The organism is Mangrovivirga halotolerans, from assembly GCF_026241165.1.
GTDB classification, from domain to species: domain Bacteria; phylum Bacteroidota; class Bacteroidia; order Cytophagales; family Cyclobacteriaceae; genus Mangrovivirga; species Mangrovivirga halotolerans.
The window spans coordinates 1-218489 of record NZ_JAPFQN010000011.1; the positions used below are offsets into that span (position 1 = coordinate 1).

At 36.9% G+C, this 218489-nt stretch carries 193 protein-coding genes, 2 other RNA genes and 1 riboswitch; of the genes, 105 read left to right on the forward strand and 90 right to left on the reverse strand.

What is annotated here, in order from left to right:
* Positions 1–201 precede the first annotated feature (201 nt).
* Positions 202–378: a BF3379 family histone-like protein gene (locus OO013_RS17305; RefSeq protein ID WP_137091533.1), complete on the reverse strand. Its 177-nt coding sequence runs from the start codon at positions 376–378 to the stop codon at positions 202–204.
* A gap of 105 nt (positions 379–483) precedes the next feature.
* A complete protein-coding gene (locus tag OO013_RS17310) occupies positions 484–1734 on the reverse strand; it encodes an aminotransferase class I/II-fold pyridoxal phosphate-dependent enzyme (RefSeq protein ID WP_266058241.1) in 1251 nt (416 codons plus the stop codon).
* Between the two features lie 226 nt (positions 1735–1960).
* On the opposite strand from OO013_RS17310, the gene accC reads away from it, so the two are divergent.
* From accC to OO013_RS17325, 3 genes are read left to right on the forward strand one after another with little or no spacing between them, the layout of a single operon-like run.
* Positions 1961–3466, forward strand: a complete 1506-nt coding sequence (accC, locus tag OO013_RS17315) for an acetyl-CoA carboxylase biotin carboxylase subunit (RefSeq protein WP_266058242.1) — start codon at positions 1961–1963, stop codon at positions 3464–3466.
* Complete coding sequence (locus tag OO013_RS17320) at positions 3466–4788, forward strand: DUF1015 domain-containing protein (protein ID WP_266058243.1); 1323 nt, start codon at positions 3466–3468, stop codon at positions 4786–4788. The genes accC and OO013_RS17320 overlap by 1 nt, the downstream gene beginning before the upstream one ends.
* Complete coding sequence (locus OO013_RS17325) at positions 4754–5323, forward strand: Maf family protein (protein WP_266058244.1); 570 nt, start codon at positions 4754–4756, stop codon at positions 5321–5323. The genes OO013_RS17320 and OO013_RS17325 overlap by 35 nt, the downstream gene beginning before the upstream one ends.
* Before the next feature lie 92 nt (positions 5324–5415).
* Here the strand turns inward: OO013_RS17325 and OO013_RS17330 are convergent, their stop codons facing one another.
* The 5 genes from OO013_RS17330 to OO013_RS17350 all read right to left on the reverse strand — a co-directional run bounded on the left by OO013_RS17330 (position 5416) and on the right by OO013_RS17350 (position 11214).
* Positions 5416–6798, reverse strand: a complete 1383-nt coding sequence (locus OO013_RS17330) for an efflux RND transporter periplasmic adaptor subunit (protein ID WP_266058245.1) — start codon at positions 6796–6798, stop codon at positions 5416–5418.
* Positions 6799–6803: 5 nt separating this feature from the next.
* Positions 6804–8144: a TolC family protein gene (locus tag OO013_RS17335; protein WP_266058246.1), complete on the reverse strand. Its 1341-nt coding sequence runs from the start codon at positions 8142–8144 to the stop codon at positions 6804–6806.
* A 21-nt stretch (positions 8145–8165) separates the two neighbouring features.
* Complete coding sequence (sdaAB, locus tag OO013_RS17340; protein WP_266058247.1) at positions 8166–8843, reverse strand: L-serine ammonia-lyase, iron-sulfur-dependent subunit beta; 678 nt, start codon at positions 8841–8843, stop codon at positions 8166–8168.
* A 202-nt stretch (positions 8844–9045) separates the two neighbouring features.
* Positions 9046–10332 (reverse strand): OmpA family protein, encoded by a 1287-nt coding sequence (locus OO013_RS17345; protein WP_266058248.1) that lies wholly within the window; start codon positions 10330–10332, stop codon positions 9046–9048.
* 87 nt (positions 10333–10419) lie between these two features.
* Positions 10420–11214 (reverse strand): thymidylate synthase, encoded by a 795-nt coding sequence (locus OO013_RS17350; RefSeq protein ID WP_266058249.1) that lies wholly within the window; start codon positions 11212–11214, stop codon positions 10420–10422.
* Between the two features lie 119 nt (positions 11215–11333).
* Between OO013_RS17350 and OO013_RS17355 the strand changes: the two genes are divergently transcribed.
* On the forward strand, positions 11334–13613 hold the full coding sequence (locus OO013_RS17355) for an efflux RND transporter permease subunit (RefSeq protein ID WP_266058250.1): 2280 nt from the start codon (positions 11334–11336) through the stop codon (positions 13611–13613).
* Between the two features lie 19 nt (positions 13614–13632).
* Here OO013_RS17355 and OO013_RS17360 read toward each other — a convergent pair whose 3' ends face one another.
* Positions 13633–13854, reverse strand: coding sequence for a PspC domain-containing protein (locus tag OO013_RS17360; protein ID WP_137091543.1), 222 nt, complete (start codon positions 13852–13854; stop codon positions 13633–13635).
* Between the two features lie 627 nt (positions 13855–14481).
* Entirely contained in the window at positions 14482–15423 is a 942-nt protein-coding gene (locus OO013_RS17365; RefSeq protein WP_266058251.1) for a 3-oxoacyl-ACP synthase III family protein, read from the reverse strand.
* Positions 15424–15483: 60 nt separating this feature from the next.
* Between OO013_RS17365 and OO013_RS17370 the strand changes: the two genes are divergently transcribed.
* Positions 15484–16356: an alpha/beta hydrolase gene (locus OO013_RS17370; protein WP_266058252.1), complete on the forward strand. Its 873-nt coding sequence runs from the start codon at positions 15484–15486 to the stop codon at positions 16354–16356.
* A 61-nt stretch (positions 16357–16417) separates the two neighbouring features.
* Here OO013_RS17370 and OO013_RS17375 read toward each other — a convergent pair whose 3' ends face one another.
* Positions 16418–16696 (reverse strand): hypothetical protein, encoded by a 279-nt coding sequence (locus OO013_RS17375; RefSeq protein ID WP_266058253.1) that lies wholly within the window; start codon positions 16694–16696, stop codon positions 16418–16420.
* A gap of 229 nt (positions 16697–16925) precedes the next feature.
* Between OO013_RS17375 and leuS the strand changes: the two genes are divergently transcribed.
* Positions 16926–19697 (forward strand): leucine--tRNA ligase, encoded by a 2772-nt coding sequence (gene leuS / locus OO013_RS17380; protein WP_266058254.1) that lies wholly within the window; start codon positions 16926–16928, stop codon positions 19695–19697.
* An 81-nt stretch (positions 19698–19778) separates the two neighbouring features.
* Here leuS and OO013_RS17385 read toward each other — a convergent pair whose 3' ends face one another.
* On the reverse strand, positions 19779–21329 hold the full coding sequence (locus OO013_RS17385; RefSeq protein ID WP_266058255.1) for a peptide MFS transporter: 1551 nt from the start codon (positions 21327–21329) through the stop codon (positions 19779–19781).
* A 195-nt stretch (positions 21330–21524) separates the two neighbouring features.
* Here OO013_RS17385 and pckA point away from each other — a divergent pair, with 195 nt between their 5' ends.
* Positions 21525–23144 (forward strand): phosphoenolpyruvate carboxykinase (ATP), encoded by a 1620-nt coding sequence (gene pckA / locus OO013_RS17390; protein WP_266058256.1) that lies wholly within the window; start codon positions 21525–21527, stop codon positions 23142–23144.
* 118 nt (positions 23145–23262) lie between these two features.
* Here the strand turns inward: pckA and OO013_RS17395 are convergent, their stop codons facing one another.
* From OO013_RS17395 to OO013_RS17405, 3 genes are read right to left on the reverse strand one after another with little or no spacing between them, the layout of a single operon-like run.
* A complete protein-coding gene (locus OO013_RS17395) occupies positions 23263–24321 on the reverse strand; it encodes a SusE domain-containing protein (protein WP_266058257.1) in 1059 nt (352 codons plus the stop codon).
* Positions 24322–24341: 20 nt separating this feature from the next.
* A complete protein-coding gene (locus OO013_RS17400; RefSeq protein WP_266058258.1) occupies positions 24342–25919 on the reverse strand; it encodes a RagB/SusD family nutrient uptake outer membrane protein in 1578 nt (525 codons plus the stop codon).
* Between the two features lie 26 nt (positions 25920–25945).
* On the reverse strand, positions 25946–28927 hold the full coding sequence (locus OO013_RS17405; RefSeq protein WP_266058259.1) for a SusC/RagA family TonB-linked outer membrane protein: 2982 nt from the start codon (positions 28925–28927) through the stop codon (positions 25946–25948).
* A gap of 362 nt (positions 28928–29289) precedes the next feature.
* Here OO013_RS17405 and OO013_RS17410 point away from each other — a divergent pair, with 362 nt between their 5' ends.
* Positions 29290–30297, forward strand: a complete 1008-nt coding sequence (locus OO013_RS17410) for a zinc-dependent alcohol dehydrogenase family protein (protein WP_266058261.1) — start codon at positions 29290–29292, stop codon at positions 30295–30297.
* On the opposite strand, the gene OO013_RS17415 is transcribed toward OO013_RS17410, so the two are convergent.
* Positions 30294–30614: a tetratricopeptide repeat protein gene (locus OO013_RS17415; RefSeq protein ID WP_266058262.1), complete on the reverse strand. Its 321-nt coding sequence runs from the start codon at positions 30612–30614 to the stop codon at positions 30294–30296. The genes OO013_RS17410 and OO013_RS17415 overlap by 4 nt on opposite strands.
* Positions 30615–30699: 85 nt before the next feature.
* Between OO013_RS17415 and OO013_RS17420 the strand changes: the two genes are divergently transcribed.
* The 6 genes from OO013_RS17420 (at position 30700) to OO013_RS17445 (ending at position 36918) form a co-directional block, all read left to right on the forward strand.
* Positions 30700–31437 carry an electron transfer flavoprotein subunit beta/FixA family protein gene (locus OO013_RS17420; protein WP_266058263.1) on the forward strand — a complete coding sequence of 246 codons (738 nt, stop codon included), beginning with the start codon at positions 30700–30702 and terminating at the stop codon, positions 31435–31437.
* Positions 31438–31458: 21 nt separating this feature from the next.
* Positions 31459–32418: an electron transfer flavoprotein subunit alpha/FixB family protein gene (locus OO013_RS17425; protein WP_266058265.1), complete on the forward strand. Its 960-nt coding sequence runs from the start codon at positions 31459–31461 to the stop codon at positions 32416–32418.
* Positions 32419–32435: 17 nt separating this feature from the next.
* Positions 32436–33041, forward strand: a complete 606-nt coding sequence (locus OO013_RS17430; RefSeq protein WP_266058266.1) for a bifunctional nuclease family protein — start codon at positions 32436–32438, stop codon at positions 33039–33041.
* Positions 33042–33130: 89 nt separating this feature from the next.
* Complete coding sequence (locus OO013_RS17435; RefSeq protein ID WP_266058267.1) at positions 33131–34450, forward strand: NupC/NupG family nucleoside CNT transporter; 1320 nt, start codon at positions 33131–33133, stop codon at positions 34448–34450.
* Between the two features lie 59 nt (positions 34451–34509).
* Positions 34510–36114, forward strand: coding sequence for an alpha,alpha-trehalase TreF (treF, locus tag OO013_RS17440; RefSeq protein WP_266058268.1), 1605 nt, complete (start codon positions 34510–34512; stop codon positions 36112–36114).
* Positions 36115–36396: 282 nt separating this feature from the next.
* The gene (locus OO013_RS17445; RefSeq protein WP_266058269.1) at positions 36397–36918 is read left to right on the forward strand and encodes a hypothetical protein; all 522 of its coding nucleotides are present in this window, start codon (positions 36397–36399) and stop codon (positions 36916–36918) included.
* Positions 36919–37329: 411 nt separating this feature from the next.
* On the opposite strand, the gene pulA is transcribed toward OO013_RS17445, so the two are convergent.
* Positions 37330–39324, reverse strand: coding sequence for a type I pullulanase (pulA, locus tag OO013_RS17450; protein ID WP_266058270.1), 1995 nt, complete (start codon positions 39322–39324; stop codon positions 37330–37332).
* An 83-nt stretch (positions 39325–39407) separates the two neighbouring features.
* Complete coding sequence (gene dnaB, locus OO013_RS17455) at positions 39408–41033, reverse strand: replicative DNA helicase (protein ID WP_266058271.1); 1626 nt, start codon at positions 41031–41033, stop codon at positions 39408–39410.
* Positions 41034–41292: 259 nt separating this feature from the next.
* On the opposite strand from dnaB, the gene OO013_RS17460 reads away from it, so the two are divergent.
* The 3 genes from OO013_RS17460 to OO013_RS17470 all read left to right on the forward strand — a co-directional run bounded on the left by OO013_RS17460 (position 41293) and on the right by OO013_RS17470 (position 45781).
* Positions 41293–42657, forward strand: coding sequence for a UDP-N-acetylmuramate--L-alanine ligase (locus OO013_RS17460; protein WP_266058272.1), 1365 nt, complete (start codon positions 41293–41295; stop codon positions 42655–42657).
* A 2-nt stretch (positions 42658–42659) separates the two neighbouring features.
* Positions 42660–43466 (forward strand): 3'-5' exonuclease, encoded by an 807-nt coding sequence (locus OO013_RS17465; protein WP_266058273.1) that lies wholly within the window; start codon positions 42660–42662, stop codon positions 43464–43466.
* Between the two features lie 119 nt (positions 43467–43585).
* Positions 43586–45781, forward strand: coding sequence for a bifunctional alpha,alpha-trehalose-phosphate synthase (UDP-forming)/trehalose-phosphatase (locus OO013_RS17470; protein WP_266058274.1), 2196 nt, complete (start codon positions 43586–43588; stop codon positions 45779–45781).
* A gap of 49 nt (positions 45782–45830) precedes the next feature.
* Here OO013_RS17470 and OO013_RS17475 read toward each other — a convergent pair whose 3' ends face one another.
* From OO013_RS17475 to OO013_RS17490, 4 genes are all read right to left on the reverse strand, one after another.
* Positions 45831–46547, reverse strand: coding sequence for an SDR family oxidoreductase (locus tag OO013_RS17475; protein WP_266058275.1), 717 nt, complete (start codon positions 46545–46547; stop codon positions 45831–45833).
* 51 nt (positions 46548–46598) lie between these two features.
* The gene (locus OO013_RS17480; protein ID WP_266058276.1) at positions 46599–47540 is read right to left on the reverse strand and encodes an alpha/beta hydrolase; all 942 of its coding nucleotides are present in this window, start codon (positions 47538–47540) and stop codon (positions 46599–46601) included.
* Positions 47537–49327, reverse strand: a complete 1791-nt coding sequence (locus tag OO013_RS17485) for a glycoside hydrolase family 15 protein (RefSeq protein WP_266058277.1) — start codon at positions 49325–49327, stop codon at positions 47537–47539. Before OO013_RS17485 ends, OO013_RS17480 begins: the two co-directional genes overlap by 4 nt.
* 215 nt (positions 49328–49542) lie before the next feature.
* A complete protein-coding gene (locus OO013_RS17490) occupies positions 49543–50340 on the reverse strand; it encodes a M48 family metallopeptidase (RefSeq protein ID WP_266058278.1) in 798 nt (265 codons plus the stop codon).
* A gap of 95 nt (positions 50341–50435) precedes the next feature.
* Between OO013_RS17490 and OO013_RS17495 the strand changes: the two genes are divergently transcribed.
* The 9 genes from OO013_RS17495 (at position 50436) to OO013_RS17535 (ending at position 60005) form a co-directional block, all read left to right on the forward strand.
* Complete coding sequence (locus tag OO013_RS17495) at positions 50436–51047, forward strand: fumarylacetoacetate hydrolase family protein (protein ID WP_266058279.1); 612 nt, start codon at positions 50436–50438, stop codon at positions 51045–51047.
* Between the two features lie 5 nt (positions 51048–51052).
* Positions 51053–52957, forward strand: coding sequence for a M23 family metallopeptidase (locus OO013_RS17500; RefSeq protein ID WP_266058280.1), 1905 nt, complete (start codon positions 51053–51055; stop codon positions 52955–52957).
* Positions 52958–52976: 19 nt separating this feature from the next.
* The gene (gene bcp, locus OO013_RS17505; protein ID WP_266058281.1) at positions 52977–53426 is read left to right on the forward strand and encodes a thioredoxin-dependent thiol peroxidase; all 450 of its coding nucleotides are present in this window, start codon (positions 52977–52979) and stop codon (positions 53424–53426) included.
* Between the two features lie 134 nt (positions 53427–53560).
* A complete protein-coding gene (locus OO013_RS17510; RefSeq protein WP_266058282.1) occupies positions 53561–54412 on the forward strand; it encodes a transketolase in 852 nt (283 codons plus the stop codon).
* 66 nt (positions 54413–54478) lie between these two features.
* The gene (locus tag OO013_RS17515; protein WP_266058283.1) at positions 54479–55429 is read left to right on the forward strand and encodes a transketolase family protein; all 951 of its coding nucleotides are present in this window, start codon (positions 54479–54481) and stop codon (positions 55427–55429) included.
* 189 nt (positions 55430–55618) lie between these two features.
* Entirely contained in the window at positions 55619–57307 is a 1689-nt protein-coding gene (menD, locus tag OO013_RS17520) for a 2-succinyl-5-enolpyruvyl-6-hydroxy-3-cyclohexene-1-carboxylic-acid synthase (RefSeq protein ID WP_266058284.1), read from the forward strand.
* Position 57308: 1 nt separating this feature from the next.
* Positions 57309–58403 carry an AMP-binding protein gene (locus tag OO013_RS17525; protein ID WP_266058285.1) on the forward strand — a complete coding sequence of 365 codons (1095 nt, stop codon included), beginning with the start codon at positions 57309–57311 and terminating at the stop codon, positions 58401–58403.
* A 159-nt stretch (positions 58404–58562) separates the two neighbouring features.
* Positions 58563–59183 (forward strand): porin family protein, encoded by a 621-nt coding sequence (locus OO013_RS17530; protein WP_266058286.1) that lies wholly within the window; start codon positions 58563–58565, stop codon positions 59181–59183.
* A 195-nt stretch (positions 59184–59378) separates the two neighbouring features.
* Entirely contained in the window at positions 59379–60005 is a 627-nt protein-coding gene (locus OO013_RS17535) for a porin family protein (protein WP_266058287.1), read from the forward strand.
* A gap of 45 nt (positions 60006–60050) precedes the next feature.
* Here the strand turns inward: OO013_RS17535 and OO013_RS17540 are convergent, their stop codons facing one another.
* The 3 genes from OO013_RS17540 to OO013_RS17550 form a co-directional block, all read right to left on the reverse strand.
* The gene (locus tag OO013_RS17540) at positions 60051–60842 is read right to left on the reverse strand and encodes a hypothetical protein (RefSeq protein WP_266058288.1); all 792 of its coding nucleotides are present in this window, start codon (positions 60840–60842) and stop codon (positions 60051–60053) included.
* Positions 60843–60936: 94 nt separating this feature from the next.
* Positions 60937–61725 carry an XRE family transcriptional regulator gene (locus tag OO013_RS17545; protein WP_266058289.1) on the reverse strand — a complete coding sequence of 263 codons (789 nt, stop codon included), beginning with the start codon at positions 61723–61725 and terminating at the stop codon, positions 60937–60939.
* Positions 61726–61770: 45 nt separating this feature from the next.
* Complete coding sequence (locus OO013_RS17550; protein ID WP_266058290.1) at positions 61771–62016, reverse strand: hypothetical protein; 246 nt, start codon at positions 62014–62016, stop codon at positions 61771–61773.
* Positions 62017–62149: 133 nt separating this feature from the next.
* Between OO013_RS17550 and dinB the strand changes: the two genes are divergently transcribed.
* Entirely contained in the window at positions 62150–63358 is a 1209-nt protein-coding gene (gene dinB, locus OO013_RS17555) for a DNA polymerase IV (RefSeq protein WP_266058291.1), read from the forward strand.
* A gap of 56 nt (positions 63359–63414) precedes the next feature.
* Here dinB and OO013_RS17560 read toward each other — a convergent pair whose 3' ends face one another.
* A complete protein-coding gene (locus OO013_RS17560; protein ID WP_266058292.1) occupies positions 63415–63942 on the reverse strand; it encodes a hypothetical protein in 528 nt (175 codons plus the stop codon).
* A gap of 395 nt (positions 63943–64337) precedes the next feature.
* On the opposite strand from OO013_RS17560, the gene OO013_RS17565 reads away from it, so the two are divergent.
* From OO013_RS17565 to OO013_RS17580, 4 genes are all read left to right on the forward strand, one after another.
* Positions 64338–67319, forward strand: coding sequence for a DNA polymerase III subunit alpha (locus tag OO013_RS17565; protein WP_266058293.1), 2982 nt, complete (start codon positions 64338–64340; stop codon positions 67317–67319).
* A 104-nt stretch (positions 67320–67423) separates the two neighbouring features.
* A complete protein-coding gene (locus tag OO013_RS17570) occupies positions 67424–69163 on the forward strand; it encodes a hypothetical protein (RefSeq protein WP_266058294.1) in 1740 nt (579 codons plus the stop codon).
* Between the two features lie 6 nt (positions 69164–69169).
* On the forward strand, positions 69170–69559 hold the full coding sequence (locus OO013_RS17575) for a hypothetical protein (RefSeq protein ID WP_266058295.1): 390 nt from the start codon (positions 69170–69172) through the stop codon (positions 69557–69559).
* 1248 nt (positions 69560–70807) lie between these two features.
* Complete coding sequence (locus OO013_RS17580) at positions 70808–71260, forward strand: hypothetical protein (RefSeq protein WP_266058296.1); 453 nt, start codon at positions 70808–70810, stop codon at positions 71258–71260.
* 387 nt (positions 71261–71647) lie between these two features.
* On the opposite strand, the gene OO013_RS17585 is transcribed toward OO013_RS17580, so the two are convergent.
* The 3 genes from OO013_RS17585 to OO013_RS17595 all read right to left on the reverse strand — a co-directional run bounded on the left by OO013_RS17585 (position 71648) and on the right by OO013_RS17595 (position 72789).
* Complete coding sequence (locus OO013_RS17585) at positions 71648–71896, reverse strand: hypothetical protein (RefSeq protein ID WP_266058297.1); 249 nt, start codon at positions 71894–71896, stop codon at positions 71648–71650.
* Positions 71897–71980: 84 nt separating this feature from the next.
* Complete coding sequence (locus OO013_RS17590) at positions 71981–72238, reverse strand: SemiSWEET transporter (RefSeq protein WP_266058298.1); 258 nt, start codon at positions 72236–72238, stop codon at positions 71981–71983.
* On the reverse strand, positions 72235–72789 hold the full coding sequence (locus tag OO013_RS17595) for a 5' nucleotidase, NT5C type (RefSeq protein ID WP_266058299.1): 555 nt from the start codon (positions 72787–72789) through the stop codon (positions 72235–72237). Before OO013_RS17595 ends, OO013_RS17590 begins: the two co-directional genes overlap by 4 nt.
* 676 nt (positions 72790–73465) lie before the next feature.
* Positions 73466–73570, forward strand: a riboswitch (SAM riboswitch).
* 232 nt (positions 73571–73802) lie between these two features.
* Between OO013_RS17595 and OO013_RS17600 the strand changes: the two genes are divergently transcribed.
* The 5 genes from OO013_RS17600 to OO013_RS17620 all read left to right on the forward strand — a co-directional run bounded on the left by OO013_RS17600 (position 73803) and on the right by OO013_RS17620 (position 79132).
* Complete coding sequence (locus tag OO013_RS17600; protein ID WP_266058300.1) at positions 73803–74153, forward strand: 4Fe-4S binding protein; 351 nt, start codon at positions 73803–73805, stop codon at positions 74151–74153.
* Between the two features lie 12 nt (positions 74154–74165).
* On the forward strand, positions 74166–75365 hold the full coding sequence (locus tag OO013_RS17605; RefSeq protein WP_266058301.1) for an O-succinylhomoserine sulfhydrylase: 1200 nt from the start codon (positions 74166–74168) through the stop codon (positions 75363–75365).
* Positions 75366–75540: 175 nt separating this feature from the next.
* Positions 75541–77691, forward strand: a complete 2151-nt coding sequence (locus tag OO013_RS17610; RefSeq protein ID WP_266058302.1) for a ferredoxin-like domain-containing protein — start codon at positions 75541–75543, stop codon at positions 77689–77691.
* Positions 77688–78440: a uroporphyrinogen-III C-methyltransferase gene (cobA, locus tag OO013_RS17615; RefSeq protein ID WP_266058303.1), complete on the forward strand. Its 753-nt coding sequence runs from the start codon at positions 77688–77690 to the stop codon at positions 78438–78440. Before OO013_RS17610 ends, cobA begins: the two co-directional genes overlap by 4 nt.
* On the forward strand, positions 78422–79132 hold the full coding sequence (locus OO013_RS17620; RefSeq protein ID WP_266058304.1) for a phosphoadenylyl-sulfate reductase: 711 nt from the start codon (positions 78422–78424) through the stop codon (positions 79130–79132). Before cobA ends, OO013_RS17620 begins: the two co-directional genes overlap by 19 nt.
* A gap of 235 nt (positions 79133–79367) precedes the next feature.
* On the opposite strand, the gene thrC is transcribed toward OO013_RS17620, so the two are convergent.
* The 3 genes from thrC to thrA are packed head-to-tail and all read right to left on the reverse strand — an operon-like array spanning position 79368 to position 84102.
* Positions 79368–80684, reverse strand: coding sequence for a threonine synthase (gene thrC / locus OO013_RS17625; RefSeq protein ID WP_266058305.1), 1317 nt, complete (start codon positions 80682–80684; stop codon positions 79368–79370).
* 5 nt (positions 80685–80689) lie between these two features.
* Positions 80690–81643: a homoserine kinase gene (locus tag OO013_RS17630; protein ID WP_266058306.1), complete on the reverse strand. Its 954-nt coding sequence runs from the start codon at positions 81641–81643 to the stop codon at positions 80690–80692.
* A 2-nt stretch (positions 81644–81645) separates the two neighbouring features.
* A complete protein-coding gene (gene thrA, locus OO013_RS17635; protein ID WP_266058307.1) occupies positions 81646–84102 on the reverse strand; it encodes a bifunctional aspartate kinase/homoserine dehydrogenase I in 2457 nt (818 codons plus the stop codon).
* Positions 84103–84329: 227 nt separating this feature from the next.
* On the opposite strand from thrA, the gene OO013_RS17640 reads away from it, so the two are divergent.
* Positions 84330–86342 carry an OmpA family protein gene (locus tag OO013_RS17640; protein ID WP_266058308.1) on the forward strand — a complete coding sequence of 671 codons (2013 nt, stop codon included), beginning with the start codon at positions 84330–84332 and terminating at the stop codon, positions 86340–86342.
* 78 nt (positions 86343–86420) lie between these two features.
* Positions 86421–87209: a DUF3050 domain-containing protein gene (locus OO013_RS17645; protein WP_266058309.1), complete on the forward strand. Its 789-nt coding sequence runs from the start codon at positions 86421–86423 to the stop codon at positions 87207–87209.
* Here the strand turns inward: OO013_RS17645 and feoB are convergent.
* Positions 87204–89333 (reverse strand): ferrous iron transport protein B, encoded by a 2130-nt coding sequence (gene feoB, locus OO013_RS17650; protein WP_266058310.1) that lies wholly within the window; start codon positions 89331–89333, stop codon positions 87204–87206. The genes OO013_RS17645 and feoB overlap by 6 nt on opposite strands.
* 3 nt (positions 89334–89336) lie before the next feature.
* Positions 89337–89564, reverse strand: coding sequence for a FeoA family protein (locus OO013_RS17655; RefSeq protein ID WP_137091595.1), 228 nt, complete (start codon positions 89562–89564; stop codon positions 89337–89339).
* 220 nt (positions 89565–89784) lie between these two features.
* On the opposite strand from OO013_RS17655, the gene OO013_RS17660 reads away from it, so the two are divergent.
* Both OO013_RS17660 and OO013_RS17665 read left to right on the forward strand, forming a co-directional pair.
* Positions 89785–90978, forward strand: a complete 1194-nt coding sequence (locus OO013_RS17660; RefSeq protein ID WP_266058311.1) for an aspartate aminotransferase family protein — start codon at positions 89785–89787, stop codon at positions 90976–90978.
* The gene (locus OO013_RS17665) at positions 90965–91546 is read left to right on the forward strand and encodes a hypothetical protein (RefSeq protein WP_266058312.1); all 582 of its coding nucleotides are present in this window, start codon (positions 90965–90967) and stop codon (positions 91544–91546) included. Before OO013_RS17660 ends, OO013_RS17665 begins: the two co-directional genes overlap by 14 nt.
* Positions 91547–91551: 5 nt before the next feature.
* On the opposite strand, the gene OO013_RS17670 is transcribed toward OO013_RS17665, so the two are convergent.
* The 18 genes from OO013_RS17670 to OO013_RS17755 all read right to left on the reverse strand — a co-directional run bounded on the left by OO013_RS17670 (position 91552) and on the right by OO013_RS17755 (position 108389).
* Positions 91552–92058, reverse strand: coding sequence for a rhodanese-like domain-containing protein (locus OO013_RS17670; protein WP_266058313.1), 507 nt, complete (start codon positions 92056–92058; stop codon positions 91552–91554).
* On the reverse strand, positions 92058–93557 hold the full coding sequence (locus OO013_RS17675) for a dihydrolipoyl dehydrogenase family protein (RefSeq protein ID WP_266058314.1): 1500 nt from the start codon (positions 93555–93557) through the stop codon (positions 92058–92060). Before OO013_RS17675 ends, OO013_RS17670 begins: the two co-directional genes overlap by 1 nt.
* A 64-nt stretch (positions 93558–93621) precedes the next feature.
* Positions 93622–94563: a citrulline utilization hydrolase CtlX gene (ctlX, locus tag OO013_RS17680; RefSeq protein ID WP_266058315.1), complete on the reverse strand. Its 942-nt coding sequence runs from the start codon at positions 94561–94563 to the stop codon at positions 93622–93624.
* Between the two features lie 6 nt (positions 94564–94569).
* The gene (gene hisIE / locus OO013_RS17685; protein ID WP_266058316.1) at positions 94570–95184 is read right to left on the reverse strand and encodes a bifunctional phosphoribosyl-AMP cyclohydrolase/phosphoribosyl-ATP diphosphatase HisIE; all 615 of its coding nucleotides are present in this window, start codon (positions 95182–95184) and stop codon (positions 94570–94572) included.
* Positions 95184–95939: an imidazole glycerol phosphate synthase subunit HisF gene (gene hisF, locus OO013_RS17690; protein WP_266058317.1), complete on the reverse strand. Its 756-nt coding sequence runs from the start codon at positions 95937–95939 to the stop codon at positions 95184–95186. The genes hisIE and hisF overlap by 1 nt, the downstream gene beginning before the upstream one ends.
* Positions 95932–96669, reverse strand: a complete 738-nt coding sequence (gene hisA / locus OO013_RS17695) for a 1-(5-phosphoribosyl)-5-[(5-phosphoribosylamino)methylideneamino]imidazole-4-carboxamide isomerase (protein WP_266058318.1) — start codon at positions 96667–96669, stop codon at positions 95932–95934. Before hisA ends, hisF begins: the two co-directional genes overlap by 8 nt.
* A complete protein-coding gene (gene hisH / locus OO013_RS17700; protein ID WP_266058319.1) occupies positions 96670–97275 on the reverse strand; it encodes an imidazole glycerol phosphate synthase subunit HisH in 606 nt (201 codons plus the stop codon).
* A 243-nt stretch (positions 97276–97518) separates the two neighbouring features.
* Positions 97519–98301, reverse strand: coding sequence for a phenylalanine 4-monooxygenase (locus OO013_RS17705; RefSeq protein ID WP_266058320.1), 783 nt, complete (start codon positions 98299–98301; stop codon positions 97519–97521).
* A gap of 167 nt (positions 98302–98468) precedes the next feature.
* Entirely contained in the window at positions 98469–99482 is a 1014-nt protein-coding gene (gene aroF, locus OO013_RS17710; protein ID WP_266058321.1) for a 3-deoxy-7-phosphoheptulonate synthase, read from the reverse strand.
* Positions 99479–100279: a tryptophan synthase subunit alpha gene (gene trpA, locus OO013_RS17715; protein WP_266058322.1), complete on the reverse strand. Its 801-nt coding sequence runs from the start codon at positions 100277–100279 to the stop codon at positions 99479–99481. Before trpA ends, aroF begins: the two co-directional genes overlap by 4 nt.
* Positions 100280–100284: 5 nt before the next feature.
* The gene (trpB, locus tag OO013_RS17720) at positions 100285–101469 is read right to left on the reverse strand and encodes a tryptophan synthase subunit beta (RefSeq protein WP_266058323.1); all 1185 of its coding nucleotides are present in this window, start codon (positions 101467–101469) and stop codon (positions 100285–100287) included.
* Positions 101451–102092, reverse strand: a complete 642-nt coding sequence (locus tag OO013_RS17725) for a phosphoribosylanthranilate isomerase (RefSeq protein ID WP_266058324.1) — start codon at positions 102090–102092, stop codon at positions 101451–101453. Before OO013_RS17725 ends, trpB begins: the two co-directional genes overlap by 19 nt.
* Position 102093: 1 nt before the next feature.
* A complete protein-coding gene (gene trpC, locus OO013_RS17730) occupies positions 102094–102909 on the reverse strand; it encodes an indole-3-glycerol phosphate synthase TrpC (protein ID WP_266058325.1) in 816 nt (271 codons plus the stop codon).
* Positions 102909–103895 carry an anthranilate phosphoribosyltransferase gene (trpD, locus tag OO013_RS17735; RefSeq protein ID WP_266058327.1) on the reverse strand — a complete coding sequence of 329 codons (987 nt, stop codon included), beginning with the start codon at positions 103893–103895 and terminating at the stop codon, positions 102909–102911. The genes trpC and trpD overlap by 1 nt, the downstream gene beginning before the upstream one ends.
* Positions 103896–103906: 11 nt before the next feature.
* On the reverse strand, positions 103907–104482 hold the full coding sequence (locus tag OO013_RS17740) for an anthranilate synthase component II (RefSeq protein ID WP_266058328.1): 576 nt from the start codon (positions 104480–104482) through the stop codon (positions 103907–103909).
* A gap of 11 nt (positions 104483–104493) precedes the next feature.
* On the reverse strand, positions 104494–105906 hold the full coding sequence (locus tag OO013_RS17745; protein WP_266058329.1) for an anthranilate synthase component I family protein: 1413 nt from the start codon (positions 105904–105906) through the stop codon (positions 104494–104496).
* A gap of 199 nt (positions 105907–106105) precedes the next feature.
* Complete coding sequence (locus OO013_RS17750; RefSeq protein ID WP_266058330.1) at positions 106106–106234, reverse strand: 30S ribosomal protein THX; 129 nt, start codon at positions 106232–106234, stop codon at positions 106106–106108.
* A 124-nt stretch (positions 106235–106358) separates the two neighbouring features.
* Complete coding sequence (locus OO013_RS17755; RefSeq protein ID WP_266058331.1) at positions 106359–108389, reverse strand: M13 family metallopeptidase; 2031 nt, start codon at positions 108387–108389, stop codon at positions 106359–106361.
* Between the two features lie 103 nt (positions 108390–108492).
* On the opposite strand from OO013_RS17755, the gene OO013_RS17760 reads away from it, so the two are divergent.
* Positions 108493–108969, forward strand: coding sequence for a hypothetical protein (locus OO013_RS17760; protein ID WP_266058332.1), 477 nt, complete (start codon positions 108493–108495; stop codon positions 108967–108969).
* 50 nt (positions 108970–109019) lie between these two features.
* Positions 109020–109268, forward strand: coding sequence for a hypothetical protein (locus tag OO013_RS17765; protein ID WP_266058333.1), 249 nt, complete (start codon positions 109020–109022; stop codon positions 109266–109268).
* A 20-nt stretch (positions 109269–109288) separates the two neighbouring features.
* Here OO013_RS17765 and OO013_RS17770 read toward each other — a convergent pair whose 3' ends face one another.
* Positions 109289–110380, reverse strand: coding sequence for an MFS transporter (locus tag OO013_RS17770; protein WP_266058334.1), 1092 nt, complete (start codon positions 110378–110380; stop codon positions 109289–109291).
* A 136-nt stretch (positions 110381–110516) separates the two neighbouring features.
* Here OO013_RS17770 and ffs point away from each other — a divergent pair.
* The 3 genes from ffs (at position 110517) to OO013_RS17785 (ending at position 112090) form a co-directional block, all read left to right on the forward strand.
* Positions 110517–110614, forward strand: an RNA gene (gene ffs, locus OO013_RS17775) — signal recognition particle sRNA small type.
* A 93-nt stretch (positions 110615–110707) separates the two neighbouring features.
* A complete protein-coding gene (fsa, locus tag OO013_RS17780) occupies positions 110708–111364 on the forward strand; it encodes a fructose-6-phosphate aldolase (protein ID WP_266058335.1) in 657 nt (218 codons plus the stop codon).
* A gap of 15 nt (positions 111365–111379) precedes the next feature.
* Positions 111380–112090, forward strand: coding sequence for a cell division ATP-binding protein FtsE (locus OO013_RS17785; protein WP_266058336.1), 711 nt, complete (start codon positions 111380–111382; stop codon positions 112088–112090).
* Position 112091: 1 nt separating this feature from the next.
* Here OO013_RS17785 and OO013_RS17790 read toward each other — a convergent pair whose 3' ends face one another.
* The 3 genes from OO013_RS17790 to OO013_RS17800 are packed head-to-tail and all read right to left on the reverse strand — an operon-like array spanning position 112092 to position 114253.
* Positions 112092–113150 carry a hypothetical protein gene (locus OO013_RS17790; RefSeq protein ID WP_266058337.1) on the reverse strand — a complete coding sequence of 353 codons (1059 nt, stop codon included), beginning with the start codon at positions 113148–113150 and terminating at the stop codon, positions 112092–112094.
* Positions 113128–113706 carry a hypothetical protein gene (locus tag OO013_RS17795; RefSeq protein ID WP_266058338.1) on the reverse strand — a complete coding sequence of 193 codons (579 nt, stop codon included), beginning with the start codon at positions 113704–113706 and terminating at the stop codon, positions 113128–113130. Before OO013_RS17795 ends, OO013_RS17790 begins: the two co-directional genes overlap by 23 nt.
* Positions 113696–114253, reverse strand: a complete 558-nt coding sequence (locus tag OO013_RS17800) for an RNA polymerase sigma factor (protein ID WP_266058339.1) — start codon at positions 114251–114253, stop codon at positions 113696–113698. Before OO013_RS17800 ends, OO013_RS17795 begins: the two co-directional genes overlap by 11 nt.
* Before the next feature lie 175 nt (positions 114254–114428).
* On the opposite strand from OO013_RS17800, the gene OO013_RS17805 reads away from it, so the two are divergent.
* Together OO013_RS17805 and OO013_RS17810 are read left to right on the forward strand one after the other, a co-directional pair.
* The gene (locus OO013_RS17805; RefSeq protein WP_266058340.1) at positions 114429–114980 is read left to right on the forward strand and encodes an inorganic diphosphatase; all 552 of its coding nucleotides are present in this window, start codon (positions 114429–114431) and stop codon (positions 114978–114980) included.
* A 103-nt stretch (positions 114981–115083) separates the two neighbouring features.
* Positions 115084–115602 carry a hypothetical protein gene (locus tag OO013_RS17810; RefSeq protein ID WP_266058341.1) on the forward strand — a complete coding sequence of 173 codons (519 nt, stop codon included), beginning with the start codon at positions 115084–115086 and terminating at the stop codon, positions 115600–115602.
* A 74-nt stretch (positions 115603–115676) separates the two neighbouring features.
* Here the strand turns inward: OO013_RS17810 and OO013_RS17815 are convergent, their stop codons facing one another.
* The 3 genes from OO013_RS17815 to OO013_RS17825 form a co-directional block, all read right to left on the reverse strand.
* Positions 115677–116408, reverse strand: a complete 732-nt coding sequence (locus OO013_RS17815; protein ID WP_266058342.1) for a tetratricopeptide repeat protein — start codon at positions 116406–116408, stop codon at positions 115677–115679.
* Positions 116405–117832: a CCA tRNA nucleotidyltransferase gene (locus OO013_RS17820; protein ID WP_266058343.1), complete on the reverse strand. Its 1428-nt coding sequence runs from the start codon at positions 117830–117832 to the stop codon at positions 116405–116407. Before OO013_RS17820 ends, OO013_RS17815 begins: the two co-directional genes overlap by 4 nt.
* A gap of 69 nt (positions 117833–117901) precedes the next feature.
* Positions 117902–118915, reverse strand: coding sequence for a PorP/SprF family type IX secretion system membrane protein (locus OO013_RS17825; RefSeq protein WP_266058344.1), 1014 nt, complete (start codon positions 118913–118915; stop codon positions 117902–117904).
* Between the two features lie 472 nt (positions 118916–119387).
* Between OO013_RS17825 and pyrG the strand changes: the two genes are divergently transcribed.
* Positions 119388–121013 carry a CTP synthase gene (pyrG, locus tag OO013_RS17830; RefSeq protein ID WP_266058345.1) on the forward strand — a complete coding sequence of 542 codons (1626 nt, stop codon included), beginning with the start codon at positions 119388–119390 and terminating at the stop codon, positions 121011–121013.
* A gap of 5 nt (positions 121014–121018) precedes the next feature.
* Complete coding sequence (gene yidC, locus OO013_RS17835; RefSeq protein WP_266058346.1) at positions 121019–122920, forward strand: membrane protein insertase YidC; 1902 nt, start codon at positions 121019–121021, stop codon at positions 122918–122920.
* A gap of 431 nt (positions 122921–123351) precedes the next feature.
* On the opposite strand, the gene OO013_RS17840 is transcribed toward yidC, so the two are convergent.
* Positions 123352–125094, reverse strand: a complete 1743-nt coding sequence (locus OO013_RS17840; RefSeq protein WP_266058347.1) for an ABC transporter substrate-binding protein — start codon at positions 125092–125094, stop codon at positions 123352–123354.
* A 252-nt stretch (positions 125095–125346) separates the two neighbouring features.
* On the opposite strand from OO013_RS17840, the gene OO013_RS17845 reads away from it, so the two are divergent.
* From OO013_RS17845 to lepB, 5 genes are read left to right on the forward strand one after another with little or no spacing between them, the layout of a single operon-like run.
* Entirely contained in the window at positions 125347–126117 is a 771-nt protein-coding gene (locus OO013_RS17845; protein WP_266058348.1) for a ParA family protein, read from the forward strand.
* Positions 126118–126135: 18 nt separating this feature from the next.
* Complete coding sequence (locus tag OO013_RS17850) at positions 126136–127032, forward strand: ParB/RepB/Spo0J family partition protein (RefSeq protein ID WP_266058349.1); 897 nt, start codon at positions 126136–126138, stop codon at positions 127030–127032.
* The gene (locus OO013_RS17855) at positions 127032–127652 is read left to right on the forward strand and encodes a DUF5683 domain-containing protein (RefSeq protein ID WP_266058350.1); all 621 of its coding nucleotides are present in this window, start codon (positions 127032–127034) and stop codon (positions 127650–127652) included. The genes OO013_RS17850 and OO013_RS17855 overlap by 1 nt, the downstream gene beginning before the upstream one ends.
* 23 nt (positions 127653–127675) lie before the next feature.
* The gene (gene dapB, locus OO013_RS17860; protein WP_266058351.1) at positions 127676–128410 is read left to right on the forward strand and encodes a 4-hydroxy-tetrahydrodipicolinate reductase; all 735 of its coding nucleotides are present in this window, start codon (positions 127676–127678) and stop codon (positions 128408–128410) included.
* 23 nt (positions 128411–128433) lie between these two features.
* Complete coding sequence (lepB, locus tag OO013_RS17865) at positions 128434–129867, forward strand: signal peptidase I (protein WP_266058352.1); 1434 nt, start codon at positions 128434–128436, stop codon at positions 129865–129867.
* A gap of 53 nt (positions 129868–129920) precedes the next feature.
* Here the strand turns inward: lepB and OO013_RS17870 are convergent, their stop codons facing one another.
* Positions 129921–130583, reverse strand: a complete 663-nt coding sequence (locus OO013_RS17870; protein ID WP_266058353.1) for a uracil-DNA glycosylase — start codon at positions 130581–130583, stop codon at positions 129921–129923.
* A 104-nt stretch (positions 130584–130687) separates the two neighbouring features.
* Here OO013_RS17870 and apaG point away from each other — a divergent pair, with 104 nt between their 5' ends.
* Together apaG and OO013_RS17880 are read left to right on the forward strand one after the other, a co-directional pair.
* Positions 130688–131074: a Co2+/Mg2+ efflux facilitator ApaG/CorD gene (apaG, locus tag OO013_RS17875; RefSeq protein ID WP_137091638.1), complete on the forward strand. Its 387-nt coding sequence runs from the start codon at positions 130688–130690 to the stop codon at positions 131072–131074.
* 6 nt (positions 131075–131080) lie between these two features.
* Positions 131081–131872, forward strand: coding sequence for a class I SAM-dependent methyltransferase (locus OO013_RS17880; protein ID WP_266058355.1), 792 nt, complete (start codon positions 131081–131083; stop codon positions 131870–131872).
* On the opposite strand, the gene OO013_RS17885 is transcribed toward OO013_RS17880, so the two are convergent.
* A complete protein-coding gene (locus OO013_RS17885) occupies positions 131852–132448 on the reverse strand; it encodes a methyltransferase domain-containing protein (protein ID WP_266058356.1) in 597 nt (198 codons plus the stop codon). The genes OO013_RS17880 and OO013_RS17885 overlap by 21 nt on opposite strands.
* Before the next feature lie 89 nt (positions 132449–132537).
* Between OO013_RS17885 and OO013_RS17890 the strand changes: the two genes are divergently transcribed.
* Positions 132538–133497: a DUF8428 domain-containing protein gene (locus tag OO013_RS17890; protein WP_266058357.1), complete on the forward strand. Its 960-nt coding sequence runs from the start codon at positions 132538–132540 to the stop codon at positions 133495–133497.
* A gap of 70 nt (positions 133498–133567) precedes the next feature.
* On the opposite strand, the gene OO013_RS17895 is transcribed toward OO013_RS17890, so the two are convergent.
* Together OO013_RS17895 and OO013_RS17900 are read right to left on the reverse strand one after the other, a co-directional pair.
* Positions 133568–134461, reverse strand: coding sequence for an endonuclease/exonuclease/phosphatase family protein (locus OO013_RS17895; protein ID WP_266058358.1), 894 nt, complete (start codon positions 134459–134461; stop codon positions 133568–133570).
* Between the two features lie 21 nt (positions 134462–134482).
* The gene (locus OO013_RS17900) at positions 134483–135511 is read right to left on the reverse strand and encodes an endonuclease/exonuclease/phosphatase family protein (RefSeq protein ID WP_266058359.1); all 1029 of its coding nucleotides are present in this window, start codon (positions 135509–135511) and stop codon (positions 134483–134485) included.
* Between the two features lie 253 nt (positions 135512–135764).
* On the opposite strand from OO013_RS17900, the gene OO013_RS17905 reads away from it, so the two are divergent.
* The 10 genes from OO013_RS17905 (at position 135765) to priA (ending at position 149198) form a co-directional block, all read left to right on the forward strand.
* Positions 135765–138350, forward strand: coding sequence for a TonB-dependent receptor (locus OO013_RS17905; RefSeq protein ID WP_266058360.1), 2586 nt, complete (start codon positions 135765–135767; stop codon positions 138348–138350).
* 14 nt (positions 138351–138364) lie between these two features.
* The gene (locus tag OO013_RS17910; protein WP_266058361.1) at positions 138365–139408 is read left to right on the forward strand and encodes a hypothetical protein; all 1044 of its coding nucleotides are present in this window, start codon (positions 138365–138367) and stop codon (positions 139406–139408) included.
* Between the two features lies 1 nt (position 139409).
* On the forward strand, positions 139410–140384 hold the full coding sequence (locus OO013_RS17915; RefSeq protein ID WP_266058362.1) for a choice-of-anchor J domain-containing protein: 975 nt from the start codon (positions 139410–139412) through the stop codon (positions 140382–140384).
* Between the two features lie 19 nt (positions 140385–140403).
* Positions 140404–142395, forward strand: coding sequence for a DUF5689 domain-containing protein (locus OO013_RS17920; protein WP_266058363.1), 1992 nt, complete (start codon positions 140404–140406; stop codon positions 142393–142395).
* A 132-nt stretch (positions 142396–142527) separates the two neighbouring features.
* On the forward strand, positions 142528–142890 hold the full coding sequence (gene rpsF / locus OO013_RS17925; protein WP_137091647.1) for a 30S ribosomal protein S6: 363 nt from the start codon (positions 142528–142530) through the stop codon (positions 142888–142890).
* The gene (gene rpsR, locus OO013_RS17930; RefSeq protein WP_137091648.1) at positions 142887–143138 is read left to right on the forward strand and encodes a 30S ribosomal protein S18; all 252 of its coding nucleotides are present in this window, start codon (positions 142887–142889) and stop codon (positions 143136–143138) included. Before rpsF ends, rpsR begins: the two co-directional genes overlap by 4 nt.
* An 18-nt stretch (positions 143139–143156) precedes the next feature.
* Positions 143157–143600, forward strand: a complete 444-nt coding sequence (gene rplI / locus OO013_RS17935; protein ID WP_266058364.1) for a 50S ribosomal protein L9 — start codon at positions 143157–143159, stop codon at positions 143598–143600.
* 100 nt (positions 143601–143700) lie between these two features.
* Positions 143701–144696 carry a GSCFA domain-containing protein gene (locus OO013_RS17940; protein ID WP_266058365.1) on the forward strand — a complete coding sequence of 332 codons (996 nt, stop codon included), beginning with the start codon at positions 143701–143703 and terminating at the stop codon, positions 144694–144696.
* Positions 144677–146692: a thioredoxin domain-containing protein gene (locus OO013_RS17945; protein WP_266058366.1), complete on the forward strand. Its 2016-nt coding sequence runs from the start codon at positions 144677–144679 to the stop codon at positions 146690–146692. The genes OO013_RS17940 and OO013_RS17945 overlap by 20 nt, the downstream gene beginning before the upstream one ends.
* A 1-nt stretch (position 146693) precedes the next feature.
* A complete protein-coding gene (gene priA, locus OO013_RS17950) occupies positions 146694–149198 on the forward strand; it encodes a replication restart helicase PriA (protein WP_266058367.1) in 2505 nt (834 codons plus the stop codon).
* Here the strand turns inward: priA and OO013_RS17955 are convergent.
* The 13 genes from OO013_RS17955 to OO013_RS18015 all read right to left on the reverse strand — a co-directional run bounded on the left by OO013_RS17955 (position 149195) and on the right by OO013_RS18015 (position 163144).
* A complete protein-coding gene (locus tag OO013_RS17955) occupies positions 149195–149650 on the reverse strand; it encodes an RDD family protein (RefSeq protein WP_266058368.1) in 456 nt (151 codons plus the stop codon). The two genes, priA and OO013_RS17955, sit on opposite strands and share 4 nt — an antisense overlap.
* Positions 149651–149744: 94 nt before the next feature.
* Positions 149745–150404 (reverse strand): hypothetical protein, encoded by a 660-nt coding sequence (locus OO013_RS17960; protein WP_266058369.1) that lies wholly within the window; start codon positions 150402–150404, stop codon positions 149745–149747.
* 67 nt (positions 150405–150471) lie between these two features.
* Positions 150472–151173, reverse strand: a complete 702-nt coding sequence (locus tag OO013_RS17965; RefSeq protein ID WP_266058370.1) for an SGNH/GDSL hydrolase family protein — start codon at positions 151171–151173, stop codon at positions 150472–150474.
* Positions 151174–151176: 3 nt separating this feature from the next.
* The gene (locus OO013_RS17970) at positions 151177–151512 is read right to left on the reverse strand and encodes an MmcQ/YjbR family DNA-binding protein (RefSeq protein WP_266058372.1); all 336 of its coding nucleotides are present in this window, start codon (positions 151510–151512) and stop codon (positions 151177–151179) included.
* Positions 151509–151703, reverse strand: coding sequence for a DUF6728 family protein (locus tag OO013_RS17975; protein ID WP_266058374.1), 195 nt, complete (start codon positions 151701–151703; stop codon positions 151509–151511). The genes OO013_RS17970 and OO013_RS17975 overlap by 4 nt, the downstream gene beginning before the upstream one ends.
* A gap of 5 nt (positions 151704–151708) precedes the next feature.
* Positions 151709–153715 (reverse strand): (E)-4-hydroxy-3-methylbut-2-enyl-diphosphate synthase, encoded by a 2007-nt coding sequence (gene ispG / locus OO013_RS17980; protein ID WP_266058375.1) that lies wholly within the window; start codon positions 153713–153715, stop codon positions 151709–151711.
* A 60-nt stretch (positions 153716–153775) separates the two neighbouring features.
* Positions 153776–154480 (reverse strand): SDR family oxidoreductase, encoded by a 705-nt coding sequence (locus OO013_RS17985; RefSeq protein ID WP_266058376.1) that lies wholly within the window; start codon positions 154478–154480, stop codon positions 153776–153778.
* Between the two features lie 6 nt (positions 154481–154486).
* Positions 154487–155071, reverse strand: a complete 585-nt coding sequence (locus tag OO013_RS17990) for a phosphatase PAP2 family protein (RefSeq protein ID WP_266058377.1) — start codon at positions 155069–155071, stop codon at positions 154487–154489.
* Positions 155072–155106: 35 nt separating this feature from the next.
* On the reverse strand, positions 155107–156366 hold the full coding sequence (locus OO013_RS17995; protein ID WP_266058378.1) for a metallophosphoesterase: 1260 nt from the start codon (positions 156364–156366) through the stop codon (positions 155107–155109).
* 93 nt (positions 156367–156459) lie between these two features.
* Positions 156460–159906: an efflux RND transporter permease subunit gene (locus OO013_RS18000; protein WP_266058379.1), complete on the reverse strand. Its 3447-nt coding sequence runs from the start codon at positions 159904–159906 to the stop codon at positions 156460–156462.
* An 8-nt stretch (positions 159907–159914) separates the two neighbouring features.
* Positions 159915–161054, reverse strand: coding sequence for an efflux RND transporter periplasmic adaptor subunit (locus OO013_RS18005; RefSeq protein ID WP_266058380.1), 1140 nt, complete (start codon positions 161052–161054; stop codon positions 159915–159917).
* A 33-nt stretch (positions 161055–161087) separates the two neighbouring features.
* Entirely contained in the window at positions 161088–162458 is a 1371-nt protein-coding gene (locus OO013_RS18010) for a TolC family protein (protein ID WP_266058381.1), read from the reverse strand.
* A 5-nt stretch (positions 162459–162463) separates the two neighbouring features.
* Positions 162464–163144, reverse strand: a complete 681-nt coding sequence (locus tag OO013_RS18015; protein WP_266058382.1) for a TetR/AcrR family transcriptional regulator — start codon at positions 163142–163144, stop codon at positions 162464–162466.
* A 211-nt stretch (positions 163145–163355) separates the two neighbouring features.
* Here OO013_RS18015 and purL point away from each other — a divergent pair, with 211 nt between their 5' ends.
* The 6 genes from purL to OO013_RS18045 all read left to right on the forward strand — a co-directional run bounded on the left by purL (position 163356) and on the right by OO013_RS18045 (position 171073).
* Entirely contained in the window at positions 163356–167036 is a 3681-nt protein-coding gene (gene purL, locus OO013_RS18020) for a phosphoribosylformylglycinamidine synthase (protein WP_266058383.1), read from the forward strand.
* Positions 167036–168094, forward strand: coding sequence for an aminotransferase class V-fold PLP-dependent enzyme (locus OO013_RS18025; RefSeq protein ID WP_266058384.1), 1059 nt, complete (start codon positions 167036–167038; stop codon positions 168092–168094). The genes purL and OO013_RS18025 overlap by 1 nt, the downstream gene beginning before the upstream one ends.
* A gap of 17 nt (positions 168095–168111) precedes the next feature.
* Complete coding sequence (locus tag OO013_RS18030) at positions 168112–168684, forward strand: MarC family protein (protein WP_266058385.1); 573 nt, start codon at positions 168112–168114, stop codon at positions 168682–168684.
* Complete coding sequence (gene rnhA / locus OO013_RS18035) at positions 168681–169151, forward strand: ribonuclease HI (RefSeq protein WP_266058386.1); 471 nt, start codon at positions 168681–168683, stop codon at positions 169149–169151. The genes OO013_RS18030 and rnhA overlap by 4 nt, the downstream gene beginning before the upstream one ends.
* 9 nt (positions 169152–169160) lie before the next feature.
* Positions 169161–169865: a lysoplasmalogenase gene (locus OO013_RS18040; protein WP_266058387.1), complete on the forward strand. Its 705-nt coding sequence runs from the start codon at positions 169161–169163 to the stop codon at positions 169863–169865.
* Between the two features lie 80 nt (positions 169866–169945).
* The gene (locus OO013_RS18045; RefSeq protein WP_266058388.1) at positions 169946–171073 is read left to right on the forward strand and encodes a glycosyltransferase family 4 protein; all 1128 of its coding nucleotides are present in this window, start codon (positions 169946–169948) and stop codon (positions 171071–171073) included.
* 7 nt (positions 171074–171080) lie between these two features.
* On the opposite strand, the gene OO013_RS18050 is transcribed toward OO013_RS18045, so the two are convergent.
* On the reverse strand, positions 171081–172178 hold the full coding sequence (locus OO013_RS18050; RefSeq protein ID WP_266058389.1) for a glycosyltransferase: 1098 nt from the start codon (positions 172176–172178) through the stop codon (positions 171081–171083).
* A gap of 199 nt (positions 172179–172377) precedes the next feature.
* On the opposite strand from OO013_RS18050, the gene OO013_RS18055 reads away from it, so the two are divergent.
* The 3 genes from OO013_RS18055 (at position 172378) to OO013_RS18065 (ending at position 174375) form a co-directional block, all read left to right on the forward strand.
* Positions 172378–172863: a DUF2911 domain-containing protein gene (locus OO013_RS18055; protein ID WP_266058390.1), complete on the forward strand. Its 486-nt coding sequence runs from the start codon at positions 172378–172380 to the stop codon at positions 172861–172863.
* Between the two features lie 262 nt (positions 172864–173125).
* A complete protein-coding gene (locus tag OO013_RS18060) occupies positions 173126–173524 on the forward strand; it encodes a hypothetical protein (protein ID WP_266058391.1) in 399 nt (132 codons plus the stop codon).
* Between the two features lie 137 nt (positions 173525–173661).
* On the forward strand, positions 173662–174375 hold the full coding sequence (locus tag OO013_RS18065; protein WP_266058392.1) for a tRNA1(Val) (adenine(37)-N6)-methyltransferase: 714 nt from the start codon (positions 173662–173664) through the stop codon (positions 174373–174375).
* A 1-nt stretch (position 174376) separates the two neighbouring features.
* Here the strand turns inward: OO013_RS18065 and OO013_RS18070 are convergent, their stop codons facing one another.
* Positions 174377–175726 (reverse strand): saccharopine dehydrogenase family protein, encoded by a 1350-nt coding sequence (locus OO013_RS18070; protein ID WP_266058393.1) that lies wholly within the window; start codon positions 175724–175726, stop codon positions 174377–174379.
* Between the two features lie 89 nt (positions 175727–175815).
* Here OO013_RS18070 and cdd point away from each other — a divergent pair, with 89 nt between their 5' ends.
* Positions 175816–176301: a cytidine deaminase gene (gene cdd, locus OO013_RS18075; protein WP_266058394.1), complete on the forward strand. Its 486-nt coding sequence runs from the start codon at positions 175816–175818 to the stop codon at positions 176299–176301.
* A gap of 28 nt (positions 176302–176329) precedes the next feature.
* Here the strand turns inward: cdd and OO013_RS18080 are convergent, their stop codons facing one another.
* A complete protein-coding gene (locus OO013_RS18080) occupies positions 176330–176725 on the reverse strand; it encodes a DUF1573 domain-containing protein (RefSeq protein ID WP_137091676.1) in 396 nt (131 codons plus the stop codon).
* A gap of 55 nt (positions 176726–176780) precedes the next feature.
* Complete coding sequence (locus OO013_RS18085) at positions 176781–178181, reverse strand: ATP-dependent DNA helicase (RefSeq protein ID WP_266058395.1); 1401 nt, start codon at positions 178179–178181, stop codon at positions 176781–176783.
* 43 nt (positions 178182–178224) lie between these two features.
* Between OO013_RS18085 and OO013_RS18090 the strand changes: the two genes are divergently transcribed.
* The 4 genes from OO013_RS18090 to coaD all read left to right on the forward strand — a co-directional run bounded on the left by OO013_RS18090 (position 178225) and on the right by coaD (position 180755).
* A complete protein-coding gene (locus tag OO013_RS18090; protein ID WP_266058396.1) occupies positions 178225–178731 on the forward strand; it encodes an NUDIX domain-containing protein in 507 nt (168 codons plus the stop codon).
* A gap of 63 nt (positions 178732–178794) precedes the next feature.
* On the forward strand, positions 178795–179385 hold the full coding sequence (locus OO013_RS18095; protein ID WP_266058397.1) for a hypothetical protein: 591 nt from the start codon (positions 178795–178797) through the stop codon (positions 179383–179385).
* A 24-nt stretch (positions 179386–179409) separates the two neighbouring features.
* Positions 179410–180279, forward strand: a complete 870-nt coding sequence (locus OO013_RS18100) for a DUF3822 family protein (protein ID WP_266058398.1) — start codon at positions 179410–179412, stop codon at positions 180277–180279.
* A gap of 8 nt (positions 180280–180287) precedes the next feature.
* The gene (gene coaD, locus OO013_RS18105; protein WP_266058399.1) at positions 180288–180755 is read left to right on the forward strand and encodes a pantetheine-phosphate adenylyltransferase; all 468 of its coding nucleotides are present in this window, start codon (positions 180288–180290) and stop codon (positions 180753–180755) included.
* Positions 180756–180760: 5 nt separating this feature from the next.
* Here coaD and OO013_RS18110 read toward each other — a convergent pair whose 3' ends face one another.
* A complete protein-coding gene (locus OO013_RS18110) occupies positions 180761–181450 on the reverse strand; it encodes an NUDIX hydrolase (RefSeq protein ID WP_266058401.1) in 690 nt (229 codons plus the stop codon).
* A gap of 144 nt (positions 181451–181594) precedes the next feature.
* Here OO013_RS18110 and pyrE point away from each other — a divergent pair, with 144 nt between their 5' ends.
* Positions 181595–182245 carry an orotate phosphoribosyltransferase gene (pyrE, locus tag OO013_RS18115; protein WP_266058403.1) on the forward strand — a complete coding sequence of 217 codons (651 nt, stop codon included), beginning with the start codon at positions 181595–181597 and terminating at the stop codon, positions 182243–182245.
* Here pyrE and OO013_RS18120 read toward each other — a convergent pair.
* From OO013_RS18120 to OO013_RS18130, 3 genes are read right to left on the reverse strand one after another with little or no spacing between them, the layout of a single operon-like run.
* Positions 182242–183021, reverse strand: a complete 780-nt coding sequence (locus OO013_RS18120; RefSeq protein WP_266058404.1) for a TIGR02757 family protein — start codon at positions 183019–183021, stop codon at positions 182242–182244. The genes pyrE and OO013_RS18120 overlap by 4 nt on opposite strands.
* A 1-nt stretch (position 183022) precedes the next feature.
* Entirely contained in the window at positions 183023–184063 is a 1041-nt protein-coding gene (locus OO013_RS18125; protein WP_266058405.1) for a LysM peptidoglycan-binding domain-containing protein, read from the reverse strand.
* The gene (locus OO013_RS18130; protein ID WP_266058407.1) at positions 184053–184841 is read right to left on the reverse strand and encodes a hypothetical protein; all 789 of its coding nucleotides are present in this window, start codon (positions 184839–184841) and stop codon (positions 184053–184055) included. Before OO013_RS18130 ends, OO013_RS18125 begins: the two co-directional genes overlap by 11 nt.
* A gap of 37 nt (positions 184842–184878) precedes the next feature.
* Here OO013_RS18130 and OO013_RS18135 point away from each other — a divergent pair, with 37 nt between their 5' ends.
* Genes OO013_RS18135 through OO013_RS18145 form a run of 3 tightly spaced genes read left to right on the forward strand, consistent with a single transcriptional unit; the run spans position 184879 to position 188303 of the window.
* The gene (locus OO013_RS18135) at positions 184879–186219 is read left to right on the forward strand and encodes an NfeD family protein (RefSeq protein WP_266058408.1); all 1341 of its coding nucleotides are present in this window, start codon (positions 184879–184881) and stop codon (positions 186217–186219) included.
* Between the two features lies 1 nt (position 186220).
* On the forward strand, positions 186221–186961 hold the full coding sequence (gene kdsB, locus OO013_RS18140) for a 3-deoxy-manno-octulosonate cytidylyltransferase (protein ID WP_266058409.1): 741 nt from the start codon (positions 186221–186223) through the stop codon (positions 186959–186961).
* Positions 186962–186983: 22 nt separating this feature from the next.
* Positions 186984–188303 (forward strand): D-alanyl-D-alanine carboxypeptidase, encoded by a 1320-nt coding sequence (locus OO013_RS18145; protein WP_266058410.1) that lies wholly within the window; start codon positions 186984–186986, stop codon positions 188301–188303.
* On the opposite strand, the gene OO013_RS18150 is transcribed toward OO013_RS18145, so the two are convergent.
* Genes OO013_RS18150 through tsaD form a run of 4 tightly spaced genes read right to left on the reverse strand, consistent with a single transcriptional unit; the run spans position 188300 to position 191165 of the window.
* Positions 188300–188806, reverse strand: a complete 507-nt coding sequence (locus tag OO013_RS18150; RefSeq protein ID WP_266058412.1) for an HNH endonuclease — start codon at positions 188804–188806, stop codon at positions 188300–188302. The two genes, OO013_RS18145 and OO013_RS18150, sit on opposite strands and share 4 nt — an antisense overlap.
* 3 nt (positions 188807–188809) lie before the next feature.
* Positions 188810–189622 (reverse strand): C40 family peptidase, encoded by an 813-nt coding sequence (locus OO013_RS18155; RefSeq protein ID WP_266058413.1) that lies wholly within the window; start codon positions 189620–189622, stop codon positions 188810–188812.
* Positions 189623–189682: 60 nt separating this feature from the next.
* The gene (smpB, locus tag OO013_RS18160) at positions 189683–190153 is read right to left on the reverse strand and encodes an SsrA-binding protein SmpB (RefSeq protein WP_266058414.1); all 471 of its coding nucleotides are present in this window, start codon (positions 190151–190153) and stop codon (positions 189683–189685) included.
* Positions 190154–190160: 7 nt separating this feature from the next.
* The gene (gene tsaD, locus OO013_RS18165) at positions 190161–191165 is read right to left on the reverse strand and encodes a tRNA (adenosine(37)-N6)-threonylcarbamoyltransferase complex transferase subunit TsaD (RefSeq protein WP_266058415.1); all 1005 of its coding nucleotides are present in this window, start codon (positions 191163–191165) and stop codon (positions 190161–190163) included.
* A 3-nt stretch (positions 191166–191168) separates the two neighbouring features.
* On the opposite strand from tsaD, the gene OO013_RS18170 reads away from it, so the two are divergent.
* From OO013_RS18170 to OO013_RS18185, 4 genes are read left to right on the forward strand one after another with little or no spacing between them, the layout of a single operon-like run.
* Positions 191169–195737, forward strand: coding sequence for a translocation/assembly module TamB domain-containing protein (locus OO013_RS18170; protein WP_266058416.1), 4569 nt, complete (start codon positions 191169–191171; stop codon positions 195735–195737).
* Positions 195738–197045, forward strand: a complete 1308-nt coding sequence (locus OO013_RS18175; RefSeq protein ID WP_266058417.1) for a cryptochrome/photolyase family protein — start codon at positions 195738–195740, stop codon at positions 197043–197045.
* Between the two features lie 23 nt (positions 197046–197068).
* Positions 197069–197968 (forward strand): DUF2279 domain-containing protein, encoded by a 900-nt coding sequence (locus tag OO013_RS18180; protein WP_266058418.1) that lies wholly within the window; start codon positions 197069–197071, stop codon positions 197966–197968.
* Positions 197969–197972: 4 nt separating this feature from the next.
* Positions 197973–198953, forward strand: coding sequence for a Smr/MutS family protein (locus OO013_RS18185; RefSeq protein WP_266058419.1), 981 nt, complete (start codon positions 197973–197975; stop codon positions 198951–198953).
* A gap of 19 nt (positions 198954–198972) precedes the next feature.
* On the opposite strand, the gene OO013_RS18190 is transcribed toward OO013_RS18185, so the two are convergent.
* Positions 198973–199866, reverse strand: coding sequence for a hypothetical protein (locus tag OO013_RS18190; protein ID WP_266058420.1), 894 nt, complete (start codon positions 199864–199866; stop codon positions 198973–198975).
* Positions 199867–200305: 439 nt separating this feature from the next.
* Between OO013_RS18190 and OO013_RS18195 the strand changes: the two genes are divergently transcribed.
* From OO013_RS18195 to OO013_RS18205, 3 genes are all read left to right on the forward strand, one after another.
* Positions 200306–200578 carry a type III secretion system chaperone family protein gene (locus OO013_RS18195; RefSeq protein WP_266058421.1) on the forward strand — a complete coding sequence of 91 codons (273 nt, stop codon included), beginning with the start codon at positions 200306–200308 and terminating at the stop codon, positions 200576–200578.
* 40 nt (positions 200579–200618) lie between these two features.
* Positions 200619–201012: RNase P RNA component class A (gene rnpB / locus OO013_RS18200), an RNA gene on the forward strand.
* A gap of 114 nt (positions 201013–201126) precedes the next feature.
* Positions 201127–202278: a sigma-54-dependent transcriptional regulator gene (locus OO013_RS18205; protein ID WP_266058422.1), complete on the forward strand. Its 1152-nt coding sequence runs from the start codon at positions 201127–201129 to the stop codon at positions 202276–202278.
* A gap of 748 nt (positions 202279–203026) precedes the next feature.
* Here the strand turns inward: OO013_RS18205 and OO013_RS18210 are convergent.
* Positions 203027–204019, reverse strand: a complete 993-nt coding sequence (locus tag OO013_RS18210; protein ID WP_266058423.1) for a LuxE/PaaK family acyltransferase — start codon at positions 204017–204019, stop codon at positions 203027–203029.
* A 62-nt stretch (positions 204020–204081) separates the two neighbouring features.
* Between OO013_RS18210 and OO013_RS18215 the strand changes: the two genes are divergently transcribed.
* The 13 genes from OO013_RS18215 (at position 204082) to OO013_RS18275 (ending at position 218252) form a co-directional block, all read left to right on the forward strand.
* Complete coding sequence (locus OO013_RS18215) at positions 204082–204771, forward strand: hypothetical protein (RefSeq protein ID WP_266058424.1); 690 nt, start codon at positions 204082–204084, stop codon at positions 204769–204771.
* Positions 204772–205061: 290 nt separating this feature from the next.
* Positions 205062–206210, forward strand: coding sequence for a site-specific tyrosine recombinase/integron integrase (xerA, locus tag OO013_RS18220; RefSeq protein ID WP_266058425.1), 1149 nt, complete (start codon positions 205062–205064; stop codon positions 206208–206210).
* A 667-nt stretch (positions 206211–206877) separates the two neighbouring features.
* Complete coding sequence (locus OO013_RS18225) at positions 206878–207648, forward strand: S1 family peptidase (protein ID WP_266058426.1); 771 nt, start codon at positions 206878–206880, stop codon at positions 207646–207648.
* Between the two features lie 645 nt (positions 207649–208293).
* A complete protein-coding gene (locus OO013_RS18230; RefSeq protein ID WP_266058427.1) occupies positions 208294–209076 on the forward strand; it encodes a hypothetical protein in 783 nt (260 codons plus the stop codon).
* A gap of 1047 nt (positions 209077–210123) precedes the next feature.
* Entirely contained in the window at positions 210124–210606 is a 483-nt protein-coding gene (locus OO013_RS18235) for a hypothetical protein (protein ID WP_266058428.1), read from the forward strand.
* Positions 210607–210731: 125 nt separating this feature from the next.
* On the forward strand, positions 210732–211205 hold the full coding sequence (locus tag OO013_RS18240) for a hypothetical protein (RefSeq protein WP_266058429.1): 474 nt from the start codon (positions 210732–210734) through the stop codon (positions 211203–211205).
* 158 nt (positions 211206–211363) lie between these two features.
* Positions 211364–211948, forward strand: a complete 585-nt coding sequence (locus tag OO013_RS18245; protein ID WP_266058430.1) for a hypothetical protein — start codon at positions 211364–211366, stop codon at positions 211946–211948.
* A gap of 113 nt (positions 211949–212061) precedes the next feature.
* Entirely contained in the window at positions 212062–212487 is a 426-nt protein-coding gene (locus OO013_RS18250) for a hypothetical protein (protein ID WP_266058431.1), read from the forward strand.
* A 164-nt stretch (positions 212488–212651) separates the two neighbouring features.
* Positions 212652–213545, forward strand: coding sequence for a carboxypeptidase-like regulatory domain-containing protein (locus OO013_RS18255; RefSeq protein WP_266058432.1), 894 nt, complete (start codon positions 212652–212654; stop codon positions 213543–213545).
* Positions 213546–213682: 137 nt separating this feature from the next.
* Entirely contained in the window at positions 213683–214447 is a 765-nt protein-coding gene (locus OO013_RS18260; protein WP_266058433.1) for a DUF2310 family Zn-ribbon-containing protein, read from the forward strand.
* Positions 214448–214513: 66 nt separating this feature from the next.
* Entirely contained in the window at positions 214514–215173 is a 660-nt protein-coding gene (locus OO013_RS18265) for a hypothetical protein (protein WP_266058434.1), read from the forward strand.
* Between the two features lie 212 nt (positions 215174–215385).
* Positions 215386–216399, forward strand: a complete 1014-nt coding sequence (locus tag OO013_RS18270; RefSeq protein WP_266058435.1) for a hypothetical protein — start codon at positions 215386–215388, stop codon at positions 216397–216399.
* A 59-nt stretch (positions 216400–216458) separates the two neighbouring features.
* Positions 216459–218252: a DUF262 domain-containing protein gene (locus tag OO013_RS18275; RefSeq protein WP_266058436.1), complete on the forward strand. Its 1794-nt coding sequence runs from the start codon at positions 216459–216461 to the stop codon at positions 218250–218252.
* Positions 218253–218489 lie beyond the last annotated feature (237 nt).

Consider the following 218489-nt stretch of genomic DNA (forward strand, 5'->3'; position numbering starts at 1 on the left):
GGTGTAAGCTATTAAGTAGAGTATTTGCCGTTATTAATAGACAAACACCCTACATAAATACCTTTAAATTCGCGGCATAAATAATTAAGAAATTACTTTACTTTTATCATAGAATGCGCTAAACAAGGACGATTATAATTTGTCATAAAACAAAAAAGGCGACCATTTGGCCGCCTTATATCTTTGAATGCATCAAAACGATTACGCTTTGTTTTTGATGTCCTGAACTTCTACTCTAATTTCCTGAGCTAAATTCTTTAATTCCTGCATTCCTTTTCTAACTCTAGTTCCAGCAGCCTGATTGCTTTTGTCATAGAATTTTTCAAAGTCTCCTTCTAACGATTGAACCAAGTCTAAAAGTTGCTCGTATCTTTTCATTTTCTTTTGTTTAAGGTTGTTGATAAAACAATTAATTAATGATTTACAGTGGGCAATATAGCTGAATTCTGCCTGAAATCAAGGAAAAAGCCGTTTTTTTTAAAATTAAGAATTAAACTCGGCAAATTCTTTGATTTGATGGTACTCTCCGGAGTCTATTTTGGATTTTACCGCTTCGAAAGCAGCAATAGTTTTCTCCACATCTTCCAGCGTATGTGCTGCTGTAGGGATGATCCTAAGCATTATCACATCTTTTGGAACTACCGGATATACTACCACAGAGCAGAAAATTCTAAAATTCTCTCTCATGTCATGAGTTAATCCTGTAGCGTCAGGCAATCCACCTTTAAGTATTACAGGAGTAACTGGTGACTGAGTAGTACCTATATTGAACCCTCTCTCTTTAAGACCACCTTGCAATGCATCAACGATCTTCCAGAGATTTTCTTTTAATTCTGGTCTTGTTCTTAACAATTCAAGTCTTTTCTTTGCTCCGATTACCAATGGCATTGGTAATGATTTAGCAAAAATCTGAGATCTTGTGTTATATCTTAAAAAGTTAATTATGTCTTTATTACCAGCTACGAAAGCACCGATACTCGCCATTGATTTAGCGAAAGTTGAGAAATAAAGGTCGATTTCATCCTGAACACCCATCATCTCTCCTACTCCGGCACCTGTCTCACCCATTGTACCAAAACCATGGGCATCATCAACAAATAGTCTGAATTCGTATTTCTTTTTAAGATCTGCAATTTCCTTTAACGCACCACAGTTTCCTGACATTCCGAAAACACCCTCAGTAATAACAAGGATACCTCCTCCGGTTTCATTCACTAATTTAGTAGCACGGGTAAGTTGAGTCTCAAGACTCTCCATATCATTGTGCTTGTAAACAAATCGTTTACCCATATGAAGACGAACACCATCTAAAATACAAGCATGGCTTTCCGCATCATATACGATAACATCTTTTCTATCTACAACAGCATCAATAATTGATAATACACCCTGGTATCCGAAGTTTAACAACATTACAGATTCTTTCTTGATGAAATCAGCAAGTTGTTCTTCTAGTTCTTCGTGGTGTTTAGTATTTCCTGACATCATTCGGGCTCCCATTGGATAAGCAAGGCCCCACTCCTGAGCTGCTTCAGCATCAGCTTTTCGTACTTCAGGATGGTTAGCAAGACCGAGGTAGTTATTCAAACTCCAGGTCAAAACTTCTTTACCCTGAAAGCGCATACGTGGCGCAATCTCTCCTTCCAATTTTGGGAACATATAGTATCCCTCACTTCTCTGCGAGTGCCTTCCTAGAGGCCCCATATCAGCCAGTAATTTTTCAAATAGATCCACAGCTATTTATATTTAGATTGTCAAATCAAGCTTCAAAATTAGTAAAACACATCCGTAAACCAAAAATTGACCCCATATTTTAGTGCTTTTGGGGATAGATTAACAAAATTTCGTTAATTAGCATATGCTTTACTAAAAGCCATTTTAATTTACTTTATAACCCTAAACCTTAACGGTATTCTTGAATTAGGGTTGTTATTAAACATATTGACCCAGTTACATCTGTATGAAAAAGATAAATAAAGTACTAATTGCAAATCGCGGGGAAATCGCCCTGAGAATTATCCGTTCTCTTAAGGAAATTGATGTTAAAACAGTAGCTATTTATTCTGAAGCCGACAGAAAGGCGCTTCACGTAAGAGAAGCTGATGAAGCAGTTTTACTTGGGCCTCCGCCATCCAATCAGTCTTATTTATTAGGAGATAAGATCATCGAAGTTTGTAAAGACCTTAATGTTGACGCAATACATCCGGGTTATGGTTTCCTTTCTGAAAATGCCAATTTCGCAAGAAAAGTCAATAGCGCGGGAATTATATTTATCGGCCCGTCACCGGAATCTATAGAGGTAATGGGTGATAAGATCTCTGCAAAAAATGCAGTAACAAAATTTGACATCCCGTTGGTTCCCGGTACAAAAGATGCAATTACGGATGTGGATGAAGCCAAGAAAAAGGCTGAAGACATAGGCTACCCTATCCTTATTAAAGCCAGTGCCGGTGGTGGTGGTAAAGGAATGAGGATCGTTGAGTCTGCTGATGATTTTGAATCTCAAATGAAACTTGCAGTTAGCGAAGCTACTTCTGCTTTTGGGGATGGCTCGGTATTTATTGAAAAATTCATCACCTCTCCAAGACATATAGAAATTCAGATTCTTGGTGACACACATGGAAATATTGTCCACCTGTTCGAGCGTGAATGTTCGATACAGCGAAGACATCAAAAAGTTATTGAAGAAGCACCTTCTGCAGTACTCACCCCTGAAATAAGAGAAAAAATGGGCCAGGCAGCCATAGGAGTTGCCAAAGCATGTAATTATTTCGGAGCCGGAACTGTAGAATTCATTGTTGACGATAAATTAAATTTCTATTTCCTTGAAATGAACACTCGGCTGCAAGTAGAGCACCCGGTTACAGAAATGATCACTGGAATTGACCTGGTAAAAGAACAGGTGAGAATAGCTGAAGGTAACGAACTTCCATTTAAACAGGAAGACCTTTCTATCAACGGACATTCTCTTGAAGTAAGGGTGTATGCTGAGGATCCAAAAAATAACTTCCTCCCTGATATTGGTAAACTAAAATCATACAGAAGACCTCAGGGCCCGGGAGTTCGTGTAGATGACGGGTTTGAAGAAGGTATGGATATTCCGATCTATTATGACCCGATGATAGCAAAACTGGTCACCCACGCTGCCGACAGAGAGAAAGCCATTGAACGTATGATCAGGGCTATAGATGAATACAATATAACAGGTATTGAAACCACTCTTGGATTCTGTAAATACGTACTCAAACACGAAGCTTTCACATCGGGAAATTTTGACACCAAATTTATTGACAATCATTATACCCCTGATGTTCTTGAAAGTAAATTGACTGAAGAAGAGATCGAACTTGCGTCTGCTTTTGCTGCGCAGATAATGAATGAAAATAAAAAGAAATCGACTGAACAAACAGCCAGCCAAAACGGAAATGCGGTCAGTCCCTGGAGAAAAAGAAACAGACAATTTTAATGGCAGACATACTTCCTATCCGTGCCTGGAGATACAATGAAGCAAAGACTGCTGATCTTGAGGAATTAAGTGCTCCTTTGTTCGATGTTGTATCCAAAGCACAGAGAGAACAGCTATATAAAAATCCTTACAATAGTATTCACCTTTCCGTTCCTTTAGGTCCGGACCCTGCTGGTAATGCTTTTAAAAAGCTGAATGAGTGGAAAGCAGAAGAAGTGATCAAACTGGACACTGTTCCTGGAATTTATGTTTATTATCAGTATTTCAAACTCCACGGAGAAAATAAGGAATATGTCAGAAAAGGCTTTATCTGTAACATCAGGATCTATGACTGGGATGATAAAGAAAATATCAATAGCCCCGATGCCATTTTGAGGCATGAAAATACTATTCCTGATGCTGTGAATGACAGGATCGAATTACTGGAAGCCACAGAAATCCAGGCCAGCCCTACACATGGATTATACTCAGATAAAGAATATCAATTGGAAGAATATATGGATGAAGCTATCCAGCATCCAATTGCTGAAACTGAAGATTACCAGGGAGTAAGAGATGTGCTTGGGGTGATCCACGATTATGAGATCATTAAAAAATTTGTGGAAGTTTTAAAAACCAGGGCAGTTATCCTGGCTGATGGTCATCATAGGTATGAGGGTGCTTTATCTTACTATAAAAAGAAAAAAGCTGAAAACCCAAACCATGATGGTAGTGAACCATATAATTTCCATATGATGTATCTGACTAATATAGAGTCGGACGACTTAAGGATACTCCCAACACATCGTTTAATCAGTGGTTTACAGAACTTCAATAAAGAAGAGATCCTGGAAAAAGCGGCCGAATGGTTTATCATCAAACCGATAGATAATGCTTTTGATGTCGGAGAGGTGATACTTGGTAAACCCTGGGCATTTGGTCTGGTATTTAAGGATCAGACCGTTAAAATCAGGCTAAAACCTGAAATGATCGATAAAATTGCATGGAAATTCCCGGATGTGGTAAAAAAACTTGATCTAACTGTTCTGCATTACTTCTTTATTGAAAAAGTTCTCGGTATTCCGGGAAAGGATCAAAGAAAAAGTCCAAATATCACTTTTGAAAGAAATTTCACTTCCTGTATTAATTCTGTCATTACAGGAGAAGCTCAATGTGCATTAATCACCCAGGAACTTTCCGTTGATGATGTTAAAAAAGTATGCTACAGTGGTTACACGCTCCCTCAAAAATCAACATATTTTTATCCTAAAACAGTAAGTGGTTTTTTATTCGGATCATTAAAAGAAGATGAATTTTACACGACCCCTCGTATTAGCTTCTAGATCACCCAGGAGAAAACAACTCATTGAAGATCTCGGCCTTAATGTGACTATCAGGCCAACAGATATCGATGAGTCATATCCTTCTGACCTGGATCCGTTTCTGGTACCTGAGTTTCTGGCCAATAAAAAGGCTGATGCTATCTCAAAGATCAATGATGAAGAAATTGTTCTTACAGGAGATACGGTAGTGATACTGGAAGGACAAATACTGGAGAAACCAGTTGACAAAAAGCAGGCATTTGAAATGCTTGAGATGCTCTCAGGAAAAAAACATTATGTGGTAAGCGGCATTTGTTTAAAGGATAAATCAAAAAGAACTTCTGCATCTTCGGTCACTACAGTCTGGTTCAAAGATTTATCAGATGATGAAATCCACTATTATATCGATCATTATAAACCGTTTGATAAGGCAGGTGCTTATGGTATTCAGGAATGGATTGGGATGGTTGGTGTAGAAAAAATAGAAGGTAGTTATTTCAATGTTGTAGGATTTCCTGTTCATCTTATTTACGAAATGCTTAGCGAATTCGAATAAAATAAGATTAGTAAGAACTAGACAAAGTAAAAAAAGCCTTACGAAAATGTTCGCAAGGCTCTCAAAAGATGATCAATCTTTAAGTCTATCAATTATTCATTCACCTTTGCTAAATTTTGGTCATTTTCTCCATTTTCATCACTTGCTGCTACTAAATCCCCATCTTCAAGGTTTTTAGATACAGCGATAAATGGACCACTCACTACTTTTTCGCCTTTTTTCAAGCCTTCAGTCACCTGAATAAATTCAAAGTCACTAATTCCTGTTTCAACCTTACGCTTTGAAACCTCATTGGTTGTTTCATCATATACAAATACGATCTCTTCAATCTTTTTAGGCTTATCTTCAGCTTTTTCTTCTTTCTCCTTATCTCCTTTTTCCTTTTCCTTGCCATACTTTGGCTTATCACTTCGAGTAGTAACTGCGGCAATAGGAATGCTTAACGCATCTTCCACAGTTTCTGTGATGATTTCGACAGAAGCGGTCATCCCTGGTCTGAAAGGAGATAATCCTTCAGCTTCTACCGGAAGGTCATCATAAGATTCATTTAGAATTAAAATCCTTACCTCAAATTCAGTAACAGCATCTGCACTCACTTTTTCCTTGGCAGTATTAGCAATTTGAGTTACTAAACCTTCAAAGGTTCTTTCAAGGTGAGAATATGCATCAACTTCTATCTCAACAGTATCATTTTTAGAAATCCTTATAATATCATTTTCATTAACATCTACCCTGACTTCCATATTATTCAGGTTGGCAAGGATCATCATCTCAGTACCCGCCATTTGATTAGTACCAACAACTGTTTCGCCTTCTTCTACACTGAGTTTAGAAATCGTACCATCTTGTGGTGCATAGATCTGTGTCAGGCTAAGGTTTTCTTTAGCATCACTAACTGAAGCCTGGAAACTTGCAACATTATAACGGGCAGCCTCTACATTTTTCTTTGCAGCCTCATAATCTTGCACAGCAGCCTGGTAGCTATTCTCTGCATTTTGCCATTCTGCTTCTGAAATCACCTGCTGGTCATACAGTTTTTTATTTCTTTCATAATCCTGCTTTGCACGGTCAAGATTAGCCTTAGCTTTGATCATATTTGATTCCGAAGCTTTAAGAGCTGCTCTTTGCTGATTAAGATTCGCTACTGTACGGTTTAAAGCTAATTCAAAATTATCTCGTCGTAATTCGGCGAGGAGATCTCCTTTTTTTACCTTTTGACCTTCTACTACATGAAGATTAATAATCTCTCCGGAAACTTCCGGGCTGATTTTTATTTCAGTAACAGGTTGAACCACCCCAGTAGCTCCTACTCGTTGAGTGATAGTTCTTTGTTCAGCTTCTGAAACCTCTACCTTTTCCGCATCTGGTCCGCCGATGACATTTAACTTCTTCAGGAGAAAAACTACTCCTACGACGACAACCAGTAGTATCAGTAACCGGATGATCAGGGTTTTGTTGTTAGTGCGCTTTGCCATATCTATTAAAGTTCAATCCTTTTACCCTGGTAATAATCCAGGACTTTCAATTTAAAAATGTAGTCGTATTTATTTCTTGTCAGGTCATTTTGAGCCTGAACGTAATTACTTTGTGCGATTGCAAGATCTACAGCATTGATAGCTCCTGCAGCTGCCTGGTTTTGTGCCATTCTATATGCTTCTTCAGCAGCTGCTCTGGCTTTCTCCGCTGCATCATAAGCTAATCTGGCTGCAGTAACATCATTTGATGCCTGCTCGATTTCCTGCCTGATTCTCAATTGTTCTTTCTGATAATTCAGCTCAGCCCGATCTTTGTTAATCTTTGATCGCTGAATATTAAATCTTGTATCCCAATTACTAAAAATTGGAATATTAATACTTGCTCTTACAGAATAATTTCTAAACTCTTCAAACTGTCTGCCGAAATCGTACTCAGGAAATTGATCCTGGAAGCTACTAGAGAAATTTGTCCCATAATTCGCACTTAAGCTTAAGGTTGGATGTAAACCTCCACGGGCAATTTTCAAACCATAATCAGCAGATTCTAAAGATAACTCTGCAGATCTAAGGTCTGGCAAGCTATCCACAGCAGCCTGATAGATTTCATTTTTATTTACCACTGTTGTTTGATATTCTTCAGCATCCAACTCAGGTACAGCAATATCAAATGGCACATCACTTTCTATTCTTAAGGCCTGTTTAAGTAATAGTTTACTGTATTGCAGATCATTTCTGGCCTGAATCAATTGAAGTTCATTCGAAGCAACCTGGGAAGCCAGTTGAAGCTCTTCAGATTTAGCCACAGAACCTACCTCAACCATCCTCTTGGTTCTTTCATACTGTTGTTGAGAACTTTCCAGAACAATTTCTGCAGATTCTACTAACTCTTTATTGAAAATTACATTTAAGAATAGGTTTGCCACATTTAAGCTTAATTCATTCTTAGCTCTGGTATAATCATACTCACTGATATTTCGTTCAACCTTACTTTGCTGCAATCCCCTCATAGTACGCAACCCGGAATAAACTATCCATCTTGCATTTGCACTTACTCCTGCAGTATTAAGTTGGTTTGTTGTGAATTCGTTTGTTGTCGGGTCAATAGAACGCCCCCATTGAGAACCATAACTACCACCAACACTTAATGAAGGTAAGTTATCATACCATACATTTTTAACCGATGCTTCTGACTCATCAATACTTAGTCTGGATATCTGAACATCTATATTATTTTGAATGGCGAATTCAATGCATTCTTCTAATGTCCATACTGTATCAGATTGGGTTTGAGCCTTAACCATCACAGTTAAAGAAAATAAAAATAACAGGGTAAGTATCCTTTTCATATTATTTAAAAGTTAACCTTACTAAAGGTCGATATTTGGTATATAAACTACTTCGTGCACCCATTTCAGGTGTCTTATATATTCAATTGATATCGGATTGAGCGGTGAGTCCATTTCGATCACCATACAGGCAAGATCACTTTTACCTTTCCTTGACACCGACATCGTTGCTATATTACATTCATCGTTAGCAAGTACATTTGAAATAAATGCTATACTACCTTTTTGATCATCATTAGTCAGGATCAGGGTATGGAGGTTTACACTGAAATTAGCACTAAAACCATTGACCTTTGAAATATTGATCAATCCTCCTCCCAGACTTTCTCCGATCACTTCTACAGTTCTGTTCTTTCTAGTCAATATAAGCTTGACAGTATTTGGGTGATAGATAGAAGCATTACCAACAGATTTGAATTTGTATTTCAGATCCTTTTCTTTAGCTATATCCAATGACTTTTTGATTCTTTCGTCATCAGTTTTAAAATCCATTATTCCCGCCAAAATAGCTCTGTCACTTCCATGCCCTTCATATGTTCTGGCAAATGAATTATAAAATGTTATCTCTGCTTCCTCGGGCATACCTCCAAGTACTCTGTTTGCAGCACGACCAATCCGCACTACTCCTGCAGTATGTGAACTACTTGGACCGATCATCACTGGCCCGATCATATCAAATATGCTACTACGTTCTCCCATTTTCTTATATCAAATTTTAAAAGTAAACCTTACAATACCTTACGAATATTTATAAGTGGTTGATTTTTTATTTAAAGACCAATTAATTCAATATAGTATTGTTCGCGTGAATTTACATTAGCACTTTATTTCAAGCACATAAAATAAAAAAAGAGCAGTCGTTGACTGCTCTTTTAATAACTGAATACATTAAGTATCAGACTTAATTCTTTAGCACTTCTATCTCAACCCGCATATTATTTATAGCATTTTTTGAGTCTTCAGGATATAGAGGCTTTTCACCTCCCCACCCTTTTGTTGTAATTCGGGATGGATCAATTCCATTGTGCACGAGATATCGTTTTAATATTTCAGCACGCTCTTCGCTTAATCGTTTTGCTGTACCTAAGAAAGACTTATTATTAGAGCTCAAACCAAAAAATTTATTATCGTCATCCTTAAGAGTTTGAATTTTTCCAAATGAATCTCCATTTGTATGACCATTAATCTGGATTTCCAGATTTTCTTCTTCATTTAACAATTTTATTAATTCATTTAATTGTTTTTTGGACGGGGCTTTCATTATAGCGGCATCAGAATAAAAATAAACTGCATACATAATTGCTACATCTCCCTTTGTATACCTTTCCAGATCATATTTGAGATATAAGGTATCACCATTAACCTCAGCTTCGGTTTCGGCAAGAGTTTTATTCAAATCACCAGGATAAATTTTCTTCTCAACAGATTTATAACCAAAAGTACTTACCCTGGTGAGAATTTTATCTTGTGAAAAATTATAAAGTTCGAAAGGAACTGTCTGATTGGAATTGACCCTCATCAGCTCATCTTCACCCAATATATCTCCATAGACATATATTGTACTTTCAATCGGCTCACTACCCTCTTTAGTTTCAGTAATAAACCGAACAAATAACTCACCCTCCTCAGCTTTATCCTCCAGGGTCGATTCATCTTCAGGTTCAACTGAAATTTCGGTTCCTCCTTCGGGTATATCAAATTCTTCTGTATTAGCTTCGTTATTATTGGCTGTGGAAGAATAATATTCATTCGTATAATCTTCTACCTTCTGATATTCTATCCCACTAGTCGGTATCTTGTCAGCTTCATGAGAATATACCCAGGCATCGTAATAGGAACGTTCTCTAACATCTTTAACAAGATGCTTAGCATGTTTTTCTTTTTCCAGCTGGTATGCATAAACGTAAAAAAGATCTCGCTCAGGAACATAGCCGTAATTATAATTGATCAGACGTCTTCTTAACCAGCTCATCATGGTCTCGGCATTCTCTGATTGCCTGAAAGCTCCCACAACAACATAATAACCCGGACCCAAAGTTTGATTCTTGCTTGGTTCAGGAATAGGCCTGTCGTAAGGTAAAGGTTGTGCCTGGCCATCTAAGTTGGCAAATAAGGTAAGCAGTATAAATATCGCTCCAAAAATGATACTTCTCTTCCGCTCCCTTTTCAAAAAACTGTAAAAAATCATACCTTCTATCGTTGATATATGATAAAAATACGCACTTTTATTAAAAAAGTGCAAATAAAGTGTGATTTTTTACATTTTTTACCCCGGCTATACAGCCACAGCGGCCTTTATATGAGGATGCGGGTCATATCCTACCAATTCAAAGTCCTCATATTTGAAATCAAAAATATCTTTCACTTCAGGATTAATCTTCATTTTTGGTAAAGGACGATGTTCTCTTGAAAGCTGGAGTTCTGCCTGCTCAAAATGGTTTGAATATAAGTGGGCATCACCAAATGTATGAATAAACTCATGAGGCACAAGATCACATACCTGAGCCATCATCATGGTAAGTAATGCATAAGATGCTATATTAAAAGGCACTCCCAGAAAAACATCTGCACTTCTCTGGTACAACTGACAAGATAATTTTCCATCAGCCACATAAAACTGGAACATGGTATGACATGGTGGTAGGGCCATATTTTGAATATCACTTACATTCCAGGCACTGACTATTAAACGTCTGGAATCAGGATTATTTTTAATCATATCCACCAACTGGCTAATCTGATCTACTGTACCTCCATCCGGAGTTGGCCAGCTTCTCCACTGATGACCATAAACAGGACCAAGATCGCCATTTTCATCTGCCCATTCGTCCCAGATCCTTACTCCATTTTCTTTGAGATATTTAATATTGGTATCACCACTTAAAAACCATAGCAGCTCATGAATAATCGATCTTAAATGAAGCTTTTTTGTAGTCACCACAGGAAAACCTTCCTGCAGGTCAAATCTCATTTGATGACCAAAAACTGACCTGGTCCCGGTTCCTGTTCTATCACTTTTATCAACACCCTCGTTGAGAATTCGCTCCATTAAAGCATGATACTGCTCCATAAGTTTCTTATTTATTTACTATGATAATTTTCAAAACAATATACAAATTTATAAGATTATATCGGAATAACATTAACTTGATACCTGAATACAAAATCGAAAATTGATCTTTTAGCTTTATGTATAAAAAGCTCGCTCGTTATTTTCTGTTTACAGCCTTATTATTTACCATCTTTTTTGCCTATAGCCTTAAAGACGTTGGGTTTGATTACGATTTTGAAAGATTTTTCCCAGAAAAAGATCCAGATCTAACCTATTACAATCAATATCGTGAAGTTTTCGGAGAAGATAACGACTATTTTCTTCTTGGATTAATATCAGTTTCAGGAGATTTTCAGGATAGTTCTTTTTTAAATAAGGTAAATGTTCTAGCAGATTCACTAAGAAATATACCTGAGATCAACGAAGTGCTTTCTCCTCTTGAGTACAGGAAACCCGTAAAAACACCATTAGGCCTGGTCCAGGTACCCTATTTTCATTTAAATAATCCTGAAAAGTACGAAAATGACATCAAAAGATGGCAAAAAGAAAAGCCGCAACCTTACTACGATTTAACTAATGTAGAGAATGGCTCCGTAGCTCTCTTAATCACACATAAATCTATCAATGACAACATACAAGGGTCAAGAGAACTATATCAAAGAATTGAAGAACTCACCCAACGATATTTTCCAGAATATAAACTTGCCGGAAAGCTAAAGGCTCAACCCGTATTCGTGGATAAAATGCAAAAGGAGTTACTCTTGTTTTTATCAATTTCCATTGTATTAACAACATTGATCCTTTTCCTGGTCTTCAGAAGTTTTAAAGGAATCATTTTCCCTCTAATGATCGTGGTGGTCTCGGTATTATGGACCATTGGCTTCATGACTGTTACCGGTAAAAAACTGGACCTTTTAATGGTTATGCTACCAACCATCTTATTCGTAGTGGGAATGTCTGATGTTATTCATTTTTCAAATAAATACATTGAAGAGTTAAGACATGGCAAATTAAAACTTAAAGCTCTTATAAAAACTGTAAGAGAAATCGGACTGGCTACTTTTCTCACTTCTCTTACAACTGCCATCGGATTTTTTACACTCTATACTTTAAATATTGCCCCCATAAGGGAATTCGGAGTTTATACGGGCATTGGAGTTTTCATGGCTTATATGGTAACTTTATTGGTTCTCCCCTCTCTCTATATATTCACAGACAAGCCAAAACAATCTCATAACATAAAGAATAAAAGATTCTGGCTAAACCTGATGAGCAGAAGTTTTCGATATGTTTTTAAAAACAGGAGAATGATCCTTCTTTCATCAATTCTTTTAACGTCAATATGTATTATCGGCACATACAATATCAAGGTCAATGCCTTTCTCATCGATGATCTTCCTGAAAAAGACCCTCTCAAACAGTCATTTGTTTATTTTGATAAAAATTTTGGTGGTGTGCGCCCACTTGAAATAGCGATAAAAAGTAAGAATGATGAACCTCTTTTAGAACGCGAGGCTCTTATAGAAATTGAAAAGCTCACTAACTACCTGGATACTGCATACCAGGCTGGAAATATTTTATCCGTTAACACAATAATTAAAAATGCTAACCAGGCATATCATTCAGGCAATTTTGAATATTACAGAATCCCTGTATCAGAATCTGAAATGAAACAGATTCAACCTATTGTTAAAGCAATTGAAAAACGCGGTGGATTTGATATGCTTCTCGATAGTGCCGGGACCTATGGCAGAATAACTGCAAAAATAAAAGATATTGGAAGTGAGCTGACCACTCAAAAAAATCAGGAGATGAGAAAATTCATCAAAGAGGAGATTGATACCGATTTAATTGATATTCGACTTACCGGCACCTCAATTCTTATTGATAAATCAAATAACCTTCTTATCGGAAATGTTCTGAAGGGAATGGCTATTGCTTTGGTAGTAGTAGCTTTCTTGATGGCATTGCTGTTTAGAAGCTGGAAAATGGTGATCATTACCTGGATACCCAATCTTATTCCTCTTCTTTTTATGGCAGCCATAATGGGGTTCTTTGAAATTAACCTCAGATTAAGCACCGGGATTATTTTTACAATTGCATTTGGAATCGCTGTAGATGACAGCATCCACTTTTTGTCTAAATTCAAACTGGAGCTCGATGAAGGCAAAAGTGTACTTTACTCTTTAAAAAGAGCATATCTAAGTACCGGAAAAGCCATTATTTTAACATCGTTGATTTTGATCACAGGCTTTCTGAGCCTGTTACTCTCTGACTTTGGCGGAACTTTTTATACAGGACTACTAATCGGGATCACCTTATTGATTGCCATGGTTATAGACCTGACTTTATTACCTGTTTTAATATTACTTATTTTCAATGATGAAGATTCAAGAAAAAAACTGAAAAAGAAGTAAATCTCAAAACAGCTGTATATCACCTGTTATTCCCATAGTATTGTCTTTCTGGCATAATAATCCACAGAATGATATATACTATCAAACCTGGAAATGCTGCGCTAAATAATGATACCAGGACATAGATTATTCTCAGTAGACTCACATCCATATTAAAATACTCAGCTAACCCGCCTATAACTCCTGCTATCATTTTATCTTTAGATGATCTTTTTAGTTCTCTGTCGTTATATGAATCCATAGTATATTATTAGTTTAAATTTAACAATTAACAAATCTATCATGTAGGTTAGGGAAATTTATCAATCTAATATAAAATATCCCTCTATTCATATGAAAGTATCTGCAGATATCATTCCTTTTATGTTAATTTACTGAAAATCAATTAGATAATAGAAAAACTGAACTCAACAATTGTCCATAATCGTACACAGCTATTAAATCTTCGTACACAATAACATTAAGATTTTCACTTAACCATCCAAATTTTCACCTATCACATTACAAGTAGAGCTTTAAACAAATTTTAAGTTCAAATTCTTAAAACAGCCCGCTATCAAATAAATTCTTCACGATAATTCTGAACAAACCAATTCAACGAAATATTATTCTAAAAAACAGTCGTTAGCTAAAATATTTAACACATATCAATTGACAAAACCTTACATTTATCAGGTTTAATCAAAAAGTAGATGTTTTATTAAAAGCTTCCTGCATACCTTTGAAACACTAGCTAATGTAAGAAGAAAAGATATGGATTTGTTGAGTATTTTAATTTTTGTGGTAGTAGCAGGTGGGCTGATGTTTAGCAAGTCAATTAAGCATGACATAAAACACAGTAAGTAACTTTTTGGTATTTCTTACGGGACTACTTTTTTATAAGCATGCTCCCGTAAGAATAACCACCTCCAAATACGCTAAGGGCGACAAGGTCATCTTTCACCAGTTTATCAAATCTCTCGGATAAGCCGATAGTACATCCGGCACATCCGGTGTTTCCAAGATACTGAACATTCGATACCGTTTGTTCAGTTCTTAGACCTAATTGTTCACCTACATTCAAGGTAATTCTTAAATTTGCCTGGTGAGGAATGAAATAGGTAAGGTCACTTGCCTTAATCTTATTTTTATCTAAAATTTCTTTGGTGATTTCTGCCATATACTGGCAGGCATTGATGAAAACATCTCTGCCATTGGGCATATATAATCCATCAATAAGATTGAGATTCACGCTTTCATTAGCCTTACCAAGTGTTCCTCCTCCCCTTGTAATAACATTAAGGACTTCCACACTTTCATCCGAAAGTTTTTCTTTGGTTATATATAGAGCTGCAGCCCCATCTCCCCATAAATGACCTGCCTTTTTATCTGTTACATCAGCAAACCTGGAATTATGGTCAGAGACAATAGCAAGGGCTTTTTCTGCCTTACCCATCGCAAAATAACCCTCTATTACTTCCATTACATTTATAAATGAAGAACATGCAGAACTTAGGGATAAAGCTACCGCTTTTTCTGCCTTTACATGTCTTTGAACTGCATGAGCCAGGGTAAAAATTGTATCAAAAGGAGTGTAAGTACCTGCGATAATAACATCTACATCAGAAAAGTCAGTATCCAGTTTTAATTCTAGGTGTTTTACCGCTTCAACACCCATAGTATTAGTATTTTCATTATCTTCAGCCTTTCGACGTTCTCGCATTCCAGTTCTTTCGGTGATCCACTCATCTGAAAGCCCTGATTTATCGAGAAAATAATCGTTATTCACTACTGCATGAGGCAGATAATGAGCAATTTGATTGATGTACATTTGTTGGTTGGGTTTATTAAGGGTTCAAATATTTAAATTTATAAGCAAAATTCCTTTTAAATGAGACTATTTTTTAAAAGTTTAAGCATTCTTCTTATAACACTCTTTTTTACTTTAAAAAGTTACGGTCAACACCAAAGTAATTCTGAAAATTTTCTTAAAGACTGGACCTTAGCTAATTCACTGAGTGAAAAATCAACAGCGAATGACCTTGTTTTCATTTACAATGATTCTCTTTCAAGCGAATACATAAACGGAAAAAGAAGGATAATCATTGCTCTTCCTCCTTCCTATTTTAATTCTAGTAAAAAGAAATATCCGGTGCTATACCTGATGGATGGACAAAACCTTTTTGATGCAAATACATCTTTTGCCGGTGAATGGAATGCAGACTACTCTTTAGAAAATGCTCAGTCAGATATAATAATTGTAGGAATTGATAATGGTGGCGAAGAGCGAATAAATGATTATACGCCAAGATCACATGAAAAATACGGTGGAGGAAATGGTGGTAATTATCTAAAATTCATTAATCAGGAAGTTAAACCTTTAATTGATAATAAACTGAGAACTAAACCTGAAAGAGATTACACCTATATTGGCGGAAGCTCTCTTGGCGGTCTTATTAGTTTGTATGCAATCATAAATCACGAGGAACAATATAGTAAAGGGATTATTTTTTCTCCTTCAATTTGGTTTGATGAGGAAATCATGGAAGAATTAAAAAATTGGAGGCCAGAAAAACAAGTTGATATATTTATGCTTGTAGGTGGAAAAGAAGGTGAAACAATGGTTCCTGATACTGAAAAAGCATATGAAATTTTGAAGCAAAAAGAAAATGTGACTGCAAGTCATATTACCGACCCGGAAGGAGAACATAAAGAAATTTTCTGGAATAAATATTTCGAACAAGCACTGGAATTTTTAAAATAAAAAAACCCTCAGCCGAAAGTATCAACTGAGGGTACCACACATAAAAGAAACCAAAAATAAACTAATTGTTATTTTCACTACGGCTGGTTTTAGCCTCATCAGCTACGACCTCACCATTTTTGATTTTTTCTTTGATCGCCTGCTTTTTCTCATATTGAGCTCTGGCAGCCTCAAAATAATTTATATTTTTCACTTCTTCAGCTTTCGATTTTTTAGTCTCAGCAGTCGAAGTCACATTACTACCATCAGGTGATACCTGACCATCAGCGCTATGCTGGGCTTGTAATCCAACAAAGGAAACAAATCCCACTAAAACGATACTAAAAATTTTCTTTTTCATAATAAACTTCCTTTCTGACAAAAATTTAACATGTTAGCTGGTCAGGGAATGATTCAAATTTAAGCATTCCCATAGATTTAAAAACGCACCTATCACCTGATATATTACATGTGTTATCATTTAAAAAAGAAACCAAAAGATTTCACCATTAGGGAAAATGATAGATATCATGGGAAATGTTTTATTAAAAAAGGTATTTTTGCTGCAAATCGGAAATAATTAAAAAATTATGCCTCAATATGATCATAAGGCCATAGAGGCCAGATGGAAAAAATACTGGAAAGACAATAAAACTTATCAGGTCACTGAAGACACATCCAAGCCGAAGTTTTATGCATTAGATATGTTCCCCTATCCTTCAGGAGCAGGATTACATGTGGGGCATCCACTTGGGTACATTGCATCGGATATTGTGGCCAGGTATAAGAGAAATAAGGGATACAATGTATTGCATCCTATGGGATTTGATTCTTTTGGCTTGCCTGCTGAGCAATACGCTATCCAGACCGGTCAGCATCCTGCAATTACGACTGCTAATAATATCAAACGATATAAGGAGCAGCTTGAAAATATCGGCTTCAGTTATGATATGTCCAGGGAAGTTCAAACCAGCTCTCCTGACTATTATAAATGGACACAATGGATCTTCATGCAGTTGTTCAATCATTATTATGACAATGATGAAGATAAAGCTGTTCCGGTAAGTGTGCTCGAAGAAAAGCTGTCTCAATCAGGTTCAAAAGGTGTCAACGCTACTTGCGATGAAGATACTCCTCAAATCACTGCTGAAGAATGGCAGAAAATGAGTGAATCAGAGCAGCAGAAATATCTTTTACATTATCGTCTGACTTTTCTTTCTGACGCTGTGGTAAACTGGTGCCCTGGCTTGGGCACAGTCCTTGCCAATGATGAAGTAAAAGATGGCGTTTCTGAAAGAGGCGGCTTTCCTGTTGAAAGAAAGAAAATGCAGCAATGGAGTATGCGCATAACTGCCTACGCTGACAGGCTGCTTAATGGTCTTGATACCATAGACTGGCCTGAAGCTGTAAAGGAAATGCAGAAAAACTGGATCGGCAAAAGTATCGGCGCACAGGTTTCTTTTGACCTGGAAAAATCTGACCATGAAATAAAAGTATTTACTACCCGTGTTGATACCATCTACGGTGTTACATTTTTAGTTCTTGCTCCCGAAAGTGAGATCATCGATGATATAGTTACAGATGACCAAAAAGAAGAAGTCACGAACTATGTAGAGGAAGCTAAGAACAGGTCTGAGAGAGAACGAATGTCTGATGTGAAAAATATCTCCGGGGTATTTACCGGTGCTTATGCTTTACATCCTTTCACAGGAGAAAAAGTCCCAGTCTGGGTAGCTGATTATGTTTTGGGTGGTTATGGAACGGGCGCTGTGATGGCTGTACCTTCCGGTGACCAGCGAGATTATGAATTTGCTAATTATTTTGATCTTCCTATAGTTAAGATCATCGACTCTCAGGATATTACTGAAACAGCCGATCCCACTAAAGAAGGTAAAATGGTTAATTCCGGATTCCTTGATGGGCTCACTGTATCCGAAGCCACTAAAAAAGCAGTTGAAGTACTGGAAGATAAAGGAAAAGGCTTTGCCAAAGTGAATTACCGTATGCGCGATGCCGTTTTCAGCAGACAGCGTTATTGGGGAGAACCAATCCCTGTTTATTTTAAGGATGATGTTCCTTACCTGATCAATGAAAGTGAGCTTCCTTTAGAACTTCCAGAAGTTGATAAATATTTACCGACCGAAGATGGAGAACCACCATTAGCAAGAGCTGATAATTGGAAAACTCCTGAAGGCTATGAGTACGAAAAAAGCACAATGCCAGGCTGGGCAGGTTCAAGCTGGTACCTTTTCAGATACATGGATCCAAAGAATCAAGATGCTTTAGCAGATAAAGAAAAACTAAAGTATTGGGAAAATGTGGATTTGTACATTGGTGGATCTGAACATGCAACAGGCCATTTATTATATAGCAGATTCTGGACAAAATTCCTTAAGGACATCGGTTATTTAACCGTTGATGAGCCATTTAAAAAGCTAATCAACCAGGGTATGATCCAGGGTAGATCTAACTTCGTTTACAGGATAAAAGACTCAAATAAATTTGTTTCCCTCAATCTGAAAGACGAATATGATGTAGCTGCAATGCATGTTGATGTTTCTTTAGTTCACGGAAATGATGAATTAGATATTGAAGCTTTTAAAAAGTGGAGACCAGATCTTGCAGAGGCCGAATTTATCCTTGAGGATGGAAAGTACATCTGTGGATGGGAAGTAGAGAAGATGTCTAAGAGTAAATACAATGTTGTAAACCCTGATGACATCATCGAACAATATGGTGCTGACACGCTTAGAATGTACGAGATGTTTCTCGGTCCGCTAGAACAATTTAAACCATGGAATACTCATGGTATTGATGGTGTCGCTAAATTCTTAAGAAAATTCTGGAGGTTATTCTTTAATGATGAAGGCGAGCTGATAGTCACCAATGATCCAGCAGACAAAAAAGCGCTTAAAGTAACTCACGGCACTATTAAAAAGACGATCGAGGATATCGAAAGGCTTTCGTTTAATACTGTGGTAAGCGCATTTATGATCTGTGCAAATGAGCTAACAAGTATGAAGTGCCATAGCAGGGAAGCTCTTGAACCTTTAGTTGTAGCATTATCCCCGTTCGCTCCGCATATTTGCGAAGAAATATGGGCAGGACTAGGACATACCGAAAGTGTAACAAAAGCTGAATTCCCTACCTACATTGAGAGCTATCTGGTAGAAGACAGCCATGAATACCCGATTATGATCAATGGTAAGATGAGGACAAAGATCTCATTCTCGCTTGATGCGCCGAAACCAGAAATGGAGGCGACAGTAAAAGCAAATGATATTGTTCAGAAATGGCTTGATGGAAAAGAGCCTAAAAAGATCATCGTTGTACCTAAGAAGATCATTAACGTGGTAGTTTAAGTTGAATTAATCCAACCGCAAATAAAAACCCCGGCCTCAAATGAGACCGGGGTTTATTTTTATCTTTAATTCTCTATTTAATTAATGAACGTTGGCCATCCATCTCTTCATAAGAGGAGCAATAATCAATGCAATTACAGCTGCACCAAACGAGTAATACGCTATAAGTTCAAATCCGTCTGAATAAATAGGGAGCGATACGACAGGGTCAATTTCCTTACCCGGGTTTTCTTCAATTGCTAATTGCTTAGCTACAAATCCTACAACCTGAAAAGCAAATGCAGAAGAAAGGAACCACACACCCATCATGAAAGCAACGAACTTAGCAGGCGATAAATCTGTAATCTTAGATAGTCCTACAGGAGACATAAATAATTCACCCGCAGAAATTAAGAAATACATGATCAATAAATAAATCATTGGAACCATACCTGCAGACGCACTTCCTCTGGCAAGAGAAAGAATATAAAATCCCACTCCCAATAAGGCTAATCCCATTGCAAATTTAAATGGAGTTCGTGGGTTTGCATTTCGCTTACTTAAAATACCCCAAAGAGCAGACATTGGAATAGATAATAAAATTATAAATGCCGGGTTAATAAAGTTAGTTTGCGCAGCATTGAGCCATACTAGATCAACATTTCGATCTGCAAACAAAGTCAGTACCGAACCACTCAATTCATGGAATCCCCAGAATACCGTCATGAAAATAGTTAGCAACACCGCTGAAATTAACTTCAACTTAGCAGCAAGATCAACCTGGTAAATAATCCATATTATATAGGCAAGAACAATTATACCCAACAGTCTGAATAAAACATTGACAATGGTAACTTCACCAAAGAATGGCTCTAAGAAACCTAAGTAATTAAAGCTTGATAAAAGGTATGCTATCAAAGGTACCGCTAAAAATGACAGAATCACGACCCAGTGTCCTGCTTTAATACCGAATGTCTTTTTATCAATTAATCTATCTTCCGGAGGCATTCCTTTATCACCGAAAACTCCTTTCTTCATACCTGCGTAGAAGAACAGAAGTCCAGTTAACATTCCAAAACCAGCCAGACCGAAACCATAATGGTATCCGAATTCTGCAGCCAGGTATCCACATAGTAATGGAGAAGCCAGGGCACCTATATTGATTCCCATGTAAAATATGGTAAAACCCTTATCCTTACGGACATCACCGGTTTCATAAAGAGTACCTACAAAAGTTGAAATATTCGGTTTAAAGAAACCATTTCCAACAATTATAAAGGAGAGAGCGAGATAGAATAAAATATTATCTTCAAAGGCAAGAACAAAGTGACCAATGGCCATCAAAACTCCTCCAAGCATTATAGAATTCCGATAGCCCATTATTTTATCTGCTAACCGTCCTCCAATAACAGGCGTAGCATAGACAAGAGAACCATAAGAAGAATATACAATAGCTGCAACGGCATCTTTAGCCTGAATGGCGTCGAATACCTTTTCAACCATGTAGAGCGTAAGTAACGCCCGCATTCCATAAAAACTAAATCTTTCCCACAGTTCGGCGAAGAAGAGATAAAAAAGCCCTTTTGGGTGGCCAAACAATTCATTTTCCTTTGCAGAAGACGTATTGTCAAGGGGTTCTGCTGATTGACTCATAGGTTTATGTTAAGTTTTTCAATTTTCAAAAAATCGAATAAATCTACAACCGGATCGTTGAAATAACAACTTTAGTAGCTACAAGGTGGTTAATTGGCATAAAATAACAGTTTTATTTTCCATGTTAGTTAATTAATTTTTAGCTTTGCGAAAACGATTGAAATCAACAATAACCCTTATTTAATCAAAATAGCAATGGTAGAATACGGCTTGAAATCAACGGTCTCTGGCATAGACAAATATGACATTGACCGGGCAGGACAGGTTTTTTGGAATTTAACCCCCGCAGAATTAGTCGAACACGCCTTAAATAATGACGAAGGCAAACTGACTGACACCGGAGCATTAATGTGCGACACCGGAAAATTCACCGGACGCTCTCCAAAGGATCGTTTTGTTGTTGAAGATGAAAAAACTAAAGATTCTGTATGGTGGGGAGATATCAATATCCCTATTTCTCCAGACCACTTTGACAAGATCTACAAAAAGATGATTGCCAACCTTGAAGGCAAAAACCTGTACGTAAGAGATGCTTTTGCAGGAGCTGACCCTCGATACAGACTAAACCTGAGAGTAATCAATACAAAAGCATGGCAAAACCTGTTTTGCAACAACATGTTCATGAGGCCTGAAAGAAGTGAACTTGAAGGTTTCGATCCGAATTTCACTATCATTTGTGATCCTGATTTTAAAGCTGATCCTTCTACAGATGGTACGCGCCAGGAAAACTTCGCTATTATCAACTTTACAAAAAGAATGATCCTTATCGGGGGAACTGCTTATGCCGGAGAAATGAAGAAAGGAATTTTCTCTGTCCTGAACTATATTCTTCCTCATGATGAAAATGTTCTTTCAATGCATTGCTCGGCTAACATGAGCATGGATGAAACTGATACGGCGATATTCTTCGGACTTTCAGGAACAGGCAAAACAACCCTTTCTGCTGACCCTGAGAGACATCTAATTGGAGATGATGAGCATGGCTGGACTGACAACGGGGTATTTAACTTCGAAGGTGGTTGTTATGCAAAAGTTATTGATCTTTCCAGGGAAAAAGAACCAGAAATCTGGGATGCAATTAAATTTGGTGCTATTGTAGAAAACACCCGATTTAAAGAAGGTACCAGAACCGTTGATTACGAAAATACTTCAGTCACTGAAAACACGAGGACTGCCTATCCTATTCACCATATAGCTAACGCTAAAATTCCTTCGATGGGCGGCATTCCTAAAAATATATTCTTCCTGACTTGCGATGCTTTCGGTGTTTTACCTCCGATCTCACGACTTTCAAAAGGTCAGGCTATGTTCCATTTCATTTCAGGATACACAGCAAAAGTTGCTGGAACTGAAGCGGGAATTACAGAGCCTGTGTCTGCATTCTCAGCTTGCTTCGGCGCTCCATTCTTACCATTGCATCCGACTAAGTATGCCGAAATGCTAGGCGAAAAAATGGAAAAATACGATGTGAACGTTTGGCTTGTGAACACAGGCTGGAGCGGAGGTCCATATGGAGTAGGTTCAAGAATGAAACTACCTTATACAAGAGCAATGATCACAGCAGCTCTTAATGGCACCTTAGCAAAAAGCGATTTTGTGAAACATCCTGTTTTTGGTTGTGAGATGCCGACTTCTTGCCCTAATGTTCCTGATGAGGTTCTTGATCCAGGAAAAACCTGGAAAGACAAAGAAGCTTACGATGAAAAAGCCAACAATCTTGCTTCTATGTTCATTAAAAACTTCGATAAGTACTCTGATTTCGCCAACGACGAAATCATGGCAGGAGCTCCAATTACCGGAGAAAAAGTGAAATAATCTGTAAAATTTATACTCAATAAAAAAAGGGACCGATTCGGTCCCTTTTTTTATTTTATAATCTGATAAAATAGAAGGAACACAACTAAATAGTTATGTTCCTTTATAATTTAACTTATTAATTCAATTGTAGAGAGTAGGTATTATTAACCAAATCTAAAGTAACGGTATAATTACCTGCTTCAGTCACCTGGATGTTATCTCCACCTGCGTCCAGACTTCCATCTGCACCACTATCACCATAATTTAAATCCCAACTATCATTGGCACGGAATTTCATTTCACCAACTTCTAAATCACCAGTCCAGGTCCAGATTCGTCTCTGTCCATCATATGTCATATCCTGATCTTGAGCCCATCCAGCATCTCCGTAAGGTGGTATTGCTGATCCAATTACTCCCCACACTACTGGGTTAGAAAGCTCAATTGTCAAGTTAGCTGCATCAACAACCACTTTATACAATCCTGCCGGAACAGAATAGTTTCCTCCAGATGGATCAAGAGTTCCTGAGTAACCATTAGCTGTTGCTGTTAATGTACCACCCCAGGAATTATCCCAATTTGGAGCAGGAGTAATTTTAAATTCTACAGGATCACTACCGTCAAAAAGAATTATATTCTCATAAATATCATTAAATTCATAAGAATAAAGCCTTCCTTCTTCAGCACCTGGTGACCATCCCTGATAAGCACCAGGAACGTAATACATTGGATAATCTATCAATGTTTCATACGGAGTAACAGTATACGATTTAACGTCTGAATATAAGGTATCAACATCAGGAACAACAGCTGAGTAAACTCTGGCGTAAACAGTAGATTGAACATCTACTGGTAAATCCATAGAAAGTAGGGTTCCATTGATATCGCTTACTTTCAGATCTGCTGAAAGATCATTCGTTGTTACTATTGTAGCCGGATCAGTAAAAGCTTCATCAGTAGATAACTGAACGAAATATGAAGAGGCTGAACTAAAACCTAGATCGGCAGCAGTCCACTCAAATGTCAAGGTATCATCTGCATTATCTTTAATGAACTCCAAGCCGCCCTGGGCTGGAGAAATTAATGAAGGAGCAGTTGGCTGATCACTAATCACCACTTCATCAAAGTTTTCTTCGCAGGCTACAAACCCAATTGCAGCCATTAAAAATGCTAGTATTTTATATTTACTTTTCATGTTATTTGCATTTAAGTTCATTAATAACCTGGATTTTGTTCCAAATTAGGATTGGCAGCTATATCAGAAGCTGGAATTGGGAAAAGTTGATATTTATTATCAGTCGCTCTTCCTTCCTGGATTCCACCTTTCCATGGCCATACATAATCCGCTGAAGTAAACACTCCATACCTGATTAAATCAGTTCTTCTATGGCACTCCCATGCTAATTCTCTGGCTCTTTCGTCAAGAATAAAGTCCAAAGTAAGACCATCCTGAGTAATATTTCCTGAAGTATCACCGTAAGCTCTTTCTCTCAATGCATTAACATATCCAAGAGCTTCTGTGGCTGTTCCACCTGATCCACCTCGCAAAACTGCCTCTGCATACATCAGGTAGATATCTGCTAACCTGAAAATAGGGAAGTCTGTGTCTGTGAAAGTCAAATCAGATCCAGGTTGTCCAGAAGAAGTAATATTCTTCCATTTAGTTACTGCATATCCATCAGTAAAAGTACTCAAATCTTCAATTTCAAGACTTTGTCCATCTGTGAAAAATAGAGCTCTTGAGTCAGTATTACCTGAGATATCATCAAATTTATTTACAAATGCAGATGTAGTTCTTAATCCGGCCCATCCACCATCGATACCGAAAGCAGAAGCACTCATATCTCCACCTACAGCAGCATGAATGATAAAAGTCGTACCACCATATGATTGAGTATTCTGACCATCAAATGCTACTCTGAAAATAAACTCATTAATATCGTTATTATCAGCAAGGAACATCTCCTGGAAATCAGGGTGCAAAGTATAACCTGCATTGATAACCTTATTACAATAAGTAATACAATCAGTATACCTGCTAGTACCATTATAAACTTCTGCATTTAGGTAAAGCTTAGCAAGTAATGACCATACCGCTGCTCTGTCTGCTCTTGCAAACTCATTTGACATTGGTGCAATCATTTCCTCTTCTATTGCAAGAAGTTCTGACTCAACATATTCAAAAACTTCTTCTCTAGACGCTTGTCTCGGAAGGAATGCACCAACGTTATCTTCTTCTGTTACAAAAGGAATATCCCCAAAAAGGTCAAGTGCATGCCAATAACTTAAAGCTCTTAAAAACCGAGCTTCAGCTCTGAAATTAGCTATTGTTTCTACATCAGTAATACCTCTTTCAGCAAGTTTATCAGTATTAGATTGTCTCAAAAATTCATTAATCAAAACTATTTGATAATAAATACGAGAGTACATTCCTCTAATAAACACATCATTTGCACCCCAATCATGATTATGAAAATCTTTGATTGTCTGGTCATTCCATGCAATTACTGCTTCGTCAGTAGTTAATTCCTGATGATAATAGTACTGTCTCAGATAAGATGAAAAACCTTCATCTATACCAGCAATATCTCCTTGTCCTGCAGGACCTTGCTGACCAGTAAGTGCTAAACCTCCATAGATCTTTGCTAAAACTTGCTTATAGGATTCTACATCTGTAAAAACCGTTTCTGCAGTTTCTTCGTCCGGATCTATCGGCACAACATTAAGGTCATCTATACAAGATGTCATATAGACAACCAATCCGATAAATAATATATATATATTTCTTTTCATTGTCTTAGTATTTAATGTCTCTATAATTATAAGTTCACACCTATTCCAATTAAGAATGTCCTTGGTCTAGGATAGAAATTATTATCTATACCACCATCAACTTCCGGATCCAATCCAGAGTATTTCGTTATGACAAATGCATTTTGCACTGTGAAATTGGCATATAAGCCTAACTTATCAGATAATAAATTTCCGAAATCATAACTTAAGGTCATGTTATCCATTCTGAAGAAAGAAGCATCTTCCAGATAGAATGATGATAAATATTGAGGCTGTAAGAATCCTGTATCATAAAAATAAGGAGATACATTGTTCAGATATCCAGTAGAATTATAAACATTAGCTAACTGACCATATTGTGATGCTACGTTATTATAAACGTGGTTTCCAATATTCATTCTTGCATTAAATGAGAATGTCAATTGTTTATAGTTAAACATTGAACTAAATCCAAAATATGCATCCGCTGCAGGATCTTCAAGTCTGATTCGATCCAGGTCATTAATTATTCCATCACCATTTTGATCAACATAAAGCCCTTCTATAGGTGTACCGCTATTATTGTAGACTTGTTCGTAGACAAAGAATGAATTTCTAGGATAGCCTGTGCTATGAATTTGGACAGTGTTTCCTACACCTCCTCCAATACCGCCAACAAAAACCCCTAAATAATCAGGATTATCTACTGCAGTCAGATTAGTGATTTCATTTTCATTGTAAGTGAAGTTTACACCAGCATCCCATCTGAAATCTCCGGTATTAACAACCACTGCATTAACAGCTAATTCCAAACCTCTGTTTTCTAAACTACCAATGTTAGTCAGTAGCTCGTTTGTGAAGTTTGTTCCTTGTGGAATAGGAATGCTATTTAACAGATCAGTACTTTCTTTATAATAGAAATCAAGACTACCGGTAATTCTGTCTTCAAGGAATCCAAAATCTATACCTGCATTCCAGGTTGCTGTTTCTTCCCATTTCAGATTTGCATCATAACCTTCAAATCTGGTTGTGCGATAAAATTGATTACCTAACTGATACCTTGCTCTTGGCCCACTAGTTGTCACCCTTGCAAGGGCTGGGTATCGTGATAAAACATTCTGCTGTCCGATTTCACCATAACCTAATCTCAACTTTAACTGTGAGATTGTTTCATTATCAACAAGAAAATCTTCCTGATCGATCTTCCAGGCAAATGCTCCTGAAAGGAAATTACCCCATCGGTTATCTTCACTAAAACGAGAAGATCCATCTCTACGATAGGTAGCTGTAAATACATACCTGTCTTTCAATGTATAGTTCAATCGACCATAGAAAGATATTAGAAAAGCTTCACTTTTATCAATTCTTAAAGAATCTTTGATATTTGATTCACTAGCATCATATACCGTATTTGAGTTTTCATTATAGAAGGACTGGTAAGAATACCCTCCTAGTAGCTCAAGCTTACTATCAATTGATTCAATATCCTTTGTATAATTAAGGTAGAATTCTAAAATTTCATCCTTAGTTTCTCCTTCATAGTGATTAGTTGTTCCATTACCAAATTCATCATCAATAGCATAACTGGCATCTGCAGAAACAAACTCAGTACCATCAGTAGATGACTGGTCTAAACCAAGATTTAAGTTTGCTTTTAACTCTGGTAAGAAATGGAATTTATAGGTAATATTCGCGTTAGTAGTAATACGATTTACTGTTGCTGAATTATTTGTCTGCTCAAGTAATGCAACCGGGTTAGTCGGTGCAATTGTAATTGGGCGAGAAGGGTTTGAAGGCTGTTCCCAGTAAAAATAACCACCCCACTGTCCGTCAGAAACTCTAACAGGTTGAGTTGGATCAAATGTTACCGCTGCTCCTATCGCTCCTTGATTAGCAAATCTGTTTTCTACCTGCGAACCTTTGAAGTTAACATCTAACTTAAGATGATCATCAAAGAATGAAGGATCAAGATTAACACCAACAGTTCCTCTTTCAAAATTAGACGTTCTTAAAATACCATCCTGGTTTGAGTAATTTACTGAAACTCTGAATGGTGTATTAAATTTAGAACCTGAGAACGAAAGGTTATGTTCTGTTCCTATAGCAGTATCGTAAATTTCATCCTGCCAGTCAGTATTTTCATTTCCTAATAAATCCAGTGCATCTGTTGGTACATTACCAAAAGCTACCTGATTATTAATCAACTCTCTGTATTCATCAGAAGATAGAACATCAGCTGTATTTGGAACTGTGTAAATTGACACATTACCATTATAAGATAGACTTAACGGTGCATTTTTACCTCCGCTTTTTGTTGTGATCATAATCACACCATTAGCAGCTCTTGAACCGTAAATCGCAGCTGCGGAAGCATCTTTAAGAACTGTAAATGATTCAATATCATTTGGGTTAATCGTACTTAAAGGGTTTCTCATTCCTGCAATACCTGTTTCTCCTAAAGGCACACCATCAACTACTATCAATGGATCATTACTTGCAGATAGAGATGAACCTCCACGTATTCTGATAGTTGATCCTGAACCCGGAGCACCACCATTTGTAGTTACCTGAACACCAGGAAGTCTACCAACTATCAAATCCTGAGGAGACACCATCGCTCCTTTATTAAAATCTTCTTCCTCAATAGCTCCCACAGAACCTGTCACATCGTCCTTCTCCTGGGTACCATATCCAATTACAACAACTTCAGATAAAGCTTGAATATCTTCTGCTAAAGTCATTTCAATTGTTGTTCTGCCGTTTACAGGCACTTCTTCTTTCACAAATCCAATTGAAGAAAACACAAGGATGGCATCACTCGGTACAGTTACCGAATAATTACCATTTACGTCTGTTACTGCTCCATTATTTGTCCCCTTTTCGATGACATTTACTGCAGGCAAAGGCTGACCATTAAAATCAGTTACTGTACCTGAAACAGTAATGGATTGTGCTTGAATGGAAGTAAAAGACATTAAGCCAATTACAACAATTGCGAAGCACATTAACTTTTGATAAAGCTGCTTCATAAATTATGTTTATTTAGGTTATCAGTTAAAAACACGATTAAAAATTAATTTTTCTTATTAAAACAGATATTTGTCTGCATATAATTCCAGTTTTTCTAAAATGATTATCAAAAATTAAAAATTCTTCAATAAATAAGCTTTCCGAGACATACTTTTCGAAAACGTTTGCAATTAATAAATTTGTAAAAAAATGGCTCTGAAGCTTCTAAAAACGGTTTTTTTATGTAATTCTTGATAAGCATCTATACCAATTATAAATAAATCTATATCCTAAAAACAAAGATTATTTTACTTTTTTTAACAATTCCGAAACACAAATCGCATATTGAATACAATTAGTAAAATCAAATTAGTGGAAATCGATGAAAGCTATTGAAATACAAACACTTAACTCAAAAGAAATAAAACTTGTTTCGAAAACGATTCCGGAAACTTCTGTAGATGAAGTATTAATAAAAGGCCTTGCTGCTGCATTAAATCATCGCGATGAATATATTCGGGAAGGTTTATATCCCGGTATCAAAAATGGCGTAACACTGGGTTCTGATCTTTGCGGTATAGTCGTAGAAGCGAAAAAAGATAATAGCCTCATTAATAAAAGGGTTATCGTTAATCCAAACAGACAATGGGGAAAATCAGAGAAGGTCCAATCCAAGGATTTTCACATCATGGGTTTGCCTCAAGATGGAGCTCTGGCTGAATATTGTAAAGTACCTGCTGATAAGATTTTTCCTGCTCCCGAATTTCTAACAGATGAAGAATGTGCCGCTCTTCCTTTAGCCGGACTTACCGCTTACCGAGCACTTTTTTACCATGGAAAAGCAGAAAAGGGACAAAAAGTATTGATAACAGGCATTGGTGGCGGAGTAGCCCAGTTTGTATGTCAGTTTGCTATAGCCCAGGGTTGTGAAGTATATATCACTTCCAGCAGCAAGGAAAAAGCTGAAAAAATGCTAAAGCTTGGAGCCACTGAGTATTTTAATTATAAAGAAGAAGACTGGCATAAGGAACTTTTAAAAAAAACAGATGGAGGTGTAGACCTGATTATCGATTCTGCTGGAGGTGAACAAATGAATAAGTATATAAAAGCAGCTAAACCTGGAGGTAAAATTGTATTTTATGGTGCTAGCGCAGGTAAAACAGATAAATTTGATCTCCATTCAGCCTTTTGGAAGCAACTTACCATACAGGGTTCGACCATGGGTAGCGACAAAGAATTTGAGAAAATGCTCGATTTTGTAAACAAACATGAGATCCATCCGATTATAGATAGTGAAAGCTACAACCTGGAAAATGCTATAAAAGCCTTCGATAAAATGAAGTCTGGAAAGCAATTCGGAAAATTAGTGATTAACTTAAAAGAAAATTAATCCTGCTCGAACTGCCAGTTAGTATATGCATTGCGCAATTCGGCAAGCGTTTTGAGATCTCCTTGTATTTGAGCTAGTTTTATACCTTCCTCAAAGATTTCAGAAGTTTTGTCCGGATCAGAATCCATAAAAAAATGTGCTGCATGATAATAAGTTGGCAGATACTCAGGAAAAGTTTCAAGAAGCTTAACAAAATATTCTTCGGCTTCAGTACGATTTTCATCCAAATACTCGAGCGCCAATGCATAGTAGTTAAATGGATCGGAAGAATCTTCTTTAATATAGGTTTTCAGCAACTCTATGCGTTGTTTATTCATGGTTTTAAGTTTTATTATAACGTTTGAATGAGTATATTCGTGCGAAAATAGTATGTATTCATAACAAATTTTATTCTGTATAAATATGAAAATACTGGTTTGTATAACACACGTACCCGATACAACTTCAAAAATCAGTTTTACTGATAACAATACCAAATTTGATTCATCGGGGGTGCAATATATCATCGGCCCATATGATGATTATGCACTGGCTAGAGCAGTTGAACTAAAAGAATCTAATGGTGCAACTGTTACTGTATTAAATGTTGGAACTTCTGAAACAGAACCAACAATAAGAAAAGCATTGGCAATTGGTGCTGATGATGCAATCAGAGTTGATGCATTCCCTGAGAATGGTCATTTTGTTGCTGAGCAAATCGCACACATTGCAAAAGAAAACAATTACGATCTAATTCTTATGGGTCGTGAGTCGATTGATTACAACGGTGGAGCAGTTCACGGAATGGTGGGCGAAATGCTTGGCCTTCCTTCTTTATCTCCGGTAATGACTCTTGACATTGAGGGTAACACTGCAAAAATGGCAAGAGAAATTGAAGGTGGTAAGGAATATGTCGAAGTAGACCTTCCTTTCGTTGCTGGTTGTCAGGAACCTATCGCTGAATGGAAAATCCCTAATATGCGAGGTATTATGACAGCAAGAACTAAACCACTTAACGTAGTTGAAGCTGTTGACACAACAGAAAAAACAGAACTTAAAAACTACGAGCTTCCACCAGAAAAAGGTGATTGTAAAATGATAGATCCTGACAATGTAGAAGAGTTAGTTGATCTGTTAAAAAATGAAGCTAAAGTCCTATAATCAATCAAACGAGAATTAATTATGTCATCTATATTAGTATTTGCAGAAAGTACAGACGGAAAATTCAAAAAGACATCAAGAGAAGCGGTAAGTTACGCTGCTGAATTGGGTGGAGATGTTACTGCCGTTGCTTTTGGAGATATTGAGCAGTCTGAACTTGAATCTTTAGGAAACAATGGAGCCGGAAAAGTTTTACACGCCGGTGACGATAAATTAAACCAGGGTGTGATCCAGGCTTACGCTTCAGCATTAGCTCAGGCTGTTGAACAAACCGGAGCCGAGATCGTAGTATTTTCAAAATCTTCTTTAGGAGATGCTGTTGCTGCGAGATTAGCTGCAAAGATCGGGGCTGCACTTGCAAGTAACGTAGTCAGCTTGCCTGATACATCAAATGGTTTTGTAGTTAAAAGAAGTATCTACACTAACAAAGCTTTTGTTAATGTAGATATGAAAGAAGGCAAAAAGATTATTGCAGTTAAGAAAAATGCAGTAGGAATCAAGGAAGATGGTGGAAGCGCAACAGTAGAAAGCTTCTCTCCGGACCTCGGTGATACTGATTTTGCTGTTAAAATTACAAAGACTGAAAAAGCTGAAGGAGATGTACTTCTTCCGGAAGCTGATATCGTTGTTTCTGGTGGTAGAGGTCTTAAAGGACCTGAGAACTGGGACATGGTAGAAGAGTTGGCCAGTGAGCTTGGTGCAGCTACAGGATGTAGTAAACCAGTATCAGACATGGGATGGAGACCACATCACGAACATGTCGGTCAAACAGGTGTAAAAGTCGCACCTTCCTTGTATATTGCGATAGGAATCAGTGGAGCTATTCAGCACCTTGCCGGTGTGAATGCTTCTAAAGTACTGGTTGCCATAAACAAAGACCCGGAAGCACCTTTCTTCAAGGCCGCTGATTATGGTATTGTCGGAGATGCTTTTGAGGTAGTACCAAAATTGATTGATGCTGTCAAAGCTTCTAATGACTAAAAAATTTTTATATATCTGTGGATAATAGAATACGACTGGAAATACTTGGACTATCATCGAGTCAATCGCAAAGCGGCTCATTCGCACTTGTATTAGGTGAAGTTGGAGGCAACAGACGTCTTCCGATCATTATCGGAATGCCTGAAGCACAAGCTATTGCTATTGAAATTGAGAAGATAACTCCTAACAGGCCCATGACGCATGACCTGTTCAAGTCGTTTGCCCATAGTTTTGATTTCTCTGTTGAATCAATTACCATCAGCGAATTAAAAGAGGGCGTGTTCTATGCTAAAATTGTTTGTCGCAATGAATCCAAAGCAGTAGAGATCGATGCCAGACCTTCTGACGCAATTGCTATCGGTTTACGATTCGATGTTCCTATCTTCACTTATGAGCAGATCATGGAAGAAGCAGGAATTGAACTAACCGAGGAAGCTGATGAAGAAATGTCTGAAGCTAAAAAGGATAAGACCAAGTCTACTGCAGAAAAAAGCAAACCATTCACAGATCGTCTTAAGGATTTTTCAATGGACAAATTAAAAGAAATGCTCGACAAGGCATTGTCCGAAGAAAGCTACGAAGAAGCAGCTAAGATCCGGGACGAAATTAACAGAAGAAATTGATTGAAAATCAATAAATTTAAAAGCTTTTATCAAAAGCCTTTCCATCTTTGGAGAGGCTTTTTTATTTTTGGCCAAATTTTTAATTTTTTATGGATATTCTTAGAGCCCTTTTCGGCATTTTAGTACTCATTGGTCTTGGATTTTTATTCTCTCGTAATAAAAAAGCAATTGACTGGAAAATCGTTGGTATCGGAATAGCTCTTCAGATAACTTTCGGATTACTTATTGCAGAGGTTGAAGTCGTTACCAAAATCTTTAGAGGAATATCCTACGCCTTCGTTAAATTTTTAGATTACGCCGGAGAAGGAGCATTTTTCTTATTCGGGGGACTAGCTAAGAATAGTTTTGAAGATGCCTCTGCAGGCCATCAATTAGGCTTTATTTTCGCTTTTCAGGTATTACCTACAATTATATTTTTCTCCGCTGTTTCCAGTGGCCTTTATTATCTTGGCATTCTGCAAAAGATCGTGTATGGTATTGCCTGGGTAATGTCAAAGACGATGAGACTATCAGGAGCAGAATCATTATCTGCTGCTGGTAATATATTCCTGGGGCAAACAGAAGCCCCTCTTTTAGTACGTCCTTTTATAAAAAACATGACCCGGTCAGAACTAATGTGCTTAATGACCGGTGGTATGGCTACGATGGCAGGAGCTGTGCTTGCAGCCTATGTAAAATTACTCGGTGGTGATAGTATTGAATTACAAACTCAGTATGCCTCTTACCTCCTTTCGGCATCATTTATGAATGCCCCTGCTGCAATCGTTATGTCGAAGATTCTCGTTCCGGAAACTAACCCGGATAGCATCGATACTGAATTAAGAGTTAATAAAGAAAACATTGGTGTTAACCTGGTAGACGCACTATCACAGGGAACAAGTGTTGGACTTAAACTGGCTGCTAATGTCGGTGCTATGCTATTGGCATTCATTGCTATTATCTATGCTCTAAACGGACTTCTTGTTGGAGTCGTAGGTGATTATACCGGATTAAACCAGTATGTTATTGAGTCTACCAATGGAAGTTTTGATGGCTTCTCTCTTCAATATATTCTTGGACAGATATTCAGAGTTTTTGCCTGGGTAATTGGAGTACCATGGCAAGACACTCTTCAGGTCGGAAGTTTACTCGGTCAGAAGACAGTGATCAATGAATTCATCGCTTATGATAACCTGGCCAAAGGTCTGAAAGGGGATAATCCTTTAACTGGTAAATCACTAATCATTGCTACCTATGTACTTTGTGGTTTTTCAAACTTCAGTTCGATAGCAATCCAGGTAGGTGGCATTGGCTCATTAGCGCCTAATCAACAAGGAAACTTATCTAAACTGGGTTTCCAGGCTCTTTTTGCTGCTACCATTGCATGTATGCTTACCGCAACGATTGCCGGTGCATTGATCAGTGAGTAAATCTTTTTGGCTTTGTTAGTTCATTGGTTTAATTTGAAAAAAATTAAACCTGACTTTATATGTCCATTAAAGATTTTCGATTTCTTTACATTTTACTCTTTCTCGTATTTGTATCCTGTTATCAGGAATCTACCTCGGTCGAAGAGCAGATTGTCGTTGATGAAAACTTCAGGGTAAATAGTGATTTTTATTCGACACAGCTTTTCGAGGATGTACAAATGGCAGCAGTATTTCCGGATTCAAAAACATTTGCAGATGCTATTCCATTAAAGCCCATACCCGCAATTCTTGATCTTTATAAAGAAAAAAAGAACGCCGAAAATTTTAACTTAAAATCGTTCGTAAGTGATAATTTCAAATCTCCCGATAAACCTGCATCGGGCTTTGTTTCTGATACTTCCCTTCGTGTAAATGAGCATATAACAAGGCTATGGCCAATATTAACAAGGGAAGAAGAAAATCAACCAGAAGCAGGATCACTTATTCCCCTACCCTATGATTACGTTGTCCCGGGTGGCCGGTTTGGAGAAATCTATTACTGGGATTCGTATTTCACGATGCTGGGTCTTGTGGCTGATCATAAAGAAGGTTCTGTTCGAAATATGGTGAACAACTTTAGCCACCTTATCGATTCGATAGGATTTATTCCAAATGGCAATCGAACCTATTTCCTCGGTAGAAGTCAGCCCCCTTTTTATTCATTAATGGTTAGAATGGTTCACGAAAATTATGGCGACAGCATTTCAAAATATTTGCCACAACTATTAAGGGAGTATAATTACTGGCAAAAGGGTTCGGAGAGTCTGATAAATGTCGGTGAGGCAAATCGGTCTCCTGTAAAAGTATCGGATGGACTTATTCTAAACAGATATTTCGATACTAGAACCGGACCCCGACCGGAATCTTATAAAGAAGATGTTTTCCTTATGAAACAAGCTAACCGGGATCCGGAAGAGCTTTATGCTGATATCCGTGCAGCTTGTGCTTCAGGATGGGATTTTAGCAGCCGATGGTTTGCTGATGGAAAAACAATGGCAACTATCGAAACAAGCAAGATTGTCCCTGTAGACTTGAATGCCTTAATATTCCACCTGGAAGTGATGATCAGCAAAGGATTTGATGAATTGCAAAATGGAGTCAAAGCAGAAGAATATGCCGAGAAAGCAGAAATCAGAAAAGAAGCAATAAGAAAATACTGTTGGGATGAAGAGCAACAAGTATTTTCGGATTATCACATTGATAGCGGCACAGTTACTGGCAAAAAAACACTGGCAATGGCTTTCCCTTTATTCTTTGAGATCGCTACTCCGGATCAGGCAGAAAAGGTAAAAGAAACTTTAATGAATGAATTTCTTAAAGAAGGAGGCTTCACTACGACCCTTGTAAATTCAGGTGAACAATGGGATGCCCCAAATGGCTGGGCCCCGTTACAATGGATCACGATCCAGGGATTGAAAAATTATGGTTTTCATGCTGAAGCTAATGAAGCAAAGCGACGCTGGATAAATCGAAATAAGGAAGTCTTTAAGAAGACTGGTAAGATGGTTGAGAAATATGTTGTGACCGGTGAAGTTGAGGAAGCCGGAGGTGGCGAATATCCATTACAAGATGGCTTTGGATGGTCGAATGGGGTATATAAAGCATTGACTCAGTTAAAAGACTGATGATTTAATATCTTAACAACTGGAAGCAGTCATTTCAGCGTTACAAACGCTGGTCTCAATAACAACCTCGTTACGCTTCGCTAAACAAGGTCGATGGGGCTGCTTTTTATTTTTTATAGATGTTAGCAACGAAGAAAGCAATCGTCCTCGTTTGCAACGAGGATGAGCGAGAATGGCGTTTTTAACGCCTAAACTTTCTTTAATCCGGATAAAAGATCCAACGATAATGGTTCGACATTGCAAAAGTCGGACAGCAGGTTTCTCTAAAATTAAAAATTCAGAATGAAAATTCTTACCAAGGAAGAACTTGAAATAAAGCTAAATGAAGTGTTTTCAGAAATAAAATCTAAAAACATTACCACAAAAAATCTCCTCTCAATCACATCTGAAATAATAGAATCTTGTGTGGAGATAAAGCTTGACGAAGGTAGTATTTATTTTATTTATCATCAGAAACAAAAAGCCCATCCAGTGGGTGGAATTAGTATAAATCAACACACTTCTGTATTAATTCCAAATCCTTACAATATCAAATTCATATATGATGAGAATAGTAAATTGATTGAAATCAAAAGCGATAATATCAATTTGACTAAAAAACTGATCGAAAAAATTAATTTAATCCCCTCCTATCCAATCCATTTCAAAAAAGGAAAAGAATTGAATGCAATTTTTAAATTATATTTCGAAAATTTACTCCTGATTAAACAAGATAGTTTCATTACTTCCAATGAGATAATTAATAAAGTAATTTACTTCTACGCCTACCTTTTAGAAATTTTTAATGAGTTTGAAGAATCCTGATAATCCTCCATATTTTGTGTTCTTACAATTTAATTCAGGTGATGATATCTTAACGCTAAATCTGGACTCACTTTGCATAAACAAAGTCTCTGATTTCAAGTGTCTCCACTTGAAATGCAAAAGCAGATAACACCTTGCTTGTGGAGACACAAAGCAAGCAGGAGCAGTTTGTTGCAATGTTTAATTATAATCCCCTGCTCTTCGGGATTTGTAATTCCGAAGCCTTATTTATGGATTTGTAATCCATATTTCTATTTCAACGTTACAAACGCTGGTCTCAATAACAACCTCGTTACGTTTCGCTAAACAAGGTCGATGGAGCAGCTATAATTTATGAAACCCACGGAGATGTTAATCGTCCTCGTTTGCAACGAGGATGTGCGAGGTTGGCGATTGTATCGCCGTATTTTATCATTCCCTCACCAAAATCATCAAACTGATATCCTCAACTTCCACTGAACCTGAAATTGTCTCTATTCCCGCTTCTTCTACCTTTTCTTTATTTGCAATCACTTTCCAGTCTCCCTCAGGCAGATCAAACTGAAGCGGCTCTCTTCTGGCATTATAGATCACAATTACTTTATCCCACTCTTCATTTTCAAGTTCACTTCCATCGATCTCAAAAACTATGGCATTATCCTCATCCAGGTGAAATTTTATTGATTCATTAATCACTTTCTGGCTTTGCAATCTGAAGACCGGATGGGAATTATGCACTTTCAATAACTTAACTATATAATCTTTCAGCCCTTCATATTTCATTTGTCGATCCCAGTCGATCTGATTGATCGAATCCGGTGATTCAAATGAATTCTCAACCCCATCCTTGGTTCTGGCCATTTCAGAACCTGCATGTAAGAACGTAATTCCCTGTGAAGTGATCACCATTGATAATGCCAGCTTATGCATTGCCAGGATTTCTTCCTCATTATCTTCTTCCCCATTAGATAAATTCAGTCTGTCAAAGAGAGTGTTATTATCATGGCAGGAAACATAATTCACAGTCTTCAAAGGTGAGTCTGACCATGGACTATTACTATAATTTACTTTTTTATAATCTATATTTTCATGCTTGGTAGCTGCAGTTACACCAAATTTTATACTTTCCTCAAGATCTTCGGCACCGGAAACAAATCCTTTTTCTTCCACCTCAAAAACTGATCCCTTGATCCCATCGCGCATATCATCTGAAAATGCTGCTATCCCAACCAGTTCTTTTGTATTTGCTTTCAAAGCAAGAACGCTATCCGGCAACGGTGATGAACCAGCCTTCCATCCCTCCCCATACAACAGCACATCAGGTTTGATTTTTCGCAATTCTGAACTGATTTGGTTCATTGTCTCAATATCATGAATACCCATCAAATCAAACCTGAATCCATCAATATGATATTCGGTCATCCAGTATTTCAAAGACTCGATCATGAACTTACGCATCATCGGTTTTTCCGAAGCGGTTTCATTCCCACAAGCTGCTGCATCTGAAAGACTTCCATCTTTATTATAGCGATAATAATATTCCGGCACTGTTTCATTAAATGACATCCCATCTACACTATGAGTATGGTTATAAACTACATCCATGATCACCCCCATTCCCTTATCATGAATTGCTTTGATCATTTGTTTTGCTTCTTTCACTCTTATTGCTCCATCTGATGGATCAGTGCTATAGCTACCCTCAGGAACGTTATAATTTATCGGGTCATATCCCCAATTGTAATTTGGTTTATCGAGTGTCTCATCGATAGAGGCAAAATCGAAAAAGGGCAAAATATGAAGATGAGTAACTCCCAAATCCTTGATATAATTAAGACCTGAAGGAGCTCCTGAAGGAGTAGAGGTATTTTCTTCAGCAAAAGCAATAAACTTCCCCTTGTTTTCCATACCACTTTCGGGATGTTTGGAAAAATCCCGGACATGGATTTCATAGATCACAGCATCAACGGGCCTTTCTAATACAGGGCCTTTATCATTTTCCCAACCTTCCGGATTTGTTTCTTTCAAATCAATTACCTGAGCTCTTTCACCATTTCGTCCCACAGCTTTAGCGTAGGGACCAGGAACCTCTTGCATTTCAACATCATCAACTGTCACCTGGTAGGTGTAGTATTTCCCCTTTGCATCACCTTCATAAATAAATTCCCAGGCACCGGACTGTATTGGCTTCATCGGATACCTGTCAATTTCCTCAGACCCAATATCCTTATCATAAAAGATCAGATCAACCTTTTCTGCAGTCGGTGCCCATAATTTGAATATACTTTTGTCCTCAGAATAGGTAAGCCCCAGGTCATCACCAGAATAGACAGGATATTGATCTTCCATTGTAGTTGAATCTTTATTTTCGGAACAAGAAGCAACAATCAGCAAAAGTGCTATAATAAGGTAATAGTTTATTTTCATGTTTGGGTATCATTAATAAAAAAACCAGGGTAAAATAACCCTGGCCTTTATAACAAACAATATTTCTTGAATTATAATCCTTTTTAGAATGGAGAATCATCTTCTGTTGGCTCAAGGCCTCCGCCTTTTTCTCCTGGTCCGTAACCAAATCCTCCTCCTGATGGTGGCGGAAGTTCATCATCAAAATCATCGTTGATCTTAGAACCAAAGATTGCTCCTCCGTCATTTCCTCCGGATCCTCCGCCGGAATTTTCGAATGAAGAGAATCCACCAGAACCGGCAGTATTTTGGAATCCGCTATCATCAAGATCTGTAAATCGAGTGTATTTACCGATAAATTTAAGCTTAACAGTATCCAGTGAACCATTTCTGTGCTTGGCAATAATCACCTCACCCATGTTAGTAGTCGGCATACCATCTTCGTCTTCAGTAATACCATAGTATTCCGGACGATAAAGGAACATTACCATATCCGCATCCTGCTCAATCGAACCTGATTCCCTTAAGTCTGATAGCTGCGGTCGCTTATCTCCTCCACGAGTTTCCACAGCACGAGATAACTGAGACAGGGCAATTACCGGCACATTAAGCTCCTTAGCAAGATTTTTCAATGAACGCGAAATAGTTGCAATTTCCTGCTCACGATTACCTTTACTTGATGAATCTCCCTGCATCAACTGAAGGTAGTCAATGATGACCAATTGAATATCATGCTGAGATTTCAATCGACGACATTTAGCCCGAAGCTCAAGAACTGATAAGGCGGGAGTATCATCAATGAAAATCGGAGCTTCAGTAAGCTGGGTAGTTTTATGAACAAGCTGTTCCCATTCGTAATCTTCGAGGTTACCCTTCTTAAGTTTTTCAGATTCCAATTCTGCCTCAGCAGAGATCATCCTGTTTACCAGCTGTACGGCAGACATCTCAAGAGAGAATATTGCTACACCCTTGGCAAAATCTACTGCAGCATTCCGCATGGCTGAAACTACAAAAGCTGTTTTACCCATACCCGGACGAGCTGCAATAATTACAAGGTCTGATTTCTGCCATCCTGATGTCACTCTATCGAGAGCTGAAAAGCCTGTAGGCACTCCGGTAAGTCCTTCTTTTTGATCACGCTTAGCCTCAAGCTCAGTTAAGGCATCTTTCATGATCGACTTCATATCGGCATAAGACTTACGGATACTTTTCTCACTGATCTCAAACAAGTGTCCCTGGGTCTTGTCTAATAGTTCAAATACATCAGTGGTATCTTCGAATGCCATTTCCTGAATTTCGGAAGAGACAGAGATCAATTCTCTCTTGATAGCCTGCTCAACAATAATTCTTGCGTGAGCTTCAATATTTGCTGCAGAGTTGACTCTCGAGGTCAGTTCTGCGATATAATAAGCGCCGCCAACAAATTCTAACGTTCCACTTTTACGGAGCTGATTAACAACAGTCTCCATATCGATCGGTTCCGACTCATTAAAGAGGGTAACGATCGCTTTATATATTTCTTTATGATGGTCTTTATAAAAAGATTCAGGATGCAGCACATCGATAACTGCTGTTAATGCATCCTTTTCGAGCATTAATGCTCCTAATACAATCTGCTCCAGATCCACTGCCTTGGGAGGCACTTTCCCTAATCCCTTCAAACTTTCTGGCACAGCAGGCCTTCGTTGTTTCCTATTGCCTTTACCTGCCAGTACATTTTCATTATCCATAAAACAAAACTACACTTTAATTTGAGCCATCAATCATTTAGTGGATTGTTTTTATCCACCGTAATATCCACAGACTTATCCACATTCCTGATTATCAGTCTGAAACCTGTTAAAATTTAAGTATATTAAATAAACTAAACTGCAAAGATTCGTAATCAATTCCATTTTGAAAACGAACTTTTACAAATTATGATATCTTTGTATCTATAAAACAGGGAATTTTACCCTACATAACGATTAACTGAGATAAATACTGCCAATGGAAAACATAAAAAAAGTTCACTTTATCGCCATAGGCGGCAGCATAATGCACAACCTTGCTGTAAACCTGAAAAATGATGGCTATCAGGTCACAGGTTCCGACGATACTTTTTTCGAACCTTCAAAGTCTACTTTAAAAGAACATGGATTACTTCCTGAAAAAGAAGGCTGGTACCCTGAAAAAATAACATCAGATATAGATGCAGTGATTTTGGGTATGCATGCCAAACAGGATAATCCGGAATTGTTAAAAGCAAAGGAATTGAATGTACCTATATATTCTTTCCCTGAGTTCGTTTATGAACGAAGCAAAAACAAGCAGCGCATTGTCATTGCAGGGAGCCATGGAAAGACTACCATTACTTCGATGATAATGCATGTGTTGAATAAACTGGGAAAGCCTTTCGACTATCTTGTCGGTGCGAAAGTTGAAGGATTTGAAACAATGGTCAAGCTTTCTGATGCTCCAATGATCATAATTGAGGGCGATGAATACTCTACTTCAGCACTTGATCACACTCCAAAGTTCCTTCATTATCATCATCACATAGCCCTGATTTCAGGCATTGACTGGGATCATGTCAATATTTATCCTGACAGGGATAATTATGTTGCCCAGTTTGATAAACTAGCTGATCAAACACCTAAGGCAGGCTCATTAGTTTTTAATGAAGATGATAATCTTGTCAGTGTTATTGGCAATAAAGAAAGAGAAGACGTTGTAAGAGAGCCATACACTACTCCGGATCATTATGTAAAAGATGGCAAAACATATTTGAAAACTGAGTTTGGTGATATCAAATTAGAAATTTTTGGCATTCATAACCTTCAGAATATAGCCGGAGCAAAAGCTGTACTGTCTCGAATTTCAGTTCAGGATAAGGAATTTTATGATGCAATCGGATCATTCAAAGGTGCTTCAAAAAGAATGGAGCTCGTAGGTTACAGTACCAGTGGTGCTGTTTACAAAGACTATGCTCATGCTCCATCTAAGATCGAAGCTACTACCAAAGCACTTAAAAATCAATATCCGAATCGCAAGCTAATCGCCTGTATGGAGTTGCATACCTATAGTAGCTTAAGCAAAGATTTCCTAAGTGAATACAAAGGAAAACTAGATTCTGCAGATGAGAAGCTGGTTTATTTCAATCCTAAAGCCATAGAAATAAAAGGACTCGATGATCTTAAACCTGAAGAGGTCAAAGAAGCTTTCAATGATGGTGAAATCAAGGTATTCAAGGATAGTGGAGAACTTAGATCTTACCTTGAAAGCCTGGAACTAAACAATGCTAACTTACTGATGATGAGCTCCGGAAATTTTGACGGGATAAACATCGACAACCTATCTGAAAAACTTTTATAACTATGTATTTAAATCTTAAAAGCCCCCTGGCATTTTTTGATCTTGAAACGACAGGAACTAATATCAGCCATGACAGAATCGTTGAAATTTCAATTGTCAAGGCTATGCCGGATGGCACTAAAGATATAAAAACCATGAAAATAAACCCGGAGATGCCAATTCCTGAAGAGGTATCTTTAATTCATGGTATCAGGGATGAGGATATCAAAGATGCTCCTACTTTTAAACAGGTAGCAAAGGAACTAGCCAAATTTCTTGAAGGCGCAGACCTTGCCGGATACAATATCGTCAAATTTGATGTTCCGGTACTTGTCGAAGAATTTTTAAGAGCTGATATTGATTTTGATCTCAGCAACAGAAAGCTTGTTGACGCTCAGAAGATCTTTTTCATGATGGAAAAGAGAACTTTATCTGCTGCTTATAAATTCTATTGCGACAAAACCCTTGATGGTGCCCACAGTGCCGAAGCTGATACGTTAGCAACTCTGGAGGTTTTGAATGCCCAGCTTAAAATGTACGAAGGCATGGAAGTAGAAGATCTGTTAGGCAAGAAAATCGGTGTGATTGAAAATGATATGGACAAGATCCATGCACTGACTAACAAAAAGATGGTAGATCTGGCCGGAAGAATCGTCTTCAACAATAAAGGAGAAGAGGTATTTAACTTTGGCAAACACCGTGGAAAACTTGTGTGCGATGTGTTAAAGAAAGAACCTGGATATTATGACTGGATGATGCGAGGTGATTTCCCTTTAGATACTAAAAGGAAATTAACGCAAATTAAGCTCCGCGATTTTAACATGAAATAATTAGCAATTACAATATTTTCAACAGCCCTTTTAACTATTATCGATTTTAAAAAATCGGGTTTAATTAGTTAAAAGGGCTGTTTTTTTATAGGAGAACTGGATAATTATTAGTAGTATAAATGTCAGAAATCAAATCTGCTATGTCAAAAATAATTATTGTCTCCAACAGGTTGCCTTTGAGGGTTGAAAAGAAAGCAGAAGGCATGAAATTTAAAGCCAGCGAAGGTGGACTTGCTACAGGGTTAGGTTCAATTTATAAAGAAGGTGATAATGTTTGGGTCGGATGGCCGGGTGCATTTTTTTCAGATTCCACTGAAGAATCGAATGTTACACTGAGACTTAAACAAGAAAACATGCTTCCTGTCTTTCTAACGCAGGAAGAAATTCACAACTACTACGAGGGGTTCAGCAATGAAACACTCTGGCCAACATACCACTACTTTTCTCAATACGCTGTATATGAACCTGAATTCTGGGAAAGCTACAAAAGGGTAAATCAAAAGTTTGCCGATGCTGTTGTCAGCATTGCAGAAAAAGGTGATATTGTCTGGGTCCACGACTACCAGCTGCTACTTGTACCCCAGATGATAAGGGAAAAATTCCCGGATATAACAATTGGCTTTTTCCAGCACATACCATTCCCTTCATTTGAGGTTTTCAGACTCCTGCCATGGAGAAGAGAACTGATCCAGGGAATGTTTGGAGCAGATCTCATCGGGTTCCATACCTATGATGATATGCGTCACTTTTTAAGTGCCGTAAGCCGTGTTGTAGCTAAAAGTAATTCAAGTGGAATCATTGAGGTAGGAAACCGGTCCGTCCTGGTTGACAGTTTTCCTATGGGAATCGATTATGAAAAATACTCAGGTCTCGCCATATCAGACGAAACTGCAGAAAGAGAAAAACGCTATCGGGAATCACTGGGAGACGTACGGTTGATCCTTTCAATGGACAGGCTGGATTACAGTAAAGGAATACCTCAAAGACTGGCTGCATTTGAAGCCTTTTTAACTAATTACCCGGAATACAGGGAAAAGATATCCTTACTTCTTCAAGTTGTTCCTTCAAGGGATAAAGTGGAGAAATACAAAAAATTAAAAGAGGAAATAGAATTACTAGTTGGCCGGATAAACGGGAAATTCAGCCGTATTAAATGGACTCCCATTCATTACTTCTACCGGTCACTCCCTATCAATGCTATTTCTGCTTTTTATGGCATGAGTGACGTGGCACTGGTAACACCTATGCGTGATGGAATGAACCTGGTCTGCAAGGAATATATAGCAAGCAAGGCGCACGAAGGTCGTGGTGTACTGATTCTTAGTGAAATGGCCGGAGCTGCCAAGGAGTTAAGCGATGCTATATTGGTTAATCCAAATAACCAGAAGCAATTGGTCGAAGCGTTATACCGTGCCCTGACAATGCCAGCACCAGAGCAAAAAAAGCATCTGGACATTATGAATGACTCGATAAAAAAATACAACATTCATCACTGGGTAAAACTATTTATGGATAGATTAACTTTTATCAAGGAAGAACAAAAACAACAAGCAACTAAAATGATTGACCTGAATGCCATCGGAGTAATTAAGGATGAATACAGAAAGGCTGATTCCAGAGTTTTATTTTTAGATTATGACGGGACTCTTGTAGGATTTAATAATGATCCGAAAAAAGTTGCTCCGGATGAAGAACTGGTCTCTCTTCTTGATGACTTAAGCAAGGATGACAAAAACAGGGTGGTTGTTATTTCAGGTAGAGATAAAAACACACTTAACGAATGGCTTGGCGGTCTTGACATAGACTTAATTTGCGAACATGGCGTCTGGCTGAGGGAAAAAGGCTCAAACTGGAAAAACATAACCAAATTAGACCCTTCCTGGAAAGATCAGATAAAACCTGTTCTAGATAGATATGTTGATCGTACTCCGGGATCATTTATCGAGGAAAAAGACTTTTCTCTAGCCTGGCATTATAGAAAAGTGGAAACCGGACTAGGCGAAATGAGGGCCAGAGAATTAACTTCGCACCTTAAATACCTGGCTGCTCCCCTGGACCTGATGGTTCTTGAAGGAGACATGGTAGTTGAGATAAAAAATAGTCAGGTTAATAAAGGCCGGGCTGCACAGAAGTGGATAGAAAAATTTCCAGCAGAATTTAATCTTGCGATCGGAGATGATAAGACAGATGAGGATACTTTCAGCGTGATGCCTGATGAAGCTTTTACTATAAAGGTAGGTATCGGTAATTCTAACGCTGACTACTCGGTAGAAGATCACGCCCAGGTACGTGTCCTGCTTAAAAGTTTGCTATAATAAAAATCAATGATAATATTATAAAAAGCCGGTATAATCCGGCTTTTTTTTATCTATCAGGTCTGATAATCATTTCATTGATCACTGCATGGTCAGGTTGTGAAAGTATGTAATAAATATTTTTGGCTATATCCGCACTTTCCAAAACAATACCTGAAAAATAGTCTTTAAATTTTTCGGCTGTTTCTTCATGGTGAGTATGATCCTTAAACTCCGTATCTACCGCACCAGGGGATATATTGCTGATTCTGACCTTATCTCTTAACTCGAGTCTGATTCCTCTTGTGATTACATCAACAGCATGTTTACTAGCTGCATATACCACACTTCCCGGGAAAACATCATGGGCTGCGACACTTGCAAGATTGATTATATGCCCGGAAGATTTAAGCAGATATGGTAAAGAATAATGAATACATGAAAGCAGGCCTTTCACATTCACATCAAACATATTATGAAAATCCTCCAATTCACCTTCTGCTACAGGTCCAAGATAACCTACACCTGCATTATTAATCAGGACATCAATACTACCAAATTTTTCAACTGCCTGATTAATGAAGTTTTTAACCTGGGATTTATCTGTTACGTCTACCTGTATCGCCAGTGCCTTCTCTCCTATCTCTGAAGCTGTTTTTTCAATTTCATCTTGTCGTCTTGCACCTAATACAACAGTTGCTCCTTTTTCTGCCAGAAGCCTTGCTGTAGCTTCTCCGATACCACTACTTGCTCCTGTGATTAATACAGTTTTGCCTTTAATTTCCATGTCCAAATTTTTGTTATACTTTAAGTTCTAACAACAGTAGTCGGGACTTGTTTATTTAACCTCCTTCTTTATAAAAGTAGTCAATACCGGGATTAGCATATCATGCAAAGGCCCTTCATTAAAGTAACTATCCAGATTCTGCTGATAACCGCCTTCAATTTCCTTCAGGACATGATTCATATCTTCAATTTCCTTATATTCAGCATTCTTACTTTTCTTTGACAGATCTTTTAATTGTTCTGGTTTAACCTGTAAATCCTTAGTACCAGCAATCAGAAGCACCGGGACATCGATCTGTTTAATTACTTCCGAAGGATCATATTTTAACCACGTTTTTATAAAGTACTGTGCCTGTGGATTAAAAATAGACTTCAACAATAAATGCGGTTGTCTGATTGAATCCCCTGCAATCAAAGTATCCAGATAGCTGCGGCTTAATTTTAAAATTCCCGGCCCCTGGGGTTCAAGCTGTTCCATTAATACTTTATCGATTCTATAACCCTGACCACAAAGACTGATAACGCCCTTAACCTTGGCTTTTTCCCTTGCTGCTACCACCATAGAAACCAGACCTCCCTGACTATGTCCAAGTAAAACTTGCTCATGATCAGGCATTAAGCTATCTAATTGCAAGCTCCAGGCCTCCAGATCATTTATAAAATCATCAAATGTGATGAGCTCGCTGATCTTACCACTTTCCAACAAAGCAATTGAACGCTTATTATATCTAAATGAGGCAAAACCTTCCTTTGCGAGTTCTTCAGCAAGCACCTTGAGATAAGAAGTTTGCATCATCTGCATATTACCATCCTGATTTACAGGACCTGACCCGGGAGTAATAATAACCAAAACATCTTTCTCAGAAGTTTCCGGTAAAAGAAGAGTTCCTGTCAAATCAAGGCTATCCCTGGTAATAGAAATAACTTTTTCGGTCTGACCACTAATAAAAGTAAAAGGAAATAAGATCAGAATAAATAATAAAACTCTTATCATAAAAATGAGGGTTTATCTAACTTTCTGGAAATTCTTGTTGCTGCATTTATTAACCCTACATGACTATAAGCTTGCGGGAAATTACCCCACTGAGAACCCGATTCTGCATCAACGTCCTCACTTAATAAACCCACGTGATTTTCAAAACTGATCAATTCTTCAAAGATCTTTATAGCTTCTTCAATTCTGCCGACACAAGTCAGGGCTTCAACATACCAGAAAGCGGTAATCAAAAATGTAGTTTCAGGTGTACCGAAATCATCAGCATGTTTATATCTGTAAAATAATCCACTATCGGCAGCCAGTTCCATTTCCAGGTTTTTCAAATGGCTTTTAGCCTTATCACTATTATGCGGGATATAATTCATCATGATCATTTGAAGAGTAGATGCATCAAGATGCTTACTTCCTATGGCCTGTGTATAAACACCTCTTTCCTCATCCCAGCATTTTTCGATCTTTTTAGTAGATCTTGAAACAAGGTCTTGCGCCTGAGAAATGATCTCTTCATCCTTGAGGTGCCGTCCGATCTTTAAGGCAGCACTTGCACCTGCCCATTGAAAAAGATTGGTATAGCAATGCTCTTGTGCGAGAGTCCTGAATTCCCATAATCCAGCATCCGGCTCGTCGAGCGTTTTATTAATAAGGCCAAGCATTTTATTGATCAACTTATGGCTTCCTGCACGTTCGTCTATTATAAACCTGTTATCGATATAAAGAGGTAACAATGACACTAAAACCTGACCATATACATCATTTTGAATATGTTCATAAGCCTGATTACCAATCCTAACTGGCTGGTTACCCATATACCCCTCGAGATCGAGAATGTGTTCAATAAGAGATTTTTCACCACTTATACTATATAGTGGCTGAAATCTTTCACTTTCCTGAACTGAAATGTTAGCGATATATTGAAAATATTGTTCTACTTCTTCGAAGTGACCAATACTATTAAATGCATTTAAAGTATAAAAAGTATCTCTCATCCAGCAATACCGGTAATCCCAATTACGAGTACTTCCTGGAGCTTCAGGTAATGAAGTAGTACCAGCTGCTATAATAGCACCGGTATCTTCGTATTGATGAATTTTTAATGCCAGAGCTGACCGAATAATAACCTTCTGATAGAAATTACCAATACTGGTACTTTTAACCCATCCCCTCCAATATAAGATGGTTTCATTCATAAATCTTTCTGATGTACGCTCAATTGATGCTTCCAAAGGTGCCCCATAGGTTAAAACAAGGTACTTTGGCTCATTCAGCACAAACCCTCTTTCATCCTCAATATAAGTCAGGGAAATATTGGTAGTAAGCCTTAAGTTCTGTTCAAGTCCAAGGTACTCAATGTGGTTACTACCTCTGTGCGCTTCTGGCTCTATCTCACCATAATTACCAACCGGATTGCATTTGACTTTTATCCGTGGAGTTCCGGATAGCGGTTCGATCTTTCTGATCATCATCAGCGGTTTGTAATACCGGTCATTCTGATAAAACCTGGGTGCGAAGTCTGTTACCCTGTAACTACCATCAGAAGTTTCAATTTCTGTTCTGACAACATTTGTGTTTTCTATATAGTATTGATTGGTACTAAACCCACCGTCATCATCAGGAAGAATTGAAAACTCACCACCTTTACGCTGGTCAAGCATCCTTCCGAAGATAAACGAGCTGTCAAAGCGGGGCCAGCACATCCAATCGATGTTAGTATTCTTATTTACATATGCCAGAAAAGCACAGTTTCCGACTATAGCGTGAGGATAAATATGTTTCTTCTTTTTCATTAAGCTTTATCTTTCCTGTAAAAGGTCAAGGTTAACCGGTTTAAACCGAATCTTGAAATCATTATCTAAGAAATAGAACTTACAGGTCTAACATCCAACAATCATTTAAGTTTTTGATGATTAAATGTAAAATTTATAAAAGTTAGACCATTCAAAGGGGTAAAAAAATAAAAAGCCCAAAAACTTATGCTTCCGGGCTTTTTCTAGAATGATCCTTATTTATTTTTATTGTAATATTCCATTGCCTTCGGCATCAATTCCTTCAAATCTGATATTCGGGTATCGTGACTTGGGTGAGTACTTATGAATTCAGGCGGTTGCTGACCTCCGGATTTTTCAGCCATCCTGCCCCAGAAATCAACTGCTTCTCTGGGATCATAACCGGCAATTGCCATAAATATTAATCCGATTTCATCGGCTTCAGATTCGTGCTTTCTGGAAAATTTAAGCATTCCTAATTGGCCACCCACTCCGAAAGCCTGAAGAATTAATTGCTCTCCTGCAGAAGGATTTTGGCCCATAAGTGCTCCAAAAGTCCCGAATGCTCCTTGTAATACCATAGCATTACTGATCCGTTCTCTACCGTGATTAGCTATAGCGTGAGCAATTTCATGCCCCATGACCACTGCTACACCCGCTTCATCCTCACAAATTGGCATTATTCCTTCATAAAAGGCAACCTTACCACCTGGCAGACACCAGGCATTGGCTATATCTTCATTGACCAGTTTAAATTCCCATTCAAACCCATCGATAACCTCTAAGGAATTATTATTTCTTAAATATTGTTCGACAGCAGCTTGAATTTCATGCCCGACATTTTTAACCATCTGGGCATTTCTGGTTCCTGTAACTACCCTGGCAGTATCGAGAAACTGATCATATTGCTGAAAAGCAACTGGTATAAGTTCTTCATTACTTACCAGACTTAATTGTCTTCTTCCTGTAACTGGGACCGTGGCACATCCATAAGCGATAATTGCCACGAAAAATATTGCAAGTACTTTCTTCATGGTTTTTGACTTCAAATTTTTGATAATATAATATTAACTTTGAATTTGGCGTATTGAAACTTAATAAATCATAGCTTAAACTTATTATATAAAATATGAAAATTCTGGCAATTGGCAGAAATTATGTTGATCATATTAAAGAATTGAACAACGAGATCCCGGATAATCCGGTAATCTTTACTAAACCGGATACAGCATTATTGAAAAATAACGATCCTTTTTATTATCCGGACTACAGTAATGATATCCACCATGAGATCGAAGTGATCATAAGAATTTGCAAGCAGGGAAAAAGTATCCAGCCTAAATTCGCTCATAAATATTATGATTCGGTGGGTTTGGGAATAGACTTTACAGCCAGAGATCTACAGTCAGAAGCCAAATCGAAGGGGCTTCCCTGGGCGATAGCAAAAGGATTCAACGGTTCTGCCCCGATTTCAGAATTTATTCCTAAAACTGAATTCGAGGATATTCAAGACCTGAACTTCGAACTTCAGGTAAATGGAGAAACCAAACAAAAGGGAAATACGTCATTAATGATGTATAAGATCGATGAGTTGATTGCTCACATTTCAAAATACATTACACTTAGTACAGGAGATATAATTTTTACCGGTACTCCAAAAGGAGTCGGGCCGGTTAAAAAAGGTGATAGATTAACCGGATTTTTAGAAGGAAAAAAAATGCTTGATTTCGAAATAAAATAATTAATATGGGTGACTTTTTCAGGGCAACTTTGATCATTTTTATGATCTTTCAGACAATTGGAGTATTTGGGCAGTCTTATGAACCATCTGAAGGTTCGTATCTATTCCCGATGAATCCGCATAACCGTAACTATCTTGCAGGAACAATGGGTGAATTAAGATCTACCCATTTCCATGGTGGTCTGGACATTAAGACAGGTGGAGTTGAAGGATGGGATGTATATGCTGCTACAGGAGGATATGTCTCCCGAATAAAAGTATCGACTTCAGGATATGGTAACGTCATTTACCTTTCTCACCCGAATGGTTATACCACAGTATATGCTCATTTAAGTGAATTTGAACCAGAATTGGCTAAATGGGTTAGACAGCAGCAGTACGACAAAAAAACCTTTGAGATCGAACTTTTTCCGCAGGAAGGTCAGTTCAGTTATAATAAAGGAGAGCTAATTGCTTTAAGTGGAAATTCAGGCTCAAGCTCCGGACCTCATTTACATTTTGAAATTCGCGATGAAAAACAACGACCTATAAATCCTCTTTTTAATAATTACAAAAAAGAAATTGTAGATCAGATTCCTCCTACTCTATATGAAATTGCATTTGAACCGCTAAGTAAAGATACCAGGATCAATGGTAAGTACGAGCGATTAGAGGTAAGACCATCAAGAAGAGGGAATGATTATTATATCAATAAAAACATCAACATCGAAGGCCCGGTGGGTATTGAAGTAAAAGCCTACGATAAATTTAATGGGGTACCCAACCAAAACGGCGTCCCTGTAGTTCAGTTATTTGAAAATGACCAAATCCTTTTTGATCAGTCTCTGAACTATTTTTCTTTTAGTGATCAGAGAGATATCCTTATTCACACAAATTATGCTGCCAAAGTAAATGGCAGTGGAATGTTTAACAAGCTATATATTGAAGATGATAACCCCTTACCGTTTTATGACAGATCTTTAGGTAAGGGAATTGTTGAACTTTCTGAAGGTGATCAAAAAGATTATAAAATAAATCTGAAAGATGCTTATGGAAATACTTCTGTTGCCTCTTTCAAATTATTTGGAGAAAAATCAGACCCTTCTGCCCTATATACTGCAGTTGATGTGCCTTATGAAATTGACAGAAAAAGAAATAACCTAATCATATCAACTCCAAAAACGGAAAGTCCTGACAGCATTGTGATCTATTCAGGATTTCAAAAACACTATGAGACTCCTGCATATATTACATCCAATGCAAAATTTTATATCTGGGATTTAAATTGGGGTACACCTGATTCCGCAATGATCAATGAAGTTTCACATACATTTGATTTCGTTGCGACAATCCCTAACAAAACCAGCTATAATTTTTACAGCAAAACTGCGAATATTAATTTTCCATACAGATCAGGATTTGACACTCTTTACCTGGAATACAGTTACGAATACGATTCGGTTAAAGAAATTGAAAAATTTTCTATTGGAGACCATACAGTTCCTTTGAGAAAAAGCATGGCCGTAACACTAAAACCAAAAAAAGAATATAGCGACAAGGCCGGAGTTTACCGAATAGGAAACAATGGAAGATGGTTTAGCTATGAAGGAGGGGAAAGATCGGGAGATGCTTTCACTTTTTACACAAGATATTTTGGTGATTTCACAATCAGAGAAGATAATGAGAAACCTGACATCAGGGCGATAACATTGAATCAAAACTCTCTAAGATTCGTCATTGATGATGATATGTCAGGAATTAATACTTACGATCTTTATGTGGATGGGGAATGGGTGTTAATGAAGTATGATTATAAAAGAAAACTGATCGAGTCAGAAAAACTAGACCCAAACATTCCTTTTAAAGGCAAGTTATTACTGAGAGTTACTGATAATGCAGGAAACATAAAAGAATACAACACACAATTATAAACCAAAAAAGCAAACGATTATGGCATTAGAAATTGGCGATAAGGCGCCGGATTTTGAAGTAAATGATCAGGACGGTAATAAAGTAAAACTCTCTGATTTCAGAGGTAAAAAAGTGGTATTGTATTTTTACCCGAAAGATGCTACACCTGGTTGTACTGCCCAGGCTTGTAATCTTAGAGATAACTATGAGGCTTTGCAAAATGAAGGCTATGAAGTTCTTGGCATCAGTTCTGATGATGAAGCAAAACACAGGAAATTTATTGAAAAGCAAGACCTTCCATTTACCCTACTTGCCGATACTGACAAAGAAGTTCATGAAAAATATGGCACCTGGGTAGAGAAAAATATGTACGGAAGAAAATACATGGGAACACAAAGAACTACCTTTATTATCGATGAGGAAGGCAAAATTGAAGACATAATTAAGAAGGTTAAAACGAAAGAACATACGTCACAGATACTCAAATAATTACACAAAATAATACTGTGTAATTATATACTGATATAATCAGGTATTAGGCCGCAAGATTTCATGGAAATGATTGATTTTTCATGTATCTTGCGGCCTGTTTGATATAAATAACATTATCCTCAGCAAAAAGCATGGAGCAGCAAGTAGATATTGAAAAGTTACAAAACCTGGCTTCACAAGTCAGAAGAGACGTTTTACGCATGGTTCACGCTGTACAATCAGGACACCCTGGCGGGTCTTTGGGTTGTACGGATTATTTCGTAGCCATGTATTTTGAAATTATGGACTACAAAGTCCCTTTCAAACCGGACGGTATTAATGAAGACCTGTTTTTCTTATCAAACGGTCATATTTCCCCGGTTTGGTACAGTACTTTGGCCCACGCAGGATTCTTCGATGTAAGCGAACTGTCAACGTTCAGAAAAATCGATAGCCGTTTACAAGGTCACCCTGCTACAGAAGAAGGACTTCCGGGCATCAGAGTGGCATCCGGATCTTTAGGCCAGGGACTTTCAGTAGCCGCAGGAGCTGCTCAGGCTAAAAAGCTTAATGATGATAATCACACTGTCTACGTTTTGATGGGTGATGGCGAACTTCAGGAAGGTCAGGTTTGGGAAGCAGCAATGTATGCATCACACCACAAAATAGACAACCTGGTTGCAACCATAGATTACAATGGTCAGCAAATCGACGGACCAACAAAAGATGTTATGGATCTTGCCGATTTAAAAGCAAAGTGGGAATCTTTTGGATGGACTGTAGTTGAGTCTAATGGTAATGACATGGACAGTATTGTTAAAGCCATGAAACACGCACACAGTCTGACAAGAAAAGGAAGACCTGTAGTTAATTTAATGAGTACTGAAATGGGATTCCCTATTGATTTCATGGTAGGAACTCACAAATGGCACGGTGTTGCTCCTAATGACGAACAATTAGAGCAGGCTCTTGGTCAACTGGAAGAAACTTTAGGAGACTATTAATCTTCCCCCAATAACTTTTAAATCAAATTAAGAATTAAAGGGTTCGCCCTTCAAAAATATAAATCGATGAAATTCTCTTTTACTGAAAAGAAAGATACACGCTCGGGATTCGGTGATGGTTTATTAGAAGCCGGAAAGCAAGACGAAAGAATTGTCGCTCTTTGTGCAGACCTTACCGGATCGCTAAAAATGGGAGCATTCCAAAACGAATTTCCTGAAAGATTTTATCAAACAGGTATTGCAGAAGCTAATATGATGGGCCTTGCTGCCGGTATGACAATCGGAGGTAAAATTCCATTCACAGGAACATTTGCAAACTTCAGTACTGGCCGGGTTTATGACCAGATCAGACAGTCAATAGCCTATTCAGGAAAAAATGTAAAAATTTGTGCTTCTCACGCAGGTCTTACTCTTGGAGAAGATGGTGCTACACACCAGATCCTTGAGGATGTTGGAATGATGAAAATGCTTCCGCATATGACCGTGATTAACCCATGTGATTACAATCAGACCAAGGCTGCTACACTTGCTATAGCGAAGCATGAAGGCCCGGTTTATTTAAGATTTGGTCGTCCAAAATGGCCTGTCTTCACTCCTGAAGACCAGACATTTGAAATCGGTAAAGCGATCAAAATGATCGAGGGAAGCGATGTGACAATTTTCGCTACCGGCCACATGGTATGGTATGCTATTGAAGCTGAAGCTAAACTTGAAGAAATGGGCATCAATGCTGAAGTCATCAACATTCACACGATCAAGCCGATCGATCGTGAAGCGATCATCGAATCAGTTAAAAAAACAGGTTGTGCAGTAACTGCTGAAGAGCACCAGATCAATGGTGGTCTTGGAGAAAGTGTTGCTTCTGTACTTTCCAGAGAATTACCTGCTCCGCTTGAAATCATTGGAGTAAATGATTCATTTGGTGAAAGTGGTAAGCCTGAAGAGTTGTTAGCAAAATACGGACTTAGCCCTGAGGCTATCGTAGAAGCGGCTCAAAAAGTAATCAAAAGAAAATAAGTACAATCAACTTATAATCCGAAGCCCTGACCTCAACGTCAGGGCTTTTTTATTGATCAAAATAGTTAAGTAATCTGGCTTTTGCTCAAAACCTCAGCTTTCAAAGCAGTAGAATATTTTGATTCATAAGAGAATTTATTCGATTGTTTAATTCGGGTTTAGGGTATGTTTTATATTTTTACCGTGCCTATGATTTTAAAACACATTAACCAAATACCAGTAATTGCCGAAGCCCATGGGGCCAAATATGCAGTATTATCTCCAGGATCCAGGGTTGCACCTTTAACACTGGCTTTTACCAGGTATAGAAAAATAGAATGTTTTACGCTGTCAGACGAAAGAAGTGCAGCCTTTGCTGCATTGGGTATGGCTGAAGCATCAAACTCACCTGTGGTAATAGCCTGTACTTCAGGAACTGCAGCTTCTAACTACATCCCTGCTGTAACGGAGGCATATTACAGACAGATTCCCATGGTGATTTTAACGGCTGACCGGCCTCCGGAGTGGATCGATCAATGGGATGGCCAGACGATCAGGCAGAGTAATCTTTATTCAAATCATATAAAAAGATCATTTGAACTTCCGGTTGACACCAGTCATGAAGATGCTCAATGGCGATCAAACAGGATAATAAACGAGGCATTCATAGAAGCAAAAAAACATCCGTGTGGGCCGGTGCATGTAAACATACCTCTGAGAGAACCTTTTTATCCTGAACCTGGAGAAAAATTCGTATATGAGAAAAATGTCCGTATAATAGAAAACAGTGAAACCATCAGAGCGATTCCTGAAAACACCTTAATTGAGCTTCATCAAAAATATAAGCAAGGTAAAAAAATATTAATTCTCGCAGGTCAGTCAAATATTAATGATGAAACCAGGAAAAAACTATCTGATTGGGCAAAAGAGAAGAACATCCCTGTAATCACAGACATAATAAGCAATTGCTATAATGTTGAAACAGGAATTACTAAAGCAGACATTTTTCTTAAAACACTTAAGCAAAGTGAGTATGCAAAACTAAACCCTGACCTTATTATCAGTTTTGGTAAATCAATAATTAGCAAAAATACTAAGCTATACTTAAGAAAAACGGTAAACAAGAAGCAAGAACACTGGTATGTGGGCATTAATGAATTTTTATCCGATCCACTGCAAAATCTAACCCGAACAATAGATCTGGAAATCGATCAATTTCTAGCTCAAACCAGGGACTGGGAAAGTAAAGATTCAAAATATTTAGAATTATGGAGAGCTAAAGAAGAAAAAACTGAAAGAAAACTTGGGAAGGTATTAAGTGAATATAAAACATATCTAAACGAATTATTAGTAAGTAAGGCAGTCTTTGAAAGCCTTCCGGAAAACTCAAAGCTTCATTTGGCAAATAGTATGCCTGTCAGATGGGCAAACTTTATTTCAGGAAAAGGGAAAAATATAAATGTCATTGCCAACAGAGGTACTAGTGGCATAGATGGAACAATCTCCACAGCATCAGGTCATGCAATAATTGAACCTGCAAGATATAATGTGATATTAACAGGTGACCTTTCGTTTTTCTATGACCGCAATAGCTTATGGCATAACTATGGTTATAAAAATCTGTGTATAGTAATAATGAACAATCATTCCGGAGGCATTTTTGGTTTAATCGATGGCCCTTCTAAGCAACCGGAGAACAAAGAATGGTTTGAAACCAGGCAGATGCTGACTGCAAAAAATATTGCCAGGGATCATAAACTTCAATATTTCAGGTGCACAAGGGTTGAACAACTGCAAGAAGCTAAAGGACTAATCAATACGTCAGTTGGCCGCCTTATTATAGAAATATTTACTGAACCTGAAGAGAATAAAAAGGTATTTAAAGCATTATTTCAATAAAATGGAACGCAGGAATACCAGTTTGAAAATTAATGGAAGAGTTATCGGATTTGATGAAATAATCAATCCTCAAAATGACCTTGCTAAAACTGAATTTGAGAAAAGTGTTTTTGATACTATTAGTTCCTTTTTAAAAGGGGATAATGAGATAATACAGCAAACCTCAGGATCAACAGGTAAACCAAAACAAATTAAAATCAGCCGTGGGAGGCTAATTGCCTCAGCAAAAATGACTGGTGAATTCCTGGAATATGATAAAAAAGAGCGGGAATCACTTCTATGTATCCCGGCCTCATTCATCGGGGGAAAAATGGTTTTGATACGTGCTTTAGTATTTGACCTTCCAATTAAAGCAGAAGAACCTTCTGGAAACCCCTTTAAGGGAATAGAGAAAGTGGGAATTACATCGGTGACCCCATACCAGATAAAAAATATTATAGAGGAAGAAGATACTGGCTGCATAAATGCAGATTCAATAATTTTAATTGGAGGGGGCGTAGTAAATGAAGAGTTGGAGAAAAAACTTGCCAACCTACCAGGTGAAATTTATCATACTTATGCGATGACAGAAACAGTATCTAACATTGCACTTAGAAAACTTAACCAACCTCACCGGGAGGAATTATTTGAAACATTACCGGGAATCAATATAAGAAGCGAACAGGGAAGACTATTAGTTAGAGGAAACGTAACTTCAGATAAGTGGCTTGATACAAACGACATTGTAGAGATTATAGAAAAAAATAAATTCAAATGGTTAGGCCGAGCGGACAATGTAATCAACTCCGGAGGGATAAAAATTAATCTTGATGATCTCAAAATCAAAATAGAAAAGGCACTAAATGAAAATGGAGCTTATGATGAAATAGCGCTCTTAAAAGTAAAAGATGACAAATTTGGCGAAGGTTATGTGGTTTTCATTGAAGAAAACAGCAAACTGGAGTCAAAATTGATCCTGGATAAAAACATTAAAATAGATAACAAGGTAAAGCCGAAAAAGATTATCACAATTAATAAAATACCCAAAACAAAAACTGATAAGATTGATTACAAATCATTACGAAAAATATTTAATGATTTGGATTTTTCAGGATAATTTTTCCGATCCCAAAACATTAAATGCTCTCAACATAGAAAACAAACAATATATCAATGAAGATATATTTTAATTGACGTTTTTAATATCTTTATGCATATATAATTTTCTTTCAACCAGTTTTTTTATCACATACAACTCTAATCAATTTTTATTATTATGAAAATCAAAACACTTTTAGGATTAGCTTTTATATTAACAATCACATTTGGTGCTAAAGCTCAGGAATTTGGTGTAAGAGTCGGAGGGAATGTTTCTTCCACAATAAGCGAAACAAATGGAGTTAATATTATTTCAGATAATGTTTTTGGATTTCACCTCGGCGCAACTGGCATTATGCCAATAGGTGAAAATTTAAAAATAAATGGCTCACTATTATACTATCAAAAAGGAGCAAAAACAGAATTTGAGATATTTAATATCACCACAATTAGAACATTTACATATAACTACCTTCACATGCCATTAGCATTAGAATATAGTTTTAATGGTGATCAATTAGCCCCATACATTCAAGCTGGACCTTATTTTTCTTATACTTTAGGAGCAAAAAATAATGAAAATGGTGAAACACTTGATATTGGAAATGATCAGGAAGATGATTTAGCACCTTTTGATATGGGTTTAAACTTTGGAGCAGGAATTGATTATCAACAATTCAGACTTGGCATAAGCTATGAATTAGGATTAGCGAATACATTTCCTTCAGGTGAAGATGGAAATGACACAAGAAATAACAGGTCTTTCAATTTAAATGTCTCTTACTTCTTTAATAGATAAAACAAAATACACGATCTTGAATAAAAGGGCCTATTATATTGTATAATAAGGCCCTTAATTATTAAATATCCGGGAAAATCAGACCCCTTCAATAAAAATTCTCCTTTTCAAACCAAGTAAGGTATTGATAATAATTACAGAAGTTTAAGACGTTAACTCTGGTTATCATTGTGATAAATAAAACCATTCAAAATTATGAAATTAAAATTCTTACTAGGATCGGCATTTGTGCTATTTATGACAATCAATGCTCAGGCTCAAGAATTCGGAGCCCGTATTGGAGGAAACTTTTCGAGATTTAACTATTCTGTCGATGAATATAATCAGGATGCATTAAGCTTATTCAGTTTGCATATTGGAGCAACAGCTATTCTTCCTATTAATGATAACATAAGAATTAATGGCTCATTATTATATTCTCAAAAGGGAGAGCGTTTTAAAGATAATGGTAGCACTTTAAAAGAAGTAGTAAATTATATTCACCTTCCTTTTGCGGTAGAGTATTCATTTGGAGGTGACCAAATAAAACCTTTTATTCAAGCAGGACCATATTTTTCAATAGCTTATTCTTATAAGGACAAGCTTGATTCACCTGACCTGACTGGCGAGGTAAGTTATGATATAGGAAATAGTGAATCTGATGATATAGCACCCACTGATTTTGGATTAAATATTGGTGGAGGATTAGATATTGAAAAATTCAGAATAGGATTGAATTATGAAGCTGGGATTTCCAATTTATTTCCAAATGGATGGAATGCAAATGAAACCTGGAAAAACAGTTCGTTTAATATAAATGTTTCTTATTTCATTAATCGATAAAAAAAAGAACAAAAAAAGCCTGAAATGTTTCAGGCTTTTTTTTTGTTATAGATATTCTTTCACAGCACTGTTAGTATCCGTTATATATTCAGTAATACCTTCAACAATCAGATCCATCATCATATCAGGGCCACCAATCAACTTGGGAGGCACATTATGAACAAGGTTCAATGTATGGTTAATTATCAGGGTCTTATTTCCTCCAATAGGATAATAAGCGCAAAAGACAATTGATGTTTTATTAGTCTTTTGCCATAAAACGGTACTGAAGTTATAATTGCGTTGTAATGTAACCATCATTGGTTTCTTACCAGGATAGTCGTAAGTAGTAACATTATTTAAAAAATGCTTTAATCTCGGATCTGTATAATCAGGATAGAAAGTTTTCAAACTATATTCAAAATCCGGTGCCATTCCAGAAGAAGCAATCTGAAAGTTTCCTTCTTCACTTAAATTCACTTCATATTCCGGCAATGTTTTTCTTACAAAAGAAAGGTCTTTCAAACGATGTTCAGAGAAAAAATGTGAAGGGGCATCAACGACATATGCAGTCTTAGACATGATGATATGGTAATCTTCATCCTTGTTTTTATTCAACACATCGTAAATATCATATTTCAAATACCTGGAAAATCCGCCCTTTGTAGTCTCAGAAGGTAGTTCTCCTTTTGGTTTAAAGTTGATATAATACTGATATGATCCATTAAGGAGTTTATCTTTATTGATGCGGAAGTCAAATGAATTCTCTCTAATTGGATTCAGAGTTCTCTCCCCTACAGTGGTTGAAAATGAGCAGAGACTCAACACAAAAAATGCAATAATAATATTTTTAAACATATAAGCCTGTTACGAATAATATCACAAAGATAAACGTAACAATCCTGAAATCAAGTATCAAGCCTTTAGACAAATATTATAAAGGTGTAAGAATTTATCTATCTTTCAATTTAATAACTTCTTGCTGCAGCTCCAGCACCATATTTGCCAGTTTATCTAACGTCATATCTCCGCCTGATTCAGGTTCCGGAAAGCTCACGCTAATAAATGCTTTTGCTTCCCATATTTCAAAAACCTCATCAACTGGTACGCTGTATGGTGCATAATTTGTATTATCAGAAACAAGATAAAGACTATCTTTTTCTTCCAGATAATTAAAAACCCGCTTATAAACAATTCCCTCCTTACCGGTGACCAGAACATAGGTCTTGCCATTTTTAATATCCTCGGGGCGTTCCAAATACTGACCAATAACGATCGTGCCGGACTGAAGGGGTAACATCGAATCTCCACTGATTTCAAATGCCCTGTAGGTAGCATTACCGGGCAAATTTGGCAATTGAAATTTAGGAAGTTCCTCAATATACTCCGGGTCTGAATAACCATTGAGATAACCTGCTGAAGCCTTATCGGGTACAAGCTCAATATTCTCACGATCATGCTCATCAACGGTGATAGCCAGAACTTTCATTTCAGGATTCTTACTACCAGAAGGTTTTCTACCTGAATTATCTATTTTCTCAAGCAATTCACCAACCAGCTCATCCAAACTGTAATCAAACACTTCGGAGATTCTCATAAGTGTCGGAATGCGGGGATCTGCCCTCCCCTCTTCATAGGCCCCGACTTGTGATCGTTTGATGCCTAGCTTATCCGCAAATTGTTCCTGAGTTAGGTCATTCTTTTTTCTCAGGTATTTAAGGTTTTGACTGATCAGACTCATAATTGAAAAAGTATAATGGTAAAATTAGAATACACCATCCATATATTATACTCCCAAATGAATAAAATACCTTCCCCGTGCCTGGCTACCCGAAAAAACTTCAGAGGCAAGGCCCCGTTTTCTTAAAACCTCCTGCCTGATATGCGCTGTCACTTCTTTTAATGTTAAACCGGAATCAACCAGGCAATACCCCTGCACTGTTTCCCGACTTAACCCGGCTTTAAAATGAACGCCACATTTGTTGGCCTCAAGTTTCTTACTCTTTAACTCCTTAATAACTATATCTCGCATGTCTGTTTATTATTTTCACTACAAATATTAGTAATTATACCAATTAATCAAATTAAATACTAATTTATTTAGTTAAAAGATTATTAAAACAGTATAAATTACTAATTTTGTTAGTAATCAAATAGAGGGAATTATGGAAAAATACTCTACAGTCAGCAGAAGCATCGTCCACATGGATCTCGACTCCTTTTTTGTGTCGGTGGAATGCCTGCGCAACCCTGCGCTGAAGGGTAAGCCATTGATAATTGGCGGAAGCAGCCGACGGGGTGTGGTAGCTTCATGCAGCTATGAAGCCAGGCGATTCGGAGTAAGATCAGCCATGCCGATCGCTTTGGCCAGGCAATTATGCCCGCACCTGATCAACATCTCGGGTGACATGGAGGCTTATAGTAAGTATTCCAGACTAATCACCGACATAATAAAAGATGATGTGCCTCTCTTTGAAAAATCATCCATTGATGAATTTTATATTGATGCAACAGGAATGGACCGCTTTTTCGGAACAGTTAAATGGGCAGGGGAACTGAGGCAAAAGATCATGAAAGAAAGTGGACTTCCTATTTCCATGGGATTATCCATTAACAAACTAGTATCAAAAGTGGCCACAGGAGAAGCCAAACCCAACGGACAACGTCATATCCCCTATGGTATGGAGAAAGCTTTCCTGGCACCTCTACCCATTCAAAAAATACCGATGATCGGTGATAAAACAGCCCGTTTCCTCACCGATATGGGGATATTTAATGTCCGCACGCTACGGGAAATGCCCGTCGAAATACTAGCTGCCGCACTCGGGAGCAACGGAGTAGCCCTGTGGAAAAAAGCCAACGGAGAAGATAATTCTCCTGTAATCCCGTTTCGGGAACAAAAATCAATCTCTACAGAAACAACTTTCCAGAAAGATACTATTGACGTGCAGTTCCTCAAAAATGTACTGACAGCAATGGTCGAAAAACTCGGTTTTAAAATAAGGGAGAAACAAAAGCTCACTGCCTGCATTACAGTGAAACTTCGTTATTCAAACTTTGACACAGTGAGCAAGCAATGCAGAATAGCCTATACCTCTTCGGATCATACCCTGATAAAAAAAGCGCAGGAATTATTCGACCAGCTCTACAATCGCCGAATGCTCATCAGACTCATCGGGGTGCGATTTAGCGAACTGGTTCACGGGAACTACCAGATTAGTCTTTTTGACGATACCGAGGAAACAATAAGGCTTTATGAAGCCATGGACAAAATAAAACATAAACATGGCAGTCTTAAACTCATGCGGGCTTCTTCACTGGATCTCAACATGAGATTAAAAGACAGCATTCCTTCTTTTAATGGTAATGAATAAAAAAAGAGCGGTCATACAACCGCTCTTCATATGATTTAACTAAAAACTCTGTTTTCTCATAACCAGCTGATTTGGTATTCGTCAAATTCATCTCCCAATTCTACTTCCTTTGTGAAGTCAACGCGAACACCTGTAGCCTTCGACTTACGTACAAGTCCGTCAAGTAGACCCAACTGTAGTTTACCATTGAAAGTCTGGGTACGACGAACTACGATCTTTTTTGGTTCATCAGATACGATCTCCCAGCCTCTACCCTGGGGATCTTGTATCATCTGGCTCGCTACAAGCTTTAGAGCTTTGATGATATCTATGGGTTTTGAATCTGCATTGATCAAATCATTCTTCAGAAACTGAGTATAAACAGTCTCACCAATCGTCCGGCCCACTTTGATCAAATTAAATTTACCCAGATTTTGTTCTATCCACATACAAAGATCATTGTAGAGATCCATGGGGACATTGCCTTTTAACTCCACACCATCTACGATCTGATACAACTCAGGATATTTAGACTTGTCATAATTACTTAACACGTCATTAATAAATACAGCATCCAGGGTTACACCTTCTGTCGAGTTATTCATGGTATTTTAATTTAATTTCATACAAAGTAAGTGCATATCAGCCATCAAAATCACCTTATTAATAACACAGGAAGACATTCATTCCTATTTGAATAGTATGTGTTTCATAAAACATGACTCTAAATAAAAAACAGCCCTTTTAACTGTTTAAACAACTACTTGAAGATCAGACAGGAATATCATCGAAGCAACAAAAACACTTTCAACGGCATAACGAACTGATCTCCTCCGTCTTTTTATTAAAAATATTGCACACAGCCCACACCTCATAATACATTTTCAAAAAAACATCTGCAAAACACCATAAAAAACTAACCTGAAAAATATTTTACTAAAATTATTAGTAATAAATACTAAATAAATTAGTATTTTTGAGGTCCGACTAAAATCTATTTATGTATCTTAATTGTCACACATGGTTTAGTTTAAAATACGGTGTATTGTCACCGCAGCAACTAATTGATGAAGCTAAAAAAAACGGGATACAGAAATTAGCCCTTACAGATATCCATAATACATCTGCCTATATCGAGGTAGCCAGACTAATCAGTGAGCAATCTGTTCCGCTTGAAATAATAACAGGCATTGAGTTCAGGAGAGACAACAAAACGGCATACATCATGATAGCCCGGTCGATGAAAGGATTTGAACTGATTAACCGGCACTTATCCAGACTAAATTCATTAAAAGAGGAACCTGAACTCAGAGCTCCTCAGCTTGAGGACTCTTTTGTTATTTATCCATGGTCTCAGAACACACCAAGTTCTCTGTCGGAGAATGAATATATTGGCATCAAACCTCAACAAGCCCACTTGCTTTATCGGGTCAAAAACAAGCAACTGATCGATAAAGGTGTCATCTTGCAACCGGTCACATTCAGCTCTAAGATCGGATACAACACCCACCGTCTGCTTCGAGCCATACATCACAACACTTTGCTCAGCAAGCTTACTCCGGAACTACAGGCTTCCCCAGATGAGCAAATGATACCTGAGAGTGAACTCTTAAAATATTATTGGCAATATCCAAAGATCATCGCGAACACCGAGCAGATCCTCGAAAACTGTTCAATGGATATAGAACTCGGGACAAATAAGAATAAAAAGCAACTAAATAATAAAGCATCTGACCACAATGAGCTACGGACTAAATCCCTGGAAGGATTCCGGAGGCGATACGAGCACTACAACAGCTATGCGATGGAAAGGCTGCTCAAAGAACTCGATGTAATCGAAAAGCATGGATTTGAATCTTATTTCCTGATCACTCTTGATATAATTGAATTTGCCAGACACAAAAACTTTGCTCATGTAGGTCGCGGCAGTGGTGCAAACAGCATGGTTGCCTATTGCCTGGGAATAACAGAAGTAGACCCAATTGAACTCGACTTGTATTTTGAACGGTTTTTAAATCCTTACAGAAGTTCACCGCCAGATTTTGATATCGATTTTTCATGGCAGGACAGAGATGAGGTCACCAAATACATTTTCGAGCGGCATGGTAGTGAACATACTGCCCTTCTGGCAACATATGTCACATTTCAGGGAAGATCGATTATTCGTGAACTAGGCAAAGTCTTCGGACTCCCGAAAGAGGAAATTGATAAAATAGTCAGGGAACCGGACCGCTATGCAAACAGTGATGAAATCAGTGGATTGATCTTTCGTTATGGCAAAAGGCTTCAGGATATGCCCCGGAATTTATCGATCCATGCCGGAGGGGTATTGATCACCGAAAAACCGATCTATACTTATACTGCAACAGACCTTCCTCCCAAAGGTTTTCCGATTACTCATTTTGACATGTTTTCTGCTGAGGACATAGGAATCCATAAGTACGATATCCTTAGTCAACGCGGACTCGGGCACATAAAAGACAGCGTAGGGCTGGTTAGAAAAAATAAAGGCGTAAGTGTAGACATCACACGAACTGATAAGTTCAAAAAAGACGAAAAAATACGTGCGTTGCTTCGGGAAGGCCGAACAATGGGTGCTTTTTATGTTGAATCACCCGCTATGCGAATGTTACTCGGTAAGCTTAAATGTGAAGATTACATTACCCTTGTAGCTGCAAGCTCGATCATCCGTCCCGGTGTAGCCCGTTCAGGAATGATGCGCGAATACATCTATCGCCACCACAACCCTGACGATTACCAGTATCTGCACCCTAAAATGGAAGAGCTCATGAAAGAAACCTATGGAGTGATGGTCTACCAGGAAGATGTAATTAAAGTGGCCCATCATTTTGCCGGTCTTGATCTTGCCGAAGCAGATATTTTAAGAAGGGGAATGTCGGGGAAATACCGGTCCCGAAAAGAATTTGAACGTGTTGAAGAAAAATTTTTTATCAACTGTAAACAAAAGGGATATCCGGAAGCCATCTACAAAGAAGTTTGGCGTCAGATCGAAAGCTTTTCAGGTTATTCCTTTTCTAAAGCTCACTCTGCCAGCTATGCGGTAGAAAGTTATCAAAGCTTATATTTGAAAGCCCACTATCCTATCGAATTCATGGTTGGCGTGATCAACAATTTTGGAGGTTTTTACAAAACAGAATTCTATTTTCATGAAGCAAAACGATACGGTGCAATTATCCAGGCACCCTGTGTAAATACCAGTGAATACCTGACCAGCATTAACGGAAAAGAAATCCATGTTGGCTTTATTCATCTGAAAAGCCTTGAAACGAAACTTGCTCACCGGATCGTTAGCGAAAGAGAGAAAAATGGAAAATACACCGGACTCCAGGACTTTATTGAGCGCACTATTCCCGGACCAGAGCAGGTTTATCTCCTGATCAGGATCGGTGCCTTCAGATTTACAGGCGAAGAAAAAAGAGCATTGTTATGGCAGGCAAGGCTTTATTATGGCAAAAAAGAAAAAAGCAAAACGAAACTTCCCGGAGGAGATATGTTTCACTCGAAAATGAAAACCTATTCTCTTCCCGACCTGGATCACATACCATTTGAAGATGCATTTGATGAATTCGAACTTCTAGGCTTCCCTCTGTGTGACCCTTTCCTTCTGCTTCCTGAAAACAGTTTGCTTCCACTAGCCGCAAAAGATATGCCCAGGTATTTAAAAAAGAGTTTTTCAATTACAGGATACCTGGTTACTATTAAAAACACCAGAACAAAAGACAGAAAATCGATGTTTTTTGGCACGTTTATCGATAAAAACGGTGACTTTTTTGACACTACTCACTTTCCAAATACAGCAAATAAATACCCATTCCGGGGTGCCGGATTTTACAACATCGAAGGTAAAGTCGTTGAAGATTTTGAATATCCGATGATCGAGATCACTAAAATGGAAAAGGTGCCGATGGTAGACCGGGATAAATTGAGACAACAAACTTTATCTATAAACGGGGTTAATTAAATTTTATAAATTTGACTATACGTATATTTTTTTGTGTTTTTTTTATTTCTGTATTTAATCTTATATCATTGCACATCTTTTAACCAAGTTATCAAATCAAAACTATGAAAAGCATTTTTCGAGCAGCACTTTCTGCTTGCCTTATTTTTATTATTTCATGCGAATACAACGAGATTAAATTAAATGGATCACAAACTTTACAAAATTCTGTAAATTACCTCAAGGAGGATATCGATCCATTTGCAGACCCGGAATTCACTTCCATTTATAATATAAACGGAATGGAAAATTCAGCCAGAAGAACGATTAACATTGATTTTGATCAAGTTCATTTGGATAAAGCAGTGAAAGTCTATAATAAAATTGATTCCACCACTCGATATTCTTTTCTTTATAAAAACAATTCTGTTCATTATTTTGATAACCTGATTATAAAAGAAAAAAATGGTGAAGTAAATGCCTACAAAATGAGATATTATCCACATCCGGAATGGGTTAAAAAAACCAATGGAGAGGTCAACATGGAAAGTTTTACTGGTTATATTTTATATAAATCGCTAAATAACATAACCGTAAAGCAATTAATCTTTAATAACGGAATTGGAATAGATATTTCAACAGTTTCAGCAACCAATGGCCGGATAATTGAATGTACTGAAGGCCCAGCAGGTGGAGGAACTGGTGATGGTGGTGGACATTATCAAGAGCCTGCTGATGATGGGATTGATTGGGGAAGTGATCCAAGCGACCCGTTTGAAGAAGTGGGCACTACTGACTGGGGATCAGGAAGTACTAGTTGTGATAATGTATATAAAAGTACTGTTACTGGTCTCATTTATTCGGAAGATTGTGATGAGTATGTAGACTTTTCATACAACCGAATGCTGGAATGCGATGAAAATGGCGGTGAAGAAGGGGCATCCACTGATCTTGATGGTTCAGTATCTACAGGTGTGATTCTTACCGAGGAAGAGCAAAGGTTATTGAGGGCTAACATGCTTCAACAAGCGTTGGAAGAAAATCCTTATTTGCTATTAGATATTGATTGTAATGAATTACGGGAGAAATGGGTTGGACTCGCTGAGCATAAACCAAATGCCACAGTTAAAGAAAGAGTACAAGACTTAAATCAGCAAGGGTATGATATCGAAATGCAATATATAGAGAATGCCGATGGAGCCGTAGTTAATATGGATTACTTTCCGGTACGCATAGATAAGCTTCCAAAGAATCCTCAAACAGGAAATACATTTACACCTCAGGGATTTTTCGAGTATATCCGTAAAAACTTTGCAGATATATGTTATAGTGAAAACTCGAGTTTTGGACCCTATAATGAAACTGAAATGACCAAATGGGAAAGTTCAGACTATTTGGGAGCTGTAATGAGATTTGATATAATTATTCGTGAACCATTCTTTAATAGCATTCAAATTGGACAACAAGACGGTTCAGTTCTTTGTACTGATCAACAAAACCAATCATGGATATTTTCAACTGTTTATACAAATCAAGATCATAGTCATCCGGTGAGTGGGAATCGAGAATTTGGTTTAATAACTAATTCTGATGGTAGTTATACTTTTTACACCAGTGGTGTAGATAGAATTGCTGAATGGACGGACGATTGGATAGAAGAAATACCTAATACTATTTCTGCATTTGAAGGAGGAGAAGAACTATGGGGTACATTGCAAACTAATTTAGATAATTGGATAAATAGTCCAGAAAATGGAGGGGTTTCTACCAAATTGTCGACTACTGTGGAAAGAATCGATATTTCAGACTTGGAGGCAGTACTTAATGGAGATAAATCAGTAGATGAATTAAAATGTAATAACTAATAACTTATGATAAAAAGGATTTTATTTACCAGTTTAGCCTGGTGTTTATTTTTAACAATTACAGGCTTCATCCTATTGGTGCTAGGAATTAATGAACCAACAGGTTACATTAAATGGGTCAACCCCATTGCTATTTTTGTTATAACATATTGGTTTTTTCTTGGTGCTACTTTTATTCATAATTTTCTTTTAAAGAAATTAAAGTGGAATAAATGGATTACAGCATCAATTGGGGTAATTGTCATATATTTATTGATAATAACCCCTCTAATTTTGGATAATGAATATTTCCAGGAATTGGATTGGCGGGTTCCTGCCTTTCTTATAACTCAAATTGTATTGTTAGTCTTTTTCGATTATCTGGTAGTGAAAATGTTGATTAAAAAAACTAAATAACTATTAATATTGAATAAACCTGGGTTAAGAAAACGCATCTTTAATCCAGGTTTATTTTTTTGACTTTATAGAACACTTAATTAATAACTAATTCTGATGGCAGCTATACTTTTTATACCAGTGGAGTAGATAGAGTTGCGGAATGGACGGACGATCTAGCTGGAGAATTACCTAATACAAGCTCTGCTTTCGAAGGAGGTGAAGAATTATGGAGTACGCTGCAAACTAATTTAGATAATTGGATAAATAGTCCAGAAAATGGAGGGGTTTCTACCAAATTGCCATCAACTGTGGAAAGAATTGATATTGCAGATTTAGAAGCGGTGCTTAATGGAGAAAAATCAGTAGATCAATTAAAATGTAATAACTAAAAGATTTGATAATATGTGGAAACACGCAATACTAATTAGTTTATTATGGTGTGTATTTATTATTTGTATAGGAACAATTCTTATTTTAACAAATGTGATACAACCTCAGGGATATATTCCATTGGTTAACCCTCTTGCCTTATTTGTTCTTACTTATTGGTTTTATTTAGGAGCAGTTTATATTCATTTAATACTGAATAAGAAATTAAAGTGGAATAAATGGATTACAGCATCAATTGGGGTAATTGTCATATATTTATTGATAATAACCCCTCTAATTTTGGATAATGAATATTTTCAGGAATTGGATTGGCGGGTTCCTGCCTTTCTTATAACTCAAATTGTATTGTTAGTCTTTTTCAATTATCTGGTGGCGAAAATGTTGATTAAAAAAACTAAATAACTATTAATATTGAATAAACCTGGGTTAAGAAAACGCATCTTTAATCCAGGTTTTTTTATATAGTCAGCTCGCTGGATTTATGTCTAATCCCGATGCTATCTGCAGTTTAGAGACAGCGAAACATCAGATTTGAAGATTGCATCCCGGTGAATTAAATGTGTTGCGTTAAAATCCAAACCTTGATTGATTAATGATATTTAGTTTTAGTATGTCCGAGTCACAGACTCTGCATTTCATAAAAGGTTTGGAGTTGTCCTGCGGAACACTCCAAACAGCGGGGATTTAGAGAAGGGGTATCATTTCGTGCAGCAGATGAATTGTGGGCATCATTTCAGGAAAAAGTAAAATCTTATATTGAGGATAGAGGAGGGGTAGCCTCCATCAATCCCCCAAACACTGAAAGGGTTAACTGGGATTATATAGAACAATATTTAAATGGCGATAGGCCACTTAGTGAATTAGATTGTAAATAATATGAAGTACCTGGTTTATATATTAATTTTTCCGTTTATTATTTTAATTGAAAGAATAATAAAAGAAGTAATTGGAATTATTGGCGTTGAAGAACTTTCTCATGCGTATCAACTTTCGAATCAGACAGGATCAAATTTTTGGTTTTTACTAATAGGTGATTTCTTTACAATTTTATTCGTAGATGGAATTGCCTACCTTATTGCCATATCAGTTTGTTGGCTCTATGCGAAATTTTTAAAGAAACCAAGCGTATTTTCAATCTTCATAATCATTTTTATAGTAGTTGCTTATTTAATTCAATTCAAAACCTATATTTATGAAGAATCAATCGATTGGTTAAAAATTGCTCCATTCACCCTGATTTATTCTGTTCCTATTGGATATTTATTATCACGATGGTACATGGTTTTAAATAAAAACGAAGCACAGCGATTTAAATCAAATAATAATTAAATTATTAAAAATCAGGAGAAAGGCATTACCGATTCTCCTGAATAAGTTTTAACAACTTGACCAGAGCAGTTTAACCTTATATCATAAACGGTTATAAATAGGTTATTTGTAAAATTGGCGCAAGGTTTTTCTTTGAAATATGGAGTTTTGCTTAAGCCTAACTTTTGATAAAAAGCAGGATTGTATTTCTGTTATTATCTGAATTTATATCGCTGACATGCGAAATCTCGTCAGTAAAAATTTTATAGATTAATGGATTAACAGGATGATTATTAAATATTTTTTTATTGTAGAATATCCAAGTCACAGACTCTGTATTTCATACAAAAGTTTGAAGTTGTCCTGCCGAACACTCCAAACAGCTTGGTTAGTCATGAAATTAAATTATTAATTTAATTCATTTTTAAAACTGGTGATTCTTTTCAAATATGCTGCTCTTCTATCTATAGAGTTTACAGTGAAATCGATCAATTCTATGTCAGCTTCTAAATTTTCAATTCTTTCCCTAAGTATGCTTTCATGATTTTCTGTAATTAAGGGAATAAGAGAATTTATGTAATCATGAAACTCATCGGGAGATAAAACTCCGCTCTCAAACTCTATAATACGAGTATGTAATTCAGGTTTATAATTCACTTTACTTTACTTCAGAAAAAATCATCCCCCTCTTAGTGCAAATATTTGGTATACTAAGAAATAAAGTAATGATTAATCGCTAATCTATTTGTAAATCACCTTAAAGAACAATAGAATTCCTGCCAAAACCAGCGTTGCACCATTTGCCAGAATAACAGGAAGATCAGCAATCAATATTCCGTAGATCAGCCAAAGTAAAACACCGGTAAAAAACACCAGAAACATCGTTAGTGACAGATCGCGTGCGCTTTTGGATCTCCAGGTCTTGATTACCTGAGGTAAAAAAGCAATGGTCGTACAACAACCTGCCACTATCCCGATAATTTCCTGCCAGTCTATCATGCCTGCATTGAATGTGATAACGAAGAATTCAGCAATTCTTCAAATTCAGTCCAGGCATGTATTCTTTTATACCTGGTTTCTTTCGCATTGTGAAGCGAATGAAATAAGATTCCTTCTCCCCTGAATCCATCAAAATTATGTGCGTGATCATCGATCAGATAATCAGCAATCACAATTGACTTATCACCACACATCACCATGTTTCTCCAGCCAATATATGGAAAATGCTTATTCAGCCATTTAACTTTTTCTTCCATACTATGTGGCAACTGAGTTGCGGCAGTCACAATAAAAACCTCATGATCTCTGTGGAGTTTTTCTATGGTTTCCTGCGCTCCTTCAATAAGAGGAAGATTCTCAAAGAAACCCTTTTGCTTCATATAATTAAGAATCTCCTGTTTATGTTCAGGATCTACATAATCTTCCAGGTGCCAGCCCTCCATATCAGTCCGGTCGATCTCAATATTAAAATCATTTTGATATCTATCGATCAGAGCTTCAAGCGTGTCAGCCATCACCTCATCCATATCTATTGCAATACGTTTTTTCATAACATTTCCTTTCTTAACAACTGCACCGCCCATCTAAATTTGAAGCATCTGCAAAAAATGAACAGCAAATAAAGTTAAAACACAACAATGCTGCAATGTGTTTTATCAATTCAGCGAACTAAAGTATGATTTATTCAATTTTTGATAATAAATATATAAGTAAATTAGATTTCAGATGATATTTTGACTCAAACAGTGAAACAATAACCCCATTAGTCCGTTTTGCTCATAAAAAAAGGCTCTCAGAATTTCTCTAAGAGCCTACTGCCAAAACCGTAATGAATTTGAATATTGTCAGTCTAAAAAATAATATCAAAAAATCAACTGCATGTAAAAAAATAACGTCTAAAAAATTTTCAAATTCATTAGTATATACCGGCAAAGAAAAAAAGGAAACCCCCCGAAAGCAATTTTTTTTTAATTTTTTTATAAGTTCTATTAATAATCGATGAATAATGAGCTTTTTAACTTGTTTTTTGCTGTAAAAAAATTTTTATTTTTTTCTGTATTATATCAATAACTGCCTTTGCCCTCAGGTTTTACTAGTCATAATGGTTACCGCAAAAGATTATCAGAGTTCATAGTTTTTGAAAGTATTTTTAAAATAATTTCAACCAAACCCTTGTACAGTTAAAATCTACTCCATACATTTGTAGCAAATCAATTCTAAATAATTGATTTATAAAGAAGAGTGGAGGGAACAGGCCCGGTGAAACTCTAGCAACCTATTAAACAAATAAATAAGGTGCTAATTCCTGCCCGATGTTGGGAAATATAAATGCAATTAAAATGAAAGCACTTACAAACATCTTCAGAGTTTCACAATCAAAGTCTACTAAAGACTTTAATCCTATTCTTTTTGCTTATCCTGCTATTTGTTGTTACAGGGTAATGTGTTGTTGTTGCTGATCTGACAACTTTTAACAACACTTACTGATTAAAAAAATTGCGGCAGATCAATAATTCTACCGTAACATTCAAATTATTTTTTTCATTTACTAACAACACAATCAATGGCAATTTATATAACCGAAGAATGTATTAACTGCGGAGCTTGCGAACCGGAATGTCCGAACACTGCTATTTATGAAGGTGGGGTACCCTGGACATGGGGTGGCGGCACAAGTCTTGATGAAGTAGAATTAGAAGACGGCACCTCTGTTTCAGCAACTGAAGAACAAGAACCTGTTTCGGATGAATTTTACTATATCGTACCGGCGAAATGTACAGAATGCACCGGTTTTCATGAAGAACCTCAATGTGCAGCCGTCTGTCCGGTAGATTGCTGCGTACCAGATCCTGATTACGAAGAAACACAGGAAGAATTAGAACAAAAAAAGGAATGGCTTCATCAGGAAGCATAATTAATAATTGATATGGCAGATTTTAAACATTTTGAAACGAAAGCAGTCAGGACCAGGTATCCTCAGACGGAATTTAACGAGCATTCCAGTCCGTTGTTTCTGACTTCTTCATTTACATTTGATGATGCTGAGCATGCCCGGGCTTTATTTCAAAACGAGGTAGAAGGAAATATCTACAGTCGCTTCAGCAATCCGAATGTATCTGAATTTGTAGATAAGCTATGTGCTCTTGAAGGCACTGAAGATGGTTTTGCTACTGCAACAGGTATGTCTGCCATGTTTACGAGTATGGCTGCTTTATTACGCACAGGCGATCATGTAATAGCCAGCAGAGCAGTTTTTGGTTCTACCCATCAGTTATTTACACAAATCTTTCCTAGATGGGGTGTTGAAATAACTTATGTGGATATCAACGCCCCGGCTGAAGAATGGGAAAAAGCTGTTAAACCAAACACTAAACTGGTTTTTGCAGAAACCCCGTCAAATCCCGGGCTTGACATTATAGATCTTGAATGGTTAGGTGGCTTTGCTAAAGACCATGATTTGATCCTTAACATTGACAATTGCTTTGCCACTCCTTACTTGCAAAATCCGGCAAAATTCGGCGCTCATATAGTTACTCATTCAGCCACAAAATTCATTGACGGTCAGGGAAGAGTGCTCGGAGGGGCCATACTTGGATCCAAAGAATTGATCGAGGAAGTCCGTTTCTTTTCAAGACAGACCGGTCCCGTGATATCACCATTTAATGCATGGATTTTATCAAAAAGCCTCGAAACACTTCCTGTCAGAATGGACAGACATTGCAACAATGCCTTAGAACTTGCGAATTATTTTCTCGATCACGAAGATGTAAACAAAGTAAAATATCCGTTTCTACCTTCTCACCCTCAATTTGAAGTAGCAAAAAAACAGATGAGACTCGGGGGCGGGTTAATAACATTTGAAGTGAAAGGAGGCGTTGAAAGGGGTGCTGAATTTTTAAATAATCTAAAAATGTGCTCGCTCTCTGCAAATCTAGGCGATACACGAACTATCGTAACACATCCGGCAAGCACTACTCACAGCAAGCTTTCTGAGGAAGAAAGAAATGCTGTAGGAATTACTCCCGGACTGGTAAGAGTATCAGTAGGACTTGAAAATATTAATGATATAGTTGAAGACCTGGAGCAGGCGCTTCGTGCTAGCAGAAAAACCTCTGAAACAGTATGAAAAACTTTTTATCCATACCGATGAATATTTGTTGTTGTCACAGGTACATGTATACATGTATTAAGATACCCTATTGTCCGTAGGTATAGCCAATCTATATTCATTTGGAAAGCCCCCGCGGATAATATATCAAATCCCGGGGGCTTTTTTTATTGACCTTTAATAATGCAAAATCATGTCAAGTTTATCTAAAAAAGACTTAATTAGCCCTGAAGCTCAGGAAGATATAAAAGAATTAAAAACAAAGATCGAACTTTTTAAAGAGGGAAAGATAGATGAAGAACGCTTCAAAGCTTTTCGTCTTGCCAGAGGAGTTTATGGCCAGCGACAGCAAGGCGTGCAAATGTTCAGAACTAAAATTCCTTACGGAAAACTGACTGCTGATCAACTTTCTGTTCTGGCTGACCTGTCAGATCAATTCAGCACAGGCAACCTGCATCTGACAACAAGGCAAAACATTCAATTGCACTATGTAAACCTTGATGATTCTCCTCAACTCTGGGAAGAACTGGAAGCAGCAGGAATTACTGGAAGAGAAGCCTGTGGCAACACATTGAGAAATATTACAGCTTCACCTTCTGCAGGTATAGATCCTCAAGAACCCTTTGATGTAAGTCCTTATGTGCAGGCGGTATTTGAGTATTTCCTCAGATATCCGGTAAACCAGGAAATGGGCAGAAAGATCAAGATCGCTTTTTCTTCAAGTGATAAAGATAATGCATATGGTTTTATCCATGATTTCGGATTTATACCTAAAATTAAATTGATCGATGGTAAAGAAGTCAGAGGTTTTCGCGTGCTTATCGGTGGTGGTCTGGGGGCTCAGCCATTTACCGCACAGGAAGCTTTTGATTTTCTTCCATCAGATCAACTCATCCCATTTATCGAATCCGGGTTGCGTGTCTTTGACCGCTATGGTGAAAGAGAAAAGCGATTTAAAGCCCGTATGAAATACCTCATTGAACCTAAACGCGGACTGGGGCTGGATACTTTCCTTGAACTGGCAGAGAAGGAACGCACTGCTCTCCCCTTCCCAGTTTATACCATCAATCCGGATCAGAAAGAAATTCCTGCACTCCCAAAATTTAACCGGGAAAAATTATCCAGAGAATTTGACAGGATAAAATTTGAAAAATGGAGAGAAATAAATGTTTTTGAGCAAAAACAAAAAGGCTTTTATGCTGCACAAGTAAGAGTTCCTAAGGGAGACATCCACTCTGATACTGCACGAAAGCTGTCAGGAATTGTAAAAAAATATGCGGCTGATGATATCCGGATCACTATCAACCAGGGACTTCTCCTTAAGTTTATCCCGTCCTTACATCTTCCTCATTTATTTGCGGAACTAGATGAACTTGGACTAGCAGAACCTGGGTTTGACAGCTTTGCTGATATTACCTCATGCCCGGGTACTGATACCTGTAATCTTGCTGTGACCAACAGTACCGGATTAACTGTTGAGCTGGAAAAACTTATATCAAACGATTATCCAGAGCTTGTAGGCAATAAAGATCTTCATATTAAGATCAGTGGCTGCATGAATAGTTGCGGGCAACATATGATTGCTGATATTGGATTCCATGGCAGCTCGATCAGAAATGGTGACAAAGTTTTACCAGCTATGCAAATCGTGCTCGGTGGTGGACTTGATGAAAATGGTAATGGTCTGATCGCTGAAAAAGTGATCAAACTGCCCACTAAACGAATACCCAGGGCTTTAAAAACAATAATTGATGATTTCCAGGCCTTCAAAAGTGGTGGAGAAGAAAAGTTTCACAGTTATTTTAAGCGTCAAGGTAAACGGTACTTTTACGATATCTTAAAGCCTTTGGCTGATACAAGTGCCATCTTGCCGGAAGAATACCTGGACTGGGGTGCCGATAGTGAATTTATTCCTGAGATCGGTACTGGTGAATGTGCCGGTGTAAGTCTTGATGTTATCGGAACCATAATAAAGGATGCCGGTGAAAAGCTCGAGAAATCTAACAAAGAGCTTTACCAGGATCGTTACGCACACTCAATTTACTTTGCTTACAGCAGCATGATCATTGCAGCTAAGGCTGTTCTGCTATCCCTGGACATATCCTGCAATACACATGCTGGCATTATCAGTGACTTCCAAAAGCATTTGGTAGATGAGAATAAAATAGCCTGGTCTGATTTTAAAACCAGCGTGTTGGAAATTAACAAAAATAATCCATCGGCTGATTTTGCCTCAAAATATAATTCTGAAGCCTCAGAGTTCTTTAAAAAGATCAATGATTTCAGAGCTAATCAAATATCAAACTTTGACAAAGTAGTTGTCAGCGAACATTATAAAGCATGAGAACAAAATTAACATTAGTTGGTGCAGGTCCTGGAGATCCAGACCTGATCACTTTAAAAGGAATAAAAGCGATTCGATCTGCAGATGTGATTCTGTATGACGCTCTGGTTTCACCTGAGCTACTGGAGTACAATGATTGTGCAATAAAAGTATTTGTGGGAAAAAGAGCAGGTAAACATAGTAAAAAGCAGTCTGAAATAAACGACATGATCATATATTATGCATTCAAATATGGTCATGTAGTACGACTAAAGGGTGGAGATCCTTTTGTCTTTGCTCACGGAAAAGAAGAATTAGACTATGCTGAATCCTTTGGTATCGATACATCTGTTGTTCCGGGGATTTCGAGCTTTCAATTACCTGGTCTTTATTCTTATCCTCTCACCCATCGTGGTATTAGTCAAAGCTTTACAGTAGTTACAGCTACCGGTTCTGACGGGAAAATTTCAGAAGACCTGCAAAATTCGATTTCATCAAAATCGACCCTGGTAATACTCATGGGGATGAGAAAGCTTTCAGGAATTATGCAGTTGTTTAAAAATGCAGATAGAAAAGATCTACCGGTTGCCATAATTATAAACGGAAGTCTTCCTGACGCACAGGTAATTAGTGGCAGAGTTCGTGATATTGAAGAAAAGCTAAATGCAGAACCAACTTTAAATGGCCCTGGAATTATTGTGGCAGGAGAAAGTCTTTCTACTCATTCGGATTATCAAAGAGTACTTAAATCATGGTTAAAAACAGCATAGGAAATAATTTTAATCCGGATGCTTATCCTGACCGTCTGGATTATCTCGATTATTTACACAAGAATTACAGCGATCTTCAACCGGAAGACCGGCTGAAAGAATTTTTTAATCTTTTTGATGAGAAAGATATTCTTCTTACAACGTCTTTTGGTAGTAATTCGATAGTTCTTCTCTCGATGGTAAGTAAAATAAAACCAGATCTTCCGGTATATTTTATCGATACCGGATATCATTTCGAAGAAACTTATGAATATAAAGAACTTATTAAAGATCAGTTGGGGCTTAACTTGATAGAAATTCATCCGGAAGAGACGAAACATCAATTTACAAGGAAAAACGAAACCTGGATTGCTAATCATGACCTGTGCTGCATGGTAAACAAGGTAGATCCTCTTGAAAAAATAAAACGGAATCATAAAATATGGATCAGTGGCCTGATGGCTCATCAAAATGCCAACAGGGCCGGGCTCAGAATATTCGAAAAAAGAAAAGATATTCTGAAATTTCATCCTTTACTGGATATGACCCGGGAAGAGGTGTCGTTGTACAAATTTATCTATCAATTTCCTGAAAACAGATTAATTCACAAAGGCTACTCTTCAATAGGATGTATTCATTGTACAAAAAAAGGTAATGGGCGGGAAGGTCGCTGGGCAGGTACGGATAAAACAGAATGCGGGATCCATATATAATATCGAATAAAAGCAATGATTGAGGTAAAAGGTTGATTCCTTTTAAGCCGGCTACAAAGCCGGTTTTTTATTTTAAAAAAGCTAAATTATTGATATTCAGACATTATTAATTAATTTTTCACTGGATTCGCTTGACTTTATTCATCGTAATAACGATATTAATAAAAGACGATTAGTGCATAATTAATGTTTTTGGTTGAAAGACCGCCGCTCTCCCCGGGCGGCGTTTTTCAACCTATTTTATTTTAACTCCTGACTTATTTAATAAATAGTCTTTGAATTCATTATAAGACTTACTCATCGGAATTTTAGCAATATCTTTTTCATACAATTCACTAATTCCATCAGGAACCTCAAGTTTTTTTCCAATCGATTCTTCTACATGTTCAGCAAATTTTATCGGATGGGCAGTTTCAAGTAATACTCCAATTGTGCTTGATTTTCCATTTATATACGATGATAATGCCTTATACCCAACTGCACCATGAGGGTCTAATATATAGCCATACTTATTAAATACATGCCTGATTGCCTCAAGAGTTTCTTCGTCAGTGTAGTAATATCCTTTTATCACGTTTCTGGTAAGCTGCCAGTTTTTATTAAAAATTGACATCAAACGCTCAAAATTAGAAGGATTGCCCACATCCATAGCATTCGAAACAGTTTGAATTGATGGTTTTGGAATAAATTGTCCCTCTTGCAGATAATCGGGAACTACTTTATTAACATTGGTAGCAGCAACAAAATTTTCAATTGGGAGCCCCATCATTTTAGCAAACAGTCCCCCCGTAATATTCCCAAAATTTCCGCTTGGAACTGCAAAAACAACTTTTTTACCAGCCGACTTCAATCTTGACCAGGCATAAAAATAATACACTGATTGGGGTAATAATCTAGCGACATTAATTGAATTAGCTGATGAAAGATTAATTTTTTCATTTAATTCCCCATCAAGAAAAGCCTTTTTAACCAACTTCTGACAATCGTCAAATGTGCCATCAACCTCAAGCGCTGTGATATTTTCTCCTAATGTAGTCAGCTGTCTTTCCTGTAGCTCACTAACTTTTCCTTTAGGATATAAGATGGTTACTTTAACACCTTTGGTTTTATAAAAGCCTGCAGCAACGGCACCACCAGTATCTCCGGAAGTTGCAGCTAATATATTCACTTCTCTTTCATTTTGAGAGGCAAAATACCCCAGGCAACCGGCCATAAACCTGGCTCCAAAATCCTTAAATGCTAACGTAGGACCATGATATAGCTCCATTGAATAAAAATTTGGTTTCACTTCTATCAATGGAACTTCAAAATTAAATGCCTTTTTACAAATATCTTTAAGTACCTCCTCAGGAATATCCTCTTTAACAAAAGGATAAATCACTTCAGTTGCAATCTTATCAAGGGGCATATTCTCTAACCCTTCAAAAAAATCATCTTCGAAATTTGGAAAGGTTTCTGGCATAAAAAGACCATTATCATCAGGAAGACCCTTTATTACCACTTCTTTAAATGAAAATGGCTGATTCTTATTTTTGGTACTATAATACTTCATTGCTCTTACTCTTTAACTACAGGCCCATCCTGGTTGACCTGAGAAACATATATTTTTCCTGAAATACCCACATTATCCAGTACTTCATTCAGTGGTTTTACAATTTTTTCAGCACTTTCCCTACCTTCACATAAAGCGAACATTGATGGTCCGCTCCCCGAAATTCCATACCCCAGAGCTCCGTTTTCTAATGCAGTATATTTCATTTTATCATATACCGGAATTAAAATTTTTCTTATTGGCTCAACTAAAACATCCTGCAGTGAACGACTTAATAATTCATAATCTTCAGAATAAAGAGCACTGATTAACCCTGCCACATTACCTGTTTGAATAACTGCATCCTGTAGAGATACCTTTTGTTTTAATATTTCCCTTGCGCTTTGGGTCCTAACTTCAACATCCGGATTGATTAAAACACAGTACAATTTTTCAGGAACCGGAAGCCTTACAACATCCAATGGTTGATAACTTCTGATCAATGTAAACCCTCCATACAGAGCGGGAGCTACATTATCAGCATGCGCCGTACCACAAGCCTTCCTCTCCCCTTCCATTGCAATTTTTAATTGATCAATCAATGGCATTCCGGCATCAAATAAAGCCTCACAAGCAGCTACAGCAGCTACCGCACTGGCAGCACTTGACCCCATTCCGCTTCCCAGAGGCATTTGCTTTGCAATGCTGATCTCTACACTATCAGAGATGCCTGTATTTTTAAGATAAAGTTTTACAGCCACTCCAGCTGTATTTTCATCAACCTCTTTTGGAAGTCTTCCCCCATCTCCGGATATACCAGAAATATTGACATTGCCTTTTCCGTCAGGGATCCTTTGGAGTGTTACTTCATCTCCCGGATTGGATAATGCAAATCCCAAAATATCGAATCCACAGCTAACATTTGCTACTGTAGCCGGCGCAAAAACCTTTATTTTATTTTTAATTTCTTTATCAGACATGATTATTCAAGATAGCTGCTGATCAGTAATAAATCACCAAATACTCCTCCGGCAGTTACTTCTGCCCCCGCTCCAGGCCCTTTGATCACCATTGGTCTTTCCTTGTAGCGAGTTGAGGTATAAGATACAACATTATCACTACCCGACATATCAAATAAAGGATGTCCCGGTCCGACAGTAATTAATTTTATTTCGGCCTCTCCATTATTCAACCTGGCAATATACCTGAGTTTTTTTCCTTCCTCATCAGCCTTTTCTTTCCTCTTTAACATTTCATCGTCAAACTTTTCCAGCTCAACAAAAAAATCATCCACTGAATTAACATTAAAGCATGATTCAGGCAACATACTTTCTAGTTTGATATCCTCCGGTTCAAGTTCATGTCCTGATTCCCTTGCAAGGATCAATAATTTTCTGGCTACATCCATTCCATTTAAATCCTCTCTTGGATCTGGCTCGGTATACCCTTTGTTCATCGCTTCTTTCACAAGCTGACTAAACGGTTTACTTCCATCAAATTCATTAAACAAATAAGAAATTGTCCCGGAAAGTACACCTTCCACTTTAATTACCCGGTCTCCGGATAATTTTAAGCTTTCTATGGTTTTTATCACTGGTAACCCCGCACTTACATTGGTTTCATAAAGATATTTAACGCCATTCTTTAATTCGGCATTTTTAAGCTCTCTATAATATCTGTATGGGCCGGAATTAGCCAGTTTATTAGGAGTTACAACAGAAATCCTGCTATTCAATATCTTTTTATATTGAGCTGCAACAATTTTATTAGCAGTGTTATCTATAAAAACAGACTGTGGCAGGTTCATATCTTTCATTTTCTGTACAAACACGTGAACATCACTCTGTTCACCATGCTCCATCAAATCATCAAACCATGAATCGATATTTATACCATCTTTATTGAAAAGCATTTTTCTACTATTTGCTACTCCAACAAGTTTTATATTTAACCTGCGCTCATTAATGAAATATTCGTGCTGGTCTTTTATCTGTTCCCAAAGAGTTTTTCCAATGAGTCCGGCCCCGATCATAAACACGTTTAAACTATGAACTTCGCCTTTAAAGAATGCTCCATGTAATGCGTTAAGGCCTTTGCTTAGATCTGGCTTTTCAATTACTACGCTAATATTTAACTCAGAAGATCCCTGGGCAGTAGCTTTAATATTAATCCCGTTTTTACCCAGGGTACTAAATAAACGACCACTAATGCCCGGTGTCTCGCGCATTTTTTCTCCGATACAGGCAAGAATAGAAAGATTGTATTCGATATCCAGTTCATCGATCTTTCCTGTTTCTATTTCTCTTTCAAATTCATTTTCTACTATTTCCCTGCAGAGTTCAGCATCTTTAGGATGAACGGCAAAAGTGATCGAATGCTCAGAAGAAGCCTGAGTGATCAAAATAACATTGATCTCTGCACGCGCTAAAGATCCAAATAACCTTGAAGCAATACCGGGCACCCCTACCATTCCGGAGCCTTGAAAATTCACAAGAACCACATCCTCAACAGAAGTTATTCCCTTAACAGTATAATCACTTTTTGAGGAAAGATCGCTAATCATGGTGCCGGCAAATTCCTGGTTAAAAGTATTTTTGATTCTCAATGGAATACTCTTATTTACAGCAGGTTGTAGAGTCCTCGGATAAATAACTTTCGCTCCAAAATGAGTCATTTCCATGGCTTCCATATAAGTTATGGTTTCTAATGAAAAAGCTCTTTTAACTTTTTTCGGATCTGCAGTCATTACTCCATCCACATCAGTCCAGATCTGTATTTCTTCAACATCCAGGGCGGCACCTAGAATGGCAGCTGTATAATCAGACCCTCCTCTCCCAAGAGTAGTTGTCTGTCCCTTTTCATTAGAAGAAATAAAACCGGTAACAATGTTTAGCTTTTGATGATTGTCAAAATATTTTGTTATTCGTTTTTCAGTCTCTTCAAATCGCACTCTGGCCTCACCAAAGCTTGAATCAGTTAAAATAAGTTCGCGCGCATCAGTATAATTGGCGTCAATACCGTTTACTGCTAAATAAGCAGAAACAATTCTTCCGGAAAACCTCTCTCCAAATGAAAGGATGAAATCAGATGATCTCGGAGTAAGTTCCCGTAGCAAAAAAACCCCATGAACCACATCTTCAAGATCATTCAAAAGCTTTTTAACCTCAGCAATAATCTGACTTTGTCGGTTAATGGGCATCAGATCTGTGATCAACCCCATTAATTGTGCTTCGATCTCATTGAAAATTTGAGAATACGTCTCATCTTGTTCTGCTGCAAGCTCCCCGATCTTTACCAGTTTGTTGGTAATACCAGATTGAGCAGATACCACAACTGCTACCTTTTCTCCTTCTGATTCAAGGTTTTCTATAATATTACGTACTTCTTTTACTGCATGGGCACTTCCAACAGAAGTACCTCCGAACTTGATGATTTTCATAAGATTTTCTTTACCTGCCTGCTTATATAAGCAATGAAAAAATATCCCTTTAAAGAAAGGAATAAATAATTAAGGGGATCTCAACAAAAATGACATATTATTAACAAAAAGACAAATTTAGATAGGATATTTTAAAAATACGATCAGTCGTTAGGCCATAACTTTATTAATTCTTGGAAACAGTAAATCAATTTATTTTATTTATCTTTAATTGAAATTTACATCTAATGAATAAGCTGATATACATAATATTTTTAATTTTTCTTGTAGCACCAGCAATTAGCTCTCAACATATCACCTGGGCGGATGAAATAGTTTCTATTTCCGATATTTCTCCTGAAAAAGGCAATAATAGTGATCATATTTTAGGCAAACCTGATGCAATTCAAGGAGCCTCTTCTGAGGGCGGTGTCGAAGTAAATGGACTTGATAAAATTGGTAAAATAGAAGTTGAATTCGAAAAGCCTCATCAGGTTCAGACGGTAGTAATTATAGAAAATTATGCTCCCGGAAAGGTAACTAAAGTAATCTTGACAGATATTAAAGGTAATGAGATTGAAGTTTATAAAAGCGCCCCTGAAAATATGGTGCAAAACGTAAACTGGCACTTTATTAAAGTTCCTCTTACTGAGGAAAAAATCAAATCATTATCACTATCTGTAAGCACCATAGGAGCTGAAGAGATGCCACAGATCGACGCAGTGGGTATAAGCAGGACTGCTGACATTCCTTTATTAAGGAGGGAATTGCTGGCTATGAATCTTCCTTCAGCAGGTAATAATCCTGATTTAAAAATTAAGACTGGCAGAGAGCACCTGGGGCCTGCAGTTAATTATCCTGAACCTGAATTATATCCATTAATTACAGCTGACGGAGAAACACTATATTTCAACAGAAAAAATTATTCCGAAAACAAAAGAGGTAAGAAAGACAAAGGAGATATCTATGTGAGTACTGCTCTTGGTAGCAGTTTTGTAAAGGGAAAGAATTTATCTTATCAGAATACCAGAAAATTTAATCGCCTGCTAAGCATTGGTGCCGATGGTTCTACTTATTTAATATCAGGAAAAACACCGAATGCTGACAGAGGGATGTTGATCACTTATCGTTCAGGCAATAACTGGACTGACCCCGTACCGATCTCGGTTTCAGGACTTGAATTTGATGGAATGCATATGGACGCTGTTTTATCTCCTTCCGGAAAACAAATGATATTGAGTTTTGCTGCTAATGAAGAAAGTGACAAAGACCTCTATGTATCATTTAAACAAAATAATTTAGCCTGGAGCGCACCAATACCATTAAAAGGTGTAAAAAGTAACGAGGATGATTATGCTCCATTCCTGGCAGCCGATGGGAAAACCCTTTATTTCTCATCAAAAGGATTTGGTGGTATGGGAGGATCTGATATTTATGTTTCGCGACGCCTGGATGACACATATAGAAATTGGTCAAATCCAGAAAATATCGGTGGTTCGGTAAATACAATTGGTGACGAAGAATACTTCACAGTGACTGCAAAAGGAGACTATGGATATTTCACTTCAAATCAGAATTCATATAAGAAGAAAGAAGATATTTTCAGAATCCTTCTGAACATCAATTACAAACCAGACCCTGTAGTTCTTATGTCTGGACAGGTATTTGAAAGAGAAACCAAGCAGCCTGTAGATGCTTCAATCATACTTACTAATCTGGAAACAGGTAAGACTATTGATCAGTTTAACAATTCACTGTCTGAAGGTTTTTACCAGTTTATCATTCCTGCCGGAAATTATGTTGACTTTACCGCTGTTGCAGATGGCTACCTCTCATTTAGCGAAAATGTGGATTTAAGAGATCTGAATTTTTTCCAGGAAATCCGGAGAGACCTTAAATTATATCCGAAGGAAGTTGGTGAAATAATCCCACTTGATAACATTTTATTTGAAGAAGCAAAAGCAATTATTTTACCTGTCAGTAAAAGTGAATTAAATCAATTGATCAAAATGATGGTTGATAACCCAACATTAAAGATCGAACTGGGAGGCCATACCGATAACAGGGGTAGCTTTGAAAATAAACTGGAACTTTCTCAAAAAAGGGTTGAAGCAGTGAAAAACGTGTTAGTTCAGGCAGGTATTTCTCCTGACAGAATATCAACCAAAGGATACGGCGATAAAAAACCAATTGCTCCTAATGACACGGAAGAAAACATGGCTAAAAACCGTAGGGTTGAAGTGAAAATCATCGAAATATAATTTTATAATAATTTTCTGCTTTACTGCCTGAACTATTATCGGATACTACCGTATTCATAATAATTCAGGCAATTTTTTATGGATAATATTATAGAATTAAAAACAGAACTCGAACCTCTTCGCAACAGCTTATTAAACCATTCGCTATACCAGGAGGTTAAAAATATAGATGAACTTCATCTTTTTATGGAAAGTCATGTCTATGCTGTTTGGGACTTTATGTCCTTATTAAAATCTCTTCAAAATCAATTAACCTCAGTTTCTGTACCCTGGAAAACACCTCAAAACCCTGAAATTTGCCGACTTATAAATGAAATTGTACTTGGAGAGGAAAGCGACCTAGATGAAAATGGGAAAGCCGCATCTCATCTTGACATGTACTTAAAGGCAATGGAAGTAGCCGGAGCTGATACATCAATTTTTTATCACTTCATGAATAATCTTCCCGAAGACATAGAGGAAATGCAAGACTACATTGCAGGTTCTGATATACCCCCTGAAGCTAAAAAATTCGTTTCAAAGACTTTTGATTATATTTCTAAGGGACAACCTCACATCCTTGCCTCCCTTTTTACTTTTGGGCGTGAAGACCTCATTCCGGATATGTTTAATGTAATGCTTCAGAAGATGGAGAGAAGCACTAAGGTGAACTTACATCCGTATATCTATTATTTTGAACGACACATTGAAGTTGACGGTGACCACCATGGCCCCATGGCATTAAAAATGATCAGATCACTCTGTGGTAATGACACTGTGAAATGGGCAGATGCTTACCGCTTCAGTGCCTCAGCTCTTAAAGACAGAATTCTTTTCTGGAATGAAATCGAAACAAAGATTAAATCTTCCAGGATCAATACATTATGAAAGTAGCTGATAGGCTATCAATGATGATAAATACGCCATCGCACCCATAAAGAAAAATTGTATAGTAGGCCACTTCCACGATTTAGTTTCTCTTTTTACCACAGCCAGAGTACTCATGCATTGCATGGCAAAGACATAAAAAAGTAATAGAGAAACTGAGGTTGCCACGGTATAAACTTTCTCACCCGTCTCCGGGTCAGTTGCTTTTACAAGTTTATTTCTAATGGTGACTTCATCATCTTCCTTACTGGCAATACTGTAAATAGTTGCCATTGTGCCTACAAAGACTTCCCTTGCAGCAAATGATGTGATTATTGCAATTCCGATCTGCCAGTTAAATCCAAGAGGCTCAATTGTTGGCTCAATTGCTTTTCCGAAGAATCCGGCATAGCTGTTTTCAATTTGCTTTGATGCGATCAGGTCTTCAGTTTCATCTTCATTGAGATCTCTTTTCTGAGCCAATTCAATAGCCTCTTCTCTTGCCTGTTCCATTTGCTGACCAGGACCATAGCTTGCTAAAAACCAAAGGATGATCGAAATGATCATTATAACTTTACCAGCCTGAAAAATAAACGCCTCAACTTTTTCCCTGACAGTTAATAATACATTTTTGATATTTGGCTTCCTGTAAGGAGGAAGCTCAATCATAAGAAAACTATGCTCTTCTGTTTTCAGGATCAATTTAAAAATCACAGCAGATAATAACGCTCCAATAATCCCTAACAAATAGAGTCCCATAAACATTAACGCCTGCGCATTGATAAACCCCCCGATCATTATAGGCGGTACGGCAAAGGCAATCAACAGGGTATATACAGGTATCCTCGCCGAACAGCTTATCAACGGGGTAACCATAATAGTAATTAATCTTTCTTTCCAGTTACTGATAGTCCTTGTCGCCATTACGGCCGGTACTGCACATGCACCTCCGGAAATCAGGGCAACAATCGATCTGCCATTAAGCCCGAACTTTTGCATAATGTTATCAAACATAAATACGGCTCTGGACATGTAACCTATTTCTTCCAGCAAACTGATCAATAAAAACAGAATTGCAATCTGAGGTATAAACACAAGAACTCCTCCAAGACCAGAGATCACCCCATCTGCCAGTAATGAAGTATACCATGCATCAGGCAAATTCGACTTTAGAAAAGTACCTGCTTCGGCAAACATCCATTCTATCCCGTCCATCGGATAAGAAGACCATGAAAATATGGCATGAAAAACCAGAAACATCAATCCAAAGAATATAATCGGTCCGGCGATCTTATGAGTTAAGATGCGGTCAACCTTATCAGTAAATGACCTGGCTTCTTCGTTTGATTTTCTGACAGCGGATTTTACGATCGGAGTAAACCGGTTGTACCTGGCCATGGTTTCATCGATCTGTCCCCTGAGTTCGTTGTAATCAAATTTATTTACAATTTCTTCAATCTGAGACTTTTGTGAACCATCAAGGTAATTAAGATCTGAATAGTGATGGGCAACGATCAGCGATCGATAATCATTCTCACTACCAATTACCGAATTAATCTCCTTTGCGATATGTTTTTCATTTTCAGAAAGCTTATAAAACGCATTGTGAGATTGATCCAGATGATTTATTCCCTGATAGACCTGAAAAACTGCCTCTTTTAATTTATCAAAATTCTCTTCCCTGCGACCACTCACTGCTACAACCGGAATACCTAGTTCCTGTCGCAATTTTTCTTCATCAAAAGTCAGGTTTGTTTCTTCTGCGAGGTCTGTCATGTTTAGTGCGAGGACCACGGGTAAATTCAGATCGAGTATCTGAGTTAAAAGTAACATCTGTGGTTCAAGCTTTGTCACATCAGCGACATACACAACGACATCAGGATAGTTTTGATCGGAAGGGTTGCTGAAAGTATTGATGATAATTGACTCATCCTTACTAGTGGGATATAAGCTATAAGTCCCAGGAAAGTCTATTACCTTTACTGACTGATCTGCCAGTTTAGTAATACCAACTTTTTTATCAACAGTTACTCCAGGAAAGTTTCCTACCTTTTGTCGTAAACCAGTTAGAATATTAAAAATTGATGATTTCCCACAGTTAGGATTACCCAGCAATGCCAGGGTGGGTAGGTTATTATCACTCATATATCAACTCTGCTCTTCAAGTAAAACACTTGCGGCCTCATGGTTTCGAAGTGCGATCCCATATCCGTTAGCTTTCAAATATATAGCCCCTCTGCCAGGCAATTTACGCACCACTTGTATCATCGATCCGGGCAAAATCCCCATACTCAAAAGTTTCGATGCAATTCTGTCATCCTGAAAAGATAAGATTCTTGCAGACCGTTTTTCTTTAAGTGAAGCTAATGTTGCCATTTATAACGTAATGTTAAGAGACTTATTTAGACTAATTCTAATCAAAGCTCAAAAATAAGTAAAATTATACATGAATCCACCTCTTTCTATATGATTTATTAAGCATTTATCGCTTTCATATATCATATCTCTATACAATATGGAGACTGCAATTAAGAATCATCAGTTTAACAACTCAACCATAATTGGCTAACCAACAAATACTGCTTATTTTTGCGCCATGCTCACAAACAGACAATTATTTCAGTCGCACTTAGCAAAGACCTCAGGTTTTCCTTTAATGGTAGAAATAGAAAAAGCCAAGGGGGTTTGGATGTTCGGTCCGGATGGTAAAAAATATCTGGATCTTATTTCCGGAATTGCCGTTAGCAACCTGGGGCATTGCCACCCCGCAGTAGTTGAGGCTGTTCAAAAGCAGGCAGAAGAATATATGCATTTACTTGTGTATGGTGAATTTATTCAGAGTCCGCAAGTGAAACTGGCCAAAGCATTAGCAGATACTCTTCCTGAAGAACTTAGTGTAGTTTATCTTGTTAATTCGGGCACAGAAGCGACTGAGGGAGCCATGAAACTTGCAAAAAGATATACCGGAAGATCAAAACTCGTTTCTTGTATTGATGCCTATCATGGAAGCACCAATGGTTCACTTTCTTTATTGGGAAATGAAACATTTAAAAAGAATTACAGGCCTCTTTTACCAGGTGTTGATCATATAGAATTTGGTAATTTTGACCATCTGAATGAATTCATTACAGAAGAAACGGCTGCTTTTTTTGTTGAAACTGTAAGAGGCGAATCTGGTGTAGTAAAGGGAACTAAAGAATACTGGCAGGCAGTAAGAAAAAGATGTACTGAAACTGGCACACTACTGGTGATGGATGAAATTCAGGCGGGAATGGGCCGTACCGGAAAATTCTGGGCTTTTGAACATTATGAAATCCAACCTGACATATTACTTACTGCGAAGGGGTTAGGCGGGGGTATGCCTATTGGTGCCTTTATTTCTTCTAAGGAGATAATGGAATGCCTCACTGACAACCCGATCCTCGGTCATATTACAACCTTTGGAGGTCACCCGGTTTCAGCTGCTGCAGCTCTTGCAACTGTAAATACTCTTACCGAAACTAAAATATACGAACAGGCACAAAATAAAGCAGACAGGTTTGCCGAAAATCTGAAATCAAATCCTAAGGTAAAAGATGTCAGGTCAGCCGGACTGATGATGGCGGTGGAATTTGATTCTTTTGAGCAATTAAAAGCTATTATTGACAAGGCTATCGAATACGGCGTGATGACGGACTGGTTTTTATTTAATGATAAATCAATGCGGGTAGCCCCTCCTCTGGTTATCACTGAGGAAGAAATTGACTGGGCATGCGAACAATTACACAAAGCGATCAATGAAGCAGGTTAAGTTAATTTTCCTAAGTATTTTTCTTATCCTTGGTTGTCAGCAAGAAGAAAAAGTTTTAACCACGTCGGTGGTGTTATCAGATATTTCAGATTTCGAGCTTGATGGTATGCTTAAGGAAAGTGGTTGGCGAAATCAACAATGGTACGAAGTTCCGGGAAGGAAAAAAGACTTATTGAAATTTAAGATTGGAAAAATAGAAGACGGACTTGCACTATATTTCAGAATTGACGACAATAAGCTCATATCTACACATAAGGTAAATAAGAAAAAATGTGATGACCTGCTTCAGCTTATAATTTCAGGTAAAAACAAAGAAAAGCAGGTTATCGATATCTTTCCGGGAGGATACATTATTGATAATAACCTTGAATCTGATCACCCCGCTTACCTCAAAAGTTCTCAGTGGAATGAATCGTTCGACAACGAAATATTTGTGAAAACGAAATTAGATTCTCTAACCAATTTCGAGTTTATCTGGACAGACTCAGATACAGAAAATTGTAAGAAAAAGAGATTAATAACTGCTAAATCTGTTCAAATTGATCTGATCAACCGAACCAAACAGTAAAATAATTACTGGTAGATCTTTTCTCCCTTGGATAGCCACACCCCCCATTTTCTGCTGTATGCATGAATCTGATCTGTAGGATTACCATAGCTATCAACAATGGGATATGACCTGTTAACCCATTCGAAAATACCCCCGTATAAATTATAAATATTAGTAAAACCTGCTTCAACCAGTTTTTCAGTTATTTTTTCAGAACGGTAGCCTATACTACAATAAACAATTATTGGTGTACTTTTTTCCAAATCAGATACCTTTTCAATATCAAATTCTTCAAATCCAATCCATTTGCTAGCAGGAATATGACTTACAGCGTATTCATCAAATGATCTAGTATCTAAAAAAACTGCATCAGGTCTTCTTAACGCTTCATCTACATTGATCTCTTCAACCGAATGATCCAACATAGTTTTAAGAAGTAAATTGTAAGAACCACTTGAAACATTTGACTGAGCATTTGAAGAAAATATTCCCATAAAAAAAATCAACCCAATAAGTATTTTACTTTTCATTATTCAATTAAATTCAACTTTAATAAATCTACGTATTCACCTGACCTCCAGGCTTTACAAGTTACATGTTCTTTTAATAAATGAGGCTTTAAAATTGATTTCCCACATAAAATTCTCGCACATTCCTGTATTCCCTCCGTAATACTTGGGTGTGGATGCACCAATTCAGCCATTTGTTCTATCCCCTGGTTCATATGAATCAAAAGCGCTATTGCCTCGATCGATGCAGAAGCAGAAAATCCTACTACCCGCATACCTAGAATTTTCATGTCCGGGTCATCAGTTACAATAATCTTCATGAAGCCATCTGTAAGCTGGCGTGCTATTGCTCGTGGGATGCATTCATAATCTAATGTAACTACCCTGTAATCGGTACCCTTATCTTTCAATTGCTGCTCATTAAAACCAACTCCGGCAACCTCAGGATTGAGGAACATTATAGTACTAACGTTTTTATAGTTAAGTTCCTTATTTGTACTCCCAAAAATCTGATCTACGGCATGGCGGCCTTCTAATTCACCAATATTGACCAGAGCCATATCAGAGGTAATATCTCCCACAGCATGAATATTAGGCACTGATGTTTGGGTATCATTATTGATTATTCCCCGATCATCAAATTCTATCGGAACACTTTCAGACCATAAATTTTCGATATTTGGCACTCTGCCAACTGAAACAAGAGCCTTTTCTACAGTGAAAAGTTGCTTTCTTCCGTTATGATACTCCAGTTCATATTCCACGCGATCATCAACTACTTCCATTCTTATCAACCGGGACTTCCTGTGAATAAGGACGTTATTTTTCTCAAAATTGTTTTCTATTCTGTTTACAACATCAGGATCCTCAAAGGGAAGTATTCTGTCGCCTTTATCAATCAGGTGAACTTTAGTGTAGCCAAAATTGGAGAATACTGTTGCATATTCACATCCAATAACTCCTGCACCAAGAATTACCATGCTCTTGGGGAAATCACGAAGATGTTCAATCCCGTCACTACTGAGTATATATTCCTCATCTATTTCAATATCAGGTAATTGCCTGGGTCGACTACCAGTAGCAATAATAATATGTTCTGTTTCAATGACTTCCTCAGAATTGTCTTCACAAGTAATTTTGACAGTGTGAGGAGTGTCAATATATGCCTTACCTTCTTTAAAAGTGATATTTTCATCAATATCTTTATTTCCGGCATATTGTATCTGGCTAAGTAACTGAGCCTGCCTCATATTAGTGGCATTAAGCACCTCATTGTACACCTCTTTAAACCTGATTCTAGGCATATCTTTTCCCTGGAGATTCAAATGATGCCTGACTGTCGATATCTGCCTGCTCAATTCCCACCACGTTTTACTACTCAAGGCACCATTCCACAAGCCGGCGCCTCCGAGCTTTTTACCTTCTACCAATAAAACCTTTTTATTATAATCAAGTGCTCGCATAGCTGCAGCATAACCCGAGGGCCCTGCACCTATCACACATAAGTCGTATTTTTCCATAAAAAAACCCTGACATATTATTGTTGTCAGGGTTAAAATAATAATTTCTAATCGATATAAGTTGTTAATTGGCATTCTTTTCGAGCCAGACACCTGCAAGCATACATCTTACACTACCGCCTCCATATTTCTCAATAGTTGGAATCGATGGTGTTAAGATTGTTGAATGCTTTTCTATTTCCTTGATCTGACCTTCCAATAATGAATCATAGGCCGTTTTAGACATGATGGTAAAAGACTTTCCTTCATTATTTTTTACTTCCAGCATATTACCGGCAAAATTATTCATTTGCGCATAGCTGATAGCGATCACCTTTTTATTGGTCTGTTCAAATTTATCGAGTAACATACCATGTTCTTCTTCAGGAATAGCATCAAGACAAATCACTACAAACTTTTCTGCAAGGCACATTACTACATTTGTGTGATAAACATCCTTACCGTATTTCTGATCATATGCGTGAAAAATAACTGGCTCAAAACCCATTTCCTCACATAAATTCTTTAAAAGATCTTCATCAGTTCTTGTGGATAAATTAGCGTAGGCAAGCTTATTGTCATAATCAAAAACAATGGAACCGGTTCCTTCAAGGAATTTACCAGACTTTTCAGGCTCAGAGATATCTTTAACATCAGAAACAAGGTATCCTGCCTCTTTTAATATATCAACGATATCTTCCCTTCTTTCAAACCGTCTGTTTTCAGCTTCCATAGGGTACTTAACAACAATATTACCCTCATGAAATGATATCCAGTTATTAGGAAAAATACTATCCGGAGTGTGAGGATCATCTGTATCCTGAATAACAACAACCTCAATACCATTCTCTTTTAAGAGATCATAAAATGCATCAAACTCTTTAACGGCATTTTGCTGTGTTAATTCACTCGCACTATTCTCATCAGATTGCTGAAACGCATTTGACACTGCAGTTTCAGGATTAGCTCCAAATCGAACAGGTCTGACCATCATCACTGCCGGAGCTGCCTGTATTGAATTACTCATATTATGTTATTTATGTCTCTTTTGTAAAACTTCAATTACTTCTTCCAGGTCAATTTCTTTTGCCTGCAGTAATACCAGGTAATGATATAAAAGATCAGCCGCCTCTCCGAGGAAAAGCTCTTTGTTATCATCTTTAGCCTCGATAACTATCTCAACTGCTTCTTCACCTACCTTCTGGGCTACCTTATTAATTCCCTTTTTAAAAAGAGATGAAGTATAAGATTTTTCAGAAGGTGATTCGTACCTGTCCTTTATAGTTTTTTTCAAATGGTCTATAAACTGAATACTACCTTCATTTGACTCATCAAAACAAGTGTCTGAACCTGTATGACAAGCCGGACCTGCAGGCTTTACGTAGACAAGTAATGTATCTGCATCACAATCCTGCCTGATTGATTCAAGATTGAGAACATTACCACTGGTTTCCCCTTTAGTCCATAATCGTTTTTTAGAACGGCTATAAAAGGTAACAAGTTTGGATTCTAAGGTCTTTTCAAGAGATTCCCTGTTCATGTATCCCATCATGAGTACATTTTTAGTGGTCACATCTTGTACAATTGCTGGAATCAATCCATCACCTTTTTCAAAATCAAGCTGATCAATATTTAATTTATCAGTCATTATAATCTGATTGTTAGTCCTTTTTCTAATAAATATCTTTTTAATTCCGGGATCCCTATTTCATGAAAGTGAAATATACTGGCAGCAAGTCCTGCATCAGCATTCCCGTGAGTAAAAACATCATAAAAATGCTCCATACTACCTGCTCCGCCACTAGCTATAACCGGAATATCAACCTGTTCGTTTAATTCTCTCATTAACTCACACGCAAACCCCTGTTTAGTTCCATCGTGATCCATCGACGTCAACAAGATCTCACCGGCTCCCCGATCATAAACTTCTTTAATCCATTCAAATGTTCTTTTATCTGTTGGGGTTCTTCCTCCTCTTACGTGAACAATATGCTCACCATCTACAAAGCGTGTATCGACAGCGACGACTACACACTGGCTGCCAAATTCAAGAGCCAGTTTATCTACCAATGACGGATCTTTAACTACCGAAGAATTAACAGAAATTTTATCAGCTCCTGCATCGAGTAAAGCAGAAACATCTTCTATTGAGGAAATCCCTCCTCCTACTGTAAACGGTATATCAACCTGGCTGCCTACTTTCCTGACAAGGTCAACCAGTGTTTTTCTCTTTTCAACTGTGGCAGTTATGTCAAGAAAAACAAGTTCATCAGCACCCTGTGAAGCATAAACAGCTGCCTGTTCCACCGGATCCCCGGCATCCACAAGATCGACAAAATTTATTCCCTTTACGGTTCTGCCATCTTTAATATCCAAACAAGGAATAATTCTTTTACTAAGCATTCTGTCCTAAAATTATTTGAGATAATTGTTTCAAGGAAACTTTGTTCTCATAGATAGCTTTCCCAATTATAATACCCTCAACTTCCATTGCCATCAGATCTTTAATATCCTCAATTCCTGATACACCTCCACTGGCAATTAATTTTACTTTCGGGGTTTTGTCCATGATCTCTTTATACAGATCAAATGATGGACCCTGAAGAAGGCCATCTTTGGCTACATCTGTGCAGATCACATACTCTACTCCTTTATTTACGTAGTCGTTGATAAAATCAGTGACTTCCAACTCAGATTTTTCTTCCCATCCACTGGTCGCGATCATTTTATCCCTGGCATCAGCCCCAAGAATAATTTTTTGAGCCCCATATTTTTCAAGCCATCTTAAAAATGTTTCCGGTTCTTTCGCGGCGATACTACCACCGGTGATCTGATCTGCTCCGGCATTGAATGCATCGGTAGCATCCTGATCACGTTTGATCCCTCCACCAAAATCAACATGAAGACCATCAAGAGAGGCAATTTTTTCTAAAACATTAAGATTTACTATCTGCTTGTTTCTAGCACCATCAAGATCAACAAGGTGAAGATTCTTTAAACCATTATCTAAAAATTCCCTGGCTACTTCCACAGGATCCTCATTATAGATAGTTTTCTTACCATAATCTCCCTGTGTAAGTCGGACACACTTACCTTCGATAATATCAATTGCGGGTATTAATCTGGTCTCCATTTATTTCGTGTTTTCAATGAAATTCTTCAAAAATAAACTTCCAGCATCAGCACTTTTTTCTGGATGGGGCTGAATAGCATAGAAATTATTTCGCTGTATTACAACACTAAAATCGTGCATATAGTTTGCAGATGCCAGTGTATATTTTGACAAAGGAGCATAATAGCTATGTACAAAATAAAAATACGGCTGGGCTCCCACTCCTTCAAAGAGCGGACCTTCCTTATAAGCTACTTTATTCCATCCCATATGAGGAATTTTATAAGAAATGACAGCATTTGGATCCGGCTTAAATCGCTTGACATCAATATCAAAAACCCCAAGGCATTCAGTGTCGTTTTCTTCAGTATGGCGACACATCAATTGAAGTCCCAGACAAACTCCTAGAGTAGGTTGAGTAAGACTTCTTAAAACTGTATCAAGACCATTTTCTTGTAAATAATTCATTGCTGTACTGGCCTCTCCCACCCCTGGGAAAATCACTTTATCCGCAGACATGATATCTGAGGCATTATCAGTAAGTCTGTATTTGACACCTAACCTGTCTAAAGCATATTTGACAGACTGCACATTGCCGGCGTTATATTTAATTATTGCTATATCCATTCAGGTAAAATTGATCGTAAAAATAATAAGGAAATTCATCATGGAGACACTCTCCATAGGAATAGATCAATGACAATGATGATGATGGTGACAGTTTCCTATAATGTAACTGTACAACAGGGATTTAATAAACTGATTGGTATTCGTGGAAACCATTTTCACCTCTTTGGTCGATTTGTTTTAAAAATTAAAAGCACCTCTATTAAAGGTGCTTTCAAAATTATTGGTTTTAATAGATAAAAACTACTTTGTAACAGCAGAATCTTCATGTTCTGCGACTTTTTTAGCTAAAAGCCTGTCAATTTCAGGAATAGAGTTATAAAGTTGTTCGTAACTATCTATAATAAAATACTTAGTCTGGAAAACATCTTTTCTGTAAGAAGTATCCAGCATTGTATCTACATCGTATTCAATATGCTCTGGTTTATCAGTAGTAGCATATTCAGTTTCACCTTTTGAAGAAAGAATACCTGCTCCATAGATCTTCAACTCGCCATTTTCTCTGATCAATCCAAACTCCACTGTAAACCAGTAAACTCTTGATAATAAATGAATAGCGTGAGGATTATCTATATACTTTAAGCCAAGTTTTGATAAATCCTGAAGAAAATCAACAAATGCCTGATTAGTAAGTAATGGCACGTGTCCGTAAATATCGTGGAACATATCCGGCTCCTCAAGGTAATCAAGCTGATCTAAGCTTCTTAACCATGTCGAACTTGGAAACTTTTTATTAGACATCAGCTGGAAAAATTTATCATCATCGATCAATCCAGGAACGATGAAAATCTCCCAACCGGTTATGTCTCTTAATATATCATTGGTCTTTTTGATATTAGGGATCTCATCAGCTTTAAACTTAATCAGCTCTAACCCCCTGATATATTCCTCAGAAGCATAGACAGGAATATTGTCTTTCTGTCTATCAAAAAGCATTTTCCAAACCTTAAAATCTTCCTCTGTATATGCCTCGTAATCCTGATTCATAATGGGAAGACCGCTGTGTTTTTCATATTCAGTACTCATATTCCTTAGGGTTAATGTTGTCTAATGTCGTCTAGTTTTATGAACGAATTTTATTTTACTATGATACAATTCACAGCATTAAAATTCTTATATGGTGAAATTAGTAAAAAAAAAGTTACTGATGCAACCAAAATGACAACAACCTTACAACTGTTAGGTTTTTGTCATCAGTAAAAAGCTTTCCTTAATTTATGAGTTTCTCTCATCGCTTTTACCAATTTCTCAGATTCTTTAAAATCCAGCGTTTGCTGACCATCACTATACGCTTTTTCAGGACAGGAATGAGATTCAAATATTACACCATCAGCCCCGGCTATAACAGATGCCATCGCAACTTCACCAACGTGCTTTCTAATACCAATACCATGTGAAGGATCTGCGATCACCGGAAGATGCGTTTTCTCTTTTAAGATCGGGATCGCATTGATATCAAAAGTATTTCTTGAAGCCTTTTCGTAAGTTCTGATACCTCGCTCACATAATAATAATTTTTCATTGCCTCCGGAAAATACATATTCAGCTGAATACAATAATTCATCAATAGTTCCCGAGATACCCCGTTTTATCATTACTGCCTTATCAACTTTCCCCAGTTCATCGAGAAGATTGAAATTTTGTGTATTTCTCGCCCCTACCTGGTAAATATCCACGTAATCATACATTTCTTCTATCTGAGAAACCTGCATCACTTCAGTAATGATCTTCAGGCCAGCCTCTTTTGCCATTTTATACCAAAGCTTAAGTCCGTCGATACCCAGGCCTCTAAAAGAATAAGGTGAACTGCGAGGCTTATAAACCCCTCCACGCATAATTTTCACACCCTGACTTTTAAGGAAATCGATCGTATCAGCAATTTGTTCCTCTCCCTCAATGCTACATGGGCCAGACATGATGGCGAGCTCGTCACCTCCAATAATCACTCCATCACCAAGGTCAATAACTGTAGGATTAACTTTCCATTTGTTAGATACAAGCTTATAATCGTCAGACACTATATGTATATCCCTGATCCCCGGCAATTGCCCAATGGCACGAATATCGAAATCTGATTTTCCAATACCAATTAGATATTTGCCCTTCTGGGTATTTACTTCGTTCGCTTTGTACCCGATATCATCCAGCCTTTCTTTAACTTTCAAGATCTGGTCTTCGGAAGCATTATTTTCTAATTGTATGATCATTGACTTATTTTTTCTCCTTTCACCATATTAATAAATGAATGAACCTTATCAGCGATAGAATCCTTATCAGATTCCTTTAATGCTTTTATGAAGGCACTGCCTATAATAGCCCCGGATGAATATTCGGAAGCAGTTTTAAAGGTTTTGTTATCACTAATACCAAAACCGATTAGCCTTGGATTATTCAGATTCATACTTTTGATTCTATTAAAGTATTTCAATTGTTCTTCCGAAATTTCCTTTTTAGCTCCTGTGATCGAACTATTACTTACCATATAAATAAAGCCTGAAGTATTTTCATCGATCATTCTGATCCTTTCTTCAGAAGTTTGTGGAGTGATCAGATACATATTATGGAGATCATAGCTATCAAAAAGATCCTTATATTGTTCCACATATTCCAGAATTGGAAGGTCCGGAATGATCACACCATCCACCCCACATTCTTTACACTTTTTACAAAACTCTTCAAGACCAAATTGTAAAACCGGATTAAAATACCCCATCAGTACAACAGGTATATCAACCTTTTTACGCATGGTTTTCAACTGGCTGAAGATCTTTTGCATGCTGATGCCATTTTTAAGAGCGACACCATTACTTTCCTGAATTGTCGGGCCGTCTGCTACCGGATCAGAATATGGGATACCGATCTCGACCATGTCAGCACCAGCCTTTTCAAGTTCGGCAAGGATCTCCAAAGTATCATCTAATTCAGGATAACCTGCCGTAAAATAGACTGTCAGGACATTCTCTGATTTATTTTCAAATAATTTATTTATCCTGTTCTTAACCATAATCATCAGTATTTTCCCCAGTTTATATATGTTTGCAGGTCTTTATCTCCCCGGCCGGAAAGATTTATAACCACGACATCATTTTCATTAAGATCGAGCTGATTCAGTGCTGAAAATGCATGAGCAGATTCAACAGCTGGAATAATCCCCTCCAACCTGCTTAATTCTATACCAGCCTTCATTGAATTCTCATCATCAACGGCAATAAATTTTGCTCGTCCTGTCTCAAATAAATGGGCGTGTAATGGCCCTATACCAGGATAGTCAAGGCCAGCTGATATACTATAAGGCTCTACAACTTGTCCATCAGTAGTTTGCATTAAAAGCGTCATACTTCCGTGCAAAACCCCTGGAGTACCTTTAAAAGTTGTAGCTGCAGTTTCACCTGATTCCACTCCTTTACCAGCAGCTTCTGCTGCAATGATTTTCACATCCGGATTATCAAGATAGTGGTAGTAAATTCCAGCTGCATTACTGCCTCCTCCTACACAAGCCACCACATAATCGGGATTTTCTCTACCTTCTGCTTCCTTAAGTTGTTTTTTCACTTCCTCGCTTATCACAGCCTGAAATCGGGTAACCATATCCGGATATGGATGTGGACCAACAACTGAACCGATTATATAATGAGTATCCTGAGGATTGTTGATCCAGTGCCTCATCGCCTCGTTGGTTGCATCTTTTAGCGTCCGACTACCTGATTCTGCCGGGATCACTTCGGCACCAAGAATTCTCATTCTTTCAACATTAGGCTTTTGCCTTTCCATATCGACAGCTCCCATATATACTTTACATTCTAATCCTGCAAGGGCACATACAGTAGCTGTAGCAACACCATGCTGACCAGCTCCGGTTTCAGCAATAATCTTTTTCTTGCCTAATCTTTTAGCCAGCAATATTTGACCTATTGTGTTATTTACCTTGTGGGCTCCTGTATGACAAAGGTCTTCTCGTTTGAGATATATTTTAGCACCATATTTTTCTGAAAGTCTTTTGGCAAAATATAAAGGCGTAGGTCTTCCCACATAATCTTTTAACAATGCCCTGAATTCCTCTTGAAAATCCGGATCACCAATTATTTCAAGGTAATTATTCTTTAATTCCTCCACATTTGGATATAACATCTCAGGGATGAAAGCTCCTCCGAACTTTCCGTAATAGCCTCTTTCATCTACTGCGTACTTTGACATATTTGAGCTATTTTATTTTTTATTGTTTTTATTTCTTTCAGGTCTTTTAGAGCTGGTTTAATTTCAACTCCGCTGTTAAGATCCACAGCATAAAAAGCCGGATTTTTAATTTTTGATATCCCTTGAATATTTGACTGATTCAAGCCACCGGCAAGAAAAAAGGGTTTCGAAAAAGTTTTATCATTCAGAATTTCCCAATCGAAAACAATTCCGTTACCACCGGGTTTTTCTCCTTTCGTGTCGAACAAATAAAAATCAACCGATTTACGATAGTCTTCAGCTTTTTCAAGATCACCTTCGTCCCAAACAGGAAATGCCTTAATAACTTTGACTCCTTGTTTTCTGACTTGGGAAGCAAATTCCGGAGTTTCATCGCCATGCAACTGAACCGCCTCAAGACCATACTTTTTAATCGCCTGAACAATATCCTCCAGATCTGAATTAACGAATACACCGGTTTTAATTATCCTTTGAAATTGAGAAAAATCTGTTTCGGAATCACCTGCAAACCGGGATGAGCCGGGATAAAATATCAAGCCCATAAAATCAACTCGTAACTTTATCAGCTGATCAATATTCTCAGGATCGCGCATCCCGCATACTTTAATTTTAATATCTTTCATTTCAGGCATTCGTCGGATAAACATTTTCAAGTTCTTTTACCTTCGCCAAAAACTTAGCTGCTTCATAATGAGGTCTGGAATAACGCATAAAACGTTCTCCTATTAAAAACCCATCAAAACCATTATTTTTTAAATACACAAGATCTTCCGGACGATCTATTCCACTCTCTGCAATCTTTACTTTACCATCTGGTATAAATGATAAAAGCTCAACAGAATTTTCAAGGTTCACATCAAATGTCTTTAAGTTTCTATTGTTAACACCAAAAAGATCAGCATCGCTCTCTAAATTAGATGTCAACTCCTCTTTATCGTGCACCTCTAACAATACTTCTAAACCCAGATCATGTGCGAAAGCTGTAAACTTCTTAATAGTCTTCGGATCAAGTACAGAAGCGATCAGTAAAATACAATCTGCACCAATTGATTTTGCTTCAATAATCTGATACTCATCAACTATAAACTCTTTCCTTAAGATCGGACAGTAATTAAATTTCCTGGCCGTTATCAAATCATCGTTAGTTCCACCAAAATATTTCTGATCCGTCAATACTGACAAAGCTGAAGCTCCGGCCTGCATATAACCTATAGAGATTTCTTCAACTGATATATATTTATTAATATCTCCCTTACTCGGGGAGCGACGTTTAATTTCAGCTATCACGCCACTTTTATCTTCTCTTTTAATATAGTGGCTCATAGAAACTGGCATAGTTTCAAACCAGATACTCTTTTCAAGTTTTTTTACCGGGATGAGCTCCTTTTTCTCTTTTACTTCTTCTTTCTTATCTACTATAATTCTATCAAGTATATTCATCAGGCAACCAGTTTTTTTAGTACAGAATAAGCATTTCCAGACTCCAACGATTCTTTCGCCTTACCAATCGCATCAGCATCAGATAGTTTATCATCAGCACATTTTAAAGCCATCGCAGAATTAGCTAAAACTACCTCCTTTTGAGCTTCAGTTCCTTTTCCTTCAAGGATATCAATGAAGATCTTAGCAGAAGACTCTACTGTTTCTCCACCATATATCTGTTTTGCATCAACCTTGCTCAATCCTAATTGTTTCGGACTAATGATACTTTCACCAGTATTAGTAATGGCCTTAAAATCTCCGGTCAGTGATATTTCATCATATCCATCCAACGCGTGAAGAACAACGAAATCTTTATCAGTCTGCTGGAATAAATATGCATATAATCTTGCCAGCTCCAGGCTAAACACCCCCGTGAGCTGCTTTTTAGGACTTGCCGGATTCACCATCGGGCCAAGCATATTAAAAAATGTTTTTACACCAAGATCCTTTCTTACGGGAGCAACATTTTTCATTGCCGGATGAAATAAAGGAGCATGGAGAAAACATATACCAGCTTCATCGATCTGCTTTTTTAATGTAGATTCATCATTGGTAAACTCATATCCAAGGTGAGCTAACAGATTTGATGATCCACAAGCCGAAGAAACACCATTATTTCCATGCTTGGCAACTTTTACTCCTGCCCCGGCCACAACAAAGGAACTCAAGGTTGATATGTTGAAAGTATTCTTTCCGTCACCTCCGGTACCGCAAAGGTCTATCGGATCAAATTCAGCTAGATCAATCGGAACACATAATTCCATCATCGCTTTTCTAAACCCACTCAACTCTTCTACAGTGATACTTCGCATCATATAAACTGTTAGAAAGGAAGCCATCTGAGAAGCATTGTATTTACCTTTAGCCAGATTGATCAATACTTCTTTAGCCTGGGCTTCAGAAAGTGTTCTATATTCAAATAATGTATTTAATATCTCTTTCATTGTTTTTGATTTCAGATTTTCAACCAGTTTTGGAGCATTTTACTTCCCTCAGGAGTCATTACCGATTCAGGATGAAATTGCACCCCCCTTACATCGTGTGATTCATGACTCAAGGCCATTATCACTCCTGAAATATCAGTAGCAGTGATTTTGATAGGTGTGTTTTCCAGTGAGTCAGGCTTCACAGCCCAGGAGTGATATCTAGTAGTTACAAATCGGTCTGGAAGATCTTTAAAAATGGGTTCATTTCTATCTTTAAGGTAGGTATCCATTGCAACACCGTGTATAACAGTATCGAGATTATAAAGTTTTCCGCCATATGCTTCAGCAATAGCCTGGCATCCGAGACATACACCAAATATGCTTTTAGAAGACCCGTATTCCTTAAGTAGTTCCGGAAGAATTCCGGCCTCATAAGGCAAGCCTGGGCCCGGAGAAATCAGAATCTTATCGTAATTTCTAACTTCTTCCAGCGCAATTTTATCATTCCGGAATACATCAGTATTATTATCATATCCGAGATCCCTGAGAATATGCACCAGGTTATAAGTAAATGAATCGTAATTATCTAGAACTAATATTTTCACTTGATCAATTATTAATATCTTTTATTAATTTCTTCTGCATCGGTAATAGCCTGACGCAATGCTGCCACCTTATTATTTACTTCCTGCAATTCACTTTCTATATCAGATTTTGCTACTACTCCTGCTCCTGCCTGGAAGTAGAGTTTATTTTGTTTACTTAGAAAGGATCTTATCATAATTGCATGATTGAAATCACCATTAAAACCGAGATAGCCAATTGCCCCTCCATAATAACTTCTTGCGGTAGGCTCAAGAGAATCGATCAAAGTCATCGCTTTATATTTCGGTGCCCCTGATAATGTCCCTGCAGGAAAAGTATCTGCTACTAATCTGATGGGACTTGCAGAGCCATTAAGTTTTCCTGTAACCTTGGAAACGAGGTGTATGACATGCGAATAAAACTGAACTTCTTTATAAGTTTCAACCTCTACTGATTTTGCTGAACGGCTCAGATCATTTCTTGCCAGATCAACCAGCATTAAATGTTCTGAGTTCTCTTTTGGATCTTCTAAAAGTTTTTCCGCTAGCTGAGCATCGGTTTTATCATTCCCTGTTCTTTTAAAAGTACCGGCTATTGGAAAAATACCGGCCTGTCCATCACTAATAACCAACTGAGCCTCAGGCGAAGACCCAAATATTTTATAACTCCCATAATCAAAGTAAAAAAGGTACGGAGAAGGATTTATAGACCTTAGTGCCCGATAGACATTGAATTCATCACCGGTAAAGCCAACTTTGAACCTACGGCTTAAGACTATCTGAAAAACATCACCGTTAAAACAAGCCTGCTGTCCTTTGTCTAATATCTCAAGAAAATCTTTTTCATTAATATTAGCCTGCTCTTTTTCAGATACTGAGAAGGTATAGCCAGGATAGTTTTTATTATCTATTAAAGACATCAGCTCCTGTTCACTCATCCCTTCATCTTCATTAAGATGGTGTGAAATTAAAAAGCAGGCATTTTTAAAATGGTCAATAACCAGGATTTGACGATACACTGAGTACCTGATCTCCGGAATATGGTTTTCATCATCTTTTTGACTAAGATTGAGGTCTTCAAAATGCTGGACCGCGTCATATCCCATATAACCAAACAACCCATTTACGGCAAAAGGCAGATCCAGATCACTACCTTCAAAGGAACGCGCGAAATCAGTAAGCTTGTCAACCACATTTGATCTATCCACCTTTTCATTCACCGGGGCTTCACCAGGCATTTCCAGGGTCAATTCGCCTTTATCAACGATAAAAGAAGCTATCGGATCAAAACAGATATAAGAATAGCTATTTTCATGACCATGGTAGTCAGAGCTTTCAAGAAGCAAGGTCCCCGGAAATTTATCTCTAAGTTTTAAGTAAAGATTCACCGGGGTGATCGTATCAGCCAGGAAGCGCTTTACCGTTGATTTAAACTTGTATTTCATACTTTTTAATTGAGTTTAGACCAAAAAAAAAGCTTGCCGGAACCGACAAGCTTTTTAAGATTATAAATTATATCTTTTTATACATAACGGTCCCGTGTTCATCTGTCGATGTACCACCAGTACCATGCGTTATGTATATTAATTTTCATCATTTGTAACAAATCTAATTCTTCAGATCAATTTGTCAAACAAATTCACATCATTTTTTTTGAGCTGAAGCTCTCACTTCTTTTTTAGTTTCAGCATTTTTCTGTTTCCTGGGTCGGTTTACACCATATGAACCACTCCAGATTTTACCTTTTTTTGTTTTTTTATCTCCTTTTCCCATAATTATAAATTTTGAGTTTACAGATAATACAATTAAGATAAAATTATAAAATATCGATTTAAATTAAAAAAGCAGTTACTCAGACTATAAGTAACTGCTTTTTTGATTTGTTATTTATTATTTCTTACCAGATTTTCACTCTTTCTTCTTCTGGAAGATACATATCATCACCTTCTTCAACATTGAAAGCTGCATAGAATGCATCAATGTTTTTTAATGGGCCATTTGCCCTGTACATTCCAGGTGAATGAGAATCTGTTTGTATGAGGTTTCTTAAAGTTTCATCTCGGTACTTAATTCTCCATACTGTAGCCCATGACATAAAGAATCGCTGTTCTGCTGTGAATCCCGCAATTGGCTCAGGCTTACTGGTTGCCTCATAATGATTCATCAAACCATCATAAGCTACTGAAAGACCACAAAGGTCACCAATATTCTCTCCTAAAGTAAGCTTACCGTTTACATTAACTGCAGGAAGTGGTTCATACTGATCAAATTGTTTAATCAACATTGCTGATTTTGATTTAAATTGTTCAGCATCAGTTTCACTCCACCAGTTTTTCATATTTCCTTCAGAATCAAATCTGGAACCGTTATCATCAAAACCATGAGAAACTTCATGGCCAATTACTGCACCAATACCTCCGTAATTAACAGCATCATCAGCTTTGAAATCAAAAAATGGAGGCTGTAAAATTGCTGCCGGGAAAACAATTTCGTTATTCAATGGACTATAATATGCATTAACAGTCTGAGGAGTCATGCCCCATTCTTTTTTATCCACTGGTTGACCTACTTTTTCAATATCTTTTTTGAAATTCCATTCCCTGGCGTTGATCATATTTTCAACAAGACTGGTTTCAACAATATTAAGATCGCTGTAATCCTTCCATTCATCCGGATAACCAATCTTAACTGTGATTGTACTCAATTTCTCCAAAGCTTTTGTTTTAGTTGAGTCAGTCATCCAATCAAGTGATTCGATCCTGTTTCCAAAAGCAGAAAGAATGTTTTTAACCATTTTGTCAGCAGACTCTTTTGCTTCAGGTGGAAAAGCCTCAGCTACGTATAATTTACCAACAGCCTCTCCTGCTACTCCATTTACCATTGATAGAACTCTCTTCCATCTAGGTCTCATCTCTTCAGTTCCTCTCAGTTTTTTACCATAAAAAGCAAAATTTTGAGAAACCAAATCATTACTAAGGTAATTGGCATAATCATTTATAAGATGCCATTTAAGATAGGCTTTCAAGGCATCAGAATCGTACTTAGAAACAACAACATCTACACCCTGGAAAAATTCCGGAACAGAAACGATTATACTATCAAGATCTGCAAGACCAATTCCGGCAAAATATTCATTCCACTTAAACTCATCATTTAATTCATTGACATTCTCTACTGCATATTTATTGTACAGAGCAGGAATATTCCTCATCTCAACCCTGGTTCTGGAAGAATCTGCTAATAAGGTTTCTATTTCCATTACCTTTTCTGCCTGAGCTGAAGCGGCTTCCTGAGTTTCACCAGCAAGAACGAGCATTTTTTCTACATGCTTAACATATTCCTCTCTAATAGATTGAGAAACTGAATCTTCTTTAAAATAATAATCTCTATCAGGTAGCCCAAGACCAGATTGCCATAGGTAAGCAGCATTAACTTTACTATTCTTAAGATCAGCAAGAACGCCAAAACCAAAAAACACGCTTCCTCCTCTTTTATGATCTTGAATCACATACTCCTGGAGAGAAGCTTTGTCAGAAATCCCATTGATTTGATCAAAGTAAGGAGCTAAGGGTTTAATCCCTACATTCTCAGCAAGACTTGAATCCATACCGACATTATAAAAAAGACCGGCCTTGTATTCATCCGAGCCTTCTTTCAGCTCTCCACTCTCAAGTGCATTTTCAAGAACTTCTCTAACCGTTGCAGTACTTTTCTCCCTCAGTTCATTAAAACTCCCCCATCGGCCCTGATCACCAGGAATTTCAGTTTCATCAACCCAGGTACCATTTACATACCTGAAAAAGTCATCCTGAGCTCGAACTGTTGTATCCATTAATGAAACATCAATGGCGTTATTTTTACTTTTTTCTACATTAGATTGACATGCCATTATACCAGCAGTCAACAGAAGTAAATAAATTTTTTTCATGTTTTACGATCGAATTTTAAACTTCAAACTTAACAATATGACTGATTATCTGGTTAATAAATTTGATTAATGGTAAATTTTTAGTGTAAAAAACAAATTAATTATGGCCAGACCTAACAGATCGTTGATAAGCGCCTTGAGGAAGGCTGCGAAGAAGTTGAATAAAAGTGATAAATATCAGTGGGGACATATGGGAAGCTGCAATTGTGGATTTCTGGCCCAGGAGATCACGAAGTTAAATAAAGGCGAAATACATGCCTATGCAATGCAAAAATATGGTGACTGGACTGAACAGGCCATGGATTACTGTACAGACAGCAAGCAACCGTTTGATCTAATCATAAACACAATGGTCAACGAGGGGCTCACTATCGAAGATTTAATTGAACTCGAAAGATTAAAAAATAAAGAAGTTCTGAAAAGAATCCCAAATAAAGACTACCTGAAACACAACAAGAAAGAAGATGTAGTAAAGTATATGAATGCATGGGCTGACCTGCTGGAAGAAAAACTTAAAGAAAAAGTAAGCCAAAACTATACTGAAGTTAAAACAGAAGTTTCCAAGCCAGTTTTTGCATAAAAGATTGTCCAAATATATAGATCTTAGTTGCCTCATGATTAATTTTGAGCATGAAAAAGTCTATTGTAGTATTTGATTACTTTAAAAAAGAGTTTCCAGAAGGATTTATTTTGTTACAGATTAATCCACATGACCTTACTGGAACAGAATTAATGGTTTCCTCTGAAGGAAATATGAAAAAAGAAGAAAGGGAATTTGACGAAGAAATATATGACGATCTAGAGGAAGACGGGTTTGAAAAAGGTAACCCGTTAGAATTTAATCTCTACCTTGAAAAATATAAAAAGGCTGGTAAATAATCACCAGCCTTTTTTAATTTCTATGCACTTAAAATTTCAAAAATACTATTAGGTAATTCAGCTGCTGCAAAAAATAACCCCAAACCAAATACCTTATGTACAGGGTTCAGTCTTAAAAAAGCATTGGGAATAGTGCTTACAGAAAGGCCTGCATACACTATAGCAAACACAAAGATCATTATTGTAGAAAACATTCCTGTAGTAAGGTAAATAAGCCCTCCAATCAAAACACTCAATATAATAGAAGCGATCATAGCTTTATTAATTCCCACTTTGCTCACTAATAAAGAAACGGGATAACACACTAATGCAGAAAAAGCTATGACAATTCCAGTCTTAGTAGCGGCTCCCATATCAATGAATGAAATCAAATTAAATTCAGAAATCAGTTCAGGCAATATATTAAAGAAGAAGTTAGTGGCTATTCCAAAGATCAGTCCCATCATAAACACCAATAATGGCTGACTTTCATTATCCTTAGCTTTTTTAACTTTTAAATTAGTTTTACGGGAAGAATTCAGTTTGGAAAATTGCTTTTGAAGGTAGAATCCCGTTGCAAAAACCAATATTCCACCAACAGCAAAAGTAAGCGGACCACCAAAAAATTCAAGTAATTGAATAATTACGGGCTCAACTGCTTGTGCTAGTTGGATCAACACAATAAATAACGCCATGACCTGAGGATATTTCTTTTCCGGGACAAACATTTCAAATGTAGAAAATGCAGGGCTATGAAAGATATTCATTAAAATCAGCCAGAAGACTATGAGAATGGGAACAAGAAAACGCCACCATCCATCCGGTTGAAAGAAAACAGTAAAAGCCACAGACATAAAAACCATGGTGACAAGGTTTATTCCTGCTTTAATGATAGGTAACTTCTCCTTTCTCTTTAACCAGATTTTATCTGCAAAGATGCCTGCTGCAGGTGGAGTCACCAATAATATAATTGCCTGAACAATTAAGAATTCCTTTGTAATAGAAGAAAATCCAAAAATGTCCAAAACAACAGGCTGGTATTTATGATAAGCTATCCAGCTAATTAGAATGGCTATATCTAAAAAAATTAACGCCCAGATTTGAGGCCATTTGATTGAAAAAGTTCGAGCCATAATAAAAAAATTGATCAGTTTGGTAACAATACAAAAAACCACATGAAAAGGTTGCCTGATATTCAGCTATTTATAAAAAAAGTTTCAAAAAAGAAGGTAAAGCTGTGGAAAATTACCCGATTTTTCTACCTTTGCATCCGCGAGTCGGCACGACCAGCTCCCGTCGAATTCCCCCAGGGCAGGAATGCAGCAAGGGTAGACGGTCGTAGCGGTGCGATGTCGGCTCGCCTTTTTTTACCCCCTTCATAATTCTTATCCATTTAATTTCTTTCGTCTTCCATAATAAAGATTTAGTTTTGCAGCAAAATTCAAACTAATATCTGCAACATGAAATTCTTTATTGATACCGCCAACCTGGCAGAAATCGAAGAAGCACACGACCTGGGAGTACTTGACGGAGTAACCACCAACCCTTCACTTATGGCTAAGGAAGGAATCACAGGAGAAGAAAATGTGAGAAATCACTATAAAGCTATCTGTGATATCGTTGATAACAACGTTAGTGCTGAAGTGATCGCAACTGACTTTGACAACATTATTAAAGAAGGAAAAGAACTGGCTAAGATCGATGATAAGATCGTTGTTAAAGTTCCTATGATCAAAGAAGGTGTAAAAGCGATCAAATGGTTTTCTTCTGAAGGCATCAGAACCAACTGTACTTTGATTTTTAGCCCGGGGCAAGCACTTTTAGCTGCTAAGGCAGGTGCAAGCTATGTTTCTCCTTTTATTGGAAGACTTGATGATATTTCAACTGACGGTCTGGAACTTATTGATCAAATTGTACATATTTACGGAAACTACGGTTATGAAACTGAAGTTTTAGCAGCATCAGTAAGACACACCATGCACCTGATCAAATGTGCTGAAATTGGAGCTGACGTTGCTACTTGTCCTCTAAATGTAATCACTGGATTATTAAAACATCCATTAACAGATAGCGGACTTGAGAAGTTTCTTGCAGACCATAAAAAAGCAAACGGATAATTTAATTTAGCGACTATGACTTTTTCCTCTGAGCCTCTAGTAAAAGTAGAAAACCTGACAATTTTCCAGTCTGGCATTCCAATCCTTACGGATATAAATTTTGAACTGGAAAAAGGTGAATTTGCTTTTCTTGTAGGAAGAACAGGATCAGGAAAAAGTTCATTGCTGAAAACTTTATATGCAGACCTGCCACTAAAACAAGGTAATGTTGAAGTGGCAGGTTTTAATCTTAAAAATCTGAGTTCCTCTAAAGTACCTTACCTCAGAAGAAAACTCGGTATCGTATTCCAGGATTTTCAGCTTTTTGATGACAGAACTGTTTCTGAAAATCTTCAGTTTGTTATGAAAGCAACAGGCTGGACTGAAAGTTCTAAGATCAAAAACAGGATGACTGATGTTCTTATGCAAGTTGGATTGGGATCTATCCCTCAAAAATATCCCCACCAATTAAGTGGTGGTGAACAACAACGAGTTGCCATCGCAAGGGCTCTGATCAACGAACCTGCAATGCTGGTAGCTGATGAGCCGACTGGAAACCTGGATCCTGAAGTTTCAGAAGGTATCTTTCAACTATTTCAGGATATTAACAGATCCGGAACAGCAATATTAATGGCCACACATGACCATAACCTGGTAAAAAGACACCCTGCCAGAATCCTAAAATGTGAATCCGGCAAGGTGATTGATTCTACTAAAGAAGATATCGAGCTTAATAGCAGCTTCTAATTTACCTCAGGGTTACATTAGAAAACTGACCATCAATTATCATATTTCTACCCGAACCTCCATTTCTTCGGTAAGTAGCAGATGTTGACTTCTCATTAACGGTATTGAAAGAAAATCCAGATGGATATGATACCTTTCCATGGTTAACATCAATTTCCATTGTCCAGGCATTTAAGTTTTCAAATTGAATAGTTGGTGATGAAAACTGCACATCCAAATTAATTTCATTTACTGATGCTGTTACTTTATCGATCTTAAAAGACCCGGTATGCTGAACATCAAGTGATAGTTTTTTTGTAAGTGTACCAATGGTGAACTTGCTAAACTGAACATCCCCATTTATGCTTTCGATATTATCTGCATGAAACTTCCCATGCTGTAATTCTATTTCAACTGAAGACACACGACCAAATCTAATGTTTGAGTGCTGACTTTCTAACTGTATTTTATTTGCTTTTTCTATGCTTACATTCCCGCAGTGCTGTATTTCCACTTCAGCATTTGACAATTCCTCAACATCCAGATCGCCAAATTGCATATCAATCGTTGAACCATTACCAACTATTTTACCAAGCATAGCATTTCCATGCTGATGATTTATTTCAAGTTTTCCTTTTAGGTCTCCGATTACTAAGGGGCCAAACTGATGAGATACATCCATAGGTTGAGAAGCTGGTACTTTTACCTCATAATTAATCTCAAACTTTTCACCTTTTGATGTATTCATACTTCCCTTCATGTCAGTTTTGGCACCTACCTCACTTGAGTTATCTCCGCCGATAAACTCAATTGATATCTTATCCAGTAATTTATCAGCTCTATCATCATTTTTTGCCTCAACAACTATCTCAATATCTATTTTAACATAGTTCTGGTTCCATGGGACAATATTAACTTTACCGAATTTATTTTTGATCATTACGACAGTGGAGTTATTAACTTTAAACTGCTTATCGTATTTCTTTTCCTTTCTGACGTCAGCTTTATTCTCTGCAATAATTGAAAAGGCTGAAATCACCATGATCAGAAAGAAAATATTAACTGCTTTTATGGTTCTCATTATTTTCATTTTCGTAGTTTTTATAATTTTCAAGTATTAAAAGTTGTTCATTGAGTAAATCGATCTGCAACTTTAAATTATTTACAAGTGCCTGGATTAGCATTTCATTGCCCGGGTTAGCCTCCAGATCCTTTTTTAATTTTGCATAATCATTTAACAATGACTCTAATTCATTATCATAAGCTTTACTTATTGATTCCGGCACATCCATTTGCTCTATTTCCTTTTGCCTTTCAGAAATTAACTGGAAATAGTAGGTCTCAGTACTTACCTGATCGAAAGAAACACCATTCATCTGTTCAGGTATATCATATGTGGAAACAGTTATTTGTGGTTTGGCCTGATTATCTCTCAAGAACATAAATGTCACCAGCCCGACTGTACATACCATAAACAAAACAGCCGCAGCTTTCCACCAATTAAATGAACTCCTATCAGTCTGGTTATTTTGAATTTCAGACTCAATATTTGCCCACATTTTTTCAGATGGTTCAAGATCATCAAACTCATGTCTGTGACTATTGAAATATTCTTTTAATTTATCTTTATCTTCCATCGCTTTGATGATTTAAAATCGACTCTTTTAATTTTTTCTTTCCCCGCATATACTGGGTTTTAGATGTATTTGGACTTATGCCAAGTATTTCTCCAATTTCATTATGATCATACCCTTCGAGTAGATAAAGAGAAAGAACGACTCTGAAACCCTCAGGTAAATTTTCGAGGCATTTTTTTACTCTTTCAAAATCCACTTCACTTAGGTATTCTTCATCCTCTTCAAAATCAGGCCTGTCTTCAATCTGTTCTTCACCAACCAGTTCTATTTTATTTTTTTTCAATACCTGTAAAGATTCATTTACCACTATTCTTTTTAGCCAGGCCCCAAACCTTGAGCGTCCCTCAAAGGCATATAAATTATTGAAAGCTTTAATAAAAGAATCCTGAACTACATCTTCAGCTGCTTGCTTTTCACCTACAATCCGAAAAGCTGTATTTAACATAGCCCTTGAATAAAGCTTATATATTTCATACTGAGCTTTCCTGTCTCCTTCCCTGCATTGATCGATCAGGTTAAAATGTATTTCGTGATTTGCGGATTTCAATTTTTTAAACTTTCACAATAAAGATTCAACTAAATACCAATGGTTGCATATTATGCATAAAGATTGTAAAAAATTAAAAAAAGCCAATTCCAGGTTGAATTTATGATCAAATATCAAGGTGTTTAACAGTGATTATTTTAATTTTGTCCACCTTTTTATAAAACGAAAAAATAGTATGTTGAATCCATGGCATGATGTAGATCCGGGGGCAGGAGCGCCGGAGCAGGTAAACGGAATTATCGAAATACCTAAAAATAGCAGAGCGAAATACGAGTTGGATAAAGAATCCGGGTTATTAATATTAGACAGAGTACTTTATTCCAATGTATATTATCCTGCAAACTATGGGTTTATTCCCAAAACCTATTGCGATGATGATGACCCATTGGACATCCTGGTCTTTTCACAGATAGAAATTGTACCCATGTGTATTACTCCTGCAAAAGTAATTGGTGTAATGAGAATGCTGGATAATGGCGAGGCTGATGATAAGATCATTGCTGTAGCCGATCAGGATATGAGTGTTAACCACCTTAATGACATAGGCGATCTACCAGAACATATGTTAAGGGAAATGAGAGCTTTTTTCGAGGATTATAAAAAACTTGAACATAAAGAAGTAGTGGTTGAGGAATTTCAAAACAGGGAAACTGCTCTTGAAATCATCAATCAAGCCTTTGAAGATTACAATAAAAAATTCGGTAAAGACAATAAGATACTTCCGTAAATGTGGAATTAAGGTAAAAACCTTACCTTTGATCAAAATTTACATTTGATAGATTCGAATCTAATTTTTTAAATTATACATTTGACCAAAAATCACACGAATTATGAAAAAATTATTATTAACATTTTTTGCTGTAATAGCATTATCATTTGCTTCAAATGCCCAGGGATGGGGACCAGATAAAGGAACTACTCAAATAAGTGCTGGTTTAGGAACTGGCGTTTATGGTATACCTGTATTTGCTGATGTTCAGTTTGGAGTTTCAGAATATATAACTTTAGGACCAAGGGTAGCATTTTCTTCACGAACTACCTATTATGGAAACGATCGTTATAGAGAATCATATTTCTCTCTATCTATGGTAGCTAATTATCATTACTCTAAGCATATTAGTGCCTTACCTTCTGAATTAGACCTTTACGGTGGTTTAGAATTAGGATATGTAGCTTACAGAGATAACTGGAATGATGATTTATATACGCCAGAAGATAGATCAACTGTTATGTTAGGAATCAGAGCAGGTGCTAAATGGTTCTTCACTCCTAACTTCGGCGCAATGCTTGAACTTGGTGGTGGAGCTGGTAGATCTGGAGCTCTTGTTGGAGTTACTTTTGGTCTGTAAACCATTATTGAAAATATAAAAAAAGCCCCGGAGAAATTTCTCCGGGGCTTTTTTATGTTTTTATGAAATCAGAATTACTTTAATTCATTTAATGCAGCTTCTGCAGCTGTAAATTCCGGATTTAATTTTAAAGCCATATTATAAAACTCTTTAGCTTTTTCATTATCTCCTGAATTTTCATAACGCAAACCTTGCAGGTATCTCACAGCTGTTTCTATAGTCACTTGCTGAATACCTCCCTCTCCATCATTGATCTCTAACACTTTATCTTTATAGTTATCCATAAGTGTTGTAGCATTTGTATCAAATTCCTCATACCTTTTTAGATCAAGATTTAAGGTTGCTATTTTATAAAGAGTTACAGGATCATTATTTTGCAGATATAAGGTTTCATATCTTGTCACAGCTTGATTAATTACACCCAGGTTTTCATAGCTTAATGCCGAGATTTCCAGAGCCATTTTGTCTTCAGGTAGCACTTGTAAAACATCTTTGGTAACTAGTGCTGCAGAAACATAATTTCTCTCTTCGAAATACATCAAAGCTAATGTATCCAACAAGTTTATATTATTCGGGTTGGTAGATATCAATTCATAAATAGCATCTTTTTGTGCATTTCGATCATTATATCTTTTTGCCAATTGATATTTAGAGGCCGCAACCTGTGTAAATGCCATTCCCATTTGTTGCATTTGTTGTTGTGCAGCTTTTTGTTCAGGAGTCATTTCTTTTCGTGTAGAATCCTGCTGGGCATCCATTGTGAAAAATAACCCGGTAATTAAAATTAAAGTAAAAAGTTTCTTCATGATTTCTGTTTTTGTTTAAGTCCTAGTCTATTTCCAATTTCTATCATAAGAGGGTAAGTATCTTCATAATTGTTAGAAACAGTCCCCTCCAGTACTGCTTCTCTGATTTCGTCTTTTATTTCGCCTATTACTTTTGAAGGCTTAATATCAAAAGCTTTCATAATATCTTCACCGGTGATTGAAAGTTGAAAATTGCGAAGGTGATCTTTTTCCTCAACCTCCTTCATTTTCTTTTCAACTTTTTCGAAATTTTTCAGGTATCGCTTAACCCTCTCGTGGTTTTTTGAAGTAATGTCGGCCTTACAAAGCATCATCAACTCGTCGATATGCTCACCAGCTTCAAAAAGAACCCTCCTGACAGCACTATCTGTTACAGTATCCTTAACGAGCGCTATTGGTCTTAAATGAAGCTTAACAAGCTTCTGAACCATTTTCATTTTCTCATTTAGAGGGAGTTTCAGCCTTCTGAAAATCCCGGGAACCATTCTTGCTCCTTTATCTTCATGACCATGAAAAGTCCATCCTACTTTTGGATTAAATCTTTTAGTTGGTGGTTTGGCAATATCATGCAATATCGCAGCCCATCTTAGCCACAGGTCATCGGATACTTCAGACACATTATCCAACACCTCGAGGGTATGATAAAAGTTATCTTTGTGCGATTGCCCCTTTCTTTTTTCTACACCATGTAAATCAACCATTTCAGGAAAGAAATGATTTAGTAAACCAGCTTGAAAAAGTAATTTAAAACCATAAGAAGGTTTGGGTGATAAAATGATCTTATTAAGTTCATCAACGATTCTTTCTTTACTTACAATCTCAATGCGACCGGCATTTTTCATGATAGATTCAAATGTGTCCGGCTCAATATCAAAATTTAATTGAGAGGCAAAGCGAATTGCCCTCATCATTCTTAAAGGATCATCAGAAAAAGTAATATCAGGATCAAGAGGGGTTCGAATTAACTTTCTGCGCAAATCCTTAACCCCATCAAAAGGATCAATTAATTCTCCAAAATTAATTTCATTTAAGCTCAATGCCAGTGCATTGATGGTGAAATCCCTCCTGTTTTGATCATCTTCAAGCGTTCCATCTTCTACTAAAGGCTTCCTGCTGTCTTTGCGATAAGACTCTTTTCTGGCTCCCACAAACTCTAATTCGTAGTCACCTGAATTGATCATTGCAGTACCAAAATTCTTAAAATAATTCACCTGATTTTTACCTGGAAGTTTTTCTGCTACAACTTTTGCAAGTTCTATGCCACTTCCAATACATACAAAATCAATGTCTTTAGATGGGCGTTTAAGTAAAAGATCACGAACGTAACCTCCAACACAATAAACATCGACCTTCAACTCTCTGGCAGCCTCACTGACTATCTTAAATACGGGTATTTCTTCTAAATGTGCTCTTAAATCAACCATTCAATTATATCAGACTCACTCAATCTTCAAAAGTAGCCTAATACAATGGTATTTTCAAAAATACAGAGATCAGAAGCGCGGACAAGGCATGAATTTTTCCTTTCTGGTGATCTTACCTCGTGAAAAGGTTGGGAAATCGTAGATTACTGATACCTCATGAGATCCTCCGGCACGCGGTCCGAGTTCACTAACGGTGATATCATATGAATATCCAAAATGAAGTTTATTTATTTCAATTCCAAACATCAATACCACTGCGTCATGATTAATATTGTCCTCAATTTCCTGTTGAATAGGAATACCTCTGTACCAGAACCCAACTTTAATAGGTAGATAATTCAACTGAGCGCCTACATCCAGCTGATCGTATCTCCCTTGCTTTCTGTATATAAATGAAGGCAACAATGATACTGGTTCTGCTTGCCTTGACTTAGGCTCACCAACTTTTAATTTCACTCCACCATGAACAGTAAGTTTCGCAGGTAGTCTTATATCCTCTCCAGTAAGAGAATAAGAAGGAGAATTCATATGCGATACTGAAATACCTCCCCAGAATTTTCGGCTGTAAACCAATAAGCCAGTCCCAAAGTCCATAAAAGTTACCGGCCTGACATCCCTGATGATCGGATCACTAGTACCGGGAGTAACATTATCAAAGTCTAATTGGTCTCCGAAAAGTAATTTTTGTGCATCCAATTGCCTTCGTACAACTCCAAAAGATATTCCTGGAGAAAACATAATTTTATCCGAGATCTTTAATTTGTACGAATAATTAAAGCTAGCATTTAATGTAGTCAGGTTTGCAGACCCCATTTTATCAGCCATTAAAAAAACTCCAAAACCACTATTGAGGTGATCTACAGATTTGTCAAATGAAAACGTATAAGTATTGAAAGCCTGAGACAATCCCGGCCATTGGATTCTGTTTACAAGGGCAACCCTATTTCCCTCTGAAGTTCCGGTAAACCCCGGATTGAGGTATAAAGGCGCAGCGTAAAATTGGGAAAGCTGTGGATCCTGGGCATTGGCATTTAATAAACTACCAAGCACCAAAATGCTAAAAAATAGTTGTTTCAAGTACATTTTCTTTCAGTTAGCTGGTCGCAGGCTTTAAAAAAATAGCTGGTCTTAAAAGCCTGCTTACAAAAAGAAAGAATAAATGGCTAAAAACCAAATCACAAAATCAGCAAAAAACCACACAAAATACTGATTTACAGTTAGTTAAGTGCATTAAAACGAAATATACTAAAAACTTACATTGAGCATTTCACTATTAAAAAGTCCAATGTTTTAAAGGCAAAATTCAAATATTCTTGTAATCTGAAATTATCAAATGATTTAAATGATATACAATTTTAAAAATGGTGTCTGCAAATATCATTTTCTTCCATAAATAGCTTGAGTATAAATAAGTTAAAATGGTTATTATAAAGTGAGGAAAAATGATATTTCCGGATTTAATAACATCGGGTTGGTATTTTATTAATAAATTATCGTTAATTAATTTTTTAACAGTACCTTTGTACCCCGTAAGATTTGGAATCTAAAAAAACTTATGGGCGCAGTTAAATACATCTTCGTTACGGGCGGCGTTACGTCCTCACTTGGTAAAGGAATCATCTCTGCATCGCTTGCGAAGCTACTACAGGCAAGAGGCTATTCAGTAACAATCCAAAAATTCGATCCATACATTAATGTTGATCCGGGTACTTTGAACCCTTATGAACATGGAGAATGTTATGTTACGAATGATGGTGCTGAAACAGACCTTGACCTGGGTCATTACGAGAGATTTCTCAATATCCCAACTTCTCAGGATAATAATGTAACCACCGGACGCATATATTATAATGTTATAATGAAAGAGCGTCGTGGAGACTATCTTGGAAAAACTGTGCAGGTGATTCCTCATATAACAGATGAGATCAAAAAGAATTTTTATAAGCTCGGTGAAAGCGGAGATTATGATTTTATTATTACAGAGATTGGTGGTTGTGTTGGTGATATTGAATCACTACCCTTCCTCGAAGCAGTAAGGCAGGCCAGAATAGAACTGGGAACCAGTAATTTCCTTAACATTCATCTAACCTTAATTCCATTTTTGCAGGCTGCGGGCGAACTAAAAACAAAACCTACTCAGCATTCAGTAAAGCAATTACTAGAAAATGGTATTCAGCCTGATATTTTAGTTTGTCGTTCTGAACAACATTTACCACAAGATATCAGAAAGAAGCTGGCATTGTTCTGCAATGTCCAGATCAATAGTGTTATCGAAGCTTTAGATGCAGAGTCTATATACGATGTGCCTCTATTGATGCGCAAAGAAAAACTGGATGAGCGAGTTTTGAGTAAATTAAAACTTCCAACTAAAACTCAGCCAGACATTGATCAATGGAAAGAATTCCTTGGAAGATTAAAAAATCCTACTAATGAAGTTCATATAGCAGTTATAGGTAAATATGTTGAATTACCTGATGCTTACAAATCCATTAATGAATCATTTGTACACGGTGGTGCTGAAAATGAATGTAAAGTAAAAGTTCATCACATTTCATCCGAAATCGTTTCTGAGGAAAACATTAAAGAATATCTCGAGGAAATGGACGGTATTCTTGTAGCACCTGGCTTTGGAGAAAGAGGTATAGATGGAAAATTAGCTGCTGTAAAATACGCTAGAGAAAATAATATTCCTTTCTTTGGAATTTGTCTGGGAATGCAGTGTGCTGTAGTTGAATTTGCAAGAAATGTTATCGGACTAAGTGGAGCAGCTTCTACAGAAATTAATCCTGACACTAAATATCCTGTCATTGACTTAATGGAGGACCAAAAGGATATTGAAAATATGGGCGGCACAATGCGTCTTGGGGCATATGCTTGTAAAATTAAAAAGGGTACTAAAGCCTTTAATACTTATCACAAAGCAAATATTGAAGAAAGACACAGACACAGATTTGAATTCAATAATAAGTTCCTTGAGAAGTTTGAAGAGAATGGCATGATTGCATCCGGAATTAATCCTGACAGAAATCTTGTGGAGATCGTCGAATTAAAAGACCACCCATGGTTTGTAGGTTCTCAATTTCACCCGGAATTAAAAAGTACCGTTTTAAAACCGCATCCTTTATTTACAGGATTCGTTAAGGCGGCTATTGAGTATAAGAAAAATAAGAATAAAGAATAGATATAATGGATAGAAATCAAGCTATAGGGTTAGCCCTCATTGCAGCTATGTTTATCATTTACCTGAATTTCTTCATGGAAGAACCAAAGGTAGATGAAACAGCTGAAAGCAAGACTGAACAAGTTGAACAGACAGGCACCAAAGAACAGGATCAACAAGCTTCTAATGATGTAGAAGAACAAGAACCGGAAGAGGTACTAAGCGATTCTGTAAAAGCTGCACTGGCTAACAATAAGTTCGGGGCATTTGCCGGTCTTTCTGAAGGCCAGGAGGAATTTTTTACCCTTGAAAATAATCTTGTAGAAATAAAAATCAGTTCTCAAGGTGCTGTAATTAAATCAGTCCGTTTAAAAGATAGAGAAACTTATCTTGGCGAGCCTCTTTACTTAATAGATGAGAATAGCTCAGAGCAATCACTGGTTACAGAGCTGGATGGCAAAAAGATTGATTTAGCAGATCTTTACTTTTCATCTAATTCACCAAAAGTAATGGTTGCCGGAAAGGAAGACACTGCAAGATTAGTTTTCACCGGAGAGGGTGCCGGAGGTAAACAAATAAGTGTTTCTTATACTCTTGCACCGGATCAGTATACTATTGATTATGGCTTATCTTTTAAAGGAATCAATAATAAGGGAAATAACTTAATCATTTCCTGGGATAACCATGCCAAGCGTCTGGAAAAACAACTTGATGGTGCAAGAGTTGGTTCAAGACCAGAAACAACGATTAATTATTACCGGTCAGATAATGAAGAGTTCAATTCTTTAGATGCTTCTTCAACTGACCCTCAATACGACACACTTGCTTCACCGGTAAAATGGTTTAGCATGTCTCAGAAATATTTTTCTGCTGCGTTGATATCTAAGAATGGATTTTCTAATTCTCAATTCAAAACAATAACTCCTCCGGAAAGTGACACAACGACTGTTAAAGAGCTTTATGCTCAAGTCGCAGTTCCTATGAAAAATCTGGAAGGAAACTCACCTGAATTTAAATATTACTTCGGCCCTAATAACTACTATGTTATGCAGGATGTTGCAGGGGCACCGGAATTCAAAGAGAATGTGCGTTTTGGATGGAAAATTCTTGCCTTTATTAATAAAGGTTTAGTTTTACCAATATTCCATTTCCTGGAAAGATTCACCGGTAACTACGGTCTTATAATTTTCATGCTGGTACTGATCATTAAACTGATGTTATCTCCGTTAACTTATAAGTCGTACAAGTCAATGGCTAAAATGAAGGTGTTGAACAACCTTCTGAAACCCGAAACTGATGCTCTGAAAGAAAAATACGGTGATGACCAGGCGAAGATTCAGCAGGAAACAATGAAACTCTATCAAAAAATGGGCACAAGTCCGTTTGCAGCGATGAGTGGATGTATTCCCATGATTCTTCAAATGCCAATACTATTTGCTCTATTTAACTTCTTCCCTTATTCTGTTGAGTTAAGAGGAGAATCATTCTTGTGGGCAGAAGACCTTTCTACTTATGATAGTATCGCAACACTACCTTTCACCATACCTTTCTATGGTGATCACGTATCCTTGTTCACTCTGCTTATGACCTTGTCAACTATTTTGATGACATATACGAACAGCCAGATGAACAGTGCGCAGATGCAGGGCCCTATGAAGACAATACAGTACTTCACACCAGTAATTATCATGTTTGTTCTTAATTCTTTCCCTGCAGGACTTACTTACTATTACTTCCTTTCAAATACCATTACTTTTGGTCAGCAAACATTGATCAAAAAATTCATGATCGATGATGAAAAGATCGAAAGACAGATCGAAGAGAACCGAAAGCTTAAAGGAGGTAAAAAATCGAAGTTCCAGGCTAAATTGGAAGAAGCAATGAAAGCCCAGGAATCAAAAGCTAAGAAAAAAGCTAAGAAAAAGTAATAATAGAAATACTAACAAATCAAAAAGCCCGGTTGGAAAATTCCCAACCGGGCTTTTTTTATCAATCAGTTCATCAATCCAAAAAAATAATTATTTTCTTTATGTAATATAAAGTCACAATTTAGTTTGATAGAGATCTCGCATATGTATTGCTGGTAATCTCTTTCCTTCACATTACATTAACCAGGGCAAATTACTGTTGCATTTAATGGTCATAATAAAAATTTGCACCCTCAAAGCTTAATAATAACTACATAAGACACATGTTTCTGGTAGCTACCCCACTTCATTACCTGGTGAATATAATGAGCTTAAAAGAGGGACAAGATCAGCAATACTTGATGATTTAGGATAACTTCAGCTGATATAAACGAAAAAAGCCTGCTTGAAAATCAAGCAGGCCTTCTCCATGTTAAAATATTTATTAACTGCTATTCAGTAATTACTTCAATATCATCAGAAGTTTCTTCAGAACCCTCAGCAGAAGCTTCTAACGTTTCAGGGTCCTGGATATCTACTTTTTCCAGCTTAAGAACGTTCATTGGGTTAGACTGAAGATTTTGAATGTTATCGTGAACTAGTCTGACAACTTCATCATAGAATAAAACGATAACCGGCGCTTCATCAACAATGATGTTATCCATTTTCTGATAAAGATCGAAACGCTTAAATCCATCAGTTGTTTCTTTAGCTACATTATAAAGGCTATCATATTTCTCATTATTAAAATGAGTTTTGTTTGGTCCTGCAGGTGCGTAATACTTGCTGTAGAACATAGAAAGATAGTTTTCAGCATCTGGATAATCACCTAACCATGATCCTCTGAAGAACTTAACTTTGCCATTATCCACCATTTCCTGATGCTGAGGAACCTGATTGATCTGGATGTTTACGTTAACACCAATACTATTCCACTGGTTCTTAAGATATTCGATAATATCTTTTGACTGAATAGTAGTATAAAGATCAAATGAAGGATATTCAGAAGCATCATAACCTGATTTCTTCAATAATTCTTCAGCTTTCTTAGTGTTGTACTCATATCCTTTAACCACTTCTGCATCAAACGAAGGAAGTGCAGCAGGAACGATACCTGAATTTCCAGGACGTCCAAGATTGTTTAACAGACCTGAAACAAGTTCTTCTCTGTTGATAGCATAATTTAATGCTTTTCTGAAATCCTTATTTAAGAATGGGTGGTTTGGATCTTCATAAGCAGATTTATCCATCATGAAACCAATGTATTCAGTATTCAGGTATGGTTCTTTATAAATCTGGCAATTGTGTTCTTTTTCGAATTCTTCTTTTGGCTTACCATCTTTGTTGAGGATCAAATCAACTGAAGCAGAAAGAATACCAGAAACGAAGTCTAATTTTCCTTGCTGGAAAGTTAGTAACTCCTGGTTTTTGTCATTAATAAATGACACTTCAACTGCATCAAGATAAGGTAATTGCTTACCATTGATATCTTTTTTCCAGTAATCCTCATTTTTAACCATGATCAGAGTGTTATTCTCTTTCCATGTGTTAAGCATAAAAGGACCAGTACCAACCGGGTTAGTTCTGAAGTCTTTACCATATTTATCCACTGCTTCTTTAGGAACAGGGAAAGTATATGGCATTGTTAAAATTTCCAGAAAAGGAGCAAATGGCTCTTTTAAAGTGATTTCCAATGTGTAATCATCAACTGCTTTTACCCAATCTTCAGCGATTTCACCATTTTCATCTACTTTGATTTTGTCTCTGAAAACCCATGCACCGGTACTTGCAGTTGCCGGATCAAGGATTCTGTTAAACGAGTAAACAAAATCAGAAGCTTTCAATTCTCTTCCTTCTCCCTCTGGGAAACACTCATTATCATGGAATTTAACACCTTTCTGAATTGTGATTGTGTAAACCAATCCGTCATCAGAAATCTTCCATGTGTCTGCAAGATTAGGAGCAGTATACAATTCATCAGTAAGCTCAAACAAACCACTGAATAATTGAGTAGTCGCCCAAATATTAGCCTGATTTCTTGCAAATGCAGGATCTAATGAACTAAGACCTTCAGCCTGATTGTATCTAAATACTTTCTTTCCTGACAGGTCATTCTGGCCCTCAACATTATCATCTCCGCCACATGAAGCGAATAATACGAGGATCATTAATGAATAGCATAACTTTCTAAGCATAGTTATAAAAATTTTACTCATGGAACTTTAATCTCAAAAATAATTCAGGGGTTAAATATTCACTTATTTTCAATTAAAAACAAATAGAATGCTAATTCATTGCGGCCCCTGTAATATTGAGAGTAATTTTACACAAGAAGATTTTACAAATTATGAAATCCAACCAAAATTGATAATATTTGGAACTTGAATTGGAGACTTTTCGATTCAGCTTTATTTAATTAAATCAAACCTATAATTTATCCTATATTCATGGGCAAAGTTATCGCAATTGCTAACCAAAAAGGTGGGGTAGGAAAAACTACAACAGCCATTAACTTAGCTGCCAGTTTAGCAGCTTTAGATCATAAGACCCTCGTGGTCGATGCAGACCCGCAGGCGAATAGTACTTCAGGTGTTGGAATGGATCCAAAAGCCGTAGAGGTTAGTATTTACGAGTGTATGGTCAATGACATAGATGTGGATGAAGCCATAGTCAAGACTGATATTGACTATCTTGACATTCTTCCTTCACACATTAATCTTGTTGGTGCTGAGGTAGAAATGGTCGACATCGAAGGCAGGGAAACCAGAATGAGAGAAGCTTTGAAAAATATTGTTGATAATTATGACTATATCATCATCGATTGCTCTCCTTCTCTAGGTCTGATCACTGTTAATGCAATGACAGCGGCAGACTCTGTGATCATACCTGTGCAATGTGAGTATTTCGCTCTCGAAGGATTAGGTAAATTATTGAATACTATAAAAATTATTCAGTCAAGACTAAATCCTGAATTAGAAATTGAGGGTATCTTATTAACAATGTATGATGTAAGGTTAAGACTGTCTAATCAGGTGGTAGAAGAGGTAACTGCTCACTTTAAGGAATTAGTTTTTAAAACAATTATCCCTAGAAACATCAAGCTTAGTGAATCACCAAGTTTTGGAGTTCCTGCAATCATTCACGATGCAGAAAGCAAAGGAGCAATCTCGTATTTGAACCTGGCAAAAGAAATTATTGAGAATAACGTAGAAGCGTAGTAGAAAGGAAGAGGACCGATGAGTAAGTCACCACAGAAAAAAAGAAATGCTTTAGGCAAAGGGTTAGGAGCTCTTTTGGCAGATACTCCTTCACAGGAGAAGAAAGCTGAAATTGTAAAAAAAGCTTCAGGATCCATCAATGAGATCCCCGTATCTGCGATTGAGGTAAACCCTTTCCAGCCACGAACTGATTTTGATGAGGCAGCCTTGAATGAATTGGCTGAGTCTATTAAAATACAAGGCATCATTCAGCCGATAACGGTCCGTGAGCTTGAAAAAGGTAAATACCAGCTGATTTCCGGTGAAAGAAGAACTCAGGCTTCAAAAATTGCCGGACTGGAAAATATACCTGCCTACATCAGGGTTGCCAACGACCAGCAAATGCTGGAAATGGCGTTGATCGAAAACATTCAGCGTGAAAATTTAAATGCAATTGAAATCGCCCTTTCTTATCAAAGGTTGATGGCTGAATGTGACCTGAAGCAAGAACAACTAGGTGACCGAGTAGGGAAAAACAGAACTACTGTAAATAATTACCTGAGATTATTAAAACTTCCACCAGATATTCAGGCGGGATTAAGAGATGGTCGAATAAGTATGGGACATGCAAGAGCATTGATCACCATAGATTCTATTGATCATCAGCTGGATATTTACAAAAAGATTGTTCAGGAAGACCTTTCAGTGAGGAAGGTTGAAGAGTTGGTGCGTGCAATGAGCCAACCCCAAAAACCTAAACCTCAAAAAAACGAGGATTCTTCCCCTGAAATTAAAAGTATGCAAAACAAACTTTCAAGTCACTTTGGCACGAAGGTAACTATCAATAGTAAAGACAATAAAAAAGGAGTTATTAATATTCCTTTCACAAATCCAGATGATCTTTCGAGAATACTCGAACTTATTGACGGATTATAATGAAAATAATCAAAACACTAATTATCCTGATCATTACAGTATCAGGAACATACAACCTACAGGCTCAGGATAAGGATTCTCTTTACACTGAGCCTGTACGGGTTTTACCCGACTCCTCAAAAGTGAAAAGAAAAAAATTATCCAGAAGTGAAAAGCTGGATAGAAAATATAAAACCCTACCCGACCCACGAAGGGCAGGACTTTTGTCAGCAGTAGTTCCAGGTCTTGGACAGATCTACAATAAAAAGTACTGGAAAGTTCCTTTGATCTACGGATTAGCAGCCACCGACATCTATTTTATTAACTGGAACAATGGTCAATATGAAGATTTGCTGGGTTTACTTTACGAACAACAAAATACTGGATCCAATGAATTAGGTCTGTCTGAAGATCAGCTTATCAACCTTGCTGATGAATACAGAAGAAACAGGGACCTTTTAATTATTCTTGGAGTAGTTTTATATACTTTAAATATTGTTGATGCACATGTTGATGCACATTTAATTGAATTTAGAGTAAATAAAAAGTATTTTAATGCCGTTAATATCAAACCTGTCAATTATCAACTCGCCACTGGTGAGTATCAGGCAGGATTTACACTGAGCTTGAAACTCAAATAAACAACAATAAACCCTTAATTAAAGTGAAATTAGCAATAATAGGATACGGCAAAATGGGTAAAACCATTGAGAGAATTGCTCTCGATCGTGGCCATGAAATAGTCAACATCGTTGAGGAAAGAGGAGCAAATGTCTTAAAACAATTATCTCAGAATGGTGCAGAAGTAGCTATTGAATTCAGCCAGCCTGAAGCAGCTGCCGAAAACATAAAAGCATGCATTGATCAAAAAGTCAAAGTAGTTTCCGGTACTACTGGGTGGCTCGATAAAATGGATGAGGTAAAACAATATGTAAAGCAAAAAGAAGGGACATTCTTTTATGCTTCCAATTATAGCATAGGTGTTAATTTATTTTTCCACCTCAACGAATGGATGGCGAATCTGATGAGCCGATATTCTGATTACAATGTAAAAATGGAGGAGATTCATCATACAGAAAAAAAAGACGCTCCTTCAGGTACTGCGATTACACTTGCTGAGGGAATTGTAAAAAATCATCCGGATATTCAAAATTGGAAGCTTTTTGAAGGAGATAACTTCCCTGAGGATTCTCCAAATAATATAGTACCAATCCTGAGTAAAAGAATCGATCCCACACCTGGTACTCATGAAATTATTTATGAATCGGATATTGATGAAATTTCTATAAAACACACTGCACATAGCAGAACAGGCTTTGCTCTTGGAGCGGTTCTTGTAGCTGAATGGATAAAAGATAAACAAGGTATCCTTACCATGAAGGATTTTTTACCACTATAAACTTTTGAATTAATTAGGCAATAATGGGTTACACTACTTTTTTTATTATACTGGCTGTATTATACATTTTATATAAAGCCGGACTTTACAAATTATTTGAATTAGCGGGGTTAGAAGGTTGGAAGTCTATTATTCCACTATATAATTTGATCGTACTCACGGATTTTGTTGAGAAGCCTCTATGGTGGAAGATCCTGGTATTTATTCCGTATATAAATATTATCATTTGGGGTGCTTTAATGATCGAATTCCTTCGAGGATTCAAAAAAGCCACTTTTTTACCAATGACACTCACCCTTGCTGTTCCGTATTTCTACCTTCCATATCTTGCGTTTGTAGAAAAACCTAAATGGGTGATTTCTCCAAAAGAAGCAAGAGAAATTAAAAAGGAAAAGAAAAACAGGGATTGGGCTGAATCGATAGTATTTGCTGTTTTTGCAGTGACTATAATGAAGTGGGCAGTCCTGGGGGCTTTCACTATCCCTACATCAAGTATGGAAAACACTTTATTAACCGGTGATTACTTGTTTGTAAGTAAACTCCATTATGGAGTCAGAACACCGGAAACACCTTTACAATTCCCATTAACTCATAAGAGATTAGGACCTATAAAATCATATAGTACACTATTACAACTTCCTCCGATTCAGTTACCTGGCTTTAAAGATGTTGAAAGAAACGATATTGTGGTATTTAACTGGCCCAGGGATCTTAATGAAGAAGGAGAATTGTTACCTGTTGACATGAAAGAGTACTATGTAAAAAGATGTGTAGCAATTGCTGGTGATACACTTGAAATTAAAGGAAGCAAGCTATTTATAAATGGAAAAAATGCTTTCGAACCAGAAGATATGCAACACACTCATATTATTAACACAAGTGGTAAAATATCCAGAGAAACCCTGGATGATTTGGAAATCAATATAGATGAATTACAAGCCCTTAATTCGTATAGCTATGTTACGAATATTAGTGATGATGTTGCTGCAAAATTAGAAGCTAACCCAAATGTTAAAGAAGTAAAGAAACACATAGAACCGGAAGGTCAGGGAAATGCCAGGATCTTCCCTTCTTATTTTAGTAATAAATGGAATCAGGATTGGTATGGTCCGTTGGTAATTCCTAAAAAGGATATGACTATTAAGTTAACCGAGGAAAACCTATACACTTATGGTCATACTATCGCTGATTATGAAAAGCTAAAAGATGTGGAATTTAATAAAAATGGTCTTTTCATCAATGGTGAAAAGGTGGAAGAATACACATTTAAGCAAGATTATTATTTCATGATGGGAGACAATAGACATAATTCTTTAGACTCAAGATTCTGGGGATTTGTACCTTCCGATCACATCATGGGATATCCATTATTTATTCACTGGTCTAAAAATCCAAACAAACCACTTACCAGAGGTTACCGATTGAATAGAATTGGCTTAATAGATCACAGAGAGTAAGAACACATTTAACTTATAGTAAAAGTCCTCGATTCGTTGAGGACTTTTTTTATTTACCAGTCGATAGGTTCTTTACCAATTGACTCTAAGTATTCATTTATTTTACTAAAGGGTCGAGAGCCAAAAAAACCACGGCGGGCACTCAAAGGACTTGGATGAGCTGATTTCAAAATAAAGTTCTTATCCTTATCGATCAATGACTCTTTTTTTTCTGCATATTTCCCCCACAACACAAAAGCTATTCCAGAATATTCCTTTCCCAGGTACTCAATTATTGAGTCAGTAAATTCCTCCCACCCTTTCTTTTGATGTGAACCAGCCTCCCCTCCCCTCACTGTAAGAGTAGCATTTAATAAAAGGACACCTTGCTCTGCCCAATGTTCGAGATTTCCACTAAAAGGAACATCTTTATTCAGGTCAGCTTTTAATTCTTTAAATATATTTCGCAGACTTGGAGGGAACTTAACTCCGTCATTTACTGAAAAACTTAATCCATGAGCCTGTCCTGGTCCATGATACGGATCCTGGCCAAGAATTACTACTTTACAATCAGAAGGAGAACATTTATTTAAAGAATTATAAATAAGGCTTTTCGGAGGAAAAACTGCATTATTTTTATATTCATTTTCAATATAACCAAGGAGATCGTGATAATAATCTTTATCCATCTCTTTTTTTAAAGCTGAATTCCACTCATTCGTAAGAGGTATTTCCATTTATATCGAAACTTTTATATTAAAAATCAGTTTTACTATTGTATTAATATTTATAATTTTCAAAAAATATTATATTTAATAATAACTAATCTATCAAAAAACTAATGGTTACTGAAATCACAAAAGGCGTTAAGGTAACAGTTGAAACCGAATATCAACCGGAGTATTCTTCTCCCTCACAATACCATTATGTTTTTACCTACAGAATTACCATCGAGAATAACAGTCAATATACTGTAAAATTACTCAGAAGACACTGGTTTATCCATGATGCAGCTACAGTTGTGAGAGAAGTTGAAGGTGAAGGTGTCGTTGGTCAACAACCAATTATTGAACCAGGACAGCAGCACAAATACGTAAGTGGTTGCAACCTTAAATCTGGTCTGGGTAAAATGTACGGGACCTATTTAATGGAAAAAGTAGTTGATGGCAACGAATTTTTTGTTAACATCCCTGAGTTTTCAATGGTCGCACCATTCAGATTAAATTAATCAAAATTGTTCACCAGAATTAATAATGCATTATTGCATTGGCTGATATGCGTCAATGACCACAGTCTCCATTCACCATTTCTATTTAATACTTATAAGGACCTGATCCGGAAAAAGTATCAGGATCCAGAAAATATTAAAAATTATCTGTCCCAATTAAAATCTGATAATACAATAATTGAAATTGAAGATTATGGTGCAGGTAGCAGCAGATTGAAAAGCAACAAACGAAAAATAAAAAATATAGCGAAAACCAGTACTTCATCATTCCACATAAGAAAAATAATTTATAATTATATAATTCAATACAAACCTGAATGCGTACTGGAATTAGGCACAAATCTGGGAGTCACAACCTTATTAATGTCTGAGGGCTCTTCTCTTTATGGTGGTCAGATATATAGTTTCGAAGGAAGCGATTCACTATCAAAATTAGCGTTAAAAGCATTTAAAAATTTCGGTGCTGATAATATAAAAGTTATAAAAGGCAATCTAGATTCTACACTTCCCTCCTACTTAAAAGCATTTGATAAAAAAATAGACTTCGTCTATATGGATGCAAACCATACTTACGAAGCCACTATCAATTACCTGAATACCATTTATCCCTATTTAAATGAAAACTCAGCGGTCCTTATTGGTGACATTTATTGGTCAGAGGGCATGAAAAAAGCCTGGAAGGAGATCTGTTCCTCAGGAATGTTTAATACGAAATTAGACTTTTATCATTCCGGCTTACTAATGAAAGGTCCTGATATACCATTGGAGCATGAAATACTAATGAGCAGGCCTTTGTAAAATCATGAAAAATTCATTTCCCAACCTTGGCTTTATTGAATTATAACATGGTGTAGCAACCTTGACATCAAATTTCTCGCTAAATAATTTAATATATTCTTCCGAATCACCACCAAATGGTGGACCCTTTTCTGTAAGAGGAAAAGTAAACCAAACACCTGCCAGCTTTCCTCCCGGAACCAGCAGCTCGTACATTTTATCCCGATAGTCCTTTCTTTGATCAGGATCCAGTGCGCAAAAAAAAGTTTGCTCAAGAATTAAGTCATACTTGTCATTAAGATTGAAAAAATCATCATGGATAAGATGAGAATCCTTAAAATCCGGACATCTTTTTTTAATGTGTGCGAGAGGCTCACTGGCAATATCAACTACATGGACATTTTTAAATCCTGCTTCCTTTAAATAACATGCTTCATAACCATTACCAACACCAGGAATTAGGATTTTCTTGGACTTATCAAATATTTGATCAGCATATTCCGTGATTGGCGGCGATGGATATCCTATATCCCAACCTGTTAAGCCTTTTTTCCATCTCTCCTGCCAGTAAAATTCATTCATATTATTATTTTGCATGTTTAAGTTTTATTTTACCTTTATAGCGGCAAAAAAATACGAATTTCGATTTGTTTGCGTTGAACAACAAAATTAACTGAAAACAGTATATGAGCGAAGATAAGAAAACCCAGGGAACTCCGACACCTGGAAACAAACCTCCTAAGAAAGAAAGTGAAGGTACTAACAAAACGGTGATCACTGTTCTGATTGGTGTTCTATTTGCTATTAATTTGTTATTGGGATACTTATGGTGGCAAGACAACCAGGATTACCAAAAGCAAGAAAGTGCAATGCAATCAGAAATCTCAGCACAAGTTAAAAAGCTTGATGAATTGAGCGTGGAGCTGGAAGAAAAGATTGCTACAATAGAAAGACTTGGTGGTGATGTAGAAGAACTGAAAAAAGTTAAGGCGGAACTTGAAGCTGAAAAAGAAAAATTCAAATCTCAGGCTAACTGGGCGACAACTAATTTAAATCGTCTCAAAAACAAAGTTGAAGGTTACGAGGAGCTGTTAGTTCAAAAGGATGAAGAAATAGCAGACTTGAAAGCAATAAATGAAGCCTTGTATACCGAAAACACCGATTTAAAAACAGAGAAAGAAAATCTTAATGACAGTATTGGTGAATTATCTGAAGTAAGGGAACAACTACAGTCGAAAGTTGAAATGGCTTCAAGATTAAAAGCCGAAAATATTACGGTAGCTGCAGTAAACGACCGTGGTAAAGAAAGAGAAGGTGAATTCAGAAACAGACACATTGACCAGTTAAAAGTTTCTTTTAATCTGGCAAAAAATGATGTTGCTCCTATAGAAGGAAAAGATATCTTTATCCGAGTTATAGACAATAATGGCCAGGTAATTTTTGATGTAGCCAAAGGCTCTGGCACATTTATGTTGAATAACAAAGAGGAGTTTTATACCAGTAAAAAGAATATCCTCTTTGACAACACCAGACAACAATTAACTTTCCTATACGAAAAAGGCAGTGAGTATGAGGAAGGCGAATACGTGGTTGAGATCTGGGCTGAAGATTATATTATAGGAGAAGAGACATTTACTGTTAAGTAAGAAATAATAGCAAAGTAAAAAGGGGAGTTTGTGATCACAAACTCCCCTTTTTTTATCTTAATTCTTAATATTAATTATCGACAATGGTCATAACAGGCATATGATCCGAAATCTCGAAAAGATACGTCGGATAATTCTCATTTAATTTTAATGTTTGAGTATTCACCACATTATCAAATAATTCATTTGTGATCAATATATGATCAATATGACTTGGATATGAAGGGTAACTCCAATAAGTGCTTGACCCCTGCTCTATAGCCATATCAGCAAATTGATAATCCGGATCTTCAACAAAATTATCATAAGCACCATTTGAATCATTGATTTCCTCATTATAATCACCAATTACCAGAACATTATCATTAGGATATTCTGAATCCAGAAATGCTTTCAAACTAGCCGATGCCTGGGTTCTTCTAAAGCCACCGTCGGTACAGCATTTCATATGCAGATTGATAACTCTGGAGGTATTTCCATTAGTATGAGTCACTTCAATCATAATCGGTGGTCTTCCTGCAAAATAGCTCACATCAGCTGTAAGAATAGAACTAACACTTGAAACAGAAGAAAACGATTCTGTTCTCCATAAAAATGCAAGATTTAATCCTGCTGCATTTGAAACAACTTTTCCTTCCCAGCCAGTCAGTAAATTATCAAGACGTGTAAATTCACTAACATCAGATATTTCCTGAAAACCAATTAAATCAACATCAAGTGAATCAATGATTCTGGCTACCTGATCAACAACCTCAGGGTCATCGTCAAGAGGAAAAAATTCCAGGTTCCAGGTCATCACTTCTAAAGTGGTATCTGTTGCTAAAGTCGGTCCGTCAACCGGTAATTCTATCACCTCATCATCCTCTTCTGGGATAGGTTTTACTTTTTCGGATATTTCTTCTTTACAACCAAATGCAAGAAGTAATAAAAATAGAAAAGAAAACTTTTTGTAATTCAACTCCATATTTAACTATATCTTAAAAAATTAATTTATTGTATTCGACTTCAGTATAATATAGGTAGGTAAATGATCACTATAGCCGCCATCAAAACGATCTCCCACGAAAGATCTTAGAGGATACCCGGCATAATCACCATCCTGAACAAGCATTTTTTCCTGAACATACACCCTGAAAGAATTATCTATGTACTTCAATCCTTCAGCGTCATTCGTTTCTAATAAACCCTGGCTAATAATAATCTGATCAAAAAGGTTCCATGCACCTCTGTATTTTAATGTCCCATATCCTTTTTTATGGGTAGCATAAGAAGTATTAAATAATTCACCGTCATCTAATTTTTCCTCTTTGCCTTCAGCCAATAAATACTCAGTGATTGATTTATTATATGGATCGTCGTTAAAATCACCCATGATAATAATTTTTGCATCAGAATTTTCAGACTGCAATTCAGCAACTTTTGATCTTAATATCTTTGCAGCAAGAATTCTTTTCTCTTCTTTTCCTCCTCTTCTCGAAGGCCAGTGATTCACAAAAAAATGCAATGTATCGTTATTCATTAACCCTTTGACATACAAGATGTCCCTGGTTTTAAAATCAGAATTTTCCGGGTCAATTACCTCCAATTGTTCTGTATAAAACGGAGTGAATTTTCCTGGATTATACATCAATGCTACATCAATACCTCTTCCGTCAGGAGAATTAAAATGAACAACATTGTAATTCAACCCATATCTTCTTAATACAATAGCAAGATGCTCCACAACAGCCCTATTTTCAATCTCACAAACACCTAGCACATCTGGGCCTCCATTTACAGATGCTATTACACTAGCCATATTTCCAAGCTTTTTAAAATATCTGTCTCTGCCCCATTGTTTTTCTCCACCAGGTAAAAACTCTTCGTCTCGGATATTGGGATCATCGATTGTGTCAAACAAATTTTCCAGATTATAAAAAGCAATAGTTGACTGAAATGTGGTCTGGTCACCTGATTGCGCAACACAGAAATATCCAATAAATGCTAAGAAAAAAATATGTAATGATTTAGCCATATCTCAAAAATTATTCGATTTCCAAATGCAAGGATAATCATAATAGGAGAATATTATACTATCAAGGTATTAACAAATTATTAATATTGAATTCTTTTTTTTGACAAAAACATATTTAATTTTGCAGTCGAAAATGTAAGATCAGCCAATTGAAATATTTTTTTCAAACAGAGAACTAACTAACTGATTTATTTTTAAGCAGCCAACTAAGACAATTTTATTTTTAGACCAAACATCCATCAAAATGAGAAAAATGTTAAGGATCTTTATCCTTATCCTGGGAATGCTTGTAACTACACAGGTAAGTGCGCAAGAAAAAGCAACCGTAACAGGTAAGGTACTTGATGCTGACAATAAAGAACCTCTAATAGGAGTTTCTGTCATTGTCAAAAACTCAACAAAGGGAGTCATAACTGACTTAAACGGAGAATTTAAAATATCCGGACTTCCAACTTCAAAAACAGTATTTACATTAAGCTACATTGGATTTGAAACTAAAGAAGTAACTCTTAATTTAAAAGAGGGAAATAATTCATTGGGAACAATCGAATTAATTTCAGACGTTACTTCGTTAGATGAGGTTCAGGTTTTTGCTGATGTTGTTGTAGACAGAAAAACACCTGTTGCTGCTTCTACAATAAAAGCAATCACCATTGATGAACAGCTTGGTGCAATGGCGCTACCAGAGTTACTAAACTCAACACCTGGTGTTTACGCTACTAAAGGGAGCGGAGCATATGGTGATGCAAGAGTCAATATTCGAGGTTTCGAACAAACTGAAATATTGTTTATGATCAACGGTGTCCCTTTGAACGATATGGAGAACGGACGTCTATATTGGTCAAACTTTGCCGGTTTAAGTGAGATCACAAGTAACATGCAGGTTCAAAGAGGCCTTGGAGCATCAAAACTAGGTCTTAACTCAGTTGGAGGTACTATTAATATTGTTACAAAACCTTCTGAAGAAGAAGCCGGAGGACAATTTGATGTCAGATTGAATTCAGGAACGTGGGATAACAGATATAGCTTAACGCTTAATTCAGGTCAATTAGAAGGTGGATGGGCTTTTACCTTCCAGGGTGCCCGAACTACAGGTGATGGATATAAAAAAGGTGCATATACTGATGCCTGGTCATATTTTTTCAATGCACAGAAAACCATCAATAACAATCATACATTAATGTTTACAATCTTTGGTGCTCCAGCTGAGTACGGAAGAGCCTGGAACACGAATACTGCAGAGTATGAATTAAGAGATAATTACTGGTTCAATCCTGCCGTTGGATATTATAAGGGTGGATTATATAATAGTTCACAAGGATATTCTCATAAACCACAAGCTACATTAAACTGGTATTGGGATATCAATACAAAAATGTCCTTATCTACTTCAGCCTATGTTTCTATCGCAAGAGCATATGGTACAAGTATAGGAAGAGCTAGCAATGCTCCATCAGTACCTGAGGACAATGATGGTTATATCAATTTCGAATTGATTGATGAACTAAATACTGCTAATGAACAAACGGTAAACAACGTATACGGAACTAGCAATAGCATTTCAGGAGCATCATCATTATTCTACCTTCAAGGAAGGCACAACAATCATAACTGGATAGGAGCAATATCCAACTTAAATTGGGATGTATCTGATGCTGGAGACCTTGTTTTAGGTGTTGATGTAAGAACCTACAAGGCACTTCATTATGCTTCAGTCGAAGACCTTCTTGGTGGTGAATTCTTCCTGGATAGCAACAATGGTACAGATAATAATATCCTGAACCCTAATAATGCGGCTAGATTGGGTGATAAAGTATACTATAATTATGATGGCCATGTTAAGTGGGGTGCTTTATTCGGACAATATGAGCATGATTTCGGTAAATTAAATGCATTTGTCTCTGTAAACCTTAGCAGAAGCCAAATGTATCGATATGGAAATTTCTGGAATGGAAGTTCTTATAATATCAATAATAGTTTCGGAAAATCAGATGTAAGAGTATTTAATAATTACAATGCTAAAGCTGGTTTAAATTATAACATTGATGGTAAGCAAAATATCTTCGTTAATGGTGGCTATATCACAAGAGCTCCATTCCTAAGAAACTCTTTCATCGATGCCCGTTTTTCAAACGATTACCTGAAAGGATTAACTAATGAAAAGATTACAGCTGCAGAGCTGGGTTATTCATATCGTACTAGCCGTTTAAGTGCAAATATCAATGCTTACTGGATCAGATGGAATGACAAAGCATTCTCTTCATTTGTAACTGACCCGGAAACTTTTGATAGAACTTTCTTTGCCGTAACCGGTCAATCACAAGAACATAAAGGAATTGAAATGGATGCAAGATTTCAATTACTACCGGGACTAGAGGCAACAGGTATGGTCTCATTAGGAGATTTCACTTATTTAAATGATGTTAATACAGTTTTAACTGATGAAGAAGGTAATTCCGATGAAGTAAATATGCTAATTGGTGGCCTTCCGGTAGGTAACTCTGCTCAAACAACTGGTTTCATAGGTTTACACTACAAAGGAATAAAAGATTTTTATATAGGTACCAGAATCAATTATTTCGCAGATCTGTATGAGGAATATGATCCTACAGTTGCTATTGGCAATGAAAATGTAGAAGTGAGAAAACTCGATAATTATAAAATTGTTGATGTTTACGCAGGATATTATTTTGAAATTAATGGATTGAAAGCCCGAGTCAATGGAAATGTAAACAACCTGTTTGACGAGCTCTATATTCGTAGAAGTGATCAGAGATACAATGGTGAAGACTATGGTTTTGGAATCACGTATAATGCTGGTCTTAATATCTATTTCTAAAAAGATAAATCACGATGAAATACTTTAATAAATATAAAATATTCTTTCTCTCTTTGTTTGCGATATCTTTCGTCGCATGTGAAGATGAATCTTTGAAAGAACAAGTAACCACAACTTTTGGTCCGGAGTTTAATGCGACCATAGATGAGAGTGTTGGTAATAATTTAAACTCAAAAGAAGTTACCGTTAATTTCTCAAGAGTAATAGCAGGAGATGCTGCAATCAATATAGATATCTCCTCAGAATCAATCTACGGAGTCAATTATATTACTTATCCTCCGATGGTTGAAGATGGTAAACTTACTTTATTCGCTGAAAGAGGAGAAACTTCAGCATCGTTCACGGTTACTTCACTTCACGATGAAAAATACACAGGAGGTAACAATCTTAAATTTTCATTAGATCAATTTAATGGAGAATTAAAATCTCAGGCAGGTGGCTCATTCAATTTATATATTAACGATGCCGATGTACCTGAACTCCTGACAACATTTACTTTTAATGAGTACGGTAATTTTGAGACTCCTGATTTTCCATTTATGGTAAAAACTGTACCCGGGTTTAAAACCGATCGTGGGTGGCAAACCAGAGCATTTTTTGGTTTTGATGAAACCACCGGGCTTCAGGCAAGCGCTTATGGTGGCAATCCCGGAGCTGATAATTCCTGGTTGATTTTAAATTTGAATGATGTAGTCAAAGATTCAAATTCAGAAAACATTAATACATCTTCTCTTGAAGCATTAGTACTATCCATGATGATTGAAAGTTACTACGATGGATCTGGAGAATTGGAATTGAAATATTCTACTGATTTCGATTCAGAAGCAGAGAATCCTGAGGATTTCACCTGGACTACTGTTGAAAGCTTTTCACAAAACTTACCTGAAAAAGGATCTGGGTCAGCTAATGCTCCTGATGGGTATTGGAAAAAAGTTACAGCAGATCTTTCTGAGGCAGCAGGAAGTGAAACTCTTTACATTGCATTCCATTTTTATAATGCGTCAAGTGCAAATTCAGTTTCTTATACTATTGATAATCTAGAAATAAGAGGAGAATAAAATGAAAACTATAAATAATATTTTTAAAATCACTTTAGGCTTATTTCTGATTATAGGAATAACCTCATGTGAAGATGAAGCTGTGAATTTTGACCTGAACGAAAAGGTTGGTTTCACGGGTAAATCATATGCAATTGAAGAAGGACAATCTCAATCAATTGAGGTATATGTCAATTCTCAATCAGAAGCAAATGGAAATGTATCGGTTGAAATCATTCCTTTACAGGATGATTTGGAATATGGAGTTGACTACATTACCATTCCTGCAGCTGTAAATAATGTTGTTTCATTTAATTATAATTCAGATAACAATTCTTTTGAATTTGTTAGTCTTGATAATGATTATGTTCAACCTGCAAGTAGCATTCTTTTTAAACTGATTTCTGAAAATAATGATTTTTCAATCGGTCAGGCTGGAGTTCAATCAACTCAAATATTCATATCAGATAATGATATACCAGTACTTAACAGGTTTTATGATTTCAATGATCAAACCAACAAGTATGGCATACCTGCAGAATTCACAGAGGAAATAATTGATGGATTCAAAACCGATCGTGGCTGGGGATTACGTGAATATGGAGTTGATGGATCATGGGCTGTAAATGCTTCTGGTTACGGTGGTGATGCCGGAACAGAAAATGCATGGTTAATTAATGACGCCATGACTTTATCAGGACAAACCACTGCGACTATTTCATTTGATATTTTCAGTAACTATTCAGGTCCTGGTAGAATAAAAGTGCTTTACAGTACTGATTACACCTCAGGAAGCCCTCTTGATGCCAACTGGACAGAACTTACTGATTACGACACTCAGGCTCCGGCAGCAGGATCCAGAACCTGGACTACAATAAACCTTGATGTACAGGAACTAAACGCTGACAAATTTGTCATTGCGTTCCAGTTTATCGAAGCAACAAGTAGTTCTTCTTCTTCCTGGGTTATTGATAACCTGTCAATCAATATTGAATAACTATTTAAAATAAATAGAAATGAAAAATTTTAAATTATTATATATATCGGTCTTAAGTTTAGTAGTCTTCCTTAATTCATGTAAGGAAGATGAGACGCCTTCAGATCCGGTAATTAACTTCGATTCTGATTCAGCTTACTTAATGGAGAATGAATCAGATGGAGAAGTTGTGACCATAGAATTCACCAGCCCTGCTACTCAGGATGGAATAATAATGGTTGATCTAAATTCAATGGAGAATGTTACTGAAGAAAACTTCAGGACAATTCCTTCAACTGAAAATGGCATCATTTATTTGCCTTTTTTAGCAGATTCTAAAAAGGTGAGTTTCTTTTTATACTATGTTGATAATAATGATGACGATAATGTTCTGGAACAGCCTCGTAATATATCATTTACAATCTCTTCTTCATCTGAAAATGTTGAATTAGGAAATATCACAGAAAAGACTTTCACTATAGGTGATGATGAAGCTCCTGCAATTTACTCAATTGCTGAAATCAGAGACATGTATGCTAATGAAGGAGGTAAAGTATTCTCTGAAAAAGCATTTGTTGGTGGAGTTGTTACATCATTAAATGATAATTTGAATTCAAGAAATGTCTTTATTCAAGATTATTCAGGTGGGATAGTATTAAGATTTAAAGACGACAATCAGCTTGTATTAGGTGATACAGTAACTGTAAATATAAATGGTGTTGAATTAACTGATTTCAGAAACCTGGTTCAATTATCTAATATCCACAATGACAGTGCAGTATCAAGAGGTGAAGGCACTATGCCAGAACCTGCTTCTATTTCAATTGAAGAATTAAATTCAGGCAACTATCAGGCAATGCTAGTGACATTAAATGATGTTTATTTCCCGGCCGCTAATGGTCAGGAAACTGTATCTGGCAACACTACTTTCACTGATGGTGTATCTTATGGTGATATGCGTGTGGAAAGTGGTGCTTCTTTCAGTAATAAATTAATTCCTTATGGCATTGGTACTTTAACCGGTATTGCTGGAACTTACTATAATAACCCTCAACTTTTACCACAGAAAGCTGAAGATATATTCGAGAATAATATCACTTCAACAATTATTGTATCTGGAATAACAGATAACACTGTTGAAAGCTTCGGTGTAATTCTTACAGGTAATATATCAGACGCAAAAACATTTGCTATTTCAGGAACGGATCTTAATAGTGAGGTGATCGTTTCGGCATCTGAATACTTTGAAGTTTCAACTGACAACAATTCATTTTCAAATGAAATTTCAATCGCTGCAGCAGATGCTAACAGCGGTGAGCAAACTATATATGTTAGATTCACTCCGAATTCAGGACAATCTGGAGAATTAACAGGCACTATCACGTTATCTAGTATTGGTGCAGAAAACACTACAATTTATGTTAGTGGAACTGAAGAAAACCCGGTTACAATACTTGCTTACAATTCATTTGAAGAAGGAACTACTGGTTGGAAATACTTTGATACGGGTGATAGTTCATTAGATCATGACCTGGTAAACAATGACGGGGAGCCTAGCATCGAAATGGAGGGCACTGGAAATGAAATGGCTTTTGATGCTTATTACTACAATACACTTAATCTAACTGGCTTAACTGAGGGTGAATATTCAGGGGTAACAAGCTATACAGGAACTGTTGGGTCATACGTAGACGGGTCAAAAGGTTATCAACTAAGTAGTGTTAAAGGTCTGGTAACATTAACCTTTGCAGAAGTTGCTTTAACCGGACACACAAATTATGCAGTTAGCCTATCATATTTTATTGATAATTCATTAGTAACAAATGAGTATCTTAAAATAAGCGTTATAACTAATGATGGAACAATTGTATTATTTGATTCAACAACAGACGCTTACGACCTAGACACCTGGACGGAAGCTTCGGCATCTTTAGATGGAAAAACATCTGCTCAACTGGTTATAGAATTCCAGGAAGCCAGCGATTCAAAAACTGTTTATTTCGACGATATAAAAATCACAGGTTCAAACTAATCCTTTGAATCAGGAAATATAAAAACAAAAGCAGCCGTAAATGGCTGCTTTTTTTATACATGAGTCTTTTTTATTTGAGTTCAATAGACTAATTTTGCAGTTCGTTTAACAAAACCATTAAATTTTATACAAATGGCATTAAAAAGTTTTGAGACAGTATTCATCTTGAATCCCGTTTTATCTGAATCTCAGATGAAGGATGCTGTCGCTAAATTCAAGAAAGTGATCACTGACGGTGGCGCTGAGATCGTAAATGATGAAGATTGGGGACTAAGAAAACTTGCTTACCCTATTCAGCACAAGTCAACCGGATTTTATCACCTGTTTGAATTTAAAGCGGAGCCTTCTCTGATAGACACTTTAGAAACCGAGTATAGACGTGATGAAGCAGTAATGCGCTTCTTAACAGTTAGCCTGGACAAACACGCTATCGAATTCAACGAAAGAAGAAGAAAAGGAGAATTTAACAAGAAAAAAGAGGAGGCAGCAAAATGACACTACAGAACGAACCTATCAACAGAGGAGAAAACAGAAAGAAATATTGCCGTTTCAAAAAGCACGGCATCAAATATGTTGATTACAAAGACTCTAACTTCCTTTTGAAGTTTGTGAACGATCAGGGTAAAATTTTACCTCGTCGTATCACTGGTACTAGTGCCAAATATCAGAAAAAGGTATCACAAGCTGTTAAGCGTGCTCGTCACCTGGCCTTATTACCTTATGTAACTGACTCATTAAAATAATCCAAAGTAATCAAGACAATGGAAATTATATTAAAGAAAGACATAAAAGGATTAGGGTATAAACACGATCTAGTAGACGTTAAGCCAGGATATGGACGTAACTACCTTATTCCTCAAGGATATGCTGTTATCGCAACAGAATCTAATAAAAAAATGATGGGCGAAAACGCTCGTCAGGCAGAGCATAAACAAGAGAAAATCAAACAGGATGCTGAAGCAATTGCTTCTAAATTAGAAGGTGTTTCACTTGAGCTTGGAGCTAAAGCTGGTGAATCAGGAAAAATCTTCGGTACTGTTACTACTCTTCAAATTGCTGATGCATTAAGAGAAAAAGGATTTGACATTGACAGAAAGCAGATTTCTATTCCATCTGAGGTTAAAAACATCGGTGAATACGAAGCAGAAATCGATCTTCACAGAGATGTTAAGCAAACTATCAAATTCACGGTAGTAGCTGAATAATCTTTTCTAAAGAATATTTTAAAAGCACTTCTCTTTAAGGGAAGTGCTTTTTTTATTTTCATCTGATGCGGAGAGAGTTTATATTTTGTAAATTCCCCAAATGAAGTTCAGAACAGAAATAAAAGCTAAAAAAGCTGATTTTGAATTACTGCCCGGAGAAAATATCCTTTTGGCAGGATCGTGTTTTGCAGAGAACATCGGAAAGAAACTTGGGGACTACGGTTTCCAAACTTCTATTAATCCAATGGGTATAATTTTTAACCCTGTATCTCTTGCTAAAATCATCAATAATTCTTTATCAGAAGCCTTTCAAATAAATAATGACCATATTATAGAAAGAGAATCACTTTATTTCAGTCTTGATTTTCATTCTAAGCTATACGCCAACGATCCTCAAAAATTGTTATTTGAGATCACCAACAGACTTTCTAATCTCAGGGAAGCAGTAACAGAAGCCAAAACCATATTTATAACTTTTGGAACAGCTTACATTTACCGATATCAACCAACTAATAATATTGTTGCTAATTGCCAGAAGATACCTCAGACTTATTTCACTAAATCCCTGCTTGAGGTTGATGAAATTACTGAATCCTGGAATTACACGGTAAAATCAATTAAAGCGGTCAACCCTAATTGTAAAATTGTGTTTACTGTCAGCCCTGTGAGGCACATAAAAGATGGTTTTCATGAAAATCAGCTTAGTAAATCCACCCTTTTACTGGCTATTAATAAATTAGTGGAAGAAAATGATTTTTGCTCCTACTATCCTGCTTATGAATTGTTACTCGATGATCTGAGAGATTACCGGTTTTATTCTGAAGATCTGATTCATCCTAATGATCAAGCTGTCGAATATGTCAGAGAACACTTTTGGGAAACATATCTTTCAGAAAAAACTATTCAATTAGTAGGTAAATATGAGAAAATAAAAAGAAGGCTTGAACACAGGCCACTTCAAAGAGGTAACCAGCATTTGACTTTTCTTAAGGAAACAAAAAAAATGCTACTTGTCTTAAATGAACAATTTCCTGTAGAAAACCTTATTGAAGAAGTAGACTATAAACTCAAGAAATATGAGCAACGAGCACACTAACAGCCTTATACATGAATCAAGCCCATACCTCCTGCAACATGCTCACAACCCGGTAAATTGGGTTCCGTGGAGTGAAATTGCGTTTGAAGAAGCTCAAAAGCAAAATAAGCCTTTGCTTATAAGCATTGGTTATAGCTCATGTCACTGGTGTCATGTGATGGAAAGGGAATCGTTTGAAGATAAAGATATTGCTGATATGATGAACGAATGGTTCATCTGTGTTAAAGTAGACAGAGAAGAACGTCCGGATGTCGATCAACTATATATGGAAGCTGTCCAGGCTATGGGAATAAATGGAGGGTGGCCTTTGAATGTATTTGTGCTACCGGATGGCAGTCCCTTTTATGGGGGCACTTATTTCAGGCCAGATCAATGGGCTAAAGTACTCAAAGGCCTCCATGATGGTTTCAATCAACAATATGATGAAATCAGAAAATCTGCTGACAGCCTGAAAAATGCACTGTCGGTTTCATTACCTGAAAAGCTTAACCTTGCACCACTCGAAGAAAAGATCCCCCCGTTAAGTAGTTTTGATGAAGGACTTAATAAATTATCAGACCTGTTTGACAAGGACAATGGAGGGATAAAAGGCGCTCCTAAATTTCCGATGCCAGTTATTTGGAGATCAATTATTTCCAGAAACCTCGTTAAAGAGAACTCGAAACAATCTGAAAGTACTTTAATCACTCTCGAAAGCATGTTTGCCGGTGGTATTTATGATCATATCGGGGGAGGTTTTTCAAGATATAGTGTGGATGGTGAATGGTTTGCCCCCCATTTCGAAAAAATGGCCTATGACAATGGGCAACTACTTTCTTTGTATAGCGAAGGACAGCAACTTTTTCCTGATAAGGATTTTAAACCTGTAATCGATGAAACTGTTCAATGGATCACCGAAGTAATGTTAAGCGAAGAAGGTGGCTTCTATACTGCTACTGATGCTGATTCTGAAGGTGTGGAAGGAAAGTTTTTCACCTGGGAATACGAAGAATTAAAATCTGTTTTAGATGAGGAAGAATTAGAGTTTGCAAAAGAAAAACTCGGTGTTACTGAAAACGGTAATTGGGAAGACGGAAGGAATATTCTTTACACGAATAAAGAAGATGTTCTTGATATTCACTCATCAAATGAAACTTTTAAGAACATCAGGACAAAGCTTTATGCTGCACGGGAACAACGGATTTCTCCCGGCCTGGATAATAAGATCTTACTTAACCAAAATTGTCTCATAAATTCTGGTTTGGTTAAAGCTTACCTTGTTTACAAAGATGATAAGTATTATAAACTGGCTTTAAAAAACCTTCATTTCATCAGGGAAAATCTTGCATGGAGTGATAAGCTGATTCATAGCGTAGGCAAAGACACTGAAGCTTTTGCGGATAGTTATGCTTTGTTTATTTTATTATTGTTAGATCATTACAACATTACCCAGGAAGAACATTATCTTAAAGAAGCAGCTCAATACATGAGACTTGCCTTTAAAAAATTCTACGACACCAGCGAGACCTTTTTCAGTTTTTCTGCTGATGATCATAACTCCCCGGTGGCTAAACAATATGAGATTTTTGACCAGGTAATACCTTCAAGTAACTCAATGTTTGCTGAATGTCTTTATAAGCTAGGCCGTTACTTTGACCAGGAAGACTGGCTTGAAACAGCTTATACAATGGTTGGCAAGGTAGAGAAAATGATCAAAAGTGATTTCAGATATATGAGTAACTGGGCTAAAGTATTACTATATATGAATCTTCCTCAGGTTGATGTAGTGGTTACCGGAGAGGAAGCTCATGATGTGATAGAAAAATTACAAACACCGTTTAATCCGTTTGTGAATTATATGGCATCTGATAAAAATGAATCTTCAATACCTCATTTTGAAGGCAGATTGTCTGATTCAGCAACAAAAATATATATTTGTAGTGATCGCGTCTGTAAAGCTCCAACAAGCAACACGGAAGAAGCGATAGTTCAGTTGTCAACACTTTTTAATAATTAGATTGAGCTTAGATCAAAATAGTCATTCGAAATCTTTTGCGGATATAATCTTACCGGTACCTATAGGGAAATACTTTACCTATAGAGTGCCTTTGAGCCTTGAAAACGATATCCAGCCTGGATGCCGTGTGCTTGTGCCCTTCGGAAAAAGAAGAGTAATTACCGGGCTTGTAGTACACTTGCACGGGAACCCGCCGAAAAAATACGAAGCTAAATCTATCATTGATCTTTTAGATGAATTACCAATCGCTGAACCGATCCAATTTCGTTTTTTTGAATGGATGGCTGATTACTACCTCTGTTCTATTGGCGAGGTAATGCAGGCAGCAATTCCTTCAGGGCTAAAACTTAGTAGCGAATCTCAAATCCAGCTTCATCCTGAATTTAAAATCGAAGATCATGAGAAGCCAATTTCAGAGAATGAACAAATAATACTGGAAAATTTATCGGCAGACAAAACCCTGACCTATACAGAGGTAAGTGAATTACTTGGTAAAAAATCGATCCATTCTGTCATAAAATCACTGATACAACGGGAAGCGATAATAATTTTTGAACAGGTAAAAGAAAAATATAAGCCAAAAAAAGAAAAAAGAATCCGATTAAAACCACCCTTTGACTCAGACACTGATGAACTTGAAGATCTGGTAAATTCTCTTAACAATAAAGATAAACAGCAAGCTGTAATACTTAGATATCTGCAAAAAGTACCGGTTCTACACGACAACACTTCTAATGAATCGGGTATTTTGAAATCTGATATTACAAAAGACGAAGACCTGAGCAATTCTTCTTTACAAACTTTGATCAAAAATAATGTCTTTGAAGAATTTGAAGTGATCATCTCCAGATTTGATCTTTCCGATAAAGAGGTAGTTGATGAGCAAAAGTTAAGTAACGAACAGCAAGTAGCTTTTGATCAGATCCTTAAGGAGTTCGAAGACAAGCAAACAGTATTACTACACGGAGTGACCGGAAGCGGAAAGACAGCTATATACTCTGAATTAATGAAACTTGCTCTTTCATCTGACAGGCAGGTTCTTTTTATGGTTCCTGAGATAGCATTAACAACCCAGATCGTACAGCGATTGAAGAAGATATTCGGTAACAAACTGGGTGTATACCACTCAAGATTTTCAGACAATGAAAGAGTTGAAGTTTGGCAGGGGGTAAAAAACAAGGCTTATGACATTATTGTTGGTGTTCGGTCTTCTATCTTTTTACCTTTTGATAATTTGGGATTGATCATTGTTGATGAAGAACACGATTCCTCATATAAGCAGCATGACCCTGCCCCCCGGTATCAAGGAAGGGATATGGCGCATATCCTTGGTCGGTTCCACAATGCAAAAGTTCTTTTAGGATCTGCTACACCTTCTACAGAGAGCTACCATCATGCTAAATTGGGTAAATACGGATTGGTATCCTTAATGAATCGCTTTGGGGAAAGTCAGATGCCGGATATTGAACTGGTGGATTTGCGCGATGCTAAGAAGAAGAAAAAAATGAAGGGCGACTTCAGCCTTAAGCTACTAGAAAAGATCGAGGAAGTACTTGCTGCAGGTGACCAGGTAATAATTTTTCAGAACAGGCGTGGATATGCTCCCTACCTTCAATGTGAAACTTGCGGGCATATTCCTAAATGTGAACACTGTGACATCAGCCTGACCTACCATCAGTACAAAAAAGAAATGAGATGCCACTATTGTGGATATAATGAGCCATTACCTCTGGTATGTGATGCTTGTGGTTCAAGAAAGCTAAAAACTGTAAGCTATGGAACTGAAAAACTGGAAGAAGACCTTCAGTTATTTCTACCTGAGGCCAGGGTTGGTAGAATGGATCTTGAAACCACCCGGAGAAAAAACAGTTATGAAACCATAATAAATGATTTTGACAGCGGACAAATTAATATCCTTGTAGGAACCCAAATGGTTACAAAGGGACTTGATTTTGATAAAGTTGGATTGGTAGGAGTTCTCGACGCAGACAGAATGATGTATTTTCCAGATCTGCGCTCTTATGAAAGAACCTTTCAACTGTTATTACAAGTCAGCGGGCGTACCGGGCGGAGAGAAAAAATCGGAAAGGTAATGATCCAAACCAGTATCCCTGAGCATCAGATACTACACTGGGTACAAAGTCATGACTATGAAAAGTTTTATTTTAGTGAGATAAAAGAAAGACATTCATTCTTATACCCCCCTTTTTCCAGGTTAATTAATATAACTATCAAAAACCCGGACAAGCTTAACGCGATTCAAACAGCCGAAGCAATAGCCTTTGCTCTAAAGAAAAAATACGGCAGAAAGGGAATATTGGGCCCGCAGGAGCCTGTTGTAGGCAAAATCAGAAATCAATATCTTATGCAGTTAATCGTGAAAATAGATAGAAAAACGACCAATCTGGGTAAGATAAAACACGATCTCGATCAAACAATCGCGGCTACACTTCAAGATAAAACCTTCAAACGTAGCCGCGTAGTTATAGACGTTGATCCTTATTAAAACTTTTTAATATCAACAACCCGGGTATCTGACCACTTATCGTGCCATCCAACAGAACCAAAAAACGAAAATGCTTCAAAAGGCACTATACGGCATATTGAACGAACAAAATAATCATTTATTTCAGGCTGTTCTCCATTGACTTTAACAACTTTTGTTCCCAATATATATTTCCCTAGAGAACGACCATTGGTTATCGTTTCGATTAATATATAATAAGAAAGAAAGACTCCGATAGAAAGTATATTCAATACAAAATCATCAATCTCTTCAAAGCCCCATGAATAAAGTGCAGAAACAACTCCCAACAAAAACATCATCACATAAAAAATAGCGTAATCAATCAGAAAGCCAAGAAATCTTCTTCCCTTGGAAGTTTCAGCTTTAACCACATCTTCTTTCGTTTTAAAAGCCGAATCAGGGGCATCCAGAATGTTTTCTTTAAAATCCATAGTTAAAAAAAGTAATTAGTAAATAGTCAAAAAATATCCATAAAGGTATAGAATTATACCTTTAGAAAAAGATAAAAATATATAAAAAAATTACTTAATCAACGAAATGATTTAATTGATCGTGATAAGTCTTGATCAATACTTTAGTGGCTCTCCAGTGTGCAGCTCTTAATCGAAAGTTAACCGCACTTTGAGAGATATCCAGGATCTTGGCGATTTGAGACTGTGTAAGTCCTTTTAATGAAAACCAGACAGCTTCAGCACCTTCATAAGACCACCCATCGGTAATCGTATCAACCATAAGAGAAAGTGCTTTCCAGCTTATGTTCATCTCCTTAAAAGAAGATCTGAGTGTGAATTGCTGAAATTTACTTAGTTTATCAAGTTCAGTACCTGCAAACCTGAAAGCCTGCCCATCAGAATGGCTAACATTCTCGCCTAATTGCTCTATAAGGCCAACACCAATGGATACTCTTATATCCAAACCAGGTATAGAGTAATACTTTCTAAGCATTTTTATCCTGGCCTTAAGGTACAGGGCTACCTCGAGTGCATACTCGGGGTTAATCATAACTTTAACAAATGTGTTAGATCGTTGAACCAGAAAATCCAGATCTTTTTCGTAATCACCGTTAACTTCATCAAATATTTCCTTTAGTGATGAGTCAAAATCTGAACGGTTACTGGAATCTACTCCTGGTGGATTTACCAGATCTCCGATAATAACTGCATGAATTTTACTTATATCTGTCACTATTCCCTCCTATTCCTTGATTACTCTATTAAGTTAACCAAAAATAGAGATATAAGTTTATTGACTGCTAATTAATTTTAATAAAAGCTGTTGGAGCTATGGCATCAACCCATAAAGAATACATTTTCGCTGACGGATGGAGTTTATCAGAAGCTATAAGATCCTGATCAAATTTTGCTAATCTGCTAATGGCAGTAATATCAACATAGGAAACACCTTTTTCCAAAGCCTGAGACTTAGCATAAGCATTATACTGATCTAATTCTCTTGCAATTTTTTCAGTATCACTGGAAGAGGCAAAAGGAGTAACTCCGTAATCAGGTATACTTACAACAATAACTTTTGAAGGATCCCCTGAAGCAAATTCTACAGCCATATTAAGCAATTGAGTAAACTCTTCTTCATACTGGCTAAATGGGTAACCACGGTATTGATTATTTACACCGATCAAAAGAGTGACAAATCCATAGTCTGAAGTGGGGTTTTCCTCCTCAATGGCTTTTTTAAGTTCATCAGTAGTCCACCCTGTTACGGCAATGATCTTAGGATCGGATATTTCGCCGCCTCTTGATCGTAATTCATCAACCAATTGATTAGGGAAATTTAATGATGGTTCAACAGCTTCTCCAATTGTATAGCTATCTCCAAGTGCGAGGTATTTTGTTGTCATTGATTTTGAATTATCAGTTTTAGTAGTCGCTTGTGTTTGCGCATCACTTTCACATGACAAAAAAGAGGCAATAAGAATAAATAAGAAAATCAAACGCATATTTTATTTCAATTTTTTGGGCAAGGTTTTATGAACACAATCATAGGAATGTTTAACAAGATCCTTTAAAAAGGAATCAGAGCAGCCCGGTGAAAGCTCCACTGTATTCCAGTGTTTTTTATTCATGTGATAGCCCGGTTTGACAAAATCAAACCTTTCCCTCAACTCCAAAGCTCGCTCAGGATCACATTTGAGATTTATTGATTTGAACTCAGTAATACCGGTTAAAGCGAAGATTTTTCCGTGAACCCTGAAAGTCAAAACATCCTCCCCGAAAGGCATATCTTCAGAAGTGTAAGGAAGGCTTAAACAATAGGCCCGGAAATCTTCTATATTCATAACACGTATCTGACAAATAAAATAACCATGCAAACCAGAAACATCAATATTGAAATTTTATTAATGGTATGCATCGCCTTTAAATTAAAATTAGAAGGTCTGCTCGGATCTTTCTTTCTGAAAAAATATCCGGCAACCTCTCCCATCTTAAAAAACTCTTTCAAACTATTTCTCTTATTATCTTCTGCCATAGTTCTTAATTATCTAATGACTGCCCGGGTTCTGTCCACTGACCGTCTTCTTTAATTATATTTATCAATTCATCAAGGGCATGTTCAGAAGGAATATTTCTTTTCATTACCTCTTGACCCTTATAAAGAGTTATCTTACCCTTTCCAGAACCAACATACCCATAGTCTGCATCTGCCATTTCTCCTGGGCCATTTACTATGCAACCCATGATACCTATTTTCACCCCTTTCAAATGATCAGTTCTTTTTCTGATCATCGCAGTTGTTTCCTGTAAATCAAAGAGTGTTCTTCCACAGCTTGGGCATGAAATATATTCTGTTTTTGTCATTCTGGTTCTTGCGGCCTGCAGGATTCCAAAAGTAGTCTCATTGTGAAACTTAACAGAATTCAATAATGTGTCTTTCTCAGTATGCTTTACCTGATCACGGTTACTGATCATTGCTCCGTCGCCAAACCCATCGATCAGCAAGCCGCCAATATCAGTAGCTGAATATAACAAAAGTTTATCTTCGTTAAGATCCCCATAAGTTCTGTGCAAAATTACCGGAGTATCTATATTATTTTCTATTAACAGATAAATGAATCTTCTTTGCTCTGCAAGACCGTGTTTGTTTGACGTACTTAATAAGACTACTAGAGTTTCATCGTGTCTCAAAAGATCCAGTACTGTGTCGTCAGTATCCGATAATGTTAGCTTTAAAAAGTTAAGCTTCGGATGTTTTACATTTGCCTGATGATAATCCTGAATTTCAAAAACAGGAAATTTATTATTCTTATCCTCTAGTGTTGACCACCGCACAAAATCAACAATTTCCTTTAGCCCGTTAGGTAACATGAATCGGACGGGATTATCGCCTGTATAGATAAAATCAGCACCCAGGTCATTCATTGTCCATTTATCTGGTTCCGGCAAATAAAAATGCCCGATTGATTTAAGATCTGGAATTTCAATTTCTTTCTTGGCTAAGAACTCAAGGTCTGCTATTACCCGGGGCACGTTTTCCCCTCCAATATTTAATACTTCCCTGGTTTCCCTTCTGCTGTATCCGAATGGATCCTGAAGCGGGTATTCTAAAGGTAATATTTCATTATGGCCTTGCCTGTCTTCATATCTTTCAATTAAAGCAGCAGCTACAGGTGCTTCTTCTTCGGGTTCCTCTGTAAGAGAAACGCGAACAGTATCACCCAAACCATCCTCGAGCAAGGTTCCAATCCCTACTGCAGATTTGATCCTTCCATCTTCTGCTTCACCCGCTTCTGTTACCCCCAGATGTAGAGGATAAGGTTTTAATCCTTCTTCATCCAGTTTTTGAACCAACAGGCGGTAGGCCTGAACCATCACCTGAGTATTACTGGCTTTCATACTCAATACAATATTGTAATACTCCATTTCCTCGCAAATACGAAGAAACTCAAGTGCTGACTCTACCATTCCAAGTGGCGTATCACCGTATCGGCTAAGGATCCTGTCTGATAAAGAACCATGGTTTGTACCTATTCTCATAGCAGTACCATGTTCTTTACAGATCTCTACCAAAGGAACAAATCGTTCCTTGATTCTGTCAAGCTCCGCCTGGTAGGTGTCATCAGTATATTCTATAGTTTCAAATTTTTTCTTATCAGCATAGTTTCCTGGGTTGACACGAACCTTTTCAACTATTTTAGCGGCTAATTCAGCAGCATTTGGAGTAAAATGAATATCAGCGATCAGCGGAACATTGTAACCGCGCTTTCTCAATTCATTTTTAATGTTCTCCAGATTTTTAGCTTCTTTGATACTTGGAGCAGTAATCCTGACATATTCGCAGCCAGCTTCTACCATGCGTATTGTCTGTTCAACACTACCCTCTGTATCCATAGTATCAACAGTGGTCATTGACTGAACCCTGATCGGATTATCACCCCCCATTTTCACACCGCCAATATTGACTTCGATAGTCTTTCTCCTCTTATAACTTACTAAGGAGTCGCAGTATTTCTTAAATCTTTCTATTTCAGATGTTACTTGCATAATTCTAATTCCTACCTGATTAACGGATAATCGAGCCTAGTGTTTATTAAATCTTTGTTATTAAAGATCCCCAAGTTGTGGTCTTAAAACAATATCTTCTACAACAGTGCCTTTTGACATTTTATATGCTGATAAGACAGAATTTGCCACATCTTCAGGCTTCATCAGTCTGTTAGGATCAATATCGAAACCTTCCCAGCTGGCAGTGTAGGTAGCACCAGGCATCACAGCTGTCACCCTGATACCAAATTCCTTGAGTTCTTCCCGAAGGTTTTTGCTCATTCCCAACATTGCAAATTTACTAATACTGTATGATCCGCCATTTTCATAGGCTTTGATACTGGCGATCGAACACATATTAAATATATGACCGTTTTTTTGTCTTTTCATTACCGGAACAAGAGACCTTGATAAATGGTAAGCACTGTATAAATTAGTTTCAACCATTTTTTCAAGCATTCCATCTTCCTCCTCATGCACACTACCAGGAATAAAAACTCCTGCATTATTAACTAAAACAGCAATCGACTGATTAAGAGATTTAACAAACTCACCAAAGTTTATTACTTCTTTTTTAATCGAAACATCTACAGGTTTGACATGAACATTAACATCATAAGATGATTCTACATCCTTCTTAAGACCTTCAAGATCGTCAATACTTCGGCTACATGCTACGATATCAAGTCCCTCAGAGGCAAAATTTTCAACACATGCTCTTCCTATACCTTTTGTTGCTCCTGTAACTATTGCTAATTGGTTCATAAAACTTTAAGTCTTTTGTAGTTCTTGTTTTGAAAATTTCTTATTGAGAAAATCAAACAAATAAAATATTAACATCCCGACCAAATAACCAGTCAATGCTCCAAAAATTATATCAGTTGGAAAATGTACACCTAATGCTATTCTGGAATAAGCCACGATCATTGACCAAATGAAAAAATACTTCATCCAGGGAAACCTGTCCCGCATGAAAAAATACCAGGAAGAGGCTAATCCAAATGTTGTCGAGGCATGAGAAGACATAAATGAAAATCTTCCACCGCAATAATCATACACAATATGCACCATACCAGAAATCGCCTCATCATGACAGGGTCTGAGTCGACCAAAATAAGGTTTAAAGACACCACTGGCGATCCAGTCTGAAAGACTCACTGAGACTATAAAACCAAGAATCATCCACCATGAATCTTTTTTATACTTCCAGATAGTAAAAGCTATAATAAATAAATACAAAGGATACCAGGTCTGTTTTTCTGATATTATAAACCAAAACTGGTCACTGATTGGTGAATTGAGATCGTTAAGTGCTAAAAATAAGGCCGTATCCCACTCTAATATTTTTTCTAACATAACTAAAAATTGATCGCCGTGAAGATAATGAATTGTTAGCCTCTTTTCAATTCGATAATTGTTATTTCAGGAGGCATGCCAATCCTTCCCGGATATCCTATATAACCATAGCCCCGGTTTACATATAAATATTGACCTTCATTTTCATAAAGATCAGCCCATTGTTTATACCTATACTGGGCAGGACTCCATCTAAAATCCCCGATCTCTATCCCCATTTGAAACCCATGGGTATGTCCGGCAAACATAATATCCACATCGCTGGCTGGTCTCACTTCAGCATCCCAATGTGAAGGATCGTGAGATAATAGTAATTTAGCAGCAGCTTCATCTGTTCCATTCAATGCTTTAGACAGATCACCAGCTTTCTTAAATCCAAGTCCCCAGTTTTCCACCCCTACTATGGCGAGGCTGTCACCGCTTTCTTTAAGAATCCTGTTTTCATTATTGAGCAGATCCCATCCCATATAAGCATGAGCATCTTTCAGCTTCTGAAGGTTTGCTGCCTTGGCTTTTTCACTTGGCCATCTTTTATAATCCCCGTAATCATGATTACCTAATGTCGAGTACACTCCAAGCGGAGCCTTTACTCGTTTGAATATCTCAGTATAACCTTTTACCTCATCAGAATCTTCATTAACGAGATCACCTGTAAAGAAAACTACATCAGGTTTTTGATCAAGCAACATATCGACACCACCTTCAACAGCTGTTTTATTAAAAAAAGACCCTGAATGAATATCGGATATCTGTGCGATTCTCAGCCCATCAAACCCCGAAGGCAGATTGGGTAGTTTGATCACTCTTTTTCTAATTCGGTAATCATGCGCTCCACTTATGATTCCATAGCTCATTGCTGCAAGAGGAACTAGTGAACTAATCACGGCTGATTTTGTTAAAAACTCATTTCTGGATATCCCCTCTTTTTTTTCTGTTACACTTTCCGCAACATCAGAAACTTTAGAATTCCCTCCATAAAAAACATTATCAACAAGCCAGATTACTCCGCGTCTGATATCATCAAAGAAAAGAAAAAGAATTCCAAGAATTTTAGAAATAACTGTTCCAAAAGCAACGAGAATAATTACTCTTCCCAAACCGTGCCTATCATTCATGAGAAACACATAGATTACTCCTACGGATAGCACAAACGAAAACATCCAGTAAGTAAAAGTTGTGATTCTCTTGGCCAAATAAGAGCTATCAGCAATTATAGTCTTAATCGCCTGAAAAAAATATAGATCGATCAACAGCATAAATGCCAGAATGATCAGTAACACAAATATGGTATTCATTAGCCGCATTATTAATAGAAAAAACTCCTGCTTCTCATCACAGGTAGCAGGAGTATTTTCTTTAAACTAACGATAAAATTTATTTTCGGTTTTTTAATATTTCGATAAATGATATTTATGATTGATCTTATCAAAAATCAAATACATAACCGGTACAATTACCAGAGTCAGGAAAGTAGCGAATGAAAGTCCGAAGATAATTGTCCATGACATTGGCCCCCAGAAAATAACATTATCACCACCTATATAGAAATCCGGCTGATATTCAGTGAAGAATTTTATGAAATCTATATTGATTCCCACAGCCAGCGGTATCAAACCAAGCACTGTTGTAATTGCAGTTAGCAAAACAGGTCTTAAACGCGTCTTACCGGCTTCCACAATTGACTCAAGAATATCATGCATGCTTAACCTGGCATCCGAATGCAGTTCTGCTCGCTTTCTTTCCCTGATAAGTTCAATAAAGTCGATAAGTACGATGGCATTATTCACTACAATACCGGCGAGTGAAATGATACCGATCATGGTCATAATCACAACGAACTTCATATTAAACACCACAAGACCAAGGAATACACCGATAGTACTCAAGATCACCGAGGTCATGATGATCAAAGGAGCAGTAATTTTATTAAACTGCGCCACGATGATCAGGAAGATCAAAAATACAGCCAGGATCAGTGCACTGCTAAGGAATTCCAGCTCTTCAGCCTGTTGTTCCTGTTCACCCGTGAACTTGATCTCATATCCTTGCGGCAGATTATAACCAGCAAGCAAGTCTTTTAGTTGCTGAGTAATCTCCGTTGCATTATAACCTTGTATTACATTAGAAGTAATCGAGACAACTCTGTCCAGGTTTCTCCTTTTGATCGAACCGTAAGTAGTACTGAGTTCTGCATCAGCAACAGATGAGATCGGTACCTGGTGAATGGCACCTGAAGACTGATCACGGAAAATTATATCCCTGTTCATCAGTTTATTCAAATCATATCGATATTGCTCAGCAAGTCTTAACTCGATATCATAATCGTCTTCACCAAGCTTGTACTGACCGATTTCTTTACCAAAAATCGATGTTCTCAATTCATTACCTATACTGTAAGTTGAAACACCAAAACGTCTGGCTTTATCGCGATCAATATCAATAATCAGTTCTGGTTTACCTGTTTCAAGATCTGATTTTAACTTTTCTATACCTTCGATATCTGAATTATTGATCTTGGTAAGAACATTCTCAGTCACTTCAATTAACCTGTCATATTCTTCACCTGATATCTCAATACTAATCGGCTTACCAACAGGAGGACCATTTCTGTCTTTTGCCACGGTTATCGTAACACCCGGAGCAATTCCCTTCATCCCTTCCCGGATATCATTCAGGGCTTCGCGAGTATCAATTCCATCCCTGTATTTAAAATCGACAAAATTAACAGTTATACGTGCCTGGTTTGGAGTTTCACTCATACTAACAGCAGTCGGATCGCCCGGATCAGCAGTTCCCTGTCCAACATTAGTAACCACAGACTCTATAATAGGTCTGTATGGCTTAATCAGGCTATCAAGCCGATGATTAACCTTTTGAGTAAATTCATTGGTTTTTTCCACATCTGTTCCAATCGGAAACTCAATAAACACATTCACATATTTCGGTATATTTTCAGGGAAAAATTCGACTTTTGGCATCTTCCAGGCAAATAACCCCACTGATAAAATCAATGTTATTATTGTACCTACAAAGAAGAAAATGTAGTTATGACCCCTTAATGCAAACCTCAATGTTCTTTCATACAAAGACTCCACCTTCGGAAGAAAATTCATTTGAAACTTTATTGAAAGCGGGTTTAATAATAAAATATTAAGCCATAACAAGACCACCACAAGTATGATCAGATTTCCTATGGCAATGGTAACATTGTATTTATCAATAAGTAATCCTGTAGTAATCAATGCTACGGCTATACCAATAGCAATCAGCGAACGAATAAACATCCTTTTACGGTTAAATGTCTTTTCGTGTAACTTCATAAATGACCCTATGAAAACCGGGTTAATAACCAGCGCCACAAATAGCGACGAACCTAATACGATAATTAAAGTAGTTGGGAGGTAATACATAAATTCTCCCATGATTCCAGGCCAGAACATTAATGGCAGGAAGGCTGCAAGTGTAGTGGCTGTTGACGAAATGATCGGCATGGCAACCTCACCAACGCCGTACTTAGTAGCATCCCAGGAGCTATAACCTTGCTCCATCAACCTGTACACATTTTCAACCACAACAATACCATTATCGACAAGCATACCCAATGCCATAATCAGAGCAAAAAGAACCATCATATTAATGGTAATCCCCAGAGCTCCTAAAATGGCAAAAGCCATGAACATCGAAATCGGAATCGCCATACCAACGAAAAGAGAGTTTCTTGTACCCAAAAAGAATAATAAAGTCAGAGTAACCAATATTACCCCGGAGATAATATTATTCTCAAGGTTTGAAACCATGTCCTTAGTCATTTTTGACTGGTCATTGGTAAGAGTAAGCTCTAATTCTGCAGGATAAGATTCACTTTCTTTGTACTCCTCAAGAACATCCATAACCTTTTCAGTAGCAATGATCAGGTTTTCTCCACTTCTCTTTTTAATGTCTAATGCAACTACAGCATCTGATTCGAGCCTCGCATAACTCGATTTGTCAGCATATTCAAACTGAACGTCAGCAACATCCTTTAAATAGACAATATTGTTTTTTTCACTCTTTATAATGATATCCTCGATCTGCCTGGCACGCTCGAATTCTCCAACGATCCTTACTGTTCTTCGGATTTCATTTTGCTTGAGGCTACCTCCTGACATGGTCAGATTTTCAGCCTTTACTGCATTTTCAATATCGGTAAATGTCACTCTCCTTGCTGCCATTCGGTAAGGGTCAGCAAGAATCTTCATTTCCTTTTCATCTATACCAACAAGTTCGGCTTCTGAAATTTCGGAAATGTTTTCTATTTCATCCTTAAGATTTTCTGCATGCTCTTTTAATTCCTCCTGACTAAGATTACCAGTAAGGTTAACTTTCAGGATCGGAAATTCTGAAAAATTCAGTTCAAAAACATTGGGATCCTGAGGCAGGTCACTCGGTAATTCTGGTTTGGCCTTATCAACAGCGTCTTTAACATCAATAAGTGCTTCCTGTACGTCCACATCAGAATTAAACTCTACAATGATCGTTGAATAATCCTGAACTGAAGTAGATCTGATATCTTTCACATCACTTATTGAATTGATCTCCTTCTCAATTGGTCGGGTAACCAGGTTTTCAATATCCGCCGGAGAGTTTCCAGGAAAAGGAGTACCGATGTATATTGTTGGTAAACTAACTTCCGGGAAATTTTCTTTCGGCAGGTTTTGGTAGCTCAGAAGTCCCATCACCACTACCAGGAAGGAAAGGAAGAATACAGTAGTTTTATTCTTTATTGCAGCCGTTGTCAGGCCGAAAGACTTCAGTACTTCGTCCTTATTATTATTTTTTTTATTTTCTTCAGCCATAATTGTAATTACTTAACAATTTCTACAATACTACCTTCACTTACTTCTCTGTATCCGGTAACAATTACATTATCACCAGCGGAAAGACCTGACTCGATCTCAGCATTACCGTTGAAAGTCTGCCCTACCTCTATGTATACCTTTTCTGCTACAGGTTCATCGCCATCTTTTTTAGTTTTATACACATAAAAACCACGGCTATCTTGTAGTATAATCTTATCCGGGATAATGATCGCATCTTCATTTTGATAATCGGCCAGTCGGATAGTTGCCATGAGATTTGGCTTTAACAAGTCATTGTCTTTTGGAAGTTTAACCTGTAAAGTAAATGTTCTGTTTGCCTGGTTAATCACATCTCCAACAGCAGAAACAGTGGTTTTGTAAGATTCTTTAAATGCAGGAAAGAATACTTCCACGCTATCACCTTTTTCAAAACTACCAATGTATCTTTCAGAGACATCTGCCTCAATCTTTAAGTCATTAAGGTTTACAATTCTGACCATTGGCATACCCGGAGAAGCAACTTCTCCTTCTTTAGCCATTACGCCATCAACTTTCCCTGAAAAAGGAGCTGTGATATAAGAATTACTCAATTGTGATTTAAGACTTGCTATTCTTTTTTCAAGTGTTTCTTTTTGAGTCTGTGCGTTCAGATAGTCGATTTCACTACCCACACCTTGCTCATAAAGTTTTTTACGCTTTTCGTACATGGTCTTTGCAAGGCTATAAGAAGCTTCAGCCTCACTAATGTTGTTACGAATAATGTCAGTATCCAAAACAACAAGAGTTTGTCCTTTTCTAACTTTATCACCTTCAGACACATTTACTCTTTCAATTTGTCCTCCGGCCTGCGCAGCAAGGATTACATTTTGATCGGTTGAAACACTACCATTAATCTCTACAAAATTGGTAAATGTATCTTTTTCCAGATCTTTTACTTCAACCTGGACCTTATTAACAGTTTTCTCGGCAAACTCGGGATCTTCCTTAATAATCTCATTTTCCAAAGAAGTTATCTTCCCTTGCAATTCGGAAGCTTCCTTTTTTAATTCTTTTAACTCTTCCTTCTTTGCTTCAAGATCCTTGTCACAAGAAGTCATGGAAATCACTAAAATAAGTGAGAGAAAAGGTATTAAATTATTTTTCATTTCAGTCTGTGTTTCTTTTGTATGGAATGTTAATTATAATAGTCCAAGTGCTCTTTCAAGTTCAACTCGTGCCATTAAAGCTTCAAAAAGAGCTATATAATAATTGTTTTGTTCAGTTAGATATTCAGAATTTGCTTCGGTAAGTTCTAGACTTGAACCGATGCCTTCAGTGTATTTAAGTTGTGCAGCATTATATACATCTTTTGCTAATTGCATATTTTCTTCCTGTGTATTGAGTGTGTTTACTGCATTTTCAACATCAATTCTTGCTTTTTTAATATTCAGGTCAATGTTATTTCTCAACATCATTCTGTCCTCATCCAGTTTTTCCAGGTCTAATTTTCGTTGCTGTATAATCGAAGATTTTCTCAATCCGTCAAAAATTGGAATTGTTAATCTCACGCCCACATTTGAGTAATCAAACCAGCTATCTGAAAAATTCATCAGATCACCAAAATCATTTCTCCCACCAACAAAACCATAATTAGCAAAAGCATTGATCACAGGTAGATATTGTGCTTTTGTGTTTTTCATATTATAGGTAGTGAGTTTAACTCTGGTATCTAAAATTGAATACTCAATTCTGTCTGAGTATTCAAATTCCTGAATGTTTGCCTGGAGTGTCTCAAATTGCATATCTCTTATAGTCTCTTCTATAACCAGATTCTGATCAAGAGGCATACCCATCTGGAATTTCAATAATTCTAAAGCTATCTCCAGGCTACGCTTATTGTTTTCATAAGTAGTTTTCAGGTTGTTATGATTGATCTTAAGCCTGTTAACCTCCATCTTTTCAACAAACCCCTCATTATATAATATCTGAGTTTCGTTCAAAACAGAATCAACTCTCGCCAGGTTAGCCTTTACAAGGTCTAATCGCTCAGAAGAAACCATAACAGTGTAATATGCTTTGATCACATTTTCTTTTACATCTACCTGAGTTTTGATATACGATTTATCAGAGAGTTCTTTTAATGTTTTAGTTGCCTGGACACCAACAAAATAACTCCCGTTAAAAATTAATTGAGTAAGTTCGATCCCGGCGTTCCCGGAATATTTGGTTCCAAGAGCAAAAGTAACAGGACCTTCAGTTCCTCCATTTGGCGGAATAAAAGGGTTATCGCCTTCTACAACCACTTGCCTAAGATTTATGTTATAGGTCAGGTCTGCATTTGCATTGATCTGAGGAAGTCCCTGTGCAACCACTTCGCTAACCTGCGCTTTAGAAATCTCTCTGTCAAGGTTAGATTTGATCAAGGCCTGATTATTTTCCAATGCATAATTTATACAATCCTGCAAAGTAAAAACTGAATCAGAACCTGACTCCGTTTCCTGCTCCTGGGCATAGATAGCTGGCAGGCTAATAATTAAAAATCCGAGTATGTAAATAATTCGATTAGTCACCTCAATTATATGTTTTGTTCTTTCTTAAATTCATCTACTAACTTCTCGTAACGCTCTGCACCTTTCTTGGTAAGTAAGCCATGTACGAAGAAATCAAATACTTTTATTTGTAAATCAGCCATATTGTACTCCTGGGGGGAGAACTCGTCCATATTCAATACGGCATCAAATAAAATCAACCTCAATTTTGATATTACATCCACGTCGATATCACTTCTGAAATATCCCTGAGAGATACCCTCTTTTAATGATCTTATAACTTCCTGTCTGAAAACATTCTCTTTGAAATCCTCAAACAATGCCCATGATTCAGGATAATATTTTTTCATATCGTAAAACATGGTCGGGTTCATATACTGAAAACTCTCACGGATATGTTTTGAGACATTCCCCATCTCAGTTATCACATCATTATCTGCTCCGATACAATCTTTGATCTCGGCTTTCTTTTGAGTTAACAGATATTTTGTACCCTCATATATCAGGTTGTTTTTATCATTGAAATGAGAATAAACCGTTTTCTTGGATATACCCATACTGGCAGATATTTCGTCCATGGTAACAGAACGAATACCGTATTTCATAAAAAGAGCATATGCTCCTTCCATGATTTTCTCTCTCTGTGTTTGTGTTTCTGTATTTTTTTCTATTGCCATATCGTCATAATACTCCGGAAACTTTTGCAAGTTTAAAAGTTTCCTTGGTTTCTTACAACGAATATGTCTGTTAATTGTTTAAAATTTTCATATAAAACCTGAATAATTATTTAAATGGAAGAAAAAATATGGCAAGCGGCAGCAAATTAAATACTGTCATGAATATATTTATTGAAGTACGTTTTATAAATCATGGGTTAATAATACCTTTGCATTGAAATTAAATAACTGCTTATCATCGATGATTCTTTTTTACAAAGGTGTTCACAACAATATATTTGTAATTTCTACAAATCACTTACCATCAGAAGACGAATCTAAAAAACTTAAATGGCTGCTAGGCAATGCAGAAAGAATTGATTCTGAGAAGTTAACAGGCAAATTTAGAGGCCCCAGAACTGAAATGATCACTCCATGGAGTACCAATGCAGTAGAGATCACTCAAAACATGGGGATATCAGGAATTGACCGGATTGAGCAATTTTATGAAATGAAAGAGGGCGACAGCTATGATAAAATGCTGGAGCATGTTTACAACGAGCTTGACCAGTCAATTTTCGATGTAAACATTGAGCCTGAAAAGATTAAAGAGATCGATGATATTCGTACCTATAACGAGAAAGAAGGACTGGCTCTGAATGAAGAAGAGATAGTTTACCTTGAAAAAGTCAGTGAGGAGTTGGGTAGAAAACTTACCGATTCTGAAGTATTTGGTTTTTCCCAGGTAAATTCTGAGCATTGCAGACACAAGATTTTCAATGGCAAATTCATTATTGACGGCCACGAAAAAAAATCCTCTCTTTTTCAGCTAATAAAAAAAACATCCAAAGAACATCCGAATAAAATAGTTTCTGCATATAAAGATAATGTAGCTTTTGTCGAAGGACCGCGGGCTCAACAATTTGCTCCGGTAAGACAGGATATACCTGAATACTTCGAAATAAAAGAGTTTGACAGCGTTTTATCGCTTAAAGCAGAGACCCATAACTTCCCGACTACTGTTGAGCCATTTAACGGCGCTGCAACAGGATCAGGTGGGGAAATCAGGGATAGAATTGCCGGCGGAAAGGGCTCAATGCCAGTAGCCGGTACTGCAGTTTATATGACTGCTTACTCAAGAGCGGAAAAAAACAGAAGCTGGGAGAGTCATACAGAGCCAAGGGAATGGTTATATCAGACTCCTTTGGAAATCCTTATTAAGGCATCAAATGGAGCCAGTGACTTTGGTAATAAATTTGGTCAGCCATTAATATGTGGATCTCTTTTAACATTTGAACACTCCGAAAACGATACTAACTGGGGTTATGACAAGGTGATCATGCTTGCCGGTGGTATAGGATATGGAAAGAAATCAGATAGTCTGAAGCAAACTCCAGATAAAGGAGACCGGGTGATCGTAATGGGAGGTGACAACTACCGAATTGGTATGGGAGGAAGTGCTGTATCTTCTGTTGCTACTGGTGAATTTGCCAATGCAATTGAATTAAATGCCATTCAACGTTCCAACCCTGAAATGCAAAAAAGAGTTTTCAATGCGATCAGGGCAATGGCCGAAAGCGATGATAATCCAATCATTTCTATTCACGATCATGGTGCAGGAGGACATTTAAATTGCCTTTCTGAACTTGTAGAAGAAAAGGGAGGAAGAATTGAGGTCGACAAACTTCCTGTAGGAGATCCTACTCTATCTGAAAAAGAGATAATCGGAAACGAATCTCAGGAAAGAATGGGACTTTTAATGAAGGAAAAAGATTTCGAAACCCTTAAGAAAGTTTCTGAGAGAGAAAGAGCACCTTTATATAATGTCGGGGAGATCACTGGTGATATGAAACTCATTTTCGAAGGAAAAAATGAGAAAAACCCGATAGATCTTAAGCTAAGTCATTTCTTTGGTTCTTCTCCTCAAACGATAATGGAGGATAAAAGCATCAAACCTGATTTTTCTCCAATAAAGTACAATACCGCACTGCTAGGAAAATATATTGAAGATATTCTTCAGATCGAAGCTGTGGCTTCAAAAGACTGGTTGACCAATAAAGTAGACCGATCTGTTACAGGAAAAGTAGCCAAACAGCAAACAGCAGGTGAAATTCAGGTTCCATTGAATAACGTAGCAGTTATTGCGGCCGATTACCAGGGAATTAAAGGTACTGCTACCTCTATAGGTCATGCTCCCGTGCCTGGATTAATTTCTTCAGCTGCAGGTTCACGATTATCTATCGCAGAAGCATTAACTAATATTGTATGGGCACCTCTTACTACAGGCCTGGAAGGTATTTCACTCAGTGCAAACTGGATGTGGCCTTGCAATAACCCTGGAGAAGATGCCAGACTTTATGACGCTGTTGAAGCCGTAAGTGATTTCTGTATCGAACTGGGAATCAATGTTCCAACCGGAAAAGATTCTCTTTCCATGACACAGAAATATAAAGATGGTAAGGTTTACTCTCCTGGAACAGTAATCATTTCTGCAATCGGAGAAGTTGAAAACATAAGAAAAACAATAGAACCAGTATTACAACCAGATGATGATACTGATTTAGTTTATATAGATTTTAGTAATAAAAAGCATCAATTAGGAGGTTCATCTTTTGCCCAGTTATTAGGTAAAGTCGGAGAACATTGCCCGGATGTTGATGTGAATTATTTCAAAGATTCTTTCATTACCCTGCAGCAACTTATTAAAGATGATATGATCATTGCAGGTCATGATATTTCTTCCGGTGGATTATTTACAGCGATTGCTGAAATGTGCTTTGGGTCATCAGAGGCCGGAGTCAACATTAATCTTTCAGATATCAGATCTGACCTGGTCACTACCTTATTTAATGAAAACCCTGGAGTAATTGTTCAGGCAAAAGATGGTGACAAGATAGTAGAAGCTTTTAAAGAAAAAGGTCTTAAAGCTGTTATAATTGGTAATGCAAATTCTTCAGGAAAAATTGATATAACTAAAGAGGATGTAAATATTTCGCAAGATGTTAATTACCTGAGAAAGCTGTGGATGAGATCTTCTTATTTACTGGATCAGGATCAAAGTGGTAAAGATCTTGCTAAAGAGAGATATGAAAACATTCCATTCCAGAAGCTATCATTTACCTACCCTGAAGGATTTAAGGGTAGCTATGAATCGCAGGGTATTAACCCTGACCGAAGAGAAAAATCAAATGTCAGGGCAGCAATTATCAGGGAAAAGGGAGTTAATGGTGACAGGGAAATGGCCTGGGCACTTCACCTTGCAGGTTTTGATGTAAAAGATGTTCACATGACCGACCTGATTTCTGGCAGAGAAACACTCGAAGATGTAAATATGATCGTCTTTGTTGGTGGTTTCAGTAATTCAGACGTTTTGGGATCAGCAAAAGGATGGGCTGGAGCTTTTAAGTTCAATGAAAAAGCTAACGAAGCCCTTCATAGGTTTTACGAAAGAGAAGACACATTGAGCCTTGGTGTATGTAACGGTTGCCAGCTTATGATGGAGTTAGGCTTATTATGGCCTGAAATGGGCGATAATCATCCAACAATGCATCATAACGACTCACATAAATTTGAATCAGGGTTTGTAAATATGACGATCCCTGATAATAATTCTGTCATGCTTAACTCCCTGGCAGGTTCACAATTGGGAATCTGGGTTGCTCATGGTGAAGGCAAATTCATTTTAGGTGACACAGAGGATAAGTTCAACATAGTTGGTAAATATACTTATTCGGGCTATCCGGGCAATCCAAATGGCTCCGACTTCAACACCGCTGCAGTATGTAGCAAAAATGGCCGCCATTTGGCTATGATGCCACACCTTGAAAGGAGTCTTTTCCCCTGGAACTGGGCAAATATTGATGAAAAGCATAAATCAGATGAGATCACACCGTGGGTGGAAGCTTTTGTTAACGCACGGAAATGGGTAGAAAATAACAGTTAATGAGCGATAAATTGTTTTTGCTTCCGGGTCCTTCACGGGTAGATCGCAGGGTACCAAAGTACCTTGGTGATGCCTATGATGAGGGATTCATGAGCTATAACCATCGTAGTCCGCAGGTTATTGAATTAATAAAAAACACTACCGGGATGATGAGAAAACGCCTCAATATCCCGGCTGACTATACTATTACTTTCGTCAGTTCGGCAACAGAATGCTGGCAAATAATTGCACAGTCAATTATTAAAAAGAAAAGTTGCCATATCTATAATGGTGCGTTTGGCAAAAAATGGTTTAATAACACAGTTAAGCTAGGATGTGAAGCCGAGGCCGTCGAGTTTGACATTAATGAGGATATTCCAGTTGATAAAATACAAGAAATAAAAGCTGATACTTTTTGTATTACTCATAATGAAACTTCAAATGGCACAGCTTTAAGTAAAGAAGAAATACTCGCACTGAGACAAATCCACGGAAAAGCAATCATCGCAGTTGATGCAACTTCATCAATGGCAGGTTATAAGCTGCCATTCAATCTGGCCGACATCTGGTATGCAAGTGTTCAAAAATGTTTCGGATTACCAGCCGGAATGGGGGTCTTAATACTTTCCCCCAGGGCTGTGGAAAGAGCTTTCAAGGTTAATAATACAAATCATTACAACAGCCTGGTAAACATTATTAATCAGGCATCACAATTCCAAACGACCCATACACCAAACGTTGCAGATATTTACCTGATGTACCGTGTTTTAAAGAAAAGAAAAAACATCGAAAAAGTATTTAATGACCTCAAGTCCAGGTACAAAAACATCGAGCGGGCGGTATCGGAAAATAATTCTGTTGACTGGCTTGTAACAAATAAAGAAAAGAGATCGTATACCGTTCTTGCCTTGAAATATCTACCTGAAGATATCAGCATATATAAACTTGCAGATGATGCCGAGATCGTTTTAGGTAAAGGTTATGGGAAATGGAAAGATGATACTTTCAGGATGGCTAATTTTCCGGCCTTAAGAAAAAGGGAAATAAATAAACTACTAAATTTTTTAGAGGTCATTTAAATAATTTCAATCCAGCAATGCTAAATTTCAAAGAGATTATTTCTGTTACTTTAATTTTATTTTCAGTAATAGACATTTTAGGAAGCGTCCCTATAATTATTGATTTACGAAGACAACATGGTCATATAGACTCAACTAAGGCTACCCTGGTTTCCGCAGGGATTATGATAGCATTTCTTTTTATCGGAGAAAGATTACTCAATCTTTTTGGTATCGATGTACAATCATTTGCTTTAGCCGGAGCCGTGGTAATGATAATTATAGGTATGGAGATGATTCTAGGGCACAGTTTTTTCAAATCTGAGGAGATCGATACCTCGGGGGCCAGTATAGTTCCACTAGCCTTCCCTTTGATAGCTGGTGCAGGAACTTTGACAACCCTGGTCTCGCTTCGAGCCGAATATGAAACGCAAAATATCCTGGCCGGAGTGATATTTAATCTTATTTTCGTATTTGCAGTATTAAAATCTTCAGGCTGGCTTGGTAAAAAGATCGGTCCTGCCGGATTTAGTGTTATGAGAAAGGTATTTGGTATAATATTACTTGCCATCTCAATCAAACTTATAAAATCAAACATTGGATCATTATGATAACTATTTACACAGATGGCGCTTCCAGAGGAAACCCGGGACCAGGAGGATACGGTACCGTTCTAATGCACAGGCACCACAAAAAAGAGTTATCTGAAGGATTCAGGAAGACAACCAACAACCGGATGGAACTTCTGGCGGTGATCAAAGGGCTCGAACAAATAAAAAAAGAAGGATGGGACGTCACTATATACAGTGACAGTAAATACGTAGTTGACTCAGTTTCAAAAGGTTGGCTTTGGGGGTGGGTAAAAAAAGGATTTAAAGGCAAAAAAAATGCCGACCTTTGGAGAAAATTTATACCTTTATACAATAAACACAATGTGAAATTTGTGTGGGTTAAGGGGCATGCCGGTAATCCAATGAATGAGCGTTGTGATCAGCTTGCTGTTCAAGCTGCAGATGGAAATAATTTAAAAATCGATGAGGGGTTTGAAGAACAGGAAAGCAATCCAGATTTATTTTAAACTCTTTGAATGGAAGGTAAAAAGTTAAAAGTTCCATACCTGTTTATAATCGTTACTACAATTCATCTTGTAGCAATAATCCTTGAACTGGAGATTTTAAGAAATATCTCAAAAGCTTTTATTATCCCGGTAATACTTATCTATTACTTTATTTCTTCCAGGTCTTTTGGAATTCAAACCAGCTTCTGGATAATTTTAGCCCTGATTTTAAGTTGGACCGGAGATATTCTTTTGATCTTCGAAGAAAACAATTCACAGTTCTTCCTTCTTGGGCTTATCGCATTTTTATTCAGTCATTTATCTTATATAATATCATATCATAAGTTTCAGGATTTCACTACAAAGCAGATTTTAAGAAAAGTTCCTATACCAGTGGTTATCGGTATAATTATTTATACATTATTTCTATTGTATATTATTTTGCCTTCCGTTGCTATTGATATGACTTTTCCCGTAACGATATATGGGATTGTTCTGGCATTTCATGCAATATTCGCAGCAGGATATGGGAATCAGGTAGTTCCTCAAAACAAAATTATATTTCTCGGTGTTTGTTTGTTTGTACTATCAGATAGCCTGTTAGCTATTAATGCATTCAGAACTGCCTTACCTGCAAGCGGACTCCTGATCATGACAACTTATTGTTTTGCTCAGTTATTCATTATTGTTGGTTTTTTAAAGACTGCTGCAAAACTGGTTGATCCTCTTAAATAATATTTTGGGATTTGATCGAATTTTAATATTATTGATAAGAATAGTACCATTGTTTTAATTGATATACCAACTCCATTTTTATGTTTAAAATTGGCTACGACGCAAAAAGAGCTTTTAATAACTTCACAGGACTGGGAAATTATTCCCGGACACTTATTAGAAGTATCGCTGAAAATTTCCCTGATAACGAGCTATACTTATTTACTCCGAAGGTTAAAAACAAGCCTGTCGTAGAACAGTTTAAAAATTCTGATCATTATCAGATTGTACTACCAGATGGTAAAATGAAATCTTATTGGAGAACATATGGTATTACTAAACTTCTCAAAGATAAAGACATTGATATTTATCACGGATTAAGCAATGAGTTACCGTCTAATATTCAAAGTGCTCATATAAAAAGCATTGTTACTATTCATGACCTCATCTTCAAGATACATCCAGAACACTTTCCTTTTATAGACAGAAAGATCTATGAATATAAATGTCAGAGCGCTTGCATGAAATCCGATAAAATCATTGCAATCAGTGAAAGTGCCAAAAACGACATTATAAAATTTTATAATACGCCTGAAGAAAAGATCGAGGTGATCTACCAGGCATGCGGAGAGCAGTATAAGAAAGAAAAATCTCAGGAAGAGTTAAAGCAGGTGAAGGATAAACATAAATTACCTGACGAATTCCTGCTATTTGTAGGAACAATCAATGACCGCAAAAATCTTAAAGGACTAATAAAAGCCATCAGTGCGTTACCAGAAAAAAACAGGATTCCAGTTGTAGTAGTAGGAAGTGGTAAAAGATATAAAAAAGAGTCAATTGAAATGATCCGGGCTAAAGGTCTTCAAAAATACTTTTATTTCTATAAAAATATCGGTGATGAGGATTTAGCGGCATTTTATCAGCTTTCTACAGCATTTATTTACCCCTCATTATATGAAGGTTTTGGTATTCCGGTAATTGAAGCTTTAAATAGCAAAACACCTGTCTTAGCCTCTAAAACCAGCTCAATACCCGAAGCAGGAGGGAATGCAGCTGAATATTTCGACCCTTACAATCCTGAAGATATGGCTTATACTATTTCAAAAGTTCTGGAAAGTGAAAACCTTCAAAAAGAAATGATATCCAAAGGCCTAGAACATGCTCAAAAGTTTAGTTCTGACGCTGCAGCTAAGAAAATCATGAATTGTTACAAGAGTTTAATGAAATAATAGAGACTCAACCTTTACCTTCAAGCTCTTTATACAATTGAAGGTACTTGTCAATCATAGATTTAATACTGTAATCACTCACTAATTGTAGTGCATTTTCTGATAACTCCTTTCTAAGGGTGTTATTTTCAATGAGTTTCAAAATATTAAAAGCAAATCCTTCTTCATCTCCGGGTTCTAATGTGTAACCTGTATAATTATCTATAACTATTTCGGGAATTCCCCCAACCTTAGATGCGACTGCTGGTACCCCAGATGCAAAGGCATCTAAAATACTTGATCCTAAACCTTCTGAAATTGAGGTTAAAACAAATAAATCTGATTGTAATAATATATTTGGAACATCTTTTCTAAAACCGGTAAATATAACATGATCCTCAATGTTAAGAGTCCGGGTTAATTCCATTAAGTTATCTTTTTCCGGCCCCTCTCCTACAATTAAAAATTTAATATTAACATCAGACTTTCTTAATACTAATGAAGCCGCTTTTATGAATGTTTCTAAATTCTTTTCCCTATTTAAAGCTGAAACATTTACAACTAGTTTATTGTCTTCTTCAAAATCAAATTCCTCATGAAGCTTTTTTTCATTGCTAATATTTTTAAATCTGTTTAAGTCAATAGCAGAATGGATTACAGTTATTTTTTCAGGGTCCTTAACAATTTTTTCTACCTCTTCTTCTACAGCTTTTGATATGCATATGATTTTAAGAAGCCTGGGGGTATTATATTTCCAAATATTAATTTGTTTTTGCTTAATGGGAAATATAACTCTTCTATGTAAAATGAATTGATCGAAATTAATAAGCTTTCCAGCTAGCAACCCTAAGGTATGGGCTTTAGAACTATGAAGGTGAACGTAATCCGGATTAATTTGCTTTATTAATTTAGATAATTTTAAAATTGCTATTGGATTAATTGAGTTCACATAATTGATACTGAAATAGTTCAGATTATTATCGATGGCATATTTTTCCATTTCAGAATTTGCATCACAAATAAGATAGTTTTCGACTCCTCTATCATTTAAATGATTAATGAGATAAGCAATTTGCTGTTCTCCACCTCTCCAAAACTTCTCAGTACTTATATGAACTAATTTCATGTGTAGTTATCAGGGAAATTCAAAAATCAAATATCACAGGTAAAACTAACTTTTAATTTTAAAACATCGTAATAAAAGCCAGCTAGAGCATCAACAGTATGCAGGTAATATCTTTTTTACAAGTAATCTCAACTACTTAGCCTATATCTTGCTTTCTTGAGTAACATTAAATATCTTAATAATACAACAATGTGTAATCATGAAATATTTAATACTGCTGTTTTTCATAGTTTCTTTCACCCAGGTAAATGCTCAAACAAATGGAGCGTCCTATAAAATGTCATCCAATAAAGTGGATGAAATGGATATTATAATCAAATATGAACGACTTAAACTCAACGGCAGAGATGTGTGGGGTACGGAAATACCATATAACATGGTATGGAAACCAGGAATCACAAAACCTCCGGTATTAATTATAGACCGGCCTGCAGAGATTGGTCAAACAAAGCTTTCAGCGGGTTCATATAGTATCTTTACAATTCCCGGAAATAGATATTGGACAGTTATGATCACTCCGGAATCCGAAGTTTATGATAAGGATAAAGTACTCACCACATTGCAAGTTCCGGTAAAATCAACTCCCGGCAAAGTTGAACAGATGCAATTCAGCATTAATGATCATGGTTATGTCATATTTGCCTGGGATAATATTCACTGGTCTTTTGAAATTGACCCACAATAATCTAAGTACCTTTTAGTATTTCTTCAAGTTTAATTAAAGCAACACTCTCTTAGTATTGTCTATTCTATTCTATTTTAAGTTCAATTTGTTTCAAGATATGTCCGACTTATTGAATCAAGTGTTCGAAAACATTACACTTTTATCATGCCAAACAATCAAAAATAACTTCTAATCTACTGATTATCAATCTATTAAGACTTATTGGCACAAGGTTGGCATTACTGTAAGTAAATAATTTAAAAACAATATAAATCTTACAGTTATGAAAACTTCAGCAATAATAAACAAAAAATCAATCTGGTTAACCTTGGGTATAATGGTTGCCATAATGATTGGATTCACAAACATTGCAAAAGCAAATGATGATGTGAACTGTTGTACCATTGATACAATCTCAGAAGCAAAAGTTGAAAAAAATGAATTAAAATTGACCATTGAATTCATCGAAAATGAAATCCTATTAGATGAGCACTTTGGATATTTAAACAATGCTTCTTACAGCTTTATAGATGAATCTAATAAAGTGATATTTTCTAAAACATATGAGTTCATGCAAGAGAATGAGGATCAAGAATTAGCAAACCTATTAAAAAACTCAGAACTTATTATGAAAGATGGAGATGATCACTACTACTTATACACAGGTTCACAACTTAAATAAGAACCGGAGGTGTCTGGTTTTAAAAACAAAAGCAGACACCTCTTATTTTTACTGTTTTAATTCTCTATAATTCTTACAACTCATTTCATCATAATCACATATCCCCTATCTTTAAAGCTCGATCAAATATTTTTTAAATGGCTAACGATTTTTTCGAGTTTAAAAAATTCAAAATAATTCAAGAAAATGCTGCTATGAAGGTATGCACTGATTCATGCCTTTTCGGTGCGTTAATACCGGTCAAAAACGGATATAAAATTCTTGATATCGGAACTGGAACGGGTTTATTATCTCTAATGCTTGCTCAAAAAAAAGAAGTTGATATAACTTCTGTTGAATCTGATCCAGATAGCATTAAAGACGCATCAGCAAATATTTCATCCTCCCCTTTTAGTAAACAAATAACTCTGGTTGAAAAGCGAATTCAGGATTTTGCACTGGAATATCAGGATAAATTTGATTTAATCGTCTGCAATCCGCCTTTCTTTGAAAATCATTTAAAATCGGATAAAAAAAACACGAAAGCTATTCACAATGATGATCTTCCTTATGAAGATTTGGTATCAATAATTAACAAGTTATTGAATGAAGAAGGTGAGGCATTTATTATGTATCCACCTCATCAAATGACAATATTCGAAAGAATAGCTTCTTTCTATCATCTGAACGTTTTGAAAAGAATAATTGTCAGGGACAAAAAAGACAAAAATCCGATTAGATACATTTGCTGTTTTATAAAATCTGAAGCTATAAGCGAACCGGTAGAACAGGAATTAATTATAAAAGAAGAGAATGGAGAATACTCCAAACCCTTCTCAGAACTTTTAAGTCCTTATTATCTAAAGTTATAGATCAGTTATCTTGTGGCTGAAATTTATATTCTTTAAACACTACACCCATTTTCTCCAGCTGTTCGAGAATAGGTAAATAGATATCTTTTTTAACCGGTCTGACAACTCCTGTAGATGTAATTTTTCCTTCAAGGATCATTTCAGCGGCTATTCCGAGGGGCAGACCTACAGTTTTCGCCATCGCTGTCCTTTCAGAATCATCACCTTCAATTACCATAAATGAGTCGATTCCATGATCTGTATCTCCGGAACGATATCTGAATTTATGGACCATTACGATTCGATCGTTATCATCTTCATCCATAGTCCATTTTTTCTTAAGGATATGTTCAAGTATTTGTGCAGGCGTTCCTTTTTGAAGTCCGACAGGTATATCCTGAAACATATCAAGCCATTTAAATTTATGCATGACTTCCGAATCCAGATCAATCCTTAGGTAATGAGCTAATTTAAGCTCTACGGAGTCTGTCGGGTTATAAGCAAGAAATGAATTAATAAATTCCCTGTGAGTCATTTTCTCCACTCCTTCCATTTGGTAAGAATCATCTGTTGCTCCAAGTTGAACAAAAGCATCCCACGCCCGACAGAAACCAGGTCTTCTCAAGGTACCTCGATAAAGAGTTTTAATGTTTCTCAATCCATAAACATCAAGGTATTTAAGCGAATCACGATTAGCATAACCTTCGAAAAAGCAATGATCCGGCACTTCAATTATTTCGGTGCGCCTGAATAATCTGTGATAAGGTATAAACTTATATTTACCCTCCTGAATAAACTTCACAGTGCCTGTACCGGCCAGAACCACATTCCTTGGATTCCAGGTAAATTTATATTTCCATGGATTATTCTTTTCAGTATCTTCAGAAAGAAGACCACCTGTAAATGTTTCAAAAGCTGTTAATTCATTATTCGAATCACTTTTGATCTCATCGATAACTTTCATTGCAGACATGTGGTCCAATCCGGGATCAAGGCCGCATTCATTGAGAAAAATGAGTCCTTTTTCCTTTACCTTTTCATCAAAAGCCATCATTTCATCACTTACATAGGAGGCAGTAATAAGATTTTTATCATGGTCAAGACATATTGAAGCAACCATTACATGCATATGTGCTGGCACCATGCTGATCACAATATCAGAAGAACTGATCAATTCACTTAACTTTTCCTTATCACTCAGATCGAGTTGCACAGCTTTTACTGATTCTTTTCCGGCAACTTTTGATTGCGCCAATTCGAGATCCAGGTCAGCAAGAATGAAACTCCATCCTTTCTTATTGCAACAATCGATCAGATAATCGATTAATACAGTGGATGACCTCCCTGCACCTATCACCAGTATTGATTTCATAATATTTTGGGTTTGTTGTGGGAGGCAAATTAGCTGAAATGCATTATCTTGACAAACTGATTTTATTTTTTAATAAGAAAATTTAATATATGACAGGTAAAACCAAATCAATAAATATAAACTATACCGAATACGATTCTTTTGAAGACTTAACTAAGCAATGGCAAAACCTGGTTAAAAAGGCAGAAGAAGCCTGTGAAACAGCTTATGCACCTTATTCTCATTTTAAGGTTGGTGCTGCTCTTGAATTGGAAAACGGAACTATCATAAAAGGAAACAATCAGGAAAACGCTGCTTACCCATCGGGGCTGTGTGCTGAAAGAGTTGCTCTTTTCACTGCCCATTCTCAGTATCCGGACCAAAAAATAAAAAAGCTAACTATTTGTGCGATAAATAATGAGAATAAAAAAACAGGGGTGTCACCTTGTGGTGGTTGCCGGCAAGTAATGGTCGAATTTTCAAAAGAAAACAATATTGAGGTCCTGTTAAAAACCAAGGAAGGTAAATTTCATCTTTTTAACAGTGCGTTAGACCTGGTACCATTTAATTTTAATAAAAAAAACCTGGACGGTTAATCCAGGTTTTCTTTAAATCTTTTTTTGATCAATTTGCTTTTGGAATAACATTAGCTCTTAATGAGACTGCATCCCTGAAAGTAGTGGAGTTACTTACTACAGTTACCACTTTATTTTGCACACCTCTTTTATTAGTACTGTTGAATACAACGTTGATTGATCCTTTTTCTCCTGGAGGAATCGGATCTTTTGGCCAATCTGTTGCGGTACAACCACACTGAACAAGAACATCCGAGATCAATAAAACCTCATTTCCAGTATTCTCAAATACAAATTCGTGACTTACTTTTTCACCTTCAGTAATATCACCAAAATCGACTTTCTTTTGTTCGAAGGTTATTTTAGGCCCATTTTCAGTTTCCTGTGCCTGAATTGTTGCCGTAAATGCAAATAGTATCAAAAATAATACTGACAATCTTTTCATAACTGAATATAATTTTTTGATGTAATTAACGTCTAAAATACAAAAATCGTTCCGTTTATTTAGATTTTTCTATTAAATATAATTCTTTTTTTGCCCTGGTCACGGCTGTATACAACCATCGCATATATTCTTTATCCTGTCTTTCCGGAGGAAGGTAACCTCTGTCGAGAAAAACCGCATCCCACTGTCCACCCTGTGATTTATGACATGTTAAAGCGTAAGCATACTTGATCTGAAGTGCGTTGAGATATTCATTTGTCCTGATCAGCTCTTTTAAGTCTTTTTTATTTTTAGCAACCTGTTCAAGCTCAGCCCTGACGGTCAGATACAATTCTTTTGAAGTTTCTGCAGAAAGAGAAGCCTCAGGCTGGTGAAGCGTATCGAGTAAAACTTTGGCTTCTACCGGTTCCTGATCAGGATAATCTAGCATTCTGAATCTCATCCTTGCAAATCGCAATCCATACATTTCTTCTTCTGCGAAAACTTTCATCACTTCAATAAAATCTCCATTAGCGATAAAACCTGCCGGCGCATCTTCAGGAAGAAAAAAGTAATTATTTCGAACCACCATAAGCAATTCTCCCGCTTCCACTTCGTGTTCATACCAGTGAATCGTCTGTCTGATAAATTTATTATACTGAACAGCGGCGAAGTTACTCCTGCAAACTACGGCAGTATTTTCCTGACCAAATTTACCATATGCATATCGCAACCCGTCTTCCATTCGCTCAGTACTCATTTTAAATATATCAGTAAACTTACCGGTATTAAAAACAGGTTCGAAAATACCTTCATGCATCTTCTGACGAATATCATTAGCATGGAGCAATATTCCGGAATCAAGATCCTGACGTGTAACCTGTGTAAGCTCAGCCACTCCAGGCTCATAGAAGATTATTTTTTCAATCCCTTCCTTTGTTAATGCAGGACTTTCATTTAATCCAACCGGTGGAAGCTGGGCAGGATCACCCACAATAAGTAGCTTATTTTTATTTTCAGGTTTTTCAAAAACATACTCGATTACATCAGTAAGTAGTCCCTGTTTACCGAAATTAAACTCATCCCCGATCATAGAAGCCTCATCCACAATAAAAAGAGTCCGCTTAAAGTAATTTGGCTGACGCTTAAAGCTTAAAGTTCCGGCTGAAGGGTCATTTTGTTGTTTGTAAATCACTTTATGAATAGTAAAAGCCTGGGAATTGCTATAGGTTGCCATCACTTTAGCTGCCCTTCCTGTCGGAGCCATCATCATAATCTTCCATTTAAAGGCACCCAGGCATTTATTAATCATGCTCAGCACAGTAGTTTTCCCTGTCCCTGCATAGCCTTTAAGTATTAAGACATCCTCGCCGCTGGTGTCTTTTATGAATTTTTCGAATACATCGAGAAATTCGTTCTGGTCATCAGTAGGTTGAAAAGGAAAATTCTTAACTATAAGATCTTTAATTCTTCCCAATTGGATTTATTTAAATTTATTGGCAATTTAGATAAATAGATACATGAGTAAAAAGGAAAACATAAGCTTTAAAAACAAGATCCGCAACAGGGTAATGGGATTAATATTTAATGAAAAAAATGAAATCCTCGTTATCAGGCAAAAGCATTTATTTTTAAAGAATGAATGGTTTTTACTTCCCCCCGGTGGCGGTATCGACTTTGGGGAAGAGATGCAGGAAGCTCTTAAAAGAGAAATAAAAGAAGAAACATTCCTTGATATTAAAAATTCACAATATTTATTTATCTCTGAATTTATCCAGGAACCCTATCATGCTATTGAACATTTTTTTCTCGTGAAAGAATTTGAAGGAAATCCAAAAGTTGGTTCTGACCCTGAATTAAGCGAAAACAACCAGATGATCCTGGGTATTGAATGGCGTAGTGAGCAGGAACTCAAGAATATAAATAACCATAGAAAACATAGAATTTTTAATATTATTCCCGAATTCAAAGAATTAAAAAAGGTTTCAGGCTTCTTAACAGTTGTTTCCGACCAAAAGAATACTTAATTTTCGTTGTGATTTGCATTTCAAAATAATATAATTGCAAAAATAAAAATAAACTGGTACACAATGCTTAATAAGATTTTAACTGCTGTATTTACAATTATCGCGATCGTTTTAGCGTGGTTGATATGGGATTATTCTATTAATTCTGAGATTCGATTAAGAAGAAAAATCAAAAAAGTTGAAAGCGAGGTAATACAAAATCTCGAGCAAATAAGAGAGGCTCAAAAGGCCTACTATGCTACCCACAAAAGATATACTGAAAATTGGGATTCTCTAATTTCTTTTATTGACACAGGTAAAATCTACATTGTTGAGAGAAACGAGGAAATCATCACGTTAGAATATGGTGCTGACAGTGTAGTTGTAGAATATGACACACTTGGATCTGTTGGTGTACAGGATTCACTTTTCAACGAGAGAAAATATCCAAACTTTAAGCTTTCTGAATTAAAATATGTTCCTTACAGCAAGGGAAAAGTATTTGAAATGGAAACTGAGCAGCAAATCAAAGGACCTGTTAAGGTATCATTAATACAGGTAGTTGATCCGGCTCCATTCGATAAATCAAGAAAAGAAGACAACGATATTCCTGGAAGAAGACCATTGAGATTTGGATCTCTTGTAGATGCAACCCTATCAGGTAACTGGGAATAATTTTTTCAATAAAAAGATTTCAACATGGCTTATAAGAGCGTAAGAAAAATCAAAGATACCCGATTTAACATCGAACACTTAGAGGATTATGCGCTCAGCCTATTAATAGGCAGGAGTGATTTCAGAATGTTCGTTACGAATACTCGAGATAACTCCTGCTTAATCATTGAAGAATTTGAATACCCGACAGTCGATAATTCTATCGAACTCATGCAGGTATTAGACAAGATCTTTGATGAGCATCACTTGCTAAAAGCAGGATTCTGGAAAGTTGTTAAAGTTGCGGTAAAGGATTGTCCGTTTACACATGTTCCTAATGAACTTTTTGAAAAGGAAAACGCAATAGACCATCTAGCAATGAACGGCAACGTCGATCAGGAGGATATTGTACTTTACTATAAACATCTTCAATCGGACATTGTAACAGTTTTTAGTGTAAATGAGGACCTTTCTGAATATTTAAAAGGGGTTTACACTACTATTCCTGTTCATTTTGTTCATCCCAGCGCAGCTTTCATTGAAAACATTTATAAATACGACGACAAAACTGACGAAACTACCGTATTCCTTAATAAATCTAAAGAAGGTATTTCTATAGCAGTTTATGAAAATAGCAAAATCGTATTTTACAATGAATTTGCAACTAATACAGCTGAAGCTGTGTTAAGATACACCATGTATGTCTTTAATCTTCTCGGTTTGAACCAGCAATCTACCAGGGTTGTAATATGGGGAGATACTGACACTCAACATGAAGACTTCAAACTTCTCTATCAGTACATCAGAAACATTTCTTTCGGAAGAAGGCCTCAATATCTAAAATGCGGCTTTGTATTTGATGTAGCTGAAGACCACCAATACTTTGACCTGATGTCTATTCAGGCTTGTGCATAACCTCCAAAATGAGTAACCAGCAAAAAACAGCAATCTTCCCGGGATCATTCGATCCATTTACTAATGGTCATAAAGATATCGTATTGAGATCTTTAAAGATATTTGATGTAGTTATTATCGCTATAGGCCACAACACCAGTAAACATAAGAGGTATTTTGACATAGACCTGATGGTTCGCAAAATAGAAGAATCCTTCACAGAATATGGCGACCGGGTTAAAGTGGTGGTATATAATGAATTAACTGCTTTTCTTGCTGATAAACTGGATGCTAATTTTCTTATCAGGGGGCTGAGAAATACTACGGATTTTGAATATGAAAATAGTATTTCCCAGGTGAATGCAGATATTAATAAGGAACTCGAAACAATTTTCCTTATAACTTCTCCCGAGTTTGCGGCTATAAGCTCAACTATCATAAGGGAGATACATCGATACGGTGCCGACGTATCAAAATATCTACCCTACGAAATATAAAATCTTTAATCTATATCAACTTTCTGCTCTTCCAGCACTCTAAGATATTTCTGATAGATATATCTTATCGAACGATAGCTGGTCAACAGGGCTTTATCCATTTCCTTTTTAGTCAGCCATTTGATATCCGTGATTTTTTCTTCTAACTGTGGCGTCATATTAGAATCATCAAGACAATCCATCAGATACCAATCCGTCCTCTTCAAAATTCTTTTCCCATTCTGCACGTAAGTATGCCAGGTTTTCACCACCTTTTCTTTTAAACGAACCTTGATAGCACATTCCTCCTCTACTTCCCTGACAGCACCCAGTTCCGGGGTTTCCTTCTTTTCTAGTTTACCTTTAGGAAAGTCCCATTTACCAAGCCTGTAAATCGCAAGGGTCTTCCTGTCTTTTTTTACAATACCACCAGCAGCTTTAATTATCTTAAATTTACTTTTGAAGTATTTTATTGCCTTTTCTTTGTCTTCAAATAAAAAGGTAATTGAATTTAATCTCTTTGCTTTTTTATCAGACAGAATTTCTATCACTTTGTCTATGTGATCGATCTGTGCAGATCTTACAAGTAGATTATCTACCAGGTTGGCATGGGCCAGATCAAATTCCGCTCCATCCACTACGTGATCATAGACATGATGATCATCAGATTCCTGGCCTCTGAAATAAACAGGGTTGTCATTTATAAATACCTTCATTTAATCACTGGTAATTTCCAAACAATAAAAAAATGATTCACAGACCCTAAAAATAATCAAGTATCTGAGCTGTCACAAGATTACGATACTTAAAACACATATAAAAGTATTAACTGCTTAGATGATTTTGATTAATTTCGCATCATGAGTTACGTAAATATTAATCAGGAGACAGCCAAAAGAACAGCGTCTGAATTGATCGAAGTCGGCGCCGTGAAAATTTCACCTTCAAAGCCTTTCGTGTGGGCATCCGGATGGAATTCCCCTGTATATTGTGATAACAGAATCACACTATCGTTTCCAAATACGAGAAAATACTTAAAAGATGCCCTTGTGGATACGATCAGAAAGCAATTTCCTGAAGTGGAAGCTATTGCAGGAGTGGCTACAGCAGGAATTCCTCAGGGAGCTCTCACCGCCGACATACTAGACTTGCCTTTTCTTTATATCAGGTCAAAACCAAAAGGCCACGGCATGAAAAACATGATCGAAGGTAAGGTCGACAAAAAGCAAAAGGTAGTTTTAGTCGAAGATCTTGTTTCTACCGGAGGTAGTTCTTTAAAAGCAGCAGAAGCATTAAAAGAGGCCGGAGCAGAAATATTGGGAATGGTATCAATATTTACATATGGCTTTGAAATAGCAGAAGATAATTTTAAAGAAGCAGGGATAAAACTGGTTTCGCTCAGCGATTATTCCAATATGCTAAAAGAAGCCCACGACCGCGGACTTGTAAAAGAGAAAGATCTTGTATCATTAAAAGCATGGAGAACTGATCCTGAAAACTGGAAGGCTTAAATGCCTTCCATCACCCCGAGTCCAAAAAGGGCCAGGTCGTATTTAACCGGGTCCTCCGGATTCATCTTTTTTAGATTAGAAGTAAGTTCTTCTGCAGCAAGCCAGTCTGATTGCTTTCTTTTCAACAGATTAAGTGCTTTTGCTATTCGTTCAACATGAACATCTAACGGGCATATCAGGTCAGCAGTACTGATCTTATTCCAGATTCCAAAATCAATGCCTTCCCGGTCTGACCTCACCATCCAGCGCAAATACATATTCAATCTTTTACAGGCACTCTTTCTTTCAGGAGTACTGACATGTTTTTTCGTTCTCGAAGGGGCATCCTGAAGTGAAAAGAATGTCTGGTGATAATTGATCAATCCTTCTTTAACAGGATGAGTTGATTTGTCGGGACTGACATAGAAAAGTTCTTCCAGGGAATCATTTTGTGAATACCAGAAATTCAAAAACCTGATAAAATAACGCAGATCTTCATTATTAAATGTTCGATGTTTAAATGAACTCAGTCTCTGCAATTCTTCTTCACTATGACCAACGACAAAATCATATGGAGCCCTGTCCATCATGTCCATGAGTTCATTGCATTTATTTATAATGGTTTTTCTTTGCCCCCAGGCCAGGGTCGCAGCGAATAAACCGGCGATTTCAATATCTTGTTTTCTGGTGAATGAGTGAGGAATCTGAATAGGATCAGACCCTATAAAACCCGGCTGGGCATATTTTATCAGTGCATCATCCAGATGCTCTTTAACATCATTTAATGATAATTTCATTTTAATACGGAAAATAAGAGATCTGTACCCTGATCTTTTTATCCGCAGCACCTAAACGCTGATAAGCTCTTTCAGACATTCTTAAAATCAGATCCTGACTAGTATTTTCAGGTAGCTTACCAATCACTCTGACAAACACTCTTCTTTTATTTGCCTCGTTGATCACTTCAAGTAAGGTGCCCACAGGAGCAGTTTTATGTAATCCCAGATACTGGTCATTCTTACCAGTACCTTCGATCACTTCAGCCACACCTTTTTCAACAACCTTTTTGATATCGTGAGACTGCACATCTATAGCAGGAACTGTAAACACTTCTCTTTCAGTACCTGCATTAGCATTTGTACTGGCAGTTGCTGTTGAATTAGCTGAACTGTTATTTTCTTTATCACTTTCTTTAACTGGCTTAGCACCATCCGGGGAGGTAACTACCAATACCTGACCAATGGACACAGAGTTATCAGGTAAATTGTTCCACTTCACAAGATCCTCCACTTCTACATTATACTTTTTACTAATGCTATAAAGAGTTTCGCCTCCTTCTACTTTATGAGTACCCTTAATTTTGGTGGATGTAGAGTTGTCATTATTACTTGTGTTACTACTTTGAGTTGAGCTTTCTGATGGAGCAGAAACAATCAGTTCCTGACCCAGGTCAATGCTGTTACCATTCAGACTATTCCAGGTCTTTATTTCATTTACGGTAATATCGTATTTTCTTGAAATTGAGAATAACGTTTCACCTTTCTTTACAGTATGCTTTTTTGCCTTTGAAGATACTGAAGATTGTGACCGTGCTTTACCCTGGGGTATCATTACCTCCTGCCCTACTTTGATCACTTTCGAAAAATCAGGATTATATTTTTCGATCTCACTTATTTCAACATTATAAGCTTTGGATATCGAAAAGGCAGTCTGTCCTGCTTCAACTATATGAACAATAAACTTTTGCCCATTTTTCTCCCTGACCTCCTGCGCATTGATATTCAGTGCTGAACAAAATGAAAGTAATCCTAAAACGAGTATTAAAAATTTAGACTTCATAAGTTGAAATAGTATTTTTATCTTCAATCACAAAAAGCTTGCCGTTCATTATAAAATATGGTTCCTTAGTCAAACCTTTCCCGGCACTTTCAAGTAAAATTTCCTTCAATAAGTTTCCCTCTTCATCAAAGATAAAAAGTTTATGACTAAAGAGCTTACCTATTTTATTATAACCTGAAATTAAAATCAAACTTTCTGTCTCCAGGTATTCAACGGCCCCGATAGATGATTTTATATCTTTTGTCTCCAAAAATTCATTTACGTCATCAAAATATTCTGTACCCTGGTGATATTGTGCAGGAAATTGTATTTCATAATTACTTTCTGTTATTTCTTCAGCACTCCTCTCCTTTGTCAGCTTCCTGGTTTTCGGATCATATAAGATGCTATCTTCTTCATTTCCCGATTCTGTGAATAAAAATTTATCCTTTCCGGAATCTGTTCCAAAATAAATCATGTTTTCAAATTCATCTATTATTTCGCCATCTTTTCCAACGATCAAAGAGCGAGATACTTCCGGGTTTCCTTCACCTTTATATTCATGAAATATAAAGTATTCATCAGACAGGAACATCAGTCGTAGCCACCATTTGTCAGGGATCTTTACTTCGATGGGATATATTTTTTCAGTGAGAATATTGTATTGAAAAAATTCAACATCATCTAATCCTTCTCCTCTGGCTTCGATTCCGAGACTCTTACCATCGGAACTGACAACAGTTTGCCAGACTGGAAATTTAAATGTATATGAAAAAGTGGATTTAGGAGCTTGTTTCACTATTTTAGTATTTCAACTTAAAATTAATAAATCGACAGTGGTTAATAAACTGAAACTTTTTACCATTTTATATTTTTTAGTTTTCCTGTCTGCATTTGGACAGGAAACCAGTAAGGTACTAATTTTGACAGTAGACTCCGAAATCGACCCGAGAACAAACCGATATATTGAACTCGGAATGGAGAAAGCTGTGGAAGAAGAATTTGATGCCATCATACTTGAACTGGATACTTATGGCGGTCTGGTAACCGACGCTAATGACATTCGTGAAAGAATCCTCAGGTCGGATATCCCGGTTTATGCTTATATCAATACTGACGCAGCTTCTGCAGGGGCATTGATCTCAATAGCTTGTGACAGCATATACATGGCTCCTGCTTCAAGTATCGGAGCTGCCACCGTAGTGACTCAGACCGGGGAAGCTGCACCGGATAAATACCAGAGTTATATGAGAAGTATTATGCGGGCCACGGCAGAAAAAAGAGGCCGGGATCCACGTATCGCTGAAGGCATGGTCGATGAAACCCTTGAAATAGACAGCATATCACCAGCGGGTGACGTGATTACCTTTTCAACATCTGAAGCTATTAAATACGGATATTGCGAAGCTCAGGTAGATAGTTACCAGGATATTTTAGACAGAACGAATCTTTCGGAGGCACAGACTGAGGATTTTACTCTTAGCTGGACTGAAAAAGTGATTAGCCTGGTACTCAATCCCGTTGTTTCGGGGTTTTTGATACTGATCATGGTCGGTGGAATTTATTATGAATTACAGACCCCGGGTGTCGGTTTTCCTATTGCAGCTTCTATACTTGCAGCTGTTCTATATTTTATCCCTTACTATCTTAACGGCCTTGCGGCTAACTGGGAGATCCTGATCTTTTTTATCGGCATTATTTTACTTGCACTGGAGATTTTTGTCATACCGGGATTTGGAGTAGCCGGTGTGAGTGGATTGATCCTGATCTTTACCAGCCTGACCCTGGTCATGCTTGATAATGATAACTTTAATTTTGATTTCGTCAATATTGAGAGCATAGTCAGAGCGATAGGTATAGTAGTCACCTCATCATTGGTGGCAGGAGTAATGATGATAGTCGGAGGCGTAACTATTTATAAATCACCTATATTCAGCAAAATTGCTTTATCATATGAGGCAACAAAAGAATTAGGATATACTTCAAAAGTCAAAAATGAAGAAGACCTGACCGGTAAGATCGGCACGGCCTATACAGTATTACGACCGAGTGGAAAAGTTACTATTGGAGATGATTACTACGATGCATATACCCGTGGAGAATTTATAGCCAGAGGACAAAGAATAGTCGTAATTAGAGATGAGGGAAGCAGTTTACTAGTCAAAGCTAAGGCATAGAATGAAAATAATAGGAATAATACCGGCGAGATATGCATCCACCAGGTTTCCGGGCAAACCACTCGTTGATATTGGTGGCAAATCGATGGTAATGCGGGTATACGAACAGGTATCAAAAGTTAAAAATATCTCCGAAGTGGTCGTGGCAACAGATAACGATGAGATCTACGAACACGTTAATTCTAATGGAGGAAAAGCGGTAATGACCCGGGAAGATCATCCCAGCGGTACTGACCGGTGCTATGAAGCACTGACAAAATGCACTGATGAATTTGATTTTGCAATCAATATACAGGGAGATGAACCTTTTCTAAAGCCGGAACAAATATCAAGCCTCTGTGATGCTCTCGGGTCGCAGGTGGAGATCGGGTCGATGATGAAAAAAATCAGTGACAGAAAAGATTTATTCAATCCGAACGTTGTTAAGGTAGTAGTATCAGAACCGGGATATGCATTATATTTTTCTAGGCAGACCATTCCCTATCAAAGAAATAATGATGAATCTGTCTGGTTGGACAATTTCAATTATTTCAAACACCTGGGAATTTATGCCTACAGAACTGATATATTAAAAAAACTTGCTTCTCTTCCTGAAGGGAAGTTAGAAAAAGCAGAATCTCTTGAACAGCTACGGTGGCTGGAAAAAGGTTATACTATAAAAATGGTAGAAACTAATGTAGAGTCTGTCGGTATTGATACCCCTGAGGATTTGGAAGAAGTAAAAAAGAAACTAAATTTATAAGAATAGCAGAGCCAGTAAATATATGTTAAGACATTTTTTTATCTCAATTTTAATAGTATTCGGTATTTTCACTTCAAGGTCTCAAAATCTTGTAGAAATTGCTTTTGATACTACCCGGCTTTTCCAGGACAACTTTACCGGTTTTATGCTTTACGATCCGGAATCAGGTGATACCATCTATTCACTCAATGAGAAGAAATTTTTCAATCCTGCTTCCAATGTTAAGATCTTTACATTTTTTACATCTCTACAATTAATTCCTGACAGACTTGCAGCGAGTCACTATTTCTATCGTGGCGATACAGTTTATATTCAGGGCACCGGAGATCCGACTTTTTTACATCCTGACTTTGAAGAGCAGCCACTACTTGATTTTCTAAAGGAAACGGATAAAACCATTGTCTTTTTAACAGGAAACTACGAAGGACAGCATTATGGTCCAGGCTGGGCATGGGATGATTACACCTATTTCTTTAGTAATGAAAGAGCCAGCTTCCCGGTTTGTGGAAATGCGATACGAGTTGATTTTGACAGGCTGGATAGTTCGTTCAATGTTTATCCAAAATACTTTCTGCCTTCAACTAAACTCAACAGAAAAGGAGGCAGGGGAATTTACAGAGTTAGCCGGGATATGAAAGATAATTCATTTACGATCTATCCTTCTATGTTTTACAATGATGATCCGGTTAATGTACCCCTGGAATACGATGATCAGGTTCTGACCTGTATACTGGAAGATACTCTCAGCAAACCAGTGTTTATCAGACAAACACCGCTAGAATTCATGTCTCATAATGAAGATGAAATTGTCATGAAAGGGGTGAGAAAAGATACTGTACTAAAGAAAATGATGATCGACAGTGATAACTTCATTGCCGAGCAGCTCTTAATCAATGCTTCTTCATTTTATTCAGATAGCCTGTCAACTCAACTCATCATTGACCTTATGCAGGATAGCCTTGCTGATCACTGGGAAAAAGCACCGATATGGAGAGATGCTAGCGGGCTATCCAGATATAACCTATTTTCTCCAATACATTTCGTTACAATCCTTAATCTTCTGTATAAGGATTTTGAGGATAAAGAAGAGCTGACTTCATATTTCCCTGTGTCGGGAAGTACCGGAACGCTAAAATATTTCCTGGAGGAAGAAAAAGAAAATCCTTTTTTATGGGGTAAAACGGGTAGCTTGAACAATAACTTCAATCTGAGTGGTTACATTAAAACTAAAAGTGGAAAAATGCTGATTTTTAGTTTTATGAATAATCATTATACCGAAAGAACCAGCCTTGTAAAAAAGAAAATGGAGAATATTTTCCGAATAATCCACGAAAATTATTAGGCACTGGCCTGAGGAAAAAAATCTTCCCAGTCTTTGTTTTGGTTCCCTAAATAATCTTTGAGAAAAAGCAGGTAATTTGGTCTGTAGGGTTTTTGTCTTAATTGGAGTCCTACTTCTTCAGGAGAACTATTGCCTTTAACTGTATTACATCTTTTACAGGCTGTCACAAGATTACTCCAGGTTGTTTTTCCTCCTTTGGCTTTCGGAATAAGATGGTCAACAGTAAGATCAGATGATTTACCACAATACTGGCACTGATGCTTATCTCTTCTAAAGATATTCTGCCTTGAAAGCATTACGTTTTTGTAAGGCAGGTAAATGTATTTCCTTAGCTTTATAACAGCAGGTTTGGGAAAAGTTCTGTCAACAGAATGGAGAGCTTCACCATCCACTTCACGTACCATATCTGCTTTCTCCAGATATAGAAGAATAAACGCTTTATTAACTGTACAAACTGCCATCGGACTGTAATCCTGATTTAATAATAAGACCTTCTGGCTCATTATTTACTCCTTTCTTTTTCTTATAACATGTCTTATCGCATGAAGTTTTTTATGTGTATAAATATTCTTCTCGCTATTAAATATCCCTTTAGACGTAAGTTCATCGACACGAACCTTGCCTGAGGCATGAATTATTCTGTTATTATCAAGGATGATACCAACATGATCTACCCTTCCTTTTTCATTTTCAAAAAAAGCCAGATCACCCATAGAGGCATCTTCCGGTTTCACTATTTCCTCACCAACTTTAGCCTGCTGAGAAGCATCTCTTGGCAAAAAGTATCCATTTAATTTATAAACAATTTGAACAAATCCACTGCAATCATATCCAAAAGGACTTCTGCCACCCCATAAATAGGGAGAATTATGCAATTTCATCGCTGTATTTTTTATATCCTCCACAGAGCCCTTACTCCCCATACTTTTGGATTCGCCATTAAAAGCAATCTGTTCTTCCATTTTAAACAACTCATTGGTTGATAATGGCAGAACGCTTCCAACCACAATATCCAGGGATTGTTTGTTAAATAAAATAGTGGAGACCTTTTCTGTTGAAATCCGAAAATCTGAAAAAGCAATCTGATCATAATATTCATTTGAAATACTATGATGCTGATTAGAGTCGATCCAGCCTTCGTAATCATCAAATGCCATCCTGATCTTTTTCCAATCGCCTTTTTCTTCCAGGACCTCATAATGATCCCCAAAAAGTAATTGAGTGACCATCTCAGCAGCATGCCTGGGTTCACCTCGAACAGGGATGACCGATAGTCTGCAAATACCTTTTTCGTTTATTTCCATACTTTTTGTTTCCATTAAATATACAGAACGATAATTAATTATGGCAGGTTGACAACACACAAAAAAAAAAGACAGCTAAATTTGCTGTCTTTGTAATTCCCTTTTCATATCCTTTTCTTTTATCGATTCTCGCTTGTCGTGGAGCTTCTTACCTTTAGCGAGAGCAATATTTAATTTTGCAAAGCCTCTGTCATTTATAAAAAGTTTGGTGGGGATAATTGCCAATCCCTTTTCTTCCATTTTGGTCTTGAGTTTTTCAAGTTCCTTTTTATTGAGAAGCAACTTTCTGTCAGCTTTGGCTTCGTGATTATAAAAGCTACCCTGTTCGTAGGGGGAAATATGCATGCTTCTCACCCACAACTCACCTTTCTGGAATACACAATAAGCTTCCTGAAGGTTAACCTTCCCCATTCTTATTGATTTGATCTCGGTACCTTTTAGAACCAGTCCCGCAGTATATTTTTCAAGCCACTCGTATTGAAAAGAGGCTTTGCGGTTTTTAATATTTACCTGGTTTTGTATGTCTTTTTTATCTTTTTTACTCATTTCTGTTTTAAAACTTTAATCTTGGTTCTGCTGAAACTGACAGATCCACGAATTCATTTGCCTGGTACTTATACCAGGCTGCCATTGCTATCATTCCGGCATTATCAGTACAATACTCAAATGCAGGTATAAAGGTTTCCCAGCCTTTGTTTTCAGCCTCCGATGTCAGGGCTGCCCTTAATCCCGAGTTTGCCGATACACCGCCAGCCAAAGCTACCCTTTTTATACCGGTTTGCTTCACTGCCTTTCTGAGCTTTTCCATCAACATATTAATTAAACTTTGTTGAATTCCTGCACAGATATCATTTAAATTTTCATTGATGAATTCAGGGTTTTTTTTGAGTTCGTCTCTCAGGAAATATAAGATAGCTGTTTTTATCCCGCTAAATGAAAAATCAAGCCCCGGGATTTCTGCCGGTGGAAAAGAATATTTTTCAGGATCACCCTCTTTTGCATATTTATCGATTAGCGGACCTCCCGGATAAGGTAATCCCATAATTTTAGCAGCCTTGTCAAAGGCCTCACCTACTGCATCATCTTTAGTCTGACCAATAATTTCCATATCCAGATAATCTTTTACGACAACAAGCTGGGTATGGCCACCACTGACAGTCAAACAGATAAATGGAAACTCAGGTTTTGGATCATCAATAAAATGGGCCAGAATGTGCGCCTGCATATGATTTACCTCGATCATCGGAATATTTCTGGCAAGGCTAAGACCTTTTGCAAAAGAAACTCCGACTAATAATGAACCTAATAATCCAGGTCCGCGCGTAAAAGCTACTGCATTGACGTCTGAAATTTTTATATTTGCTTGTTTGATTGCTTCGGTAACTACCGGAACAATGTTCTGTTGATGTACACGAGAAGCTAATTCGGGAACGACACCCCCATATTTTTCGTGTATATCTTGTGTGGCAATGATGTTATTAACGACCTTTCCATCGGAAATTACCGAGGCGGCTGTTTCATCGCACGAGGACTCTATGGCTAAAATATGAATTGACATAATTTGAATAAGCAAACAAAATTATCGCAAGTTATTAAAAATAAGGTACTCAAATTACTCGTGAGAGTAATTCTTGGGCTGATCATCTTATTTTTAATGCTTACAGCGCTTATTCAGATGCCTTTTGTGCAGAGTGAGATTACAGGAAGATTAAAAGCAAAACTGGAAGCAGAAACAGGATACCGAATTAATTTTGATAAAGTCGGTGTACTTTGGTATGATGAAATAAGCCTCAACGGAATCCAGGTTTACGACCGGAATGATAGTCTGATGGCAGATATTAACCGCCTGATTGTTAATTTTAATATCACCGGAATTACTAAAAATGGAAGAGTACACCTTAACAAGGTAGCCCTTGACCGTCCGACTGTCCACATGATTAAGCATCCGGGTGAAGACACTCTTAATCTTACAGGCTTTATCCAGTCGCTTAAAAAACTAGCCAGAAAACAGACAGAGACAAAAAGACGGACATGGGTAACATTTACAGATGTCTTTATAGACAAAGGTCACTTTACCTATAATTATATAGAAAAAGATAGCTTTCCAGATGATCGGTTTGACTTGTATCACTTTAAAATCAGTGATATCAATGCACACCTGGAAGGTTTTGAGGTTTTTAATGATTCGGTTTCATTTTATTCCGACTTTCTGAATTCAAGAGATCCTGTTTATAACAGGCTGCACATCAAAGATCTTCAATCTAATTTTCTTTATTGCGACAACCTGATGTCGTTTAAAGACCTGAACCTGGATATTGGTGAATCTACTATTAAAGACAGCCTGGTATTTACCTATAATTCTCCAGCTGCCCTGAGTTATTTCGTCGATTCAGTAAACATTGAAGCGAAAATAGATAACTCAATCCTCGATGCCAGGGACCTCAGTCTTTTTGCAACATATTTTAAAGGGCAGAATGCCAAGCACGAAGTGTCTGGTGTTTTCAGCGGAGGAATTACTGATTTTTCTGTTTATGATTTAAATATAAACTATGCCCAGCGAAGCAAAATCAGAGGAAGTATGGAATTTGCCGGCCTGCCTAATGTCGGTGAAACCTTCATGTTCCTGACCCTTGATGAGGCTAACATGTACAATGAGGATCTTCAAAGGATAATCCCCGGCCAGCGAGACACACTTTTAACTCCCCTCGGCCGAACCTACATTGAAGGTCAGTTTATCGGTTTCGTAAATGACTTTGTAAGTAACGCGATCTTTGAAACTGAAATTGGATATATCGAAACAGATATTAACCTCAAGCTTTATGAAGACGATAAGGCCGCCCGTTACACTGGGGATCTTGTATTAAGAAATTTTGATATCGGGCAATATTTTAATCAGCCTGAAAATTTCCAGAAAGTTTCATTGGTAGGAGAAATCCGGGGATCAGGACTGGTACTTGAAAATGCTGACTTTATTCTGGACGCCACTGTTTCAAGCCTGGGGATCAAAGGATATAATTATAAAAATATAGTAACAAATGCCCGACTGGCCAGTGAGCTTTTTGAAGGTAAAATGAGTATTGATGATCCAAATCTGCAATTTATTACAGAAGGAACGATCGATCTAAACGAAGATAAAGAACTGATAAAAGTTACTGCCTCTCTTGATACTGCTTTTTTTCATGAGCTAAATCTTAGTAAGGAAAAACTTTCGCTATCAGGAGATTTTAATATCGATGCTACCGGACTTCACATAGACAGTCTTAGGGGGAATGCTCAATTCAGTAATACTGACATTGAATATAAAAACAACTTCCTGCATGTTGATACATTATCGGTGATCTCAAAAAAAGATAGTATAAACAGGAAAATACTACTTACTTCCGACCTGGTGAATTTTGATGCAGAAGGGGATTTCAACCTGACTACGGCCTGGAATGACCTGCAGATCCTTCTCAAGGAGTACAAATACATACTGAGTAACGAGAAAGAGAAACTTAAAACGATCAAAGAATCAAGTTCGGATGAATCTTATGATATTGATTTTTCTGTGACCGGATTTAATATGATGCCTATTCTGGATCTTGTGGAATCAAATCTGCAAATTCAGGATACTATTTCTCTGGTTGGAACATTTCAAAACGGAGAGACTTCTATCCTCAACGGATACCTGGAAACTGATACACTTCAGATCAAAAATCTTATTTTCAAAGATCTTTCTGTCGATCTTTCTACCTCAAAATTCAGAGACAGTACCAATGTGCTGGCTTATGCAGTAGTTCAGTCTACCAAACAAAAAGTTACGGAAGCTCTCAATACAGAAGACCTTTTCTTTGAAGCTATCTGGAGTGAGAATCATATTGATCTCGAGTTTTTTGCGAAGCAGGAGGATGAAAACAATGATGCAACGATAATTGGTGAACTGGATTTCCTGACAGACAGCACACGACTCCGGATATCCGAAGCAGATTTTAATATCCTGAATAAAAACTGGTCTATTGATCAAGAGAACTCAATATCGTGGATCGACAAGGTGTTCAGGGTTAAAAACTTTGATATTTACCATGAAAACGAACAGATAAGCTTTGACGGGATCATTTCAGATTCGGCGTTTCATGAGTTAGACCTCAATGTAAATAACTTTCAGATTAGTACTTTAAATCCTTTAATGCGGGTGAAATATTATGGAGAGCTCAATAGTGACATCACTTTGAGCAACCTTTTAAAAAGCCCGGAGATCGATGGAAACTTATCTATTGATTCATTAAAAGTAGATGATTTCCTTGTGGGAAATGTACGAGGCGTATCTGACTTTAATAAAGAATCACAAAAAATAGCGCTGGATCTTAATGTAATCAGGCAGGGCTTTGAAACTATCTCTTTAAAAGGTGATATTTTCCCTAAAAGTGATCGGAATCAACTTGACCTTGTAGCAACTTTTGACGATGCCAACCTTACTATTTTCGAACCTTATCTGAAGAGAATTTTTTCTGATATTAAAGGGACGGCACGGGGTGATTTTAAGATTACAGGTATGCTGGACTATCCGATCCTCCGCGGTAATGGATTTATTGATGATGGTGGCATCAGGATGAATTACATGAATACCTACTATACATTCCGTGGAGCCATTTTCTTTGACGAGAACCAGATCGGATTCAGAAACCTGAGGTTACGTGATGTCAATAATTCACTCGGAATACTTAATGGTGGTATTTTCCATGATGGATTTGAATATTTCACCCTTGACCTGAGAGGAGAGCTGGAAAATTTCAAAGTGCTTAATACTACTTTAAAACAAAATGAACTGTTTTACGGAGAGGCTTTTGCAACAGGAGACCTGGAAATATTAGGTTCGTTTGAAAACTTATACGTCACGGCAAATGCGACTAGTGAAAAAGGAACCCATATCCATATTCCGGTAAGTGATGAGGTAGAGAGTACCACAACTACAGATTTCATCACCATCCAGGATGCAGATAGTGGCCAGGAAACCAGTGAAGAGGATGAGATTGAAGAAGAGATCGATCTTAGTGGCCTGATCCTTGATTTCAATTTTGATGTTACCCCTGACGCCTACCTGGAAATTATTTTCGATGATAAAACCGGAGATATTTTACGAGGATATGGTAACGGAAAAATAAAAATGATCATCGATACCCAGGGTGAATTTAATATGTTTGGTGATTACCAGATCGAACGCGGAGATTATAACTTTGTTTTTTATAATGTAATCAACAAACACTTCTCTATTCTGCCAGACAGCCGGATCACATGGTATGGCGATCCTTACCAGGGAGTATTAGACATCCGGGCTGCTTATAGCAACCTTGCGTCTTTAAGACCTATATTAAATATCCCTCAGGATGACCAGGTAACAACTACTAATACCGACGTTGCAAGAAAATATCCTGTAAATGTATTAATGGATATTGACGGCCCGCTTCTTTCTCCGGCAGTAGATTTTGATATTGAGATCGGTGACTATCCTCGCCAGATGCTTGCGGAAGTTCAGGCCTTTCACCGGGATGTCCAGAACAACGAACAATACCTGAATCAACAAGTTTTCAGTTTGCTTGTTCTTGGTGGACTGACACCCAGGAATACATTTACAGTGGAAAATACTTTTGCCGGAAACAGTATGGGTGAGTTACTATCCAACCAGATCAGTTACTGGCTGAGCCAGGTAGACGATAACCTGGATGTAAACCTGGACTTCCAGCAATTTGAAACTTTTAGAGTACGTTTATCCTACAGTATGCTTGATGGCCGTCTGACAATTACAAGAGACGGAACGTTTAATAACAATGCCAATAGCCCCGGATTAGATAACAGCAACCAGCCTGTAAACGAACTGATCGGTGACTGGACTATCGAATATGTACTTACTCAGGATGGTAAGCTAAAAGTTAAAATGTATAACAAAACTGACTACAATAATATTTATTCACTTACCGGTTCGGACGTAAATGCAGGCCTCAGCTTACTTTACACCGAAAATTTCGACAACATTAACGAGCTTCTCGGAAGAGATAAAAAGAAGAAAAAAGAAGAAAAGAATTCCGATGAAGATGATGAAGAAAACATTTCTCCAGGTGAAGCTGTTTTGAGGGAAGAAAATGACCCGGAATAAATGCCTACAGAAAAAATAAATATCTTTTGGTTTAGAAGAGACCTTCGCACTGATGACAATCATGGCTTTTATGAAGCCCTTAAATCTGACAGGAAAGTATTGCCCGTTTTTATATTTGACCGGGATATCCTCGATGACCTGGAAGATAAAGATGATGCCAGGGTAACCTTTCTCTCTGATAAGATCAATGAGCTCCACGAGCAATTCGAAAAGCATAATAGTGGACTTCTGACTTTTTATACCACCCCCGAAAAAGCGTTTAAAGAACTTTTAAATGAATACCACATTGAGGCAGTATATACCAACAGAGATTACGAGCCGTATGCAAAAGAAAGGGATAATAAAATAGAAAAACTTTTAAAGAAGGAAGATATTGATTTTCACACCTTTAAAGATCAGGTCATTTTTGAAAAATATGATATACTGACTAAAACCGATTCTTACTATAAAGTTTTTACTCCCTACAGCAGAACCTGGCTTGATAAATGGGAAAAAGAAGACATTCCACATTACTGGAGTGAAAATAGTCTTTCAAATTTATACGAAACGAAAGTCCGAAAACCTCATCAGCTTTCAGACATGGGGTTTACAAGGACTGAAATTGATATCCCCTCTGATAACATAAATGAATCGGTCATAGAAACCTATGATGAAACCAGAGATATTCCGGCATTGGAACATGGTACTTCCAGATTGGGTGTCCATCTGCGTTTCGGGACCATCAGTATTAGAAAACTGGCAAAAAAAGCTGCTGAACTAAATAAAACATTTCTCAACGAACTGATCTGGAGAGAATTTTATATGATGATCTTGTTTTTCAACCCGAAGGTTGTCAATAACAATTTCAAACCTAAATATGATGCCGTAAGATGGCAGAATGACGAAGAAAAATTCAAAAAATGGTGTGAAGGAAAGACTGGTTATCCATTGGTTGATGCCGGAATGAGGCAATTAAATAAAACAGGGTATATGCACAACAGGGTAAGAATGGTCGTTGCCAGCTTTTTGTGTAAGCACCTTTTGATTGACTGGCGATGGGGTGAAGCTTATTTTGCCAAAAAATTACTGGATTACGAACTATCTAGTAATAATGGCGGATGGCAATGGGCCGCAGGAACAGGCACTGATGCACAACCCTATTTCAGGATTTTCAATCCTACCTCACAACTAAAAAAATTCGATCCGGACTTGAAATATGTCAATAAATGGGTCCCTGAAATTAAAAACGGGAACTATCCCTCTCCCATCGTCGAACACAAATCCGCAAGAGAACGGGCAATTAAAACCTATGAAGAAGCTGTGAAGTAAAAAGGAAGTATTAAGTTTACCAGATGAATGCTTTGGTAAGAATACTTCTGACCTCTCTGATCATCCTGAGTCCTTTGAGGGGATTTTCACAATATAGTGATACCGAAACAGACACTTCAAAAAACAGGGTAACAAGATTTGCCCTGATATCAGCAGGCACCTATGCAGCAACCATGACTTACCTGGGTACTACCTGGTATAAAAATGACGAAAAAGTTTCTTTCAGGTGGTTTGACGATTCACAAGAATGGAAGCAAATGGATAAAGTCGGTCATGTAGCCGGTAGCTTTTTCATCACAGAGTTAATGGTCGACGGACTGCGAAATGCAGGACTGGAAAATAAGAAATCAGTGATCTATGGTGCAGCAGCAGCCACAGTGGCTATGGCGTCAATAGAAATTTTCGATGGCTACTCTCCCGATTATGGTGCCAGTGCAACAGATCTTCTGGCAAATCTTGTCGGTACCGGCCTGTTTGTTTTGCAATCTGACAAAAGCTGGGAGGAACAATGGGTAAGGCCAAAATTCAGTTTTTCAACCTCAGGATATGCTGAATTACGTCCTGAAGTATTGGGCAATGGCCTCCACGAGCAAATATTAAAAGATTATAACGGACAAACCTATTGGTTGAGCATCCAGACAGATAACTTTGGTGATATCCCAGGATGGTTATCATATATTAATATCGGTATTGGTTACGGAGCTGAGGATATGATCTATGCCCGTGATAATATGAATATCGAATCGGGATTCGATCCGTACAGACAATTCTACCTTGCGCCGGATATTGATCTTTCAGCCATTAGAACAAACAAGAAATGGCTAAAATTCGTACTTAAATTAGTTAATTATATACATTTGCCGACCCCGGCACTGGAGATCAACACCCGGGGAAAAGTGATTTTTCATCCAATATATTTTTAAAAATATGAACATCGGAGATAAAGTAAGGTTCTTGAGAGGGACAGAAAGCGGGGTTGTAACCTCGATAGTTGATAACAAAACGGTGATGGTTGAGATCGAAGATGGGTTTGAAATTCCCGTTTTACGATCAGAACTGGTCTTTATAAGCAGAGAAGAAACGACATACTTTAAAAAAGAAGATAAACCACAGCACGAAAAAGAGGCAGAAAAAATAAAAGCTGCTCCTGCTAAACTCGAAGGATGGCCCGACGGTATATACCTGGCCTTTAAGCCAATCAACGACCAGCAGATGTCGCTTCATTTGGTCAACCTGACCGGATTTATGATCTTATTTTCTTTTTCAGAAGTATCAGGAGACAATTCTAAGGGAGTAATTGCCGGCAGGGTCCTTCCAAAAGAACACCATAAATTATTCAATCTCAATTCAAATGAGTTTGATAACTGGCCGGTTTACCGTACTGATATAATGTATCATTCTAGGTCGTTTGAACCTACACCGGTACCCATGAGTCGTCAGGTAAAATTCAAGGCTTCGAAGTTTTTTAAAAGCAAAAGAAAAACACCATTGCTCGATGCAGACGCATATACCTTCAGGCTCGATGATCAGGGAACAAAAATCGATGTGAACCAGTTGAAAGACACTTTGATGGAGTCTTCATCTAAAGCCAGCGAGCAGCAAGAACGACCATCAGGAAAAAGACCTGCTGCCTCTGTGGACCTGCATATCGAGGAGTTGACTAAGGATTATGAGAACATGTCAAACAATGACATGCTCGAATTACAATTTGACACTTTCCTTAAGAACTTCGACCAGGCATTGAGTTCAAACATGGATGAGATCACCTTTATCCATGGGGTTGGTAATGGAGTTTTAAAAAATAAGATCCATAAGTACCTGAGTGGCATGGACGACATAAAATACTTTAAAGATACCCAACGCGATAAGTGGGGTGGATATGGCGCCACGAAGGTAGTGTTTAAGTAATTAGAAAAATTAACAAATATCAGTTGACCTGATATTTGTTAATTACCCTTTGTCGAATCGAGTCAGGAGCCAGAGTTACCGTTCCTTGAGATCCGAAAATCTGATATCCATACTTTTTTTTGAAAGTTCTGTCAACAAGTAAATGAAGACGGCCTTCACTTAATTCCCTGTTAAGAACAGCCGTGTGAACAACTGGTAAGTATTTCTCATGATATTCCAGATAAGCATGTTGAATAACCGCCCACATTACACCGCCAAATTCCTCACCTACCATAGATTTACCTATATAAGTACCATATTCCTGATACAATGAATCAATTAACAACTGATTATCATAATCAATCATATTTTGCTTTTCAAAATCCATTTCTTCCCCAGATCGGTGTGCCTGGTCACTAATTTTAATCTCATTTAATAGCAACAATAACTCATAATCAAAGCCGTTTTGCATGGCATACTTTTCAATATCCATCTTTTCTGCCTTATAATTGGCAATTATGCTATCGCAAACAGACTTTAATGAATCATACCCCTTTTGATTATAGTAATTAGTTATCGAACCTTTATATTCAGAGTACATCAAAGTAAATATTGAAGCAAAATTATATGGATCTAATTCAAAAGCCTTGTTATTATGATAAATCACTGAATCATCATTAACATTCATCTCCATATAAATTCCAAATAAATTAAAATGATCTACATAAGTAAAGGTCGAATCGTCTGATTTTATATCCTCATAGGTAGATTTTAATTTAATCATGTAATCCCGATATTTCTCTTCTGTCATATCATCGGGTTTTGAAGGCATATAATCGATAAACTGATCGTTTGTCAATTGAGGGGTTTCTTTACTTTTACAAGAAATAAAAATAATAATACTGCATAATAATGCCAGGTTAAATAATTTCATTAGCCACTTTATTTTAGTTGATTTCAGGAAGCGAAACTAGCTTATTATTCTTAATTACGAATCGCTTCTGTAATTAAAAATTGTTAAGAAATCGAATGTTAACTCTACTAACTAAATAAAAGTTATGTCGCTAATATTAAATCATCGTCTTTTTGTAATAAAGCTTACTTTTGAATACTTAGCAATATTGATAAATGCTTCAGCCAGAATACAATTTTGGCATAGCACCAAATGATTAAATTATTCAATCAAATATTCTTATAACCATAAAAATTCCTTATATTCTTTTTTATAACTAACCATAGCCGAAATTATGAATTTTCTGGAATTCATGGAAAAATTCGCCTCCGAGATCGGGGGCCAATTTTCCGAGTACGACAAAAACAAATCGGTCATCATTGTACCGGTTGATGAATCACGTTATCAGACCGTCTTAGGGATGATGCGCATGAATGAAAAATATGGTAAAACTGGTGTTGAATTCACTTCCAAAGTATGTGAATACACTCCTGCCATTGACCTGAAGCATCTTTTAGTAGAAAACGCCAGGTTCTGCCACGCCAAGTTTGTCTTAAGCGAAAACTTTATCAAAGTGGAAGCTGCCACATTTCTCGATAACATTACTGATGATCTCCTAAAAGAAATGATCATTGAAGTTGCCGAGCTGGCAGATGAGTACGAAATGAAATTAACAGGGCTGGACGTACACTAAATTAGACTATATGGCATAATTTTACGTAATAAATAAAACAAAGGCAGTACAGCTTATCGCTCAAAACTTAGTTTTGTGAGGAAAGTCCGGGCAACACAGGGCACCGTACTTCCTAACAGGAAGGTGCTGACAAGCTTTTGCTTGTTAGTAACAGCCAGTGCCACAGAAAATATACCGCCATGGCAAACTTCGGTTTCGTCATTGGTAAGGGTGAAAAGGTGAGGTAAGAGCTCACCGGTCCCGGTGTGAATCGGGATGCGAGGTAAACCTTACGGGTTGAAAGACCAAATAGGTTCCGGATAAAGCGGCCCGCTTACATCCTTCGGGATACCGGAATGGGTAGGTCGATCGAGCCTGATGGTGACATCAGGCCCAGATAAATGATAAGCACTCTTTACGGAGTACAGAACCCGGCTTATCGTTCTGCCTTTGTTTTATTTTTTTGTTTCTTTTTACTCTCCTCCATCTTTATTTATTTTTTTCTTCTTTTTGTCTGGCATTCCTTTTGCAGTTCTTTAATTTTATTTTTTTAACCAACAAGAAATCTAATGGCTAAAATTCTGATAATTGATGACGAACCAGGAATCAGAGATACTCTGAAAGATATATTATCCTATGAAAAATACGATGTCGATGATGCCCCTGATGGTAAGGCAGGTCTGGAAAAAATCGAAAAGAACGACTACGACATCGTTCTCTGTGATATTAAAATGCCTAAAATGGATGGAATGGAGGTTCTTACCAAAGCTCTTGAACTTGGTAAAGACACACAATTCATCATGATCTCCGCACATGGCACCATCGAAACGGCTGTAGATGCTACTAAAAAGGGAGCCTTTGATTTCATTTCAAAGCCACCAGACTTAAACAGGATGCTGGTAAGTATCCGCAATGCGCTGGATAAATCAAACCTGGTTACTGAAACCAAGACTCTGAAGAAAAAAATAGCCAAGAAATATGATATGATCGGTACCTCCGAACCAATGGAAGAAATTAAGGAAACGATCGAAAAGGTAGCTCCAACGGATGCCAGGGTATTGATTACCGGACCGAATGGATCGGGTAAGGAACTTGTAGCCCGCTGGTTGCACGAAAAGAGTGAACGAAGCAAAGGCCCGATGATCGAAGTAAACTGCGCTGCAATCCCTGCTGAACTGATCGAAAGTGAACTTTTTGGTCATGAGAAAGGAGCGTTCACCTCTGCGGTAAAGCAACGAAAAGGGAAATTCGAACTTGCCGATGGAGGAACTTTATTTCTCGATGAGATCGGAGACATGTCACTTTCCGCCCAGGCAAAAGTTTTGAGGGCTTTACAGGAAAGCAAGATTTCTCGTGTTGGTGGCGACAAAGATATCAAGGTAAATGTTCGTGTACTGGCGGCAACTAATAAAGACCTGAAAAAGGAGATTGAAGAAGGAAACTTCAGGGAAGACCTCTATCACAGGTTGAGCGTGATAATCATAAAAGTACCTGCACTTAATGATCGAAAGGATGATATTCCTTTACTCGTGGATAAATTCCTTAACGACCTGGCCGGTGAATATGGCACTGCCAAAAAGGAAATTGAAGATGGTGCTATCGAAGAACTAAAAAAGAACGACTGGACCGGTAATATCCGGGAATTGCGAAACGTGGTTGAACGCCTGGTGATCATGTCGGGCAAAACGATCACTGCTGATGATGTGAAGAAATATTGTTGAGGTGGGTAATTTAGTTATCAGAGATTAGTGATTAAGTTATTAGTACACTTGACTCGCATAAAAAATACACCGCAAAGACGCCAAGTCCGCAAAGAAAATTGCTGACACAATTTTGGCGGAACACGAGATTCAACAGCATTACATTGGTCACATTTATTTAAGATGTTTCATAGAAGGGAGCGGTAGGAGCGACAATATCTCGAGGGCGGGAAGGATTGTGTGTAAGGAGGTTGATATTGTCTTGACTTTTTTGCTTCGTTTTTGTGTCAAGACAAAAATGAAGAGGTAGATATACCTTCACATTTAATAGAGGAGTCAAAAGAAAACTATATTCCAGTTATGCTAATCCAGATGTTAGCGCCAGCGCATCTGGAAGCTTGGTAAATCAGGATCTTAGATCCGGTTCGTGAGGACACAAACAGAGTGACAGCAATCCGGATTTAAAATCCGCTTCATCACTAGTTCGGCATGCCCTGCAGAACATATCGAACAGCCGCATTTTATTGATGATTGTTTAAAAGTCAATGATTCAAATATTATAAAAGCCACTGGCGCCAGCATCTCGCTGGTGCTTTTTTTTGCCCCAATGAAATGTAGAAAGTGATTGGATATTAGAGATTAGGTTGTTGGTTATAGGTAAACTTGACTCGATAATAAAAAAACACACCGCAAGGTCGCAAAGAGAATTGCTGACGCAATTTTTCACAACTGCTTCGTGGGGACACGAGCCAGGACTGTAATAATATCGCTACAACACCATCAAATTGCATCCCCGGATATCGCTGTTATCAAACCTGCCAAGAATCTCAAATTTTCCATCCGGAAATTTACGTCCAAGATCCTGGGTCTCAATGAATGAGCAGGTATCAACATTTGCCAGGTCTATTACATTAACACCACCGGTATTTCCCTCTCCCACCCATGAAAACGGATCATTGGTATCCCTTACCAGGATATCAAGAGTTGATGATGGTGTAAAAATACCTTTTCCGGAAGAATATGCCTGTGATAACAATTCAGTCATGCCGTATTCTGAGTGAACCGACTTTACTCCAAAAGCTTCCTTGATAATTTGATGAACCTCAGAACGCGTCATTTCTTTCCTCCTGCCCTTCATTCCTCCGGTTTCCATAATTATCAAATCAGGAAAATTGAGTTGAAAATTCTCGGCAAAATCCAACAACCCGAAAGTCACTCCAAATAACACAACCTTTTTCCCTTCATCTTTAAGCTGATTAAGCAGATCGAATAGTTTTCCATGGTCATACAGAAAAAAACCACTTCGATCATCTTCAGACTGTTTAATGAAATAGTCGACCATATAGATCAATGAAGATCCTTTTCTTTCGAGGTATCCGGGCAAAAGTGCCAATATAACACACTCAGATAAAGGGAAATATTTTTCATTCCACAGTTTTACAGTAATCTTTTCATACCATTCCCGGTAGTAAAGTTCATGTTTTGAAGCATTAGTTCCGGTGGTTCCACTACTGGTGAATATCTCCTCTGGTGAACTGTCAGTAGATGAAATTCGATGTTTTTTGAAAAAATCTATCGGTAAAAAAGGGATATCAAGCAGGTCATTAATATTGGAAGAGTCAATCGAAAGATAGTTGAGATATTGATTATAAACCTCATTATGAGTTGCCTGATGCCTGAATACACGAAGAGAGAGTTCATTAAAACCCTTTTTATTATCAGTCGATAAATTTAAGATCTCCTTCTTTAAACTATCTGACATTAATGTTCGTTTTAATATTGTAAATATTTACATATCTTTAGTTTAAAGATAGACGAGCACACATGAAATATAATGCGTTTTTAGCAATAATTTTTATTCTCTGTACAGCGGCATTTTGTGACGGGCCGCCATCATTATCTCCACAACCGACTATTAGTTATAATAATATAACTTATTACGATACCGGCTTTACCAAAAATCTGTCTCTTGTGCTGAATTTTGAAGATGGTGACGGTGACCTTGGACTTAGTCCGGTAGATGTAGGTGTACCGTATCAACCTTATGATCTGGTATTTGAAAATGGAGAACCAGTAATGTATGGTGACAGACCCGGAGACCCTGACTTTAACTGTGTAGATTACGAAATTGTACCAGAGGGCAATGAAGTTGACACTTTCCTGGTTAACAGAAATAAATATCACAACAATATTTATATTGATTTCTTTGTGAAAAGAAACGGGGTCTGGGAAGAATACGACTTAAGAACTACCGATCCATTTTTATGTGCAGATACATATGATGGTAGATTTCCTATTCTCAATCTGGATGAAAATGACAAAGCTTTAAAAGGAGAGTTGAGATACAATATGTATTCTGCCGCTATTTTTTCAGTATTTAGAAATGATACTGTTAAGGTTCAGGCTCAGATTGTCGATAGGCAATTACACGAGAGCAATATTATTGAAACTCCTGAATTTACCTTTCAACAAATTACAGTAACAGAAGTTCCGGATGAAAACGACGGACAGTAGAAAATCATGCAATTAAATTTTCCTTATATATAGGGAAACATAAGATAAATAGAAAGCCTCATCGTTTGATGTAGGCTTTTTTTTTAGGCCCAAACTTAACTGGTAGAATATTTCCTTCCTTAACTAACTATCACACCAACCAAATAATATTTTAAACACAAAACCCCATCGTGTCATACCCTTCTTTAATTAGTCGTAAGATTATACGTTTAATAAACGGATATAAACGTTTAATCTTACAACTGTATTTTTAATTTTCCTGATATTACCAGCAGAAAAACCAATGAATTATGATAAGGATTCTGCTGAAAAAAGTAAATAATGAAAATCGGCTGGTCTGTGAGTTCAAATATCACGTAAAGATCATTGAATCAGTGCGTTCGATTCCCGGAAGAAAGTGGGATATCAGGAATAAATACTGGTATTTTTCAGATACTGCTGAAAATTACCGTCGGATCAAAGCTGTACTAGGTAAATACAACCTTGGAGTGAACCCGAATATCCTTAAAAAGTATGATCCTGATGTTCGACACTCTGGGGTAAAATATAAGAAGCCCGAAAAAAAGAAGAAGATAAAGAATCCGTTTATCCGAACAGAGCAAAAGATCCCGGTACCGGAGGAATACATTCACAAACTGGAAACAGTTCGATATAGTAAGAGCACAATCGACACCTATATCTATTACTTTTCAGATTTCTTAACATATTGCCAGATTGGAAATCCGGATACCTTTACTGATGAGCAGGTAAAAAAATACCTTTTGCATCTTATCCACGACAAAAAGGTATCTCAAAGCACTCAAAACCAGGCAGTAAACGCTATAAAATTTTACCTGGAAAAGATAAAGGGAGAAGACCGGAAGTATTACTGGATAGACCGGCCCAGGAAGGAGAAAAAACTACCAGTAGTGCTGAGTGAAGAGGAAGTGGTGCGTATACTTAAAACACCGATGAATTTGAAGCACCGGTGTATGCTAACCTTGATCTATAGTGCAGGCTTACGTGTAGGAGAAATGATCGATATGAAGATTTCGGATATTGATGGTGACCGGATGTTAATTCATGTAAAAGGAGCTAAAGGTAAAAAAGACCGCACTACCCTATTATCTGAAAAGACCTTAGCGTTATTACGAGAATATTATAAAAAATATAAACCCAAAAGATGGTTGTTTGAAGGCCAGGGTGGTGAAAAGTATTCTGCGAGTAGCTTAAGAAAAGTATTTCACAGGGCTAAAAAGAACGCCGGGATAAAAAAGGATGCAACTCTTCATACGTTGAGGCATAGTTTTGCCACGCATTTATTAGAACGAGGGACTAATTTACGATACATCCAAAATTTACTGGGCCATTCAAGCAGTAAAACGACTGAAATATACACCCATATAACAAGTAAAGGAATGAATGAAATAAAAAGCCCATTAGATAATTTAGAAATATGAAATCAGCCACATACTTGTTCAAACAGATTTTTGTAAATAGTGATTCAGGCATTATATTGCAAGGAAACACCAAATACATATATGGAATAAGAGCCACTGAGTGGCGCTTAGCCATTCGTTAGCTCTCATAGCGTTTAGTGCTCATCTGGCCTTTTTAGAATCATCAAATCAATCAGCTTTTTCTTTATGATCATTTATGCGATTGACTGGGGATGTAGTTCTCTTTCGATCAGCTCTGTTTGATGAAAGAATTTTGTTCAATCGATCAATTTTTGAATACCTTTTTTTTGACTGCTAAAGATTAAGCCTGGTTTTATCACGAAATTGATGAATTAGCACTAAACTTTGTCATCCGGTAGGCCTGTTTAAGGAATAATTAAGGATTACCGCAAGGTATTTTCTGCTAGTTGAAACAAGCCTTTGACCCGGAAATGATTTGCAGGACCTACCTGATGAAGATACGAGAGCTAACACAACCTATATCCCACCGCTTCTTTTTTCTATGAAAAAACTTATCTTTGAGAATCAGCTATGCACTTTTTGAAGTCTGCCCTGTGGCGGCGGGGCATAGCCAGACACACGTTGGTAGCAATTCTCCTTTTTTCAAGGAAAATCAGCTAATTATAAAAACGATATTCAGAGTGTAGAAAACTGCAATTAGATAACTATGAATAATACAGAAACATCCCCCATCTCAGGTGTAAATATCTCTGTGACAAAAATTGAAATACTTGATAATGATAGCATGTCAATAGGAAATGCTAGTGGATTTTTTTTTCGGCATAACGGAATCAAATATTTAATAACTAATAGACATGTAGTAATTGATGAAAATGAGGACTTTTATCCGAAATATTTAAAAATTAAACTACATACCAACAAAGAAAATCCCAGGCAGAATATTGACATTAGAGTTAATCTATATGAAGACAGTAAACCAAATTGGCTTGAGCATAAAGATTATAATGAAAAAGAAATTGATGTTATCGCACTTCCTTTAAATAAACTAACGATTGAAAAAACAATAGACTTTGATAGTACCATTATCAATTTCTTCAGCCAAGAAAATTTCCTAAATAATTATACTCTTTCAACATTTTCAAATGTGATAATAGTTGGTTATCCCTTAGGTTTTCATGATGAATCAAATAATTTACCAGTCTACAGAAAAGGTATGGTTGCATCTTCGTTTAAAGTTGATTTTGAAGGAGATCCCTATTTTTTAATTGATTCAAACTTACATGAGGGGACCAGTGGTAGTCCAGTAATTAATTCACCGCATAATTTAATAATTGATAATATGGGTAATGGAATCCACACTCAAAAATATATTTTACTTGGGGTTCATTCTGCCGAGCATATTGTTGATAAAGATCCACTTGGATTAAATGTAGTTTGGTATCCAAGAGTTATAATTGAAATAATAGAAAATAATTAAGTACTGCTACCAACAGTACCTATATGCCACCGTTTTGTTTTTCAATTGGGGCTATTATCTTTGAGTATCAGCTATGTGTTTTTTAATCAGCCGTAGGTTTCGGCGGACACATAGCCTTGACGTTAGCTCTCATAGCGTTTAGTGCTTATCCGGCCTTTTTTGAATCATCGAATCGATCAGCTTTTTCTTTATGATCATTTATGCGATTGACTGGGGATGTAGTTCTCTTTCGATCAGCTCTGTTTGATGAAAGAATTTTGTTCAATCGATCAATTTTTGAATACCTTTTTTTTCGACTGCTAAAGATTAAGCCTGGTTTTATCACGAAATTGATGAATTAGCAATAAACTTTGTCATCCGGTAGGCCTGTTTAAGGAATAATTAAGGATTACCGCAAGGTATTTTCTGCTAGTTGAAACAAGCCTTTGACCCGGAAATGATTTGCAGGACCTACCTGATGAAGATACGAGAGCTAACACAACCTATATCCCACCGCTTCTTTTTTCTATGAAAAAACTTATCTTTGAGAATCAGCTATACACTTTTTGAAGTCTGCCGTGTGGCGGCGGGGCATAGCCAGACACGTTATCGGCAATTATGCGAACTTTAATTATACTCTTACTTTTTATTAGCTCATTTTCAGTAATGGGTCAATTAGTTGATAAATCTGAATTTGATAGGCTTGTAATTGTAGACGAATTCAACAGTAATTACAATATAATTTTTGGCAGAGTATATAAAATAAACTTGCATGATAGTTTACCACAGCTAATTCTGTATAACGAATATAAATCACCTGATACTTTAGCTGATTTTTATAAAAACTTCATCCCAAATTTTGATCAAATACAAAACAATGAAAATAAAAAAATAATAGGACAAATAAACTCTGAAAAAATTGATGATTTTATTGAAGTTTTGAACCAACCAAAAGGATTAAGTGATTTACTTGAATTCTATCAAATTGACAGCACTTGGTATTTAAAAAATAAAGACCGAATAATTGAGAAATGGCTAGCTAATAACACAAAATTGGACAAGCTTGAAAAAGAATATGGTAAATATATTTTGAATGATTTTGAAAAATTTCGGATTATGGCATACCGTCATATACTTCAATCCAATACTTCAGGATATTCATCTGTTACTGTAGCCTTTGAAAATGATACTGATACATTAATTATTCATTCAACCGGTCAAGAATCTTTTTTAATTCCTTGGTTATCAGGTACCACTTATAAAAATTATGACCCCAATTTATCTGCACTAGTAAGCCAATTTTTACCATCGGATATAATTATTAATAAGAATACTTTGAATCCAACAATTGAAGATTTTGAGGACAGAATTTTACAACAACTGACTTTCAAAGTAGGATTCGTTAATCGCAAAAAATTTAAAAAACTATTGAAAGAAAAAAGCCGATAACAATGCCTATGGTCCACCGTTTTGTTTTTCAGTTGGGGCTATTATCTTTGGGTGTCAGCTATACGTTTTTTAAGTAGCCGTTGGTTTCGGCGGACACATAGCCTTGACGTTAGCTCTCATAGCGTTTAGTGCTCATCCGGCTTTTTTTGAATCATCAAATCAATCAGCTTTTTCTTTATAATCATTTATGCGATTGACTGGGAATGAAGTTCTCTTTCGATCAGCTCTGTTTGATGAAAGAATTTTGTTCAATCGATCAATTTTTAAATACTTTTTTTTCGACTGCTAAAGATTAAGTCTGGTTTTATCACGAAACCGATGAATTAGCACTAAACTTTGTCATCCGGTAGGCCTGTTTAAGGAATAATTAAGGATTACCCCAAGGTATTTTCTGCTAGTTGAAACAAGCCTTTGACCCGGAAATGATTTGCAGGACCTACCTGATGGAGATACGAGAGCTAACACAACCTATATCCCACCGCTTCTTTTTTCTATGAAAAAACTTATCTTTGAGAATCAGCTATGCACTTTTTGAAGTCTGCCGTGTGGCGGCGGGGCATAGCCAGACACGTTAGCTCTCATAGCGTTTAGTGCTCATCCGGCTTTTTTTGAATCATCAAATCAATCAGCTTTTTCTTTATAATCATTTATGCGATTGACTGGGAATGAAGTTCTCTTTCGATCAGCTCTGTTTGATGAAAGAATTTTGTTCAATCGATCAATTTTTAAATACTTTTTTTTCGACTGCTAAAGATTAAGTCTGGTTTTATCACGAAACCGATGAATTAGCACTAAACTTTGTCATCCGGTAGGCCTGTTTAAGGAATAATTAAGGATTACCCCAAGGTATTTTCTGCTAGTTGAAACAAGCCTTTGACCCGGAAATGATTTGCAGGACCTACCTGATGGAGATACGAGAGCTAACACAACCTATATCCCACCGCTTCTTTTTTCTATGAAAAAACTTATCTTTGAGAATCAGCTATGCACTTTTTGAAGTCTGCCGTGTGGCGGCGGGGCATAGCCAGACACGTTAGCTGTAATATGATGACAAATTCAATCAAACCTTATAAAACAGACTTTATATTATTTATTGGATTAATAATTATAGCAATATCTATCTATTTAATTTCTACAGAAAATTCACCAGTTGATCTTCAAATGCATGATACCTACATTGTATTGGATCAAAACTCCATTACTTTTTTAATTATTGGACCTTTAATTTTTCTCGTTTTCCTTTTAAGAGGAATTTGGAAAAAGTTAAAGAATAAATGGACAAACATTGGACTACTAGTTGGGCTTATATGGATTTTGATATTTTTATATTTTACGATTCAAGGGCAACAACAATTAGTTGACCAATTTTCAGAATATGCTAAAGAAGAACATTTTTATAATGAAGTATTTGTTAAGGGAGCAAAACAAAAGATAAAATATCTTTGGGTTATTTTATCTATAATTACTTTAGGGATATTTGCATTAGGATATTGGACAATTAGAATTTGGAATAAGGTATACTACAGCTAACAGGAGCTATGGCCCACCGTTTTGTTTTTCAGTTGGGGCTATTATCTTTGGGTATCAGCTATGCGTTTTTTAAGCAGCCGTAGGTTTCGGCGGACACATAGCCTTGACGTTGGTATTAATTTAAAATGAACGAAACCCAAGTGAAATATCGAGAATGGGAACTCTATTCGGACAAAAAGATAACTGAACATACTTATAAGGAATTTGAGAATTCAGGAGCTGAGAGTTGTGGATGCGACTATTGTAAAAATTTCATTATACAACGAGAATCAGTTTACCCAGATGAAATTAAAAAGTTATTCGAAGAATTAGGAATTGATTATAAGAAGGAAATTGATGTTAGTGAATTGGCTCGACTTGAAAATGGGCTTCACTATTATAACGGATGGTTTCAATTTAAAGGGGACTTTAAAGGAAAAGACTGTACAATTCCTCTTAAAGATGGTGGGCACACCGTTGACCTAACTAAAATAACAGACAATTTCAGTATTGGATTTAGGTATGACAATTCAATAACTCCATTTAAAGACAAAAGTGGACTTGTTCAAATTGAATTTGACTGTTATTTACCTTGGGTTTTGGAGAACGAAACAGAATAAACAATTATAGAAAAACTAATACCAACAGTATGTATAAGTTATGGCTGGCTGTAGAGCCAGCTCAAGCGCCGGATTTTCGCTGGATTTCACTGTCCTAGCGGACGCGAAATCGGCACGATAATCCGCCACAAACTCATACATTGAACGTTGGGAAACATATGGGGAATCACAATATGAATCAAACTAAATTTTTTGGATTAGTCTACATTGGATTAATAGTTTCAATTATCGGATTGTATCTAGCAATTAAATATCAGATAATCTCCTTCCAGTTGATAAACTATATCCCGGTTATTCTATTACTCTTAGGATTATTTCTATTCTATAAAAATTGGATTTATGATCATATAAAGGATGATTATATAACAATTCGATTAAAAAAAATCTCGTGGCAATCCTCATTGTTAATGCTACCTTCAATAGGTTTTTATCTACTAATGGTTTCTAAGTTAAATTTCATAGAGAATCAACTCACACAGTTTTATGGAGGATATTTAAATATCTTAATGCTGTTTATTTTTATGATATTTTTCATTTCATTTCTTCCAGTTAAAGCAAAATTAATTGATAACGAATTAGTAGTAGACAATAAAAAATATAATGTTAATGATATCAATAACATAGAATTAGAAAATGGATACTTAGTGATTGATAAATTAAGTGATTCCAAAAGAATATCAAGTGTGAAATTGAATTCAAAACAAATTGAATTTATAAAGATTACATTAAGACAAACAAATTAATAAATACGTTTCCCAACACTCACTATAACCGCATTTTTATGCCACGGGGGACATAAAAACTGCGCCATAGTGTAGACGTTGTGCTTCATTAAAACCAACAGCCGAATAACAAAATGATTGACCTAAATGATAATACAGCTGGAATAAAAGAATTTGTGAGCACATCAATTGAGCGGTTTCGGTCTGAGAAAGGCAATTTCAATTCAATTGGAATTTATTGCTGTCCTTGGTCTGGTTGGATCTCTATAAATTTCAACATTGAGAAGACTTTAACGGAAACTGACAACAATTGTCCTGATTTTGAATATGTTGAATTTGGCTTATTGGATATTCCAGAGTGGCAAGACGAATACGAAAACGATAATCCTGAGTTTAAAATTGGTGACACAATTAAAATTCACGACCACGACTTAGGTGATGAAAATTTTAATAGCTTGATTTTCGATTATCTAAGACCAATAACCGTAGAAATAAAAGACAATTATAAATCCGACTTTCTTCTTCAAATGTTGGACAGCAATTTGGTGGAGAAAATATAAATAACGAAAGCACAACAACGCATATAGCTAATGGCGGGTGAACGGTTGCCAGCAGGATTTTCACTCCGCAGCCAACTTTGGTTTCGGTGGACAGGAAAGTGCTTCGAAACCGCCACAAGCCATATGCAAACCGTTATGCTGCATAAAAGAAGCCAGATCCATCAATGAGAATAATAGCTATCCTAATTTTTTCTATTCTAATCACAAATGTTTCTAAAGCCCAGTACCTTATTAAAGGTATTGTTTATGATTCATTAGAGAATTCTCCATTACCGGGGATAACAGTTTTTGTGGACTCAACTAATGAAACAACTACAAATATTGATGGAAAGTTTTCAATTAGGATAAAGAAACTACCTGCGAAAATAACCTTTGCGGGTGTTGGCATTTTGTCAAGGACTATTGAAGTTAAATCAGATAGTAATCTTATAGTATTCTTGAAACCATATACATTGGTTCATTTTTATGGAAGTCAAAAAATTGGAATATACCTGACATCTGGTTTTATAAATAATCCCATTGGTGGGGAACTTTACATTTCATCCCCCTATATTTTTAATTTTGCTTTACTGAATGGATCAATTAATTATCAAACGAATTTTAAGGATAACAATCTATTGAATTCAAAGGTAAGTATCGAGATAGTAACCACATGGAATTTTGGATTTGGACTTTCAGGCTATTATCAGGATTTGAAACTAGATAACTATACTCTTAATAATAAATTCTTAGAAATAGACTTTTCGACCTCATTTATACCCTTCGATTTATCATTTGGATATGGTATAATAAATACAAATGACGAGGAGAATAGAGATTATACAAATAAAGGATTGACAATTAAAGTAAGTAAATATGTTCATGAACCACTAAAACTTACTTTATCTTCGAGGATTCTTTTTTACGATGAATTATTAGGGTTTCATGCTGAATTAAATAAACCAATTAAGAATTTTGAGACGTTTGTTAGGTTTCAGCAATTGGATGCTTACAAAGAATTCACCTTGGGAATTGGATATAAGTTCACATATATATTCAGTGATCCGAATAAATATTAATCACGGCAGCATAACAGTACCTATATGCCACCGTTTTGTTTTTCAGTTGGGGCTATTATCTTTGAGCATCAGCTATGCGTTTTTTAAGCAGCCGTAGGTTTCGGCGGACACATAGCCTTGACGTTACCATTCATTAAATGCACATAGTAAAGTTAAATATAACAGGTAAGGAAGTAGGTTCGGAAGAGTTCTTTGAATTCACCAATTATTACTTTCAATCACTCTATGGAACAAAGCAAATAATAAATGAAGAATGGCAGTACGAACCTATTGACAATGGATTAAGCCTTAACCTTTTTTGCCCTGAGAAAGATTCGTACAGCGAGAAGAATTCAACCATTTATGGAATTAAGTGGAAAAAACGAATTGAAGGAGAATTGAAGTGTAAATTTGACTTCAGGTACATGGGGTTAGACCCTGAGTTTGGAAAAACAATCATTCCAAAAAAGCGAGATTTTTTAATTCTTAAAACTGCAAGGTTTTCACCAATAATTGAAGGCTCATCACTTAATCAAATTCCATTATACAAGATACCTTATACTCATCATGATGGAGAATGCTATAACGATATTAACTTCTGGGAAAATAATTATGAAAGGGTTGAAGGACTTTGGTTTAATGGCATTGTAGGTGAAAGGTGGGCACAAAACCAATTACAAAACCATGATAGTGATCTTAGTAAACAAGGAATTGATTGTTGTAAAAAAATTGAGGAAGTAACACAAATACCCACTTATTATTTTCTCTTCAATTATAGAGCTTGGGGACAAAAGAAAGACAAAGAAAGAAAATGTCCGAGATGCGGAAATGATTGGTTGATAGATGGTTCAACATTCAACGACTTTTACGCATTTAAGTGTGATGATTGCAGGTTAATTTCTGAACTTTCCTCCAATAGATAAAAAAACGAAATGGTAACACTATGTAAAAATGCATTAAAACGCATTTTACATTAAACGTTGTGCTTCATGCTGAAAAAGACAATGAAACTGAAATCAATCGTAATCATACTGACTTGTTTGACAATTTTGTCCTTTACTAAACAGGATGAAACAAAATGGATTTCAATCAAATGGGTTGACAATATTGAAAACGACTTTTCATTCAAAGAGGAATGGAGTTATCCTGAAGGTGTTTACAAGAATAAATTTGGGCAATTAAGTTGCGATGGAATTTGTCCTCCAGAAATAGACCGAATGAAAAATGAAGAAGGGAAAATATATCCTGACTCATTAAAAGCATTCTATGCAATTGTCGACACAACCCATTTGTTTCATTCAATTACATCTGAAGCTTGGACCTATGAATGGGCAGGTACAGACTTTATGACTTTTAAAAAGCAAGCGGACAATTCTATACTTGGACAATCGGCTTGTAAAGTTTCTACTCATAGTAGTTTGATAATTGAAATCAAGAATGATTCTTTTAGAGCATGGATTGATTTTAATAGTATTACAGAACTTGGGAAACAAATATTTCCAATGAAAGAAGGGCAAATTAGAGTTGATAAAAAGCTATTCGACAAAGGGATTATTAAAGCCGAATTTGATTTGAAATTTGTAAACACCTTGGATGTCGAAAGAGAAATGTATTGGAAAGGATTGATTTACAGTAAAATTGAAAAATAAAAGCACGAAAGCACAACAATGGCTATAATTAATACGGGTTTTGGTACTTAACCCAAAGTTAAAAGCTTTTAACAAAGTCCACCAAATCTTTTGATTTGACTTTATAAAGAAAAGATAAAACAAAATAAAAAGTTTTGGCTAAGTGCTTAACTGAAAGTTCAATACTTTTAATTCCCGTACTAACCATAGCCGAGACGTTGGTATTCATAAAAATGAAATTTGAAACGGACATAAGAAAAGGTATTAAAATTCTTTATTTAGATAAAGAATTAACCTGTTGGCAAAATGAAAACAACTCTTTAGAGGTTTATAAAAATAATGAAAATTTTGATTTATTATTTTCCTGCAAAATAGAAGGTCCAATAGGCAGAGTAGGAAGATATTCTCACGGAATTTATTATTTTAAAGATAAAAATACTCACTTTATTAACTACAGTGGGCAAACGGTCTATATTAAAAATAACCAATTATTCTACTCCTTTAATAAAAATTATATTGCTAGTGTCAATACGAATTTTCCGAAATTAATAAAATTTAGAGGAGTATATTTTGGAGAGATTGAATTAAATAGAAAAGGTGGTGCTAAGCTATTTTTAGAAGATAAATTTATTGAAAGTTTAGATCAAAGGTCCTCTGAATTGAAATGTTACGATTTAGCTAAATTCGGAAAATATTCGTGGACTATAGATTTAAAAAAAATCACAAAATCTCAGAATGCTTACACCCATAAAAGAATAATTAACTACGGAACAAAATTATATTTATTTTGTGATGGGGTAGAAAATCGTGGATTATTACAATTTGACCTAACAACAGGAACTCTCATTAATCAATTAAATGGGTGTTATTTTGAACTTTTTAGGGATGAAGAATACATTTACACATCAAAACCAAATAATATCCTCTGTCGTATAGATTGCAGGGATAACTCAATAAATGAATGGGATGTTGATAAACTTATTAAGAAGAATGGACTGGAAAGTATACATGACCACCGATACTATGTAAATGATGGGGTTTTATATTTCACTCAAAGCCTTGGGGACACAAAAGCTAAACTTGTTGTTTTGGATTTTGATAGAAAAGATCTACTCTACAAATATGAATTTAAACCTCAAAATGGAGCAATTGGAAGTATAAAAGCTACAAAATTCAAAATTTTTGTTTATACACAAGATGGATTACTATATATTTTTGATAAAAAACGAAATACCAACAATACCTAAACTGCATTTAAACGCAGTTTAGCAATAACGTTAGCCCACATTAAAAGAAACGACAGAGAATGAATTTTACAGACAGAATAAAACCAACGGACAAGGGAATTACAACCTACCTTGACGAACTGAAAAATCAGAATTACCAAATTCCGACTTTCCAAAGAGATGTAGTTTGGGAAGAAGAAAATGTTAAAAAACTGTGGGACAGTATCTACAAGTTCTACCCTCTTGGGAGCATCTTAGTTTGGAAAACCGATTTAAAACTGCAAAATCACAGACAAATTGGTGGACATAAAATTGCTGACGAGCATTTTACAAGAAGTGAATATCAATATTTACTTGACGGTCAGCAACGAACTACTTCACTTCTAACTTCTCTTTACGGTGGTAAAATAGAAGGTCGTGACGGTTTTAACCCTTCACTATATATTGACCTGACCATTGAAAGTGAAGACGAAACAGATGATGAAAGTTACAAAAAGAGATTCCTTTATTGGAATGAAATTGACGACAGAGAAGGCACTTTTAAAAGGAATATTGGAAGGAAGAAAAAATATGATGACGGACTTATTGTTAAACTCCTTGACGTAAAGCAAAATTTTGAGACAATTCAGCAAAAAATTGTCAATCATCCTGATGTTGCACAGCAATACAACCACCCTTATTGGGTGGAGCTTAGAAAAGTTCAGCAAGTCCTAACCAACTACCGTATTTCATTTATTGAGTTAAAGGGTATCAAAGTCGCAGAAGTCTGCCAAATATTTGAACGCATAAACCAAGCAGGAAAACCGCTTGACATCTTTGATATTGTCGTTGCAAAAACATTTAGACCGAAATCTGAAACTGATAAAGGTTTTTACCTTAGAGACCTAATTGATGATTTCAAAAAAGTCAATAACAGTAATTATCTCCAAATTGACGATTTCGATTATCTCCAAATAATTGCCGTTCTAATTCGCGAAAACATTGAAAATTCAGGCATCCATAACATTACACCAAGATATTTAAATGACATCAAAACGGAACAAATAGAAAGTATTTGGGAATCTGCTAAGAAGGCAATTCTTAAAACATTTGATTTCTTTGAGAATACCCTAAACTTAAAAGGCCCTCAACTTATTCCATATCGTTATTTCTACCTGACGATTGCAAACTACTTCTACAAAAACGACACTCCTAGCTATGATTTTTTGAAAAAATATTTTTGGTTCCATTCGTTGCACAGAGACGATTTACTCAGTAACACAGGAGACATCAATCAACACATAAGTCTTTTGAATGGAGAAAAGTATGATAATGAACAAAGGTTTGGCAGATTCCTCATTGACAAGGATACTTTGAGAAAATCATCATATAGTTCAAAAGGACGAATTTCAAGAGCAATTCTATCGCTCTACTCTCACAAATGTCCAAAAGATTGGAAGTACACAGATAGAAATGTAAACGTTGACAATTTTTTCTTTTCAACAGACAAGCCAAATCTTCATCATATTTTCCCGACTAACTACATTTCAAACAACAGGGCAGACAATCAGCTCGACAATAACAGTTTAATGAATATTGCATATCTCACACAGTTGACAAACTTGGAGATTAGTGACAAGAATCCGTTGGAATACATTAAGGAATACGACCAGAACCCAAATTTTGAAAGTGTTATCGACTCTCATCTGCTCCCAAAACAAATCCTAACTTGGGCGAGAATGGACGAAATGCCGTCAAATGCTCTTGACCAATTTATGGAAGAACGGGTAGAACTTGTAATTGAAGAACTGAAAAGACAACTAAGTGGAATTAACATAGAAGTAATTGATACTAAGGAGAAAGAAACGATTGAAGAAAATGAAAACGTGGGCTAACATTGTATAAGCGTAATGCGGGCTGAACGTCTAAAATTGAGATTTTTTGCTTTTAAGGAACTTTGACTTATGCGGACAGTGAAATGCTCCGAAATCCCGCACTACGCTTATACTTGACCGTTGTGGGGCATTCAAAAACGACATTGCAAACTAAATGAGATACGTTAAAAAAATATTGAAGATTGGAGTACTAATCGGGATTCTCTCTTTGATAGGAATCTTTGGAGCGGATAGACT

Bases quoted from the DNA above. Each gene is read 5' to 3' on its own strand.
- OO013_RS18050 (WP_266058389.1), bottom strand. From the start codon at position 172,178: ATGAAATTAGTTCATATAAGTACTGAGAAGTTTTGGAGAGGTGGAGAA.
- trpD (WP_266058327.1), bottom strand. From the start codon at position 103,895: ATGAAAGAGATATTAAATACATTATTTGAATATAGAACACTTTCTGAA.
- OO013_RS17320 (WP_266058243.1), top strand. From the start codon at position 3,466: ATGGCAGACATACTTCCTATCCGTGCCTGGAGATACAATGAAGCAAAG.
- OO013_RS17535 (WP_266058287.1), top strand. From the start codon at position 59,379: ATGAAATTAAAATTCTTACTAGGATCGGCATTTGTGCTATTTATGACA.
- OO013_RS17630 (WP_266058306.1), bottom strand. From the start codon at position 81,643: ATGTCTGATAAAGAAATTAAAAATAAAATAAAGGTTTTTGCGCCGGCT.
- OO013_RS17705 (WP_266058320.1), bottom strand. From the start codon at position 98,301: ATGAGTACTGAATATGAAAAACACAGCGGTCTTCCCATTATGAATCAG.
- OO013_RS17795 (WP_266058338.1), bottom strand. From the start codon at position 113,706: ATGGAAGATAAAGATAAATTAAAAGAATATTTCAATAGTCACAGACAT.
- coaD (WP_266058399.1), top strand. From the start codon at position 180,288: ATGAGTAACCAGCAAAAAACAGCAATCTTCCCGGGATCATTCGATCCA.
- OO013_RS17990 (WP_266058377.1), bottom strand. From the start codon at position 155,071: ATGTTAGAAAAAATATTAGAGTGGGATACGGCCTTATTTTTAGCACTT.
- cdd (WP_266058394.1), top strand. From the start codon at position 175,816: ATGACAGGTAAAACCAAATCAATAAATATAAACTATACCGAATACGAT.
- OO013_RS17490 (WP_266058278.1), bottom strand. From the start codon at position 50,340: ATGAAGAAAGTACTTGCAATATTTTTCGTGGCAATTATCGCTTATGGA.
- trpB (WP_266058323.1), bottom strand. From the start codon at position 101,469: ATGTCAAAGTACGCAGTAGATGAAAGAGGCTATTACGGAAAGTTCGGA.
- OO013_RS18210 (WP_266058423.1), bottom strand. From the start codon at position 204,019: ATGTCAGATAGTTTAAAGAAGGAGATCTTAAATTTATCGACTGATAAT.
- OO013_RS17375 (WP_266058253.1), bottom strand. From the start codon at position 16,696: ATGAAAAAGAAAATTTTTAGTATCGTTTTAGTGGGATTTGTTTCCTTT.
- OO013_RS17905 (WP_266058360.1), top strand. From the start codon at position 135,765: ATGTTAAGGATCTTTATCCTTATCCTGGGAATGCTTGTAACTACACAG.
- xerA (WP_266058425.1), top strand. From the start codon at position 205,062: ATGATAAGGATTCTGCTGAAAAAAGTAAATAATGAAAATCGGCTGGTC.
- OO013_RS18125 (WP_266058405.1), bottom strand. From the start codon at position 184,063: ATGAAGTCTAAATTTTTAATACTCGTTTTAGGATTACTTTCATTTTGT.
- OO013_RS18155 (WP_266058413.1), bottom strand. From the start codon at position 189,622: ATGGAAACAAAAAGTATGGAAATAAACGAAAAAGGTATTTGCAGACTA.
- OO013_RS17370 (WP_266058252.1), top strand. From the start codon at position 15,484: ATGAGACTATTTTTTAAAAGTTTAAGCATTCTTCTTATAACACTCTTT.
- OO013_RS17815 (WP_266058342.1), bottom strand. From the start codon at position 116,408: ATGAAGAAACTTTTTACTTTAATTTTAATTACCGGGTTATTTTTCACA.
- purL (WP_266058383.1), top strand. From the start codon at position 163,356: ATGATTCTTTTTTACAAAGGTGTTCACAACAATATATTTGTAATTTCT.
- OO013_RS17445 (WP_266058269.1), top strand. From the start codon at position 36,397: ATGAAAATTCTTACCAAGGAAGAACTTGAAATAAAGCTAAATGAAGTG.
- OO013_RS17385 (WP_266058255.1), bottom strand. From the start codon at position 21,329: ATGAGTCAATCAGCAGAACCCCTTGACAATACGTCTTCTGCAAAGGAA.
- OO013_RS17465 (WP_266058273.1), top strand. From the start codon at position 42,660: ATGTATTTAAATCTTAAAAGCCCCCTGGCATTTTTTGATCTTGAAACG.
- OO013_RS17760 (WP_266058332.1), top strand. From the start codon at position 108,493: ATGGCCAGACCTAACAGATCGTTGATAAGCGCCTTGAGGAAGGCTGCG.
- OO013_RS17890 (WP_266058357.1), top strand. From the start codon at position 132,538: ATGAGCGAAGATAAGAAAACCCAGGGAACTCCGACACCTGGAAACAAA.
- OO013_RS17485 (WP_266058277.1), bottom strand. From the start codon at position 49,327: ATGAAAAAGAAGAAACATATTTATCCTCACGCTATAGTCGGAAACTGT.
- pyrG (WP_266058345.1), top strand. From the start codon at position 119,388: ATGGGCGCAGTTAAATACATCTTCGTTACGGGCGGCGTTACGTCCTCA.
- OO013_RS17460 (WP_266058272.1), top strand. From the start codon at position 41,293: ATGGAAAACATAAAAAAAGTTCACTTTATCGCCATAGGCGGCAGCATA.
- ctlX (WP_266058315.1), bottom strand. From the start codon at position 94,563: ATGAGTAATTCAATACAGGCAGCTCCGGCAGTGATGATGGTCAGACCT.
- OO013_RS17725 (WP_266058324.1), bottom strand. From the start codon at position 102,092: ATGAAAGATATTAAAATTAAAGTATGCGGGATGCGCGATCCTGAGAAT.
- OO013_RS18175 (WP_266058417.1), top strand. From the start codon at position 195,738: ATGCCTACAGAAAAAATAAATATCTTTTGGTTTAGAAGAGACCTTCGC.
- OO013_RS17560 (WP_266058292.1), bottom strand. From the start codon at position 63,942: ATGAATAACTCGACAGAAGGTGTAACCCTGGATGCTGTATTTATTAAT.
- OO013_RS17920 (WP_266058363.1), top strand. From the start codon at position 140,404: ATGAAAAATTTTAAATTATTATATATATCGGTCTTAAGTTTAGTAGTC.
- pulA (WP_266058270.1), bottom strand. From the start codon at position 39,324: ATGAAAATAAACTATTACCTTATTATAGCACTTTTGCTGATTGTTGCT.
- pckA (WP_266058256.1), top strand. From the start codon at position 21,525: ATGGTAGAATACGGCTTGAAATCAACGGTCTCTGGCATAGACAAATAT.
- OO013_RS18260 (WP_266058433.1), top strand. From the start codon at position 213,683: ATGCACATAGTAAAGTTAAATATAACAGGTAAGGAAGTAGGTTCGGAA.
- cobA (WP_266058303.1), top strand. From the start codon at position 77,688: ATGAGAACAAAATTAACATTAGTTGGTGCAGGTCCTGGAGATCCAGAC.
- OO013_RS17745 (WP_266058329.1), bottom strand. From the start codon at position 105,906: ATGAAATACAAGTTTAAATCAACGGTAAAGCGCTTCCTGGCTGATACG.
- OO013_RS17570 (WP_266058294.1), top strand. From the start codon at position 67,424: ATGAAAAGCATTTTTCGAGCAGCACTTTCTGCTTGCCTTATTTTTATT.
- OO013_RS17510 (WP_266058282.1), top strand. From the start codon at position 53,561: ATGGAGCAGCAAGTAGATATTGAAAAGTTACAAAACCTGGCTTCACAA.
- OO013_RS17750 (WP_266058330.1), bottom strand. From the start codon at position 106,234: ATGGGAAAAGGAGATAAAAAAACAAAAAAAGGTAAAATCTGGAGTGGT.
- OO013_RS17910 (WP_266058361.1), top strand. From the start codon at position 138,365: ATGAAATACTTTAATAAATATAAAATATTCTTTCTCTCTTTGTTTGCG.
- OO013_RS17895 (WP_266058358.1), bottom strand. From the start codon at position 134,461: ATGGAGTTGAATTACAAAAAGTTTTCTTTTCTATTTTTATTACTTCTT.
- OO013_RS17755 (WP_266058331.1), bottom strand. From the start codon at position 108,389: ATGAAAAAAATTTATTTACTTCTGTTGACTGCTGGTATAATGGCATGT.
- OO013_RS17765 (WP_266058333.1), top strand. From the start codon at position 109,020: ATGAAAAAGTCTATTGTAGTATTTGATTACTTTAAAAAAGAGTTTCCA.
- menD (WP_266058284.1), top strand. From the start codon at position 55,619: ATGATTTTAAAACACATTAACCAAATACCAGTAATTGCCGAAGCCCAT.
- OO013_RS17545 (WP_266058289.1), bottom strand. From the start codon at position 61,725: ATGAGTCTGATCAGTCAAAACCTTAAATACCTGAGAAAAAAGAATGAC.
- hisF (WP_266058317.1), bottom strand. From the start codon at position 95,939: ATGCTTAGTAAAAGAATTATTCCTTGTTTGGATATTAAAGATGGCAGA.
- dinB (WP_266058291.1), top strand. From the start codon at position 62,150: ATGGAAAAATACTCTACAGTCAGCAGAAGCATCGTCCACATGGATCTC.
- OO013_RS17985 (WP_266058376.1), bottom strand. From the start codon at position 154,480: ATGAACCAATTAGCAATAGTTACAGGAGCAACAAAAGGTATAGGAAGA.
- OO013_RS18245 (WP_266058430.1), top strand. From the start codon at position 211,364: ATGGGGAATCACAATATGAATCAAACTAAATTTTTTGGATTAGTCTAC.
- OO013_RS17840 (WP_266058347.1), bottom strand. From the start codon at position 125,094: ATGCTTAGAAAGTTATGCTATTCATTAATGATCCTCGTATTATTCGCT.
- OO013_RS18070 (WP_266058393.1), bottom strand. From the start codon at position 175,726: ATGAAATCAATACTGGTGATAGGTGCAGGGAGGTCATCCACTGTATTA.
- yidC (WP_266058346.1), top strand. From the start codon at position 121,019: ATGGATAGAAATCAAGCTATAGGGTTAGCCCTCATTGCAGCTATGTTT.
- OO013_RS18235 (WP_266058428.1), top strand. From the start codon at position 210,124: ATGACAAATTCAATCAAACCTTATAAAACAGACTTTATATTATTTATT.
- OO013_RS17550 (WP_266058290.1), bottom strand. From the start codon at position 62,016: ATGCGAGATATAGTTATTAAGGAGTTAAAGAGTAAGAAACTTGAGGCC.
- OO013_RS17325 (WP_266058244.1), top strand. From the start codon at position 4,754: ATGAATTTTACACGACCCCTCGTATTAGCTTCTAGATCACCCAGGAGA.
- OO013_RS18150 (WP_266058412.1), bottom strand. From the start codon at position 188,806: ATGAGCCAGAAGGTCTTATTATTAAATCAGGATTACAGTCCGATGGCA.
- OO013_RS18025 (WP_266058384.1), top strand. From the start codon at position 167,036: ATGAGCGATAAATTGTTTTTGCTTCCGGGTCCTTCACGGGTAGATCGC.
- OO013_RS17425 (WP_266058265.1), top strand. From the start codon at position 31,459: ATGTCATCTATATTAGTATTTGCAGAAAGTACAGACGGAAAATTCAAA.
- OO013_RS17900 (WP_266058359.1), bottom strand. From the start codon at position 135,511: ATGGCTAAATCATTACATATTTTTTTCTTAGCATTTATTGGATATTTC.
- OO013_RS18045 (WP_266058388.1), top strand. From the start codon at position 169,946: ATGTTTAAAATTGGCTACGACGCAAAAAGAGCTTTTAATAACTTCACA.
- OO013_RS17365 (WP_266058251.1), bottom strand. From the start codon at position 15,423: ATGTACATCAATCAAATTGCTCATTATCTGCCTCATGCAGTAGTGAAT.
- OO013_RS18145 (WP_266058410.1), top strand. From the start codon at position 186,984: ATGTTAAGACATTTTTTTATCTCAATTTTAATAGTATTCGGTATTTTC.
- dnaB (WP_266058271.1), bottom strand. From the start codon at position 41,033: ATGGATAATGAAAATGTACTGGCAGGTAAAGGCAATAGGAAACAACGA.
- aroF (WP_266058321.1), bottom strand. From the start codon at position 99,482: ATGATCATACAATTAGAAAATAATGCTTCCGAAGACCAGATCTTGAAA.
- smpB (WP_266058414.1), bottom strand. From the start codon at position 190,153: ATGAGTAAAAAAGATAAAAAAGACATACAAAACCAGGTAAATATTAAA.
- bcp (WP_266058281.1), top strand. From the start codon at position 52,977: ATGGCATTAGAAATTGGCGATAAGGCGCCGGATTTTGAAGTAAATGAT.
- OO013_RS17655 (WP_137091595.1), bottom strand. From the start codon at position 89,564: ATGGCAACATTAGCTTCACTTAAAGAAAAACGGTCTGCAAGAATCTTA.
- OO013_RS17355 (WP_266058250.1), top strand. From the start codon at position 11,334: ATGTATAAAAAGCTCGCTCGTTATTTTCTGTTTACAGCCTTATTATTT.
- feoB (WP_266058310.1), bottom strand. From the start codon at position 89,333: ATGAGTGATAATAACCTACCCACCCTGGCATTGCTGGGTAATCCTAAC.
- OO013_RS17435 (WP_266058267.1), top strand. From the start codon at position 33,131: ATGGATATTCTTAGAGCCCTTTTCGGCATTTTAGTACTCATTGGTCTT.
- OO013_RS17580 (WP_266058296.1), top strand. From the start codon at position 70,808: ATGAAGTACCTGGTTTATATATTAATTTTTCCGTTTATTATTTTAATT.
- lepB (WP_266058352.1), top strand. From the start codon at position 128,434: ATGGGTTACACTACTTTTTTTATTATACTGGCTGTATTATACATTTTA.
- fsa (WP_266058335.1), top strand. From the start codon at position 110,708: ATGAAATTCTTTATTGATACCGCCAACCTGGCAGAAATCGAAGAAGCA.
- OO013_RS17915 (WP_266058362.1), top strand. From the start codon at position 139,410: ATGAAAACTATAAATAATATTTTTAAAATCACTTTAGGCTTATTTCTG.
- thrC (WP_266058305.1), bottom strand. From the start codon at position 80,684: ATGAAGTATTATAGTACCAAAAATAAGAATCAGCCATTTTCATTTAAA.
- OO013_RS18095 (WP_266058397.1), top strand. From the start codon at position 178,795: ATGCTTAATAAGATTTTAACTGCTGTATTTACAATTATCGCGATCGTT.
- OO013_RS17855 (WP_266058350.1), top strand. From the start codon at position 127,032: ATGAAAATAATCAAAACACTAATTATCCTGATCATTACAGTATCAGGA.
- OO013_RS17415 (WP_266058262.1), bottom strand. From the start codon at position 30,614: ATGAATAAACAACGCATAGAGTTGCTGAAAACCTATATTAAAGAAGAT.
- OO013_RS17330 (WP_266058245.1), bottom strand. From the start codon at position 6,798: ATGGCAAAGCGCACTAACAACAAAACCCTGATCATCCGGTTACTGATA.
- rnhA (WP_266058386.1), top strand. From the start codon at position 168,681: ATGATAACTATTTACACAGATGGCGCTTCCAGAGGAAACCCGGGACCA.
- OO013_RS17400 (WP_266058258.1), bottom strand. From the start codon at position 25,919: ATGAAAAGAAATATATATATATTATTTATCGGATTGGTTGTCTATATG.
- OO013_RS18265 (WP_266058434.1), top strand. From the start codon at position 214,514: ATGCTGAAAAAGACAATGAAACTGAAATCAATCGTAATCATACTGACT.
- OO013_RS17945 (WP_266058366.1), top strand. From the start codon at position 144,677: ATGAGCAACGAGCACACTAACAGCCTTATACATGAATCAAGCCCATAC.
- OO013_RS18195 (WP_266058421.1), top strand. From the start codon at position 200,306: ATGATGCGCATGAATGAAAAATATGGTAAAACTGGTGTTGAATTCACT.
- leuS (WP_266058254.1), top strand. From the start codon at position 16,926: ATGCCTCAATATGATCATAAGGCCATAGAGGCCAGATGGAAAAAATAC.
- OO013_RS17525 (WP_266058285.1), top strand. From the start codon at position 57,309: ATGGAACGCAGGAATACCAGTTTGAAAATTAATGGAAGAGTTATCGGA.
- OO013_RS17845 (WP_266058348.1), top strand. From the start codon at position 125,347: ATGGGCAAAGTTATCGCAATTGCTAACCAAAAAGGTGGGGTAGGAAAA.
- tsaD (WP_266058415.1), bottom strand. From the start codon at position 191,165: ATGTCAATTCATATTTTAGCCATAGAGTCCTCGTGCGATGAAACAGCC.
- kdsB (WP_266058409.1), top strand. From the start codon at position 186,221: ATGAAAATAATAGGAATAATACCGGCGAGATATGCATCCACCAGGTTT.
- rpsF (WP_137091647.1), top strand. From the start codon at position 142,528: ATGGCATTAAAAAGTTTTGAGACAGTATTCATCTTGAATCCCGTTTTA.
- OO013_RS17405 (WP_266058259.1), bottom strand. From the start codon at position 28,927: ATGAAGCAGCTTTATCAAAAGTTAATGTGCTTCGCAATTGTTGTAATT.
- OO013_RS18190 (WP_266058420.1), bottom strand. From the start codon at position 199,866: ATGAAATTATTTAACCTGGCATTATTATGCAGTATTATTATTTTTATT.
- OO013_RS18240 (WP_266058429.1), top strand. From the start codon at position 210,732: ATGAACGAAACCCAAGTGAAATATCGAGAATGGGAACTCTATTCGGAC.
- OO013_RS17345 (WP_266058248.1), bottom strand. From the start codon at position 10,332: ATGATTTTTTACAGTTTTTTGAAAAGGGAGCGGAAGAGAAGTATCATT.
- OO013_RS17495 (WP_266058279.1), top strand. From the start codon at position 50,436: ATGAAAATTCTGGCAATTGGCAGAAATTATGTTGATCATATTAAAGAA.
- OO013_RS17850 (WP_266058349.1), top strand. From the start codon at position 126,136: ATGAGTAAGTCACCACAGAAAAAAAGAAATGCTTTAGGCAAAGGGTTA.
- rplI (WP_266058364.1), top strand. From the start codon at position 143,157: ATGGAAATTATATTAAAGAAAGACATAAAAGGATTAGGGTATAAACAC.
- hisA (WP_266058318.1), bottom strand. From the start codon at position 96,669: ATGGAGACCAGATTAATACCCGCAATTGATATTATCGAAGGTAAGTGT.
- OO013_RS17675 (WP_266058314.1), bottom strand. From the start codon at position 93,557: ATGGAAAAATACGACTTATGTGTGATAGGTGCAGGGCCCTCGGGTTAT.
- OO013_RS17565 (WP_266058293.1), top strand. From the start codon at position 64,338: ATGTATCTTAATTGTCACACATGGTTTAGTTTAAAATACGGTGTATTG.
- trpA (WP_266058322.1), bottom strand. From the start codon at position 100,279: ATGGTTAAGAACAGGATAAATAAATTATTTGAAAATAAATCAGAGAAT.
- OO013_RS17665 (WP_266058312.1), top strand. From the start codon at position 90,965: ATGAAGCAGGTTAAGTTAATTTTCCTAAGTATTTTTCTTATCCTTGGT.
- OO013_RS18000 (WP_266058379.1), bottom strand. From the start codon at position 159,906: ATGGCTGAAGAAAATAAAAAAAATAATAATAAGGACGAAGTACTGAAG.
- OO013_RS18185 (WP_266058419.1), top strand. From the start codon at position 197,973: ATGAACATCGGAGATAAAGTAAGGTTCTTGAGAGGGACAGAAAGCGGG.
- OO013_RS17790 (WP_266058337.1), bottom strand. From the start codon at position 113,150: ATGAGAACCATAAAAGCAGTTAATATTTTCTTTCTGATCATGGTGATT.
- OO013_RS17540 (WP_266058288.1), bottom strand. From the start codon at position 60,842: ATGTTTAAAAATATTATTATTGCATTTTTTGTGTTGAGTCTCTGCTCA.
- OO013_RS17620 (WP_266058304.1), top strand. From the start codon at position 78,422: ATGGTTAAAAACAGCATAGGAAATAATTTTAATCCGGATGCTTATCCT.
- OO013_RS18225 (WP_266058426.1), top strand. From the start codon at position 206,878: ATGAATAATACAGAAACATCCCCCATCTCAGGTGTAAATATCTCTGTG.
- OO013_RS18270 (WP_266058435.1), top strand. From the start codon at position 215,386: ATGAAATTTGAAACGGACATAAGAAAAGGTATTAAAATTCTTTATTTA.
- OO013_RS18275 (WP_266058436.1), top strand. From the start codon at position 216,459: ATGAATTTTACAGACAGAATAAAACCAACGGACAAGGGAATTACAACC.
- OO013_RS17305 (WP_137091533.1), bottom strand. From the start codon at position 378: ATGAAAAGATACGAGCAACTTTTAGACTTGGTTCAATCGTTAGAAGGA.
- OO013_RS17805 (WP_266058340.1), top strand. From the start codon at position 114,429: ATGTTGAATCCATGGCATGATGTAGATCCGGGGGCAGGAGCGCCGGAG.
- OO013_RS17515 (WP_266058283.1), top strand. From the start codon at position 54,479: ATGAAATTCTCTTTTACTGAAAAGAAAGATACACGCTCGGGATTCGGT.
- rpsR (WP_137091648.1), top strand. From the start codon at position 142,887: ATGACACTACAGAACGAACCTATCAACAGAGGAGAAAACAGAAAGAAA.
- accC (WP_266058242.1), top strand. From the start codon at position 1,961: ATGAAAAAGATAAATAAAGTACTAATTGCAAATCGCGGGGAAATCGCC.
- OO013_RS17820 (WP_266058343.1), bottom strand. From the start codon at position 117,832: ATGGTTGATTTAAGAGCACATTTAGAAGAAATACCCGTATTTAAGATA.
- OO013_RS18090 (WP_266058396.1), top strand. From the start codon at position 178,225: ATGAGTAAAAAGGAAAACATAAGCTTTAAAAACAAGATCCGCAACAGG.
- OO013_RS17420 (WP_266058263.1), top strand. From the start codon at position 30,700: ATGAAAATACTGGTTTGTATAACACACGTACCCGATACAACTTCAAAA.
- OO013_RS17870 (WP_266058353.1), bottom strand. From the start codon at position 130,583: ATGGAAATACCTCTTACGAATGAGTGGAATTCAGCTTTAAAAAAAGAG.
- apaG (WP_137091638.1), top strand. From the start codon at position 130,688: ATGGTTACTGAAATCACAAAAGGCGTTAAGGTAACAGTTGAAACCGAA.
- OO013_RS17590 (WP_266058298.1), bottom strand. From the start codon at position 72,238: ATGATAGACTGGCAGGAAATTATCGGGATAGTGGCAGGTTGTTGTACG.
- OO013_RS18030 (WP_266058385.1), top strand. From the start codon at position 168,112: ATGCTAAATTTCAAAGAGATTATTTCTGTTACTTTAATTTTATTTTCA.
- OO013_RS17530 (WP_266058286.1), top strand. From the start codon at position 58,563: ATGAAAATCAAAACACTTTTAGGATTAGCTTTTATATTAACAATCACA.
- OO013_RS18005 (WP_266058380.1), bottom strand. From the start codon at position 161,054: ATGAAAAATAATTTAATACCTTTTCTCTCACTTATTTTAGTGATTTCC.
- OO013_RS18080 (WP_137091676.1), bottom strand. From the start codon at position 176,725: ATGAAAAGATTGTCAGTATTATTTTTGATACTATTTGCATTTACGGCA.
- OO013_RS18230 (WP_266058427.1), top strand. From the start codon at position 208,294: ATGGGTCAATTAGTTGATAAATCTGAATTTGATAGGCTTGTAATTGTA.
- OO013_RS18100 (WP_266058398.1), top strand. From the start codon at position 179,410: ATGGCTTATAAGAGCGTAAGAAAAATCAAAGATACCCGATTTAACATC.
- OO013_RS17995 (WP_266058378.1), bottom strand. From the start codon at position 156,366: ATGAATACCATATTTGTGTTACTGATCATTCTGGCATTTATGCTGTTG.
- OO013_RS17595 (WP_266058299.1), bottom strand. From the start codon at position 72,789: ATGAAAAAACGTATTGCAATAGATATGGATGAGGTGATGGCTGACACG.
- OO013_RS17670 (WP_266058313.1), bottom strand. From the start codon at position 92,058: ATGAAAAGTAAAATACTTATTGGGTTGATTTTTTTTATGGGAATATTT.
- OO013_RS17660 (WP_266058311.1), top strand. From the start codon at position 89,785: ATGCTCACAAACAGACAATTATTTCAGTCGCACTTAGCAAAGACCTCA.
- OO013_RS17970 (WP_266058372.1), bottom strand. From the start codon at position 151,512: ATGAATATAGAAGATTTCCGGGCCTATTGTTTAAGCCTTCCTTACACT.
- OO013_RS17605 (WP_266058301.1), top strand. From the start codon at position 74,166: ATGGCAGATTTTAAACATTTTGAAACGAAAGCAGTCAGGACCAGGTAT.
- OO013_RS17335 (WP_266058246.1), bottom strand. From the start codon at position 8,144: ATGAAAAGGATACTTACCCTGTTATTTTTATTTTCTTTAACTGTGATG.
- OO013_RS18060 (WP_266058391.1), top strand. From the start codon at position 173,126: ATGAAAACTTCAGCAATAATAAACAAAAAATCAATCTGGTTAACCTTG.
- sdaAB (WP_266058247.1), bottom strand. From the start codon at position 8,843: ATGGGAGAACGTAGTAGCATATTTGATATGATCGGGCCAGTGATGATC.
- OO013_RS18040 (WP_266058387.1), top strand. From the start codon at position 169,161: ATGGAAGGTAAAAAGTTAAAAGTTCCATACCTGTTTATAATCGTTACT.
- OO013_RS17470 (WP_266058274.1), top strand. From the start codon at position 43,586: ATGTCAGAAATCAAATCTGCTATGTCAAAAATAATTATTGTCTCCAAC.
- OO013_RS18055 (WP_266058390.1), top strand. From the start codon at position 172,378: ATGAAATATTTAATACTGCTGTTTTTCATAGTTTCTTTCACCCAGGTA.
- thrA (WP_266058307.1), bottom strand. From the start codon at position 84,102: ATGAAAATCATCAAGTTCGGAGGTACTTCTGTTGGAAGTGCCCATGCA.
- OO013_RS17500 (WP_266058280.1), top strand. From the start codon at position 51,053: ATGGGTGACTTTTTCAGGGCAACTTTGATCATTTTTATGATCTTTCAG.
- OO013_RS17610 (WP_266058302.1), top strand. From the start codon at position 75,541: ATGTCAAGTTTATCTAAAAAAGACTTAATTAGCCCTGAAGCTCAGGAA.
- treF (WP_266058268.1), top strand. From the start codon at position 34,510: ATGTCCATTAAAGATTTTCGATTTCTTTACATTTTACTCTTTCTCGTA.
- OO013_RS18110 (WP_266058401.1), bottom strand. From the start codon at position 181,450: ATGAAGGTATTTATAAATGACAACCCTGTTTATTTCAGAGGCCAGGAA.
- hisIE (WP_266058316.1), bottom strand. From the start codon at position 95,184: ATGACTGATAAATTAAATATTGATCAGCTTGATTTTGAAAAAGGTGAT.
- OO013_RS17475 (WP_266058275.1), bottom strand. From the start codon at position 46,547: ATGGAAATTAAAGGCAAAACTGTATTAATCACAGGAGCAAGTAGTGGT.
- trpC (WP_266058325.1), bottom strand. From the start codon at position 102,909: ATGAATATACTTGATAGAATTATAGTAGATAAGAAAGAAGAAGTAAAA.
- OO013_RS17770 (WP_266058334.1), bottom strand. From the start codon at position 110,380: ATGGCTCGAACTTTTTCAATCAAATGGCCTCAAATCTGGGCGTTAATT.
- hisH (WP_266058319.1), bottom strand. From the start codon at position 97,275: ATGGATATAGCAATAATTAAATATAACGCCGGCAATGTGCAGTCTGTC.
- OO013_RS18180 (WP_266058418.1), top strand. From the start codon at position 197,069: ATGAATGCTTTGGTAAGAATACTTCTGACCTCTCTGATCATCCTGAGT.
- OO013_RS17885 (WP_266058356.1), bottom strand. From the start codon at position 132,448: ATGCAAAATAATAATATGAATGAATTTTACTGGCAGGAGAGATGGAAA.
- OO013_RS17965 (WP_266058370.1), bottom strand. From the start codon at position 151,173: ATGCGTTTGATTTTCTTATTTATTCTTATTGCCTCTTTTTTGTCATGT.
- OO013_RS17480 (WP_266058276.1), bottom strand. From the start codon at position 47,540: ATGATAAGAGTTTTATTATTTATTCTGATCTTATTTCCTTTTACTTTT.
- OO013_RS17600 (WP_266058300.1), top strand. From the start codon at position 73,803: ATGGCAATTTATATAACCGAAGAATGTATTAACTGCGGAGCTTGCGAA.
- OO013_RS18120 (WP_266058404.1), bottom strand. From the start codon at position 183,021: ATGAAATTATCATTAAATGATGTTAAAGAGCATCTGGATGATGCACTG.
- OO013_RS17955 (WP_266058368.1), bottom strand. From the start codon at position 149,650: ATGGATTTTAAAGAAAACATTCTGGATGCCCCTGATTCGGCTTTTAAA.
- OO013_RS17975 (WP_266058374.1), bottom strand. From the start codon at position 151,703: ATGGCAGAAGATAATAAGAGAAATAGTTTGAAAGAGTTTTTTAAGATG.
- OO013_RS18255 (WP_266058432.1), top strand. From the start codon at position 212,652: ATGAGAATAATAGCTATCCTAATTTTTTCTATTCTAATCACAAATGTT.
- OO013_RS18065 (WP_266058392.1), top strand. From the start codon at position 173,662: ATGGCTAACGATTTTTTCGAGTTTAAAAAATTCAAAATAATTCAAGAA.
- OO013_RS17575 (WP_266058295.1), top strand. From the start codon at position 69,170: ATGATAAAAAGGATTTTATTTACCAGTTTAGCCTGGTGTTTATTTTTA.
- OO013_RS17940 (WP_266058365.1), top strand. From the start codon at position 143,701: ATGAAGTTCAGAACAGAAATAAAAGCTAAAAAAGCTGATTTTGAATTA.
- OO013_RS18250 (WP_266058431.1), top strand. From the start codon at position 212,062: ATGATTGACCTAAATGATAATACAGCTGGAATAAAAGAATTTGTGAGC.
- OO013_RS17640 (WP_266058308.1), top strand. From the start codon at position 84,330: ATGAATAAGCTGATATACATAATATTTTTAATTTTTCTTGTAGCACCA.
- OO013_RS18205 (WP_266058422.1), top strand. From the start codon at position 201,127: ATGGCTAAAATTCTGATAATTGATGACGAACCAGGAATCAGAGATACT.
- OO013_RS17350 (WP_266058249.1), bottom strand. From the start codon at position 11,214: ATGGAGCAGTATCATGCTTTAATGGAGCGAATTCTCAACGAGGGTGTT.
- OO013_RS18215 (WP_266058424.1), top strand. From the start codon at position 204,082: ATGAAATATAATGCGTTTTTAGCAATAATTTTTATTCTCTGTACAGCG.
- OO013_RS17810 (WP_266058341.1), top strand. From the start codon at position 115,084: ATGAAAAAATTATTATTAACATTTTTTGCTGTAATAGCATTATCATTT.
- OO013_RS17395 (WP_266058257.1), bottom strand. From the start codon at position 24,321: ATGAAAAGTAAATATAAAATACTAGCATTTTTAATGGCTGCAATTGGG.
- OO013_RS17410 (WP_266058261.1), top strand. From the start codon at position 29,290: ATGAAAGCTATTGAAATACAAACACTTAACTCAAAAGAAATAAAACTT.
- ispG (WP_266058375.1), bottom strand. From the start codon at position 153,715: ATGCAAGTAACATCTGAAATAGAAAGATTTAAGAAATACTGCGACTCC.
- OO013_RS17645 (WP_266058309.1), top strand. From the start codon at position 86,421: ATGGATAATATTATAGAATTAAAAACAGAACTCGAACCTCTTCGCAAC.
- OO013_RS17825 (WP_266058344.1), bottom strand. From the start codon at position 118,915: ATGTACTTGAAACAACTATTTTTTAGCATTTTGGTGCTTGGTAGTTTA.
- OO013_RS17785 (WP_266058336.1), top strand. From the start codon at position 111,380: ATGACTTTTTCCTCTGAGCCTCTAGTAAAAGTAGAAAACCTGACAATT.
- pyrE (WP_266058403.1), top strand. From the start codon at position 181,595: ATGAGTTACGTAAATATTAATCAGGAGACAGCCAAAAGAACAGCGTCT.
- OO013_RS17360 (WP_137091543.1), bottom strand. From the start codon at position 13,854: ATGGATTCATATAACGACAGAGAACTAAAAAGATCATCTAAAGATAAA.